A 230,686-nucleotide genomic window follows, 5' to 3' on the forward strand; every position below is an offset into this window, starting at 1 on the left:
TTTCTGACAAGCGACACGATTATTCTTCACTTCCACCGGAGAATAATTTAGTTCAGAAATTGTATGATTCGGGAGTTAAAACGTATTCGATAGGTAAAGTAGCTGATCTTTTTGCAGGAAAAGGATTCACGCAATATCGCCCAACCAAAAGTAACGCGGAAGGGATTTCACAACTTTTAAGCCTGATGTCAGCCGGTCTTGATAACAGTTTTGTATTCGTCAATCTAATTGATACCGATCAGCTTTTTGGTCATAGACTCGACCCGGAAGGATATGCAGATAGCTTAGCCGAATTTGACCGCGCTATTCCTGCTATTGTTTCTAAGATCAGGGAAGGGGACCTCTTGATCATTACAGGAGATCATGGCAATGACCCATGCTCTGAAAGCACCGACCATTCCCGTGAATTTGTGCCGTTGCTGGTATTTCCGAAAAATTCTGCAAAGGCTGAGGATCTTGGAACCGGCAAAACATTTTCAAATATTGCCAAGACCGTAGCTGAATTTTTTAAGCTGAAGGATGATTTTCCAGGGTCATCTTTCCTTGGTAAATAGAATTGATCCTTAAAAACATCTGTTTGCGTATTTAAAATTGAGGCAATAATTACGTATATTTTCCAATTGTAAAATTCATTAAGTCGCAGACGCAATATCTAAGCTTTTTACACATGTTTTAAAAGCTTGAAGAATATCAATAATCTGCGCAACCGCGTACGCAAACATTCATTAAAAGGTATATACAGTGGCAAAAAGTTCTGGAATCTCTACTCGTGAGTCAGAGTCATTAGATCGCTATCTGCACGAAATTGGAAAAGAGAAACTTATTACCCCGGATGATGAAGTCCGGTTAGCCAAAGAAATTCAAAAAGGAAGTCAGAGAGCCCTCGAAGATCTTACAAAAGCTAATCTTCGGTTTGTAGTTTCTGTAGCTAAACAATATCAAAATCAGGGTCTTTCACTTGGTGACCTCATCAACGAAGGAAACCTCGGTTTGATCAAAGCGGCTAAACGTTTTGATGAAACCCGTGGATTCAAATTCATTTCATACGCCGTTTGGTGGATTCGTCAATCTATTCTTCAGGCACTTGCTGAGCAGTCTCGTATTGTTCGTCTTCCGCTGAATCGTGTTGGAGCCCTTAATAAGATTGGTAAGGAACTTTCAAAGCTAGAGCAGGAATATGAGCGTGTACCTTCAGCTCACGAGCTTGCAGAAAGTCTTGAAATGACAGTTGGAGAAGTTGCCGATACACTTAAGATCTCTGGTCGTCACTTGTCGATGGATGCTCCTTTTGCTCAAGGGGAAGACAATCGTCTGCTTGATGTACTTGAAAATGAAGAGATTCCAAATCCTGACTTTGACCTGATGGGTGAATCTCTGAAAGTGGAGATCGAACGCGCACTTTCAAAATTAACGACTCGGGAAGCGGAAGTGATCCGGCTTTATTTTGGAATTGGTCGTGAGCACTCGCTTACCCTTGAAGAGATCGGAGAACGTTTCGACCTTACCCGTGAGCGTGTTCGTCAGATCAAGGAAAAAGCTCTTAGGAAACTAAGGCATCATAACCGAAGTGCTGCGCTTAGAGCTTATCTCGGTTAGAAAACAGTTTAATATCGTGAGAAAGAAAGCCACGTACACTTTTGTGCGTGGCTTTTTTTATATCTCAATTTCATCTCTACTAATCTCCATCAGTTTACGTTACATTTGAAGTAATGAAAAAATTCTTCCTCATATCGATATTGATGTGGATAACCGTTGAGGCTGCATATGCACAGGTATACCCATTTCGTACATTCTCTATAGAGCAGGGTCTTAGTGAGTCTGTAGTTTATGATATGGTCCAGGATGATGATGGATATATTTGGTTCGGTACCGGCTTCGGATTGAATAGATTTGATGGGATCCGTTTTCAGAACTTCTTTGAGGAACAAGGACTCAATTCCAGTCGCATTCGTTCGCTACATAAAGATATCAGGGGTAGAGTGTGGGTGGGTTCAGAAGCAGGAGTGAATTACGTTGAAGGGGATAGTGTGCATGCAGATCCCAGATATAATGCACTGCGCAATACAACGGTGATATCTATTTATCAGGACAGAGTGGGTGATATGTGGTTTGGAACCGATGGAAATGGAGTCTGGCATTTTTCTGATGGGATATTTATGGAACAGTATACAACCTCAAATGGATTGGGGGATAATAGAGTCAGAACTATTACTGAGAACAAGGATGGAGATCTTTGGTTTGCTACAAGAGATGGAGTAACACTTTTGAAAGACGGAAGCTTTCGAACATTTACCACGGAAGATGGGCTACCTGCAAACCGCATCAGAGATATAAAAGTTGATGAAGAAGGAACCGTTTGGATTGGAAGTAGAAATGGTTTGATTAAGCTTGAGGGAGAAGATTTTCAGATCTATAACCGCTCCGATGGTTTGGTCAATAACTTGGTGAGAAGTCTTTCAATAAAAAATAAAAATGAGATCTGGATAAGCACTGAAGCAGGGATCTCACTTTTTGATGGAGAGAACTTTAAGAATTTTGGGACTGAATCGGGGCTTTCTAATGAGATCATTTATTCATCTCTGATTGATTTGGAAGGTAATGTTTGGTTCGGAACATTTGGGGGTGGCGCTAATCTCTTTTTAGGTGACTATTTTGCTAATTATACCACTGAACAGGGACTACCCAATAATTTGGTAACAACTTTTGCAGAGACGGTAGATGAATCTTTTTGGATAGGAACTTATGGAGGGGGGATAACTTCATTAATCGAAAACGAGTTTAATGACAAGGAGATCAATGAATTGCTTCCCGATAATCAGATCTACAAATTATTTACTGATTCTGAAGATCGGACCTGGATTGGTATGAGGGAAGGACTCGCGAGGATGGAAAATAATTCAGTAAAGGTATTCAATGAAGATGAATTTCCATTTCGAAAAGTAAGAGATATCATGGAGGCTTCTAATGGTAGTTTTTGGATCAGTACTTATGATGATGGTATCATTCGTTTAAGAGATGATTCATTTACTCAAATTAGTTCAGAAGAAGGGTTAGCAAGTGATCGTGTATTGGAATCTATTGAAGCTGAAGATGGATCTGTTTGGATTGCTACATATGGAGGGGCTACAAGATTTAAAGATGGTGAATTCCAAAGTTTTGCAATTCAGGAAGGCCTTCCAAATAATGCTGTAATGAATATATTGGAAGATCAAAATGGTAGAATTTGGGCTTCTACTTTTGGTGGTATTGCCTGGTTTGACGGCCTGAGGTTTCAAAGTATCACTGCCAACGACGGGCTACCGGATGATGTGTGCTATTTTATTCATCAAAGCGAGAATGGTTTTTACTGGATAGGAACTACAAATGGGGTAGTCCGATTTAATGCGGATCAGTTTTTCAATGATGAAATGCGAGATAAAAGTCTGGCTTTTCAGGTTTTGAACAAAGAACAGGGGTTAGTTTCTAACGAGTTAAATTTGGGTGCTGTCTATGAAGATAAAGAAGGTTATTTATGGTTTGGAACTGTGGAAGGATTGAGTCGATTTAACCCTAATTCCTATCAAGGAAATACGGTACCTCCTAAAGTTCATATCACAGGGGTTAATGCATCAGGAAGGGAGTACAAGCCCGGAGAATATTTTACCCTTTCACACGAAGAGAATTATCTTGAGATTCAGTATTCTGGAATTAATTTTACAGCTCCTAATCAAATTTTGTATGAATATAAATTGAGTGAAATAGATCCGGGTTGGCAGCAAACTACAGCCCGATCTGTGAAATATCCATCACTTCCTCCCGGCGAATATACTTTTCAGGTACATGCCAGAAACTTGAATGGTACATGGAGTGAAGATTTAGAAGAATTTCAATTTCGGATCTCAGCTCCATTCTGGATGCATTGGTGGTTCTGGATCCTGATGCTTATTGCTGTGATTGGGATCATATATTTATTTTATAATTACTATCGAGCCAGAAAAATGATCGATATCGAGCGCATGAGGGTAAGGATCGCCAGCGACCTTCATGATGATGTGGGAGCTAGTTTAACCGAGATCGCGCTGCAATCTGATTTTTTGCAGGCAGGAGATGCAGATTCTGAATTTAAGAAATCATTGGAGCAGATTGGCCGTCAGTGCCGTAAGATCGTTTCAAGCCTTGATGATATCGTTTGGTCTATCGATGCCCGGAATGATACCCTTGGTGATCTGACCGATCGTATGCAAGATTATGTCTTGAATACACTTGAGTCCAAAAATATGTCAGTAAGGTATGATTTTGGTGAATTGAATATGGACAGTAAACTACCTGTTTCAGTAAAAGAGAATGTATATCTGATCTTTAAGGAGGCGGTTAATAATATCGCAAAATATTCAAATGGAGATCAGGTAGAAATAAAAATGCAAAACCATAATGGGCATTTTGAATTTAACATTTCGGATAATGGAACTACTGGTAAAGGAACTAAAAAAACTGGACAAGGTTTGCGTAACATGGAAATGCGAGCGAATCGTATTGGCGCAGATATTAAAATAGACAGCACGAATGGATTTACCATCGCTGTTAAAGGAACTTTGAATACTAACTAAGGGACCGATAAAATGGCTGTTATTGGAATAGTTGAAGACAATAAAAAGATCAGAGATCTGATACAGAGATATTTGGATATGCAAAAAGATATGGACTGCCCGGTAGCTGTTGATTCAGTGGAAGAAATGCTGGATTACCTGGAAGAGCATCAGAGGCCTAATGTAATACTGATGGATATTCAGTTGCCTGGGATGTCAGGTATCAAAGGGATGGAGATAATAAAATCCAAATATCCCGAGGTAGAGATCATGATGCTTACGGTCTATCATGATTCTCACAAAATATTCGATTCCCTGAAAGCCGGTGCTTCAGGGTATTTATTAAAGCACACCTCACTTCCTGAGATAAAGGAGTCGATCGAAAATCTTATGAAGGGTGGAGCCCCAATGTCACCACAAATAGCCCGAAAGGTGATCTCACATTTCAATGAAGAAGCTCCTAAAAAGAATGAAGACAGTATGCTCACAAACCGTGAGCAAGATATTGTAAATGGATTAGTAGACGGTCTCAGTTATAAGTTGATCGCTGACCGATATGACATTTCAATAGATACAGTAAGGGCTCACATTCGGAACATCTACAAAAAGTTACATGTTAACTCTAAGGCCGAGGTCATTGCCAAATCGTTACGTGGTGAGATCTGAGCTTAACATGAACATGTGATAAAAATTAAGTTTGAAATGGTTCATATTCATGGTGTAAATCAAAATGTAGTTTAAAGGTGTCTGTCATGAAATCATCAAATATATCCAACCGGTTTTTCCTACTCGTTCTTCCTTTTCTACTGACAGGTTGTTACACCCAATTCCAAACCACCGAACGGTTTTCTTCAGATAGGGATCGTTATTCAGACTACTATGCGTGGGATGGTTATGAAGATGGAGCTGGTCAAGAAGTTTCCTATCAAACGGAAGAAGAGAGATATCTGGAAGATGAATACGCTTTGGAAGAGTCTGGTATTTACTATAAAGACTATGAAACAGAGCAATGGTACAAAGACCATTATGCGGACAAATACTATTGGAAAGGATATGATGATGGTTTTGATGACGGATATTATAAAGGGTATCGAAATGCTTACCGTGACAGCTATGTGTATGGGTACACCCCCTGGGCATACAACAGCTGGTGGTACCGGCACCATAACTACATGTACAGAAGTCATGTTTGGTTAGGTTCAGCTGGTTTTGGCTTTTATTATGGAGGGCCCTCCTACGCTTACTACCATTACCCATATTACAATGGTTGGGGATATCACTGGAATTACCCCTATTATAATAATGTGTATGTCTATAACAATTATTACAGATCAAAAAAATACAGACGTGATGCGGACCTATATCGTAAGGGGCCAAGAAGCAGTGGATTGGTAAACCGAAGTGACGCCAGAACTAGATCAAGTTTAAAAGGAAAACGTACAGATATCAGAACTCGTGGAGTGAATACCCGTTCTGTAAGGAACAGAAGCGCGGGAAATACTTCAAGGGTAAGAGGTAGTGGCCGTACTGTGGGACGAAGTTCGTCAGGAACTGTGAACAGAGGAAGCAGATCTAGAGGCTCATCTGTTGGCAAAGGGAGAACCAATTCCGGTGGAAGTAAAAGCAGAGGTTCCGGTTCATCAGTAGGTAAGTCACGCAGCTCAGGTAGCAGTAGTGGTAAAACCCGGTCAAGAGGGAATGGATCAAATTTCAGCAGCTCAAGAGTCAAGAGTGTTGATACCGGATCTTTAAACAAAAGAAGAACATATACTATTCCAAACAGAAGAGTAAATGTGAATGACAATACGACTATTAAGAGAAATAACCTTGGCAGTTTCTTCAATAAAATTGACCTTCAAAGATCGTCTAGGTTATCAGAAAGAACATCATCCGGCATTGGTAAACGTATAAATGGATTGAATAATAACAGTCGGTCATCTTCCAGTTCGATAATAAAACGTGGTGTTAAGTCGGTAACTCGAAGTTCAGCAGTTTCCAGGTCCAAATCGTCAAGTACGAAAAGTCGTAGTTCATCAAGTTCAAAAAAACGAAGCAGGGGCAATAACTAAGCACCTGTTTCAACCCTAACCATTCTTTAGATTTCTATTATTATGAAGAGGATCACCTTATTTCTCTTGACAGCTTTTCTATTGACTTTTGAAGCCGTATACGGACAAGATGGCAATAGTCAGGTTAGCTATTCCAATCTCGCTTTACAATTCAGTGAACAGAACTATAATGGTGATCCGGCTACGGGGTATTTTCCCTCTGTTGCCAACTTGAATGGTTTTGGGAGCTTTTTAGCCAACCCTGCAACTATTGGCCTGATCGAAGATAATTACTTTAGTTTTGGTTTGGTAAATCAGTCGGTTGAGAGGGAAAACACTTATCTGGGCAATAGTTTGATAACTGAGGATAATTTTACCAACCTGAGCAATATAGGCTTTATTTACAAAGCACCTACCGAGCAGGGGAGTTTCGTTATTGGTGCCGGGTATAACAGTGTTTCTGACCAGAAAGGGATAACAAGACTCAGTGCAAGAAATAATGAAAGCACTATTACAGATCAATTTAAAGATCCCTCAAGTGACTATAATGATATCGCTTTCAATGCGTACGCCATAGATTGGGGAGATGTGAATGAGACCTACCTTGAATCAATTTTTAGGATTGGTTTTGCGGAATACCCCGGTATTACCCAAGAGGCAGAGGTTTCATATGAGACTAATTTAGGTGAGTATTCTTTCTTTTTCGGAACCGAGTTTCAGAAAGATCTATTTATAGGAATTTCAGGTGGTCTTACTGCGGGTAATTATACCTATCGCAGAGACTTTCTGGAAGTAGATGATCAAAATGACTACAATTTTAACTTCATTCCTTCAGATGTTGAAGGGGACAGTACCGACATCGATAATATTTTGACCCACGATGAAATTGATGCCGAGATTTACGGTTTTACTTTACGAACCGGACTTTTATATAAACTGACCCCAAATTTAAACATTGGGTTGAGTTATCTGATACCAAGTACGCTGGTAGTAAATGAAGAATACTACTCATCTATTACAACTGAACTTGATGATGGCTCAACACCATTTGAGTCTGATTTTGCCAGTGAAGAAGATTATGAATACCGTATCAAAAAACCGGGACAATTGAGTGCAGGTTTAGCATTAGTTGATATTGCGGGGTTTGACGTATCCATCTCGGGGGAGATGATAGATTACTCGAATTTGGGCTTGGACCTGATAAAGGGAAATGATTTCAATTTCAATGATGAAGTAGCGATCAGAGAACAGGAAGAAGAGCTTGAGGATTTCATGGCGAACAATTACAAAAGGGTAATCAACTATAAAGCAGGTATAGGTTATCAAGTTACAAATGAGTTAAAACTGAAAGGAGGATACGCCTTTTTTGAAGGAAAGAGTAGGATTTTTGAAGCTGATCGTGAGATCTATTCAGCAGGAATAAGTGCAAAAATAGCAGAGAATATCACTCTTGATCTGAATGGTCAATACTCAATGTGGAATGATCGTTCTGTAGCATACAGCTATCTGGATTTTGATACCAACGAGACAAGGGCAGAGGTCATTGATCAGGATGTATCTTTATTGAGAATTATGGCTGGCATCCGTTTCAATTTTTAGATACCAATAACACTCCGTAGTTAGTAAAAAAGGCTTCTTGAAAGAAGCCTTTTTTCTTATATGGTTATAGCCAATCTTTCTTCCTGAAAAAGTACACCATCCCTAAGGTCGTCAGTATCATGAGTATCCAGATAGCCGGATAAGCCCAGGGGAAAGATAGCTCAGGCATATGCTCGAAGTTCATTCCGTACACACCCGCAATAAAGGTGAGTGGAATGAAAATAGTGGCGATAATGGTCAATACCTTCATAACCTCATTCATTCGGTTGCTTACTTGTGACATGTGCATATCGAGCATCCCAATTACCATATCCCGATAATTTTCAATGCCATCATTTATTTGAACTAAATGATCATAAACATCCCGATAATATATCTTGTTGTCTTCCTGGATCAGGTGAGATTCGTCCCGTATCAAAGAATTAAGGCTGTCTCTTAGCGGCCATACTGATTTACGAAAATAAATGAGTTTTCTGCGCAACGCATGGATTTGTTCAGGAATGGATTCGTCAAAACCATCAAGTATCTTATCTTCAAGTAACTCTATTTCATCCCCAAAATGCTCCAAAACTTTAAAGTAATAATCCACAATAGTATCGATAAGAGCATATGCGAGATAGTCGGGCCCATGACTTCGAAGTCTTGGCGCACCATTCCTTAGCCGGTGAAGCACCGGTTCAAAAATTTGATGATCACTTTCCTGAAAGGATAGCACAGAATTATTAGATAAAACAATACTGACTTGTTCAACATTAAGTTGTCCGGTCGCCTCATTGACGACCATCATGCGAAGTACAAAGAACATATGGTTTGGGTACTCTTCAATCTTGGCACGCTGATTGGTACTAATAATATCTTCCTGAATCAGTGGGTGTAGTTCAAAGTAACTCCATATTTCTTTCAATTTATCCACATTGTGCAGACCACATACATTGATCCAGGTTTTGGAAGGTGACTCCAGATACGGGCTGCTGTCATCAATTTTAGAGAGGTCATGTTCGCTTAGTTGCTCAGTGTCATAATCGTAGAGATTCATGATCACATTTTCGACCCGCTTTTCCCCGGTAAAATGCAGTGTTCCCGGCGCTTGCCCCGGCTTTTTTGAAACTCGTTTTTGTCTTAAGAAGTGGGGTACAGGAAGACGCTTTTTGATCTTTTTCATATAAAAGGATTGATTTTAACCTTGGCCTAATGTAGGGAAGGATGATCACTAAATCATAATTTCAGCACAGAAATTGAATCAACTTACTTCCGCACGCAACACTTGCAAAGGTGGTTTATTATGAACTCCTTTCGTATTTAATAGTCCGATCAAAAGTACGAGGCCTGTCAATATCAGGATCTCAACACCAATGATGATGAAGTTTGGAACAAACTCTATATCAAAGTAAAAATATCCGATAAGAGTGCTTGCTCCCAGAGAGAGAATGAGTCCAGTTATGGATGCCATTACTCCAAGAAGCACATATTCGATCACCTGAATTTTGATTACTTGTCTTTTTGATGCGCCAAGTGTTCGAAGAAGTACAGCCTCGCGGATACGCTGAAATCGGGAAGTTGCTGCTGAACCGGCCAAAACAATGAGTCCGGTTATGATGCTAAATAAGCCAATAAATTGAATCACAAAGGTCACTTTATCCAGGAAAGACCGAACGGTTTCAAGAACCTGTCCAACATCTATAGCAGAAACATTTGGATAAGCTTGTACTAGTTCCTGCTGAAGTCGAAGGGAGGCTTCCCTATTATTTGTGTTGACGGTAGTAGCAAAAAACTGAGGAGCGTTTTCAAGTACGCCGGTTGGAAAAACCACGAAGAAATTAGGGGATGGCTGATCCCATTTCACCGTTCGGGTACTGGCGATATATGTTTGAATGGGTATTCCCTGTACATCCCATGTTAAAGTATCACCGAGAACAGCATCCAGATTTTCCATCTGATCATTTTCTACAGAAATAGGAACTGGACCATCTATATTGCCCACATTGCCTATCCATTCTCCTGAAACCAATGTTTCAGATTCAAGCAATGAATCACGATAGGTGTTGCGGTATTCTCTATTCAAAGCCCAACCGCTTACATCTTTGGTAGTATCCTCCCTCAGAGCTTCGGCATTCATCCCATTTATTTCCTGAATACGCATGGTGATGATCGGTACGTTTTGCAATACCTGATGGCCGTTGGAAGTGATGATCTCATTTACTCCTTCATTTTGATCGTATTGGATATCATAAAGGGCAAGGTTGGGAAGGTCTTCCTGCCCTCCAAAATCAATTTGACCGAGTAGCATATCTTGTGTCAGATACAATGAACTGATCATTGTTACACCAAGACCAAATGTAAGAAGCAGTATAGTAGTCTGATTGTTCGGACGATACAAGTTTGCCAGCCCCTGGCGAAGTTCATAGGAAAATCCTGCACGCAGAAATTTTCTAGACCCTTTCATGATCAGTTTCGCAAAGCCGGTAAGCAACAGCAGACAGGCAACTAATCCTAAGGTGAAGAACATGGCAGGAACGATCTCGCCGATCATTAACCAGGCATAACCGGTAACAAATACCAATAGAATAGCCGATAAGGTGATCTTGGTCCTGTTAGTGAGAAGCTGAATGAGGTTGATGGAAATAGATCGCAGAGAATAAAGTGGGGATATCTTTTTAACAGCCAAGAGAGGAAAGAGGGCAAATAAGACAGAGATCACCAATCCGGTTCCAATTCCAATAGCAATGGAAGACCACGATATGAACAGATCAATATCAACGGGTAGGAATTCCTGCACTAAAACAGGCAGAAAAAGCTGTATTAGTGAACCAAGAGCGGCACCCATCATAGACCCAATAAGTCCCATGGAGGTGGCTTGTATCAAATATATTAGTAATGCCTGATTCGAGGAAACACCAACACAACGTAAAACGGCAACAGTGTTTATCTTCTGCCGGATATATACAAAAATAGAACTGGCAACTCCAATACCGCCTAATAGCAGTGCTATAAAACCGATCAGGTTCAGGAAATTGGAGAGATATAAAATAGCTTCACCAACTTCTTCTTCTCGTTCCTCAACGGTATCAAAGCCAAAGCGAATACCTTCATCCCTAAGCTCTCGGAGGCGATCTTCCACAGCCACCATATCAGTACCTTCAGGGAATTTGTGCCACGAAACGTATTCAAGTCGACTGCCACGCTGAAGTAGTCCCGTTTCTTCTACATTTTCTTTAGGTATGAAGATACGAGGCCCGAAAAAACTAGCTGCCACAGGCTGGCCCGGAATTTCAATGATGGCGCCTTCAATCTTATATGTTATTTGGCCGATCTTGACAGAGTCACCGGGTTGCAGGTTAAAAAGCCGCATTACCGGTTCATCAACGAGAGCTGAGCCATTTTCCTGAAATGCTGAAGCAGCCGAAGCCGGTTCGGTGATCAAGTCTCCGTAAAAAGGAAATCCACCCTCAATAGCTGATATCTGTGAAAGTCGGGTGTTCCCGTTTTTTGGGAAAAAAGCCATAGAATTAAATTCCAAAGCTGTAGAAACATCGCCTCCCAAAGAATCCAGCACCTCTTGTAATTCCGGCTGAAAAGGAGCATTTCGGTCCACTTCCAGGTCGGCTCCCAAAAGCTCTTTGGCCTGACTCTCGATACTTGAATTCAAATTAGCCCGGAAGGAAGTGATCGAAACTTGTGCAGCTACACCAACAATAATGGCCGCCATAAATAGGAATAACTTGGAGCGGTTGGAGCGTGAGTCACGCCAAGCCATCTTGAAAGTCCACATCAATGATTTTCTTTTATCCATACTGATTATTTGACCACTGTTTCAGGTTGTTGTTCCACAGCAGAATCTTCGAATACCTGCCCATTTTTTAACTTGATGATGCGACTACATTTTTTAGCAAGTTCTAAGTCATGAGTTACCATGACCAGCGTTGTACCTTGCTTTTCATTGAGCTCAAAAATCAGGTCTTCGATATGTTCACCGGTTTCAGTATCAAGATTACCTGTCGGTTCATCAGCAAATAAGATCTTGGGTTTATTGATAAAAGCCCTGGCAACAGCAACACGTTGTTGCTCACCCCCGGACAATTGAGTAGGGTAGTGATGGGTTCGGTCTCCAAGTCCAACGGATTCCAGTAATTCCCGTGCGTTTTCCCGAACTTCTTTTGTTCCTTCGCCTCGCAATTCAAGTGGAACCATTACGTTCTCAAGTGCAGTAAGCGTTGGAACCAGTTGGAAGGTTTGGAATACGAATCCCACATGCTGGTTACGAACCCGGGCACGTTCATCTTCATTAAGAGGATTCAATGGAATTCCATTCAGGGAAACACTGCCGGAGGTAGGACGGTCAAGCCCGGCGCATAGGCCAAGCAAAGTAGTTTTCCCTGATCCTGAAGGGCCGACAATGGCACAGGAAATTCCTTCTGGAATGGAAAAATTAATGTCGTTGACGACTGTGAGAGTTTTCGTTCCGCTCTGAAATTTGCGGTATAACTGATTTACTTCGAGTATATTTGTCACGATGCTTATTTGTTTTGAATGATACCGATACAAACAACGGTTTATTACAGAAACATTCCTTTAAAATTTGAGAAATATCTACGTTCTCATCTGGACAAAGTTATTGGTAAAGTTGCTAAATCATAATTAATCTTCGCTTTTCCTTATAGCGAATAAATGAAGTCAATTTTTATGAAATCACTGTTATTTATTATCTCTTTATTGTTTGCTTCTTCAGTGCAAGCTCAGGACTCCAATACAAAAACCATACTCTTCTTTGGTGACAGTATTACTGCCGGTTTAGGGGTGGATAAAAGCCAGGCTTTTCCTGCAATTATTCAAGATCGTATAGACTCTTTAGGATTGAACTACGAGGTGATAAATGGAGGTTTAAGCGGAGAAACCTCAGCCGGTGGTTTGAGAAGAATAGACTGGATACTTCAACGTGATATTGACATTATGGTATTAGAGTTGGGAGGCAATGACGGGTTACGCGGCATTGATCTGAATTCTACAAAAGAAAATTTGCAGAAGATTATTGACAAAGTGCAGACTAATAATCCGGATGCGAAAATCATTTTAGCCGGCATGCAGGTGCCGCCTAATCTCGGTCAGGATTATACCAAACAATTTGAAACTATTTATCCAGAGCTAGCCGAAGAAAATAATTTACCCCTGATACCGATGATAATGGATAAGATCGGTGGGGATGAAGAACTGATGCAAAGTGATGGACTGCACCCCACCCCAAGAGGCCATAAGGTAATTGCCAATACTATTTGGGATACTCTGAGATCAATATTGAATTGATATAGCGAGTTCCCCACAGTAAAAAATCAGCTTTCTTGTTTTTAAATCCATTTACTCTCCAACTGAAGGATATTTTGACCTTCAATCGTAATAAGTGCCAAAACTATCGGATAAAATAACTGATGCTAATGTTTGAACTAACCTCAACGGTTTGCGCAAAATCCATCATAGAGGCATCAGATGCCCGAGACATTAATTCCATGGAGCTTGCTTTACGGGGAATGCTGATCTGATGGTCAGAAAAGTTTATAGTTGAAACATCAGCTAATACAACCCCGGACGTTTCGGCTATGAGTTCTGCACGTTCCTTGGCGGCTTCAATCGCGGCGATCAAAGCTTTCTCTTTTCCTTCTGATATTTTTGTAGAAGAGAATTGTCCGTTAAAAGAGTCAAACCCGTTTTCGATCAGTCTTAGCTGAATCTTTTCATAGATGGAAAAATCGGAGAAGGTAATACTTACGGATTGGTTAGTGGCCGTGATATAGCGGGGTTCATCATTATTGTTATATCGGTTATTGCTCACCTGTCGCCGATTCATCCGGATCGGCTCATAATCAATGTTCTCTTCTTCAATATTCAGATCTTTAAGCAGATCTGCCAGCAGTGACTCACGTTCCCGGTGTAATTCATAAGCTTCTTGAGGAGTCTCACCTTCAGCATTAATGTTCACATTAAAGATGATCAAGTCGGCAGGGAGTATTTCTGAAGCACTCATATTGATGGTGATGGTACGCTCAGAAACGGGCTGCTGAGCCAGGGAGGTGCAACTGATACCGAAAAAGAGCAGGCTTACCGTTAAGGTGATCTTGCTCAGCTTATTACCATTACCATTCAATGCCATATTTTTTTTTGATCTTTTGAACTTCTGCATAATTCTGTCCTTGATTTAATTTGAATACCCGGAATCCTGATCCGGTAATTTCTTTAACCGGATAACCGGCTCTGTACCAACTTTCTAACACCTCTAAATATTGCGCTTCTTGTTTACGGTTTTTGATCACGACACCAAATGTTTTTTCTTCTCCGTCTTTATTGATGATAACTTGCAAAATTATATAAGATGACCACCATCTAAAAGAGCTGACAATATTTATGTTGATCTCATTTAATTCATCTAGTTTTACAGGGGAATCCGGCATATGCTCAAAATTAGCCTGTTCGTCTAAATCTATCTCGATCTCCTCTTTTTTAAGATGAGCTGTCCCCGCTTTTTTGGCAAAAGAGTAGGGGAAATATGCTGCAACCAAGGCCACAATAGCAATGATAAAGCCCGGTATTGTAAACCAATCCTGCCCAAAATCATCAGCTAACATAGAGGTGCAGTAGAATATTCCATAAATAACCATACCGTACCTGTATTCCTTGGACTGAGTGAATGTCAGGTTACCGGTCAGTGAATCTTTTTCTCCTTCTAAATTACTAAGAGTGAATTTCGGCATTATGCATAAGGATTAAAGTTATAGTTGAAGCAATTACCACTCAATTCCATATTCATTTTTTATCTTTTGAACCTCTGCGTAATTGATTCCATGACTGAGTTTGAATATTCGGTTTCCGAGTTGATCATTTTCCTTAACTGTGAAGCCGCTTCTGTACCAATTGTCCAATATCTCTTTAAATCTTTCATGCTTTTTCCGACTTTTCAGGATCATCCCAAATTCATGGGTGGAGTCTCCATTGGTAATTTCCATATGTAGTAAAGATCTCGAGAGTATAAATCGGTATGATTGAATAATGTTGATTCTGATCACAGAATCTTCATTCAATTTAATGGGATGGGCAGGGTATTCATCGGAGTTTTTTTTAGGATAAACGGATATCTTAGTGTCCGAAAGATTTATTTTGCCTGCATTAATGCTGAAGAATAATGCGATGAACCCAATGGTGTAGGCTATTACCAATCCCGAGGACATTAGCATTTCAGCCCAACCGGGAATATCATAATTCATCCAATACAATACAAAAATGCTTAAGATCATACTGACAATAATGGCCATTGGGATCTGAAAATGGGGAGTTTCAGTCAGGGTTACTTTACCGCTCAATGAATCCTTCTTAGAGTGGATTTTTAATAGGTCAAATTCTTCTTTTTCCATTATTCCTGAATTATTTGAGTTACTGTTGGCATCATTTTCTCTACCCACATAGCATACATTTTTGCAGATGGATGAAGCTGATCGGAAGCAAGCAGAGAGTCATCATCTTCAGCTTCTTCTGAGATAGGGGTAATATTTACAAAAGGGATACCAAATTCGCCACTGATATTTTCAGCAATATCATTGTAAAGAGCGATTTCCTTACTAATAACTTCCGGATCGCGATACTTACCAAAAGGAGTAACCCCATAATTGGGAATAGAAACTACAAATACGCGAGAAGTATCACCTTTAGCAAATACGATAGATTGTTCAATCAATTCCCGAAATTCCGTTCGGTATAATTCAATATCCAATCCCTGATATTGATTGTTTACCCCTATCAAAAGAGATACGAGATCAAATGAACTGTCAGGTGAAGTTTCTGTAATACCATTTTTAAGGTCAGTAGTGGTCCATCCGTTTACGGCTATAACTTGAGTTGTATCTACGGTTAAGTTCTTGCTGATCAATGCTTCAGAAAGTTGATTAGGCCAGTTATTCTTTTCATCAATTCCGGTTCCGATAGTATATGAGTCACCTAATGCAAGGTATGAAACAGGCTCAATTCCGGGAGAATTTGTTTGTTTAATTTCATTTGTACAGTTAGATAAGAACAAAAAGACTAAAATGAGAGTAGGGGAGAAAAGGCGGAAATGATGTAATAAATGCATTGGAGGTGGTTTTAATATTAAAATAGTCGGACTAAGGATACTATTTGAAAAAGATATATGCTTAAATAAAAAATAATGGAAGCGCTTGCATTTATACCAAAAACAGACTTTTATTTGATATACATTTAATGAGGCCAATACCGCATAATTTATTATGTAGCAGGGACTACAAATTTACAGATGGAATAAACAAGGCCTTTCGAACAATAATTAAAAGGATCAATACAATGAGCAACATGATTCAACGAGTACTAACGTTATGCGTGGTACTAACCCTTTGTTTGTGTACGATAGATTCGTATGCATCCGAAACAGAAGATGAAACTGTAATTTCAGGGATGGTGACCGATGTCCAGGGAGAGCCTCTTGCGGGAGTTAATATCCGTGTTGAAGGTAAAGTGATAGGTACTTCAACTCGGCCGGATGGAACTTTCAACCTAACCGTTCAGCAAGACCCGCCTTTAACACTGATCGTTTCGATTGTAGGTTTTCGATCGGAAAGGGTCGAGATCACTCAATCTAATGTAGATGGACTTGAAATTACGTTAGAGGAAGAAACCATCTCGGGCGGCGATCTAGTAATTTCTGCTTCAAGAGTTGAAGAAAGTATCTTGAAATCCCCTGTATCTATTGAAAAAATGGATGTTTTGGACATTCAGACAGCAGCTTCTCCTTCTTTTTATGATGCCATTTCCAATTTACAGGGTGTTGATTTCAGTTCTCAAAGTTTGACTTTCAAATCTATTAATACCCGTGGTTTTGGTGCAAATGGTAATACCCGGTTTGTGCAATTGATTGATGGTATTGACAATCAGGCTCCGGGACTGAATTTCTCTGTAGGTAACATTGTGGGTATCTCAGAATTAGATTTAGAGAGTGCAGAATTGATTCCCGGTGCTGCATCGGCTTTGTATGGTCCAAATGCCTTAAATGGTATTCTTTTAATGAACAGTAAGAGTCCTTTTGAATACCAAGGGCTTTCACTGAATATTAAGCAAGGGGTAAATCAAATTGACAGTAATGTTGAGGATCCTTCTCTTTACCAAAGTTATGATTTCCGTTATGGAAACGCTGTAAATAATAAATTTGCCTATAAAGTTACAGCCTCTTATTTGAGAGCCCAGGATTTTGTAGCTCAGGATTATCGCGATCAAAGCGGAATTGTAGAACGCGGTGACTATCCAAGAGATGGCCGAAGAGTTTTCAATGGTGTTAATATTTATGGTGATGATATTTTGAATTTAGGCTCCATTGCGGATGGTGTTATTGCCGGTGGTGGTGCACAAGGAGCACAAACTGCAGCTATCCGTTCATTGATCCCGGATGGGCCAGCTGGGAACTTCTCTGCACCAGGTTTCAGAGAAGAAGAATATGTTGATAACACTACGGAAAGTTTAAAATTTGGTACTGCTCTTCATTATCGCATTAATGATAACTATGAGGTTTTAGGGCAATATAATATTGGGTTTGGTAGTACGGTTTACACAGCCAATGACCGATTTGTACTGGATGACTTCAACATATGGACCGCTAAGTTTGAATTGCGAAATCCAAACTTCTTCTTACGCGCCTACACTACCCAGGAAGATGCCGGTGATAGTTATGCTGCAAATACTGTAGCTACCAGAGTAAATCAGTTAGCTTACATTACACCTTACTTTCAGACATTTGCAGGAGCTCGTACGCAGGGAGCTACCATAGAGCAAGCGCATCAGCAGGCCGATGCTGCTGCAACCGCAAATCAACAGAATTACCTGCCTGGCACCGAAGGTTTTGAAGATGAAGTAGATCGTCTGAGAGGCCTTTCCATAGCAGAAGGAGGAGCATTATTCCTTGATAAATCAGATCTTTATCATGCCGAAGGGATGTATAACCTCTCCAATGTAATCGATCCTTCTCAGGTTGAAGTTATTGTAGGTGGGAATTATCGTTTATACGACCTCAATTCTGAAGGTACATTGTTTGCTTATGATGATGTAGCAAATCAGGAAGAATTTAACATTAATGAATACGGTGCCTATGTACAGGCTTCAAAGAGCTTCCTTGATGACAACCTTAATCTTCAGGGCTCATTGCGTTATGACAAGAACGAATACTTTGACGGGCAGCTTTCCCCGCGTATCTCAGCTACTTTTACCGTTGCTGATGATCACAATTTCCGGGCTTCCTACCAAACCGGATTCCGTATCCCTACAACGCAGGATCAGTTCATTCAACTTGATGTAGTGAGCCGATTATTGATCGGTAGTAACCAAAAATTGGTTGATCGATATCGCTTTGAAACAAACCGAGTCTACACTGCACAAAGCGTTAGAGAAGCCCGTGAGATCGCTAACGGTGGCGGAACAGCCCAAGCTGCTCGTGACGCTCTCGAAATTGTAGATTTTGAAGAATTTGATACGGAAAAAGTGGAGACCTATGAAGTGGGTTATAAAGCTTTATTATGGGATCAACTGATGGTTGATGCCTACTACTATTACAGCTCTTACACTGATTTTATAGCTGAGATCCAGTTCATTCAAGGTGTTCCAAATGGGATGACTGTAGACCCGGTAACTTTTGATTCACAAAGCGAACCAGGTCAAGATGCCATCATCAATGGTGGAGTATTAACTCAGGAATACGGTTTTGATGTGAATGCAGACGGTACGGTTGACTCACACGGGTGGGGACTTAACCTTGAATATTCTCTTCCTAAAGGATATACCCTGGGAGGTAATGTTTCTTACAATAAACTGTTAGATCAGGATGCCTTGATCGAGCAGGGATTCCGTGCAAGTTACAATACTCCGGAATGGAGATATAATGTAAGTCTTGCAAACCGTAATGTATTCGAAAATGTTGGATTCAACGCTACCTACCGATGGCAGGATGCCATGCTTTGGGAGTCTTCATTTGGCTCCGGTGTAGTTCCGGCTTTTGGATCGCTTGATGCGCAAGTGAGCTACAAGCTTTCAGAGTATAATACCATTCTTAAACTGGGGGGAAGTAACGTTCTTAATGAGCGATATACGACCTCATTTGGTAACCCGCTAATGGGAGCTATATACTACTTTTCGCTCACATTTGATCAATTCCTGAACTAATTAAAAAAGAGATTTTATTATGAAACGTTTAAAACAATTATCAAAATTACTCTTAGTTACCGCAGTTGTTTTCGCTGGTTGTGATGGTCAGGAAAGTTCACTGATCGGTGACAGGATCGAGAATAATCCACTGCCAAACCAACCTAATTATACAGCCGGGGATGCAGATTTTTCCAATTATATAGCCATTGGAAATTCATTAACGGCAGGACTTATGGATGGCGCATTATACACTAATGGTCAAATTCATGCTTTTCCTGCGATTTTAGCAGGTCAGTTAGAATTGGTTGGAGGTGGTAATTTCCTTCAGCCTGACGTTAATTCCTCAAATGGATTTAATGCTTCCTTATCGGATCCTCAACAGGGTCTGATCTTAGGCAGAACGGAGCTTGATACTAATATTCCAGGTCCGGTTCCTACGCAAGGTGAATTCCCAATACCTGCTTTCAATGGCGATAGACTAAATGTGAATAATCTGGGTGTCCCTGGAATTAAAGTTGCGGATCTCTTCTCTAGTGATCTTCAAAATAATAATGCCCTAGGCTTATACTATTCCAGATTTGCGACAAATCCAGGATCGTCTACTATCATACAAGATGCAGTTGCTAAAAACCCTACGTTCTTTTCATTGTGGATAGGAAACAATGATGTACTGGGTTATGCATTGAGTGGCGGATTAGACGAGAATATGATCACAACTCAAGGTGATTTTCAGAATAGTCTTGGTAATGCGATAGGCGCATTGGTTCAAACCGGTGCAACTGGTGTTGTTTTAAACATCCCACCACTGGTAACCCTGCCATTTTTCAGAGCCATTCCGTATAACAGAATAGAACTTGACCAAGCTACAGCAGATCAAATAAATGCAGGTTTAACTCCGGTAAATCAGGCAATGATGGCTTTAACACAAGCACCGATCAATCATGATCCTGAAGACATAGCCCGTCGTACGATGGAATACTCAGCAGGAAATAACCCTATTCTTGTTATTGATGAAGAATTAGAAGATCTCGGTCCAAAATATGATATGCTGCTCGGAGCCGGCGCCATTAACCAGCAACAAAGAGATGCATTAGTGCCTTACGAACAATCAAGACCACTTACAGCCGGCGAGCTTGTTTTATTGACTGCAGGTTCTGTATTGGGAACCGAAGCAGACGGAGATGACGCTGTTGCAGATACTCCGATCGGAGTAGTTGTACCATTAGGTTTTGATGTGACGGATCAAAGTTTAAATGGTGATAAGTACTATCTTACGTTGGCTGAGCAAACGAATATTGTTACTGCAAGAGCTACATTTAACGCTGTTATAAGTGGAGTTATTGATGCAACGAATCAGCAAGCAGGTGCAGATGTGGTACACTTGGTTGATGTAAATCCATTTATGGCAGATATATTGGGATTAACTTCAACCGAGGCTCAGCAGCTAGCACTTACTGCAGCCGGACAAGCAGCAGCTGATGGTGTAACTGGGAAAAGTGTTAGAGGATTTAATCTTCAGCCAGATTTCAGTCCCGGAGGCATTTTTTCAACGGATGCTGTTCATCCTAACCCCAGAGGACATGCTATTGTAGCCAATGAGATCATTAAAAAATTGAATGAAGTCTATGATGCAAATATCCCTGAAGTTGATGTGCTAAATTACCCAAGTGTTATTATAGCTCAGTAGTCTTTCAGCTTTTACAAAAAACCCCGCTTTTATCAAAAGCGGGGTTTTTTTATGCCACTTTCTAAAATTGATGTCAGATTAGGGTAACTTTGACATCCCGCAATGTATGAAAGGCAGATGGCATACTATTTGCTCTATGGATAACAAATAAAGAAAAGTATAAAGCCAAAATTCCAACTGAAGAGTACATGAGTAAAGAAAAAATTTCAGAAAAAGAACTTGAGACCCAGGAAGAGGTTGTTGAAGAAGAACCATCAACTGAGGCAGAGAAAGCACAAGATGAGAAAGAATCTGAAAAAGACGAAAAAGATTTAAAGATCGAAGAACTTGAAAATGAATTGGCCTCAGCCAAAGACGGTCTTTTACGAAAAGCAGCTGAACTAGAAAATGTTCGGAAGCGAGTTCAGCGAGAACGAGTTCAGCTTTTTGAAGAAGCAAAAGCAGGGGCATTGGAAGATTTTATGCCCATAGCCGATGACCTTTTAAGAACATTGAAGGCTGCCGAAGAATCCGAAATTGAGGACAGTTTCCTGGAAGGTGTAACGTTGGTGGCAGAGAAATTTAAAAGTGTGCTTGAAAAACATGGAGTAGAGCGCATCGATGCAACAGGTGTTCCTTTTGATGTAAACCTGCACGATGCCATGATGAAACAACCCGCTTCAGATGACGATACAGGAAGTGATGTAGTCCTCCAGGTATTGGAAAGTGGCTATAAGATTGGTAACAGAACAATTCGTCATGCCAAAGTAATTGTAAGCGAGTAAAATATATTTATGTCTACTAAAAGAGATTATTACGAAATACTCGGAGTTGATAAAAGTGCTTCGGAAGCTGAAATAAAAAAAGCCTATCGAAAGAAGGCCATGAAGTTTCACCCCGACAGAAATAAAGGGGATTCCGATGCTGAAAAGAAATTTAAGGAAGCATCTGAAGCGTACGAAGTCCTGAAAGATCCACAGAAAAAAGCTCAGTATGATCAATTTGGTCATGCCGGAGTTAACGGACAGGGTGGCTTCGGTGGCGGTGGAGCCGGAGTTGACTTCGATAACATGGGCTTTGAGGATATCTTCAGTAGGTTTGGTGATATCTTCGGAAGTGGATTCTTTGGAGAAGAAGCTTTTGGAGGAGGTGGCCGACGAGGACGCTCCCGTGGCCGACGCGAGCCCGGTCAGCCCGGCTCGGATATGAAGATCCGAATGCCTCTGACACTTGAAGAGATCGCTTTTGGAGCTGATAAGAAACTTAAGATCAAGAAGCAGATCAAATGCGATGAGTGTAGCGGAACCGGCGCAGAGACCAATTCTGATTTTGAGACCTGTTCTACATGTAACGGAATGGGAGAAGTTAGGCAGGTTACCAGAACCATGTTAGGACAGATGGTGAATGTTCAGGCTTGTCCAACTTGTAGTGGTGAAGGTCGCATCATCAAGAATAAATGTAAGAAGTGTAGTGGTGAAGGCCGAATAAAAGGAGAGGAAACCATTAAGGTAAACATTCCTTCCGGAGTTTCTAATGGCAACTACATTACACTAAGAGGACAGGGTAATGCCGGACGAAGAGGTGGCTCAGCAGGTTCTTTGATCGTACTGATAGAAGAAAAAGAACACGAACATTTTGACCGTGATGGAAATAATATCTATTACAACTTAACACTTAGTATTCCGGACGCTGTACTTGGTACCGAGGTTCAGGTACCTACGCTGAAAGGAAAGGCCAAGCTTAAGATCGATCCCGGCACACAGCCAGGTAAAATGTTGAGAATGCGGGGTCGCGGAATCAAAGGACTTAATAATTCCGGTGAGGGAGATCAATATGTCCGTCTTAACATTTATGTACCTGAAGAGCTCACAGATAAAGAAAAAGAGGCCATACAGTCATTTAAAAGCTCAGAGAATTTTGATGCTAAAAATGCGGACGGAAGCGAGAAGAATTTCTTTTCTAAAATGAAAGATATGTTTGGGTAGAAATGTGCTATGTGCTGTGTTATTTCAATGCACAGCACATTGCACACTGCACATTATTATTCTGCTAGAACGGCAGTGCCGCTCACGGTAACCATTAGCATACTTCCATTGGCTCCTATGGTCTCATAATCCAGATCGATACCAATAACGGCATTTGCACCTACGCTGTTGGCTTTCATTTCCAATTCTTCAAAAGCGATCTTACGCGCTGATTGTAATTCTTTCTCATAAGCTCCGGAACGACCACCCACGATATCCCGAATACCCGCAAAAAAATCTCTGAAGATATTTGCCCCAAGAATAGCTTCTCCGGTTACAATACCTAGATATTTTTTTACTTCTCTTTTATCCAGATTGTTTGTTGTGGTCATGATCATGATAAATGCTCCTAATGTTATTTTTAATATGGGAATTCAAGGCAGTCATACTCAAGAATAGCATGAAAGTTACCTTTAGAATAAAAGTATGACTATAAAAAAAGCCTTTCCCTGAATAGAGAAAGGCTTAAGATCTTTAAGCGATGAAAGTTTAGTTTCGTCCGCCTTTATTATTTCTTGGACGATCTTCACGAGGCTTGGCTTCGTTTACTTTAACAGCACGACCATCAATCTCAGCACCATCCAATTGGTCGATCGCAGCTTGTGCTTCTGCGTCGTTGTCCATTTCAACAAACCCGAAGCCTTTTGAACGGCCTGAGTATTTGTCGCTTATTACTTTTGCTGAACTTACTTCTCCGTAAGCTTCAAAAACTTCTCTAAGTTGGTCATCTGAAACCCCATAACTTAGGTTTCCTACATAAATGTTCATAATGTCTAAATCTGGTTGAAAATTAAATATCGGAATGCAAGGAAAAACCAGAACTAAAGTCTGAAAAAATGCAGTAGTCTAAGTACCATTGTCAATCCAATGGCAAAAGTACGTTATTTTAGACCTATCACAAAGGATTTAGGGAATTTATTTTATTAGCTGAAACTGAAAGGTCTGGATATTTCCGTTCAAGAAATTAAAGAGACTACTTTAAATTCTGTGTTTTCTTCATCGATTCATCTGCCATCTCTTTGTGATAGGATTTCAGCTTATCAGCGAGTTCGTTATCATTCATTCCAAGCATTCTAACAGCCAATAACCCCGCATTATTAGCTTTACCAATGGCAACAGTAGCAACCGGAATTCCATTGGGCATTTGCACGATCGAGTAGAGGCTGTCCACTCCGCCCAGAGCCGAGGTTTTAACGGGAACACCTATTACAGGCAATGTGGTATGGCTGGCAAGCATTCCCGGAAGGTGAGCTGCACCACCGGCACCGGCTATAATAATTTTGATCCCTCTATCACGGGCTTCTTTTCCGTAGTTCGCCATCACGTCCGGTGTTCGGTGAGCTGAAACTACTCGTTTCTCGTAAGGCACTTCAAAATAATCTAAAATTTCAGTGGCTTCTTTCATGGTAGGCCAGTCGCTATCGCTGCCCATTACCACTCCGACGATGGCATTACTCATTTTTTAATTCTTTGATTGGATTTAAATAATGGATGGAATATAGAACTCAGAACTCAGAAATCAGAATTTCAAATTTCGATCTCGCGTGTTACATGGGTTGCTTTTTTATAGGTCTCCTCAAGGTCGTCTCCCAGGAGGGTATAATGTGCCATTTTCCGGCCCACCTTGCTATCCACTTTCCCATATACATGGAGATGCCCGTGCTCGGTTTCCAAAGCTTCGGTGATTTGGTCGGCTTCAGCAGGACGTTTATGCGTCCCTAATAGGTTGATCATGGCCACTGCAGGTTTATTCAGCCTGGTTGAGCCGAGTGGAAGTCCAAGTACCGCACGGACATGATTCTCGAATTGGGAGGTTACTGTTCCCTCAATGGTATAATGACCGGAATTATGTGGCCTTGGGGCCGATTCGTTTAAAATCAGGGATCCCTCTTTGGTGAGAAAAAACTCATAGGCGAAAATACCTTTCCCATCAATGGCTTCTGTAGCTTTGAAAGCTAATTCCTGAGCCATTTCCTGAATAATTTTTTCAACGGGAGCCGGGGATAATACCGCTACACAAATATGATCTTCCTGAACTGTCTCACAACAAGGGTAAACAACTGTTCCCGTTTCGTTTCGGGCTACCTGTACTGCGAGTTCCTTAGTAAAATCAACGAAAGCTTCGGCCAGAATATCTTCTCCATTATTGCCGCCGAGTTTTGAAAAAGCTTGTTTTGCATCTTCAATATTCTTCACTGTTACATTCCCATAACCGTCATATCCACCTTTAGATGATTTCAACATAAAAGGCCAGCCATGAGTTTTTCCAAAATCTTCGAGCTCAGATTCATTTTTAACCAGCTTGTATGGAGTGACCGGAATTCCGGCGGCCTCAAAAGTCTGTTTTTCGATCAGTTTGTTCTCAATGAGTGCAAAACTATCAGGAGAAGGATATATCGGGGTTCCACTTTTCTCCTGAACTTCCTTCAGGATATCAGAGCTGATAAATTCATTCTCAAGTGTGATCACATCACACCCCTTGGCAAATTCCACCATATCATCCACCGATTCAAAAGAACCGGAAGTAGAAAAAGGAGTCATAAATTGAACCGGTTCATTTTCGGATCGGTCTGAGAAAACAGCTACCTGAATTCCAAATCTAAAAGCTTGAAGACTGCTCATCCGGGCAAGCTGACCTGCACCTAAAAATCCAAGTTTCAGTTTTGCGGGAAGTGAAGAAAGAGGCATAAGTCGTTTTTATTTTGAATGTAAGAATATTTTTAGTCAGGCGTATAAACTGGATTGGTTAGCCTTCAATGAAAAGACATCAATATCTTGATTACTTCTATCAATCAATGAATGAATTCCGTAATTTTTGATATTGAAAAAATCAGCCCGAAATATGGATATTGAAGAAAAGCTAAAGCAAATTAAATCAAGGTTCGAAGAAGTAAATGCCGCAATGAGTGACCCGGCGGTGTTTGATGATCCTGACAAATATACTGAGCTTACCAAGGAGAGAAGTGATCTGGAGGAATTGGTAAAGGATTATGATTCCTGGAAAGATCTTACGAACCGGATGGAGGGAAATAAGGAACTCATCGAAATGAATGAGGATGCCGAGATCACTGAAATGGCACGAGATGAAAATAAGGAGATCAAAACAGAACTGGCCGAACTGGAAGAAGCCATCAAAATGAAATTGATCCCGAAAGACCCCGAAGATTCGAAGAATGCTATTGTGGAAGTCAGGGCAGGTACCGGGGGGGATGAAGCCGCTATCTTTGCCGGTGATCTTTTTGAGATGTACCGCCGTTATGCAGACAAGATGGGCTGGAAGATGAGCATTATGAGTATCAATCACTCCGAAAAGGGTGGGTACAAAGAGATCGTGTTTTCGTTGGAAGGCGATGAGGTATTTGGGAAAATGAAGTATGAAAGCGGTGTTCATCGCGTGCAGCGGGTTCCTGAAACCGAAAGCCAGGGTCGCGTTCATACCTCAGCTGCAACCGTTGCAGTTCTTCCCGAAGTAGAAGAAGTAGATATCCATGTCAATCCTGCAGATATTCGGGTTGATACCTTTCGCGCGAGCGGAGCAGGTGGTCAGCACGTTAACAAAACAGATTCCGCTATTCGTTTGACTCATGAACCTACCGGAATTGTAGTTGAATGTCAGGAAGAGCGTTCTCAGCATCAGAATAAAGAGAAGGCCATGACCATGCTCCGGGCGAAGATGTATGATATTGAACTGGAGCAGAAGCAGAAGGAGAGAGCCGCTGAGCGAAAAAGTCAGGTTTCAACAGGAGATCGTTCGGCCAAGATCCGAACCTATAATTTTCCTCAGGGTCGATTTACCGATCACCGTATCAACCTTACACTTTATGATCTGGATAACATTATGAAAGGTGGAATTGATGAAGCGATCGAAGCACTTCGGGTTCAGGACAATCTTGAGAAACTGAATGCCTTGGCTGAAGAATAAAGTATATAAAAAAAGCTCGTTTCATCTAAGAAACGAGCTTTAATAAATGAACTCTTAAATTCAGTTTATACTGAAGGAGCAGCGGCAAGCAATTCATCACTTGCTTCATCTGCAAACTGCTCAAAGTTCTTAATGAACATTGCAGCCAGCTTTTTGGCTTTAGCATCATAGGCTTCCTTATCTGCCCATGTGTTACGGGGAACCAGTACTTCACTTGGTACCCCGTCAACTTCAGTAGGAACCTGAACTCCAAATACAGGATCTTTGACGAATTCAACATTTTCAAGATTACCTGCGATGGCTTCACTCAGCATACGTCGGGTATGAGGAAGTTTCATCCTATGTCCTGTTCCGTACTCTCCGCCAGTCCAGCCGGTATTTACCAACCATACATTTGAGTTGTGCGTGCGAATTTTTTTCGCTAACAACTCTGCATAAACGGTTGGGTGCAATGGCATGAAAGGCGCACCGAAGCAAGCTGAGAACGTTGCCTGAGGCTCTGTAACACCACGCTCAGTACCGGCAACCTTAGCGGTGTATCCACTGATGAAGTGATACATTGCTTGCTCAGGAGTCAATTTAGAAATAGGAGGGAGTACACCAAAAGCATCTGCGGTTAAAAAGATAATATTTTCAGGATGTCCGCCTTTACCGTTTTTACTTGCATTCGGGATGAATTCAAGTGGGTATGAACAGCGAGTATTTTGTGTAAGACTTACATCATCAAAATCTGGTTCACGGTTTTTGTCAAGTACTACATTTTCCAAAATAGTACCGGGCATCTTGGTTGTAGCATAAATTAGAGGTTCATTTTCCTGAGACAGGTTGATGGTTTTTGCGTAGCATCCTCCCTCAAAGTTGAATGTTCCCTCATCGCTCCACCCGTGCTCATCATCACCGATCAATGTCTTTTCAGGGTCAGCTGAAAGCGTGGTTTTTCCTGTTCCTGACAATCCAAAGAAAACAGCTGTTTTACCATTCTCGTCATGGTTTGCAGAACAATGCATGGCCATTACACCTTTCTTGGGGAGTAAATAATTCATTACTCCAAAAATACCCTTCTTTACTTCTCCGGAATACAGTGTGCCTCCGATGAGAATGATCTTCTTCTCAAAATTGCAAAGTATATATGTGCTGGTGCGGGTTCCATCTTTTTCGGGATCGGCTTTCAAATGAGGAGCCGCCAATACTGTAAATTCAGGTTCGTGGTCTTTGAGCTCTTCATCAGAAGGGTTGATAAACATGTTATGTGAGAACAGTCCGTGATATGCAGCTTCACTCACTACACGTACATTAAGCCTGTTTTTCTTGTCAGCACCACAAAAAAGGTCTTTAACAAAGAGATCCTTGTCTTCCAGATAGCTAATAGTTTTATCAAAAAGATTATCGAAAACTTCTTCTGAAATAGGCTGGTTGATCTCACCCCAATCAATATCATCGTGAATAGAGGGTTGGTCTACAATGAATTTGTCCATTGGAGAACGGCCGGTATATTGTCCGGTTAAAACTCTCAATGCATGATCTTTAGTGAGAATGGCCTCACCGCGAATAATAGCTTGCTCATATAACTCAGCCGGTGAAAGGTTCCAAAATACATTTTCGTGTTTATCCAGACCGAGGTACCCAAGTCCGGTTTTACTTTTCGGATGCGATTTGTAATCTACGCTCATGCTGTCTTTTTGGTTGTTTTATTTTTTCAGGAGTCAAGAAGGTAAGCATTTGATTGATGAATTTTAACCTATAATCCTAAGATTAGGCAATAATTGAAGGCATTTATGGAAAAACTTGTAAGTGCTTTTCATACTTATGTTGAATGAACATTTTACCTAAATATGAATGCCTGTAATGAACATAAGATGAAAATGGAAAAATTATATCCCTGATATTTTTGGAATTTTATGATTCCATACCTTTTAAATAGAGAAAGAAACATTCATATAGAGTTGGCTAAGATCATTAATTTCAGATCTTTTGAAGGGCAAGAAGGACTTTCTCTTGCCTGTTCTTATTATCCCCTTCTATTCTTTCTAAAGCTTGATAGGAACTTTTTAGCAGAGAGTCAGCATAGGATATTTGGCCTAATTTCAAATAGAACCTTCCTACATGGTATTCAGCCATTGCACGTTCTATGGAATAATTCTGATGAATCTCCTTAATTTTTTCGAAGCTTTCTGAGTAATAAGGTTCCGCTTTCTCTAATAACCCCTTTTGACTGAGAGCTCTGCCGATCCCTAAATTGGAGTGAACCATAAATGAATGATCATCGGATAGTTCTTTTTTAAAAATTGAAGCTGCTTCTTCAAAACTGGCAATAGCCGAGTCAGGGCGGTTAATTTCAAGCATTAGATTTCCGATGCTAAAAAAGCTAATTCCGGTATTGGTATGATCTCTTCCCAGGATCTCGAGACGCATAGCTAACGCTTCTTCAAAATACTCTCCTGCACGTTCATAATTTTGAAGTTCAGTATCTACCAGTCCAAGATTATTGATGACGACTGCTACATTTGGGTGAATAGGACCAAATAGTTCTTTTTGGATCCTTAACGCTTCCATCATTAAAGATCTGGCTTCAAGAAATTGCCCGGTGATTAATTACAATGCAGCTAAACTATTAATACTTTGTGCTACTTCAGGATGAGGAGATCCAAGAAGCTCTGTACGCTTTTCCAGTACTTCAAGGTATATATCCTCTGCTTCCTGATATTCACCTTTATTATGGAGGGTTATAGCAAGCTTATTCATAATATCCAGTGTTTGAATATTATCAGTACCCAGTTTTGTTGTAAAAACATTCAGGCTTTCACGAGCCAATTCTTCTGCCAGCGTATAATTACCTTGTCTTCGAATACTGTAAGCAAGATTTGAAAGAGTTGAAGCGGTTTCTACATGATCACTACCGAGGGTTTTTTTTCTCTGCTCGTATACCAGCCTAAAAATAGTTTCCGCCTCATGATAATCCCCTATATCATTCAATACTAATCCCAGATTATGTTTGCTTGCCAAGGTAAGAGGATGATAGTACCCCAAGTTTCGCTCTCGCATACTGATCGCATTTCCAATCAGGTATTTCGCCTGCTCAAAATTCCCAATGTTGCGATAAACTTGTCCGGTAATATCAAAAAGTCGTGCCTGAAGAAGGGGTTGACCGGATAATTGTTCAGATTTTTGAACTCCATTTCTGAGGAGTTCTCGGGTGGTAAAGACATTACCAAGGTTGCTTGCCGGGTCGCTGGCTTCAAAAAGCTAGATCAGAAAATCTGAAACTTCTTCTGCTTTTGTTGCGGCCATTTGTGCCTGTGCTCGCTGTTCGGTGATCCTGAATGTATAAAATGAAGCAAAGCTGATGATCAGAATTAATATAAAGGTTGCTACGCCCAGGGCTTTTTTGTTTCTCCGAAGGTATTTTTTTGAAACATAGGTCAGGGTTTTATCACGAGCTGATATGGGTAAATGCTTTTCAAACTTTTTAAGATCTGCTAAGAATGCAGAAGCAGACCGGTATCTATTTCTGTGATGTTTCTGTAAAGCCTTTAAGATGATCTCATCAAGATCAGATCCAATATCTTTGGTTGTCAAACCTGCATTAGGGGCTACATTACCACTTGGTGGAACGGGATTGAAGTAAAGGATCTTTTCATAAGCTTCGGTAAATAAAAGACCATCTAAAGAATAAGGGAGCCTGTTTGTAAGGGATTCATAGAATACTAACCCAAGAGAATAAATGTCGGTGGCAGTTGTAATTGTCTGTTGTCTTATCTGTTCAGGAGCAGCATAGGAGAGTGTTAAAGCATGTTTCTTTATTTCAGGAACGGACTCCTTGGTTTTCCTCCGAAGTAATTTTGAAATTCAGAAATCCCGGATCTTAATATCTTCCTCTTTAGTAACTAAGATATTATCAGGTTTAAGATCTTGATGTACAATCAAATTCTCGTGTGCGTGCTGGACTGCTTTCAAAACTTTCTTAAACAGGTTAATACGGCCTGAAAGAGGAAGTTTGTTTTGAATACAGTATTCAGTGATAGGAATCCCATCTATATATTCCATAATGAAATAGGGAACCCCATCGGCAGTTAAATCTCCGTCATAGATGTGATCAATGCTCGGCTGATTTAGTTCTGCCAGGATGTTTCGTTCTTGTTTGAATCGCTCAATATTGTCTGCAGTGGCTCTGTCTGCATTTATTAATTTAATAGCTACTTTATGCTCAAAAACACCATCAGTTCTTTTTGCAAGAAAAACCGTTCCCATCCCGCCTTTTGCAATTTCTTTGATGATGGTGTAAGCACCAACCTTTTTACCTATTAAAGATCTGGTGCTCTGTAACACATCAAGCTCGTCAGGAAGGTCTTTGAAAATATCGCTAATAAAATCGGCGGGATCTTCGAGCCATCCTTCGGAATCGGTAATGGATTTTATCAGCGCTTCTACTTCATGCTGCAATTCAGTGTTGCCTTGACATTCTTTGCTAATAAATAGCTCTCTGGCTTTAGCAGGTAATGAAAGTGAACGGTCTGCTATATTCTCAATTTTATGCCAGGTCTTTTTGTCCATTCATGAACCCCGGGGCAAGCCTTATAAGATGTTACTTTTCAAGCTCAAATTTCCCTTTCAACTCTTTATAAAGCCATCCTCTTGCTTTCAGCCAATCTCTTTTAACTGTGCTTTCTGAGATTTCCAGCGCTTCAGCAGTTTGTTCAATACTCATTTCACCAAAAAAACGCATTTCGACAACGGTACTCAATCGTTCATTTAGTTTGGATAGTTCTTTTAAGGCATTATCAATATCAATTAGTTCTTGAGCTTTATTATCAAAGGTAAAATAAATGCCTTCAACATAGGTAAGGTCCTTGTTTTTACCGCCTCGTTTCTTAGCATTCTTTTTTCGTGCATAATCAATCAGTATTTGCCTCATGCACTTCGACGCTATAGCCAAAAAATGGTTCCTGTCATTCACCTTTATACAATCCTGGTCAATGATCTTCAGGTAAGTTCATGGACTAATTCTGTTCTGGACAAAGTGTGATCGGAATATTGCCTATTGATATGTCTGTTGGTAATGTTTTTAAGCTTATCATATGCCCCCTGTTCCCCTTCTTTTAACCTATTTAATAAATGCGAAACTTCACTTGCAGTACTCATAAACCAAATATCTTCTCTTCTGATGATCTAAATTCGCATTATCTATAATAGATAATGATAGAAAATTGGAGGTAATAAACCAATTTTGCAACTCAAGTTATTGATGAACTGCCTGTAACTTCATGAAATCATTGGTATATCATGACTTCAGTAAGACCATTCAGTAACTCATCTTTATAATTATCGGAACCTTCAAGCCAACCTTCTGACTCTGTTATAGAATGGAGGTATTCAAAGATCTGTTCTTTAAGTTCTGTCTGCCCGCGATATTTTTGTTCGATAAAAGACTTTCGCTTTTCCTTTGGAACATCCAGAACTTGGTCCAGAATAGGTTCAATGTCATTCCAATTAATTTTACTCATTGTCCTGAAGATTAAATTAAGAGTCCTTAGGCTATTCTAATACGTATACCCAAGACATAAAGGCGTCAATTAATACTATGTTAAACATCCGTTCTATTTATAAAAACAGAGCGGGAAGGTTCATTTATTTAGCTTTAACTTTTAGCATATACATTACATAATTTACAATTCAACCTTACTAATATAAATACATGATAATAAAGTACATTTTCATTGGTTTGATGCTGGTTAAAGTGCCCAAAATTTCAAGATTGTAAATGACAATGAATAGCGGATCAAAATTCAGGATGCCGGCTGAGTGGCACAGGCACGCAGCAACACAGTTACACTGGCCTTCAAACAAAGAAATTTGGTCAGGGGAACGGCTTGATAGAGTAGAAGAGGTGTATTGCAGGATTATTGAAGAATTGCACTTTTTTGAACCCATTCACCTTTTTGTTGAAAACCTGGAAGTTCGAAATCGGGTAATGCAAAAGCTTTCTCTGAAGCCTGTCGAACTCGACAGGATCGTGATCCATCAGCAAAAGATAAATAGTGTTTGGGCACGAGACTGTAGTGCTGTTTTCGTTCAAAAAGGAAATGATTACGTGATCACTGATTGGGATTTCAATGGTTATGGTGGAAAAAGCTCTGTTTGGGGAAATGACAGCATATTACCGTCCTTTATTGCAAATAAGTTCGGCATAAACAGGGTTCAGCCGGGCATGACCCTTGAAGGAGGTGCAATCGATGTGAACGGAGCCGGAGCTTTATTAGCTACTGAATCTGTGTTGTTAAATAAGAACCGAAATCCCAAGCTATCCAAAGCTCAGATTGAGTCCAAATTGAAGGAGTATCTTGGTGTTAAACAGATCATACGGTTAAAGAGAGGGTTAGAGGGGGATGGGAAAGATGGTCATGTTGATCAAGTCACCCGTTGGCTTAATGAAGATACAGTTGTAACATCAGTGTGTGAAAGCAAGGATGATATTAACTATGAAGATCTTGAGAAAAATAAAGAGATCTTAAGATCGGTTAAGCTAAAGAATGGGAAAAATATAAATATTGAGACCTTGCCATTGCCAAAAGTTTGTAATGAGAAAACGGCCTCAAACGGGATGGAAAGTGTACCTGTCAGCTACACATCTTTCTATATTGCCAATGGAGTAGTATTGGTGCCTCTTTATGATAAAAAGTATGATGAGCAGGCATTGGAGTTATTCAGAACTTATTTTCCCGGAAGAAAAATAATAGGCATTCCAAGTCAGGATCTGGCGATAGGAAAAGCTTCTATTCATGGTATCACCCAACAATGGTATGGAATAAACACCCGGGTTTGAAGCAGTATTGAAACAGTAATTAATTTATCTCTTCAATATCGATACGGGTTGGGGTTTTTTCCCCGGAGATGATCATCTTTGATGCATTTGCTACAGCTTTTATGGTATTCGTAGTATGGGGAATATGAATAGTATTGAACTCATCACTAACCTTGTGATAATCCTGATCTATGTCGATAGGGGTTGTGCTGATACTATGCGCAGGTATTCCAAGTCGTGCAAACGGGGCGTTATCTGACCTCAGAAATAGGTTTTGATTTGGATAAGGATCAGGATAAAACTCAAAATCTATGTCGGCTGCACTTTCTTTTAGAATATTACCCAAAGAAGAATATTCAAAACCGGTAACCCAAGCGGTATTAGGGCCTTCAATAGCTGGTTTACCTATCATTTCCAGATTCATCAAAGCAACTATATTCTCAGGATCTATTTGATCTGAAAAGTATGTAGATCCATAACCACCGATTTCCTCAGCAGTGAAAGCAACAAAATATATAGTACGATTGGGTGGAGCAAGACTCTTGAAATACCGGGCCAATTCTATGATTCCAGCTACCCCGGAGGCATTATCATTGGCTCCGTTTGCAACAGAGTCCTCATCAACAGGGGAGATCACTCCAATGTGATCATAATGTGCAGAAAACAAAACGATCTCATCTTTTTTATTCCCTTCGATCATTCCTGCAATATTTGATAGCTCATGGTCTGTTATATCATATTCTAAATCAATGTTAAAACTACGTACAGATTGATCAGTTAATATGAAAACATCATGAGGTGTTTTGTTCAATTCAAGAGAACGATTTGATCGTACAAAGTACGATCGATATCTATGAAACAATTTTGAGTGTTCCCTAGATACCAGAACTACAGAAGATTCCTGATCATCAGTAAGTGCTCTGAATTTTTCCCTGTAATTGTCTTCACTTGAAATGTTTTTGATGTTTGCATCTTCTGTGTTCCATTTCAGATTCGGTGTCATTGCAAGACCAAAGTAATATTTACTGTCTAGTTTTTGGCCATTTATGTGTACAGAAGTTTCAATGGGTTTTGCAGAGTAAATGGTGAAATTCTGCTTGTAGTCTGGTAGGCCTGATAATGTAGAAAGCCCAATTTCTCTGAATTCATTGGAAATAAAATCAGCAGATAGATGAATCTCTGGCTTAAGAGCATGACGACCTTTCATATGATCAGCACTGAGTGTTTGAATAACACGACTTACATTTTGTTCAGAAATATCTGTAGGCCGATTACATGCAGAGATCATTAGGCCAAAAACCATTAAACAAAGCAATAACTTTGTGTTGTAGATCATATTTTTAAGAGAATTTCTTCAACTAATGTTCAATTTTAAGCAACCTTTTTAAACCTATTTGAAAAAAGATGCTATAACAGGGTAAAGCTCTGTAAAAATTAGCTGAACCATTTGTAGATCATATCTTTAATATCGTCCATGGAGACAGGTTTTGTAAGGAAATCATTCATACCTGCATTTAAACACCTTTCGCGATCTTCCAAAAATGCATTGGCAGTAATTGCGATAATCACAGGTTGTTCGTTTTCAGGTATATCATTTCTGATTCTTTTTGTGGATTCTATCCCATCCATTACAGGCATTTCCATATCCATAAGTATAAGGTCGTAAGTTTCTTTATTCAGTTTGTCCAATACTTCTTGCCCATTATTTACCACAGAAACTGAAATATTAATATTCTTGAGTATCTTAAGAATAACTTTTTGATTCATCAGGTTATCTTCTGCAACCAGTACATGAAGGTCCGATATTCTAGCTTCTGATAGCTCTAAATTAAGGTCATACTCTTGTTCGTCAGTTGCCAGATTTGAAGTTTTAGGGGCTTTTAATGTGAAATAAAAAGTGGTTTCGCTCCCAAGTTCACTTTCAAACCAGATCTCGCCGTCCAAAGCTTCTACCAATTTTTTACTTATTACCAAGCCTAAACCTGTTCCGCCGTGCTTTCTGGTAGAACTTGGATCGGCCTGGGAGAAACTCTTGAATAAACGGTGGATGTTTTTGTTGGATATTCCGGGACCGGTATCGCTGATCGTAAACTTAAGATCCCCCTTTCTATTTACTTCATCATTCGTTTGAAGGAATACAGAAATAGATCCTTTTGCGGTGAACTTGATAGCATTACCTATAAGGTTGATCAAAATCTGTTTTAAATGAGTTGAGTCAGATAAGATCCACTCAGGAACATCTTCTTCAATTTTTAATTCTATCTTCAGATCTTTATTTGAAGAAAGTGGAGACAGAAGTTGGGTGATCTCCTTCACTAATTTTCTGATATTGACCGGTTCCATTTCCGTTTCAATACCCATTGATTCAAACTTAGAATAATCTAAGATGTTGTTTAAGATCTCGAGAAGGTGCTCTCCACTTTGCTTTATGTTCAACGCGAACTCTTTGTTTTCTTTTTCGGAATCTGAGTGCAGTAACAACTCTGATAATCCTATTACGGCATTTAATGGGGTTCTGATCTCATGACTCATGGTCGAGAGAAATTGACTTTTGGCTTTTGCTGCTTCTTCAGCTTTTATGCGAGACTTTGTCAATGAGTTGGTGAAGCGGTAGGAAAGAATGAGAGATTGAAGAAAAAAGAAGGAAAAGAAACCAATAAAATTAAGAGGCAGGTTCTCTTTAAGTATGGTGTTGTACTCAAGCAAGTTATGAAGGAATACGATGAACACAAGTACTACACTTGCTAAAGCAAATTTTGCCCCCTCTCTCTTATTTTTAACAGCTTTTATATATACCCAGGTTATATAGGTAATAAATAAAGAAACGATCATGAAAAACAGATCAACTGTCTTTGTAAAGTAATAAGGAGATAGCAAGATAACGGAAGCAGAGAATGCTCCAAATATTCCCGATAGTGAATAGATGATCGGTTTTGACGTTTCTTTTGGATAAAGTTGTTGTACAAAAATGCAAAAAAGAGCAGGGGTAAAGTAAAGGCTAAAATATTCGGCTTTTACAGTAAGAAGCCATGGAAGGTTAGGAAGTAGATAATGCAAGGGGTACAATTCAGTACCGAGAATACGATAACTGAAAAAGAAACAAACAAAGGCGAAGTACAGCATCGGGATCTCATGGCGACCAAAAAGGTACAATCCCAGAAAAAATAAACCGATCATAAATAAACAGCCGGTTAAAAGCAGACTGAATCCAAGTTTGATAGTCCGCTTTTTTTCCAGGTATTCAATATTTCCTATCGAAATAGGAAGCCGGGATCCGCCTTTGCTATGCCTGAAATTGGCAATCTGGAGAACAAGTTCAAGAGTGTCCGAATTAAACTGATCAATAGAAATGGTTTTAGGTAACCAAAACGGGGTATACTCATCCCGGGATTTTGCAACCTGTCCATTTTTAGCAACTTCAATTCCATTTATATATAGCGTGTAGGCCGTGTACATATCAGGAATGGTAACCCCTAGCTGGGAAGCGCCTTTGGGTTTTTGAATTTCGAGAGCATAAGTGGCCTAACCAAATGAGGAAAGTTGTGGATCTTCATTCCAAAGGTGGGGAAAGCTGACAAATCTGGTTTTTAAAGTAGAATCTAAAGCATGTGGCTCAAGAAGTTCTTCCCAGTAAAATTTCCACTCCCCATTTAACTCAACTGCACCTTGAGTATGAAAATCTATGCTTGTAAGATCAATGGTCCCCTCATCTGCAACAGGTTGAGCAAATAAACCCGTGCTTACAAAAAATAAAAGAGCCCACCCCAAAAAGAAGTTTAAAGGACTACTATCCATATTTCATTTACTAACCTATACAGTATTTTTCCCGCATAGAATGTATGAAATTAGGAGATGAATTTGAGGCTTTTAATATTAGAATTCACATTTAGGCAGCCGATGGTAAGTTAAAGTCAGGGTCTCCGAAATTCTTTAGCGTTCGATAATGAGAGCCTATGGCCTCTCTAAACGTTTTGTGGTGATTGTAAGGAATGCCAAACTCTTTAGCTGTTTTTTCAACTATAAGGCTGATCTCAGGGTAATGAATACTGCAAACTTTAGGAAATAAGTGGTGTTCGATCTGAAAATTCAATCCACCTATATACCAGGAAAGAAGTTTGTTATCGCGGGCAAAATTATTAGTAGTAATCATTTCATGGATAGCCCAGTGATTTTCGATCATATTATCTTCATTTGGCTCGGGGTGCATGGTTTCCTCAACCACATGAGCAAGCTGAAATATGACTCCCAGTATAAAACCTGCAGTAAGATGCAGGCTTATAAACCCGATCAGCCATTGGTACCAGGTTATATCCAGAATAAGGAGAGGGAGTGCTATAGTATAGCCGTAATAGATAATTTTTGTAACAATGAGGGTGATCCATTCCTTGGTGGGATGATTCTTGTTCTCATATGGTCCCAGAGGACTTTTGAAGAAGTACCAGTAATCTTTTACAAACACCCAAAAGAAAGTGGCAAAGCTATAAGCGAAAAAAGCTAAAATATGCTGTACTCTGTGAACGGGTTTAAAATCAGAATGTGGAGATAAACGAATGAATGCAGCTACTTCAAGGTCCTCATCATGACCATGAATATTGGTATAGGTGTGATGAATGATATTATGGGTGATCTTCCAGATATAACCGTTTGCACCCATCAGATCGAAGGTGAGACCCAATGCATAGTTTACCTTGTTGTTAGAAGAATAAGCTCCGTGAAGTGCATCATGGGCAACTGAAAATCCGATACCCGCCATCCCTATGCCCATGGTAACACACAGTAGCCACATCACACCTAAAGAGAATTGCCCAGACATTATCAACGCGTAGGCTCCAAAATAAAGGCTAAGAAGAGTGATGGTTTTTATCACCATGGAAGCATTCGAATGCCGGGATAAATTTCTTTCCTCAAAATAGTCGCTTACTCTTTGTTTAACAGTACGACTGAATTCTTTATCAATCTTATTGTTGAATGTGACTTTCTGTACACTCACTGAAACCTCGGTAATTTATTTAATCATTGCAGGCTTAAAGTACACATAATTGTGTTTAAATCACTCCGGATCTATCATTACTTGTAATCCGCGCTGTTGTAATCGTACAGCTAATTTCATTCCAAAGGCAGTGGCTGGAGTCAAAAAGCCTTTTGCTTCAGTGATATTATTCTCAGATTCAGCCAGGCATAAGGCTGATTCACACAAAAAGAAAACCGTTGATTTATTTCCGGGATCACCGGGGTAAGACATCGTAAGGGTATGATGATTTCCTTGAGAATCGTTTGCCATTGCTTTCATTTTGAAGTATCCGTTTTGAATCTGGTCTTCAGAAGGCCCTTCCCCCGGAGCAGGCATGATCTTTTTTAGGAACGTTCTGAACCACTTGTAAGGCCCAAAAATAGTCAATGAAAAAAGCATCAATGAAATAAATAAAAAAGGGAGGGGGTTATACCATTTTCCTAAAGAAGAATGCTCACTGTAGGAAATGCTTTTGGCGTAAGACTTCCTCATTTTCCTCATGATAGAAGCACTCTTATATACTACTTTTGAATTAATGGCTCCCATAATAAATGGTGAAGACCATCGATTGATATTCTTGTCATATCCAAAAAAATGCCCATTCTCAGGGGGGTGAATAAGCTGATCACTTTGATGAAGTAAAAGACGTGGGTCATTCATTTCTTTATACTCCCCTGTCTCAAATTTATTAAGCATGGTAGCTATGGTTCCCCCATTAAATCCCCCGCTAATACTGTAATAAGCTTTGATGTTCAATTTTTCAGGTTGATCAAATTCTCTGCTTAATAGCAACGTTGAGAGATCTGCCGGAATACTGTCAAAACCTGAAAAGGGGATGAGCTTGGCGCCACTTTGTTCAGCAAGATCCCCGTATCGATCTTTCATTTTTTTGATAAACCCAACTTCTCCGGTTATATCCAGGTAATGAGTACCGGATCTGGCACAAGCAGCTATTACTTCTTCCCCATATAAGGAGAATGGCCCAACTGTTGTGATGACGATCTTTGTTCGCTTAACTACGGCTTCAACCTGTTTTTTGTCAGTTGTATCAACGGTAAAACAACGATCAACTGAGAGGTTAAGCTTATCAGCAACAGCAGATAATTTTTCAGAATTTCGTGCGGCAATCCCCCAGTTCAGGTCATTAGGAGCATTATCTTTCAGATAGTTTGCCGCGCGCTTACCGGTAAAACCGGTAGCACCTATTAGAATAATATCGAAGGGTTTAGAAGCCATATCAGGTTTTGGATAAGATTCACAGATACAAAAAAACCCCGCATGTGATATACATGCGGGGTTTTAAATTCTCACAGGCTAGAATTAGCCAACTCGAGAAACTTCAATGGCACTAAGGCCTTTAGGAGTTTCTTCAACGTCGTATTCTACTTCTTCGCCATCAGCAAGCCCCTCTTCAAAACCAAGGTTCTGGATGTTGTTGCGGTGAACAAAAATATCTTTTCCACCATTGTCAGGTTCGATGAATCCAAATCCTTTTTGTGCATCAAACCATTTAATTTTACCGTATTCCATAATGTTGTTGTCTTGTATTGATTACAACTGCGTTTATTACTATTAATTAAGTTAAACAGAAATATTAAGTGCAGCTGTTAATTTATTGTTAGTTGTACAAACTATAGAGGGGAAACAAATACTATACTGAATATACTAATACTGATTCTTACCATACATTTTGCATCACCTTTAATATCTGCTTTTCTATAATTAATACCAAAAAGTGATTGTTAATTTTATATTAGCTATTAAGTATTAAATAAATGTGCAAATTTTTGAGCAATCAAAGACGTTAATCAAACATGAATATTAAAGCTAATCTCTATTGGTAATGTTAAGTGCATTTAAGAAAACAGGAATACCGGTTGTGCTATTATCATTGGTAATAGGCTGTAGCAGCTTGTACGCACAGGAATCACTCTCAAAAGTATTCGAGATCACAAGAAATAATGATCGCCGCGTAACCATACCTTTTACATTGATCAATAATCTTATCGTCATTGAGGCCAGCATAAACAATTCAGCTCCTATGAAGTTTATTTTGGATTCCGGGGCGAGCGGAAATATTCTAACCTCGGTATATGATGAGGGACTTTATTTGAATAATGTTGAAACTGTACGGCTTGCAGGTCTTGGAGAGGGGAACTCAATAGAAGCTTTTCTGTCTTTAGACAATAATATTAAGATCGGCGAGAGGATAGTAGCATCAAATGCAGAAGTTTTATTACTCAAGGAAGATATTTTCCAGCTTGATACGTTCATGGGAACCAAAATAAATGGGATTTTAGGCCACGACTTTTTTGAAAGTTTTGCTGTTGAAATTAACTATAGCCGTAAATTACTTAGGATCTACGAACCGAATGCTTTTCAAGAGAAATTCAGGGAGCTTCCTGAGCACCGAAAATGGTATGAGCTTCCACTGACGGTACAAAATGATAAATCGTACATTGAAGTAGGTTATAAACATAAGGAAGGGGGGCATTTACGCCTCTCCGGTTGCTTCTTGATACCGGGGCAAGTAACTCGTTTTCGTTATATGAGTCAAAAGATGAGAGCATAAAAGTACCTGAAGCTAATGTAAATTCAATCATTGGAACAGGTTTAAGTGGAAAAGTAATTGGAAAACTTGGAATGGTACAATCAATGAAAATTGGGGAATTCATTTTCGAGGAACCGGTTATAGCATTTCCTGATAGTCATTCTGTACGCAGAGTCCTTAGGATCGAAGATAGAAAAGGAAGTATTGGGGGGGGGGATGTTTTACGCAGATTTAAAGTGATCTTTCATTATGAGAATGGTTCACTGTATCTCCGCAAGAACAGTAACTACAATGATGAATTTTACTTTAATTCGAGCGGGATCGAAGTTTACACCCCAATTCCGGATCTTCCATTCTACGTAGTAGCTTATGTTAGGGAGGGCTCTCCCGCATTTTTAGCAGGTATTGAAGAAGGAGATGTGATCAATGAAATAAATGGAAGGAACGTATTCAATCTTAAAATGGACGACCTGATCAATTACTTTCAGTATAAAAAAGGGAGTAGAATTTTTCTAAAAGTTGAGAGAGACTCAACGGTTATAGATTTCAGGTTTAGGATAGACAATCAACTCGTGCCGGATAGCTAACTTAGCAAGAGGTTTTACTGTTTTTGATTATAATTTGACAGCTTTATTCACTAACTATGAATTGTCAAATCATAATTAACCATTTATATCTATGCTTATAAATATAAGAAAGCCTTTGCTGCTGACAGTATTTATGCTGTTTTCATTTTCAGTAGTGGCGCAGGAATCCAGTGAACGTACTTCAAAAATTGATTGGAGTAATACGACTGAACACCAGGTAACCATAAAAGGGGAGCGTGTTCCCTATACTACCACTGTAGGGAATCAACCGGTTTGGAATGAGGACGGGAAAGCCGTTGCTTCACTTTTTTATACCTACTATGAAAGGTCTGATGTTAATGATAAAACCCGAAGACCACTTGTTATTTCTTTTAACGGGGGGCCGGGCTCAGCTTCAGTTTGGATGCACATAGGTTATACCGGACCTAAAAAACTTAAAATTGATGATGAAGGCTTTCCCATTCAACCATATGGAGTAGAAGATAATCCACATTCGATTTTAGATGTTGCAGATATCGTCTTTGTAAATCCGGTGAACGTAGCTTTTTCCAGGATTTTGGATGAGGAAACAGATCGCTCTATGTTTTTTGGGGTAAATGCAGATGTTGATTACCTCGCCGATTGGATCGATACCTTCGTTTCCCGCCAAGATCGCTGGCCCTCACCTAAATATCTTATAGGCGAGAGTTATGGAACAACCAGGGTTTCAGGACTTGCTAATCGCCTTCAGTCGTCTCATTGGATGTATTTGAATGGGGTTATATTGGTTTCACCTACCGGACTTGGAATAGAGCGTAGCGGCCCGGTCGGGGATGCTACACCGTTGCCTTATTTTGCAGCAACAGCCTGGTATCATGATGCTTTAGATAACAGCCTTCAGCAGAAAGATCTGGATGATATCCTCCCTGAGGTTGAAGAATTCACGATTAATGAATACATACCGGCACTGGCAAAAGGCGGGTTTATTAGTGATGAAGAACGTGATGAAATTGCCGAAAAAGTGTCTCTGTATTCCGGTATTTCAAAACAGGCAATTCTGGACCGAAATTTGAGTATTTCAACAGGGTTTTTCTGGAAAGAATTACTTCGGGATGAAGGATTAACTGTAGGACGTCTTGATTCAAGATATCGCGGAATTGATCGGGAGAATGGTGGAGAACGATATGATTTTGATCCGGCACTTACCGCCTGGAATCATGCATTCACACCGGCCATTAACCACTATTTAAGAGATGAGTTGGGATATGAAACCGATCTTCAGTACTGGACATTCGGCCCTGTACATCCCTGGGATCGAAGTGGCAATAATACCGGCGAGAACTTGAGATCTGCAATGGCGGAAAATCCGTTTTTGCATGTAATGACTCAGTCAGGATATTATGATGGCGGTACCAACTACTTTGATGCCAAATACACTATGTGGCATACCGATCCAAGCGGCAAGCTAAAAGATCGTATGTCCTTTAAAGGATATCGTTCCGGTCATATGATGTATTTGCGTTCTGAAGACCTTGCTACTTCCAATGAGGATATCAGGGAATTCATCCGAAATTCCATTCCTGAAGAAGGAATGCCTGCTAAGTACTGACCCTAAAAATAGTACGATATCAAAAAGGCCATCATTATGATGGCCTTTTTTTATTCAAGAATAATTGAGAATAACATAAAGCCATAAAAAAAGCCCCGAACAACTTAATGTCCGGGGCTCTAATTTCTTCGAAGGAAGGAATTATTCGAGGATGTAAACTTCAGTAGCGCTAAGGCCTTTATCAGTTTCTTCCACAGAAAATTCTACTTCTTCGCCATCATTGATACCTTCGTTAAATCCGAGGTTCTCAATGTTGTTTCGGTGAACAAAGATGTCTTTTTCACCATTATCAGGTTGGATAAACCCAAAACCTTTTTGAGTATCGAACCATTTTACTTTACCGTATTCCATAATATAAATATATAAGTGTTGTTCGCAGGCACAGTGTACTATATGCTTAAAAAATGAGCATATTTCATTTCTAAAATCGGCTGCGAAATTTAAATGTTAGTTAAAACAAACCAGAGAAGGGAAACTAATACTGTACTAAATGAAAAAATACCGATGTTGCCTTTAATTAATTTGCACTCTCAAGTTCTCCTTTATTCTCCCCAATCCCAAACTTTATTTCCCCGATAGAAGTAAAGAAGTGATAAAGTACGCCACGAGACTGCTTTCCTTTAGGCTTACTTGATCACTTCATTACTTCTCACTGTCATTCATAGATCTCATTGATCAAACCGGCCATGCGTACTCCGGCTTTCAGTAGGCGCATTTGAACAGTATCCCAGTTATTGTAGGCATATTCGTAACTAAGTTCTTTGTCTTCGGGCATGTCATATACCTGAGGTAATAAATCTTGTGACTCATACGCCCAATCCAGAACGGAGGAACTTTGCCATTCTTTGATCTGTGCATCTGTTGGATGATTGATGAAGTCAGCAAGTTCGGTAAAACTCAGTTGCTTATCGTCTATCATCTCGCTGTCCCAAACCCGGTGGAGATTTGAGTTACTCCAAAACCATTGAAGCCTTACATCGTTACCGCCACGGTCGGTTCCGTTACCCACGTGAAGTGGTTGGTGCAGATCGCCCACCAAATGAACCAGTACTTTTAAATTCTCAGCTTCCTGTTTTGGGGTAAGTCCACCTTCTTTTAATTCAGACACTACTTTATCGATAGCCCAAATGATATCTCCGTCTTCATTCTTTTCAGCAGTTTCATATGTTTCGCCTTCGGGGATGGTTACGTAATGCCAGGGGGCCATGTAATCATAATCACCATCAGAGCGAACTTCATCCATCCAGGTACTCACCTGAGCCAGCGATTCATTTCCCAAAACGCGTTTCACTTCTTTCGCGGCATTATCGGTGAGGTAATGTTCGGCTATATCTCCTGTAGTGCGGTGGCCAATCTGTCCCCAGCGTACGTTTTCAGAAGTGGTTGATGTAAATCCAAAAATAAAGATTGACAGAAAAGTAATGAGCTTGGTCATGGTAAAATCTTTTGGTTGAAATAAGGGTTAAGATAAGGTGAGGTATGTTAGGATACAGTAAATAAATCAGGAAGGATCATTTTAAATCACCAAGAAGATCCTGAATGTCCAAACCACGGGTATACATTTCGATGCTTCCATCGTTAGTTCGCGGCCATTCGCTTTTGGGCCGATCATGGTATAATTCAACCCCATTTTCATCAGGGTCGTCTAAATAGATAGCTTCGGAAACTCCATGGTCAGAAGCACCCGAAATAGGATAGCCGGCATCCATAAGTCGCTGAAGAATTTCAGCCAGATCTTTTCGGCTGGGGTAAAGGATGGCGGTGTGAAATAAGCCTGCACTGCGTTTTGGGGCTGGTGGTGCTCCTTTACTTTGCCAGGTATTTAAGCCTATGTGATGGTGATAGCCTCCTGCTGAAATAAAAGCGGCCTGGTCTCCATAGGTTGTGATCAGTTCGAATCCCAGTAATCCACAGTAAAAATCGAGGGAGCGTTGAAGGTCAGAAACTTTCAGGTGAATGTGACCAATGCGTGTTTGATCGGGCACTTTATATTCTTCAGGCATAACTAAAAAATTTAGAATAGATTTTAAATAAAATAGAAAGCACCTTCACCATAGACAAGCTTTTAAAAGGGGTTAAGAAAACTCCTTCTAAGAAGAAATTTGACCGGTGAACGATACAAATCGAACCGTTTAGTGTTCGTTTTGGAACCTATTATTCCCTTCAATCCAGAAACAGGGGGGGTGTTTTTTATGATGATCGGTAGCATTTTGATAAGCCTTGGCAACGGCAAGTAAAGCTGCCTCATTGAACAGATCTCCCACAAAAGTGATGCTTGTTGGATTTCCACCATCCGTAAAACCGTTTGGAAGAACCACGCTTGGGTGGCCGGTAAGATTTGTTACCAGCAAATTTCCTCCGCCAAAAGAAGGAGAGAGGTACACATCCACTTTCTGCATTACAGAATCCATCTTCTGGATCAGCTCATATCTGGCCCGATTGGCATTAATATATTCGGTAGCAGGAATAAAATGAGCGGCACGGAATGTATTCGGCCACGCACTTGGCGATTGCCACTCCATCAAATCATCCTGATCGGTAAGGGTTAATTGGTCAAAGGCAGCAGCTCCTTCCGCAGTCAGGATCAATCGTAAAGGTCCTGCATTGAAATCAGGCAACTCAATGGGGATCAATTCAACTCCCAGATCTCTCATGGTCTCAAGAACTAAGCTGTCCCGTTCTTTATTCCAGTAATCTTGTTCAAAGGCGGATTCCAGGTAACCGATCTTTAGAGTGGTAATATCAAGGTCTGCCTTATAATTGAAGGGCAAATTAACGATCGTTTGGTCTTTCCCATCATCACCATAAATGGCATTGAATACAATGGCTGCATCTTCAACGCTTCGGGTAATAGGTCCGATCTTATCCATGCTCCAGCTCAGAGCCATAGCTCCGTTTCGGCTTACCCTCCCGTAGGTAGAGCGAAGTCCTGTAGTACCATTTCGGGTAGAGGGTGAGACGATAGAGCCCAAAGTTTCCGTGCCAATGGCAAAGGGGAAAAATCCCGCTGCTGTTCCTGCAGCTGAGCCGGCGGAAGAACCACTTGACCCTTGCTCAATATTCCAGGGATTATTTGTTCTTCCTCCAAACCAGATATCTCCATAAGCGAGCGCGCCCAGAGTAGTCTTGGCGATCAGGACAGCCCCGGCTTCATCCAGTTTTTGGATCACTGTTGCAGTTTCGTCGATCTCCTGATCTTTATATGGAGCTGCTCCCCAGGTAGTTTTATAGCCTTCTACAGCTAACAGATCTTTAGCACCATAGGGAATTCCGTGAAGCGGTCCTCGGTAGATGCCATTTTCAAGTTCAACATCCATTTGCTCAGCTTGTTCAAGGGCTCGTTCCCTGGTAACGGTGATGATCGCTTCGAGTTTCTCATCATGTTTTTCAATTCGGTCTAAAAAGAATTCAGTCAATTCAACGGATGTGATCTTCTGATCTTTAATAAGGGAGGCCAATTCACCAATAGTATAAAATGCTAATTCATTGCGGTTTTCAGGAATTTTAACATCTTCGGGAAGGTCCCATACCTGAGCACCTTGTTGGAAATTAAAGCGTTTGCCTACAGGAATAGGGTTGAAGTTGAGAGCAGGAGGAGTTGAATTTTGGAGATGCAGATCTCGGATAGCTTGTAAATTATTTCGGGTACTTTCTAGCGAGGAGACCATGGTGTCCCGTTCGGTTTCTGTAAACTCTAACCCAATAACAGAGGCGGCATTCCGGATCATCTCTGATGTGATGGGTGCATCTTTGTCCTGAATGAGTGTGAAAGCAAGAAGAAAGCCGAGAGTAATCCCCCCGCAAAAAAGAATGATTTTGTTGAACCTATTCATGTGTTGTTGATAATGTTATGACAGTTAGAGCGATAATTCTATGTACAAGGATTATTAACAGAATAGAAGAGTATGTCAATATGAATTGTATAAGTAAATAAAAATCCAGATTTGAATTATTCCATAATGTATTTACTTTTGGGTCGAATTAATGATGGTCTCGGGCAGACGTAAAATCGCCCGGAGTTAAAAGGGAATCTCGTGAGATACGAGAGCTGTTCCCGCAACTGTAATCCGAATCTGCCGAAAGGTCGATCACTTGCAGCCTCACCTTTGCCACTGTTTCAAATTATATGAAACGGGAAGGCGCTGCCAACGGAAAGCCAGGAGACCTGCCATCATTTTAACTGTCACACCTCTTTCGGGTAAAAAGATGTGCAGATCAACAATTATGCTTTTTGTTCCTAAACTATACCGGAAGTTCACAGGCTGAAGACCAGCCCTTGGAATAACTATATCTATTTGGGACTTATAAGTTTTACCCGCCTAATTATATCCAAAAACTTTTAAATAAAGCTACATGAACTATTTAATTACCATCTTGATAATGTTATTCCTGGCAGTTTCTGAAACCGGCTTTGCCCAGATTGCTGATACCCTTGATCTGGGAGAAGTTGTTGTTACCGCTTCCAAAACACCCACCACAGAGCGTGAAACTACAAAGCCTGTAACTGTTATTGACCGTGAGGAAATTGAACGTTATTCAGGTTCTTCCCTTTCAGAACTGTTGAACGAACAAAATGGAGTAATGATTAACGGAGCGGTTTCAAGTCCCGGCAAAGATAAGTCGGTATATCTAAGAGGTGCTTCAACTCAATATACACTAGTTCTTATCGATGGCTTTCCGGTTACGGATCCATCTGGAGAGGGAGGAGCTTTTGATCTTAGGTTACTGCCACTTGAAAACGTAGAGCGCATTGAGATCGTAAAAGGAAGTATGAGTACACTGTATGGCTCCGATGCCATTGCAGGAGTGATCAATGTGATCACAAAAAAACCAGAAGATGGAAGTTTCAATCTGAATGGTAAAGCGGCTTATGGTTCCTACAATACCAATGATTTGTCTTTGGGGGCAAATGGCCGGACCGGGCTCGTTGGTTATTCCGTAAATTTGTCACGAGAATTTACAGATGGGATCTCTGAAGCTGATCCGGATGGGCAGCCTGATTTTAACAAGGATGGATTCGAACGACTTGCATTAAATTCACAAGTATCGGTTTCTCCTGTTGAGGGGCTGAGCATTACTCCATTTATTAATTTTTCACGGTATGACGGAGACTACGATAATGGAGCATTTACGGACGGAGCGAATACCTATGAAGCCGATTTGTTAAATACCGGAGCTCGTTTACGCTACGATACCGGGGACCTCGTAATACAAGAAGCAGCTACTTTTACAAGTACAGAGCGTAAATTTACGGACAGTTTTGGAGTGTTCAATCCCGAGGCTACCCTGTTTAATTCCGATCTGTATGTTACCTATAATAAGTTTTCTAAAGTTCGATTTTTGGCAGGTTTCAATATCCAAAACCTGAATTTTAAGTTAGATGCTATTAACGAGGGATCGAGTATTCTAAGTCCTTATGTAACAACATATCTGGAATCCGGATTTGGATTGAATGGAGAATTGGGGCTTCGATACAACAACCATTCTGAGTACGGAAGCAACTGGACCTTTAATATTGCTCCTGTTTATAATTTCAATGAACAGTTCAAACTTTTAGCTTCCGTGAGTTCTGGGTTCAAGGCACCGACACTGAATGAACTTTTTGGTCCCTTTGGAGCCAATACAGATCTTAAACCACAAAAAAGCCTGACCTTTGATGCGGGGATTGAATTTCTGTCTGCAGATTCAAAATTACAGGCCAGCGTGATCTATTTCAAAAGAGATATCGAAGACATGATCTCGTATGATGGGACATTGGGATATATCAACATCAACGAGCAAAATGATTCAGGGCTGGAAGTATCAACAGAGTATCAGTTCACAACAACACGGATTAAGCTGTTCTATAATTATTTGGATGGAGCCATTACACAAAATGGTGAGGAAACAGATAATTTGATCCGCAGACCCGATCATCAGTTTGGAACTTCAGTAGAGCAAAGGTTCAGCGAAAATCTTCAAGCCGGGTTAAGCGGTTCGTTTATAGGACAGAGAAATGATCTGTTTTATAATTCCCAGACCTTCACTAATGATGAAGTAGAGTTAGACAGCTATGTTCTTTTGGATGCCCGCATTCAGTATAGTTTTCTCAATGAGAAGCTTACAATATTTGCTTCTGTAAACAATATTTTGAATTCAGAATATACAGAAGTTTATGGCTTCAATACTCGGGGGACCCACTTTAAAGGCGGACTGAAGTTTTCATATTGATTCTTCAGGTACCCTTAAATGATGAAAGTATTTAATAACATATACTGTCCGTTATATTTTACCATACTTATTTAAATATCAATACAAAAAAATACTTTTAATAAGAGTAATTATTAATAGATAATGTTTTTGTTCTAGGTTAACTTTGTTTTAGCAGTGTGGATAACTTTAAGCTGCTATACATCAGATTTGGACATTAAAAAGCCTCTTATTCAAAATAAGGGGCTTTTTTTTTGATCAATAGTTTGGAATCAATTTATTATATAATATTATATTCAATAATAATTATAATAATTAAATACTTTATAAAAACCGAAAACCACAATGTGGATAAGTACCCGATTTTGTGGAAAAGTAATCGATTTTTTTCTTGCTGTGTGTCGGTCTCTCGTCTATATTAGTTCGTACTTCTTAAGGAGATAAGTTATCGGAAATTGTTTGAATAGTATCTCATCATAGTATCTCATCTACGAAGGTAAAACAGTAACAATAAGCTAACGAAGTACGCCAATGAAATTTACTCGCTTCTACACCAAGACCGACTGGAAAACTCCATTTGATAACATAGAATTTGCAACAAGAACCTCAGAGATAAAAAACCCGGATGGCTCCCAGGTATTCCATATGGAAAATGTGGTAGTACCGGAAAGCTGGAGTCAGGTTTCCACTGATGTTATTGCCCAAAAGTATTTCCGTAAAGCCGGAGTGCCTGCAAAACTGAAAAAGGTTAAAGAAAAAGGAGTACCAAAATGGTTGCAGCGTTCGGAGGCGGATGAAAAAGCGCTTAAGGATGTTCCTGAAGAGGAGCGCTTCACGCACGAGATCGACAGTAAACAAGTTTTTCACCGATTGGCGGGTTGTTGGACTTATTGGGGTTGGAAACATGACTATTTTGACAGCGAGGAAGATGCGAAGGTTTTCTACGATGAGTTAGCGTATATGCTGGCCAATCAAATGGCAGCACCAAATAGTCCGCAGTGGTTCAATACCGGACTACATTGGGCGTATGGAATTAATGGTCCTGCTCAGGGTCATTATTATGTAGATGGAAAGACCGGCGAGCTTAAGAGATCTGAAGATGCCTACACTCATCCCCAGCCACACGCCTGTTTTATTCAGAGTGTAGATGATGACCTTGTAAACGAAGGCGGTATCATGGACCTGTGGGTTCGTGAAGCACGCCTATTTAAATATGGATCCGGAACAGGAAGTAACTTTTCTCAAATTCGCGGAGCAGAAGAACCATTGAGTGGCGGAGGAAGAAGCTCAGGGTTGATGAGCTTCCTGAAGATCGGTGACCGTGCAGCCGGCGCTATTAAATCAGGCGGAACCACGCGACGTGCAGCCAAGATGGTAACACTTGACCTGGATCACCCTGATATTGAAGAGTACATCAACTGGAAAGTTCGTGAAGAACAGAAAGTAGCAGCTCTTGTAGCCGGTTCCAAAAGTGTACAAAAGCATTTGAAGAATATTATTAAGCTTTGCCACACTCCGGTAGAAATTGAAGGCCGTACTTTTAACGGAGCTATGAGCCGTGATCCATTGAAGAATAAGGCACTTGCCGATGAGATCCGCAAAGCGAAGCGAAATCAGGTCCCTCTTAATTATATAGAGCGCGTGATCCAGCTTGCTGCTCAGGGATTCACTGATCTTGAATTCGATACCTATGACACGGACTGGAATTCAGAAGCTTACTCAACAGTAAGCGGACAAAATTCCAATAATTCCGTACGTGTGCCGAATTCATTCATGAAAGCCGTAAAGGATGATTCCGACTGGCATTTATATGGCCGGGTTGAATTGGAGGATGCCGAAGAAGAAGGGCGTGATCCAAAACCGATGAAAACCCTGCGCGCCCGGGAGCTTTGGGATGACATCGCCTATGCAGCGTGGTCTTGCGCCGATCCGGGAACACAATATCATGACACCATCAACGAATGGCATACTTGCCCCGAAGATGGCCCTATCAAAGCAAGTAATCCTTGCTCAGAATACATGTTCCTTGATAACACGGCTTGTAATCTTGCCTCTCTGAACCTGATGAAGTATTTCAAAGGTGATGGCGAGTACAAAGAATTTGATATGGAGTCGCTGGAATACGCTTCCCGCATGTGGACCGTGGTTCTTGAGATCGCTGTATTGATGGCTCAGTTCCCATCCAAAGAAATTGCAGAGCTCTCGTATGAATTCCGTACGCTTGGGCTCGGTTACGCCAACATTGGAGCCGCATTGATGGTGCAGGGACTTCCTTATGACAGTGAAGAAGGAGCCTCAGTTGCAGGCGCGGTTACCGCTACCATGCACATGACCTCTTATGCCACCTCAGCTGAAATGGCGAAGGAATTAGGTCCTTTCAATGGTTACGAGCGTAACAAAGAGCATATGCTCAAAGTGATCCGTAATCACCGAAGAGCAGCCTACAATGCTGACCCTGAGGAATATGAAGGTTTAACCGTGAAGCCGATGGGAATTGACGCTTCCATCTGTCCGGATTACCTGGTTAAGGCAGCTAAGAAAGCTTCTGATAAAGCATTGAAGCTCGGTGAAAAACATGGATATCGAAATGCACAGGTTACCGTTCTTGCACCAACCGGAACCATTGGTCTGGTGATGGATTGCGACACGACCGGTATCGAACCTGACTTCGCACTGGTGAAATTCAAGAAGCTTGCCGGCGGCGGATACTTTAAGATCATTAACCAAGCCGTACCTAAAGCATTGAAGAATCTTGGATACTCCAAGAAGGAATCTCAGGAGATCATCGACTATGCCAAAGGCTCCGGTTCTTTGGAAGGATGTCCGCATATCAACGCTGAAGTCCTGATGGAAAAAGGATTTACCAAAGATAAACTGGATGCCATCAACGAGGCACTTCCGGGAAGTTTTGATATTAAGTTTGCTTTCAATCAGTGGACGCTTGGCGAAGATTTCTGTAAGGATGTACTTGAGATCTCTGATGAGCAGCTCAACGATATGAACTTCAACATGCTGCGCCATCTTGGATTCAGCAATGAGCAAATTCAGGAAGCCAACGATTATGTGTGCGGGACTATGACTGTTGAAGGTGCTCCGCATCTGAAAGAAGAAGATTATGCCGTATTCGATTGTGCAAACCGTTGCGGAAGGATCGGAACCCGATTCATTTCAGCAAAAGGCCACATCCGAATGATGGCTGCTGCACAGCCGTTCCTTTCCGGAGCGATCTCCAAAACCATCAACCTTCCAAATGAAGCTACCATCGAGGACATGAAAGATGCCTATATGGATTCGTGGGAGATGATGCTGAAAGCAAATGCCTTATATCGTGATGGTTCCAAGCTAAGTCAGCCGCTGAACTCTATGGCTGATGTGCTGGAAGAAATTGACGAAGAGGAAGAAGAAGCATCTGTTGATGCTGAGACCACCATGGCACAAGACAAAGTTCTTGAAGTGGCCGAGCGGATCATCCACAAGTATGTGGCACGACGTCAGAGACTCCCATTCCGTCGCGAAGGTTACACCCAGAAAGTGAAGATCGGCGGACAGAGTGTATATCTCAGAACAGGAGAATATGATAACGGTCAGCTTGGTGAGATCTTTATAGATATGCATCGAGAAGGTGCTGCTTTCCGTAGCTTGCTGAACTGCTTTGCTATCTCCATTTCACTTGGATTACAGCATGGCGTACCGTTGGAAGAATTCGTGGATGCCTTTGTATTTACCAAATTCGAGCCAAGCGGTATGGTAAACGGAAACCCCCACGTGAAGATGAGTACTTCTGTTATTGATTACATCTTCCGTGAATTGGCGGTTACCTACCTGGGCAGAGAAGACCTGGCCCACGTACCGGCTGAGGAAATAGAATCTCGACATTTGCGTCCAACTGCAGATGCAAACCCCGAAGTGGACAGTGCTGAATTTAATACCGATGCCCGAAGCACTACGGCACGTTCTCCGGAGCCGGAACCAGAACCGGCGCCATCAATGGCAGATACATCTCAGACTGCGGCCGAATCCCGGACTGCACAGGAGTCGGTTGTGAAATCATCCGACAGTTACGAAAGTGACTACGACAAAGCCAAGCAAATGGGCTATACCGGTGAGGCCTGCCCCGAATGCGGCAGCATGACCATGGTGAGAAACGGCACGTGTATGAAGTGCATCACCTGTGGATCGACAACTGGTTGTTCGTAGATTATAATTTACCATTACCGTAGGGGCGTATCGCAATACGCCCCTACAGTTTTAATGACAAATGATCTTACATGGAAAACAGGATAAACCCTGATCGGTGAGTACCCGGTCGGGGTTTTTTAATTAAATACATTTCGTATAAGCAAATTTATGTCATTAACTTTACTTTGCTGACGAATTTCAATTTCACCCTCTTCCCATCATGCCAAACTTTCCCAACCCCTTTTTCCGCTGGAGACCTCATCCGTGGCACGGACTCGAAGTTGGCCCCGATCAACCCCAAAAAGTAAATGCTTTCATCGAGCTTACCCCTTTTGACACCATCAAGTACGAAGTGGATAAGAAAACCGGTTATATGCGTGTGGACCGTCCGCAACGGAGTTCTTCCTTACCACCCTCATTGTATGGATTTATACCAAGAACCTATTGCGGAGATAGAGTCGGAGAGCTATCAAGTCAGGATGTGATAGGGGACGGCGATCCGCTGGATATTTGCGTGTTAAGTGAGCGCCCCATCGACCGAAATGAGGTGATCCTGAGTGCGAGAGTGATCGGCGGGTTACACATGGTAGATCATGGAGAGGCGGATGACAAGATCATTTCTGTTTTAGACAATGACACCTATTACAAAGACATTGAAAGCGTAAATGACCTTCCTCCTGTTTTATTAGAACGGCTTCGCCACTATTTCAGCACCTATAAACTCATTCCCGGAAAAGATATGAATGATGTGTATGTAGAGGGAATCTTTGACGAGCAACACGCCTATAAGGTCATCGAAGCATCTATTCAGGATTATGAGACTATGTTCGGTGAGTAAATGACTAAGGGAAGGGAGAATATCCGGGTACAGAAGTTCATTGTGGCTGTAGCCGTTGTTCTTTTCGTCATCAAAATGGTTGCATGGTACTTCACCGGTTCGGTTGCGGTATTAACGGATGGGCTGGAAAGTATCGTAAATGTGATCTCAGGTTTTATCGGATTGTACAGTTTGATCCTTTCAGCAAAACCCAAAGATTCAAACCATCCATACGGGCACGGTAAAGTTGAATTTATATCAGCAGGAATTGAGGGGACACTGATCACTATTGCCGGGCTTTTTATTATAGCCGAGGCCGTTCAAAGTTTCATTGATCCGGTACCATTACAAAAGCTTGATCTGGGGATCATTCTTATCGCTATCTCTGCTGTTATCAATTATGGTTTTGGCTGGTGGGCCTATCAAACAGGAAGGAAGAATGATTCACCGGCGCTGCAGGCGAGCGGGAAACATCTCCAAACCGATACTTATACTACCATTGGTATCATTGGGGGACTGATCCTTATCTGGTTTACCGAAATTTTATGGTTTGATGGTGCGGTCGCGATCATTTTTGCTTTGATCATAGTGAAAACCGGAATCGGTATTCTCAGGCAAGCCGTTGCAGGTATCATGGATGAATCTGATGATGATCTGCTGGAAGAGATGATCGAATACCTTCAGAAAAACAGAGATCCCAAGTGGATAGACCTTCATAACCTGCGGATCATCAAGTATGGTCGGATCCTGCATGTAGATTGCCACTTAACACTTCCCTGGTATTTGACCGTTAGAGAAGCCCATAATGAGCTGGACCGCATCGAAGAACTGATCGCTCAAAAATTCGGGGATCGGATCGAGATCTTCATTCACACCGATTACTGCATGGAATTTTCGTGCCGATTATGTCAGGTTCAGGATTGTGAAGTTCGCCGTCACCCTTTCGAGAAATCAATCACGTGGAAGGTTGAAAATGTAGCTTCATATGGGAAACATCAACTTGGGTAAGCTCTGTTAAAAGCTTAGCAAGCTGATGCTCTATATAATCAATGATCCGCTAAGCCGGTTCAGACTTTTCCAGTAAAGAGCTCTCTAAGTTCTCAATAGAATGGAAAAGCTGATCGAAATCCTCCAGTTCATAATACTTGGTTTGAATTTCACTGGTGATGAAATCCTGCTCAATGAGATCAAAAATATCATATGGTCTGATCTCCACTTCGTCATTCATAACATGATCAGTTTCACCGGAGGAAGAAATGATACCGGCGCCGTAGATCATGGTATCATCTTTTTCTTTGATCAGCCCAAATTCAATAGTAAACCAATACAGTCTTTGAAGCTGGGTTACTATTTTTTTATTGTCAATGTACTTGACTCCCAATGCTCCGAGCTTTTGTGCAAAGTCGGCATATGACTCATTCATGAGGAGGGGAATGTGACCAAAAACATCATGGAACATATCAGGCTCTTCAAGATAATTGAGCTGATCTTTACTTCTCAGCCATGTTGAGGCGCTGAACTTCCGGTTCTTAAGTAGCTTAAAGAAATCCTCAACCGGTATAAGCCCCGGTACTACTGAAATCGACCAGCCATGTTTTGCAGATAAAACCTCATTAAGCTCTACGAATCTTGGAATAGCATGGGCGTGCAATACATTCTCTAATTCTGCAAGGCAAGCTAAATATTCGGGGTGAGCTTTTCCGGGTAAATTCTCTAACTGTTTGGTTGCTAATATATTCCAAACTTCCTGATCTTCAAGGGTATACTTCTTGTAATTTTGACGCATTGTAAAAAATAATATTTGATGAATAGTAGCGGGTACTTAACTGCCCGGGGAAAATAATCATTCAATAAACTTCAGGTTTAAAAGTGATGTTTTTTTACAAATAATCACTTAGGTCGAGCCCTAGATCTTCTCCATATTTTCGAAATAGCTGAATTTTATAATCAGGAACCAGTTCTGCCTCACCGGCAATGATCTCTTTAGCCAGACGGTTCGGAAGGATGAAGGACTTTGCATGAGTTCCAAGTTCCTCTGTGATCTTATCCTGAAGGGGATTGAAAACCTTATTCTTGATCTCGTTAATGCGATTGGCTTCTCTTCTCATTGCAAGATATTCATCCCGAGTCATGGTCATGCTGGCTTTTTTACTTTTAGAAAGCCCTTTCTCTTCAACTTCATTTCTGGAATTCTCAAGTAGCTGCTCTAATTCATTTTGGAACTTATCATTCTTAAGTTTTCCGAAAATTCCTTTCATGCTCTGCCACTTTTTTACCATGTTGGGATCCGTTGCCAGGGATTCAACTAATTCTTTATTTACCAGATGATAGACCGGCTTGTTATATTTTTTTGCCAGAGAATCAAAGTATTCCATTAGTTTACAGTAGAGATGCCACTCAAAGACCGACATATCATTCTTGTCTTTTTCTTTGATCAGATTATTATGATCCTCATCACTGTAATCAAGCTGATCGAAAACAGCATTTTCTTCCCTGATCCAATCTAATATTCCTGCTTCCTCTGCACGCTTTTCCAGTTCTTTTTTGAAATCGAGAAGATAGAGTACATCATCGGCAGCATAATGCTTTTGATCTTCGGAAAGTGGCCGTTTATACCAATTGCTCTGCTGAGAGCTGCTGTTCACTTCCACCTCTAATACCTCTTTGATCAAATTGGTGAGAGATGCCGGCTGGAAATTTAAGAGGCTGGTTGCTGCATCCAGGTCATACAAGTTCTTGGGAAAGCATCCCAGGGAATGGAAAAGCCGAAGATCTTCCCCGAAAGCGAAAACAACCTTTTTGATCTTTGGATCTTGAATGGGAGGGAAGATCGTTTTTATGTCCAAATTCCCACTGAGTGGGTCGATCAAATAACAATCTTCACCGTCATAAATTTGCATCAGGCACATATCGAAGCCGTAGCGGTAACGATTTCGGTCAAACTCAAGATCAATGGCAAATTCAGATTTCCGGGAAAGGGTTGAAGTAAGTTCCTGAAGGTCATTTTCTTCAGTGATCGTTGTAATAGTCATGTAGTGAATTGGGTCAAAAATTATATCCTAAGGTATTAAGATAAATGCTGATTTGTGGTAATTATTCAGCGATGCTTTTCATAAACATTTGGCTCCATAAGTTCGGAAAGTGATTGCAGTTCTTTTTCAGGAATCGTGGAATTGTACTTCGTGAGGATCTCAATAAGCTGCTCTTCTGTCCGGATTCCTAATACCGCCGAGGCCACAGCCGGATGTTGGTTCACGAACTGAGCAGAAGCAGCAATGGGATTACCTGTTTTCATTACGGCTTCCTGCATCTTCTTCACTTCTTCAACGGAATAACCAAGATAGTCCTTAGCCGGTTTATCGATCAGCATTCCCTTAGCTAAGGTTCCCCGGGTGATCACACTGATGTCATGTTCAGCAAGCAGATCCAGGGCCTCCTCTTCAGGACGACGATCCAGTAAACTATACTGCATCATCACACTGTCGATGTTGGAGCGTTTAACATATTCGCGGATCACATTGGGACGAATAGAAGAGATGCCGTAAGCTCTGATCTTACCTTGTTTCTTAAGCTGTTCAAAAGCTTCAATGATATCATCAATGGGATCTTCAAGGGTGCCTCCGTGTAATTGATATAGATCGATGTAATCGGTTTGAAGGCGACGAAGGCTTTCATTTACTTCTGTCAGGATGAGTTCTTTGGTAGGGTTCCAGTTCCAACCGGATCTGTCTTTATTCCAGACATTGCCAACTTTAGTAGCTATCAAAACTTTATCACGTACCGATTCCAGGGCTTTCCCGATCATTTCTTCATTAAGCCCCTTATCATAGAGGTCGGCAGTGTCAAAGAAATTAATACCGGCTTCGATTGCCTTTTGAAGGAGGGAAGAGTTGTATTCTTCTCCCTTTTCGATTTCAAGTGACATACACCCGAAACTTATCTCGCTTACTTCAAGTTTGGAGCTTCCCAGCTTTTTGTATTTCATGCTAATGATCTGATTTTATAAGGGTACCAATAAAAGGAGATACGGTTTGAAATGATTCCAAATTAAGGTCAAATGGTCAGATCAATCCATGGGCTTTCAATTCAAGATATTTATTGATCGCATTCACGGAAAGTTCTTTGGGAGGAGTAAGAATGGTTTGAATGCCATGCTGATTCAATGCCTTTACGATCTGCTTCTTTTCATAAGTAAATTTCTCAGCGATGGTTTTGGTGTAGATCTGTCCGATGGTTGAGGCCTCTTTATGAAGCAACTTGGTCATCTCTGTATTCTCAAAAAAGATGGTAACCAGAAGGTGATCTCTGGCGATACGCTGAAGGTAGGGTAGTTGCCGCTCCATGGACGAAAAAGTTTCAAAATTGGTATACAGTAAAACAAGGCTTCGTTGATTTACATGTTTCTTTAGCGAAACAACCAATCGTTCGTAATCTGATTCCAGAAAATTGGTATCGACTTTGTAGAGTGCCTCCTGAATACGCTGAATATGTGTTCGTTTTTTTTCCGGTTTAACGACGACCGAATCATTATTGGAGAAGGTGACCAACCCGGCTTTATCATCTTTAATAAGTGCGATGTTAGAGATCACCAGGCTGGTATTGATGGCATAATCCAAAAGGTGAAGTCCCTCAAAAGGCATTTTCATAACCCTGCCCGTATCAATAACATTGATCACATTCTGAGAGCGTTCGTCCTGATACTGATTCACCATCAGGTCGTTGGCCCGTGCTGTAGCTTTCCAGTTGATGGAGCGGACGTCATCTCCCCGTACGTATTCCTTGATCTGATCGAATTCCATGGTATGCCCCACTCTGCGGATCTTTTTGATGCCTACATCGGTAAGGCGGTTAGAGATGGCGTACATCTCAAATTTCCGCATCTGAATGAAGGATGGATACACCGGAACCATCTGCGAAGCATGGGTACTGATCTTTCTTTTTATGAAGCCGATCGCGGTATTCGCAAATACATTGATGTTACCAAAATCATATTCACCTCGTTCGGTTGGCCGCAGTTCATAAGTGAATTCCTGAGTTTCATTTGCCTTGAGATCAGCAGGTATACTGAAATCACGGATCTGAAACTGATGAGGGATCTCATCAACGATCTCAGCCCGTATTCCGAAATTATATCTATTAGAGATCTGCAGGCGAATAATGTTTTCATCTCCGTTTGATAGCCGCTTAGGTACAAATCGTTTTCCGGAAACGGCTTCTTTTTTACTGAAGATCAACACCAGGTCGATCCCAAAAATGACCACAAACCCAAAGAATAAGATCTCAGCAATTGCTCCCACTGCGGGGACAAAATATCCCGCCAGAAAAGTGAAAGCCACTCCTGCAAGTACCTGAAAGAACAGGTTACTTAGATGTGTTTGCTTGAAGATGGTGATGGGGTTCATGGTATATCTTAGTAAAGAACCTCCAAGCGTCTGAAAGACCTTGGAGCGTTCGTTGTCTGATTAATTTCTGTTGATCTTTTTAGTGAGAAAGTCCTCCCTTGAGGGAGGTGCCGGACTGAACGAATGTGAAGTCTGGCGGAGGGTGTTGGTGCCAGGAGTTTTTTAATTGTAATCAACTTGGTAATCCTTGGTGACCACACCCATCCCGGCTAAAGCCGTACTTCCCTCAAGGGAAGACTTTCTTTTTAGTAGTTTAATAAATTTCAAACTCACCTTGGCACCTCCACTTTTTCCAGGATCATCTGTATCACCTGATCGGGTTTCATGCCCTCCATTTCTTTTTCAGGTGTAAGGGTAATTCGGTGCCTTAATACCGGATTGATAACTTCCTTTACATCTTCCGGGGTAATAAAATCACGGCCATTCATGGCTGCCCAGGCTTGGGCAGCTTTCATTACAAAGACCGATGCCCGTGGCGAAGCTCCGATGGAAACCGAACTGCTGTTTCGGGTATTCTGTATCACTTCCGCAATGTACTTCATCAATTCAGGTTCTACGTGAATAGAAGCCGTAACATCACGCTGTTTAGAAATTTCTTCGGATGAGATCACTTTTTCCAGAGTACTGATGTCGAGTTTATTTTTCCGCTCATAACTTCCGGATAAGATCTCTACTTCTTCATCCAGGGAAGGATATGGCACATCGATCCGAAACAGGAATCGGTCGAGCTGAGCTTCTGGAAGCCGGTACGTACCTTCATGTTCGATCGGGTTTTGAGTAGCTACCACCATGAAAGGTGGTTCCATGAAATAGGTTTCCCCATCTACGGTGATCTGGCGTTCCTCCATCACTTCAAACAAAGCCGCCTGAGTTTTGGCAGGTGAACGATTGATCTCATCAATAAGCACGATGTTGGAAAAGATCGGTCCTTCTTTAAATTCAAAATCAGTGGTCTTTGGGTTGAAGACCGACGTTCCGATCACATCGGCAGGCATAAGATCCGGTGTGAATTGGATACGGGAGAAATCAGCGCTGATGGTCTGAGCCAATAATTTTGTGGTCAGGGTTTTGGCTACACCGGGAACGCCTTCAATGAGGACATGTCCGTCAGCGAGTAAGGCTGCTATCAAAAGATCTACCATGCGGTGTTGCCCCACAATGATCTTTCCAAGTTCCGAACGGATCTCATTAACGAGTTTTTCCACTCCTGAAAGATCTATTCTGCTTTCAAAGGGTGCGGCATCCGGTTTAGCGTTGTCGGATGGATTATTTGTCATATCTTTGTCTTCTGTACTCATCGTTGACTCTGTTTATAGAATTCGTCAATTCGTTCGGTTAGTAATTTCAGTTCTTTTGGGGTGATCTCTTCTTTTGTTGATACAAGGTCGATCAGATCAAAAAGGCTATGAACCTTGGCTTCATCAATACCTGAACGCCTGGAAATATCTTTCTTCACATGCTCATCAATATCATCCGTATCAAGGCCGAGGTTAGTGCGAATATAGTCAAAGAAGAAACGGATCTTCTTATCGGCAATGAGTTTATGATCCCCTTTTTCAAGATAGAGGTCGCCGATGGTTTTGGCGAATTCAATACTGGAATTTTTGAGAGGTTCTATCTTTGGTATGATCCGCTGCGACCGTTTTGCTCTGAAGATCATGAATAACACCACGCCACTTAAAGTCAGAAACCAAGCCCACCTGAGATGGTCTTCAGAAACCACATAACGGACCACACTGTTGTTTTCGGTTCGTACATCTTTATAGTATTCATCCCATATTGTTGCTCGATCGGGAAGGTAAGAAAGGGCAGTGAGGGCATAGTCTGCCCCGATCTTATCTCGTACAAAATAGTTGGTGAAGAGGGTAGGGTTAGAGTGGAAGTAGATATTTCCATCGCCCCATTTAATACGAATGAAGTTGGTATTTCCTTGATGATTAGTACCCAGCTTTGTAACCTGAAGACTTGAATCCACATTGGCGATAAAGGTCTCGGTAGTACTTCTGTAGTAAGAAAAACCTCCGTCTCTCTTCAAACCGGGATTGGTGAAATTAACCGTCACCGTATCATCGGTTAGTATACTACCTGATTGCAAAAAAGGATTATTGAGGGAAGTGGTAAGGTCAAGGGTATCTGTGAAGAATTGTCCAAACTGTCTTGCAGCTATAAAAATATCGGTTCCCTGTTCTGCTTGTGAAAACAGGATCTTACTTTCCCATGGATCGAAATTGAGAGATGTGTTAATAAAGATCCAGTTCTTGTTAGCATTCAGCGTATCGGAATACTCAAAGATAGGGCTGTTATTCGTGGTTATCGATTCTTCTGAAAAGGTTTGGGACAGCATTTCATGGATCAAAAACCCTCCATAGGGAATTTTATCTTCAGCAGAGAAGCTTTCAGTCCAGTCGAGCGGTTTTGGTTTGAGGATCTCAAAGACCACAAATAGGGTGATCAACACTCCAAGAAGAATATAGTAAGTGCGTTCTTTCTTGATCATGACTGAACGGCCCTTTTTTGGAATTCCAGATAGATATCCTGAATGCTGCTGAATCCGTTTTCTTCTATCTGAAAATCTCCATACTCAACATATTCGTAATAGGAGGTGAGGCGAGAAAAAGAAGTTTTTGAAGGGTGATCATTCAGTTCCAGCAAATAATCGTGATTGGTCTTGTCGGCTTTCCACACAATCAGTTCAGCTTCGTTAAGCTGTTGCAAAGCTTTCAGGTACAAAATTCGAACGGCATCACGATACCGGTTTTCGGCCAGGGCGGAATCCAGCATTTCATCATAGTCAGTTTCATCGAGTTCAGATTGCTCGATATTCAAAGAGAGTTTATCCGAATTTTTCTTAGTTGAAAAAGCGGTAGATAAATTTCCACCTAAAATTTGATTGATGAGCGCAACAAGCACAATGGCAAAGATCCCAAAGAAGATGAACTTTATGATCACGGAGGTCCACCTGTTATCCATGATATATTGAATGATCTGCATCAGCCAGCCATAAATTCGGCTCATCAGGGAATCAGGGTTTTGGGCGACCTCATTGTATTCAAATACAGACTCTTCGGTGAGTTCACTAAGGGTTTCAGTGTCTATGGTCCTGGTGTCTACTATACTGCTGTCGGCAGGTATCTGCGGTTGTGTAGTATTTTGAGCGATGCCCATATAGGGGCTCAAAAGCCCAAATAAAAGACTGAAAAAGAGATATTTGGTTAGGGTAGAGCTCACAATTGAAAGCTTGTTTGGAAGATGATTTCGATCAACCCAGTTCCTCGATTTGCCGGCGTAATCCTATACCTTCTTTTCGTTCAATGAGGTTGAAATACTGAAGGCTCAGCGCGATCAGCATCAGTACGGAAAACAGGGAAGCGACTACAACCAGTAACCCGTAAAAAATGCCCATTCCGGTTCCAATAGCTTCGTTGGATCCGGCACCTGATGCGCTCATAAATCCGATAAAGATACTCATGGGAATGATGAGTACGTACGACATAAAAGTAGTCACGAGGTTCATAACAAGATAGGTGGCAAAGGTAAACCACCAGTGTCCCTGAACCAGATCCCACGATCGCTTAAGGGATTGGATAGGATCTTTATTTTCCATCACAGCAACAGCAGGGGCCACAAAGAATTTGATGGCAATGTAAATTCCCGGGATAATAAATAAAATGAAACCCGGTATTACCACGAGAATGATCAGGATATATAGTGCAACCAGGGTGATGAAGTTTCTTCCAAATCGCTCGATCAGATCGGAAAGTATAACCTCTTCTTTATCTCGAGCGAGCTGGATGTGAGTCATAGCAACGGTAAGCAGAGCTCCGGATGAAAGTGTCAAAAGCAAAAAACCAAACAGGAAGTCACTGCCGATAATTGAGTCTCCTGCTACATCAGGATTCTCCATCAGGGCAGAAAAGAAAGAGGTATAAGCATTTCCCACCAACACTCCGGAAATGAGATAAAAAGGTAATACGAAAAGCAACAGGGCCTTTCCAAGACTTTTATAATGCAGACGAATGTACACAAAGGAATCCGTTAATATGGCCCCGAGATCGCGATATTTTTGAAGTTTAAAATCACTCATGTTTTTGCTTTTAGTTTCATGGGAAGTAGCACAAAATAGTAGATAATAAAGGCTAAAGAACTCAAAATTATGAATAAGCTCAACCAAAGGGGCATGTTGGTATATCGGGTTACAAAAGACTCAAGGAAGCCCGCAGCTATAAATACAGGGACAAGTCCCACGATCATCTTTAATCCTTCACGTCCGGCTTTAATGAAAGAGTCTTTGCGGGAATAGGTTCCGGGAAACAGAAATCCGTTTCCAACCACAAACCCGGCTGCTCCGGCAATAACAATGGCGGAAAGTTCAAGGGTACCGTGAATGAAGATAACCCTTAATGCTTCTCCGATAAGGCCGTATTGGGCAAAAAAGTGCAAGAAAGCCCCGACCATCACCCCGTTATTTAATAATACCATACCCACTCCGATGGAAGTCAGCAGTCCGCTCACGAAAGCATAGAATGAAACCCGAACATTGTTTACGGTAATGGCGAAGAACATGTCCATCTCTTCCGCTTTTTTATACACTGCCAGCGGGTCACCTTGGTCAATATTGCTGATGGTCATATTTACATAGGCATCCCCCATAATGAATCGCACAAAAGAAGGATCATTCATGGACGAAAGGATCCCGATGCCGATGGCAATACTGAAAACAATGAAGCTATATAGTAATTCTTTCTGTTTAGAGGCAAAAAGTTGGGGAATTTCTCTGGTCCAGAAGGTGATGATACGCCCGGTTTCTTCTTTCCGTGAGCGATAGATCTCATTATGAACAGCCACGGAAAGCTGGTTCAGATATTGCTCGGTCTTACTTCCGGGATAGTTGGCCTGTGCGTAAGCGAGATCAGCACTGAGCTCGATATATAGATCAGCGAGTTTATCGGGATCATTGCCGGACTTATCCTTCAGCAACTGCTCGAACTCCTTCCACTTGTCCGCATTCTTTCGCAAAAAGGCTACTTCTCTCATTCAGATAAATTTATCCGCTTTCGTTTTACCAATCATGCGCATAACTTCACGCTCAATTTTGTTCGCAAATAAGATAGTAAATCCGCAGTAATCGACACGAACAGATTTTCGGTTTTTCCATCTGACGGATTACCCGTCCGATGGATGAACAGGTAAGAGAGGTTAAATTCACCATCGGTCAGACGGACGTTAAGCCGTCAGACCGATCATCATAAATAATCATCAAAAAAAGATCCGATGGTAGGAATTGAAACCAGTCAGCATGTAAAACTAAGCTATGAGCCGGCAGGAGTGGGAGAGCGTATCCTTGCTTTTTTTCTGGACGGATTCTTTATCGGGGTGTACTATCTGGTGGTTATCTGGATCTGGGGATATGTGAATGATATCGGAATAAATCCTGAAAGTGCTATTCAGGAAAATATGTGGGTGTTGTATATCGTGCTTGTGATCCCGATGATGTTGTATCATCTGATCTCGGAAGTGATCTCGAATGGATATAGTTTAGGTAAAAAGATCGTGGGTATTCGCGTGGTCAAGGTGGATGGAACCCGCGCAACACTCAGCGGTTATCTGGTGCGATGGATGTTTCGGTTGGTAGAGATCAGCATGACCAGCGGTGTGGTTGCCTTTGTGACGGTGATCATGAACGGAAAGGGGCAGCGTATCGGGGATATTTTAGGGAAGACCTGCGTGATCAAAGAGCGTAAGAATGTGAAGCTGGACAACACCCTGTTCGCTGAAGTAGCCGATGCCTACCAACAGGTATTCCCGCAAGTGGCCGAGCTGACCGACAAAGACATTCGCATCATCAAAGAAGTACTCGATTCCCGCTCCCACTACGATTACGACAATTGGTTCCTGATGCTCCAGAAAACCCGTAAGAAAATAGAAGAACGCTTAGGGGTACAAGACCACGACCTCCGGGGAGATGAATTCCTGAAAACGGTGATCAAGGATTATAATGCTATTCATGGGAAGTGAGGGATAGAACGCGGGTGATGCGGATTTTCGCGGGGTATTTAAATGGGTATGAGGAGGTGTTGTTGGTTTTCAGGGTTGCTAGTTGTAAGGAATTTAGCCTTGGTCGTTGGTAGCAAGAAGAAATAGGGACTACTATTTAATTTGCAACAATGTGAGTGCATAAGAGTCCTACAGAAAACCTATCATAATTCAAGGCTTAACATGAGTGAAGAATACTTCAAAAAACTGAGTAACTATTTCATTGCATCAGTAGTAATTTTTGTCCTTGCACATTTACTTTGGGAGCACCTAAATGGCGGAGTGTTAAGTCACCACCTTCTACATAGTTCTGATTTGCCGGCGATATCTAACTGGTGGAATATTGTTGTACTCCCTCTTTTGGCTTGGTTTTCAACAACGCGCATAAAACGACGTATTTCATTTCAACCTGATGATCCATCTGCTAAGGGAAAGATTCCAAAAGGAATTTTAATAGGATTTTTTGGAATGCTGCTTGTCAGTATTTTTCAATCAGTGACTTTTGAGTTTGGTTACGAAAACATCACGATGTATACAGCTCTATGTGTGTTGTTAGTTGGTCTGTTTTTACCAATTTATCGAGCGGAATGTATTCTTGGTCATGTGTTGGGTGCGACATTTATTTTTGGTTCCATCATTCCTATTATGGGCATTTTGGTTATCGCAACGATTTCAGCATTCTCCAATTTATTAATGAAGCCTGTGCTTATAAATATTTGGGGGCGTTTCAAAAAATTAAGGCCTCAACAGAGTCGTAAGTAAGTCTGACAAGGAAGGAGAATAACCGGGTGGTAACGAGTGGAAATCATAATCCCCAATTCTTAATTCAATAGTGAATTAAAATATGCGGGAATCTTTGTTTCAAAAGTCATTCGTTCTTTGGTGACGGGGTGATTTATTGAAAGTTTTGCTGCATGAAGACAAAGCCGATTGATCCCTTTTTCTTTTTCCCCATACATTTTATCGCCGACAACAGGGTGTCCTGCTTCGGAAAAATGTACACGGATTTGATTTTTTCGGCCGGTCAAAAGGTTCACCTCTATCAAACTATAATTCTCGGATTCTTTAAGAACCTTGTATTCTGTTTTCGAAAGTTTACCGGCTTTTGGATCTTCTACTGAATATACCCGGTATATCGCATTCTGTGTAAGATAGGAGCTTAGGATATCTTCCTTCTGTTCAAGTACTCCATTTACAACGGTGTAATAAGTTTTGGTAGCTTTCTTCCAATTATCCTGCAGATATTTTTTCGATTGTTCGCTCTTAGCAAAAATTAAAACTCCTGAGGTGTCTTTGTCTAACCTATGTACAACAAACACACACTTTCTGGATTTAGGATTACCTTTTTTGACATACCCGTTGAGTAAATAATCAACGGTGTTTTCCTTTTCTTTGTCGGTTTCGACGGTTAACAAGCCATGTGTTTTTTCGATGACAATAATATCATAGTCCTCATACAAAATGGTGATAACTTTGGGATGAAACCTCTTTGGAGATCCTTTAAATTTTTTTCGCTGATCTTTCATAACTCAGGGTAGGAAATTTTGAGGTGGAAAAAAGCTCTAACCTTTGATTATTATTTTACCCTTGTCACGGTGCTCTGCTTTGTGATACTCCTGAGCAGTTGGGAAGACTCTGCCTCAAGCAATTGGCGCACAAGCATTCATTCTTCAAACTCCCAGTTATAGCCAAGACCGTTATACCGAGAATGGCATGTATGTGAATACACCCATTCCTTTTATAGCAAGCTAACTAACACATACCGCCATAATGCAGACATACAGTAAAACCTTTGAGGTAACGTGGGCGGATATGGACCCCAACCGCCACATGCGTCATTTCGTCTATAATGACTATGCCGCCCAAACACGGGTCGGAATGTTTTCTGATTTTGATCTCCCCATTACTGAGATCGGTCGCTTGGGTTTTGGACCTGTGTTGTTCCGGGAGGAGACCAAATTCGAGAGAGAAATAAATTTGCTAGAGATCATCAAGGTAACCTGTGCATTGACAACCATGCGACGAGACGGCTCCCGGTGGAGCTTTCTGCATGAGATTTTCAAGGAAGGTGAAGACAGTATAAAAGCTGCCCAAGTCACCGTTGATGGCGCCTGGCTTAATCTGGAAAATCGGAAACTGGGTGTTATACCGGAATTAAGGGAGGTTATGAATCGGTTCCCAAAAACCGAAAACTTTGAATGGATGCCGGATAAAACGTAACTAATCTCAGTACAAATGAATTAGTTATGCTCGCCACTAAAAGATCTAATTAATACCCGTGGTGCGGGAAAGAAAACCAAATGTCTTTTTCACATTGGTTGGTCATTCGTCCGTCGTCAATCGTCCTTCCCTTAAAAAGAAATAAACCGGTCGAGAAACACGGCGATCCAAACCAGGGGGAGATAGGCAATGGAGGCAAACATCATTTGCTTTGCATTAGCTTTGGTGCGGTCGAGGCCAAATTTTATGGTATATGCTAAGAACCCAAGGGCAAAGACCATTCCAAGTACCAGAAAGATCATTCCTGAAATATCAAGCTGATACATAGCAAGGGTAACAGGAAACAGGCAAAGTGCACAGATCATAGACCAAAAAACGGTCTTGTATCCTTTATCGTCTTTCTTAGGGAGCATTTTGAGCCCGGCGCTGGAATAATCATCTTTACAAAGCCACGCTATGGATAGTACATGTGGAACCTGCCAGAAAAACATGATCGCAAATAAAAGCCACATGCCCGGTTCAGCAATATTTCCGGTTGCTGCAGCCCAACCTCCAACAGGAGGCAACGCCCCGGGAATAGCACCGATCGCAATATTGATCGGAGATACTTTCTTCATAGGTGTATAAACACCGAGGTAGATAAGAGAGGTCGCAAAAGACACAGCTCCGGCGACGGGATTGACCATGAGAATAAGATAAAGCAACCCTGAAAAGATCATACTAAGTGAAAAAATCATTCCACTTTTGGAATCAACTCTTTGGTCGGGCATTGGACGCTTTGAGGTTCGCTTCATCAGCCGATCGGAAACACGCTCCATAAACTGATTGTGAGCACCGGTCCCCGCAGCGATCAGGTAAGTTCCGATGAGTGCGTGAATGAGAATAACGAAATCAATGTTAGCTCCACTGCCGAGAATAAATCCCACCAACATGCTCACCAATACAGACATGGTGATGCCCGGTTTGGTCAGTTGGTAGTAATCGGAAATCACATCCGTAAAAGATCTCTTGATGAGGATGTTTTCTTCGGCTGAATTCATGTAAATTTAGTGGGGTAGAGATTATGCTATCTGCAGCCCTGAATTTAAATATTATTCCCCTTATTTGACAGTCTTTTGATGATGAAATTGAACACTTTCCAAAAAACAGCGATCCTAACCGTAGCAGCCACTTTATTTCTGATCCTTGTGGGAGGACTTGTTCGTGCAGCGGGGGCCGGATTGGGATGCCCCGATTGGCCCAAATGCTTCGGTATGTGGATACCTCCCACCAGTTTAGCTGAATTACCATCCCAATTTGATGCGAGTCAGTTTAATGTCTATAACACCTGGATCGAGTATGTGAATCGATTGGTGGGTGTGCTCATCGGGCTACTCATTACCGGCACATTTGTGATATCTTTTAGATACAGAAAGGCAAAGCCAACAGTTTTTTACAGCTCATTTGCTGCCTTTGTGCTCGTTCTGTTTCAGGGATGGTTAGGAGGGGTAGTTGTAAAAACAGGGCTGCATGCAGGGATGATCACTGCGCACATGCTCGTAGCTATGGTGATCATCATGACTCTTTTGTACGCTACATTCGAAGCTACAAGTGATCTTCTTAAGGTTAGAATAGAAGAGCAGTTCAGAAAAAAATTAACATGGACCCTTTGGATCTTATTTGGTTTATCAATGATACAACTTGTGCTTGGGACACAAGTACGGGAAGCAGTAGATGTTATTAAAAACGCATCCGAAGTGTTACCGAGAGGTATATGGCTGGAAAATGTGGGAGACGTATTTCCGATCCACCGAAGTTTTTCGTGGCTGGTGATCTTTGCAGGAGCATTCCTATACTACATTCTAAATAAAAATAAGGCAGAAGGATTGGTTTTAACCTTGGGAAGATTGAATGTCCTGTTGGTTTCTGCACAAGTAATGATCGGGATCGGGTTATATTATCTGGATATGCCCCGGGTATTACAGGTACTTCATCTTGTGGGAATGGCGGTGATGGTGTGCGCTCAATTCTTAATGATCCTGGTAGTAAGGAAGGGAGGTATTAATTAGTAGGAAGAAAAGCAGAAGGCAGAACCCGCTTACTGCCTTCTGCTTTCTGTATATCAACCTACAAACGTTCCAACAGATCATTCAAAAACACCTTGATCTCATTGAGGTCTTTGCGGGCTGTGGCGCTCAACTCCGGTCCTTGTTTCTTTTCCCCATTACTGAGTATTTCCTGAACACCTTCAGAGCTGTACTTCCTGTCCTGAAGTAATTCCTTTATTCTAAAGATGAGTGCCAGTTCCTGTTCTTTGTACACTCTGTTTCCGGCGCTGTTTTTTTTGGGGCGTAATTCGGTATATGTCTTTTCCCAGTTTCGCAAAACATGAGGTTCAAGCCCTGTTAATTTGCTGACTTCACCCATTGAGTAATACAATTTTTTCATAGCAGGCAGAAAGTGTATTTTAGAACGTTTTTAGTCCGTGAAAGTAAACTAATTCTAAACATATTTAAAAGCATCCATTTTGCAAGAATCACAAATACTTAAAAGTCCGGAAATAAGTATCGTCGTACCCGTTTTCAATGAGGATGAATCATTGCCGGAATTAGAGCAGGCTATTGCTGATGCATTGCATCATACATTCAGCTACGAAGTCATTTTTGTGGATGACGGTTCTTCGGATGATTCCTGGAAAGTGATCACTTCTCTGAGCGAGCAGAAAAAGGTGATCAGGGGAATTCGTTTTCATCATAATTATGGTAAGAGTGTGGCACTTCAGGCCGGATTCGAAGCCGCCGAGGGTAAGTATGTAGTTACCATGGATGCTGATCTTCAGGATGACCCCAAAGAGGTTCCCGAGATGATAAAACTGCTTGAAGATGATGGTTTTGACCTTGTAAGCGGTTGGAAAAAAGAGCGTCATGATCCGATATCAAAAACCATTCCTTCTAAATTCTTCAACTTTGTAACCCGGAAAGTAGCCGGGATTGATCTACATGATTTTAACTGCGGACTGAAAGCCTATAGGGCTGATGTGGTTGAGAACATCTACTTGTATGGGGAACTGCATCGCTATATTCCAATGCTGGCTAAGAGAGAAGGGTATTCCCGGATCACTGAGAAAGTCGTGAAACATCATCCCCGTAAATATGGCAAGACGAAGTTTGGCCTGTCACGATTTATGAACGGATTCCTGGATTTGATTACAATTACTTTTGTCCAAAAGTATCTTCAGAAACCTATGCACTTTTTTGGGACTATTGGTGTGTTGCTACTATTGATAGGTGGAGGTATTAATATGTATCTGGCATTAATTAAATTTATGTATGGAGCAGGAATTGGAGACCGTCCCTTATTATTTATGGGTATTTTGTTAATGGTTGTGGGGGTTCAGTTTTTCTCCACAGGCTTACTAGGAGAACTGATCAATAAGAATCATGTTGAGAAGCAAAAGCCAAGAATTCGGGAAAGGGTCTAACTGATATTTTGCAAAAGTTTATTCCATTAAAAAAGCCCCGCACATAACTTATGAACGGGGCTTTTTGATATGTACCGCGTACGGGATTTGAACCCGTGCTACCGCCGTGAAAGGGCGGCGTCCTGGACCCCTAGACGAACGCGGCATTAAAATTATTTCAATAAAAAAACCGTGGAGTTTTTAAGTCCACAGTTAGATAAAAGGGAGCCCGATGGGATTTGAACCCACGGCCTCTAGGGCCACAACCTAGCGCTCTAACCGACTGAGCTACGAGCTCCATTTATTGTACCGCGTACGGGATTTGAACCCGTGCTACCGCCGTGAAAGGGCGGCGTCCTGGACCCCTAGACGAACGCGGCATTAATGAAAATTCAATATGTCAAAAAATAACAAGGTGCCAATGAGGCGACAGGCGGGTTCGAACCGCCGTACGAGGTTTTGCAGACCTCTGCCTAACCACTCGGCCATGTCGCCTTTTGTTATTAGCAAAAAGCTAGTACGCCCGACAGGAGTCGAACCTGTAACCTACGCCTTAGAAGGGCGTTGCTCTATCCAGTTGAGCTACGGGCGCTCAACTTACAATATGTCAAAAAAAACAAGATTTTCCGGGAATAAGCCGAAAAATCTTTCTTTAGTCGGGGAGACAAGATTTGAACTTGCGACCCTTCGCTCCCAAAGCGAATGCGCTACCGGACTGCGCCACTCCCCGTTCTTCGAAAGACTCCAAATATAGGGCTTATTTCAGACGGTTGCCAAATGAATAAATCACTTTTTTTCTAAATTTCAGTAATTAATCAAGGTGGTCAAAAAGTATGGCTGAAACGTAATTTTTCCAGCTCATATCTTCTGCAGATTTGCGCACATTTTCTTTGGGTAAAGGTCTTTCAATAAACTTTAGCATTTGTTCGGCCATAGAGTCAATATCCCTGTCTTTTGCCAAATAGCCGTTATATCCATCGTTAATTGTTTCAGGAAAATGACCAACATCAGTTGCTAAAATCGGGAGTTCAAAATTGTAGGTTAGTGATTCAACTCCTGATGGGGTGGCTGTCAAATAATATAGTACACTGCAGTCACTGACTTGAAAGTATTTGTGTACATCCTCATTAGGGATGAATTCATTTTTGACAACAGTGCTTTTCTGGAGTCCGAGTTCTTCTATTAATTCTAGTGGACGGTAATCTTGTTCGCTCTCTTTATTTTTGAGGAAAAGTTTTTGAGCGAGAGCAAAAAGCACTCGTTTTAATTTTGTAGTGAACTTGGAAGTATCGAGCGTCGCCCAGAATTCCTCACCGCAAATCAATAAAGAAACATCATCCCGTACATCGGCTACTTTTTTAAAAGCACGGATAGTGTTGTGCAACCCTTTATATTTTCGAATGAATCCAAAGAAAAGAAATACATGTTTCTTTAATCCCAGCTTTTTTTTGAATGCTTCGGTATCAAAGTCGGGATCCGGTTCATAGAGATCGTATACCGGGTGAAAGAGTTTGATTACTGTAGTATCTCCTGAAGCAGACCTATCACCACTTTCATTGACAGCAAATGTGCGATCTGGGTAGAGTGCTTTCAGTTCATCTACAGTTTTATAAGCGTGTGTAATATAGGTGTCAGCATGTTTGATGCCTCGTTTGGTAAGCCTTTCATCAATAGTGCTGCCTTCTTTTTGAACCACAAAATGTAAATCAAAAATTACCTCAGCATCGGAATTTCGTTTCAGCCATTTGGAAATAGAGCCCATTGGAATGCCCTGTATAGAAATAGCCCATTGAAAGATTACCTTATCTGGATTTAGGGAAGTGATATACCTGGCCGTTTCTTTCCAGCTGAAAGGATTGTTATAGTTGGTGATGTACTTCACTTTAACCCGTGTGCCTTCCAAAAAATCAGAGTGGCTTGATTTATCTACAAATTCCCTTGGAATAATGGAAGGGTATTGGTTGGTCCAGGAAACAATATGTACTTCGTTTTCGGGATCCTTATCCAGGGTTTTGGCCAGGGAGGTGTTGTAATTGGAAATTCCACCCTTGAATTTTGGCCCCGGTCCGAAACAAACAATAGTTGGCATATGGCTTAAGCGTATTTATCTACAGCAACGTCATATACACGCCGCATTCCCTCTTCAAGGGAAAGTTTAGGTTTCCATCCAAGGTCATTATTCACATAGCTCATATCGGCATATCGGGAGTGAACGCCAACAGGCTTATCCAGTAGTTTTTTGATGTCGGGGTTGTAGCCTGCAAATGAGGTGAAGATCTCAATTATTTCAAGGAAGGAGGTGAGTTTGCCGCTTCCTATATTAATGGCACTTCCATCTGTAATTCTTTCCATAGCATATAACGTGCAATCCATAACGTCTTCAATGTGAACAAAGTCTCGACCTTGCTCACCGGTTCCCCATACCTCAAAAGGATTTTCTTTGAGTGCTGCCCGTCGTGCAATGGCCGGAATAGGATAGGAAAGGTTCTGGTCTTCTCCATATCCTGAGAACGGACGAATACAGGTTACAGAAAGTCCATAATGTTCTGCAGCAGTTTGCGCGAGATATTCCCCGGTGAGTTTAGACCAACCATAGGTCATGTCGGGCTGTCCCATCTTTTTAAAATCGATATCACTTTCACTGAGCGCGATCGCATCAGATTCTGTCTGTAGATCTACGGGATATGCTGCACTTGAGCTGGGGTATAATACACGATTGGGTTTTTGTCGGCATACCCAGAGGAAAAACTCGGCATCAATGGAGAGGTCAAGAGCCACCATCATTGGATCACCATCAATTTTGGCACGGCCGCCTACAATGGCCGCAAAATGAAATACGTCCTTGAAGCGTGTAACATGCAACCCATAAGTATCCTTAATATGATTTTCATTATCGAGCATGGCTCTTATGAAATAGCGTGCATCCTGTTTCAGGAAAACCATTCGCTTATCTTCTCCAAAAAATTCCAGTCCGTTTTGCTTCTCGACCGGAGTACCCTCAGGAAGCCATGTTGATGGGTGAGTCCCTACGGAGAGATCATCAATAAAAAAAATAGTGTCATTAGTGCTTCTGTGAAGACGTTTTACAAAATTTCTTCCGACAAATCCACATCCGCCGGTAATTAGATGATAGCCCATATTGATTGTTTGTTTTTGATTTTAGCATAAGATAGGGATTTTAGTAAAAAGCCTTTGAAAAAGAAGAAATAGTCTTGAAAAATCCCGTTCTTAGCGGTGCATTTAAATTCAAGAAATCCATGAGATATTTTATTCTATTTATAGTAACTGCTATAACTTCAACATTAACTTTGGCCCAATCCCTGACTGTAACAGAATCTTCGGTTACTGCCCGTAATGGGGTGAATCAATATACGATCTCAGGCCACCAAATTGCCATCGAAGGCAACGATCTTAGATTTGCTGGAACTGCAGCATCTTCATCAGTGAATAATCTGACAGCTATTTCTGCAGTATTGAAAAGTTCTTCAATTAATATTCACGCCGGAAACGGTGATGAATTGTTCAGCACTTCATTTAATATAGAGAGTGATGATGCCTCAGCTAAGATCTATGCAAAGTTGAATGGCGGATTTGTTGTAAGAGAGAACATTGCGAATTTTTTATTCTACAATTCCCTCGGCAGCGTCAAGCAGTCTATTTCAAACAGTTCGCAAAGTACAGAAGGGGAGTCGATCTCTGAGCTTGCTTCAGATCCTGCATTTAGAACAGTGGTACTGTATAATCCTAAGGTTGTTAGTGGAGGAGTTGAGGGGTCTCGGGCCAAAGTTGTGAATAGTGATCTGACATCAACAGATATTTATTACAGTAGCAACAGAGCCATTCGTACCGTAAAGGTTTCAGATAATGGGCAATTTATTGCGATCGCAACCTATAGCCCTGGAACAGATAACATAGTGGTAATTACTGACCGTTTTGGAAACGATCTTGCTGAGATCAATTTTGATCAAAGTGTGGAAGATGTGGTGATCTCTGAAGATGGGGGTTATGTGACCATTCGTTCCAACGGTAGGATGGGAGTATATTCTGTGAGGAATGGCGAACGAAATGGCAGTGCAAGTTTCAGGTCTACATTGTTGTATGCTGAATATGTTCCGGAAGATCAAACGGTGGTTGCACTTACAGGTTCCCGATCAGGTTCAGCACTTACGGGTGTAGAAGTTCATGTAATAAATGTAGCAGCACGAGCTATTCAGCGACAGAGTTTCAATACTTCGTTGAGCATGACAGATCTGATACCTCTGAGTGTATCCCGAAAGGGAACATATAGATACTCATTGTCAGGGTTGAGTAAAACCCTTGATCTAAATGCTAGTTTTTAGGAAGTGTAAGGATATAAAAAAAGCCCCGCGCATTAACTATGAATGTGCGGGGCTTTTTAATTTCAGTTGATCATATTGATCAGACTTCCTTTGCTTCCTCAGAAGCATCCTGTTCTTCCTGATCAGCATCTTTAGTTTCAGAAGAGGCTTCAGTATCAGCTTCTGTCCAGTCAAAATCCAATCCGTCTCTGGATTTATTCATCTTGATCTTGATCACGGAACCTTCGTTATGCCTGTTTTCGAGGAGTTCTTCAGCCAAGGGGTCTTCGATGTATTTTTGGATTGCGCGCTTAAGCGGGCGGGCTCCATATTTTTGATCAAAGCCTTTATCGGTGATAAATTCCTTAGCTGCTTTGGTTACCTCAACAGTAAAACCAAGTTCCTTGATTCTGCTGAACAGCTCTTCATTCAACAAGTCTATGATCTGGTAGATATCGCCTTTTTCAAGCGGCTTGAAGGTAATAACGTCATCAATTCTGTTTAGGAATTCAGGATTGAATACCTTTTTCAATGCATCCTGTATCGTGGATTTCATTTTGGCGTAATCAAAAGGAGAGTCATCGGTATCAAACCCGATTCCTTTACCCATATTACGTATATCACGAGCTCCAATATTTGAAGTCATGATGATGATCGTATTTCTGAAATCAACTTTACGTCCAAGGCTGTCAGTCAGTATTCCATCATCCAGTACTTGTAATAAAATATTGAATACATCAGGGTGAGCTTTTTCAATCTCATCAAGAAGAACAACACTGTAAGGTTTGCGTCTTACTTTCTCAGTTAAAACACCACCTTCTTCATATCCAACATATCCCGGAGGAGCTCCTACTAAGCGGGAGACAGAAAATTTCTCCATATACTCGCTCATATCAATACGAACGAGCGTGTCTTCTTTGTCAAATAAATACCTTGAAAGCACTTTGGCCATCTCGGTTTTACCTACACCTGTTGGTCCCAGAAATATAAAGGAACCAATTGGGCGGGATGGGTCTTTTAAGCCTGCACGTGTTCGTTGAATGGCCTTAGTAAGCTTAACAATAGCTTCTTCCTGCCCGATAACTTTTCCGGAGAGACTTTCTTTCATCTTTAAGAGCTTTTGCCCTTCCTTCTGAGTGATCTTGTTTACGGGAACACCACTCATCATAGCAATTACCGAGGCTACATCTTCTTCCTTAACATCATAAACGATGCTCTCAGACTCTTTTTCCCATTCACTCTGTGCGATCTCAAGCTCTTCAATAAGCCTCTTTTCTTTATCACGGAGTCGGGCCGCTTCTTCAAAGCGCTGCTTTTTAACCATTGAATTTTTTTCTTCACTGGTAGTCTCGATCTCTTCCTCGAGATCAATGATATTTTGAGGCACAGTTATATTTGAAAGGTGAACACGTGCACCTGCTTCATCCAAAGCATCAATTGCTTTATCAGGTAAAAAGTGATCGGTTACATAGCGATCCGTTAATTTTACACAAGCTTCAATGGCCTCATCAGTGTATCGTACACTATGATGTTTCTCATATTTTGGCTTGATCTGATTTAGAATTTCGTTGGTCTCTTCAGGTGTGGTAGGATCTACCATGATCTTTTGGAATCTGCGTTCCAAAGCACCGTCCTTTTCAATAAACTGCCTGTATTCGTTCAGTGTGGTTGCTCCAATTGCTTGAATATCTCCTCTGGCAAGAGCAGGTTTCAGCATATTTGAAGCATCAAGTGAGCCACTTGCACCGCCTGCTCCAACTATGGTGTGGAGCTCATCAATAAATAGAATGACATCTTCCGTTTTCTCGAGTTCTGTCATCACGGCTTTCATGCGTTCTTCAAATTGTCCGCGATATTTAGTTCCGGCAACAAGGGCAGCGAGATCTAGAGCAATCACGCGCTTATCGTACAGTACACGTGATACCTTTCGTTCCACAATTCGGGTAGCTAAACCCTCAGCAATGGCAGTTTTACCAACACCCGGTTCACCAATTAGGACAGGGTTGTTCTTCTTACGTCGACTCAATACCTGAGCAACACGTTCAATTTCTTTTTCCCGGCCAATAATTGGGTCGAGACGTCCTTCTTCAGCGAGTTCAGTAAGGTCACGCCCAAAGTTGTCGAGTACAGGGGTTTTTGATTTTTCCATTTTCTTTTCTCTTGAACTTCCTGATCCGGTTGGACCTTTTGAGGAGGAAGCACTCGCGGTCATGGATGAAGCATCACTTTGGTCTTCGCGGGATTTTCCTGATATGATATGATCAAGTTCTTCACGAACCGCATCATAGGAGATACTGAATTGTTGAAGGATCTGAGCAGCAATATTTTCATCATCTCTCAATAGAGACAAGAGAAGATGCTCAGTTCCGATGGTATCACTTTTGTAAAGCTTCGCTTCCAGGTAAGTAATTCTTAGAACTTTCTCGGCCTGTTTGGTAAGCGGGATGTTACCAACCTGAACAGAACCGCCTGTTCCGCGCACGGTGTCTTCTATAGTCTTTTTGAGTTTAAAGAGATCACAATCAAGATTTTTCAAGATCCTGACAGCTACTCCATCACCTAAACGTACAATTCCTAATATTAGATGCTCTGTACCGATGTAATCATGTCCTAACCTGAGAGCTTCCTCTCGGCTGAATTGTATAACATCGCGAACTTTGCTTGAAAAATTTCCCTCCATCTGACGTATTCCTTAAATCCTTTTTTGTCTAAAAATGTTCTTATGTGATTCGGATAAAAAAACGAATGAAACACAGCTTTAGTTCATTACTACTCGAAGGTAGTAGGGCGGTATAGTAAATGCAAACTAAATGCAATAACGAAGTATTAAAATAATGAGGTCCCGGTCATCGATTCGGGCTGTTCAATACCCATAAGCTTTAATACTGTTGGAGATACATCTGCAAGTATTCCGTCTTTTAATGTAACCTGTTCCGGATAATTTACTAAAATAGCCGGAACTAAAGCCGTGGTATGGGCAGTATGCGGGCTCCCATCTTCTTTGATCATGCAGTCTGCATTTCCATGATCTGCAATTATCAGAGAATGATATTCGTGCTTATTTGCGGTCTCTATAACTCTCTTGAGTTGTATGTCAATGGTCTCAACGGCTTTGATAGCTGCTTCCATTACTCCTGTATGCCCAACCATATCCGGGTTGGCATAATTGAGTACCAAAAACTGATATTCTTCTGAAGCCAATTTCTCGCAAAGGGTGTCTGTAACCTGCTCAGCATTCATTTCAGGTTGAAGATCATAAGTTGCTACTTTAGGACTTGGAATTACAATCCGGTCTTCTCCTTTGTTCGGGGCTTCCACTCCGCCGTTGAAAAAATAGGTGACGTGTGGGTATTTTTCAGTCTCTGCAATGCGAAATTGTTTCACGCCCTTCTTACTGAGCCATTCCCCCATGGTATTGGCAAGCTCCTGAGGAGGGTAAGCAACATGTGCGAACCGGAAGGTTTCATCATAAGAGGTAAAAGTGGTGTAGTGAAGATCAAGGTCTTCCACTTTAAACTTATTAAAGCCGGGCTCATTAAGGGCTCTTGAGATCTCTCGTGCCCGATCTCCTCTAATATTATAGAAAATGACTGTATCACCTTTCTCAATACGTGACTTTTGAGAATTATCAAGGAGGATAGGTTTGATGAACTCATCTGTTACTCCATTATCATAGGAGGATTGGAGTCCTTGTTCAGCCGAGCTGAATTTTTCCCCCTCTCCGTGTACCAGCAGGTCATAAGCAAGCTTAACGCGTTCCCAGCGATTATCACGGTCCATAGCATAATAGCGTCCAACTAAGGAAGCTAATTTCCCTACACCAATTTCAGATGCTTTAGCCTCTAATTCTTTTGCATAGTGAAATCCACCGTTGGGGGAGGTGTCTCTGCCGTCTGTGAACGCATGAATAAAAACATGCTTGATCCCATGTTTTTTGCAAAGCTCAAGCAGTGCAAACAAGTGTTCGTTATGGCTGTGAACCCCTCCATCCGAAAACAAGCCCATGATATGGATCTTATTACGGGATTTGGCTTTTTCAACGGCTTTTAAAAGTTCTTCGTTTTCGAAGAAAGAGCGGTCCTTGATGGCTTTATTGATTCTGGAAAGCTCTTGCCACACAATTCTTCCGGCACCTATGTTAAGATGGCCGACTTCTGAATTACCAAACTGACCGTCGGGTAATCCAACGTTCTCACCACTTGCAGAGAGCTTTGAATGAGGACAAGTTTGGAAGAGCGAATCTATGAAAGGCTTGTCAGCTTTATCAATAGCGCTGACGGTTGGATCTTCAGCCAACCCGAATCCATCTAAAATTACGAGTAACGCTTTCGATTCAGGGTTGGCCATCCAACTAAACTTACAGGTTGTTTACGTACTTGGTAAGCTGTGCTTTCTTGCGAGCTGCGTTATTTTCGTGAATGATTCCTTTTACACTCATTCTGTCGAGGTAAGAGACAGCATCTTTGAGCGCTTTTTCAGCTTCTTTTTTGTCAGAAATCTCATATACATTTTTTATCAGCGTTCTCATTTTAGAACGACGACTTCGGTTGTGATTTCTTCTTTGCTCAGCCTGGCGTACGCGTTTTTTGGCTTGTTTGGTTATTGGCATTGCGAAATATGCTTTTGAAATTAATTATTCCTCGAATTTTTTCGAGAATCCAAAATTAAGAGTTATGAAAATATTAAACAAGAAATGATTGAATAATTAACAATATAAGTTTAATTTAACTGATCTGTATGATAGTCGTAATAGATGGGCCCGCAGGATCGGGTAAAAGTTCAACAGCTAAAGCCGTAGCGGCAAAACTTCAGATTCAGTTTCTTGACTCGGGAGCGTTGTATCGCGTGGCTACCTTGGTTTATTTGAACTGCCAAAAAGATTATCAAAAGTTCTTTGAACAGCTTGAAGAAAGCGAGATTTCCTTTCATTTCAAAAAGAAAAAATTCCACGCTTTTCTGGATGGTCGTGATGTAAGCGACGAGATCCGAAGCATGGAGATTTCTGAGAATGTTAGTGAGGTCGCCTCAAACTCTGATGTTAGAGCTTTTGTAAATCAACTCATGCGAGAAGTTGTTAAGCAAAATGTTTACATCGCGGACGGAAGAGACCTTGGAACAGCTGTTTTTCCGGATGCAGACCTTAAATTTTTTATGGTTGCAGATCTGGAAACACGAGCAAAGCGTAGATTTGAAGAAGTAAAGAGCAGTGGTAAAAATGTTACACTGGAAGAAGTGAAGCAAAATATTGCTGCGAGGGACGAAAAGGATTCTAACAGGAGTTCTGATCCCCTGAAAAAGGCAGACGATGCTATTTTGATCGATACTTCTGAAATGACATTTGAGGAACAAGTTGCTTTTATCAGCACTGAGATCAAAGAAGTGATAGCATCACAAAACAAAACTTAAATTTTAACTTATCCCACAGTTGAAAGTCAATTGTGAGGTAAACCAATAACCAATTATAATGACTGAAGAATTAAAACAAGAACAAAACGAACAAGAAGCAGCCGAAGAAACGGTTGACCAAACTACGGAAGTTGCTGAAGCAGAAGAAAATGAAGAAGCTACAGCTGAAGAAACTGCCGCAGAAGAGAGAAAAGAAACTCTTACCCATGTGTACTCCGGTGATGTAGAAGGAGAAGTCTTCAAACTTGAAGATCTCCAGCGCCCATCTGATGAATATACTGATGATGAGTACAATGATATGGTGGGTATGTATGAAGATACCCTCAATGAAATTGAAGAAAAAGAAATTGTACAGGGACGTGTAGTTTCTATTGATGAGAAATACGTTGTTGTTGATATCGGATTTAAGTCTGAAGGTATCATCCAGGTTAACGAATTCTCTAATGAAGCCCTCGAAGAAATGGAAGTGGGCGATGATATTGAAGTATTCCTGGATAGAGTTGAGGACAAAGAAGGTCAGCTTATCTTATCTCGCCGTAAAGCAGATATCTTACAAGCATGGGAGAAAATTGAAGCTTCTCATGACGATGGTGATATCATTGAAGGTTACATCAAACGCCGCATTAAGGGTGGTATGGTTGTAGATGTGTTAGGTATCGATGCATTCCTTCCCGGTTCGCAAATTGATGTACGTCCGGTTCGTGACTTTGATGCTTATGTTGGCAAGACCATGGAATTCCAGGTAGTGAAATTGAACATGGCTGCAGAAAACGTAGTTGTTTCTCACCGTGCGCTTATCGAGTCTGATCTTGAAGAGCAGCGTGAAGAAATTCTTGAAACTATTGAGTCCGGTCAGGTTCTTGAAGGTGCTGTTAAAAACATTACAGACTTCGGTGTATTCATCGATCTTGGTGGTGTTGACGGTCTTCTTCACATTACTGACCTATCTTGGGGCCGTGTGGATGATCCGCACGAGATCGTGCAGCTTGACCAGCGCTTAAATGTTGCTGTTATCGACTTTGATGAGAAGAGCAAACGAGTTTCTCTTGGACTGAAACAGCTTCAACCGCATCCGTGGGAAGCTATTAATGAGAAATATCCTGAAGGAAATAAAGTTCAGGGTCGCGTTGTTTCTATCGCTGATTACGGTGCTTTCATCGAACTTGAAAAAGGTGTTGAAGGTCTGATCCACATTTCTGAAATGTCATGGACACAGCACATCAAGCATCCATCTCAACTAGTTGAAAAAGATGATGTGATTGAATGTATAGTGTTGAACATCAACGAAGAAGAGAAGAAAATTTCTCTTGGTGTTAAGCAACTGGAAGAAGATCCATGGGCAGATATCCTGGAGCGATTCCCTGTTGGTTCAAAACACACAGGTGTTGTTCGCAACCTTACCAACTTTGGTGTATTTGTTGAGCTTGAGCCCGGAATTGATGGCTTGATCCACGTTTCTGACCTGAGCTGGACTGAGAAAGTTGATCACCCAAATGAAGTGGTTGACAAAGATCAGGAGATCGAGGTTGTAATCCTTGGCGTTGATTTCGATAACCGTCGAATCACCCTTGGCCACAAGCAAGTGGAAGACAACCCTTGGAAGAAATATGCTGTAGAATACGCACCCGGTAACACTGTTGAAGGTGAAGTTGTTAAAACAACTGAGAAGGGCGTATTTGTTAAGCTTCCATTAGGTGCTGAAGCATTCCTGAACTATAGCAAAGCAACTGAAGCCGACCACAAGGAAGGCGACAAGATAGAAGATGCTTTTGTTCTGAACTTCGATGAGAACAACAAAAACATTGAGTTAAGTCAGCTTGATTCCGATAAGGACAAAGCCAAAAAGGCTAAGAAGAAAGTAGATACATCTAAAACAGAAACCGGTGCTCCAACACTAGGTGAGATGTCTGGATTGGCTGCTTTGAAAGCTGATATGGAAGAAAAAGAAAAAGCCGAAGCTCAGGAAAAAGCTGATAAAGCTAAAGCCAAGAAAAAGGCTGAAGAAGCTAAAGCTAAAAAGGAAGAAGAAGAGACTTCTGACGAAGAAGAATAATCTTTTCCTTAGATAACTAATTAAAAAGCCCCGCAAGTTAATTTGCGGGGCTTTTTTTATGTCTTTAGAATTTATGGAATCAATTATATTTCTTTTGAAAGAGTGAAAACAGTTCTTCAATAAGTTCGTATCATATGGTTATGAAGATCAGGTGTTCCATATTTTTTACGCTTCTACTTACCTTTTCCATTTCATTGCAGGCTTATGCAGTGCCGGAAAGTGTGTCAGTTAACGCTGAAGCTGAGATACAATCGGCTGATGAAAAGTCTTCTGAACCTTCTGCTCAAAACTTTTTATTCGCTGTCCACCATCAAAGTGAGAGAGCGTTAAGTTCGTCAACTTCGAATACGTTACTTACAGCTGAAGATCTTACTGAAGAAGATGCGTACGGAAAACATATAACTGAGAAGTTTAGCCGTTGGTTGTCCTCTGACTATCTTGAGAGATTAGAAAAAAGAGAAGTCAGTCTGACAATAAAGAAACGGATCTTTCCCTTTCATTCCCACCTCTGAAATATCCATTGTTCTGATACTCATTTCAGAATAATTAATAGCCCGATCAAGAAGTAATACCCTTTTAATTTGCTATAAACCTAATATTAATAAGGGAATGTCTTATCAATACTAAAATTTTATTACAATGGATATAGATTTAACCACGATCATAATATCAGTGATCGCAATTTTATGCTTTGCGATCCCTATTGGATATGATCAATTAAAGAACAGATCAAAAAAAGGTTAACCTGTTTTATCTGAAACAAAAAAGGCTCACTTCTTTTAAGGAAGTGAGCCTTTTTTTTGTAACTCTTATGTTAAAAAATACCACTAAGGAACCTGAACAGTATTCATGATCTTAGTCACGATATCCTCTGAATTAATGTCTTCGGCTTCAGCCTCAAAGGTAGGAATGATGCGGTGACGAAGAACATCCATTGCTATGGTTCGTACATCTTCAGGTGTAACATACGCCCGGTGTTCCATAAATGCATTTGCTCTTGATGCAAGATTGAGATTGATGGTAGCTCTTGGAGAAGCTCCAAAACTGATGAGGTCTTCAAGATCGTCTAAGTTATAATTCTTAGGCTTTCTTGTAGCAAACACAAGATCTACAATATACTGTTCCACCTTCTCATCCATGTAGATCTCATTTATAGTTTTACGGGCAGCCAGTATTTTTTTTGGGTCTACTACTTTGTTCAGCACTTCTTTCTCACCGGTCTTTGCCTGCATCCTCATGATCTGCATTTCCTCTTTTTCGGTTGGGTAATCGATCTTGAGTTTAAGCATAAAACGGTCAACCTGTGCTTCAGGAAGTGGATATGTTCCTTCCTGCTCCACCGGATTCTGAGTTGCTAATACCAGGAAAGGTTCCTCAAGTTTGAATGTTTCTTCCCCGATCGTAACTTGTTTCTCCTGCATGGCTTCGAGTAGGGCACTTTGAACTTTAGCCGGTGATCGGTTAATCTCGTCTGCTAAAATGATATTTGCGAAAATAGGACCCTTCTTTACAAAGAAATCTCCTTCCTTTTGATTGTAAATGAGCGTACCGATAAGGTCAGCAGGAAGTAAGTCCGGTGTGAATTGAATACGTTGAAAAGCTGTATTTAACACTGTTGCCAAACTTGAGACAGTTAGTGTTTTAGCCAGTCCGGGTACTCCCTCAAGCAGTACATGTCCGTTGGTAAGTAATCCTACCAAAAGCCTGTCGATCATGTAACGCTGGCCAATGATAACTTTATCTAACTCTTTTCGGATGTCTTCAATAAATGCACTGTCTTTCTCAATTTTTTCAGTCAGTGCTTCCATGTCAATTGCGTATTCGCTCATTTTCTGAATTCTTTTTTAGTATTAGCTGATGATATGATTATTTTCTCGCCTTAAAAAAGTAAACAAATATAATAAATGGACAATGGACGTTTTACAATCTTTTTTGTTAGGGATTATTCAGGGGTTGACTGAATTTTTACCAATCAGCAGTTCAGGGCATTTGGTACTTGGTAAACAAATTTTGGGGGTTGAAGTTGAGACGGGTATTACTTTCGAAGTTATTGTCCATTTTGGAACGTTATGCAGTATCCTCATTTACTATCGGAAGACGATCCTGAATCTTTTAGTTTCAGGTTTAGGTTTTTTAAAGGCTCCTTCAGCTAAAAAAAATGATCCTAATGTGAAGCTTATCGGATTAATACTTGTGAGTATGATTCCCGCTATGGCTGTTGGCTTTACACTGGAAGATCAGGTGGAGGCAATTTTCTCCGATCCGCTATTGGTTTCTGTGATGCTGATCGTAACCGGTCTGATCCTATTTTCGACAAAATTTATTGGGTCAACAGAAAAGGATGTTAATCTTTCCAGCAGCTTTCTGATCGGTATTGCACAATCCTTTGCAATGATTCCCGGTATCAGCAGGTCAGGTTCAACCATTTCCGCTGCACTCTGGCTTGGTGTTAAAAGAGAAGAAGCTGCTAATTTCTCATTTCTGATGCTGATTCCTGTTATAGCAGGAGCTATGCTGCTTGAAGTAAAAGAACTTATTGAAGTAGGAGTTTCGGATGCTGCGCTGATCAATCTTGTTATTGGTTTTCTGGCAGCATTTATATCTGGGTATTTTGCCCTTAAATACCTCATTATAATTTTGAAAAGAAAAGGCTTTCATTACTTTTCTTACTACTGTTGGTTAGTGGGTGGTATAGGGTTGGTCTATTTCATCAGATGATCCTGACCTGAAGTTTAAAATTGAATAATTATGAAAAATAGGGCATCATGTTCTTGAAGGCGGAAGCAAATATGGCTACCTTTGACGCTCACAAAATACTTTATATATGATCGTTTATTTATTCATCATGTTAGCAGTCTTGGCTGTAGGTTCGGCTTTGGCTATGGTTATCAATAAAAATGTGGTAAACAGTGCCTTGTTTCTTGTTTTGAACATGGTTTCTCTTGCCGGTATTTTTCTCATCCTCAATGCACAGTTCCTGGCAGTTATACAAGTATTGGTATATGCCGGCGCAATCATGGTATTATTCCTGTTTGTGATCATGTTATTGAATGTAGGGGATGAAGAAAAGTTGTTTGATAAGTTCAGGATCAAGTACTTCCTGGCATTCTTTTTGGCAATTGGCGTAATGGGTCAGATCTTTTACAGCCTTGCCGGTGTTACGGATATGCTGCCTGCCATCTCAGAAAATATGGCAACGTTAGGAACTGTTGAAGCTGCGGGAGATGTACTTTATACCAAGTATTTATTGCCTTTCGAATTAACCGCAATTCTATTAACTGCAGCAGTTGTCGGAGCATTAATGATCGCACAACATAAAATTAAAAGAACAGAGAATATTTAATTATGGTAGGAATTGATTGGTTTTTAGGTCTTAGTGCTATCATGTTTACAATTGGCATTGTAGGGGTATTGATCCGCAGAAATGCCATCGTAATTTTTATGTGTGTTGAATTAATGCTGAATGCAGTGAATTTATCTTTGGTATCTTTTGCCAGTCATCATGGCAACATTGACGGCCAGATCCTTGTTTTCTTTGCATTAGCTGTTGCCGCTGCAGAGGCTGTTGTTGGTTTAGCTATCATCATCGCTATCTTCCGAAATAACCTTTCAGTTGATGTGAGTAAGATCAACTTATTGCGCTGGTAGTAATCCTTTAACGAAGAGTATTAAAAGAAAAAAGCCTTCTTGAAATCAGGAAGGCTTTTTTTATAGCAATTTTTTTGTTTGGTATTTGTACTTTCTGGATATAAAAAAATAATAGGGATGTTATGATATATAGATTATTTGTACTCATTATATCGGTAGGTTTATTTGTAGGATGTAATTCTTCTGAAAGACTTCTGCAGAAAGGGCAATATGACAAGGCCATTGAGAAGGCTGTTAAAAAGCTTCGGAAAAAGCCTAACAATGATAAAGAGTTATACGTGCTTAAAGAAGCTTACCTGAAAGCGAATAGCTTTGATATGGATCAAATTGAGTTTCTTGAAAGAGAAGGCAGAGAAGAGAACTATGTTAGAATATATCATCTTTATCAGCGATTGGATAATCGTCAGGATAGAATTAAAACGCTTCCAACAGTTCTAATGGACGAATTTACTCTGATAGATTATGATGAAAAATTGATAGCATCAAAAGAACAGGCAGCAGAAATTTCTTATAAAAGAGGGATAGAATATCTCGAATCAGGTGGAAGAGAGAATGCCAGAAAAGCCTACTATGAATTTGAACGTGTAAGAGATATTTATTCAGATTACAGAGATGTAAATGAAATGTTACGCGAGTCTCAGTATTTGGGGACGAATCAAGTTCTTTTTATAACTGAGAATAATTCGGAAGTAGTATTGCCTGCTCGTTTTGAATCTGAGCTTTTGAAAATAGGCTTAAGCGATCTAAATGACCGGTGGATTCAATACAGTGTATCTGAAGATGAAGAGGTCCAGTACGACTATTTTATTGTGTTAAATATCAATAACATCAGTGTGACTCCTGAGAGACTGGAAAGAAAGAGCATCACAGAAAAAAAAGAGATACAAGACGGCACAAAGTACGTTTTGGATGAAAGAGGAAACGTGAAGAAAGATTCACTGGGGAATGATATAAGGGAACCAAATTTTGTTACTGTTTCAGCTGAAATTTCTAAAGTCAGACAAGTAAAAGAAGCGATGGTAGGAGGGACGCTAGACTATGTAGACCTCAGAACCGATCAATTGGTGAAGACAGAAAACGTGGGAATCACAGCTGTATTTGAGCATTTTTCTGCTTCTTTTTCAGGAGATGAACGTGCGTTATCTGGAGAATCCAGGGATATGATCAATTCTGAGATCATTCCATTTCCAGGCAATGAGGCAATGCTCCTGGATGCGGCCAATTTACATAAGGAGCATACCAAAGAAATAATGTACAGAAACCGGAACTTATTGAGTTCAACCTATTAGTTGATCTGATCGCCCTTCAAAACATATAACCTGCAGTGAAGTAGACCCCATATCCTTCTTCTGAGAACCCTACATCTCCCCGAAGAATAAAGTTCTCATTAAAGAAGGATGAATTCCCTCCAAATCCGAGAGTGTACTTAAGGTCGTTAAAGATATTGTTCAGAGCGGCTCCATTGCTAAAGGTTCGTCCAATATCAGCAAATAAGGTGCCCCCAAGTTTAATATTGTATTCGGGAAACTCCCAAAGCCAGGTGCGAAGTTCTGTGTTCAGAAAAATCACATTGTCATCCAAAAACCTATTCTCAGGATAACCTCTCATGGTTTCTTCGCCCCCAAGATCAGCAAGTTTCCAATAGGGGAGAGAACCATAGGTATGGATGAAAGAGAGGCGGTTGGCAAAGGTAATATCCCTGACAAAGTGAAAAGGTATATAACCTCTGAGGTCGCCTTCAACTGTTATGTAATTATAACCGCTTCCGATAACCTCGTTAGCTACCTGAAAACCGACATTGGCATAAGACCCTGTACTTGGGTCGAATTCATTATCGCGATTTTCCCATATCAAGCCTGAACCTAAACTTATAGTATGAGCCCCATCAATTCCGGCCGGCCTGTCTTGTACTATCAATTTCCCGTCATTTTCTCCCAATGGAGTCCTGTAGTTGGTGTTCAAGATCCCGTAAACATCCAATGTAGAACCGTTATTGAGGTCGGCAATGGGTCTTCTTAGTATAAGTTCGATCTCAGAAGTAAAAGATTCATACAAGTAATACTCAGGATTTCCCTCAGGTTCTAAGTCTATTTTATTATAAGAGCCGATACCATAGTATTGATTCTGAAAAAAGCGGGATACAAAAGCCGAAAAACTCAACCTTTGATCGCTTCCGAATACTTGTGGTTTATCAAAGAAAAAAGAGCTTGCGAACAAACCGTTTGTTGATGCTAATGCAAAAACAGTAAAATAGGAGTGAAATGGCTTTATCTCGTTTTTGTAACTATACCTACTCATTATTCCTCCGCCAACTAAGCCCCAATCAGAATTGTAAGCAAGTGCAGGTAATAGAGCTAGTTCTACAGAATCGGTTACTGCCGGGCTTGGTTCAGATGTTGATTGTGCATTTAAGGAAGTTGTTAAACTTATCACCGCCACAATTAATACCAGGGTGAGGGCAGGCAGTCTGAAGTGTTGGTGATCTTTCAATTGTAATTATTCTTTTTGGGTTGAATAAACTATACCCAATAAGATATCCAATCCTTAGGATATTTAAAGCAAGACAACCAAAATTGCTACTAAAAACCCAAATAGGATAAAAGCCAAAGCTGCACTCATAGATGCGGTAAAACCGTCAGATTTGACTTCTCTGCCTTCCATGGCAAAACTTGGAAGAATTCCTTTCATAGGGTTATTGGATAGTGCTGCGAGTTTATTAGCAAGCTTTAAGGCACCGTTCTCGGCAACTCCGAATAGGTTATTTGGTGTCTCCACAAAAACGGTTCGAACAATTGCCGCAGGGCGCCGATAGAACCAGTCAGTGTCCAAAGAAATTGTTGAAGATAGATTGAGATGTTTTTTCAGGAACCAGAACCCAACAAAAGCCAATACAAGGATCTGTGTCATCTCCACGAAGTTATATATCGAAAATGGCTGGAAGTCGGTTGGGTAAGGAAGCTGACTGTATAGCAACTGGGGAGCTACGCCAAAAAGGATACAGAAAAAAGCTCCTATTCCCATAGCTGCTTTCATATTCGTCGGGATCGACGAAACTTCAAATTCAGTTTTCTTCTCAGCAAACCAGGTGAAGTAAGGAAGCTTAAGTCCGGTATGAAGAAAGGTTCCTATGGTAGCTATAAGTAAGAGTAAAATAGGCCATTCTAAATGTGCATCACCAAGTGCTCCTGAGATCATGGTCTTGCTCACAAAGCCATTAAGGAATGGCATTCCTGATATGGATAGAGCACCAACCATATAAAGTCCAATGATCAAGGGCATTTTTTTGGCAAACCCACCCAGTTCACTCAGCTTACTGGTTCCGGTAGTATGAATAACAGCACCGGCCGCCATAAATAGAAGGGATTTATAAATAATATGATTAAACGCGTGAGCAGTAGCTCCATTTAAAGCCAACTCTGACCCAATGCCAATGGCAGTTACCATATATCCGATCTGACTGATAATACTGTAGGCCAGAATTTCCCGAATGTCGTTTGCAAGCAGAGCGTAAATAGTTCCGTATATAGCCATGACCACTCCAACCCAGATCAGGATCTCCCAACCGGGGAAGAGACGGATCATTACGTAAACGGCAGATTTAGTAGTAAGCGCACACATGAAAACTGCGCCTGTAATGGTTGCTTTGGGATAAGCATCGGCTAACCATGCATGCAACGGAGGCACCGCAGTATTCAGTGCTACACCTAACAACATAAAGATATTAGCCGCTGTGTAAGCGGGATCTATACTTTCGATATATAATGACCCGCCACTGCTAAGATGTAGTAAAATTCCTGTGAACAACAATCCACCCCCAAAAATATGAACTAATAGATAGCGCATTCCAGCTTTGGCGGATTCTTCATTTTCTCTTGCCCAGATCAGGTAAGAAGAAGCGGCTGCCATAATTTCCCAGAAGATAAAAAGGGTAAAGAAATCTCCGGCAAAAGTTACACCTAAAGCACCTCCGGCATAAGCCAAAGCTGAACTTTGCTGCCCAAGGTCTTTGATATGAAAAGCATATACCCCACCTATGATTGTTGTAAGTGCGAATATAAGTCCAAAGATCCTGCTCAGTCCGTCAACGGCCAGGAGCTCCAATTCATAACTTGCGAAAGATGCCTGAAGAAGATTTCCTTCCGGCATAGTCCAAACCATTCCTAATGCAACCAAAGGAAAGATTATGAAAACCGTATTTCTGATACGCTCCGGAATAAGAGGAAGCAAGAAAGCTCCCAGAATAAGAATAATAGCAGGGACAGAAAGAAGCTCAAGCATCATAATAGTCTTCGTCGCTTAAGATGAAAATTTTACCTAATCCTTTGGAAATAAAAATCAAAGCGGCACACCCAAGTCCACCCCAAAGTGCATAAAATGCAGGGATATGATTCCACCAATGGGAAGCATAATCCGCAAGGTATGTGAATTCCAGAATCAGGCTCGCAATAAGTAAACTACCAAGTGCTATCCAGTGCCAGTTTTTCATAATTACAATGGATTAAAAATTGTGGATGCTACCGAAGTGGCCATTTCAAAGAAGTTGAAGAACAGGTCGGGATTCAATCCAAATAAAATTGAGAGTATTGCGGTACTGAACAAAGGAACAACCATAAATGGCGAAGCTTCGGTATGACCTTCAAGCTCAGGACCTCCTTTGCGGAAATAGGCTCGGTGTATGATGGGAAAGAAGTATCCCACATTTAATAACCCGCTTACTACTAAAATGATAACAGGTAACATCATTCCGCCTTCAAGTGCTCCGGAGGCGAGGTACCATTTACTTACGAATCCGTTTACAGGAGGAATCCCCGCCAGTCCCATAGAGCCAATGGTAAATGCAGCCATGGTCCATGGCATCACTTTGGCAATACCGTTCAATTCACTGATATCCTTCTTATGAAGATTAACCATAATGGCTCCCGCACAGAAGAAGAGGGTGATCTTCATTGTGGCGTGAAAGGAAATATGCATGATACTTCCGATCAAACCTGTTTCGGTCAAAAGCGCAACGCCCAATACGATATAGGAAAGATGTCCTACGGTAGAGTATGCAAGTCGTCGTTTTAAATTGTCTTGTGCAAAGGCAAGGAGGGAAGCTACAATTACGGTAATTCCGGCCAGTACCATCAAAATTTCGTTGAGGCCGAATTCAGCCATTACCTCTGGACCAAAGATAAACCCAACTACACGGATCACTCCAAACACACCGGATTTCACTACAGCTACAGCATGAAGCAATGCACTAACTGGGGTTGGTGCCGCCATCGCGGATGGAAGCCAGCTATGTAAAGGCATAATTCCGGCCTTCACTCCAACACCGCCAAGAAACAGTATAAAAATAGTTACAGCCATTGTTTGAGAGAGCTCAACACCTTCAAAGATCCCGCCGGCCTGAAAATCAAGGGTTCCAGTGAGGGAATAGGTGATCCCTGCAGCAGCGATCAAAAGTAATCCGGCTGTTAAGGTATAGGTAAGGTATTTACGTCCGGCTGCAATCCCTTTCTTGGTTTCGCTGTGAATTACGAGCGGATAAGTGGCCAGGGTCAACATCTCGTAAAAGATGATGAAAGTCAGAAGGTTGCCGGAAAAGGCAATACCGATGGTAGAACTCAGACATATGGCAAAACTGGCAAAGTAGCGGGTCTGTTTTTTCTCATGGTGACCGCGCATATAGCCGATGGAATAGAAAGAAGTAAAGATCCAGAGTCCGGAAGCTATGAGTGCAAAAAATACTCCGAAAGTATCCGCTTTAAGCACCAGCGGAAGATTTGGAGCAATTTCAAGTAGTTCCAGTTCAATGGTGTTTCCCTGAAGAGCTGAAGGTAATAATGTAAGTACCAACAGGAATTTGATCACACCGGCCAGGATGGTCCAGAACTCACGGAGATTCGGTTTCTTCGAACTCAGCAAGATGAACGGCACCGCAGCCAGCGATACAAGAACAGCATATAAAGGGATGTACGTAAGATCCATCGTTTATTTATCTATTTAAAATCCTGCCGGAAACATGGTGAAAATTATATTTACGATATAGACATTGAAAATACCCACCAGCAACAACCCGATCGCCATCACGGCCATAGGGAACATCATGCTGAAACCGACTTCATCTCTTTCAACTACTTCAGTTTCTTCTGCTGACTCCGTGTCCGGATTATTGAGATATACTTTTTCTAAAATTCGGAAGAAATACACGGCGTTCAGCAGAGAGCTGATCAGAATGACCGAGAGTAACAGCCAGTTGCTGTTGTCAATGGTTCCCAGTGCCAGATACCATTTTGAGAAGAATCCGGCGAGTGGTGGAAGTCCTACCATGGAAATTGCTGCGGTAGTAAAAGCAGCCATTGTCCAGGGGTACTTCTTTCGGTATGAGTTATCAAATTTCGTGATAAGAGAGTGCCCTTCTTTCAGCCTCATACTTCCTGAAACAAGGAAGAGTAGTGCTTTCATCATGGCGTGGTTTAAAATGTGAAGTACAGCTCCTATAAAACCAAAAGGATTAGCGAGGCTAAGCCCCATAATAATATATCCGATTTGTGAAACCGAACTATAAGCTAGCATCTTCTTCATTTCGCTCTGCGCGATGGCCATAATGGAACCATAAAGAATCCCGATTCCTGCAAAAATTCCAATAATCGTTGTAACCGGCAGCTGATCGTCGATCAGTTCAACTCCGAACAGGAACAGTACCACTCTAAATAAAATATAAGCTGCAACTTTGGTACCTATAGGTGCTATTAACGCGGAGGAGGTAGAGGATGCAAATGTGTATGAATCCGGCAGCCATCCGTGAAGCGGGAATAAAGCGGCCTTCACACCAACACCAATAACCATGAGAATAAGCGCTGCGATCACCGAAGAGTGTCCAATAACCTGAGGCAGCATGGTGTGCATATCAATAATGTTCAACGTGCCGGTAACGGTGTAAAGAAAACCAACGCCTAATAGATAAAGTGAGCCACCCACGGTTCCGATGATCAAATAACGAAATGCTGAATACGGGGCTCGTTTCTCTCCGATCGCGATCAACGCATAACTGGAGAGTGAGGAAATTTCGAGAAATACATAGAGGTTAAAAAGGTCACCGGTAAGTACCATTCCGTTAAAGCCAAGCATCAATAGCATGGATACGGTGTAGTAAGCCAGTTTCTTTCCTGGGAATTCGACCTTACTGATCTCTTTGGAATGAATAAGTACCAGGAAGGCAATGGCGTTAATAACCAAAACGATGAAAGCGGCTAAGCCATCATATACAAACTCGATTCCGATCGGGGGCATCCACCCGCCAAAGAAATAACGAATGGTTTCGCCAGTTTGGATGAGGTGTATAAATCCCCAGGCAGAGAAAAATGTAGCCAAACCGGTTCCGAGCAAGCTCAGGTGCCAGATGATCTCACGTTTCCATAGTCCGATGACTGGAATCAGAATCGCAAAAAGGATGTATGTGACGGGTATTAACGCCGGTATTTCGGATCCGATCATTGAATCTTATCTAAAAGTTCTTCTTCGTTAAGGGTGCCGTAGCGATTATAAATATTGATGATCAGCGCAAAAGCAACGCCTAAAGTTGCTACACCCACTACAATAGCTGTAAGCATAAGAGTGTGGGGAAGGGCATTCATATAATTGGATACTTCAGTAACAGGGAGCCCATATGCTTTTACGGGTACAGTGGCTCCTTCTTTCATGGCCACAGATACAAAAAACAAGATCACACCGGCTTGAAAAATGGACAATCCGATGGTTTTCTTTACCAGATTCTTTTTCAAAAGCATTCCATATAGTCCAATTGCTAATAGAATGATGGTAAACCAGTATGCATAATGCCCCATAAAGAAATCAAGCATAATCTTCTCCTTTCACCATGTTATCGTAAATAAGTGTTAGTACGGTCATTACAGTTAGGCCGATCCCAAGTTCAATGATAAGAATACCCCAATAACGCAGATCTGCTGCTTCAAGACCCGGAATGGAAAGCTGTTCGTAGTCGAGGAAGTATCCTCCCATTATCATTGCTAATAAACCGGTTCCGAAATAGATAACCACACCAAGTGCAGCATAAGGGGTTGCCAAATAATCTTTAAATTGCAGGTTGGCGATCTTGGTACCACTTGCAATACGAATTAAAAGAAGTGAAGCCGCCAGTAAAGTACCACCCTGGAACCCTCCTCCGGGAGAGTAGTGACCGTGGAAGATCACATAAAATCCAAAAACCATGATATATGGACTAAGGAACCGAGTACCAAATAAAATAATAGGACTTGGAGATCTATTTGTCATTGTCTTCTCCTTCTTCTTCCTTTCGGTTTCTTAGTAACAAGAACACGATCAGGCCTGCCGTGAAGATCACGATCTGTTCGCCAAGGGTATCAATACTACGATAGTCACCTAAAATCACCGTTACAATGTTGGGAGTGTGAGCATCGTTGTAGGCCTCTTGTATATAATAGTTGCCGGGCACAGGGGTTCCTGTCATGCTCACTTCCTGATTCATCTGGTTATCAGCATCTCCGCGATACGGCAGATCTGCTGCTGCAAAAAGCAGCACAAGAGTAAATGCTATGATCAAAAGTAATTTTAGGTACTTCAATCTTCTGTTTTATAAGTGGTTTGATAAATTGCAACGATCAATAAAATTCCGGTAACACCGGCGCCGACTACCGCTTCGGTGAATCCCACATCAACGGCTCCCATAGTGGTAAATAATAATGCCATTAAGAAACTGAACATGGTCAACATTACGGATGCGACCAAAAGATCTTTACTCTCCAGTGCGATAACAGCTGTGATCAATAAAAAAATGAATAAAATGAGTTCAAGTTCCCAATACATCAGTCTTCCGTTTTGTCTTCTTTGTTATCAGGAAAAACAGGCTTAAGTCCTGCATTAAGTGCGGCACGGGCTAATGCGTGGGCTCCAATGGGATTAGCCAATAAGATGAACAATAGGATCAGAAACAGCTTTCCGCTGTTGATCGTAAGCCCTTCAAAAATTATAAGACCTATAATTACAAGCATCATTCCGAGCGTATCACTTTTACTGGTAGCATGGGTGCGGGAATAAAAATCCGGCAGGCGAATGATCCCAATGCTTCCGATCAGCAAGAAGAAAATACCGGCTGCTACAAATACTATGGTCAAAATGGAGGTTATATCAATCATCGTAGCGGACATTTACTCTTTCAGATGAGAAGTACTTGGCGATGGTAAGTGATCCGATAAAGCCAAGAATGGCGTAGGCCAGTGTGATGTCTATAAACATCCCAATGCGATCGAAAATGTATCCGATCAAACAGATCAGAACAATAGTTTTGGTGGCAATTGCATTTGTTCCAACCAGTCGGTCAAAAACAGTAGGGCCCTTCACCACACGATATGCCGGAAAGGCAATAATTGCGGTCAAAATAACGGCAGTATATAGGAAAAATGAATCCATTAGCTCAGTTCCTCCTTAGTATAGATCACTTCAAAATCTGAAACCACTGGATACATTTCATTTGTGAATAATTTCAATACTTGTTGGGGCATTTCATCACTGGCAATACCTTCAAATGAAACTGGAGAAATAGCATGTACAATAAATTCATCTCCGCGAATATCTACGGTTAGTGTTCCGGGAGTTAAGGTGATGGAATTTCCAAGAATCATTTTACAATGGGGATTGGGAAAGTTCACTTTAAACTTAACCATGGAAGTTTTAATAGGAAGTGAAGGACTCAATAAGATCTTTGCTACATGAACTCCGGATATAACTATCTGAACTATAAGCCAGCCAAAATACCACGGTGCATAAAACAAGCGAATATCCTTGATTACATCGGTTTCGCCCTCAAAATAGGAGTTAGCTTTGAGTTTATAATTGATCGCCATTACAATACCCACACTAATCACACCCATTAATGTGTGGGTAATATCAAAAAAGCCACTCATTATGTACCAAAAAACCATCAGGCTAATAAAAGAGACAATCAGGCTTTGAGCAGATATTGACTTCAAGATTTATGGGTATTAATTGTTAGAAATAAATTTAATGGCTTCAAACATACAAATTCTGTGAATTAGCCGAAATGAAAATCGGACCAATCTATAGTCTTTATTATATAGCCAACTGTTTAAATATTATTAAGGCGTTTGAAGCTGTATTATTTTGTGTATCGGCTTCAACTGCAAAAACCTTAAGAGCTAAAATAGCACCTCTTTATTTTTTAAAAAAATCAAGTGTCTTAAGTTTTGCAGTTTTAGGTTTAAAGATTGTAAATGGTAAGCTATGATCGGTGATTGTGGGGTAAATAAAAACACTATTTGCACCCCAACTAACATCTCTTATATTCTGGCGGAACAAGATGTAGTAACGAAAAAGACATCCGTAAAACACCCTTAAAGTTATGAATGCAATAATTACCCTCGTAATCATCCTGGTTGTTGTAATTGCCTGGTCTGTTGGTATTTACAATAAGCTGGTTACTTTTAAAAACCGCTTGAAAAATGCCTTTGCACAAATCGACGTCCAGCTAAAACGACGCTATGATCTGATACCGAACCTGGTAGAAACGGCAAAATCTTACATGGAGCATGAACGTGAGACACTTGAGGCTGTTATTCAGGCTCGAAATCAGGCACAGCAGGCCGAGCAGAAAGCAGCTGATCAGCCCGATGACCCTGAAGCCATGCAAAACCTGATGGGGGCCGAGCAGGCATTGACGGGCTCACTGGGTAAATTATTTGCTCTCTCTGAAAACTATCCCGACCTGAAGGCGAATCAGAATATGATGCAGCTTTCCGAGGAACTTTCATCCACAGAAAATAAGGTTGCGTTTGCCCGTCAGGCTTTTAATGACGCGGTGATGAACTATAATACCTATCGCGAGAAATTTCCTAATGTGATGTTTGCAGGTGTTTTTGGTTTCTCTCCAGCCCAGCAGTTTAAAATAGAATCTCCGGAGGAACGGGAAGCTCCTAAAGTATCATTTTGATTTTTGGCGGCTTTTTCTCAAAACCAATAGTACTACTATAAATGGATTTTTTTGAAGCGCAGGATAGAGCAAAGCGGAATACCGGGAAGCTGGTGTTTTTATATCTGCTGGCTGTTGTTGGTATTGTATTTTCGGTATACCTGGCGGTGATGATATTGTTCTATTCGCAAGGAATGGCGGATGAAATTTGGAATCCTGCACTGCTTGTCATAGTCAGTGCTATTGTATGTACCGTAATAATAACAGGTACCTTGTTCCGAATAGCTCAGCTCAGAAAAGGAGGTTCTGCTGTAGCCGAAATGCTGGGCGGGCGAAAACTGGAGCCCGCTACCACAAACTCCGCCGAAAGGCAGCTTATGAATGTGGTGGAAGAGATGTCTATTGCTTCAGGCCTTCCGGTTCCTGACATATATATCCTTGACAACGAAGAGAATATCAATGCCTTTGCAGCTGGATTAACAACTCAGGATGCAGCGGTAGGAGTAACAAGGGGAGCCCTGGAACAGCTCAATAGGGATGAAATTCAGGGCGTTATTGCTCATGAATTCAGTCATATCTTTAATGGGGATATGCGTCTCAATATTCGTCTGATCGGTATTCTGAATGGTATATTACTCATTCATGTCATGGGGATGGTCATCATTCGCAGTATGTTTTATTCCGGTGGAGTACGGGTAAAAAGCAATCGGGATAATAACAGCGGTGGTAAATCTAAATTGGTCATTATGCTTTTTGGTTTGGCTCTGATCATTATTGGATATATCGGAATGCTTTTTGGAAGGATGATACAGTCGGCCATTTCTCGTCAGCGCGAATACCTGGCTGATGCAGCTGCGGTGCAGTACACCAGAAATCCTGATGGATTGGCCGGGGCGCTTAAAAAAATATCTCAAAGTACGGATGGTGCGAAAATACAGGATGGACATGCAATGGAGATGAGTCATCTGTTCTTTGCAAACAGCTTCAATTCTTTTCTGGATAGTCTTTATTCAACTCATCCACCTATCGAAAAACGCATTCAGGCAATAAGCCCTTCGCTTAGTGCATCCGATAAAAAAAGTAAGAAACGTATTCAGAGAAAATTTCAACAAAACCATGTTTCCGGTTCAACAAGCGGTCACAAGCCCCGAGCAGGATTGGGTGGACATGCAGCCCTGACTCCCGAAGTTATTATTGCGGCCATTGGTACGCTCGATGCCGGTCATGTAAGTAATGCCGGCTCACTGTTGAGCGAAATTCCCGAAACCTTGAAAAATGCTGCCCATGAGCCATTTGCAGCAGAAGCATTGATCTACGCATTGTTGTTAACAGCTAATGAAAACAAAGGAAATACTTTCCCCGAATGGATTAGCAGTGACCTTGAAGATGGAATGGCTAAACAGGTGAGAAGTTTGATGACTGAACTTGAGGAAGGAAAACGAAAGTGGCATTTACCGTTGGCGGAATTGTCCTTTCCGGCATTACGTAAAATGAGTGAAAGTCAGTACAAGTTTTTTCGCAGAATGGTGAAGAAACTAACAAATGAAGTTGAAAACATTTTCTCATTTGCTCTCGAAAAACTGATTGAGAGACAGCTTGATACCGCTTTTGCCAAAAATAAAGAACCAGAAATTCGACATCATCACTTAAAACCTATGGGTGAGGAGATCTCGGTGCTGCTTTCTGCGCTCTCTTATATTTCGGATGAGAATCCTGAATCTGCGTGGAAATCAGGTCTGGGACCCATCCAAAAAGTAATACCGGATAATGTTCGGTTTCTGCCCAAAGAAGAGTGTGGCTTTGTCATGCTTGAAAAAGCAATTGATGAATTCGCAGCTTCTGCCAACCCAGTGAAAAAATATATCGCCAGTGCAATGATCCATTGTGTGGTGTCTGACAAAAAAATTACCCTTGAAGAGAAAGAACTGCTGCGAGCAATTTCGGAGTCCATTGATTGTCCTATACCGTTAGATGCTATGGGGGCAAATACATGACAATGAACGAAGAATATTAGATAACTAAGAGAGTTAATTACTTGGGAGAGATCCTAAAATGTTGATTACCGCTTTTAATTGATATAATTTTTATTTGAACATATCTGAAAACTTGTCTGAAATGAATCATAAAAAATACTTTTTATACTTCCTCCCGGTACTTATTTCTTTGTTTAGTTTTAGTTGTGATACTCCTGCATCGAATTCCTTAGAAGAAAGTAAGAAATTTGTCCTCTTTAAAAACGCGGATCAAAATTCTATAGATCAACAAATATAGAGGGTCTAAAAAACTCAATAGGTTTACAAGAATACCAGATAAATTATCGATATAAGAATAATATTAGGGGTATATCAGCTAATCTTGCACAATCTCAGGTCAGTCTATTAGAAGATATATCAAGTGATGATTGGGAGGTTATTCCAGGTGAATTTATCATAGTTTTTGTAGATCCATTCGATGGGGAAAAGTATGGAACTGAGGAGGGAAACCAATGGTCAATGAAAACCATTGAAAAACTTCAGGACAAGTACGGCATAAATGATGATAAAATACTTGGTAAGTGGGGGTATGCACTTTTTGGGTTTGCTGCTGAATTAACTGATGAGCAACTATACTACCTGGAAGAAGAAAATATTATTAGTTACATAGAGGTTAATCGTCGATTTCAACTGGGTATATAAGTACATCTTTTTTACCTAATAAATAAGAAAGTTTTTAATCTTTCCCTTTTCCCCTGCAAATTAAACTCATTTTAAATTCCTCAAAATTCATTCAAATCAGTCTTTACCTTCCTAAAGTTTTTTGTATCTTTGCCATCCATTTCGGAGCCGTGGTAGCCGCGGTTACATTATTTTTATCGTAAACAAATAAAGTTTAATAAATGGAATCCGCTACGGCGTTGTTTTCTCTCATTATTGCTCTTCCATTAGCCGGCTTTTTGATCAACGGGATCATCGGGCTATTCGCAGAGAACTATCGAAATAAAAAACAGTTAATTGGCATTATTGCGAATTTCGCTGTTTTTATTCCTTTTCTGATCGCAGTTTATTTCTTTCTGAACATCAATGCCGATTCTGAAGCGGTGGTTTATAAGCTGTTCACCTGGATGGAAGTTGGAAGCTTCAGTGTTGACATTGCTTACCGTCTCGATCAGCTTTCAATTCTAATGACCCTCGTGGTAACAGGAGTTGGATTTCTGATTCATCTGTATTCCATGGGGTATATGGCTGATGATGAAGGGTACTGGAAGTTTTTTGCCTATCTGAACCTCTTCATCTTTGCGATGTTGAATCTTGTACTCGGTAACAACCTGTTGCTATTATTTCTTGGCTGGGAGGGGGTAGGAGTTTGTTCTTATCTGTTGATTGGTTTTTGGTATCACGATATGGCGAAATCAGATGCGGCTAAAAAAGCTTTTATATATAACCGTATCGGTGACTTTGCCTTTTTGATCGCTATGTTCATGGTATTTCAAACTGTTGGAAGCCTGAGCTTTGATGTAATTCTTGGAAACCTGGATGCTTTTTCAAGCGAGTATATTTTCGGAATTGGATTGCTGATGTTTATTGGGGCAACCGGTAAATCAGCCCAGATCCCATTATTTGTATGGCTTCCGGATGCGATGGCAGGTCCGACTCCTGTTTCAGCACTTATTCACGCTGCTACGATGGTAACTTCCGGGATCTATCTGATTACCCGAATGTCGCCTATGTTCGTAATGTCACCTGAAGTGATGTTGATCATTGCAGTGATAGGTGCACTTACTGCTATTGTTGCGGCCACTATCGCCATTACCCAAAATGACATTAAAAGCGTGCTTGCTTATTCAACGGTTTCTCAGTTGGGATATATGTTCCTGGCATTGGGTGCAGGTGGATTTACTGCAGCGATGTTCCATGTTGTGACTCACGCTTTCTTTAAAGCTTGTTTATTCCTCGGTTCCGGTTCCGTTATTCATGCCATGCACCATGTAGAGCATGAGTTGGAGCATGATGGCAAAGATGTTCATTTTGACCCGCAGGATATGCGAAATATGGGTGGCCTTCGAAAGTACATGCCTTCCACATACAAAACCTTTTTGATCTCCACGATCGCCATAGCAGGGATTCCGCCACTGGCCGGATTCTTTTCTAAAGATGAAATTCTTGCAATGACCGCGAATGCCGGCGCAGGAGAGTTTGGGCAATATATGTATTTGGCTCTCTTAGGGGTTGGGATGATCACAGCGTTTCTCACGGCTTTTTATATGTTCCGTCTTACGCTCACTACTTTTCACGGTGAGTTTAAACTTGGTCAGCGTTTCAAGGAAGCAATTGGAGCTGAGAAGTATCTACATGAAAGCCCTGCTACAATGACCATTCCTCTTTGGACACTTGCAGGTCTCGCAGCAGTTGGTGGATTCTTAGGAGTTCCGAATTTTATCGTTGAAACGTTTACCGGAGAAACTGCTCATATTAACCTGCTTCATAATTGGCTCTACAACATTTCAGCTGATTATGAGCTTGTATTGGCCAAACCTATCAAGTGGGGTATAATGAGTCTTTCTATAGCAATAGCGGTAGCTGGTACGTGGGTTGCATTCAGAATGTATAACAATAATAATCAGCTAGAGTCTGACGCCAAGTTGGCCGAAGGATTTGGCGGGCTTTATGCTACCTGGAAAGACAAATATAATCTCGATGAAGTTTATGAAGGTCTTGTTTCTCGTCCGCTGGTAAAATTTTCAGATAAAGTACTTGCCGTTTTCGACATGAAAGTCGTAGATGGTTTTGTAAATGCCACAGCCGGTACGGTGAAGTTATTTGGCAGCTTGTTTCGCTATGTTCAGACCGGCGTAGTATCAAGTTATGCACTGGCCTTTGTGATCGGTGTGATCGTAATTCTCTATTTAATGGTAATGTAATTGTCACAAATTAGTTGATGGAAACACTCTTAAATATCGTCATTTATTTACCACTGTTAGGCATTCCGCTGATCTTGTTGATAAAGAATGAAAACTCCAGAAAGTGGATCGCTCTGTTGGTGACTGTCATTACCTTTTTGGCATCATTGCCACTTATGTTCGGTTTTGATATAGCCAACTCCGGAACGGCTCAATACTTAACGGAAGGCGGTCGTCTAATGGAATCATTGGATATCAAGTATCTGGTAGGCCTGGACGGGTTAAGCTTGCTGCTTTTCATGTTGACCACCTTTATGGGGCCGATCGTGATCTTGTCTTCATGGAATTCTGTGACCAAACATCTGGCAGGTTATCTGAGTATGTTGTTGTTATTGCAAACCGCTTCACTTGGAGTTTTTGCCTCTCTTGATCTAATGGTTTTCTATGTATTTTTCGAGCTTTCATTGATCCCAATGTATTTCCTTATTGGAATTTGGGGTGGAGCCGGACGCATTCAGGCTACCGTTAAGTTTTTCATTTATACCCTTGTAGGTTCACTCATCATGTTGGTTGGTCTTATCTATTTAGGATATGATGCCGGAGCTACTATGGGTGGGGGAACAGCTTTTACTACTGACTGGAGATTTTTATCAAGTGATATATATACCATAGGTCTTGTTGAACAAACCTACCTGTTCCTTGCTTTTGCATTAGCCTTCTGTATCAAGGTGCCTTTGTTTCCTTTTCATACCTGGTTACCATATGCACATACTGAAGCCCCGACAGCCGGTTCAGTAGTGCTTGCAGCTATAATGCTGAAAATGGGAACCTATGGCCTGATCCGTGTATGTCTTCCTATCTTTCCAAATGCCTTTATGGAATTTGCACCTTGGATGGCTACGCTAGCCGTGATCGGAATTATTTATGGCGCATTGGTGGCTATGGTTCAGAAAGATGTGAAGAAATTGGTTGCATACTCATCCGTAAGCCACCTTGGCTTTGTAGTACTTGGAATTTTTGCATTGAATACCGTGGCTGTACAGGGAGCTATTATTCAGATGATCAATCACGGACTTTCAACCGGAGCACTCTTCCTTATTGTAGGGATGATATATGATCGTCGCCACACCCGAATGATCAAAGACTTTGGTGGTATCGCCAAAAAGATGCCGATCTTTACCGTTATGTTTATGATCGCAACTTTGGCTTCTATAGGCCTTCCCGGTTTAAATGGATTTGTAGGAGAATTTTTGATCCTGAATGGTTCATTCTTCTCAGAACTGTACGACAATAAAGTTTTTGCAATACTTGCAACAACCGGTGTTATTCTTGCCGCTGTTTATATGTTGTGGATGTTCCAGCGAGTAATGTTTGGTCCTTTAACCAATCCTGAAAATGAAAAATTGGTAGACTTGAATGGACGTGAGATAGGATTGTTGGTACCGTTAGTGGTCTTTATGTTCTGGATCGGTATTCACCCTGTTAATTTTACGAAGTATTCAGAAGCTCAGGTAACAGAATTGATCGAGGCTTCTGAAGCTAAAAGTATGGCGGTACTGGAAGAGGCTCGAAATGAAGATCTCCCAAACTGGACTGCAAGATTTTACGATGTAAGTGAATCAGAATCACAATTAGCATCAACCAAATAAGATCATGGCACAACCACTTTCTGAATCTGATATCAATCAAGCGTTGAGTTCTCTGGAAGGATGGGAGTTTAACGAAGACAAGATTAGCAAAGAATTTAGTTTTAATGATTTCAGTGAAGCCCTTGGATTTATTGTCCGTGTAGGGTTGGAAGCTGAAAAACAAGTTCATCATCCTGAACTGTTCAATGTGTACAATACGGTTAAGATCAGCTTGAGTACGCATGATGCAGGGGGCAAAGTTACCCAAAAAGATGTGGACTTGGCCAAAGCAATTGAAAGCGTTTCATAAATTTAGCGAATGGATTATTTAGGCGACATACAAGCTTTTTTACCCGGAGTGATCACTGCCGTAGCCGGTTTAGTGGTTATTGTGGTAGAGTCTTTCAGAAAAGAAAGCCCACTTAACTTTTGGATCACCGTAGTTTCTTTGGCTGCGGCACTATTTGTAAGTCTGCAGGCCTTGGATACCAATTTAGATACCGCATTTTCAGGTATGTTGGTTTATGGAGGTCCGGTAGCTTTTGGAAATATGATCATTTTAGCCGGAGCATTATTTAGTGTCTTTATTTCAGAAGATTACCTGAGGGGGATAGGGCACTATTATGGTGAGACCTATGCACTGATTTTATTTGCTACCACAGGTATGCTCGCTTTAGCAGGTTCTAATGATCTGATCACATTATTTGTTGGATTGGAAACAATGTCCATCTGTCTATACGTAATGGCAGGCTTGATCAAAGATGAAAAATCAGGTGCGGAATCGGCACTGAAATATTTCTTGTTGGGAGCATTCTCAACAGGGTTTTTATTATATGGTATGGCCCTGCTTTATGGCGCTACAGGAACAACAAGCATTCCTGAGATCGGAGCAGCAGCCAGTACCGATCTTTTATTCCTGGCAGGTACTGCACTCTTACTCGTAGGATTTCTATTTAAGATCTCAGCAGTGCCATTTCATATGTGGACTCCGGATGTGTATCAGGGAACTCCTACTACACTTACTGCTTACTTTGCAACGGCGTCTAAAGCAGCGACTTTTATTGCATTCATCCTTGTTTTATCTAGAGCATTACCGATTATGGATGGTTTGAACTGGCAATTGGTCTTGAGTGTGATTGCCATCATAACCATGGTGTTTGGTAATATAATTGCTCTCGTTCAGGACAATGTGAAAAGAATGCTTGCCTATTCGAGTATTGCACATGCCGGTTATGCTTTAGTAGGTTTGGCAGCAGGAACTTTTGAAGGGTATAGTGCTGTATTGTTTTACTTATTTGCCTATACGATTATGAATGTAGGTGCATTTGGAGTGATCGCTTATTACGAACGCAACAAAGGCCTGGATTTCAATCAGGTTCAAAATCTGGCCGGTTTAGGTTATAAAGAACCACTGATGGGAATTTCACTATCGGTATTTTTATTCTCTCTTGCGGGTATTCCTCCATTGGTTGGCTTCGTTGGTAAATACTATGTATTTGCGGCAGCCATCAATGCGGAAATGATCGGTTTGGCTATTGTTGGTGTGCTAGCCAGTGCTGCAAGTGTGTATTACTATCTCAGAGTTATGGTATATCTTTATTTCAGAGAAGAGCATCAGCCTATTCAATTGTTTACCCCAACGCTTCTTTATAAAGGAACCATTGCAGTGCTTGCAATCCTGACATTGTATTATGGGGTTGAGCCTTTACTGCCGGGAGAAGGACTGATGGATATTCTGAATACATATGGTGGATATTCAACTCCATCCATGTAAATAATATATAGTTAAGAAATTTATGGACCCTGTTTATTTATAAAATAGACAGGGTTTTTTTATATCCGGAATTGACCATTTCCAGTTTGGGATTTCCGAACTTAAAGAGTAAATAGCGGGGCGATAATTACTAATTTACTGCTTAGTTAAAGAATCATTTCTTAAAGGTTGGAATAGACTTCAAAAAAAGCTTATCTTTGGTCCTTCTGTTGCTCGGCAAAGTGCCAGAGTGACTGCTTTCATCTCAGAAAGCACCCAAAGAAAACATATAAAAAATGAGCAAGAACTATTACGAGTTTACCTATATCATAAATCCTGTTCTCGAAGAGGATAAGTTCAAAGAAACCGTTGATAAAGTTACCAAGCTGGTTGAAGATAACGGTGGAGAAATTGATGAAGTTGATGAGTGGGGCCTGCGCCAATTTGCTTACAACATAGACAAGAAAGGAAGCGGTTATTACGTGAATATGTATTTCACTGCTCCTGCCGAAGCTATTGCCTCTGTTGAAAGACAATTACGAATTGACGATGACATCCTTCGTTACCTGACTCTTAAGTATGACGCAAAAATGCTGCGCCATCGTGAACTTCAAAAGAAAAACGAAGTTCCTGGCATCTTTGCTATTGAAGATGAAGACGATGATGACAACAACGAAGACGACGATTAACACAGAATCCTCACCAAAAGAAATTGAATTATGATTAAGAATCCATCACACCCGAAAAAAAATCAACGCAAGGTAAAGCAGTGTAAGTTTACCCGTGCCGGACTTGAGTATATTGATTACAAAGACACTGAAACCCTTCAGCGTTTTACCAACGACCAAGGCAAGATCCTTCCGCGTCGTGTAACCGGCACAAGTGCAAAACATCAGCGACAGCTAACAACGGCAGTTAAACGCGCCCGTTTTCTGGCCCTTATGCCATATGTAGCTGAAAATCTCCGATAAAATTAAGACGACAGAATTATGAAGATCATTCTTAGAGAAGACGTAGAAAAAGTAGGACATTCCGGCGAAGTTGTTGATGTAAAAGATGGCTTTGGCAGAAATTACCTGATTCCTCAGGGTAAAGCCATTATGGCGACCAAAGGAGCTATCCAAGAGCTTGAGCGACTTAAAAAAGAAGCCGCAAGACAGGCAGAATTTACCGTTCAGGAAGCCAAAGAGTTGGCTCAGCTGCTGGAAGCTACTTCCCTGACCATTTCTGTAACTACCGGTGAAGAAGACAAAATTCACGGAACAGTTACAAATGCAGATATTGCGAAAGCATTAGAAGAACGCGAAATTTTAGTGGACAAAAAAGATATCAGCCTTGACCAGGATGTTAAAGCATTAGGCGAGTATACCGCCACTGTGAATCTTGTTGGCGACCTGAATCCACAAGTAAAATTCTGGGTTGTAAAAGAGGAATAATAACTTCCTTTTCGAATTCTATTGTAATAATTTCGAGTGGGCTAAGTTAGAGTTCGTAAGAAATATAGCCGGCTGAACCTCTATATAATTATGGAGAAACTTACTTAGGTTAACTCAATGAAATTAATGCAAATGAAATCACTTTCTATAAAAGTAATGGGGATCATCATTCTGATGTTATCCCCATTTTTTATTCAGGCACAAATACCTGATCCGGTTAAATTCAATATATCTAACGCTCCGGATTCAATATTGGCCGGTGATGTTTTTGAAATTGAGATCGAGGCTTCCATTGAAGGGAACTGGCATCTGTATTCTATTCTAAATGATGAAGATGCAGGCCCTTTCCCTACCGAATTTTCAGCCAATTCTGATAACTTTGTATTTGCAGGTGACCCTGTAGAATCAGATGCAGATATTGAGTTCGATCCTAACTTTGAAGCAGAATTAGGCTGGCACAGCAGTTTTGCAACCTTCACTATTCCGGTAGCTGTTAAAACCAATCAAACGGGAAAACAAAATCTTGATATTGAAGTCTACTACCAGGTTTGCGATGATAAAGTTTGCCTTCCTCCTAAAACAAAATCTATAATAGCAGGAGTTGAGGTTATAGGTGTCTCAGAGAGTCCCTACGAAGGTGCTGTTGATGATGGCAGCAATGCAGAACTCTCCGGTTCTGAAGCTGAAATAAAGGAATCAGCATTGGGCGGCGAGGGGATTTTTGGTTTTATTTGGATCGCTATTCTAGCAGGTTTTGCTGCTCTTTTAACTCCCTGTGTATTCCCAATGATCCCTCTTACGGTATCGTACTTTTCTAAACAAGAGGACAACGGGAAGGGAATAGGGAAAGCATTTTTATTTGGGCTAGGCATTGTTATCACATTTACCGTTTTAGGAGTTCTGTTGGCAGCTGTGTTCGGGGTTTCAGGTGCTCAGAATTTTGCATCTAACCCATGGGTAAACCTATTTATTGCATTTGTATTGGTAGCATTTGCTTTCAGTTTACTGGGTATGTATGAGCTACAACTGCCCCATCAGCTTACAAATTGGCTGAATAGAAAAAGTAATCAAAGCTCAGGTATAGCCGGCATCATTTTTATGTCGCTTACCATTAGCGCAGTTTCATTTTCCTGTACAGCTCCGTTTGTAGGAGGAGTATTTGCCGCTACCACAGGTGGTGAGTGGTTTTACCCGATCATCGGGATGATTGGATTTTCAGCTGCATTTGCGAGCCCGTTCGTGATACTGGCCATTTTTCCGAAATGGATGGAATCACTTCCAAAAAGTGGTTCCTGGATGAATGTGGTAAAAGTATTACTTGGTTTCATAGAACTTGCTGCCGCGTTTAAGTTTCTTTCAAACGCTGATTTAGTATGGCAATGGGGAATGATCTCCAGACCAATGACCATTGCAGCCTGGATCGCCATTTTCTTGTTAACAGGACTGTATTTGCTTGGAACCTATTCTCTCAAACATGAGAAAAAGCCGGAAAGCATTACTACGGGACGTATGCTTTTATCTATTCCTTTTCTGCTTTTCAGTTTTTATCTGATACCAGGATTGCTTGGTTCTTCTTTGGGAATCTGGGATGCTTTCCTTCCCCCAAAACAAGCAACCGATGTAAGCTTGGTAGCTTCCATAGGAACCACGCCCGGAAGCGGAGCGGCAACAAGTGCGGATGATGGCTGGTCTGATGACTACGAAGCATCACGGGAAGTAGCCAGAGAAAAGGGTATCCCTGTCTTTATAGATTTTACCGGCTATACATGTACCAACTGTCGTGCGATGGAATCGAATGTATTTCCGTTAGAGGAAGTAACATCACGTTTTGATCAAATGGAGCTTGTGAAGCTTTATACTGATGGCGGATCCAAAGGACCTGAAAATCAACTGTTGCAATTTGAGTTAACCGGTAACGTGGCTCTGCCAACCTATGTTATTGTAGATCCTGAGTCAGGCAGGGTTTTAGAACAAAGCCTTGGATACAGCCGGGCAGAGAATTTCGTGAAATTTTTGGATCGTGGGCTGCAAAAGTTTAAATCGCTCTGATTGTTGACCCTTTCCTTTGAAAGCTTTAGCCTTAATCACACTTTAACAAATGTAGATTCATCTGGCAGCACCGGCTATCAAAGATCACCTTTTTTGTACCTTAGGCATCATTCTGATGTGCTTGTTTCCTGTGATCAATGTGCAGGCCCAATCCACCATTTCTCAGGAAAAAATACTTAGCCCTATCCTGGCAGACTCATCCTACTATCTGGGAGACTGGGTGTTGCCAAATAGTCTTATTGTAACGGCCAATGAAGATACTATTACTACAACCAAATGGGATTTTGATCCATCTTCCGGTACCATTTCTTTTGACCGGACTTGGACGGATGTAGAAAGTGTAAGCCAACTCACGGTTCGTTATGAGATCTATCCTTTTACCTTACCTAAAAGATCTCAACCCCTGAAGCCTACTGAATTAAGTGCGGATCTATTTGAAAACCCTGATTCTTTAGCAGGCATGGTCCGACAGTTGGATCAACAGCCGACGATCACATCAAGTTTAAGGCAGTCCGGTAGTTTGAGTCGTGGAATTATTATTGGCTCAAACCAGGATTTCTCTTTAGAAAGCGGATTGAATTTTGAGCTTAGCGGAGCACTCACGGAAAATATCAATATAAATGCTTCTTTGACTGATCAAAGCATTCCTATTCAACCCGACGGCACAACTCAAAATCTCAGGGAATTTGATAAGGTTTTTATTCAGATTGAGGCTCCAAATGCCGGGTTGGAAATGGGAGATGTAGATGTGAGTTTTGAACGAAGTTCATTTGCCAGGTTAAACCGCAGATTGCAAGGGGCTACAGGGTCCTATTATACAGAAAACGGAAGTTATAGCGGGGCAGCATCTGCTGTAAGGGGTACCTATAAGTCAATGAATTTCAATGGGCAAGATGGAGTTCAGGGTCCATATAGGCTTACGGGGAAAAATGATGAGGAATTTGTGATCATCCTGGCAGGAACCGAGCAAGTGTATATTAATGGACAAAGGGTGGAGAGGGGGGCAGATAATGATTACGTCATAGACTACGGGCTGGGTGAGATCAATTTCACAAATAACCTGTTAGTTAAAGATGAAACCCGGATCGTTGTTGAGTATGAGTATATAGACCGGGATTTTAACCAAACTCTGGTTGCCGCTGAAGGAGGTGATGAGTTCTTTAATGGAAGGCTCAAAATTGGAGCCACCATTATTCGTCAGGCAGATGGAGATGACCTTTTGTCTCAGCAGGCTTTGAGTGAAAGTGATATCGAACGATTGCAATATGTAGGTGATGATCTTGATGATGCAGTAGTAAGTGGTGTAGGAGTTGCTACGGAGGAAGAGCGTGACCGGTATGTTCTATATGCTGAAGTCGATACCACATTAAATGGAGAGAATTTTACGATCTATGAACATCAACCTGGTTCTGAGGATGCGATCTACAGGGTTCGGTTTTCAAACGTTGGACAAGGAGAGGGAAGTTATCGAAGAGCAAGTGGTCAGGTTAATGGGTTACTATATGAATGGGTAGGTCCTGGCCAGGGAAATTATGCCCCATTCCGGCAGCTTCCTGCACCTCAAAAACAACAAATGGCTGCAATCAATGGAAAATATGATCTTACAAACAATGTAGAAGTATTTGGTGAGTGGGCAGCCAGTGATTTCGATGCCAATCGTTTTTCAGGTTTGGATGATGACGACAATTCGGATATAGCTTATGAATCAGGGATCATTATTAAGGATGCACCCTCAGAACTTGGGCAAATAAATGCAAAGGTAAGTCGCAGGTACTCAGGTAAGCGATTTCGTTTCTTTGAGAGAACCCGGGATGTGGAATTTGACAGACGCTGGAATATATCCGGACCTGAAGAGAGTAAAGAAGCTTTAAATGAAGCAAGTTTTTCCATCAAGCCCACAGAATTGATCGAGTTTGGCGGAGATGTTGGCTTTATTGAGAGGGATGGGTTTAGAGGGGTTAGACAAGGGGCTTCATTTTCAAGCGAAGATAAATTTCTAACGGTTAGCTATTTGCAGGATTGGGTGCAAAGTAAAGACCGGAGATCAGAGGAAGAAGGAAATTGGTTTCGCCACAGTGGAAGGATCAGCAAGGAATTTGATGGAGAGGAAGTCATCTTTACTCCATTTCTGTCTTTTGAACAAGAAAATCGGGAGCAAAAGGATACCGATACGGATTCATTGAATAATCGATCTGAACAATTCTATAACCTTGGTCCCGGCATGAGAGTCAATTTTGCGAACCTTGAGCTTGAAGCCGGGGTTGCATATCGAAAAGAGCGTGGAGTTTTGGAAAACAAACTTCAGGATAAATCTCATGCTTTGGAGCAACGATATAGTTTAGCTTATAACCCGGGCAACAATTTCAGAACCTCAAATCAAGTGGTTTTCAGAGAGAAGAATATAACCGAAGAGTTTAGAAATGCAGGGAATGCAAGTCGTAGGGGGTTATTGATCAAGTCTGTTACAAACTATTCCACCAACACTCCTTTCATTGAAGGGGAATTCTTCTATGAGGCCAATACACGCAGACGTGCCTTACTGCAGGAGACTTTTATTGAAGTAGGACCGGAGATCGGCCAATATGTTTGGGATGATCTAAATGATGACGGGGTACAGCAAGTGGATGAATTTTTTCCGGAGGTAAGTGCGAATGAAGGGAGGTTTATTCGACAGTATTTACCATCGGATGAACTTCTGCCTTCCATAGATCTGAATGTTCGCATGATAAACAATTTTAGGCCGTTTGTGCTGGCAGGCGATAATACCTGGTTTTCGGGCATACTATTGCGGTCAAGAGTAGATATCAGTGAGAATTCAACTACTAAGGATCTAAAAGATGTATATCTGCTCAATTTAAGTTCATTTAGAAATGACTCTACTACTGTGCAAGGCAGAATACTTTGGGAAAAAGAACTGGATCTTTTGAATAAGGTTGATAAAGCAGACCTGAGAATAGGCTACAATGAAAGCCGCATGTTGAACCAACGCAGTACGGAGTCGGTTCAAAGTTATGCGAATGTGTTATACTTTAATACAGGGTACAATGTATCTGAGAGAACACGTTTATTATTAGAGGGACAAAACAGTATAAACAGCAGTGAAAGTAACAGATTGCAAACTCGAAACTTTGACATCAGGTCAAGAAGTTTAAAGCCGGGGGTTAATTCAACAATAAGCCGTTCCTGGAATGCCGGCCTTGAGGTTTCTTATGTCCGAAAAGAAGACCGGTATCCTGATAAGGATGTGATTGCAGATCTTTTAAAAATTTCAACTACGCACCGAACATATTTATGGCGCAGATTACAATCAAATTTTAGAATGGAGTTAAGGACAACAAAGCTAAACGGTAATTCGTCATCATATGGTAATTATGAACTTACGGAAGGAACCGGGGAGGGGGTCAATTTTATTTGGTCGCTTGCAGCTAACTACAGGTTTAATAATTTAATCAGGTTTAGCCTGAACTATGATGGAAGAACAGTGACCGAGCGCCCGGCCATTCATACTATTAAATTAGTTATGAGTGCTATTTTTTGATGATCCTCAAAGATGTGGTTAAGTTTAGGTGATTTTTCTGTAGAGCGTAACAGAACGTAAAAAAGCACTTTTTAAAAGGATGTTACTTTGACATTTAATATAAAATGACCTATTCTTTCGCTTCATTAATCTTAGCCTTTAACATTTAAACAATTAGCGGAGTAGACATGATATCGTCGATTGCTCTTTTTCTATTACAAGCCCCTGCTGACGAAGGGTTTTTTAACGTTATTGTCGCAAAATTTAACGAAGGTAATGACAGTGGCTGGATGTGGCCGGTGCTCATTGCTCTTATCTTGGGATTAGCGATTTTCCTTGAGCGGATCATCACCCTTAATCTTGCCGACATCAATACACGAAAATTTATAGTAAACGTACAAGAAGCTCTTCAAGATGGTGGTATAGAAGCTGCCGAAGAACTATGTGCACAAACAAGAGGGCCTGTTGCATCAGTTTTTCAAGCTGGTTTGATGCGTTCCCATGAAGGTATAGATGCCGCTGAAAAAGCGATCTCTGCCTATGGTTCAATTGAAATGAGTTTCCTTGAAAGAGGTCTTATTTGGCTGTCTCTATTTATTGCCATTGCACCACTCCTTGGATTCCTTGGTACGGTAGTTGGTATGATTCAGGCATTTGATGATATTGAAGCAGCTGCTGATATTTCCCCAAGTATTGTTGCGGGTGGTATTAAAGTTGCCCTTTTGACTACAGCCGGTGGTTTGATAGCTGGTATTATTCTTCAGATCGGATACAACTACTGTGTATCTAAAATTGACCGTATCATCGCTGAAATGGAAGAAAGCTCCATTACTTTGATCGATTCTATTATTCTATTGAATGAAGGTAAGCAGATTGTTCCTAATGTAGGTCCAGATGCTGATTCTGACAGCGAATAATTATAACTGAAATCCAAAATAAATAGGATAAATCATGGTTGTAATAAGTGTTGGTCTTGGAATTGGCTTGATAGTTCTTGGAGTAGTTGGAATAATATTCTCCGGAATTAAAAGTCTTGCCAATGGAAAACAAGACTTCAAAAGAATTGGTATGATGGCCGTCCCATTTGTAGTGTTTGGAATAAGCTACGCTGTATTTGGTGATGTACCACAAGCCGGAGTATTCACATCAGTTTTTATGCTGGGTGCTATGGCATTGACCATCATATTGACCGGAATGCGCGGTACCTTTAAGTTTTAATAGGATATCAATCTATGTTAATAAAGAAACGAAAAAGAGAAGATGCAGAGATCAATGGTTCGTCCATGGCTGATATCGCCTTTTTGCTTCTGATCTTCTTTCTGGTTACCACTACTATAAATGTGGATACCGGAATTGGTTTGGTGTTACCACCGCCATTGGAAGATGAGGAGCCACCACCCATTAGACAGCGAAACCTGATGAATATCTTGGTGAACGCTGAAGGTAGAATTCTAATGGATGAAGAGCCTTATCAGATCTCTGAAGTAAAGAATCGACTTATTGAATTCATTAAGAATCCAAATAACGATCCTGATCTTGCAGAAACTCCGGACTTAGCTATTGTATCTATAAAAACTCAGCGCGAAACTCCATATCGCATTTATGTGAATATGCTTGATGAAGTGATGGGTGCTTATAAAGAACTGCGTGATGAAGCATCACGTGCTAATTATGGTGTCCCTTACGGTGCTTTGGATGAAGAAAGTCCTCAGCAGCAACAAGTTCAGGACATGTACCCTAAGAAAATCTCAATAGCAGAACCGGGAGACAGTTAAGATGGCAGGACATTTTCAAAAGAAAAGAGGTGGAAGCAAGCAGGAAGTGCCAACTTCTGCAATGCCTGATGTAATTTTCATTCTGTTGTTTTTCTTTATGGTAACCACCGTATTAAGAGAAGTAACATTGAAAGTACGCGTCAACCTTACACAAGCCGAGAACATCGAGAAGATTGAGCAGAAACGCCTTCTCTCTTATGTGTATATTGGCCCTGAAAGACTTCCGGGCAATAGACTTGGCGAAGATAAGGTTCAGATCGATGATGCTATTGTAGAAGATATTGGAGGGATTAGAACTCTGATGTACGATAAGCTTCGTGAACAGCCTAAATTGATTGTTTCTCTTCGGGTTGATGAAAATTCTAACTTCGGACTTCTAACCGACGTCCAGGAAGAATTGAAGCGAGCTAGCACATTTAGAATCAACTATTCTACTCGTCGCGAAATGAATTAAAATTTATTTTCAAAAAAATCAGGCAACTGTGTCTCTTTGACGCAGGTGCCTTTTTTTATTTTTAAACCCAGTACTATAATGTCTGAATCCTTCCAAACCATTCAAAGCATCGGCAGTAAAGCTCTCCTCGAAAAGATCGCCGGCTTTGATTCTTATAAAAATGAACATGTAGTTCAATCCATTGGTGATGATGCTGCCGTTATACGTGAAGACAACGGTTCACTCACCTTACTAACAAGTGATACCTATGTTGAGGGAGTCGACTTTGACCCTACTTATACTCCTTTTCATCACTTAGGGTATAAGATAGTGTCTGCAGGTGTCAGTGACGTTTATGCCATGAATGGAAATCCTGAAGCCATGTTGATCAATCTGGCAGTACCTAACAGGATGTCCGTTCAAATGATCGAAGATCTTTATAAAGGGATCAATGCGGCAGGGAGTAATCACAATGTAGAAGTTGTTGGTGGTGATCTCAAAGCCAATCACGCGAACCTGGTGGTTTCCATAAGTGTTTATGGACGGGTAAGTAAGGAAAAGATCACATATAGAAAAGGAGCCCAAGAAGGTGATGCTATATGCGTAACCGGAGATGTAGGCGGGGCCTTGGCAGGTCTGAGAATTTTAATGAGAGAAAAAAAATATTGGGAAGAGCATGGAGATGAATCTGTTCAGCCTGAACTTGGCGATTACCAATTTGTAGTTAAGCAACAATTAGTTCCGGAAGCCAGAAGAGACCTCATTCAAGCTCTTGAGGATCAAAAAGTAGTACCCTCCTCAATGATAGATGTAACTAAAGGACTTGTCAGTGAAGTAAGCGCGTTATCGGATGCTTCTGAACTTGGCGCCTATATATACCAGGCTGCATTACCCATTGCCATAGAAACAAGGCAAGTGGCTGATGAAATGCAGGAAGATGTAGATCGTTACGCTCTCTTTGGTGGCGAAGACCTCGAGCTCATGTTCACCTTACCGGAGGATAAAGTTGAAGAATTCGTAAAACATTTTAACGATTTTGTCGTGATAGGAAGGATGGTACCAAAAGAAGAAGGTATGAAAATGCAAACGGCAGAAGGAGACGTGGTCTCTTTTGATGAATTGTCATAGAAATTTCTATGGCACGTTTTTTGCCAATCATCAGTTCTATTAAATAAAGATAATTGACTCACTTAAACTTATTTGAGTGTTAGTATCCTTATATTGAAATCTAAGATAATTTTTATAAGTATTTTTTAATGGCCCAGAAAGATCCAAAACAAAATAAACCGATTAAGCCTAAGGGTAAGAAAGGAGCTAATGCTCCAAAATTTCCAACCTGGAGTATATTTGTACTATTTTTCGTACTGTTAATTGCTCAAGTTATGTTCTTTTCTCCTGATACGGGGAACAGGATAAAGTACAGCAAGTTTTTAGAGTATGTTGAAAACGGCTATGTAACAGAGATTACGATAACCAATGGGGTTAATGTAACAGGAGAATATTCTGACAAGGCCATTACTGATGGTATTGTTACACGTCCTGAGAATACGGACAATAACATGCCGTTTGCTACCGGTGAGACAGACCAGTTTCGTAAATTCAATACCACTATGCTTCGGGACGATGAGATACGTCCTATTTTGGAATCCAATGGAGTTGAATTTGACGTTCGCATTGAAGAAGATTGGTTTAGTGGTGTTTTCATTTGGTTGATCCCCATTGCCATATTGATCGTAATCTGGATCTTCATCTTCAGAAAGATGAATCCTGGGCAACAGGTATTGAATATTGGGAAGAACAAAGCTTCCCTTTATGATCAACAGACTGAAACGAAAGTTACTTTTGAAGATGTAGCCGGACTTCAGGAAGCAAAAGCTGAAGTTGAAGAGGTTGTAGAGTTTCTCAAAAACCCACAGAAATTTACCAGGCTTGGCGGTGTTCTTCCGAAAGGTGTACTTTTAGTAGGCCCTCCCGGAACTGGTAAGACCTTATTAGCTAAAGCGACTGCCGGTGAGGCTAGTGTTCCATTCTTCAGTTTGAGTGGTTCTGACTTTGTTGAGATGTTTGTAGGTGTTGGTGCTGCCCGTGTTCGTGACCTTTTTAAACAGGCAAAAGAAAAAGCACCTTGTATTATATTTATTGATGAGATCGATTCCATCGGAAGAACCCGTGGAAGAGGAATGGCGATGGGGTCTAATGATGAGCGCGAGAATACCCTGAACCAGTTGCTGAGTGAAATGGATGGATTTAACTCTGACAAGGGTGTGATCCTTATGGCAGCCACCAACCGACCGGATATATTGGATTCTGCCTTACTTCGTCCCGGACGTTTTGACCGACAGATCATGATCGATAAACCCGACCTGAATGGCCGGGTTGAGATCCTTAGGGTACATACCAAAAAGTTAAAGTTAGGAAGTGATATTGACCTCAGAGTACTTGCTTCTCAGACCCCGGGATTTGCCGGAGCTGATCTCGCAAACCTTTGTAATGAAGCCGCCTTGTTAGCTGCCCGCAGAGAAAAGAATAGCATAGAAATGGAAGACTTTCAGGATTCCATTGAAAAAGTTATAGCAGGTCTCGAGCGGAAGAATAAACTGATAAGCCCGCAAGAACGTAAGATCGTTGCATATCACGAGGCAGGTCATGCTATCGTTGGCTGGTTCCTTGAACATACTGATCCTGTTTTGAAAGTGAGTATTGTTCCAAGAGGCTTGGCAGCATTAGGTTATACTCTTCAAACTCCGCTGGAAGAACGGTTCCTGATGACAACTGAAGAGCTTGATGATAAGATCTGTGCATTGTTAGGAGGGAGAGTAGCTGAGGAGATCATCTTTGGGCGAATTTCCACCGGTGCACAAAATGATCTTGAACGTATTACAAAAATGGCTTTTGCCATGGTAGCAGAATACGGAATGAGTGAAAAACTCGGATATATTTCACTTAAAGATTCCCAAAATGCAGAAAATAGCTTTGGGTTCAATAAGAAATATTCTGAATCTACCAGTCAACAGATCGATCAGGAAGTACGAAGTATTATTGATAAAAATCATGAGAGAACCATTAAGTTGCTTAATGATCACAAAGAAGAATTAGAGAAACTGGCGAAGGCACTTCTTGAGAGAGAAGTACTTGATCATCACGCTCTTAGGGAATTACTTGGCGACCGTCCACATGGTAAATATCCGGACGGGATCTTTGAAAAGCCTTCAAAATCCAATGGGGTTTCAAATGATGATGAAAAGGAGTCAGAAACCAATTCTCAAGTAGCTGAAAAAGAAGAAGAGGGATCTGCCAAAGACTCCGAAGACAGTACTGATATTGCATCAGAAAACGATCAGAACAAGAAAGAAAGTAAAGGTTCTGATTCGTAATATTTAGATGTTAACATTGCGGTAACCTATAGATAAAGAAAACATAACCGCTCGTTAACAGTTCGACAACGGCTGAAGTTTAGTTTTGCATCACAATCATGAAAGCAAAACTAAACATATCAGCACACGTGAAAAAACACATACTATTCTTAGTCGTTTGTTTTGCGCTTTCAGTTACAAGTAACCTAAAAGCGCAAAGTACCGGTACCATCTCTGGTACCGTTGTAGATGCCGAAACCGGCGAAACTCTCATTGGAGTTAATGTAGTTATAGAAGGAACCACCCAGGGTTCTTCTTCCAACTTGGACGGTGAATATGCCATTCGTGGCGTAGAACCCGGTACATATACTCTTATAGTCAGTTATGTATCCTTCCAGAAGCAGACCATAACAGGTGTAGAAGTAGAAGCAGGGGAAACCCTCACTCTTGATATCGCACTTCAGCCTGAAACGGAAATGCTGGAAGATGTGATCATTACAGCAGATGCCATTCTCGATAACGATGCCGGATTACTCAGGCAACGTCAAAAGGCAGTTTCCTTCAGTGATGCCATTTCAGCAGAATCCATATCTAGTTCAGGAAGCGGAGATGCAGCCGGTGCTTTGAAAAAAGTAGTAGGAGCTTCCGTAGTTGGAGGTAAATACGTTTACATCAGAGGGCTCGGAGATCGATATACCAGTACCCATTTGAATGGATCAGAATTACCAAGTGCAGATCCAAACAGAAAATCATTTCAGCTGGATATATTCCCATCTAATCTTTTAGAGAATATCGTCACGCTGAAAACTTTTACGCCGGACAAACCCGGTAATTTCAGTGGCGGATTGGTTGACATTGCTACCAAAGATTTTCCTGAAAAATTCTCTTTCCAACTTTCGGCATCAACAGGATTCAATACAAAATCCTCGATGGAAGAACTTGCGATCGGAGATCCAAGTGATACGGATTACTTAGGATTTGACGGTGGACGAAGATCTATCCCTCAGGAAGTTCAAGACTTCATTAATTCAGGGGGCGAAATTCCTTCACTAAGAGACACTAGGAATAACCCTGAAGCAACTGAAACTCTGGATCGATTATCGAAAGCTTTTAATAATGAATTCAGGCCCAGAGAACAAACAAGCACAATGAACCAGAGTTATGGGTTCTCGATAGGGAACCAATTTTCCTTTCTTGGGAATGACCTGGGGTATACCGGAAGCTTCACTTACAGTCAAAATTATTCCGGATACAATGACGGAGGAGTTTCAAGATACGACTTGGTTGGAAACTATGATGCTAGTGAGTCCCTCTATAAAAGATTAGATGTTTCTGACAATTCCGGTCAGAGGAGTGTGGATTGGGGCGGAATGGCTAACCTTTCTTATCGCCTTGGCGACAATCACAGAGTTTCAGCTCGTTTTCTAAGGACTCAAAGCGGATCGGCTGAAGGGCGATACCTGGAAGGGTTTCAGCAAGATATACCTGACGCCTTATTTCAGACAAGGACTGTGAAATACACCGAGCGAAGCCTTCAAACATTTCAGTTAAGCGGGAAGAACTATTTCGAGAATTTCCTGAAAACAACGGTTGAGTGGAAAGCTACTACAGCAACAAATACTCAAGACGAACCGGATCTAAGATACTTTACCACACAGGTTGATACGTTTCCATCCGGAGCCATCCTGTATTCCAGCCCTACAAACAACTTTCAGCGACCGGGTAGGTTTTATCGTGATTTGGAAGAATCCAATATAACAGCAGGGATTGATATCACTATTCCCTTCAATTCTTTCAATGGGAATTCAGCAAATATCAAATTTGGCGGGAGTATTGTGGATGTAGACAGAGACTTCAATGAACGAAGATTTGACTTCTATTCAGATGGAATCACATTGAATGATGTGGAGGGTAATGTTGATGCTTTCTTTGATTCTTTAGGTGTACTTGGCTATTCGAGTTCAGGAAGACCAAGATTCGGAAATTATGTACAGGATGCTACCACAGATCGTAGTAATTACGATGCCGTTAGCAGAATTGATGCTGCATATATAATGACAGAGTTGCCTGTTACCGATTGGCTGAAATTTGTAGGGGGAGTTCGTTTGGAGAAAATGGATCTTGAAGTTGTTAGTCAGGATACGGCCCTTGATGTCGGAAGTCTTTCAAACGTTGACTACCTCCCATCTATAAATACCATAATCAGCCTTTCTGATAATATGAATATCCGTACCGCCTACACCAAGACGGTGGCACGACCAACATTCCGTGAGCTTGCGCCTTATATAACCTTTGACTTTGTGGGCGGTTTACTTTTTCAGGGTAATGCTGAACTCAAACGTACACTCATCACAAACTATGACGTGAGATGGGAATACTTCACAGGTCCTGGCGAGATCCTTGCAGTTAGCGGGTTTTATAAAGAACTCCAGAATCCCCTTGAAAGGGTGATCAGGACTGATATTGGAAATGATGCACTTTCCATCCAGAATGTAGAAGAAGGGCGTGTATATGGACTTGAAATGGAGATTCGTAAGAATCTGGGTTTTATAGCTCACGGCCTTAGACATTTTAATCTTGGTACCAACCTCACTTTTGTCAGATCTGAAGTTGACATCCCGGAGCTTGAACTCATTGTTGCCCGTGATGCAAGACCGGATGCTCCCTCAACACGTGATCTGCAGGGGCAGTCTCCATACCTGTTTAACCTGGATCTGGGGTACACAAATCCGGACATCGGGTTTACGTCCTCTGTCAGTTATAACAAATTTGGAGATCGTTTATCGATAGTAGCAGAAGGAGCTACCCCGGATATTTATGAAAGAGGTTATGGGTCACTCAATTTTACTGCAAACAAAACGCTGCTGGAGAATTTCGAGCTGAGCGTTAAAGCAAGTAATTTATTAGATCCCGAAATCAAAGAATCACAAATATTCAAAGGTGATGAATATTTGTACAGTGGTTATCGGACAGGAAGAACGTTTTCACTGGGTATTAAATACAAATTATAATGTGTTTAGACCTTGTTCATTAATCCTAACAACAAACCAAACATACAAATGAAAAAAGTAACGCTACTATTTGCAGCACTTTTGTTTGTCCCCATATTAACTATGGCTCAAACAACGGTAACTGTAAATGCAAACATTACAACTGATACAGAGTGGACTGCCGATAATGAATACCTGCTTGACGGCATGATCTTCGTAACCAACGGAGCTGATCTATATATCGAAGCCGGAACAACCATTCGTGGTGCAGCCGGACAAGATCTGGATGCGGCCGGATTGGTGATCACCCGCGATTCAAAAATATTTGCTGAGGGTACAGCAGAAAATCCAATTATTTTCACAGCCGAGGACGATGCCGGCTTAACCAAAGATGATGTTGGGGAATGGGGTGGTCTGGTGATCCTGGGACGTGCCTCCACCAACAATGCTACCGAAGCTACGATCGAAGGAGTGAATGAGATCTCCAGTGATCCTGCCCTAGTAGGCTACGGCGGAACCGATGACATGGACGACTCCGGAGTGCTTCGGTATGTATCGATCCGTCACACGGGAATTAATATTGGTTCAAGTTCCGGCAACGAGATCCAGGGACTTACCATGGGAGCAGTTGGAGCCGGAACTACCATCGAGTACGTGGAATCGTTTGCAAGTGGCGATGACGGGTACGAATGGTTCGGCGGTACCGTAAATGCGCGTTACCTTGTAAGTGCTTTTAACAACGATGATGCCTTTGACTGGGATCAGGGCTTCCGCGGAAAAGGACAGTTTTGGTTTGCCATTCAGGACAGCGATCAAACAGGTCGTGCAGCTGAAATGGACGGAGCCGGCGGCAATGAGACCGGAACTCCATACGCCTATCCTGTGATCTCGAATGCCACCTATATTGGCCCCGGAGAAAACTCCACGCCATCCGGAGACAGCGGGCAGCTGCTGCAATTCCGTGATAACACCGGTGGATATTATACCAACTCGGTCTTTACCGACCACCCGGCTCAACTTATTGATGTGGAAGATGTGGACGGAACCGCGATCGATTCCCGTGGCCGACTGGAAGTGGATTCACTGAACATCTCAAACAGTGTATTCTTTGGCTTCGGAAGCGGAACTACTTTGGCTGACATCTCAAGTGCTGCATTCGTGGAAACCATGCTTTCCGCTAACAGTAATGAGATCACTGATCCTCAGATAAATGGTATCAGCAGAATAGACAATGCCGGTCTGGATCCAAGGCCTGCTAACAGCTCTGTATTAAGCGGTGCTGATATTCCAAATGATCCTTTCTTTAGAAATGTAGCCTACAAAGGCGCTTTTGGTGGCTCAAACTGGGCTGCCGGTTGGACTGCTTTAGATGAATACGGTTACCTGGCTGATAGTGGAACTCCGGGAATGGTAACTATAAATTCGAATATTACCACAGATACTTACTGGACAGCTGACAACGAATACCTGCTGGACGGCATGATCTTCGTAACCAACGGAGCTGATCTATATATCGAAGCCGGAACAACCGTTCGTGGTGCAGCCGGTCAAGATCTGGACGCTTCCGGATTGGTGATCACCCGCGATTCAAAAATATTTGCAGAAGGTTCTCCAAGCAACCCGGTCATCTTCACAGCAGAAGACGATGCAGGCTTGACCAAAGATGATGTCGGAGAGTGGGGTGGCCTGGTGATCTTAGGAAACGCCAGCACCAATAACGCTACCGAAGCAACCATTGAAGGGGTGAACGAAATTTCCAGTGATCCTGCTCTGGTAGGTTATGGAGGAACCGATGACATGGACGACTCCGGAGTGCTTCGCTATGTATCCATCCGTCACACGGGGATCAACATTGGTTCAAGCTCGGGTAACGAGATCCAGGGACTGACCATGGGCGGCGTTGGAGCCGGAACCACCATCGAATACATTGAATCGTTTGCAAGTGGCGATGACGGGTACGAGTGGTTCGGCGGTACGGTTAATGCCCGCTACCTGGTAAGTGCCTTTAACAGCGATGACGCTTTTGACTGGGATCAGGGCTTCCGCGGAAAAGGACAATTCTGGTTTGCGATCCTCGACAGCGACCAAACAGGTCGTGCGGCAGAAATGGATGGAGCCGGCGGAAATGAGACCGGCACTCCGTACGCGTATCCTGAAATTTCGAATGTAACCTACATTGGCCCCGGAATTGGTTCAACGCCATCCGGAGATGCCGGACAGATGCTGCAGTTCCGTGATAACACCGGAGGATTATATACCAACTCGGTATTTACCGATCACCCCGGAGACGCAGTGAATGTGGAAGATGTGGACGGAACGTCCATCGATTCGCGTGGCCGGCTTGAAGCAGATTCTCTGAATATCTCCAATAGTGTGTTCTTTGACTTTGGAAGCGGAAGCACGTTTGCTGACTTCTCAAGTGCAGGTTTTGTGGAAACCATGCTTACTGCCAACAGCAATAATATCACAGATCCAATGCTTCGTGGAATAAGCAGAAGTAATGACGGCGGTTTGGACCCTCGTCCAGAAGAAGATAGTCCTGTATATGGAATGGCAGAGTCTTTGGATGATAGCTGGTTCCACAACGTAAACTATGCCGGAGCTTTTGATGGCTCCAACTGGTTAGCCGGATGGACTGCCCTTGACAGCTACGGCTATCTGGGAGACGGTTTAGTAACTGATAATGAGGAAGAATTCACATCAGTTCCTAACAAGATCGGCCTGAATCAGAATTATCCAAATCCTTTTAACCCAACAACTCAGATCAGTTTCAATCTGCCGAGTTCACAGCAAGTAACACTGAAAGTATATGATATGCTGGGTAGGGAAGTAGCAACCATCGCTAACAGAGAGACCTTCTCTGCAGGGATGAATACTGTTAATTTTGATGCCTCCAACCTTTCAAGCGGTGTGTATATCTATCGCCTGAACAGTGGGGATGTAGCGATCACACGTAAAATGACATTGATCAAGTAACATTCTAATTACAAATATACGTCTCACATCACTGTGAGGTGTGCTGATCAAGGAGAACCCTGAGGAATTGGGGTTCTCTTTTTTTTATCACAGATTTTAGGATTGCACGGATTTCGCTGATGTTTGTTGATCAGCAACTTCCCGATCCATACCAATAAAAAAGTCTGGAAACTATTGACAATGGTTGCTAACACCCTTACTATTAATCGTAAAATTACGATATACGATCATGGCTATTACAAAAGCGGAATTATTTAACGAAAGGCAGATAAAAGCAGCTGAATTTGCAAAGGCGATCGCCCATCCGGCACGGATAGCGGTCCTTCAAATTTTAGCAAAGAAAAATGCGTGTTACTGCGGAGATATCACCGAAGAACTCCCGTTGGCGCAATCTACTGTTTCCCAGCATTTAAAAGCCTTGAAATCTGCCGGCATAATAAAAGGCGAGATAGAAGGAGTGCGAACCTGTTATTGTTTTGATGAGGAGAATCTGGCTGAGTTCAAATCTGTTATGGAAGCTATGATTAAGGAATTTTCAATGCCAAATCCAACCTGCTGCTAAGATGAAAACAAGAACCAAGTCGCCCGAAGAACTCAAGGAAACCGTTCGTAAAAAGTATTCCGAGATCAGTGAACAAGCCAAAGATTATAATGCCCGCAGCTGTTGTGGAGCCGGCGGAGATTCGACAAAGGTATATAACATCATGACGGATGATTACAGCGAACTTGAGGGATACAATTCGGATGCCGATCTGGGTTTGGGATGCGGACTTCCAACACAGTTTGCCCGGATCAAAAAAGGAGATTATGTGATCGACCTGGGTTCGGGTGCCGGAAATGACTGCTTTGTGGCCCGTCATGAAACCGGTGCCGAGGGTAAAGTCCTGGGAATTGATTTTACCGAATCCATGATCACAAAGGCCCGTGAAAATGCCGATAAGCTTGGGTTCAATAACGTAGAATTCAGGTTTGGGGATATTGAGGAGATGCCGGTTTCTGAGAATGTAGCCGATGTAGTGGTCAGTAATTGTGTATTGAACCTGGTTCCGGATAAACCAAAAGTGTTTGCAGAGATCTTCAGAGTACTTAAACCGGGCGGACATTTCAGTATTTCGGATATCGTTCTGGAAGGAGAACTGCCTGATGCACTTCGGGAGGATGCCGAGATGTATGCCGGATGCGTTGCCGGAGCTATCCAAAAGAAAACTTATCTGGATCATATCAAAGAAGCCGGATTTGAGAACATCACCATCCAGAAAGAAAAACCAATTGATATTCCTGAAGACATCCTTTCCCAATATTTGAATGAGACTGAAATAGCCGAATTCAATTCGGGTGGAACCGGGATCTATAGCATTACCGTATTTGCGCAAAAGGCCGGAGATGGAGAGCAGAAGAAAGTAACAATGCTCGGGACGGATGGAGCCGGATATTGTGAACCGGGATCAGGTTGCTGTTGAAAAGAAACCGGACTTCATGAATAAGAAAAATCAGATATGTACTCAGAATTAAAATCTTATGTCGCCAGACTGGAGTCTGATTTTGATTCCATTCCTGCGGATAGAAAAAACCAGCTTAGGGAAGTAGCCGAATACATCGAATCAAAGAAAGGCGAAACAGTCAGGCTGAATTTCATATGCACGCATAACAGCCGGAGGAGTCATTTGGCGCAGATCTGGACTCAAACTTCAGCTTACTTTTACGGAATTGAAAATGTCGAAACCTATTCCGGCGGGACCGAAGCCACGGCTTTCAATCCAAGGGCGGTTGAGGCTATTGAAAGAGCCGGTTTTAAAGCAGAGGATCCGGGTGGAGAAAACCCTAAGTACAAGATCTCATTCAGTAATAATGCCAAACCCATGATCTGCTTCTCCAAGAAATTCGATGATGATTTCAATCCTGAAGCAAACTTTGCCGCCATCATGACCTGCTCGGATGCCGACGAAAATTGTCCATTTGTGCCGGGAGCTGAATATCGAAAATCCATTACATATACCGATCCCAAGGAAGCAGATGGAACTGATCGGGAAATGGAAGTTTACGATGAACGGTGCCGGCAGATAGCTACCGAAATGTTTTATATGATGAATGCAGTGAATTCAAAAAATTCATAATAAAGTGTGCTCGATATAGCAAATGAATTTGCTTTCGGTTCACGGTCTGACGGCTTCAAGTCCGTCTGACCGTTATAAATCAGGCAGATCTATCAGACGGGCTATCTGTGAGATGGATTCCGAAAAAACTATTTCAAACTTACGTTAAAAGACATCATAAGAGGTTACGATCATGAATACCCAAACTTTTATCAACACATTAGTTTCGAATAACAGCAAAGAACTTTCCTTTATTTTGCCGGATGACACCCGTCTGTCGGGCGACCTCCACATTACGGAGGTCCAGAACCATAAAGTGGATTCTGTAGACTGTGGTGGAAATGCTCATCAGTACGATGAAACCGTTGTTCAGCTCTCGATAAACGAATCTTCAAATAATATTGCAGAATGGAGAACTGAGAAAGCACTCAAGATCTTTGAGATCGTTGGTAAGAAGATCGAGTACAAGGATGATGCCGAGCTATTTATAGAGTTTGGAGATTCTTCACATCCTACCATTCGGTATTCGGTGGGGCGGATCGTAGAGACTTCACAGGATGTGACCGTTATGCTCACAGTAAAACCAACTGTTTGTAAGCCAAGTCTTGATACAACAGGTGAACTGGCAGCTTGCTGTTAGGTCATTATTGCAAACAGTTGAGGTTTAAATACTGGAATTTATATTCTCTTAAAATGAGCATTGTATATTCTTTATAGTATCGAATCAAAAACCGACAATAGGAGGTTCACCATGAAATTCACGCACGCAATGCTCGCCCTTGACCTGTCACCTTCTACTGAAGACCTGGTGCAGGGAATGGCTGACCTGAAAGAGATAGGTATTCAAAAGGTTACCCTTTTTACGGTAGTGACCAAAGAATATCCCAACGGACAGGAGAAGTTTGAACAAGCTGTCTATGAATCGAAGCTTACTGATCATGCTGAATATTTAGAGGAAAAGGGATTGGAAACGGAATGGGTCCTGAAAGTTGAAAAAGGAAGCTACGCTCCAACCGAGATACTTAGATCTATGAATGAGATCGGCGCTGACCTTCTGGTGATCGGTAATAAAGGGCATAACCTTCTGGCAGATATGTTACTGGGAAGTGTAGCCTCAGAAATGATCCACAGGGCAAAGGTTCCATTATTACTGCTTCGTATTTCGGACAAGCCGGGGAAAGGGGAGGTATCGATCTGCAGGAACATAAGACGAAGTGTTTTACTTCCGATAGACTTTTCTGAAGCAGGAGATAAGGCTATGAAGGCCTTTGAGCAAGAAGAGTTGCGGGATTCTTCTGTTACCGTACTGAATGTTCAGACTATGCCTAAGGAAGGTGAAAAAGAAAAGCTTCAGGAGCGGGCAGACTATCTCAAGCGGATTGGTGTAAGGGAAGTTCAAAGTGAAACCAAACACGGAAATATTTGGATCGAGATCACGGAATATGCCGATAAAAATGATATGTCCATGATCCTCATGGGATCACAGGGTAAAGGATATGCAGAAGATGTTTTTATAGGCAGTAACAGTCTGCGGGTAGCACGGCATACCTCAAAACCACTTTTGCTGATTCCGGCAAATAAGTAATTCAATCCATAAAATCATTATTAACACTTTTTGAAAATTCATGGCAGACAAACAAATTGCGTTCTTTGAAAAATACTTAACACTTTGGGTTCTACTTTGTATTGCTATTGGAATTGCTGTCGGATATCTGGCAGGTGATTCCATTCAGATCATAAGTGATTGGGAGATCTATAAAGTAAACATCCCCGTTGCCATTCTGATCTGGTTGATGATATACCCAATGATGCTTCAGGTTGATTTTGCCTCCCTTAAGGAGATCGGGAAATCCCCCAAAGGGGTAGTTTGGACCGTCATCATAAACTGGATGATCAAGCCCTTCACCATGGCCTTTTTTGCCTGGGTCTTTTTTGATCATATTTATTCGGCCTGGCTGAGTCCTGAGTTGGCTGATCAATATATAGCCGGAGCTATTTTACTGGGAGCCGCTCCCTGTACTGCCATGGTCTTTGTATGGTCTTACCTCTCAGATGGGGATCCGAATTATACCCTGGTACAGGTTTCGGTGAATGACCTTCTGATCCTTATCCTGTTTATTCCTATCGTCGGGTTATTGCTTGGTATTACCAATATCACCATTCCATGGAATACGCTGGCAGCTTCGATCATTGTTTTTGTGGTGATCCCTCTTGTTGCAGGATACCTCACTCATAAGATCACGATCAGCCGAAAAGGCAAGGAATGGTACACTTCAAAGTTCCTCCCGAAGTTCAAGCCGGTCTCTATCTCCGCATTGCTGATCACCCTTGTCTTATTATTTGCCTATCAGGGTGAAAAGATCATCGCTCAACCGCTGGATATTGTTTTGATAGCTATTCCATTGATCATTCAAACGTACTTCATCTTTGCACTGGCCTGGTATGGAGGGAAGAAGATCGGGTTACCGTATCAGGTTTGCGCTCCCGGTTCTATGATAGGAGCAAGTAACTTCTTTGAACTTGCCGTAGCTGTTGCTATTGCGCTGTTCGGTCTCCAGTCCGGAGCTGCTTTAGTAACGGTAGTAGGTGTTTTGATCGAAGTTCCGATCATGCTTTCACTGGTTAGGTTCGCGAATAAAAGCAGAGTTAAATATTAAGTAATTTGAGTTTGAAATATCTGATTACTAGAGGAATTATAATGAAAAAGGATGTTTAAAAAAGGTCGTCATCCCGAGTGAGTACCAAGTTGCTAAGGAATAAGGCATTGAACACGAGGGATCTCAAAGCATGCAATATTTACCATCTTTAGCTTTGAGATCCTTCGCGATAAAATTTACAAACCAATATTTGTTCTCTCTTCGCTCAGGATGACGACTTTTGGAAATATATTTATTTTAGGCTTAGTCAATTCCTCCTGAATTCTCTAAATAAAAAATCTTTCTACTTGCAGAACTGTTTATATTTTTTCAGTGTTAAAGTATCTGAAAACATAATAAACAGGCTGAACCATTGATATTTGTAACACGCAGAACCCATTTTAACGCCGCACACCGACTCCATAACTCAGATAAAAGTGATAAGTGGAATCAGGATACCTTCGGCAAGTGCAACCTTCCCAACTGGCACGGTCACAACTATGTACTCGAAGTGACGGTAGCGGGAGAACCCGATCCGGAAACCGGATTTGTTATTGATCTTGGGCAACTTAAATCCATCATCAAAGAGAAAATACTTGATCCATGTGATCACCGGAACCTGAATCTGGATGTCCCTTTCCTGCAGGGAATTATCCCCACGACGGAAAATCTGGTTCGTGCTTTTTTCGAGCAATTACGTCCTGAAGTGGAAGCGGCCTGCACCAACGGCGGGAAATTATATATGGTGAAATTGTTCGAGACGGAACGAAATATCGCCGAATACTGTCCTTATCGGGGAATTTAACAGACTATTCATTATCCAATTAGCAGTAAGAGAAGAACTATGATCTCACAAGAAGTACAACGCTTTTATGACCCTACCTTTACGGTAACACCTGAATACAAGGAATCCTTGCCCGATCTGCAAAACGGCCCGGCCTCACTCATCGAAGGAGCCAATGTGCCTATTCAACAAGTGGGAATATCCAATTTCAAGCTTCCGCTAAAGTTCAGGAGAAGAGAAGGGGAGCCTATAACGCTTGAGGCTTCAGTGGATGGCTATGTAAGCCTCGAAATGGGTAAGAAGGGGATCAACATGAGTCGCATCATGCGAACCTTTTACAAGTTTCAGGATAAAGTCTTTCACCTGGACCGGCTGGAAGAAATTCTGAAAGCCTATAAAGATAATCTGGACAGTCAGGAATCTTTTCTTCGGATATCATTCAACTACCCGATGATGATGGACAGTCTGCGTTCCGGAATGAAAGGATATCAGTATTACAAGGTGCAGCTCGAAGGCCGGCTGGATAATTACGATCAGTTTCAGAAACACATGCACCTCGATTTTGAGTACAGCAGTGCATGTCCGTGCAGCTATGAACTGGCCGAGCACGCCAGGGAGACAAGACAAGTAGCAGCCATTCCCCACAGTCAGCGCAGTGTTGCCAATGTAACGGTTGCCCTGAAGGATGAATTTTTTGTGGAAGACCTGGTTCAGATCTGCCGAAATGCCCTTAAAACGGAAACTCAGGTTATGGTGAAACGGGAAGATGAACAGGCTTTCGCCGAGCTCAACGGTGCTTTTCAAAAGTTTGTGGAAGATGCAGCCCGGCTGCTTTATGATGAACTGGACAGCTACAACAGCATCCGCGACTTTGTGGTGCGGTGTGTACACATGGAAAGCCTGCACAGTCATGATGCCGTCAGCCGTATTTGCAAAGGCCTTCCCAACGGACTACGCTAAATTCACAGTTCGATCTATCGGTCCCTCGGTTAATCGTAATTCAGTTCTGCTTGATTTTCGAACGACCGAACGACCGATTTGCGATTAGCGATAGTAAATCCTCCCTTGAGGGAGGTGCCGACCGGATGGAAGGCGGAGGGTGTTGTCACCAAAGGTTATGAGGCTTTCAATGCTCTAGTTCCCACTCGAGAGTTGAAGGATACACCTATCAACCAGCAACCCTCATCCTTGAAAAAGGAAATCCATTGCAGCCGGTTTTGGGGTTTTCGCGGTCCGGAGGGGATACATTTCTGGCGTCTTCGATGGTTTCCGCACGGTAGGCGGTCATGCAAAAGCCCCACTCATAAGGAAGCATATTCTCAAACTCCATCCAGTCGAAACGGGTATAAAGGCCGCTGTCGGATGGATTCAACGAATCATTTCGTGCAATGAGATATTGCTCCTCACGGCTCCATTCCTCAACATGAAATTTTGCGTTTGGTTTCTGAAACCAAAGATCCTTTGAGATCTCATATTCAATATCATAATCATCCCGGAAGTTCCCAAGCATGAACTTGGGAGGTTCGTTTGAGGGGGAAGAACATCCTGCAATTAAAAGAGAACGCTGAACAGTAAAAGAAGTTTGTTGGTCATATTCCAAGGTAGTAAAACCTGAAGTAATTTTGGGGTTTATAACGACCTGAACAAGCTCCATGAAATGCTGTCATGCTTCTGCCTGTTATATAGGTGAATTTCAAATAATGAAAAATCGCACTTATGGAAAAGCAAGAAGCACCCATTCGTAATACTCCATTTTCAGATGAGGAACTTGAGCATTTTGAGAAGAAGCTGAAAGAGGAGCAAAAGGAGAGCGAAGAAAAAATTGAGCAATATCAAGATCACCTGGAAGAGATGGAGAATAATCTCGATGATACCAACTCATCAGCCGCCCATCATCAGGGAAACATTGGTACTTCTGAGGATGAACGGGAAAGATATTACATAATGATCGAGAAGGAGAAAGAGAAGCAGGAAGAGATCAATATGGCATTGAACCGTATTGAAACCGGTAACTACGGGATTTGTAAGGTTACCGGAGAACCTATTCAGAAAGAACGGCTTGAAGCAAAACCATACGCTAAATACAGTGTAAATGCTAAAGAAAGGGAAGCCTAAAAAATAGGTTGGTTTTGATCGGCCTACACTGTTATGGAAGTCCGAAAAAAGCATACATTTATTCCTGACGTATCAGCTATCGAGAGGCTTTCCCCATTTGTCCATTTTACAGCCGCACTCAGGACACGTCCAGCCACCCCACATGAGTTGATGAAGGTTTTCAGGGACACGTATCTTAGGCATTTTTGCAGAACATTCCGGGCAGTTAACTGTCTCGATGTTTAACCCAAATTTGGTCTCTTTAGTGGTCTTCATGATCGTCTATTTGTCTATTAGATCTACAATGAATTTCACCTGAAACTGAATAGGTGTTGTACCTGATAAGTATAGGTGAATGAGAAATGCAGCGCAAATAAAATTACTTTAGCCGTCAGTGAAGGCACAACAGTTATACTTTTTGTACTAACAGACACGCATCAGTAACAGTTACCCTGGATTTATCCAAGCTCAGTTTTTCGTAGGTTCGGGTGGTGTCTTCAATGATCCCAAATCCGTTTTCCTTAAAGAGCGATTCCAGTTCATCCCGTTCATACAAAATGAAATTCTGTTTGGTAAACTCAAGATGCTCCACGGCATGCCGCGGACGATAGCCGATCAGAAATTGCCCGTTTGGTTTGAGCACCCGGCGTATTTCCCGCAAATGAATTTCCGGCGGGTCTAAGAAATATATAACGTTTAAAGCCACCGCCAGATCAAACCGATCATCGGGAAAGGGCAGCGCAGAGGTTTCTTCACAATGCAAGGATAGTTTTTGTGAAGCGATCAATTTGGGGTTATGAGCTTTCGCTTCTTCACACATCTCCTTTGAAAAATCAACTCCTGCAATGGATAGCCTGGGCTGTATTCTGAAATATTCCGGGAAGTGTATTCCATTGCCAAAGCCGACCTCCAGCACTGTGTCATTTTCCCGAAGCTCCATCATCTCAAAAGCCAGCTCATAGAGTTTTTGATTAGACTCGTTGAGGGCTTTCCCGATTTCCTTTCCGGTTTCCCCGGTAGGTTTTCTAAGTTGTGATGAAAGTTCAGATGGTTCCATAATAGACGCATGATACTCAAAAATAAATGATATCTGCTTATATAATTATGAGGGGTATTAATTACTCATTCCCAACCGGGTGGTTTGGAACGAGTTTAAGGGTGTGGTTACAACTGCTTATGGCATTTTATACTTGGTTGTTCAACATCCGCTCGTATTCCTTTTCCAGCGGCATATGGACTTTCCAAAATCCCCGTGGCTTTTTTCCATTCAGTACATCAATGAGAATACCCACATGCGTATGCCATCCGGCTCCAACTCCCGAGAGAACATCGATATCGTCTCCAAGATTACGGTGAGTTAAGATAAGCTTGACATTCCCATCATCCTGAGGAAGTAACTCGAAGGTTACTTCTGATTGCCCCTCATTTTCTACCCAGGTATAGCTGAGAAGCCGGGGTGGGTCGTATGCGGTTACTTTTCCATGACCTTCATCACCTTCTTTTAAGTTGGCATATTTTTCAGGAATAGGATCGTCTTCTTCACTCAGCGTTTTATGATCAAAGTAATGAGAGACCCTCCCGCCAACTTTCGGCTCTACATCACCGGCAGAAAGCCACTTGGCTTTTAGTTCTGATTTGGTGAGGTACTCCCATATGCGTTCGGCAGGACCCGGTAACAGCAGTTCGAATTGAACAGTCCCCGGTTCTGTGAAAACACCGTATTTTTTATTCATAGCCTTAGGATTAGGGGTTTCATATTTTATCTGAGTTTTATAGGTCATCCCCTTGAAGACGGGGATCTGATTGTTAGTTTGAGGTCAAGTTTTTAAACCTGAAAAGATAATTGGATTCCAGGCATTCGCCGTGGTATGACCCGGCTTAAATTGTTCATTATTTTCTCAGAATCTTATTCATTGCTTTACCCCTTGCCAGTTCATCGATCATCTTATCCAGGTAGCGGATCTCTTTCATGGTCGATTCTTCCATGTCTTCTACCCGTATACCACAGATCACACCTTTAACTGCCCTTCGCAAAGGGTTCAGCTTTGGGGCGTCCGCAAAGAAAGTCTCGAAGTCGGTCTTGTTTTCCAGGATGGTTTCCAGCTCGTCCTGACTATATCCCGTCAGCCAGCGTATGATCTCATCCACTTCTGCTTTGGTTCGGTCTTTACGCTCCGCCTTGGTGACATAATGTGGATACACACTTGCAAAACTCGTAGTATAGATGCGATGCTTTTTCATTTAAGTTTCATTCGTGGTTCATGTTTGTGACGATGTATCACCTTCAGCCAAAGCGGCTTCCAGTGCATCCAGCTTCTCATTCCAGAATTTTCGGTAGCGGTAGGCCCATTCGATCACTTCCTGCAGTTTTTGGGTATCAGCCCTGCAGTACCGCTTTCGGCCTTCTTTTCTAATGACCACTAACTCACATTCATGTAAGATCTTTATGTGCTTGGAAACGGCCGGCCTACTCATATCAAACTGTTCGGCTACATCATTGACCGGCATGGATCGTCCCGCTAACAGGTCTATGATCTCACGTCGGGTAGGGTCGGCTATGGCATGGAATACATCTTGCGGCATAAAGAAAAATTAATATGTAACTGATTGGTTACAAATATATATGTAACAAATTGGTTACGCAAATGTATTTTAGTGATCCTTATAAATATCGGGTTTGAGTTCAAAAGTAATAACAAAGAAAGTCCTCCCTCGAGGGAGGCGGAGGGTGTGTGGGGCACCGGCTGTGGTGTTTTTAGTAGATTGAGTACAGCATTTATGTACTATAACAAAAATGAACATTGGACCGGATGGCCGGGCATAACATTCCCAACCACCCGGTGGGTAATGAGATATAAATTTGAACCTTTTCAAATTTCGTGCGACTATATCACCGGATAATGAATAGAAAAAGCGAACATATCGATTATGAGTTTTTGATTAGCAGCTATCAAAATGGCGATGAGAAAGCATTACGGTTGTTGATCAAAAAATTTCATCCCATGTTAGTTCGAACGATCTATTATTACACAAACGATCAGGCATCTGTTGATGATCTTGCACAGGAATACTGGTATGCGATCATTGAAAAGCTTGCGGAACTAAAATTGAAGATCAGTTTCGAGGCCTGGGCTTTAACGATTGCCCGCAGAAAGGCCATTGACTGGATACGGGCACAACAGCGAGCACGCAAGCAAGCAGAGGCCCTGAAAGTGGAAGCAGACTCCGAACTGCAAAGCAGTGATGAAGACAATAAGGATGATCTGGAAAAGATTCGGATCGGGATTCAACAATTGTCTCCAACTCAGCAAATCGTGCTAACTATGTTTTACCTGGAAAATTTAAGTTTGTCGGAGATAAGCAAGGTACTTGGCATCTCAAAAGGGACGGTTAAATCACGATTGTTTTATGCCCGCGAAGAACTAAAGAATAGTATTAACCAAAAAAGGTGACTGTTATGAAAAATGAAAAAGACATCGATAAACTGATCAAAGAATCTTTAAACGCAGAAGAAGCTGAATTTTATCAGGATCTGGACCAACAAGGAGTCTTTAAAATGTGGTTTGATCTGTATAAAGGTAAACTGGGAAGGTGGGCTATATTGGTCACTTTCATTCAGTTGGTTTTTACAGTACTGGCCTTCTGGGTGGGTTACAAGTTTTTTACCGTTGAAGGCACTGAACTGTTGCTGCGTTACGGTGGCGGTATGTTCATCGCAATACTATTTGTACAAATGCTAAAGCTCTGGCATTGGATGCAAATGGATAAAAATTCCATCCTGCGTGAGGTAAAGCGCCTGGAGTTTCAGGTGGCGGTGCTGATGGAGAAGAAAGACAAGTAAAACAGATCAATCTATCGGTTCATCGCAATTCAGTTATTTTGATATGCGATAGGCCGAACGACCGATCAGCGATGGATGAACTTCAATATCCAACACCCAGCACGCCCCGATATTCGGGGAATCATAAAGGGTTTCACTTGGGTATTCCGTATTGGTTATTCGTTATTGGATATTTAGGGAGCCGGTTACATATATGGAAGTCGGAGACTTCCGGGGCCGGAGCTTTTAAGTCACCGCTTTGCTGAAGACTTAAAAGAGATGGGGGATCACACTGCAAATAAAGTTACAGACTATTTATCCACACTATGAGAGGAGGGGTAGCAAAGTAATTCGCCGTTCGATCTATCGGTCCATCGGTTAATCGTAATTCAGTTCTTTTGATATGCGATGGAACGAACGACTCCCGACTACTCGGGACGATGGACGATTTTCTTGAATATTCGTTATTGGATATTCAATTCATTCCTAAAGCTTATAGCTGACCGAAACAAAAGTACCAAGCGTATAAAGCTTCACATTTCCCCAGCCTACTTCTCGGATGGGAACTTTGATAAAGGGCTCGGCTTTCAGGCTCCAGTTTTGGTGGAGATCGTATTCGTAGCCGATGGAAAAACCGGCGTTGCTGAACAGATGCGTTTTACCGGATCGCTCGTTCAGGGTGGTGGTTTGTCCCTGGGAATAACCATTGTAGTCGAATTGGTAATCTTCGCTGAGCATAACGTAAGAGGAGAGTCCGCCCGTGGCAAAAAAGCGGGAATTCTCGAATTGCATCACATCATACTTCACGGTGATCGGGATATCGAGGATAAAGCACTGAGCTATGATCCCGCTGGGTGTTCCGCCCGGATTCCAGTAGGCCGGCGGGTTGTAATGCTGATTTCCCGAGCTGTATTTAACGCTGGAATGAATGAGTCCGCCCGAAATCGTAAAGCGGTCGTTGATGCGGTAACCGGCAGTAACACCGAGCTTATAGCCGGGCTCATAAAAGTTAGAGATCCCGCCAATGGTGCTGATATCGGGCGAAACTATAAGCCCGAATTCAAGACGTGAAAGCTCTGTTCTGCCGGGCTGCTCCTGTTGGCGAGCGAGTCCCGAAGGGGCGGCGGCCTGACCATAACTCACGGAAGCAAGGTAGTCAGTACTGCCGGGAATGTTGTTCCCTGATGAAACAGACAGCTCTTCATCCATACGTTCCGGATAGGAAACCGGCCGCAGTTCGATACGTGCAAGTTCGTCACCTGAAACCGATACAGGATCAGCATCCATAACCACTTGCTGATCCTGTTGTTCGGGGGTTGCCTCGGGGGAGATATCATCGGTACTTTCAGAAGGTTCTTCCATTTCCTGTGGGAGATCGGCCAGCATTTCCCGGTCGACCTGCGGAGGTGTTTCCGGTTCTTGAGTAGTGTCTTCACGGGTGGAATCGGGGAGGATGTCCGTGGTCATGGTATCCTCCAGTTGTCGGTTCAGCCGGTCAATTTCATTGGAGTTCTGATAAATGAAATAACCCAGTGCGGAAACGATCAGCAGAACGGCGGCGGCAGCCAGGTAGGTGCGGCGCTGACGTGTTTTGGCAGCCTGCATGCGGTCCAGCTTTTTCTCCATATCAAGCCAGTCTTCTTCCCGGTAGGAAATATCATATTCCTCAGCTTTCTTTTTGAACAACTGCTCCAGCGGATCGTTATGTTCTTCTTTATTACTCATAGTTCGGTCTCAAATAAAATTTCTCTCTAACAGTTCACGCAGGTTCCTCTTTGCCTTGGAGAGGTTGGATTTGGAGGTTCCAACCGAAATATCCAGCATTCCGGCAATTTCCTCATGCTTAAATCCTTCTATTACATACAGGTTAAAAACAGTTCGGTAGGCCGGACTCAATTCCTGTACCATCCCAATAAGCTCATCATAGGAAATGCCGCTGATAATGTGTTCCTCGGAAAAAAGATCGTCTTCACCCGACAACGGGTCCGTCATCTGAAGGCGTTTCCTGTCTTTGTGGTACTGGTTGATGGCGGTGTTGATCACAATTCTGCGAAACCAGGGTTTGAAGTCCCGGTTGGTGTCATAGGATCTTATGTTCTCAAAAACTTTCATAAAGGCATCATTTAAAACAGCGGCCGCCTGATTTCGGGAATCGGCGTACCTCAGCGTGATGCTCATGCCATAGGCATAGAACATCTCATAGAGCTCTTTCTGGCTTTCACGGCGATGCTTGCGGCATCCTTTAAGGATATCGGCTAACAAAAGATCCTGTTTTATTTAAACAATGGTAATCTAAGTACGAGAAATCCCCTTCGAAGTCGTCATCCTGAGCGCTTAAAAAAACCAATCTAAGTACAATGTGTTGAACGCGAAGGATCTCAACTTATAAAACAACTGTCTTACTTTGACTTTGAGACCCTTCGCGGAATACAGTTTAAATCTAATTATATGTTTAACGCGCTCAGGGTGACAACCAAAGAGTAAATTTATCTCGGACTCATATTGGTATGTAATTAAAAGAAAATTACGGATGACTCCTACAGCCTATACCATCCCATGCGACAAAGGGTTGCCTGTGGTTTTCGTTACTTTCCTCCAAAGCCAAATACCCGGTGAATATTAAAACCAAACCGGAAATCGCCTTCCCAGAAACGGTCCCGGTTATTCGCCATGATAAACTGCTCGTTGTGCCATTGGGAGCTTGTGAAAAACAGCTGGAAAATATGTCCGCCGGTATCAATATTCAGTGCGATAGCCATGGCATCGGAGGTTCCGGCATTTCGGTCTCCAAGCACCGGCAGGTATTCGGTATTCAGTGACAGCCGCTCGTTGATCTCATACTGCATGAGCACACCCATCCCATACAACTGTCCGGCACTCCCCAACACGGGATTATTGAAATGGGCGACCATAGGAGTGAGCTGCAGGCTGAACCGATCCATTTTCCTGGCGGCCATAACGGAAGCGAAGTAGCTCAGCCGATCTTCAAACGTATAATTCAATCCGGACAGCGTATTAATTCCCATCGATGCCTTTACGGCTACGTCCAAAGGCATACTGCCGGATCTCGTTTGCCGAAGCAGGTTCACTTTGGTGCGGAGGTCCACGACCTTGTTGAAGGTCATCCGGCCTATACCAACGGAGAGCCGATCCGAAATACCATAGTCGATATTCAGCTTGGTATTGGCACCGTCATCCATTCCAAAGAAGGTATCGAGTCCGCCGTTTGTGAGCCCAAAGGTATGTACGACCGAGCTCATCATATTTTTCCCATCCGGATTTTGGACGGTGGAAATTCCCACGGCGACCGGCGCCCAGAATGTCCGTTCTACTTCTTGATCGGTAACGGTCCGTTCACGGGTTAGCTGAGCATTTGCGGGTGCAGCGTAAAATGCCAGAAAGACTATTGTAAGAAACAAGGTATAGAGAATGCCGTGATGCTTTGGAGTCATATTCATAGTTCGGGTATTAAAGTTCATCTCGTTGCATGGGTTTTAGGAGTATATCGATCTCCACGGTCTGTTCGTCATTGACGCGGTAGAACAGAATGCCGGGAGGCTCGATATTAAAGTCACTTAACAGAATAGGGAAGGTCGCTTTGAGGCGAATTCCCTCCGCGGTATCTGTCAGTGTTCCATCCACGCTCATTGCTTTGGTAATGTCATTGATGGTAAACTCACCGGTAGCGGTCACGGTAGTTTCCTCTCCTGCAGTTGGCAGGCCGGGGGAATCCATTGACCCGGTAAATTCAGCAAAAGGATGCTCGTCTGCATTCAATGTGCTATACATATCCCGGTCCCGTTTCCCGATACCGGTTTTCAGGGTGTTGAGGTCCAGGTAGAAGTCGATCAGGTTTTCCTGTGGATTTATCATCCCGGTGAGGTGATCAGATCTTCCCGTAAAAGAATGCAGGGGAACATCTGAAGTAAATTCAGCTGTTCCGCTATCAGAATAATAGACTGTATTGCTGTTTACATCCTGAGAGAAAACCTCGATCTGTAGCTGGAAAAACAGTAAGAAAATGAAAACCGTGATGGTCTTAGTAACCATAAGACTCCACAACGTTTACGGTACCTGTCATTCCTAAGTTTACATGCGGGATGCAGAAATAGGGATAGCTTCCAACTTCGGTAAATGTATAGGTGAATGTCTCTCCCGGAGAGAGCTCGCCACTGTCAAACATCCCGTCACTTTGCCCGTTGGTTCCGCTGGTTACGGTATGGGTAACACTGCTTCCGTTGGTCCACGTAACGGTAGTTCCGACTTCTACTTCGATCTCAGCAGGGGTGAATGACTGACTTTCCATTCCCACAGCATTGGCTGAGGGCTCACCGGTGCCGCCGCCATTATTACCGCCGCCACCGTCATCATCTGTGGCTGAGGTGCTGCCTCCGCATCCGATCAGGGAAAGGCTGATGGCGGAGCATAGGATTATAAAAAGGAAAGAGGATGTTTTAATTGTTTTCATATGTACAGGGTTTAGTTATCGTTCATTAACCTGTACAGGGATGAAGGCGGAAGGGTTGCCTCGGGATTTATTTAAATGAGGAAGTAATATTTAACAGGATAAATAGTCATTGTTTCTTTCCTGCTTAGAGTGTATTCCTTTCAGGTATTGTTCCATCTGATGGTCAATACTGTGCAAAAAAAAAGCGGCAACCTGATCAAAGTTGCCGCTCTTTTAAAATGGAGAATAATTCTATAGGCCTAACGCTTTTGCAACGTTAATACGTCCTTTTCCATAAAATTTATCCGTGCCGTTCTGTCCCAGATCATCAGCAGATTGTAATATCGCAGATTTTACCTGGCCAGGATTATTCGTGCCCTGACTAATGATCAAAGCTGCCAGTCCGGATACATGCGGAGAAGCCATAGAAGTACCTGACAGTCCTACGATAAAGTTTCCGGTCTGACAAACAGGAACGACTAAACTGGTTTGAGTACATGTGGCCCAAACCGGTGCGCCCGTGTTTCCACCGGGAGCTGCAACATCAATTGATGATCTCCCAAAGTTTGAATACACAGCGGGAGCATCGACGTCTGTGAAAGGCCCGTTAACTGATTGAGAAGCAATAGGTCCTGTTGCTGAAACACATATCACGTTAGGTGAATCACAAAACGCATTATAAATATTTCCATCTTTGTCTAAGTCAGCTGCACTGTTTCCGGCTGAAACAACCACGGTTACACCGGCACGGCGTACAGTATTCATAAGACTGTTGATGAATCCCACAAAGTTACCGTTACCGGCTTTAAGGAATCCTCCACCGAGACTCATGTTTGCAACATCTACCCCTGTTTCAGATGCAAAAAGAAGTCCTGAGAAGATCGCCCCGAAGTTACAGTCTCCAAACACATCACAAACTTTTATTCCCGTTAACGTTGTTTTGGAAGTAGTACCTGCACCAATAATTCCATTACTCGCCACTGTTGCTGCAACATGGGTACCATGATATTGCAGATCTGTGATGTAATTTCGACCCGGGAAATAGATATCAACCAAGGCATCATCAGTGGGTACAAAAGAGATCGATCTCGAGAGGTCAACCAATCCGGAAAGGTCTAAATTGGTATAATCAATTCCACCATCTAAAATTGCAAAGGTAACGTCTTCACTTCCAAGATATCCGGCAGCCCAGGCCTGATCAGCATCAATTGCGGGGTAGTGCCATTGTCTGGCATAGAAAAATGAACCGGCAGGATTTTGAGTAGATGAAGCCACAGCTTCTTCTGAACTTAACTCTGCATCATTTGGCAGGTTCAGTGAAAATGAAGCATTAGCAGTAAGCTCTGAAATGTCTTTTCTGGCACGCATTTCTTCGGCTTGAGAACTTGTCAGTCCGCTTACATAAGCAAAACCGGAGTCATGTTGATAAATAATATTACCGCCTTTATCCTCAATATCATCAGAAAACCCTTTGGGTATTTTATTGCCTTTAAATAGCAATAGATACTCACCGTCAATAATACTGTTTGTTTCTGCAGCCGTTGCCATTTGATCCATTGAAAATTCATTGGATAGCACCGCCCCTGATTCACTACTTAAATTATTTTGGTCCACGATATTAGTATCGCAACCGATTGCCCCGAAAAATAATAGTGCAATTACTCCGAATAGAATATTTTTATATTTCATTGATCTGTCTTTAAATGAATGTTTAATACAAGATTTTACATTTAACGAAAAGAAAATTCTCCTACAACAGATTACTCTGAATATTAATATTATAAATTCTTAATAAATATTGGAATAGCCATAAAGGATGAGGTAATGATTTCAGGGGCAAGGTTTTAGGTGTTAGTGTAGCCTGAGAATAACATTAACACTAACACCTAAAACCTAAAACCTCACATCTAACATCTATCCAAATTCATCTTCGATGTGATTAAATTTCGGAGCATTGTTCTTATTTTGAATGGCTTATTGAGAATATTCAGATAATTATGACCTTGGAGAGATAGCTGTCAGAGAAAAGATCCGCATTTAATATTCGATATTCATCAACCTTGAGTAAGCAGCACCAAACTATCTTCTAAAGCCGCCACGGAATGTTCCATTTCTGCCGGGATATCGATCTCATCAAACTGCTTCATGCGGACATCTTTTTTTGATTGATGGTAGATGACTTCTCCTTCCAGCACCAGCAGCTTGGTGGGGTGATGAGCAGTGTGGTCGTCTAATTTCATTCCTTTTTTGAATCCAAATAGCAACACCTTGAAATGTTCTCCGGTGTGAAATGATTTCGCGATCGGCCGCTCAGATGAGTTCAATTGATCTTTAATGGTCTGGATAGTCATGGCTGTTGGTGGTTAATTCATATTCATACTAATCGTACAAAAATGAACGGACATTTGCTATTCTGCCATGAATTAAGAAAATGGATCATTGATCATGCTTCGCAATGATCCAGACGGCATGGATGATACCGGGCAGAAAACCAAGAATGGTCAAAAGGATATTAAGCCAGAACGCGCCTTTAATTCCAACGGTCAAAAATACGCCAAGCGGAGGAAGTATGATGGCAAATATGATTCGTAAAATACTCATAGTTGTCGTTTTAAATTCTGTTGTTGATAAGGTCTTTACTGAGCGGAGCCTCTTTTAGTTTCCTGTTTAATCGTAAGTACCGGAAGTCATATCTGTTGTCATACATCAATTGCTTTTGATAGTAGTTAATATATTCCAGCACGGCGAAGAAGTTGGCAAACAATGCCCATCCCAAAAGGTTACTGCTGTTCAGCTGTTTTCCTGAGATAAACCATTGTAAGCACAACACAACAGGGATAAGCAGGATCCCAATATGGTCACTCGTTTTGAATGTCCTGAATCGATCCAAAACACGGGGTTGCGGAATAGGCTCTCCTTTAAGTGAGGAATATTTAAGCCACCAATAATAGGTTCCCTGCATAAGTATATAACAAGAGAACAGAATGCCATAGGTGAAAAAGATCAAGTCAGTGAACCCAAAGGTGAGGATGCAAAAGATCATGATCCCAAAGAACATGAACGCATTCATACCCTCTACCTGGTAGGTCCATTGAATTTTATGCATTAATCTTTTTCGATTAGAATATGATGGCATAAACTACCTGCTTATTCTTCTCTGATTTGCAGTATTATTGTTTATAGATCTTACCGTCTTTCATGACAAAAGAAACGGATTCCATGGTTGAAATATCTTCAAGCGGATTCTTGTCTGTGGCTATGATATCCGCCATTTTTCCAACTTTAATGGTTCCGATCTGATCTTGCATTCCCAGGACGGTAGCAGCTACAGTAGTGGCACTTTTGATGGCTTCCATGGCAGGCATTCCAACTTCTGTCATGTACCCGAATTCCCGTCCATTCAGTCCATGAGGGAATACACCGGCATCGGTTCCAAAGGCGATCTTCACTCCATGTTTGTACGCTCTCTCAAAAGTGTTTTGGATCTTTGGACCTATCTCCAGTGCCTTGGGTACTACAAGTGCAGGATAATATCCTTCAACTTTCGCTTTCTCAGCAACCCATTTTCCGGCTGAGATCGTAGGTACATAATAGGTGCCATTCTCGATCATAAGATCCATGACCTCTTCGGTCATATGAGTTCCATGCTCGATAGTAAGTACTCCGGCTTCTACAGCTCGTTTCATACCTTCCGCACCGTGGGCGTGTGCTGCAACATGCATTCCGTATTCTTTGGCTGTTCGTACAATAGCATCCAGCTCATCTTCAAAGAACTGTGGGGCGTCTCCGGATTTGGCAACACTTAAAACACCACCGGTTGCGGTTATCTTAATGTGATCAGAACCTTCTTTGTAGCGCTGACGAACTCCCTCACGAGCTTGAGCAATACCATTGATCACTCCATCTTCAGGGCCGGGAGCACCCATTAACGTATTTTTCCATCCATTTGTTGGATCTGCATGTCCGCCGGTAGTGGCAATCGATTTCCCTACGGTAATAACGCGCGGGCCATCCACGAAGCCTTGATTAATGGCATTTCTGAGTGAAATGTTAACTCCAGACCCACCAAGTTCACGAACAGTAGTGAATCCGGCCATCAGCGTCCTCTTAGCGAAAGCAGTGGATCGCATGGCAAAATCGGCTTCATTAAAAGTAAATTCTTCTAAATACTTCTGTGGGTTTGTCTCGCTTTCAAGATGAACATGAAGATCAATGAGTCCGGGCATGACGGTTTTGGAGCGAAGGTCTATGACGCGGTCGTCGCGGTTTCCATTCACATATCCGTCTTCAATTGCAGTGATGGTATTGCCTTCGATGATGATACTTACCTCAGAAAGGGCATTCTCAGAAGTTCCATCGATAAGCGTTCCGGCGTGTATAATGGTACGCTGGGCAAATGCCTGGAAAACAGTTAAAAATGTAACGAGTATGGTAAAAAGTAGAATTTTCAGTTTCATGGTCGTTTAATAAAATTGAGTTTCACGCAATATATGGAAACGAAGCTAAACATCATCCCCCATCGAAAAGATGGTCCCGGAAGATTTTGTTACAGAAAAGTTCATTAAGAGTATTAATTGTTTTAGTTTTGGAACCTTAAAATTCATCAAAAGCATATAATGATATTTACGGTTTTACTATTTGTAGCTGGACTGGCCACGCTGATCGGCGGAGCTGAATTATTTCTTAGGTCGGTAGATAAATTTGGGGCCGCATGGAGTGTATCTCCCGTTGTAATGGGACTTACCGTGGTTGCATTTGCAACCGGTGCTCCCGAGTTAGCCATTAGTTTACAGGCTGCCGTAGATGGGAAACCGGACCTTGTGGTGGGGAATATCCTTGGAAGTAACATCGCCAACATTTTATTGATCCTTGGGATCGCAGGATTGGTTCACCCACTGAAGATCACCAATCGTATCATCAAAGTGGACGTCCCGATGGTATTAGCAGCCAGCGGCCTGCTTTTTGTTTTGGCAATGGATGGGTTATTAAGTCCGCTCGACGGGGGTATCATATTTATGGCTTTGATCGGGTACTCCGTATTTATGTATTTCCAAATCCGAAAAGACCGTGCAGATAATATTTCTATTAATGGCGGGGAAACGAAATTGAAGGAGCCGTTGACGGCTGTTTTTTATGTGAAATATGTGGTGTTGTTACTTATCGGCCTGGTGCTGATCGTAATGGGGTCGCGGTTTATGGTACATTCGGCTGTTGAAATTGCAGGAGTGTTAGGGATCTCAGAGTTGATCATTGGTCTTACGATCGTGTCAATCGGGACCTCCTTACCGGAGGTTGCCACTTCGGTTTCGGCAGTTCGTCACGGTGATTCCGACACAGCCGTTGCCAACGTGATGGGAAGTAATTTGTACAACATTCTGCTTACGCTAAGCCTGACAGTGTTGATTGCTCCGGGAGCAATCGATGTTTCTATGGATGCGGTCAATCTTGATCTTCCCATTATGGTGATCGTGGCCGGAGCTTGTCTGCCTTTATTCTGGCCGGGCAAAGAATTGGGAAGGCCGGAGGCGTTTGGCTTTCTGACCTACTATGGATTATATCTGGCCTACCTGGTACTCATCTCCATTCAGCATCCATTCAAAGATCAGTTTGAAGGCATCATGGTGTGGATCGTTATCCCGGTCACGGTGCTGTTGATCATCCTGAAATTTGTACTTGATTATCGAAGGGTTCGGCTATAATATAGTTGCGATATCGTTAATAAGATCAATCGCATGCATACTACCAATAAAATTATCAAACCTTTTCTTGCACTCACTCTGATATCTCTGCTTTTTGTTTCTTGTGGTGAATATGAGCAGAGATCAACTACGCCGGATATAGACGACCTGCTTTCATTTACGGCAACAGAGGTCTTTTCCATGAGTGAAGTGGATAGCATATACTTTTCTCATTTAGGATATGAAAGTGTGGTACTGGAGAATGGGAATATCTTAATTCCCGACCGACAACTTTCTAACCTGATCGTTATTGACGATGGCGGAAACCTGATAAAAACAGTGAGAGACGGTAGAGGTCCCGGTGAAATTCAGGATGCTTATGAATTTACGGTAGATGCCCAGGGGAACGTATATACCTATGATCAAAGAAATGACAAGATTTTGGTATTCGACAAAGATGTTGCCCTGCTTAAAGAAGTGATTCCGGTTAATTATGAATCCACCTCACTTGCCAAAGCCTATCCAATGAAAGATGATGAATGGATATTTGAGCTAAACTCCTTTGAATTTCTGAGGAACGAAGACAAGGAGAGAGAACTATTTCTTATAAATTATGATCTGAGTGCAGAAGGATATGGAGAGAAGTTTACATTGAATGCACAGCCTTATGCACGCTTGATTATTGATGGGGTTACCAGAGGGGGAAGGTTGGTACCATTCTCTGGAGGAACTATTTCCACATACAACCCTGAAGAAAAAACACTGTTCCTGTTTGATACATCAAGTGATCTTATTGCTGAGGTCAATGCTTCTTATGACACGGTAAATACTATTCCGGTGAACCTACCAACAGAAGAATTATCTCAAGCTGAAAGGGATTCCATACGATCAGATCATATGGATGAACAATGGAAAACGATGCAGGAACTTCTTCCGGAGGTTAAAGCTCCGGTCAGTAAGATGATCTACCACAAAGGAGAATTCTGGATGGAATCAAACATTTTGGGAGATTCCGAAATGTGGCTGGTATTGAATAAAGAGGGACAAATAACCCGTGTGGTTCATCTCCCCAAAGACAGTATGCTCATGCATGTTTCCGATGAACACCTGGGGGTGAGGCTGGATGATGTGACCTTTGCCTTGTTCACTAATCCCAAGCCGGAAGCTTTGTAGGGGATCAGCAAAATTAAATAAGGCACTGTGTCTATTACGTCCCATCAGGGCTTTGATACTCGTTAAATAACAAATCAAATCAACTACGATCGCATGAATAAATTAAAATATCTTGTTTATCTAAGTGTAAGTATTTTATTCATTTTAAGTGCTTGCAAAAGTAATAGCTCTGATTCCGATTCCGGGGAGACCTATGAACTTTCTGAGTTCATCGGAGAATGGGAACGGACAAATTCTACCGCAGACGATTTTGTAGCGTGTCCCGAAGACCCCCCTGTACTTGAAATTTCACAATCTGAAATTCGCTATCCCTATGGAGATGAGAATGGTAGCATGCAAAATTCACAGATCCTTGAATATGCCTTTGACGGAGAAAAATTCAGCGTAGATGCCGGATGGGATTTTGAGATCCTTTCAAATTCCGGAGATGAATTCAGATGGAATGATAATTTTGACGGAACAGAAGAAACGTATGTAAGAGTGGAATAGCATTCTACCTATATCCTGAAAAGATTTCGTTACCAAGCTCTTGCTTGGTAATGCAGTCCCGGAAGCTCCAGCTTCCAGTGTATACATGAAGATGGTTCTATTTCTTAGCCTGCCGCTCTTTCTCCTTCAACACATAATTAACGAATAGAAACTCGAGTGCCGCAGCTTCATAGCCTTTCCAGTTTTGGATGAGTTCCTGGAATCGTCCTTCGGAGGTATTGTGTGGGTCTTCTCCGTAGCTGTAGATGATCCACCGGCGCAGTCCTTTTTCTTCATCACCTTTTTTGTTGGAGGGAAACACTGCATCGGTTCGCCCTCTCATCATCATCAGATCCTGCCCCGAAGTTGGTCCGATACCTTTTACTTTTGTGATAAGGTCATAGAATTCCTGTGGATCGCACTCCATAAGATGATCCATATCCACATTTCCGGCTACGATGTCGTTCGCCAATCCCACTAAATATTGACCTTTGCGCAGGGTAGGGCCAAGTTTTCGAATGTTAGCCGGATCAGCCTTCATCAGCTGATGGGGACGTGGCCAGGCCGGGAGCGACTTTTTGCCAAGCATTAACGCTGTTCCATAAGCTTCCCTGATAGCGAACATCATCTTCTTGGCGGTCGGCTTATGGTTCATCTGCATCTGTACGATACGGTATAAAATATCTTCAAAAAGATTGGCACGAGTCATGCGCTTTAAGCCATACAACTCGCTAAGTTTGTCTCCCAGAACTGCATCATCTTTGGCTTGGTCGTACAGAGGGCGAAGATCCATATCTGTACCTAAGATCTTAGTCAGGCTTTTATTGGCCTCTGCAATTTCATCTTTGGAGAGGGATTCAGCCGATTCTATATGAAATTCGGGGTTCTCCGGGTCACCATTGAAAAAGACGGTTACGATCACATCGGTTTCCCCGACTGGAATAGGGCGGGTGAATCCTTCCTCAAAAACTTTCTCCGGCTCATGCTCGTGATCAAAATAGGATTCAACATCCAGGCAGAGAAACCAGTCGTGCGGGGGAATAGATTTTAGAGTCCAGGAACTCATAGGCTTGGGATTAAGAATTAGTTGTCAGGTACATCTTGTTGCAGGTACTCAAGGTATCGCATCGGTAATGTGAACGGCCGTTCTATTGGAACCGGTGGAAATCGAGGTACAGCGGTAGTGTCAGGTCGGGTGGGACGCAATTCGGGGTCCCACGTAAATCCTTCCAGTCTTCGCTCCGCCAATTCCGGAAATTCCTCAAAAAAGTATCCGTCGTTTTTACCTGCAACCACACGCTGCAGGTCTCCATTCCTGAAATACATGACTGTTTGAGGGGAGGTGTATTCTACAGCTCCGTCTGGTTCACCCTGTTCATTTGTAGTGTGATAAAGTACCTGACTGTTGGGATATATTTTGAGCCTTGAAATATCGCCTTCCTCAAAGTCAGCGATCAATGTATCTCCCTTTATCTGATGAAGTCTGCCGGTGGCACTGTCTTCTTGAACAGTGATGGTATTATGGTAGGCTTGTAGCTGGCGGACTTCATTGCTATCCATCTGCACGCTGATGTAGGGGCCGTTGAGCTGTATGTTATCATGCCAGGCAATAGGATTGGAAATAAGTTCAAAGATCTCGGTTGAGGAATCGTAAAGCAGGGTGTCTGAGATGGAAGAAAAATCCTTGGACCATACGCGGACGTTGCCATAGGAGCGCACCAGATCGACGGAATCATGTTCTATCAAAAGCAGCTCATCTGAATTAATATGCGTGGTATCTGTAGTATCGGCACTGATCTTACGGAAATAGGAATTCCCATCCACATAGCGCCTTCCGGTTGAATCGGCTTGCAGGTAATCGCCGGTGAGTAAACCATTGTTGCTGCTGTCTGCCACAAAGATATTGCTGTAAAGCTCCAGATATTCAGATTTACGGTTTATAAATAAACTATCGCCTTCCGCATATTGAGCGGTATCAGCAAGTTGAACATTTCCTCTGAAAATAGCACTATCCTGGTTTTGATAATACGTTCCTTTGCTGGCGATCAAAGTACCGCCTTCATCTTCGAGACGAATGCCGTCTTCAAAAAAGGCGACCTTGGTGAAGAAATTATAGTCCACCTTTTCGCCAAACAGGGTAGTGCTGTCTTGTTCGATGATCACACGTCCGCGGAGTAAACTCAATTCCTGGTCGGTGTAATAAAACAGGGTATCACTCCAGATGATCTCATCCGGGGTTTCAATTTCGATATTGCCATAGGCCCTCAACTCATTCCGGTTCAAAAACTGCCAGGCACTGTCACTGACCATTTCAATATTCCCGGTTCTCAGGCGCACATCATACATTTTTCGGATCGGTTCACCGTCCTGAGTAATATTTGTAACCTCTCGGGCACGCTGAATTTCCACCAAATTTTGAGCATGGGAAGCAAAAGGGATCAAGACTGAAATGATTGCCGCAACAATAAGGGGGGGTATGTGGAGCCTGTTTCTCAATCTATTATAGTTTCTCCGGTTACTTCTCTCAGGGTATAATTACTCAGATCTGAATTTCCGTCCAGGCCTATGGCAGAGATACTGTCGGAGGGTGTAATGATAGTCAGGAATTCCGGGGTACTTACCTTATCCGTATTTCTATCCCACTTCAGATATTCTGACCATAATCGCTTTTGTTCCGGGGCTTCTACATAGACATTCCCAAAGAGCTCAAAAACAGCTTCATCAGGCCTGTAAACTGCGCTGTCCGATTGAACATAGGTCTTGAGATTCCCCTCTTCGTCAAAGATATCAATAAATACCGGTCCGCTTATTTTGGTGATATTGCGGGTATCGTCTTTGATGGAGGCGGTATAACTTCCCTTTAGTCTTAATTTGAGTTGCTCTTCCTCCATGATCTCCATATCCACACCCCAGCTTTCGGTTACGGTGAAAAGGGAATCACTTAAAGCTTCATTAACTTGCCGGCTTTCATATTCGGAGAGTTCTCCGCATGCCGAGATCAGGAAGACGCCAAAAAAAATAATTAGCACACAGCTAAAGCGTGCCAAAGTAGCGGTCTCCCGCATCGCCGAGTCCGGGAACGATAAATGCGTTTTCGTTGAGTTTTTCATCGATAGCGGCTGTTATAATTGGAACGTCAGGATGATCGTTTTGAAGCCGTTCAATACCTTCCGGTGCAGCGATCAGTGAAACAAAGCGAATATTATCGGCTCCATTCTCTTTTAGGAATTTAAGGGCATGAGATCCGCTTCCTCCGGTTGCAAGCATGGGATCGACCACCAGGGTGTACGCTCCTTTCAAACCGCCAGGGAAATTATGATAGTAATTTACCGGTTCATGAGTTTCCTCATCCCGATACACTCCAATATGCCCCACTTTGGCATCAGGCATAAAGCTGATGATGCCATCAACGAGGCTGAGTCCGGCCCGGAGGATGGGGATCACAAACACTTCGGTTTCAGGCTTGTATCCGGTCGTAGTTTTGATCGGTGTTTCTACGTCATATTCCTTGAGTGGCAGATCGGTCAGGGCCTGATAGGCCAGAACCGTTCCTATGGTGCTCATGGCCCGTCGGAAAGCAGCGGTTTCCGTATTCTTATCTCTCAGAATACTGAGGTAGCGCTTAACAACGGGGTGATCGATCTCAACTACGTTTGACATATTAAGCTTGATTTTCCTCTTCTTCCATTTTCTTGAAGTACTTCTTACTTGCAACTGCAACCGATCCTGACAACGCAAACAAGGCGATAATATTAGGGAAGGTCATCAGTCCCAGAGCAATATCACCGATAGCCCAGACTGTGGCCAGTGGGAATATAGCTCCCAGGAAGTGCATCAGCAGATAAACAGCTTTGTAGGGTAAAATAGCACCGTCTCCGGCAAGATATTGAATAGAACGGTCTCCATAATAACTCCAACTGATGGCGGTCGAAATACCAAACAGAAGCACACAGAAAGTTACAATGTGTTTACCGTAAGGGAAGATAGGGGCCAATCCTTTTTCAAAGGCAAGGGAGGTAAGCGGAGCTCCGTTTTCAATGATGCTTGTATAAACAGTTGCCACAACATTTCCGGCTTCATCAGTGAAGGTACCGGTAGTAACATTAAGGGTACCTGAAAATTCTTCTCTGTCTTCAAGATCGAGGAAGAAGACTCCGGTTTCAAAATCATTTCTCTTAACCGTACCATTCACAGGATCACCGTCTTCAATGATCAGTGTATTGCTACCGTCAGCTACTTCCACCGTGTTATTGCTGTTGCCGGGCTCATATACCATGTCATGGCGTTCTTCCCACACTCCGGTAGCTACAATCACCAAACCGGTCATAGTACAAACAACGAGGGTATCAATAAAAGGCTCGAGCAGGGCTACAACACCTTCACGAACAGGTTCATCTGTTTTTGCAGCTCCGTGCGCAATAGGGGCAGAACCTTGTCCCGCTTCGTTAGAAAACAACCCACGTTTAATACCCCAGACCAGGGTTGTTAAAAATACCCCTGAACCTACCCCGAACAAGCCGGCTTCAGGAGTGAAGGCAGTCGTAAATATCGTTCCAAAAGCAGGGATAACATCACCGGCATTCAGTGTAAGAATAATAAGTGCACCTAATACATAGATAAGCGCCATAAGCGGCATCAGTCGGGCAGTAACTTGTCCAATTCTTTTGATACCCCCAACTATTACAACTCCAACAAAAGCTGCGGTCACAAGACCTGATATCCAGCTTGGTATCTGGAATGTGCTGTACATGGTGTCAGCAACTGTGTTTGCCTGAACGGCATTACCGGTAAGGAAGGAACAGATAACCGCCATGGCTGCAAAGAATACAGCAAGCCATTTCCAGTTTTCCCCCAATCCTCTTTCTATATAATACATAGGTCCACCGGATACCGAACCGTCCTTATTCTGAACGCGGTATTCAACGGCAAGGGTACACTCAGTGTACTTGATCGCCATACCGAAAAAGGCGGTTACCCACATCCAGAAAAGTGCTCCGGGACCACCGTAATGAATGGCGATAGCCACTCCTGCGATATTACCAATACCAACTGTAGCCGAAAGTGCAGTTGTTAATGCCTGAAAGTGATTTACATCACCGGTGTCATCGGGGTCATCATAAACCCCCATTACCGATTTAATACCGTGGGCAAATCTTCTTATTTGTACAAAGCCAAGTCGAAGGGTAATAAAGATTCCAAAACCTAAAAGCAGAACCACCATAATGGGGAATTGCTCCGGGGTTGACCATACCAGGTTATTCAACCAGTTAACAACTTGTTCAAATAATTCCATGAATAAAATATTATTGGTTAAGAGTATTAGTAAGAGGGCAGGGAGAAAGTAAAAAACATTTGGGAATATTAAAGGATAACATTTGGGAAGCTTACAATTTGTATAATTTTCTTAAAGAGAGAGATAAAGCAGGGTATGGTTTGAATAAACAAAGGTTAGCTCATTTCTGAATCAGGAAGAGTAAAAGAAACGGTAAAATGATTTTATAGAAATTTCGGAATGAATTGTGAACGATTTTATAGTAGCTTTGTTTTCATTGTAGTATTTTTGGAACCATATATTAAATAATAATCAATCTTTAAGATCATGACTAAAGCAGATATAGTAGATGTAATTTCTTCATCTGTGGGCCTGACCAAAGTTGAAACCGAAGCCGTTGTAAATGGATTTATGGAGACGGTTAAAGACGCAATGAAACGCGGTGAAAATATCGAATTGCGTGGTTTTGGGAGTTTCAAAGTTGTAAAGAGAGCACAGCGAGTAGCACGAAATCCGAAAACGAACGAGGAAGTAATAGTTCCTGAACAGTACGCTCCGGTGCTAAAAATGTCTAAAGATTTCAAAGAAGCGGTTAATGAAGCCCAGGTGGTTGAAAATTGATTTAGAAAACCTGTGAAAACTTCTTATTTTTACGACCGTTCGAACAATGGTAATTTTTATTAAACACAGTTAGGTGAGTATTTATGCCAAGTGGTAAAAAAAGAAAGCGCTCCAAAATTGCAAAGCACAAGCGAAAAAAGCGTCTGAGAAAAAACAGACACAAGAAGAAAAAATAAGATTTTACAAGGCTCCGGTTTCGGAGCCTTTTTTGTTTAAGGAAATTGTGAAGGAGACGGTCAATCCTATGTGCGGTCAGAGATAAACAGACTCGGCCAAACAGAGCCTGCTCGTTATAATTTTCTAATGTATGTGAATGAAGGCGATTCTTAACCGGAATCGCCTTTTTTTATGTCTTGGATTTTCAAGCGTAAGAATCTTTTAACAGAATCTGAGTTTTACAAAGCTCATTTTCAGTACAGTTTTAAAGGACAAAACAAAACATCCCCTTAGATGAAAACATACAGAACTTTCCTTCTCTCACTGTTAATGCTCTTTGGATTTGTCGGGAGTGCGATGGGGCAGGTGACTTCTGATGATGCCTGGATCAATGAATTTCACTACGATAATGATGGGTCGGATGTGGGGGAATTTGTGGAGATCGTTGTTAAAGATGTAGGGAGTTATACATTAAGTGATTTTATTGTTCATCTTTATAATGGTAGTAATGGTGAAAGTTATGGGTCGCAAACCTTAGATTTTTTTACTGAAGGGGAAACAGTAGGCGATTACACTTTTTTTTATTGGGAACCAAGTAGTATTCAAAATGGTCCAGATGCTGTTTCTTTGACACATAATGTGTCAGTAGTACAGTTTTTAAGTTATGGAGGAACATTTATTGGATCTGGAGGCCCAGCCGATGGGGTAAAATCCGTTGATGTGGGCATTTCTGAGACAGGAAGTACACCAATAGGAGAATCACTTCAACTTACCGGAGCCGGATATGGATATGATGATTTCACATGGAGCGGTCCAAGTGAAGATTCACCTGGTTTGGTTAATAGTAGCCAGTCTCTGACACCCGCCGTAGAATTTTCTTCAGCAGGTGCTACAGTGAATGAAGCAGACGGCACTATCGATATCACCGTCAAGATCGTGATCCCTGATGGAAATGCCGTAGATGTTGATGTTGTATTTCAGCAAGGACCGAGTACAGCTCAAGCTACAGATTTTACGACCAGTACAACTCAAACTGTTTCCTTTGGATCAGGTGCTGTAAACGGAGCAACCCAAACAGCTACTTTTACCCTTAACTCTGATTCAGATTATGAAGGAATTGAAGAAGCCAAGTTCATCCTAACTAATATTTCCACTTCCGGATCTGCTACCATAAGTGGACAGACTGAATACACTTTAACGATCGAGGATGATGATACACCAACGGTAGTTATAAATGAGTTCTTGGCTGATCCTGGGGGTATTGATATAGATGGAAGTGGTACATATCAATTCGATGATGATGAATTCATAGAGTTATACAATAATGAATCTGTAAGTGTTAACATAAGTAACTGGACTTTATCCGATGGAGCTATCAGGCATGCTTTTCCAGAAGGAACTGTATTAAAAGCAAAATCTGCAATAGTAGTATTTGGAAGTCCTGACCAATATTCAGGTTTGTTTGGAGGTTCTATTGTTCAAGGAACTACTTCTTTAGGTTTAGCTAATGGTGGGGACACTATAATTTTGGCAGATAATGAAAGTAACACTGTTGATTCTCATACCTATACATCAGGTATACCTAGTGGAAAATCTATGGTTAGAGATCCTGAAGGAACCGGTACATTTAAAGATCATGATGCAGTAACTGGCCATGTTGGAGATTACTCTCCGGGCCTTAAAACAAATGGAGATCAATTCAACTCGAATTTATTAATAGAGGGCAATGCCGGCTGGCGTATGCTTTCAGCTCCTGTAGCAAACATGCCAATATCAGATATCACGGATGACACTCCGATTCAAGGTTTTGGAGATGGTTTTGCGAAGAATTTCTATACCGGATATGATGGCACCTCTTTCACTGCCCCTGGAGATCTTACAGGTAATCTAAATTCCGGAGAAGGTTTTATTCTCTATTTCTACAATAATAATGAAGCAAGCAGTTCAACGCTCCCTGTTGTAATTGATATAAGTGCTGGATCTGAACCCTCTGGTGATGTAACCATATCTTCTTTAAACGATGATTTACATAGCGATGGATGGAATTTACTTGGGAATCCTTTTCAAACGGCATTTAATATTGACTCAATTACGACTTCCGGGGGTACTACAGGCCTTGCTAGTGCGGTTGCACACATTTGGAGTGATGAAGATGAGTCTTATATCCTATCGACCGCTAATGATAACAAGGTTGCACCCGGACAAGGTTTCTTCTTGCAGAATGATGATGCTACTTCTGTAACCCTGCCAATAACTGGAAAAGCAACGGGTACACGATTTTATAAGACGAATAAAAAAGAATCGGCTTTTGTCCAACTTGAACTGCGGACTAGGGACGTATATCAGAACAGAGAACAAAAGGATATTTCTACAGTTCTTTACTTCAGTGATAAAGCTGGCCCGGGTTGGGATAAATGGGATGCGAAAAAACTATATCCTCTTAAAAGCAGCTATTCATTATTGAATATTATCTCATCAAGTGATGAACAAGCACGAACTCAGGATTCAAGACCTTTTGAGAACGTAGGTGAAGAGATCTTCTATTTAGAAGTCGAGTCAATGAATGTTAAAAGCGCTCAAGTGCTTGAATGGAATAAAAGTTCAAATATTCCTGAAAGTTGGACTTTTACTTTCAGGGATAATAAAACAGGAGAAGAAGTACTAATGGACGAAAACTTTTCTTACGATTTTACTCACAATGAAATAGCGGTCAATCAGAAAGCAAATAAAGAAGCAAATCTGAAAGAAGTAATGACTGTGAAGAAGAAAAGTTTAGACCCAAGATTTATGATCACTTTGAGTAAGGGAACCTCCGTTACCAACGAACAAACGGATCAGCCTCAGAAAATGGCACTTAAGCAGAATTACCCGAACCCGTTCAATCCAACTACCAGCATCTATTACAGTATTCCGGAAGCAGGTGAAGTGAACCTGACCATTTACAACGTGATGGGGCAGCGTGTGCACACACTGGTTGATGGACAGAAATCAGCCGGGGAATATCGGGTTACATGGAATGCCACGAATATGGCAAGTGGCATCTATTACTACCGTTTTAATTATGCCGGACAGGTAATTACCCGTCAAATGACCTTAATTAAGTAATTTTAAATTCATTAATGCTCAATGTTAAATGAGTACTGCCATTTAACATTGAGCATTCAACATTAGACATTGTCATTATGAAAACCCTGATCTATCTTTTGTTAGCATGTACCTTGGTATTTATTCTGACTTCGGTGTTAGTTGCTCAGCCTTTTTTCCCGGGGCCACCATCTCAGGCTCCAATCGATGGCGGACTTAGCTTACTTGCTGCTGCCGGAGGTGGGTATGCCATCAAGAAACTGCGCGACAGGAAGAAAGCCGAAGAGCAGGAAATGCAAGACCTTGATATATAAGCGTACTTATAGCATTGAATATTGAGTATAGATTCTTAGCTTTGACCGATCTCTAATAAAGCTAAAACCTCCTATGAAGCTTGCCCTTATTCAACAATCCTGTTCTGAAGATAAAAGTGCTAATGTAGAACGTGGATTGAAATCTGCCCGCGAAGCCGCAAAAAAGGGAGCTGACGTCATCTGTTTTGCCGAACTTGCCTTTGAGCCTTTCTACCCCCAATACAAAGACCCTAAAGATCCGGGGCAGCACGCTGAACCTATTCCCGGGAACATCACCGAGTCATTTTCAAGGATCGCCAAAGAATTCGGAGTGGTCATCGTTTTGAATCTCTACGAAAAAGACGGGGATGATTTATACGACAGCTCGCCTGTGATAAACACCGATGGTTCCATTTTGGGTACAACACGAATGGTGCACATCACCGATTACGCTTGTTTTTATGAACAGGCCTACTACACGCCGGGAAATAACGGTGCACCGGTTTTCGACACCCCATTTGGAAAAATTGGAGTAGCCATCTGCTACGATCGTCATTATCCGGAGTATATGAGAGCGTTGGCAATAGCCGGAGCAGAAGTTGTTGTCATTCCCCAGGCAGGATCAGTGGGAGAATGGCCTGAGGGATTGTATGAAGCGGAGGTTCGGACGGCCGCTTTCCAGAACGGCTATTTCACAGCACTTTGTAACAGGGTAGGGGAAGAGCCTAAATTGACTTTTGCCGGTGAGTCATTTGTGTGTGACCCTGATGGAAAAGTCATAGCCCGGGCAGGTACGGGAACTGAAGAAATTCTTTATTGTGATGTGGATCTGGAAGAAGTGAAGACCTCACACGCCAAGCGTTTATTTCTCAGAGACCGCAGGCCGGAGTTGTACAAAGATTGGATCGGGTGAAGAACATCCAATAGCCAACACGGAATATTCAATATCCATGTGAGTAATTTGAAAATTGGTTATTGGATATTGAGTATTGAATATTCCTCCACGCTGTTTATCTTCTCATGAAAACAAGCACGTAAATTATCATGCCCCAAACGTTGAAAGAAGTTCAACTTCGCACTAAAGGAATTTTACCGGTACAAAAGCTCAAGTTGCTTCGTGAGCTTGGTATCATTTCATCGGATGAAAAATACCCGATCCTTGAAGATCAGTTTCAGCCTAATTCCATTGACCTTAGGCTGGGAGAGGTTGCTTATCGTGTACGCTGCAGTTTTCTTCCTGAAAACGATACGGTACATGACAAAGTAGAGAAGCTGAGAATGTATGAAGTGCCGATCACCGATGGCGCAGTGCTTGAGCAAAATTGTGTGTATATCATTCCGCTTCTTGAAAAGCTGAAGATGCCCCGGTCTAATGCTACCATTCAAAAGGCACTGTTCAATGGGAACGAGGAAGCAAGTGAAGTTAAACTGGGAAGTGTTGAAACCTTATCTGCAAAGGCCAATCCTAAAAGTTCAACCGGCCGGCTCGATGTTTTTACCCGTGTGATTACAGACTATTCACACCGTTTTGAAGAGATCACTCCGGGATATGAGGGAGGGTTATACCTGGAAGTAGTTCCTAAATCGTTTTCCATCAAAGTTAAAACCGGACAGAGATTGAATCAGCTTCGTGTTCGCCATGGATTTGAAGTTCTTTCAGACCAGGATCTTTTACGGGTTCACGGCTCCGATCCGTTACTTTTCAATGAAGAGCAGAAACCGGTTTCCATGGAGAAAATCAAGGTGAACCAGGGGCTTTTTATGAGTGTCCATTTGAAAGGTAAAAAGGGCGAGATCATTGGGTATAAAGCCAAGAAGCATAATAACTATATCGACCTGGATCATATCGGTCACTATGAGGTGGATGAATTTTGGGAGCCGATCTATGCTAATCAAAATGATCAGCTGATCCTGGAACCGGAGGCCTTTTATATTTTTGCTTCGAAAGAACGCATTCGGGTTCCGGCGCATCTGGCTTGCGAGATGATGGCCTATGACACCGGGTCAGGTGAATTACGAACGCATTACGCCGGCTTTTTTGACAGTGGGTTTGGCGGTTCCGTGGAAGATAAAGGAGCCCGGGCCGTACTTGAAGTTCGTTCGCATGATGTCCCTTTCATGATCGAAGATGGACAAACGATGTTCAGTATGCAATTTGAGCCCAATGCTGAACGTCCTGATTTTGTGTACGGCGATGAAATTGAAAGCAATTATCAGGGGCAGGATCTGAAACTTGGTAAACACTTCAAAGAACCATGAGTCGTTTTTTGGTTACAAAGTGCATCTGCCATTCCCGTGAGTTTACCGATATCAAACAATATGCAGAAGAGCATGGTTTTACTACGGTAGAAGAGCTTCAATCCGAGAAGTTTTGCAGCTGTGGGTGCGGACTTTGTATCCCCTACATCGATCTTATGTTTGAGACCGGTGAAACAGAATTCCAACCGGGCGCCTTCTATAAGAATAGTGAGCACTGAATAGGGAATATAGAACTGAACTCATCGTCTGACGGCTTCAAGTCCGTCTGACGAATTGTTGAATAAGGCCACGAATTGTAAAACTGTGATTGAACTATGGATAATGTATTCTACACACATCCCGGGAATATAAAAGGAGGCCGGTTAGAGCTAGTCGATCAGGAAGCCCGCCATGCAGCCAAAGTGTTGCGCTTTAATATTGGGGATAAGCTCTTCGCCTCCGATGGAAAAGGGAAATTGTATACCACTCAGGTTACTTCTATCACCAAGAGCTCTGTGATCGCGGATATACAGGATTCAGAAACAGAGCCGGAGCCGGAGATCAAAAAAGTACTCGGGTTTGGAGCCATCAAAAAAAGAGATCGTCTGGAGTTTGCGGTAGAAAAAGCAGTAGAATTAGATGCCTGGGAGATATGCGTTTTTAACGGCGATCACTCTGAGCGATCAAAAATAAATCAAGATCGCCTTCAGTCTATTGCACTTAGTGCCTTCAAACAAAGCAAAAGAAGATGGCTGCCGGAGATCATCTATAAAAACTCCCTCCGGGAAGTCATGGATCACTATACAGGATATCATCCGATAATGGCACATGTCGAAAGTGAGGTAAACAAATCATCTAAGCTGACTACCCAAAATAATCTAATGTTGGTTGGCCCTGAAGGCGGGTTTTCGGATCGTGAAGTTGCTTTTGCAAAAGAAAAGGGAGCTAAATTTATATCCCTGGGTAAAAATCGACTAAGGGCAGAAACTGCGGTCACTGCAACGTTGTCACAGTATCTATTTACCGAATACAAGTAGAAATAAAAAAAGCCCGGTTAAGCAGGGCTTTTTTAATCTATAAGTGATATCTAATTAGGCTTCTGCCATCATATTTTCGGGCTTCCAGCATTCCTGAGTATTGGATATAGCTTCTTCTGCTACATCTTCGATATCAAGTTCTTCAGCTACAATTAGAGGGATTATCTCGCTGGTTTGAGTGATTAGTCCCGCAATTTCGGTAAGACTTTCTTTTGTGAAGTCAGCCAGATTCTTGTTACCTGCACCAATAGCAGCAGTATGTAACATAGTATAGCCTGTTGCGATGATGCTGAGTGCCGTATAATCGTCCCGCAGCATTTTTGAAACCGCATCATTACGTTGGGTATCAATGGCTCCTGCAATGGTTCCGGTGAATGCCGCAAAAGTTTCTTTGATGGTGCTTTTCGCGCCGTCATTTAACAAACCTTCCATGGCTTTAAGTGACTCTAATTAATTTGAAAGAGTCAGATCAAAATTATGTAAAAGGTTACTGGCTTTTTCGTTGGTCAGTTTTGCAGATGATTGCTGAGCTTTAACTGCTTTATGGGTATGCTTAATTAGTGTATGTAAATCGGTTGAAAAATTGTTTAAAGTCTCTTCTTCCATTGTCTTGATGAATTATATTTCGGATTCACTATTAACAATGAGTGAGAGGCTATTATCGTTTCAAATTATTCCCAATAGCTTTAAAAAACGGGATATAAGGAACTGAACTCATGATCTTAAGGTCTTGGGTGAAAGTCGTTTCTTCTCCCAGGAAACGCAGGATATCATCCAGGCTGTTCTTTTTGAACAGGGAGTGAAAAACTCTCAAACTATCACTTGTTGAATTTGATAAGATGTGAAGCAGCAGGAGATCATAGTATCGATATTTAAACTTCGAGGGACGTGGTGGAAGCGGATCAAATCCCTGTATCAAATTTTGAGCAAGCTTTTGGGTATAATCCTGAATTCTTGTAAAGGTATAGCCGGTACTTGGCTTGGTCATCCCACCGGCACTGCCAAGATTGATAATGTTACTTTCGTACAACGGAATATGAGGACGGTCCTCCATCGGGATCTCACCGTATTCTTTTCTTCTGACCTCGTAATGCTCTTTATCAAGTCCATAGGTGTGGTACAGATAATGCTTTATTTTCTTTTTATAGACTTTTTTATCCAGAACTTTATCCGAAAATACGGTGAATTCAAACAGCGCCTTTGTTTGCGTGAAAGGCAGCACATACATAAACCCCACACCGGGAGAAAACTCATCATCGAAATCCATGATGGTGAAGGTTTCCGGATCGAAGGCGGTTTCACAAGCCTCAATTTCCCATCCCAGAAAATGTTGCAGAAGCGGATATTTTATCTGGGAGGTGTCTAAATTTTTGGGCTTCATTACGCTTTGGAAAATATAATCTGCCAGGAAAGTGTCTCCCCCCTTGGTCAAAAGAACGGCCTTATTTTTGTTTGCTGAAAAGTCCAGAATATTTTCTTCAAGCAGATCAAAATTCTTATGCCTCTTCAATTCCCGAAGTACATATTCTCTGAAATCACCGCTTCGGATACAATAGTAGCTATATTCATTTAGATAGCGAAACGTGCTGTAATCTAAGACAGAAACCCAGGTTTTCTTCCATTTCTTATAAATGATCTCTCTGAAGGGAGGTTCCTTATTCGTCCAGAAACACCATGTTTTGTCATTGGTCGGGGCAAAGGTAGAATCAACCACCAGCACCTCTCCTTTATATCCGCCTTTTGCCAGATACCATGCCAGGCTCAACCCTGAAAGTCCCCCTCCGGCGATAATAATGTCATATTTGGATTCAACCTTCAACGAAAAGTACCTCCGAAAAATGTTCTTCAGGTGAGGAAAAGGATACAGACTTTAAATTTTTTTTCATGTTACCGGCGTGTCAAACTTATGATAGCGTTAGGTATTGATTATATTCCATCAAATCGTAAAAGCAAAATAATTCTATGATCGATCTCAGAAGCGATACAATTACCAGGCCAACCCCGAAGATGCTTGAAGCTATGATGAATGCAAAAGTAGGGGATGATGTATTTGGAGAAGATGAAACTGTGAATGTTTTTCAGGATAAAGTAGCGAAAATGTTTGGAATGGAATCCGGACTTTTTGTTCCAAGCGGAACCATGGGTAATCAATTGGCGGTTAAAGTGTTGACGGAACCCGGCGATGAGATCTTGATCGACCATAAGGGACATATTTTTAATTATGAGACAGGTGCGGCATCAGCGTTATCGGGAGTTCAGGTTCGCATACTGGACGGAAAAAATGGAAAATTAGGTATCCCTGTCCTGCAACATGCGAAGAGAGGTAATTTTGACTGGGAGCCTAAAACAAAAGTAATTTGTCTGGAAAATTCGACCAATAAAGGAGGCGGAGTTTGCTACAGCAAAGAAGAATTGAGTGCGATCAAAACATTTGCTGATAAAGAAGATCTGCGGATTCATCTTGATGGAGCTCGGATCTGGAATGCCATGACTGCCACGAATATTAACCCCGGGTTCTTTGGTGAAGTTTCTGATACCATCTCAGTTTGTTTTTCAAAAGGGTTGGGTGCTCCTGTAGGTTCTATGTTGTTATCCTCAAAAGAACGGATCGCTAAAGCCCGCAGATACCGGAAAATGTGGGGAGGAGGTATGAGACAGGTTGGATTGCTTGCTGCCGCCGCTGATTATGCTTTGGAGAATAACTGGGATAATCTGTCTGAAGATCACCGAAGAGCAAAAGAAGTAGCTCAGGTTATTTTTGACAGTAAATCTCTGGCAGTGGATATGAGTAACCTTCAAACCAATATTTTGCTGTTTGATGCTGTAAACGAAACCGCAGAATCGGTTCTTAAAAAGTTAGCTGAGAAAGGAATTCAGATGATCCCATTCGGGCCTAAAACCATACGTGCCACCTTCCATTTCGAAATAACAGATGAGGATGTGGAACAAGTAAAAGCAGCCCTAGCTGAGATCGGTAAATAAGTGATCTATCACTCTATCAACTCTCAACTATAGTTAATAAACTGTTCATGGCATCAATGATCTTCTCCCTAATCGGAAGTCCCTTTTCAAAGATCATCTCCTGTTTTTGCTTGTACTCCTTGCGTCCGGAATCCGTTTCAATCTTGATGGGTTCCAATCCCTGATCTCTTAGGTCATAGGGACTTGCCTGCATATCGATATAGCGTGCTTCCACAGCCAGCTCAAATGCTTCGAGAATGAGAGAGCTTGGGATCCATGGGTACATTTTAAACGCCCATTTGTATAGATCCATATTGGAATGAATGCAGCCCGGTTGTTCTGTTTCATGGAATTTATCACGAGAAAGCTCAAACTTATTCATAGGTTTGGCAGGCTTGGTAAAGAAGCGGAATGCATCAAAATGGGTGCAAAGTAAAGGACGGGACTCTACAAATTCTGCAAGTTCATCCGGTTCCATACGCATGGGAACCTGATTATGTCTTGGATTCTCAGACCGATAGACCATTGCCCACTCATGCATCCCAAAACATCCGAAAGAAGGACGGCTTTGTTGGGTATTCTCCAACATCGTGATCATCCACTTCAACGAAGAGATACGCTTTTCAGGGAAAAGGTTTGGATCCACATACGCGACGCCGTCTTCAAGTGATAATTCACTGATCTCGGGAAGCTCATTTGTGACTGAATATTCCAGGCCTATACCAATTCCCGGTGACCACCTTCTCAGATTGGAAGGGCGAAATGCATAGTATTCGAACAAAAAATCCATCACAGGGTTTTTCTCTTGCCGGGAGCGTGCTTCCAGGTAGTCGTTCAGTAATTCATCTACCCGCTGCTCGTGAGCTGTTTTCTTAGCCATCCACTCAGCTTCGGGAATGCTTTCTTTAATTTCTATGTCTTTGGTTTCGATCAACATTGTTGAAAGATAAGGAATGATCGTTGATAAAGTGAAAGTTGATGGAGTGATTACTGATTAAGTCAAAATCACCCTATCAACTCTCAACCATCATGAGTTATATTGAATAAATTTATTTAAAGAGTGGTATGCTAAAACAACTCCTGAACTTCATCATCCATTTACGACTGCACTACCAGTTCTTCATCCTCTCCGGGGGATATTTACTGGCAGGGTTGTTTGTTGAGGATATAAACTGGGGGCAGTTTGGGTTACAATTTCTGAACGTGCATGTGTTGTTATTTGGTGGGGCAACAGCTTACAATTCCTGGTGGGATAAGGACGAGGGGCCTATTGGCGGATTAATATCCCCCCCCAAAATGGATCGATGGATGTGGCCGGTTTCTATGGGGATGCAGTATATTGGGTTGGCCTGGGCCATTACCATTGGCTGGAACTATACGATCATCTATTCCATCAGTATGCTATTGTTTTGGCTCTACTCCACTCCGCTTGCCAGATGGAAGGGAAAGCCTGTTTTGAGTCTCATTGCCATCGGTGGAAGTACAGGAACTAATTCCTTTTTTCTGGGATTTTTAGCTGCAGGCGGTTATCCCATAACATTTCTTGAAAATGCCATCGCATTGGGGGTAGCTCTAATTTTACTCAGTCTTTACCCGGTTTCACAGGTTTTTCAAACTGATGAGGACGAGAGGCGGGGCGATAAGACTTTTGCCGTTGTATTTGGGCTGAAAGGTGTAAAGGAACTTTTCACGATTCTTTTTCCGTTAGGGTCAGCGTTGCTGGGGTGGGGACTGTTTCTCCAGAGTACAACACTTGGTTTTCTATTTACAGGAGTAAATATAATGGCCTACATTGGTCTGTCTTATTTTGTATGGAAACTTGAGGGTAAATCAGAGGAATATCCTTTAGTTATGAAAATAAAGTTTATGGCCTCCCTGAGTTTTGTTCTTTTTATTTGTACAGCATTGGTTTATCAAGCCCTGATGATGTAAAAAGTCTAAAATAGAGGTTGTTATCCATTCTTTGACAGAAATTTTCAATTGTACTGCTTACCCTTGCAATCCATCATCTCATCAATTTATCAAATTAAATTACTTACTAACAATGGTCAGAGCAACTGTTATCATTTTTGGTTTATTTATTTCCGGTTTAATGCAAGACAGTGTTTTTGCCCACGCAAATGAACAAAGCTTACAAGATATAGAAGTGAGAGTGTTTCTGGATTGTAATCGCTGCAATAACTCTTACATAAGAGATGAGATTCAATTCGTGAATTTTGTCAGAGATAAAGAAGATGCTCACGTTCACTTACTGATAACCAGGGAGAGGACAGGAGCCGGTACAGAATTTAAAATACAGGTGATAGGACGGGGGATATTTCTCAGTCAGGATAAAACGTTATCGTATGTTTCATTTAATTCCGATACGGATGAAGAAGAGAGGCTAGGGCTTGTGAGGTATGTAAGGGCAGCCCTTTTCCCTTATGTCTCAACAACTAATGCTATTGATGAGATAGATATAGTCTACATACCTCTTGAAGAATCAACGACAGAAGCAACGGAAGATCGCTGGAACAGTTGGATATTTGAGATAGATAGCAGGGTGTCTATGGATGGGGAAGAGTCCAGAAAATCCCTTGATTATTCAGGGGGCTTTTCAGCCAATAGAACAACTAAGAATGTGAAGACTGATTTTGGATATGAGTACGAATATGACAGGAGAACTTTTTCAGATATAAATTCAGAAGGTAATGAAGAGGAATCTGTTTTTATAAGAAGAAGTCATGAGTTTGAGGCGAGCCATTTGTGGGCACTAACCAATCATTGGTCTGCCGGCCTTTTTTCGGATGTAAGAAATTCAACCAGGAATAATTTTGATCTTAGTTTAATGGGAAGTGCGGGCATTGAGTATAATATTTTCCCATATGAGGAATACTCGGAGCGCGAAATATCTTTTGTGTATATGCTGGGAGCTGAAAACAGAGATTACACAGAAACAACAATTTACCTGAAAGACGAAGAAACGTTAATAAGGCAGGAGTTGAGGGGAAGAATTGATTTCACCCAGACCTGGGGAAGCATTTCGGGAAGGGCTAACTTCAATACCTTTATGCACGACTTGAGCCGAAACCGTTTTGAAATAGATATGGATGTAAATTTCAGAATATTTCGCGGGCTGGAATTAAGTCTTTCCGGCAGATATTCTATAATTAATGATCAACTGAATGTGCCGGCAGGAAATATTAGCGATGCAGAACAGCTGCTGAATCTCCGTGAACAATTCACATCTTACTCTTATGGTGCTTTTATTGGACTCGAGTATACTTTTGGTTCTATATTTAACCAAGCCATCAACCCTCGTTTCTGATCAATACAGTATAATTGATGCTATAGTCGTTTAGCTAAATTCCTGCTCTTTGGTTTCTCTTCTTAGCAATGAACTTGCTTCATCAAGCAAGTTGGCAAAACTCAAATGTGGGTTAACAACATCATTCAGTTTAGTGATAGTAATAGGAGTTTTGATAAAACAGACTTTTTCTGACTCACCCAAAAGCCATTCAAGTTTGTGGTTCTTCTTACATAGCAAGCTTAGTTTTGTTGCTTCAGAGTCTTGAATGACTTTAGCCAGCGATTCTGTTCTGATAGTTTCTGAATTTAGATCTAAAAAAGTAAATGTTGGGTTGAGAGTGAAAAACATACCTAAAGCTTTTTTATCAGAATTGGCTTCCATTACAACAGGGATATCCAGTTTGTTTAAGAGTTGTTTAAGTTCCTCTGTAAATCGCACATTATCGCTGATGATCAATACTTTTTTAGTTGATTTCATAGGTTTTTCGATTATTTCATTTAGTAAGAGCTACGAATGAATTAAAAGGTCGGATTGTTAGATCCTAAGAAATCTGATTCGAAGTTTCAGTAAGAAATAAGAGGAATGAGGCGTCAAAAAAAACGAATCAAATTTTAGTATTTCTAAACCATAGCGCAAAAATTAGATATGCAAAACAATTCAGAAATTGTTTCGGAAATAGTAACACCCGAATTACTTGAACAAGCGGTTGATTATGCTTCCCATGAAAAAATGATCAAAGACCTTTTTAAAGAAGGCAGGACTACAAATGAAGATAATCGTGAGAATATGCTCAATTACACGAAAATGTATTTACAGCGTGTAAGTCGGTGGGATAAAAGAGGAAAGTTGAATATTGAACTCATAGATAAGTTAAAATCTTTTCCCCGGAAGATGATCTGGCTGGTATTGAATGAAGGGTGGTGCGGTGATTCGGCTCAAACGATACCCTTCATTAACAAAATGGCTGAGGTATCTAAGAATATAGATTTGAAAATCATTCTCCGTGATCAAAACCTTGAACTGATGGATCAATTTCTGACAAATGGTGCCCGCTCCATACCAAAATTGATCGCACTGGATGCAAATAGTTTGGAAATATTAGGGACGTGGGGACCTCGGCCTAAAGAAGCTTATGAAATGCATATAGCCCAACGTTCGGATCCTGATATTCCCAATAAGCAAGCAGTGGAAAACCTGCATCTGTGGTACGCCAGAGATAAAGGAGAATCCATTCAGCAAGAGTTTCTTGAGCTATTGGAGGAGTGGGCTTAGGGATTCAAATTGAGAAATTAAATTAAAGAAGTCGGACTATTAATTTTTAATTTTGAATCTTTAATTTTGAATTACTTAGGTATCTTATACCAATTCATCCCTAAATAACCATGCTCAATAAATTCCTCACACATATTGCCCAAACCAGTGATGATCCCCTGGGGCTTGAGATCGACTACGCAGAAGGGCCTTTTCTATATACAACTAATGGAAAACGCTTCGTCGACTTTATTTCCGGGATCGCCGTTAGCAGTTTAGGGCATAGACATCCTAAAGTTGTGGAGGCGATCCATAAACAAGTGGACAAGCATCTTCACGTGATGGTTTATGGGGAATTTGTACAGCAACCTCAGGTTGATTTCGCGGAGCTACTAACTTCAAATCTTCCGAAAAAACTGGAACAGATCTATTTAGTGAATTCAGGAACTGAGGCCACCGAAGGTGCACTCAAACTTGCTAAAAAATATACCGGAAGAACGAAACTGATCGGTTTTAAAAACAGCTATCATGGGGATACGCACGGTTCCCTGAGTGTTACCGGGAGAGATGTGTATCGCGATCCCTATCTGCCATTGCTTCCTGATGTGCATTTCCTGGAGTTCAATTCATCTGCTAATCTAGAACTGATAGATGAAAAAACCGCGGCTGTAATTATGGAGCCCATACAGGGAGAAGGAGGGATTATTCCTGCGGAAAAAGAGTGGCTGCAGAAGGTCAGGAAAAGATGTGATGAAGTCGGTGCGATGCTCATTTTTGATGAGATCCAAAGTGGATTTGGTCGAACCGGTAAATTATTTGCCTTCGAACATTATAAAGTGGTGCCTGATATACTGTGTATAGCAAAAGCTATGGGCGGGGGAATGCCGATAGGGGGATTTGTTTCATCAAAAGAGATATTTCAGAGTTTTAAATACGACCCCCCGCTAAATCACGTAACTACTTTTGGAGGCCACCCGGTTTCTTCGGCAGCCGCTCATGCTAACCTTCAGGAATTATTGAGTGGAAATTATCTGGAACGTGCTTCTGTAATTGAGAAAAAAATAAGGTCTGAATTAAAAGGAAAAGGCATTGTGGAAGTTCGCGGGATGGGAGCCATGCTGGGCTTGCAACTCGAAAGCTGGGAGTTGACAAAAAATGTAGTAGAAGAGTGTTTTGAGCAGGGAATATTATTGGGCTGGACTCTTCATTCCAATACGCTCATCCGTCTCGCTCCACCGCTGATCATTGAGGATCAATTACTGAATGAAGTGCTGGCTACTCTTTTGGAAGCTGTAGAAAAGCATTCATAATGGAACGCGGATTAGGCGGATAGTGTGGGTGTTCACGGATCTGTCAAGATCAGGTAAATCCTTTCAAAGTGTACTATTCGTGCAAAATTGAATCGGAATTACTACACTCTGCTAACCGTTTGGATGAAAAAGAAATACAACTAAAAGTTATAGACCATGAAGACCATTAATCCGGCTACAGGGGAAACCCTTAAAGAATACCAGGAAATGGGAATTGAAGAGATCGGTTCCATTATCAAAAAAGCCAATGCAGCTCAGAAAGAATGGAAGTTCAGGAGCTTTGAAGAACGAGCGGGTTATCTCCGAAAAATAGCGTCCATCTTAAGAGACAGGAAAAGTGAATTGGCTGAATTAATGGCTAAAGAAATGGGAAAACCCCTGGCTCAGGGAGAAGGTGAGGCTGAAAAATGTGCCTGGGTTTGTGATTATTATGCAGATCATGCTGAGGCTTTTTTAGAAGCTGATGTAATTGAAACCGATGCTTCCAAGAGCTATGTGACTTTTAATCCGCTGGGAGTGGTGTTAGCTATTATGCCATGGAATTTTCCATTCTGGCAGCTTTTCAGATTTGCGGCCCCGGCACTAATGGCAGGAAACGGAGCCATCCTAAAGCATTCAGCAAACACAACGGGTTGTGCATTGGAGATCGAAAATATCATTCATGATGCAGGCATTCCAAAAGATCTGTTCAGAACCATAATCCGGGATAAATCAGGAATGAAGGATGTGATTCAGCATGACTGGATCTCGGCCGTGACTCTTACCGGTAGCACGCGGGCCGGAAAAGCCGTAGCCGCACAAGCCGGAGAAACTCTCAAAAAAACAGTACTGGAACTGGGCGGAAGTGACCCGTACATAATTCTGGAAGATGCCGATGTCAAAAAAGCGGCTGAAACTTGCGCGACATCCCGGCTCATAAATAGTGGACAAAGTTGTATTGCAGCAAAGCGATTTATAGTTACCGAAAAAGTATATGATGAATTTGTGGAAGAATTTACACAGATCATGAAATCCAAAAAGGTAGGTGACCCGTTTGAAGAGGGTACAGATGTTGGGCCGCAAGCACGGGAAGATCTTAGGGATGAGCTCCATGATCAGGTTCAAAGAAGCAAAGAAAAAGGAGCGAACATACTTCTGGGTGGCGAAAAACCCAAAGGATCGGGAGCATACTATCCGGTTACTGTTATGGACAATATTAATGCCGGTATGCCTGCCTATGAGGAAGAACTGTTTGGGCCGGTGGCAGCTATCATCAAGGTAAAGGATGAGGAAGAAGCTATTAAAGTGGCTAATGATACCAATTTTGGTCTTGGTGCCGCCATCTTTTCCGAAGATAAAAAACGAGCTGAAGAGATAGCAGCCAATAAAATCGAAGCCGGTTGCTGTTTTGTAAACGAATTTGTGAAATCAGATCCAAGATTGCCTTTTGGAGGGATCAAACAATCCGGTTATGGACGGGAACTAAGCCTTTATGGAATTCGTGAATTTGTGAATGCAAAGACGGTTTACATCGGGAATTAAGAATGTGTAAGGGCCATTCTTAATTTTGAATTAATACAGAAAGTCACTCTTAACTCTGACCCATACTCCTTATCTTAAAACCTGAATCAAATAAAATTCCGCCGTGCGCATACGATTAGAACAACTGAATCCCACGATTGGGGATCTTTCTGGAAATAAAGAACTTATTCTTTCTTCAATTAAAAAAGCAGAGAATGATGGGATAGAATTGCTGTTGCTCCCCGAACTAATGACCTGCGGATATCCTCCCATGGATCTTTTGGAGCGGGAGGTTTTCCGGGAATCACTGTATAAATTGAACCGTGAGATCGTTGAGGCTACCGGTGCAACTGCCGTGATATTTGGCTCTATTACTGAAAATTTAAGTGGAGTTGGAAGGAAGATTTATAATTCTGCGATTGTGGCTCAGCATGGTGAAGAGATCATGCGAGTACATAAAGCATTATTGCCCACCTATGATGTATTTGATGATCTCCGCTATTTTGAACCGGGCAGCGAATTTGAGCCGGTGATCATCAATGGATTCCCATTTGGGATCACGGTCTGTGAGGATATTTGGTTCAACGACAACGAGATCCAGTATCATATTTATGATAAAAATCCGGCAGCAATATTAGCCGGGAAAGGTGCTAAAGCTATTATCAATATTTCTGCATCGCCGTTCAATAAAAATAAACCGGTCAGCCGAAAGAATATGCTTCAAAAGCACGCCAAAAATCTCGGGTTGCCTTTATTTTATGTGAACTCAGTTGGAGCACAAACGGAATTGGTTTTTGATGGAGATTCCCTCGCTTTTGACGGTACAGGAACAATGAAAGCCAGATCAAAACGGTTCATACCTGATCAGGTTGATATCAATTTCAATACGAATAATAATGAGGTTGATGCACTCACAGATGTTGTGGATAACTTCGAGAATCCCCCCAAAGAACAGGTTATGTTTGAAGCCCTCATTCTTGGAGTACGTGATTATCTGACAAAATCCGGTGCGGCAAATAAAGTAATTCTTGGGCTGAGCGGTGGAATTGATTCCGCACTAACCTGCGTGATCGCCAAAGAAGCATTGGGAGCTGAAAATGTAAAAGCAGTTACCATGCCATCGGAATTTTCATCTGAAGGAAGTGTGAGTGATTCCGAACAATTGGCTCAGAATTTAGGGGTAGAGTTAATTGAGATCCCAATAAAAAGAATTTATGATGCTTTCAATGATGCATTAAGCCCTCATTTCGAGGGGACCGGTTTTGGAGTTGCTGAAGAAAACCTGCAAAGCCGCATTCGTGGTGACCTTCTCATGGCATTGGCCAATAAATTCGGTTACATGCTCTTGAATACAGGCAATAAATCAGAAATGGCTGTTGGTTATTGCACGCTCTATGGTGATATGGCCGGTGGACTTTCTGTGATCTCTGACGTTTATAAAACGGAAGTATTTGATATTTGCCGCTGGCTGAATGAGAAGTACTATAAAAAAGAAGTCATCCCCGAGTCTATATTGACTAAAGAACCGAGCGCAGAACTACGCCCTGATCAAAAAGATTCAGATTCTTTGCCGGATTATGGAACTTTAGATACGATCCTGAGCTACTATATTGAGGAACAACTTTCAAGAGAGCAGATCATAGATCATGGTATCGAACCTGAGGTTGTTGACAGAACGATCCGCCTGGTAGATATGAATGAGCACAAGCGATATCAGGCACCACCGGGACTTAAAGTATCTGCAAAAGCATTTGGAACAGGCCGGAGATGGCCATTAGCTCAGCAATGGACAGGTCAGGAAGAGAGAATATTTCAATCTGTAAAATCAGAAAATTAAAGACGCTAATTTCAGATTCTATCCGTTGTTGGGCTTGTGCTTTAAATACTCCCAATTCTATACAATAATTAGTACTTTAGACAAAAATTTTAAATCATCTTCATTCAATGCTTAAATTGCTACAAAAGGCGGCCATTGCCCTAATCTGTTGCTTCTTCCTTAGTCCGGGAACTTCCTCCGCACAGGATACGACTGCAACCATCGACCTCAAAGAAATGCCACTAAGACTGCTGGATTACCAAAGTCCCATGCAGAGTGTGAAAGGTATGGACGGTTTGAGGGAGCAACCCGTTATGCAGGAATTGGATAATTTCCAGAAAGATATCATGAGCAGGATCTCTGATATCTATCGTATTCATATCAATGCGATGGAGGCCCAGGTTAATAATGATCCCTTAGAAGCCGAAACGAATATTAATGATGCCTTAGCTGCTACACATGGATTACTGGATGATTATCCTGAGATCAGTGGAGATCGAAGATTTACTGAGTTATATCGATCCATAATTGCGGAATACCGGCAATTCTATGGAATTACAGAGACAGGGAATGAACCTCAGGGTGAAATTTTTGCAATTCAAGAAGAGCTTTTCTCAGAAGATGAAAGCTGGATGGTAGAGGAATACGATTTCCCTGAGGACCTGAACTTCAATAAAACCGCTGTTCCACTTGTACAAAATGATAAGGTGAATCGTCATTTGGTTTATTATACACTCCGGCGCCCGGAGGTTATGGAAACTTGGTTGCAGCGTGCGGTTAAATATCAACCAATGATGCGCAAAATTTTTCGGGAAGAAGGTACTCCTGAAGAACTCACGTACCTGGCTTTTATTGAAAGTGGGTTAAATCCGAATGCAAGAAGCTGGGCTGCTGCGGTCGGAATGTGGCAGTTTATCCGCGCAACCGGTTCAGTTTATGGGCTGGAAGTTAATTGGTGGGTTGATGAGCGTCGCGATCCTGAAAAAGCAACCAGAGCTGCAGCTAGGCATTTAAAAGATCTTTATAATATTTGGGGCGACTGGCACTTAGCTATGGCCGGGTACAATATCAGTCCACGCGGTCTTAAGCGCGCTATTAACAGGGCCGGAGGAGTAGAGGACTATTGGGCGGCCTATCCTTATCTTCCAAGAGAAACGAGAGGATATGTTCCCGGTTTTATTGCTACCACTATGATCGGCATGAACCCTGAAGAATTTGGGTTTCAGAATGAGTATGAGGGTGAACCATACAGTTATGAAGTTGTTGAAGTTGAAGGCCTGATGGAGCTGGAAGGTCTTGCCAATGCTGCAGGTATTTCTACAAACGAATTGAAGGAGTATAATCCGGAATTACTGCGTTGGGCAACACCTCCCGGAGGTAAATACCCGTTAAAGATACCGGTACATAAAAAGCAGGAATTCCTGGCCAACTACGAAGATATTCCTAAAGAGAATCGCAGCCAGAATATTACTATGCATACCGTTAAAAGCGGAGAATCACTGGGAGTAATTGCAAGGAAATATGGCACTACGGTAGCCGGTTTGTATGGTTCGAATGAGAATCTTTCAAGTATGATCTATCCGGGTCAAAAAATTGTAGTTCCATTACCAAGAGGAAGTGCTTCACAGATCTCAGCGAATCAACCTACCAACCAGCAGCGAAGTGTTAACACCAGCAGGTCTTCATCGTCAAATACAGTGAGTCCGCCGGCTAACTCAACTTCGCTTTCCTATAAAGTAAAAACAGGGGATACTATAGGACATATAGCTGAATGGTACGATGTACGTGCTTGGAATATTAGAACCTGGAATGGGATAGGGAATACGATCCGGGTTGGTCAAACGCTTTCAGTATATGTACCGAATACCCGCAGATCTCACTATGAAAAAGTCAATGAGTTGAGTTATGCTGAGAAGCAGGAAATTGAAAGGAAACAACGCCGCGGCGAAAATATTTTTATAGCTTCCGCTACCACATCTGATGGTGACAACTATACTACCTATACCGTTCAGCAAAATGATACACTGAGTGAAATTGCTGAAAGCTTTGGAATAGGGTTAAGTGAGTTGAGAAGATTGAATAATATCAATGGAAATCGCATTTATGTGGGGCAAACACTGCGCATTTCTGCTAATTGATTAGCATGACAAAGAAAGGGAAATACAGAGTAGGTGTACTGGCTTTAGTTATTGGATTAGCTTCTGCGGGGATCGCTGCACAACAAACAGATATCTATTTTCTGATCAAGAAGAACTTCAGCATTTTTAGCGAAGCATATGAAAATGTTGCTCTTGAATATGTGGATGAAGTTGACCCTGAGATACTAATGCGTAATGGCATTGATGCCATGCTTGAGACTCTCGACCCATACACGGTGATGTTCAGTGAATCTCAGAATGAACAGGCTGAGATCATGTCTCGGGGAAATTATGCCGGAATTGGGATAGAAGCAGGGTACCGTGATGGAGAGGTGGTAGTGATCGCCCCAACCGAAGGAGGTCCCGCAGAACGGGCCGGAATACGTGCAGGTGATGTGATCATTGCCGTTGACGGTATTTCGACGGAAGGCCTTCAGCCAGAGGAAGTAAACACTTTGACAAACGGAGAAGTAGGATCAGAAGTCACCGTTACTATTGAACGTTTTGGACTAGGACAAACATTGGATTTTACCCTGGAACGGCAGCGGATAGAAGTTACAAATATTTCCTATGCAGGTCTTATTGGTGAAAATGAAGAGACCGGATATATACGATTGAGTCAGTTTGGGAATAACTCTGCAGAAGAAGTAAGGGAATCGTTGATCCAGCTTACAGAAAGTGCTGATCTGAATGGATTGGTTTTAGATCTCAGAGACAATCCCGGTGGCATTTTACAGGAAGCAGTATCTATTATTGATAAGTTTATAGAGCCGGGTATTACAGTAGTGGATATACGGGGAAGAGTTGCAGAATACAACCAAACCTTTGCAACGCGTGAACCGGTTATGTTTGAAAAGCCGGTAGTGGTTTTAATGAATGGGGGAAGTGCAAGTGCATCAGAAGTGGTAGCAGGAGCGTTGCAAGATTTGGACCGGGCTTTAATTGTAGGGGAGCAGAGTTTTGGAAAAGGATTGGTGCAGATCGTTAAACCCTTACCATATAATACTTCTCTTAAGATCACCATTTCACGATACTATATTCCAAGCGGAAGAAGTATCCAGGCGGTTCAATATACTCATCAGGGAAGGAACGATGTAGTTATGAATACAGATTCAAGCAAGACAGAATTCAAGACCAGAAACGGTCGCACTGTTTTTGAGGGCAGAGGTATTGAGCCTGATATTGTGGAGGGAGAGGAAGATCTCAGTATAGTAGAAATAGCGCTACTTCAGCAAGGTGTCTACTTTGATTTTGCTACAGAATTTGAAGCCCAAAATCCATCTTTCGAATACACAGAACTGCCTGATGACGTATTTGATGAGTTCAGAGTCTTTTTGAGGGAACGGGAATTCACTTTTAAGACAGATTCTGAAAAACTTTTGGCTGAACTTTCCACAGAATTGGAATCAGTGGATGGAGCGCAGAGACAGCTCGAAACACTTAACGAAACTATAGAAAGAGAAAAAACAACGCTTTTCGAGGAAAATGAATCGGATATCAGGCGAAGTCTGTTCTTAGAAATCATCTCCAGGTATCAAGGTGAATCTGGTAGTGTGAAGGCAGGTTTATCTTCTGACCCTGAAGTATTAAAAGCACTGGAATTTATATACAACACTTCGGAATTGAATAAGATGCTGGCCGGGGAATAGAAGGATGCTCCCTAAAGCAGATTTACATATACACACTACTTGCTCTGATGGTAAGTTATCCCCCAAAGAAGCTGTTGAAGTTGCCAAAGAGAAAAAATTAACTAGTCTTTCTATTACTGATCACGATACCTACAAAGGGTTTTTTGAAGCCAGGGAAATAGCCGATGAATTAGAGATCGAACTCATTCCCGGGGTAGAGATAACATCCGCCTTTGGGGAAAAAGAAGCACATCTGTTGGCATATTATTTTGACCCCGATACCAATTATCTGGAAGATTTTTTGAGCAGTCAGAGAAGCGCACGGAAAAACAGGATCAAAGGGATCATACAAACAGTTCAAAAGGCCGGCCTTGATGTAGAATATGATGAAGTATGGGCAGAGGCAAACGGAGCTAACATCGGTCGCCCTCATCTGGCTCGTGTTCTTGTGCAAAAAGGGTATGTCAGTAGCCCAAAAGAAGCATTTATCAGATACTTAAGCGATCAAAAGCTGGGTTCAATTGAAAATTCTTATCCTGACTACAAAGAGGTGATTAGAATTGTGAAAAATGTGGGAGGGGCCTGTGTGGTGGCCCATCCGGGTAAAATGTATTCATCAAAAGAAATGACTGCTTTTATTGAAGCAGGGATCGATGGTATTGAATGTATTCATCCCAGCCACAATTATGCACTTCAAAAAAAATATACCGAACTTTGTGCAGAGAATGGACTTCTGATGACCGGGGGAAGCGATACTCATGAAGGAAAAGATGCCGGATACATGAACCTGGGAGTTGTGACCATTGCTTACAAACACATTGAGAAGATGAAAAAAATGACAGAGCAACGTAAGAATATTGTTGAAATCAAAAATTGATATGATATTAGAACTAATTGAAGGCAATACAACACCAGGTAAATCAAAAATTGGGATCGTAGTATCTCGCTGGAATTCAATGATCACTGAGAAAATGCTTGAGGGGGCGCTTAAAGCACTGAAGGGAAATGGGATTGTTGAGGAGGATATCACTATTGTGCGATGCCCGGGTTCTTACGAGATCCCCCTGGCTGTCCAAAATGTAATAGAGCACAGAGATGTAGATGGGGTGATAGCACTTGGAGTTGTGATCAGAGGAGGAACCCCGCACTTTGAATATGTTTGTGATGCAGTAAATCGGGGAATAACCGATCTCATATTGAAACATAATAAACCGGTGGCTTTTGGAGTTCTTACAACGGATGATGTAAAACAAGCCCTGGAACGTGCGGGGGAGAAGGGAAATAAAGGTGGGGAAGCCGCTTTAGCCCTTCTTGAAATGATTTCCATAGAGCAAAAACTAAGATCCTCTGATAATTAATTTACCTTGATAAAGGACAAGCAAAGCTCTAATTTTCAAAGCTTCAAAACCAGCCTATAAAACACTTGAAAGAGCTTACTTTAACAAACACAGTTCAGACAGACGAAGATAAGAAGAACCAGGAAATCCTTAAGAATTCCGGGGAAGTTCCTCTTCATATTGCTATCATAATGGATGGCAATGGTCGCTGGGCTAAAAACAAAGGCAGTATTCGATTACATGGCCACAAAGTAGGGGTAGATTCAGTTCGTGATATTACTGAATCGTGTGCTCAGCTTGGTGTTAAGTATCTTACTCTATACGCTTTTTCAACGGAAAACTGGGGGCGCCCTTCAATGGAAGTGCGTGGATTGATGAAACTCTTGGTTTCTTCGTTAAGAAAGGAAGCAGATAATCTCAATAAGAATGATATCAGGCTTTCTACTATCGGACAAATGGGGCGTTTTCCTGAAAATTGTCAAACAGAACTTCGCGAGGCCATTGAACTAACCAAGGATAATAAGAGACTTGAATTATGCCTGGCACTTAGTTATTCCGGCCGATGGGATATCACCGAAGCCGTTAAAAAAATTGCCGGTCATGTTAAAGAAGGTCGTTTAGATCCCGAGCTTATAAATGATCAAATGATAAGTGATCATTTATCGACAGCAGATGTACCCGACCCTGATCTTATTATTCGAACCAGTGGAGAGTATAGGATCAGTAATTTTCTATTATGGCAACTGGCTTATTCAGAATTATATATTACCGAGACGTATTGGCCGGATTTCAGAAGAGATGAGTTGTATGAAGCAATACGTTCTTATCAGCAAAGAGACCGGAGATTTGGAAAAATTTCAACTTCCGAAGACGAAAACTCTTTTTCATCTCGTTTAGTAAACAAAAAATCATAAGCATTTAACCAGAAGGCGTGTTCTTACTTTTGAAAAGACTATTTATTGTCACCTTACTTACGATCGGCTTTATACCACTTCTTACACAAGCACAAGACATTGAACTTACGGATCCGACCGCAATAGCACCTGCCGAGTATCAGATCCTTGGAGTTACTGTGGAAGGAAATGAAAATACCCGAGAACAATTCATTATCAATACCAGCCTGTTGATCGAGGGTAATACTATTATTTATCCAGGTGATATTGTAAATAATGCTGTAACCCGGCTTTACAGATCGGGATTGTTTTCTGACGTAAAGATATATGTGACAGAGCGTACTGCAACCGGGATCAGGTTTTTGATAGAAGTTGAAGAACAACCCAGGATCTTAGAATACAGGCTTGAAAATATTAAGCGATCAGAACGCCGGGATCTTGAAGAACTCTTGGTATTGACTCCCGGAACCGTGATAACGGAAGCAAGAATAGGGCAAGCTAAAAATACGATCCGTCGTTTTTACAGGCAGAAGGGATTTTGGTATACCACTGTTGAAACCAGTACTGAAGAAGTCGATGGATCTGCAGACCGAGTGCGTTTGATATTTGATATCGATCCCGGAGATAAACTCGAGGTTAAAGACATCGCTTTTAATGGGAATGAAGCTTTTTCCGATCGCAAGCTACTAAGGAAAATGAAGCCCCTTAAAGAAGATGCATGGTGGAAAATTTTTGGTAAAAAGACCTTTAAAGAAGAAGACTTTCAGGAAGGTAAAGAAAGCCTTCTTACCTTTTATCGTGAAAATGGCTTTACGGATATACGGATAGTTGAAGACTCTGTTTATACATATAATTACAGAGGTGATAAAACCGGGATCCGAGTTGAGTTGAATTTGGCTGAGGGACCACAGTATAAAGTTCGAAATATAACCTGGGAAGGGAATACGGTATATGATGACGAGACACTGACTGAGTCACTTGGCTTTGAGAAAGGTGAGGTCTTTAATGAAAGTAAGTTTGATGAAAATGTAAACATCAACCAAAGAAACACGGATATAACCAGCCTTTATCAGGATATAGGATATTTGTTCTTTCAGGTTGTTCCCAACATCAGAAAAGTAGCAGAAGATTCACTGGACATCCATTTTGAGATCTATGAAGATGAGATTGCTACTATTCAGGAGGTAAACTTTACCGGTAACACCAGAACGCATGATGATGTTGTTCGTAGAACCCTCAGAACGATACCCGGTAATACTTACAGCCGCCAGGCCATCATAAGAACCATACGGGAACTTGGTCAGCTGGGTTATTTTGATCCACAGAATATCGAGCCGCAGCCCATCCCGAATCGTGAAAACAAAACAGTAGATATTCTTTATAAAGTTGATGATACTCAAAGTACAAGTAATTTTGAGTTTTCCGGGGGGTATGGAGGTGCAGGGATCGGAGTGATATTATCTGCACAGATCAATTTTAACAACTTCTCCATACAAAGAGCTTTTGAAAAAGGCGGATGGACACCAATTCCTTCCGGAGACGGGCAAAAATTGTCACTTGGTGTGCAAGTAACAGGAACCGGTTATCAAAGCTATAGTTTTGGCTTTCAGGAGCCTTGGTTTAGAGGAAGACCGACTTCATTAGGATTTAATGTTTCATACAACTTATTGAATTATCGAAATTCAAGTGAGAGAAATGAATTATTCTCAACTTCAGTATCCGTTGGTAAGCGACTTAAATGGCCGGATGATTTCTTTTCATATCGTACGATTATAGGTTATCAGCTTTATGATGTAGAGGGTAATCAGGCTTTCTTTGCAGAAGGAACTTCAAGTCTGTTAACTATTGAACAGGTTTTAGAAAGAAACTCACTGGATAATCCAATATCACCGAGCAGTGGATCCAAGTTCAGTATTTCAGGTGAATTTGCACCTCCGCTTCCACGCTTTTCAGAGTACTTCAAATTCCGTACCCAATACCAATATCACGTTCCGGTTGTAGAAAAGTTAGTACTTACAAGTCAGGTTCAATATGGATATATCGGATACTTTACGGATGATAAGCGCAGTGACCTTAAGAAATTCTTGGTAGGGGGTACACAGCTCCAACAGCGCCAAAGTTTCTTGTATGATAACATAGATCTTAGGGGGTATCCCGGTGGCACAAGACAAAGTATCGCACCTATAGAAGAAGGACGAAAGGTAGGAGGTACTATGTTCAGCAAATATTCATTAGAGTTAAGATATCCTGCTATTTCAAGTGAACAAATTCAGGTAATACCATATGCATTTGTTGACGCCGGAAATTCTTATCTTGATTTTCAAGACTTTGACCCATTTAAAGTTAAAAGATCTGTCGGATTTGGAGCCCGCTTATATCTACCTGTGTTAGGTTTGGTTGATCTGAGTTATGGTTACAGACTTGATGGAGTAGAAGTACCCGGTGGAACTGGCAATGTGCTTCCGGGCAACTGGGAATTCTTGTTTAATATTGGAACACCATTCTAATTATAATGCGAGCGATCAGAAATTTCTTTCTTTTATCGTTTTCACTTCTTTTGATGCCTCAGGTAATGGGGCAGGATCAAAAGATCGGCTTCTTTGAATCAGATTATATACTGGAGCAAATACCGGAGTATAATGGCATAGAACAACAGCTGGATGTGCTAAGTACACAATGGAGGCAGGAGATCAGGGAGCTTGAGAATGAGATCAGAGAGCTTGAAGAAGATTATGAAGCAAAGGAAATACTATATACCGAAGAAATTCGTAATCAGAAAAGGCAGGAAATAGAACAAAAAATTCAAGCTAAGGAACGTTACATAACAGAAAAATTTGGGCCTCAAGGAGAATACTTTAGCCGTCAAAAAGCCTTACTGGAACCTGTACAAAGACAATTATTTAATGCTGTTAGAGTGGTTGCTGAACGGGAACAGGTCGATTTTGTATTTGATCGTTCTGGCGACATCTACTTAGTGTTTGCAAACAATGAATACAATTTGAATGACGAGATACTTGAGCAGCTGGGAATAGAAATTAATGAGTAGTGAAAGAATATTTACCCGAATACTTTATTTTCATAAAAACAAAACAGATCAAATGAACAAAAAACTAATTATAGCTTTATTCCTTTTTGGAAGCTTATTCACTTTTCAGGATGCGATAGCCCAGATAAAAATTGGATATGCTAACCCTGCACGAGTATTAAGTTCTCTGCCGGAAGTAGAACAAGTAGATCAACAGATACAGGCACTCATCGAACAAAGTGATGAAGAGCTTGCTGCTAAAGCAACTGAGCTGCAATCTATATTCACTGACTATGAATCAAACATGAACAACTTGTCTGAACAGGAGAGAGTTACTCGTGAGGAAGAACTGATGGAGATGAATCAGCAGTTTGAGCAGGATCGTGAAAGCATGATGAATAATATCCGTCAAAGAAGAAGTGAACTAATGACTCCGATCATTGAAAAAATGAATAATGCAATGGAAGAAATTGCAGCAGAAATGGAGTTGGATCTTATACTAAATGAAGGTACTTCAACCGGTGATGCTATTGTATTTTTCGCAAATAGTGAAGAACTGGATATTACAGATCGAATTATCGAAAGAATTCAATAATCACAGTTAATAAATAATAATAATAATGAAGAAATTAAGCTTACTTATACTTTCAGTTATCATCGCATTTTCAGCTATTGATACTGTAAAAGCACAAGAAGAATTACAAATTGGTTACGTAAACCCACAAGCTGTTTTAGCTAAAATGCCGGAAATGAGAGCCATACAACAACGCTTGCAAAATTTTGCGGAAAGAAAGCAGCAAGAACTTGCTCAGCAAGAGCAGGAATTCCAAACTGCAGTTGCTGAGTATCAGCAAAAAGCTGGAGTTATTTCTGAAGAAGCGAATCAGCGCGAGCAAGAGCGACTTGGTCAAATGCAGCAGCAATTAACGGTTGCTCAGCAAGAAGCCGAGCAAGCTCTACAGCAAAGAAGACAAGAACTGTTGAGCCCCATGTTCTCTCAAATTGATGCTGCCATTAATTCAGTAGCTGAAGATATGGGACTTACCTATGTCCTGAATACAACCACTTCAAGCGGCGACCAGATCATACTTTATGCATCTCCTGAGTTTCAGGAAAAATATGATATTACAGATGCCGTAATGCAGGAATTGGGTGTGTTTAACTAATTAAATACTCGGTATTATCAAATTATCCAAAGCCGCTCTTAAAGAGCGGCTTTTTTTATTTCACATTCTTTTTACGGTTTTGTATATAATCCTCAAAAATATATCCTCCAAGGTCATCAAGTGAAGCAAAATAGGCTTTGCCCTTGTTAGCTTCGGTCATTTCCCTTACGAAGCTCTGTAAATAAGGATCCTGAGCAATCATAAATGTAGTAATGGTAATTTGATCACGCCGGCATTTGACCGCTTCATCAAGCACTTTGTTGACGATCTTACGGTCTAACCCAAAACTGTTTTTATAGAGTCTTCCATTTTCGATCATACAGGATGGCTTTCCATCTGTGATCATGAAGATCTGTTTATTGGCATATTTTTTACGCTGAAGGATATGTCGCGCTACCTCCAATCCCTGTTTTGTATTGGTATGATATGGACCAACCTTAAGGTATGGCAGATCGTCTACCGCTATTTGCCAGGCCTCATTTCCAAAAGCGACTATGTCCAGGGAGTCTTTAGCATAATTGTTAATGATCAGCTCTGAAAGTGCCATAGCAACCCTTTTGGCCGGTGTGATTCTGTCCTCACCATATAAAATCATAGAGTGACTCAAGTCAATCAAAAGCACAGTTGCAACGGAGGTATAATGATCTGTTTCATAAACTTCCAGATCATCTTCCTGTAGATTGAAGGCATCTATTGAGCTATGGTTCAGCATATTCAGCATAGTCCCAACACTGTCTATTTGGCCTATGTCATCTCCTTGTGTCCATTTGCGTGTCTCTGGTTGCCTTTCAAGTCCACGACCAGTGTGAGGGGATTTATGGGAGCCTAATCCACCTTTCTCTAAATTCTTGAACACTTCTTCAAGGGAACGCTTTCTGATACTGCGTTCCGTTTTCTTTGTCATGATAAACCCGGAACCTTCACGGTCTTTATCGATATATCCACGTTCTTTTAGCTCATCGATAAAATCACCCAGTGAATACCCATCGTCAAATTGGCCGGTGATGTCGTATTCGTTGTCCAGTTCAGTTAACCATTTTAAGGCCTGAGAAACATCCCCGCTTGAAATAGTCAATAACTGCTGGAACAGGTCCCAAAGTGTATCGAAAGGCGTTTTGCCATTTGGATTTGCAAAACGCTCATCCCATTCAAAATATTTAAAGTGCATGGTGTTCCTTTTTCTTTATCAAATACTTACTTAGTCAAATGAGTTCCATATCTTATCATTTCTTTCTCAAAATCAGTAACTAAAATAATGTAAAGACAAGAGTATGGAAAAGTCTGCGAAACCGGATAGGCTAAAGTTTGAACGCCGGTTGTGGAGTGAGGGCTACAACCACATTGTAGGTCTTGATGAGGTTGGAAGAGGATGTCTTGCGGGACCTGTTGTTGCAGCAGGAGTTATATTTGAACCCGGAACAGATATTCCGGAGATAAGAGACAGTAAAGTGGTAACAGAACAAGAGCGTATTCTACTCAGTAAAAAAATTAAGAATAAGGCTGTTTTTTGGAGTATAAAAGAGGGGAGTATTCAAGAGATAAAGGAGTTTAATATATTATGGGCATCTCTTCAAACGATGCAAAAATGTGTGGATGAGATGCATCCTAACCCCGAATATTTGTTAGTTGATGGTAATAGGTACATCAATTCTCTCATTCCATATACCTGTTTGGTTAAGGGGGATGTCCGTTCCATGAGTATAGCTGCCGCATCAATTTTAGCAAAGGTATATCGTGATGAGTTGATGAAGGAATTACATAATGAATACCCGGAATACGGGTGGGATACAAATGTGGGATATCCAACTCCTATCCATAAAAAAGCTTTGAAAGAGTTTGGGTATACTAAATATCACAGGACTACATTTAATCTGGGTACACAAAAGAAAAGGTCTTAATTGCTGCGTTACCTGTAGATGCTGAATTCCCGTTTGTAGAAGTCCATGTTTAGGCATATTGCCAACATAATAGTGTTTGCAAGAAATGCAGACCCTCCATAGCTGACAAAAGGAAGAGGAAGACCAATAACTGGGAGCAATGCAGAGGCACTGCCAACATTAATAAAGAAATGAACAAAGAATACAGCGGTGACGCTTACCGTAACCAACTGTGCAAAGGGATGTTTGTGATTGCCTGCCATGTTAAGTAAACGGATGAAAAGGAATAGAAAAGCTAAAACAACAATAGCTGCTCCTATAAATCCAAATTCCTCACCAATTACACAAAATATGAAATCAGTCCATTGCTCGGGCAAAAACTTGAGTTGGGTTTGAGTTCCTTCTAAAAAACCCTTTCCGGTAAGACCACCGGAACCAATGGCGGTTTTTGCTTGAATTACATTCCATCCCGCACCTGTTGGATCGTAAGAGGGATTTGTAAATGCAGCTATTCGAGCTATTTGGTGAGGCTGTAGCAATTGTGTGATAGCTAGTTGAACACCGGAAACGGTTAAAAATCCAGTGATCAAAGAGGCTATAGAAAGCCAGAGCCTTCGCTGTACGAAAAAGATCACACAGGTTAGAATGACAGCAGCAATCGCACCATAATACCATTCAATAACCGATAAGTAAGCAATAATGGCCGGTGAGATCATAAAAAGTGAAACTCCATAGGGTAATCCTGACCAAAATAACATAACAGGGATCAGAGCTAAAAATATAAGTGCTGTTCCAAGGTCGTTTTGAAGAAAAACTAATGTAGTAGGTATCAGGATGATGACCACAGCAGTAAGTGCGTAACGTACGTTTTCTGCTGAGATATCACGGCGACTGGTAAGATAGTTCGCGGTTGCCAATATGGTGGCTAATTTCATTAACTCACTGCTCTGACCTCCAAAAGGACCGATGCTAAACCAGCTTTTAGCACCATTGATCTCTTTACCAAACATTAAGGTCAATATCATTAAGATGAGCCCAAAGACATAGAATGCATAAGAAAGTTTTATAAAAGATCGGGGTGAGATGAATTGAACACCTATCAAAAGAAAGAAAGATATCGCAACAAAGCCTGCCTGCTTGTAAAAGTTAAGTTGAATACTTTCAGGAAGATATTCTGACACAGGTCCCTGAGTGGCACTGTAAATTGCAATGAGCCCGATCGCAGATAGCAACATCCACGTAAAAAGTACCGACCAGCTGAATTCTCTAAGGTTATTCATCAAGTGGAATGTTTAAGTTATTATTTGCTTCAGGATCGATAGGTTCAAAATTTATGACATGTTCATAGATCCAATTTCTGGAGATCTCGCCCATAAAATATTTTTCAATGATAAGGGAAGCGATCGGGGCAGCAGACCGTGAGGCAAAACCGGCATTTTCAACAAATGCGGTTACTACAATTTCGGGGTTATCAATAGGGGCAAAAGAAGTAAACCAACCGTGATCCAGTCCATGAGGGTTTTGTGCGGTCCCTGTTTTACCGGCTATGTCAATATTTTGGTGATTGGCATACCATCTGCCACTTCCTTCAACCACAACGCCACGCATCCCGCTTTTGATCACGTCAAGATATTCATCCTTTACCCAATCAATTTTCTTACGTTCTGGCTCAAAATTCGTCAACCTTCCATTAGGGTCTTTGATACCCTGTACTAAATGCGGCCTGATCTCATACCCGCCGTTAGCTATAGTACTGGTCATTTGGGCAATTTGTATAGGTGAAACTGAGATCATGCCCTGACCAATTCCAAAATTAAGTACATCACCGAGCCCCCAATAGCGATCTCCAAACCTGTTGTTTAGATAGGTACTGTCAGGAATAATTCCTGAATTGGCATTTGGGAGGTCCACGGCACTTGGTACACCAAGGCCAAAATCCTTTATAAGATCACTCCATTCATTTAGTTTTCCACTTGTAGCAATCTTGTCCATCAACGATAAGAAATAGGTGTTACTGGAAAAAGTAATGGCCTTCTCTAAATCATATTCCCCGACATCAGCCAGGTCACGGTAGGCACGCCCACGAATGTATGCCCCGCTGTTATAAACTTGAGTTTCAGGGGTGATAATGCCAAGGTGTAAACCTATGATACCCATTAATGGTTTGAAGGTAGACCCCGGGGGCTGCCTGCTTGAGATAGCCCGGTTGTATAAAGTAGATGTTGAATCAGCATTTATAGCCTGCCAGTAATCCAGATCTAATCTGCCTGCCAGCCTGTCAAGATCATAGGAAGGCGAACTGACCATTGCCAAAATTGCGCCTGTGTTAGGATTCATGGCTATAACAGCTCCTCTTTTGCCTTCCATTAATTTTTCAGCAAAAATCTGGAGATCGGTATCAAGGGTAGTAATAATATCAGCTCCCTGCACCGGCGTTCGAGTTAGCGTACTGTCTTCAAAATTTCCGAGAGCTTGTCCCAAAGCATTTACCCGTAAATAATTTATGCCCATTTTGCCTCTTAAAGTATCTTGGTAGATCATTTCAAGGCCGCTTTTCCCAACTTTATCGCCCAGCCTGAGAGTAGATAATTGTTGGTACTCATTCTCATTGGCTTCCCTGAGATACCCAAGTAAGTGTGAAGCTTTCATCTCAGTAGGGTAGTGGCGTTTGCTTTCAATCTGATGACCTATGCCCGGCAGTCTCCAAAGATTTTCCTGTATAGCTGAAAAAGTCGAGAAATCGATCTCAGTAAATAATCTTGAAGTTCTGTGCCAGGAATAATTCTGTGCTTCTTGTACGCGTGATGCCAGTAGAGAGTCCGGTATATTGAGAATAGAAGAAAGCAGTGAAATATTACTTTTATCGAAAAGGGAGGGGGTTATGGTGATCGAGAAAATGGGCTCATTATCAACAATGAGCCGGGCATTTCTGTCATAGATCAAGCCTCTGGCGGGGTCAATATACTCTTGCCTTACTGAATTCTCCTGTCCAAGTGCCGCATAAACATCGTATTCTACGATCTGTAGATAAAATACCCGCCCAAGGACAATGAAGGTCAAACCAAAAATGATAACCTGCAAAGCCCGTATGGAAGTTCTATTTGTTTGCCCTGTTGCCATACACCTAATTACCCTTAAAAATGAAAAGTATTGAACCAAGTAATGCTGTGTATAAACTATTTAAGAGGATAAAAATTATAGGGGAAAAGCTTGCGGAGTAAGTATCGGCGAAACTAGCCAAACCCAGGAAAATAATATTGTGTGAAATAGCAGCTATAAATATGACAAGGAAAATTTGCCAAATTAATAATCGGTTTTCCTTTCTACGGTTCAGGAAGTTAAAAGCCATGAAGCATAACAAGGTTTTAGTAAACATATTCAAACCCCAATAGTCAAAAAGAGCATCTTGTAAGAAGCTTAATCCGGCAACGATAAGGATAAGTTTTACCCGGTCATATTTCATGGTTATCCAAAGCACAAAGATGAGCAGGGGATCGGGAGTGGCTCCAAAGAAACTGAGATGCTGAAATACAAATACTTCGGCAAGAATGAAGCTGAAACCTACTAATATGTCTTTATAAGTATCTGTGCTCATTCAAAAAGTTGATTATATTCTTGTTGTAAATTGGATACGTTGGAATCAGGTTCAAATTCAATGATAAAGCCCTGATCAATATCAGCCAGCATCACATAAGGCTTTAGGAAAATACGCTGTGTTTGTCTGCCTGGTTCCGGCTCAGTCCTTACAACTCTGCCAATGGGTATCCCGGCAGGGAACTGGTTACTGCTTCCTGAGGTCTCTACCACATAGCCGCTATCAACGAATATAGTCTTGGGAACAAAATCCATCACCAATTCACCATATATGTCACCGTTCCAGCTTACGATCCCATTAGCTTGATTTTCCTGAATACGTGCGCTAACTCTGAAAAGGGAATTGTAGTATGGCATAACCTGTGAATAATATGTGCCGGTCAATACAATTTTTCCGATCAGTCCATTAGAGTTAACCAGTGGCATACCTTCTTTTAAACCATGGGAGGTTCCGCCATCAACCGTCAGAATATTATTGAGACCGTCCAATTGCTTTCCTACGATGAGGACCGGGGTCATTTCAAAGTTACTTTCCTCACGATAATCTAAGAGCGCTCTCAGCTCCTTATTCTCTTCCTCAATAGCTCGCAAGCGACTCAGTTCATCTTGCAATAAAATATTTTGGCGTTGCAAATAGGTATTTGTATTCAGGGCCTGCCTGTACACCCGGATATTAGCAAGGGGTTCTTCAAGCAGACTGAAGGAAGTAACAGAAATTTTTCGCAGGGTATCTATGCCGCCCTGGTGCCTGCCGATCATGATGGCAAAAGCAAACAGTAAGATGAGGGCAGTTATTATGTAATCTTTAGCATCACTTAATTTGAATGATCTAAATCGCATTCATTTCCGGGGTATTAGGAAATTACCGGTCGGTAATATTCAAGGTTTTCAAGTATAGCACCGGTACCGCGAACTACGGCCGTAAGAGGATCTTCAGCAATATGAACCGGAAGATCTGTAGTCTCCATGATCAATTTATCGAGATTCTTGAGTAGCGCTCCACCGCCTGTCAACATAATACCCCGGTCTAAAATATCAGCTGAGAGTTCAGGCGGAGTTTGTTCCAGTGATTTGGTGATAGATTCCACAATGGTATTAACAGACTCGGCAATAGCTTCCCTGGCATCCTTGGCGGTTATGTGTCTGGTTCTCGGAACTCCGTTTACCAAGTCACGGCCTTTGGTTATCATCTCCAGTTCTTCATCAAGTGGAGCAGCTGATCCGATTTCACATTTGATCTTTTCGGCTGTACGTTCACCGATCAATAAATTATGATTTCTGCGGAAATAGTTGATGATGTCATCATTTAATTCATCCCCACCCAATCGCACTGATTGCGCATAAACAATACCTGAAAGAGCAATGACTGCAATTTCGGTGGTACCTCCACCAATATCAACGATCATACTTCCAACCGGTTCATGTACATCCAAACCAATTCCGATAGCTGCTGCCATCGGTTCATCTACCAAATAAACTTCTTTTGCCCCGGCATGCTCAGCACTGTCACGTACTGCTCGTCGCTCAACTTCTGTAATCCCACTGGGAACACAGATCACCATTTGCCGGGTTGTGGAATACCATTTCATTTTAACCTTCTTGATCATTCCACGGATCATTTGCTCAGCTACTTCAAAGTCAGCAATTACTCCATCTCTGAGAGGGCGAACTGTCCTGATCTTGTTGTGCGTTTTCTCATGCATCAAGCGTGCTTCATGCCCGGTAGCAACAGGTACATTCTGCTGATTTAACGCTACTATAGAAGGTTCGTTCAGTACGATTCCTTCACCGCGAGAGTAAATAAGGGTATTTGCTGTACCCAGATCGATGGCTATATCGGTATAAAGAAAATCTAAGAAGCCTTTTTGAGATTGTTTTTTTGAGTGCTCTGAGGTATTCACGCCGCGAGATTTTGACATTTGCGCTATTTAAGTAAATTGAACATTATGGGATGTAGATCGAAAGAAAATACAATATTGAGATTGTATTTGCGAATGTTTAAGACATGAAAAAAAGGAATTTTATAATAAGGAGAAAAATCTCTTTTTATTGGTATTCAGTTTAATGTTTAAAGTGGCGCTGGCCGGTAAAGATCATCGCCATATCGTATTCATCTGCTTTCTGTATTACTTCTTCATCCCGAATACTTCCACCGGGCTGTATCACAGCTTTTGCTCCTGCTTTTGCTGCGGCTTCAACACCATCAGCAAATGGAAAGAAGGCGTCTGATGCTATGGCCGACCCGGAGAGTTCCAACCCTTCTTTCCCGGCTTTAGCAACAGCAATTTCGGAAGAATCAACCCGGCTTGTTTGGCCTGATCCGATTCCCAGTGTTCTGCCTTCTTTGGCATAAACAATAGCATTTGATTTTACATGACGAACTACTTTCCAGGAAAATAACAGGTCTTTCATTTCCTGTTCACTTGGTTTTCTTTTGGTTACAACCTTGAATGTATTCGGGTCGGAAGGAGTCAGATCAGCTTCCTGATCCAGCATCCCACCAAAAATAGTTCGTGATGACGTAGCTTGTACTTCCTTAACTGACTTTTTGATCCGTATTAATCTGCGATTTTTTTTCTGAGTGAGAAGCTCCAGTGCATCTTCACTGTAGTCGGGTGCAATGATGATCTCGGTGAAGATCTCATCAATAGCTTTTGCAGTTTCAATATCAAGTTTACGATTCACTACCACAATGCCGCCAAATGGTGAGACCCGATCGGTGCTAAAGGCTTTTTTGTATGCTTCGGTAAGGTTTGCGTCAACACCAACTCCACTTGGAATGGTATGTTTTATGATAGCGCAGGCCGGTTCGGTGTCATCAAAATCTGAGATTATGTTAAGTGCCGCGTCCACATCCAGATAATTGTTATAGCTGAGCTGCTTTCCGTGGAAGCAATCGATGAAATCATTTTGATCTCCATAAACAGCAGCTTTTTGATGAGGATTTTCACCGTAACGTAATTCCTGTGAGAGCGGTAGAGAGATGTTGATCTGTTTAGCAGGCTCTTCTTCAGTGAGCTTAGTGAAATAATTAGAGATCGCGGAATCATAGTCGGCTGTATGTGCAAAAGCATCTTTGGCTAGCGCTCTTCTTGTATCAAAAGAAATTGCCATATGTTCTTCAAATTCCTCGATAAATGAGGTGTATTGTGCTGGGGAGCTGAGTATAGAAACATGGGCAAAGTTCTTGGCAGCAGCACGGATCATAGTAGGGCCGCCGATGTCAATGAATTCTGTAGCTTCAGCCGGTGTCACATCAGGATCAGCTACTTTGTCCTTGAACGGATACAAGTTTACAACTACCAATTCAATAGGGGTGATACCTAGTTCGCTGATCTCATTGCGGTCGGCTTCATGAGAAGTCCGGGCTAATATGCCTCCGTGTACCATCGGGTGTAACGTTTTAACTCTGCCATCCAGGCATTCCTGAAATCCTGTAACTTCTGATACATCCTTCACGGGAATACCTTCTTTTTCAATCGCCTTTGCCGTCCCTCCGGTCGAGATGATCTCTACTCCTGACTTGTGAAGAGATTGAGCCAGATCAGTAATGCCTGTTTTATCTGAAACGGAAATTAGAGCTCTTTTTATTTTTTGTGGGGTTGTAGGTAGATCTGTAAGTGGTTTTAAAGACACGGTAAGGTATAGTTTAGAGGGTTTGCAAATATTTTTCTATGGCGGAAGGGTAAAGTCGGTGTTCTTCTTTCAGAATTTTTTCAGCAAGTTGCTCAGGGCTATCTTTTTCGTCAACCTTTACTTTAGATTGAGCAATTACCGGACCTTCATCAAACTCGTCGGTAACAATGTGAACCGAGCACCCGGATTGATGTTCTTTGGAATTGATCACAGCACGGTGAACATTCATTCCATAAAACCCTTTTCCCCCAAATTTAGGTAACAAGGAGGGGTGGATGTTTAGAATACGATCCTTAAATTTTTTGATCACAGGGGGAGGGATCTTTTTTAAATATCCGGCGAGAACTATTAGATCTGTCTGCCAGGAAGTAAGCTGATCAATCAACTCTTCTGCAAATTTTTTGTCATCAGGTAGCTCATTGGGAGTGAGTACGCGCGTAGGTATCCCATGTTTCTCAGCTCGTTCCAGGGCTCCTATATTTTTTCTGTCTGTGATAAGCCCGACAATATTAGCGGTAATATTACCGTCATTTACAGCATTAATTATAGATTGAAAGTTAGTGCCCGAGCCTGAGGCAAAAACAACGATATTCTTCAAAAGACTTTTGGATTTTGCATTGCCTGATTGGGCGGAAAATATAGCAAATGTTTGGGTTGAATAAAGAATTTTATTCAGTTAATCAGGGCCGGGGGATGGAGTGATATCTCGTCGAAACACTTGATAGTTGTTGAAGCTCCAACTGAGCTGTGTGATAGTGATCTTGATAACAGTAGCTAATGGAATTGCTATGAGCATTCCCAGAATTCCTGCCGTTTCAGCTCCGATCAGAATAATGAATAAGATGGCTACGGGATGCATATCCGCAGACCTGGAAAAAAGCATGGGTTGAAATACGATATTATCCAACATCTGAACGATAAAAATGGCCAGGATACATGCTGCAACCAAAGAAAAGTTTCCGGTTTCGATAATTGAGACAATGATAGAGAGGAAATACCCTAAAATAGGTCCGAAGTAAGGAATAGTATTGGCAAGGCCAACGGCAATACCAACCGACATTGAGTTATCTAAGCCGGCAATACTTAAAGTAGTCCAGGAAGATAGTGCTACTAGAAAACTTTGCATTAAAACACTTCTGAAATAAAGACCAAGGCGTTTTTCAATTTTATCGATCACAGTTAGAGTGGTCTCGAAATATTTATTGGGAACCAATTGAAGCAGATCTCTTCGGATCTTACTTCCATCCTTTAAAAAAAAGAAGGCGGCGAAAGGAACTACTAATACAGCAGAGAAGATGTTCGTAAAAATACTGAGCGCATCACTTACAATAGATGAAATTTGATTAACATTGAAAAGCTCATTGAACACAATTGTTATGTTTTCTACCAAAAAACCCTGAGGCAGAAATTCAAATTTATTGATGAGTTGATTTTCCACTCTTTCCGAAATCTGTTGGATATTATCAACATTGAGCTGGGCAGTAAGTTCAGCCATTTGGTTGGCAATGATAGGAATGACACTGGTTGATATAAAAACTAAAACCAATATCACAGTAGCAAGTATAAGGGTGATGCCGAAGGTTCGGTTTAATCCCATCGACTGAAGGCGATTCGCAAATGGATCCAGGATATAACTGAGGATCATAGCCAATACCAGAAACACAACCAGATTTGAATAGTTGTACATGATCAGCAATCCTACTGCGATTGCAGCAAGGCCAAGTATAAATCGTACAACCCGATCAAGCGTAATATTTTTCATTGGTTAATAATGGCTAAGAATTCATCCATGTGTTTTAATATATCGTTCGAATTGTAACCTTTGCGCATCAAAAAGTCGAATATCTTTTTCTTTCGTTTTTGTTCAGGTTCCCTTTGGTAACGTTTTCTCTTTTTCCGGACCAGATCCACCATACTTTCTTTTACAGCCATCTCTCCAAAAACTTCCTGAATACATTCTTCAGCTACGGACTTCGAGATCCCTTTTTTAAATAACTGAGTCCGGATCTTGTAAGGCCCCCAGTTATTGAATTCAAATTTGTCAGCAGTATATTTCAACGCAAATTTACGGTCATTGATGTATTCTTTTTGTTCAAATTCATCAAGAATTACATCAAGAAAACTTCCGGAATAGCCCTTTTTATATGCCTTATCCTTTAGCTCTTTTCGGGAGTGATCCCGTCGGGAAAGAATTCTGAAGAAATATTCTCTGGCGGCCCATTTTTGTTCAGCTTCGGTAATTTTGTCAAATAAAAAAGGCGTTATCTCAACGCCTTTTTTTAAATTCAGATCTGTTAAAGTGGCCTCAGAAACGCCAATTAAGAATTTGCCCTCTGCAAATAATGAAAAGCGGGAGGCGTTTTTTTTCTGAACCTGAATGTCAGAGATGATAGCCGGAAGAAGGGTACGGGCTTCCTCCAGCTTTTCCTCTTTAGACTTCCTTTTAGTCCTCAACGTCTGCTGTTTCTTTTTCTTTTTCCTCTTCTTCTTCCGATTCAAGGATCTCGCCCATCAGTTTGGCACGAACTTTCTCCTCAATGGATTTTGTAAGTTTCTCATCCTCTTCAAGGAATTGCATAGCAGCATCAGAACCCTGGCCGATAGGTTCTCCATCATAACGGAACCAGCTTCCACGCTTCTCTATGATGTCATATTCAACGGCAAGATCCAGTATCTCAGAAATACGTGAAATTCCTTTTCCGTACATGATGTTGAATTCCACAACTTTGAAGGGGGGAGCCACCTTATTCTTGGCGATCTTGACTTTCGTTCTGTTTCCAACTACTTCATCACCTTTCTTAATGGATCCGATCCTCCGAATGTCAATTCGTACAGAGGAGTAGAATTTAAGAGCACGTCCACCAGTTGTGGTTTCGGGATTTCCAAACATTACCCCGATCTTCTCACGAACCTGATTAATGAAAATGCAGGAAGTCCGGCTTTTATTAATGATACCCGTGATCTTACGCATGGCTTGTGACATTAAACGAGCCTGAAGCCCCATGTGAGAATCTCCCATTTCCCCTTCCAGTTCTGCGCGGGGAACAAGTGCGGCCACAGAGTCAACTACCACAACATCCAAAGCTCCGGAGCGGATCAAGGTTTCGGTGATCTCGAGTGCCTGCTCTCCATTATCCGGTTGTGATACTAAAAGTTCTTCTACGTTGATACCCAATGCTTTAGCATATCTGGGGTCAAAGGCATGCTCAGCATCTATGAAGGCTGCATATCCGCCATTCTTTTGAGCCTGAGCAATTACCTGAAGGGCAAGTGTGGTTTTACCACTGGCCTCAGGACCGTAAATTTCAGTGACACGTCCCCGCGGAATTCCCTGTACCCCAAGCGCATAGTCAACCATAATGGAGCCGGTGGATATAACATCAATATCCTGTATAGATTCGGCACCCAGTTTCATAATGGTTCCTTTGCCGTGTTGTTTTTCAATTTGCCCTACGGCCATATCGAGGGCTTTCATTCTATCATCTGATTTCGCCATGATTCTTTCCTTTTTTGAATTTGTTTTAGGCAAATATAAGGTACGAAGGTGTCAGTTCATGTCACCCTTTTTTGTATCGCATTCAATATATGTTCAATATATGTGATAGACAAATATCTCTATAACCTTTTTCATATTTCCCAAAAAGTTTTCTGTTTGTGTAGTAAGAGGGATGAAAAATAGATTCCTTACAAAATTTTTGGAAGATATTGTCTAGTCCCAAAGGGACTAAATCGTGCTTATCAAAATTTGATCTTAAAGTTCGTGAACTACTTTTTCAAGCTCATTCATTGCCTGTCTTATTTGGGATGTGGTAATATATGGAGCCGGGCCAAAGCGCAAGATCTCATCTCGAGCATCAGTAAATACTCCGTTTTCCATTAACTGTGCTCTGATCTCACGGGCTTTTGGTGAGGTCAGGGACAGAAACCCTCCATTTCTTTCCAATGGTTCTTCGTGTGTAAGACGGATCAGGGAAGGCTCAAAATTCTTTTCTCTGAAAAGGGTTCTCAAGAGGGCTACTTGTGCCTGATATTGTTCCCTTAGTATCTCCGGGGATAATCCGTGTTCCTGAAAAAACTCAACTACTTTTGCTGCCCGGAATTGAGAGGATGGGTCATAGGTTCCACTGGCAAACCGCTGATTGTCATGGTCGTATTCAACGGGATCATTATTGCGCGGTTTGTCGAGCGTGCTGAAGGAAGCAAACCAACCCGTAATTGCCGGGCGATACTCACAATCTTTGGGGAATCTCAGAAAACAATTCGCCTCGCCCCACTGCAAATACTTATAACCTCCGATCAGGATAAAGCAATCCTCCAATCCGGCTTCCCGGATTGAGAGTGGCACTACGTTAGTACCATGATAATCGTCGATCATAACAGGAATTCCCTTTTTTCGGGCTGCTGCGGCGATCTCTGTCAGGTGTGTATTGATAAGCGAAGTCTCAAAATAAATCCTTGAAAGCATGACAGCCGAAGTACGGTCATCCATTTCCCCTATTATACGTTCTGCAAAGGTTTCATCAGGTTGAACCGGAACCTGTACGAACTCAAGGCCTTCTTCTTCCAATCGGTGCAGTTGACGAAACAGGGAATGGAACTCTCCATCGGTGGATATGATCTTGGGCTTGTTCTTCAGGTCCAGACTGCTCATCCAGCTAACAAACAGAACATGTGTGCTTTCCTCACGGCAGTAGAATCCATCCGGATCATCATAAAAATCGCGAAGGTAATTACGAAGTACCTCTGTCTTTTCGAACGCGGCTTCCCACTTGTTATCTACATCACGTGCACAGACATCAAAATATTCGGTTTGACCTTCGCGGGCAACATCGGGCCAGGCCTGGTGAGAATGACCGGTGAAGAGGAGTCGCTCCGATACATTGAAATGAGTGTAGTGGGGGATGAGTTTATTCGCTAAAAAATCTATATCTGACATCGAGAAAACTATTTGTGTGTTTGGTTGGGAAAACTGAAAATCTGCAGATTTGGTTCACTGTTAAAATTTGGCTCTTATCGCCCAAAGGTCCGGGAAAATAGGATTGTTCAGAGTTTTGTGAAGGTATTTTGCTCCATCAGAGCCTCCCGTTCCTTTTTTGGTGCCAATGGTTCGTTCCACCATTTTTACGTGTCGATATCGCCATTCCTGTAATCCCTCGTCATAGTCCACAAAAAGCTCGGCGACCATAGCCGCTTCGGGATCATTCTTCATAGCTTCGGCCAGTACCTCTTGAATTTCATCAGAAGGTTCATGGATCAAGCCTTTCTCATTTTCGCGTTTGGGGTTAACTTTATGCCCGCGCGTTCGCATATAGGTACAAAAACTTTCCCATAAAGTCGACTCTTCCATACGTGATTCAAGGATCTCTATATGTTGGGGCTGATCCTGATGAGCTTCTTTCATCAAAGAGAAACGCAGGCCGCAAACGATCTCCATTTCGCGAAACTGAAGCGACTGAAATCCACTGGATTGCCCCAGAAATTTACGAAAGCTGTTGAATTCGAGCGGAGTCATGGTCTCAAGTATATCAATCTGGGAAACCATGGTCTTCAGGATGGTGAGAACGCGCCGCATGGTTTTGATCGAACCCCAGGTGTTACCGGCTTCAAGGTCTCTGCGAAGCTTTCCAAACTCGTGCAAAATTTGCTTAAACCAGAGTTCATAGGTTTGATGGATGATGATAAAAAGCATCTCATCATGTTCAGGAGGGGCCGACTTATATTCCTGAAGCTCAGTGAGTTCATCAATTTTGAGATAGTTGGTATAGGTAAGGCTCATAGATAAAGATATTTGATTCTGTTGGATAATACCGAGTTCAGAATTGTTTTGCTAAATTAATGACTTGAAGGGGATGACCAACAAGAAAATTATAGGTACAAATACACCAATTACGTTTAAAAAATTGCTACAATTAAACAGGGGAAAATTCTTTAATATGAGCGTATGAATATATTGATCGCAGATAGCGGAGCTTCGAAAACCGACTGGGTTTTATTGGGGGAAGAACAGCCGCAGTTTATCCAGACTGAGGGTCTTAACCCTAATTTAGTTTCAGCAACTGAATTTATGAGCGTATTGAGTAAAGAACTAAAGCCCAATTTGTCCGGAAGATCTGTTAGCAGAATCTACTTTTACGGTTCGGGATGCGGTTCAAGTCAAAAGAAAAAAGAAGTTGAACGCTTTCTGAAAGAAGTATTTGAGTTTGCTGAGATTAAAATAGGAACAGATCTTGACGCTGCCGGATTAGCGCTGTTCGGAAAAAAAGAAGGAATCGTATGTATTCTCGGGACCGGATCCAGTGCCGGTTTTTTTAAGGATGGAAAGGTAGTAAGGCAAATGCCTTCCTCAGGATACCCTGATGGGGATGAAGGCGGAGGATGTGATATCGGGAAACGTATTCTGAAACTGTACCTTTCAGGAAATCTCCATAAAGACCTCAAGTCGTATCTGGATAAGATGATCGAGACCGATACCGAAAAACTGCATCTGATGTTTGAGAAGACAAAAAAAGGAAAATTGTTTGCATCCAGAGTATGTAAAGTGATGGGAGCAAAAGCACATTACCCTCAGATGCAGCAGATCCTTTACAATGGATTTGAGTCTTTTCTAAAGAAAGTCACCGCCACTTTTCCGGATGAGGTCATAGAGTGGGAATTAGGATTTGTAGGTTCTGTAGCCTCAGTTTATGAGGCAGAGCTTCGAGCTTGTGCAAGACAAATGAATATAGAGATAAGCTCGGTGGTCAGAAGTCCGATCGAGCACATTGCACTTCAATTCTCCGGGGATCACTAATCCAATTATTTGAGCATCAGATTGAACGGATTTGGGGATCACACAGATTCTCTCAAGGCCCAAAAGGAATTCTTTTTTGAATAAATTTTGTGATACAGCCGACTCCGTAGGAGTCATATTTGTGTAGCCCAGACAAGATGCAGCGAAGCGGAAACGCCGTCTGGGTAAACAAACCCCAAAGAAAAACCTCCCCCCATTTGTAACCACGATCTGAAGTAGTGATCGGAGGTTGGCCCTATAATTTACCAGGGGGAAACATGAAGTAAAGCTGTTTAAACTCGGGCAATTATAATTCATATCTTCATCCTCTTATTCATTCCTGCTAAGACGGGAATCTGAAAGTTCAAACAGACAACACCTTTTTAAATGATCGATACCCATTCTCATATTTATCTGCCAAAATTTGATGAAGACCGCGATGCCGTGAATGAACGGGCAGCGGAAGCAGGGGTGCGGGGAATTTTGATGCCGGCCATCGACTTCGATTCTATTCCATTGATGGAGAAGTTGAGTCATCCGGGAATTGCATTCTATAAGATGGCAGGAGTGCATCCTTGTGATGTAAAAGAAGAACTCCCAAACGATTTCGAAGAGAAGTTACTCGAATATTGCTCAAGGGATGATTTCTACGGAGTGGGTGAGAGCGGACTTGATTATTACTGGAGCACCGAACTGGTGAAACAGCAAAAAGAAAGTTTCCACCTTCACTGTAAGGTGGCGAAGCAGGTGGGGAAACCGGTGATCATCCATAATCGGGAGAGCACAGCTGATATGCTGGAGATCATTGAGCAGGAACAAGACGGGAGCCTGAAAGGGATCTGGCACTGCTTCAACGGAACGGCGGAAGAGGGGAGACGAGCTATTGATCTGGGACTGCATCTCGGCATTGGCGGAGTGGTCACCTTTAAAAATGCCGGGGTAGATAAAACGGTGGCCGAACTTCCGCTGGATAAAATGATGCTGGAAACCGATGCGCCTTATCTGTCCCCAACCCCTAAGCGCGGCAAACGGAATGAACCGGCATTTATGAAATTTACCGCAGAGAAACTAGCCGATATTTTTGAAATGAGTCTGGAAGAAGTTGATGAAAAGACGACGGAGACTGCGAAGCGGTTGTTTGGGGTCTAAAATTCCGACAAATTTTTACTGAACTGATCTATTTGAACGAGTTTGAGATCGCTTCTTTTATTCTTTTTTTCATATCTAATTACATATATCTTCCGGTGATATGAAAAAACCTGACTTACCCAGAAACGAAAAGTATCGCCTTCAAGAACTTAATTCATATAATATTCTGGGAGAAGTTGAACAGGAGAGTTTTGATTTTCTAACCCGCATGGCGGCTGAGATCTGTAATGCAAAGATCTCTTTGATCAGTTTAGTTACTGAAGATAAGCAATGGTTTTTATCTCATCATGGCTTAGAGGTTAGGGAAAAACCTAAAGACTATTCTTTTTGTGCCCATGCCATTAATAATCCAAGAGAACCTTTCATTGTTGAGGATTCCAGAGAAGATGAGCGCTTTCAGGATAACCCGTTAGTCACAGGATGTCCAAATGTCATTTTTTATGCAGGAATACCCTTAGTTAATCAGAATGATGCAGCCTTGGGTTCTATATGTGTAATCGATGAAACCCCGCGTACGATCAGTGAATCACAGTTGGAGTCGCTCCGTTTACTCGCCGATCAAACAATAAATTTATTGGAACTTCGACGCAGAACAGAAAAACTTCAAGAGAAAGAAAATGACTTAAATAAGAAAGAAGAGTTATTATAACCATTCAGTCAATGAATGATATTGGAACTTGGGAGCTCGATATTGAAACCGGTGAAACCTATTGGTCTGAGGAAGTTTACAATATTCATGAGGTGCCAAAAGATTTTGATCACAACAAAGCAAATGGGATCGATTTCTTTCATCCTGATGACCGTTCTCGTATATCCAAGGCTCTTGAAAACACAATAGAACATGGCGAACCCTTTGAAGTTACTGCCAGATTTATAACAGCTAAAGATAATCTGTGATGGGTTCGATGTACAGGACGTTTGCTAAAGAAAAAAGGCTATAGAAAATCCATACTAGGTTCATTTCAGGATATCACGAACCTAAAAGAATCAGAGCAAAAATTTCAGGGTATTTTCAATTCCACCTTTTCGTTTATAGGCTTTTTAAGTCCTGATGGCACTCTGCTTGAAATAAACGACACGGCTCTTGAGATGGCAGGAATTACCCGTGAAGATGTTATCGACAAAAAGTTCTGGGATGGTTACTGGTGGCAAATCTCTGAAACAGTTCAGAAGGACTTAAAAGAAAATATTCAGAAGGCACTGCGAGGTGAAGAGGTTACATACGAAGTTGAAGTCTGGATAAAAGATAAACAGTCCATACCCATCTTGTTTTCAATGCGCCCGATTTTTGATGCAAGAGGAATGGTTAGGTATATAATATCGGAAGGTCGTCCCATTCAGGAAATTGTAAAAGCAAGAAATCGCTATCGAGCAGTGATTGAGGGTACACAAGCAGGAGCCTATGAATGGAATATTGAAACCGGCGAAATTCTTGTAAATAACCGATATGCAGAAATGCTTGGTTATACTCCAGAAGAGCTTGAACCGATTACTATGGAAGAAGAGGCTTAAAAAATACATCCTGAAGATATTATAAAAGCCCGGGAACTCATTACTAAATGTTTTAAAAAAGAGGTGGATTATTTACAGTTTGAAGGGCGCCTTAAACATAAAAAAGGACATTGGGTTTGGGTCAATTTAAGAGGTAAAATTTATGAATGGTCTCCATCAGGTAAAGCCCTGAAAATGTTTGGTACGTTACAGGAGATCATGCAAAGAAAAAAAGCTGAAGAAGCACGTAAAGAATTACTCGATCGGTTTGAACATATTGGCCACCAAATTCCGGGAGTGATCTATCAGTATAAACTTTTACCCGATGGCAGTTCCTGTTTCCCATATGCAAGTTCGGGTATTGAAGATATTTATGGAGTAACGCCAGGACAGGTTAAACAAGATGCTACGCCTGCTTTTAAAGCAATACACTCTGATGATTTTGAAAAAGTAAGTGCATCCATCAATGAATCTGCAGAAAATATGACCTCCTGGCAAGATACCTATCGTGTGAATCTGCCTTCAGGTGATACTATTTGGGTTGAAGGAAATGCAACTCCACAAGAACAGGATGATGGAAGTATACTGTGGCATGGATATATCCAGGATATTTCTGAGCGAAAGAGGAAAGAAGAAGCTCTCAGAGTTAGTGAAGAAGCTTTTAGGAGGAATTTTGAAAATGCTGCCATTGGTATGGCCTTACTTGATGAAAGTGGATCATGGCTAAAGGTAAACAGGCGTATGTGCGAAATAGTGGGTTATTCTGAAAAAGAATTGATGGACCTTACGTTTCAGGATATCACTCATCCTGAAGACCTTGATTCGGATTTAGAGTACCTGGATGAAGTCATCGCTGGCAAAAGGGAACATTACCAGATGGAAAAGAGGTATTTTCATAAGAATGGGCAAATCGTTCAGATTATTTTGGCAGTTTCTGTAGCCAGAGACAGTGAGGGTGGAGTATTATATTTTATTTCACAAATAATCGATATAACAGCAAAAAAAGAAGCGGAACGAAGACTCAATGAAGCTTTAAACAGTCTACAGGCCATTCTTGATGCCAGCACGCAAGTTAGCATCATTACTACAGATACTGAAGGAACAATTACTCAGTTCAATAAAGGTGCTGAAATGATGTTGGGGTACCGTGCGCAAGAAGTTGTAGGAAAGCAAACGCCACAACTCATTCACCTTGAGGAAGAGATTGAGCAAAGAGCTAAAGAATTATCTGAAGAGTTAGGAAAACCGGTCCGGGGTTTCGATGTATTTGTTGAGAAGGCCAAGCAGGGCGAAGCTGTTACAAAACAATGGACATATAAAAGAAAAAATGGGAGCACTTACCCGATACTGTTATCAGTAACGGCAATAAAAAGAGAAAATGGAACTTCCGGTTTTCTGGGAGTGGCAACTGATATTACTCCTCTTGAAAAGGCTAAAAAAGAACTTCGTTTGCTACTGAACATCAGTGAAAAGCAAAATGAGCGTCTTAAAAACTTTGCCCATATTGTCACCCATAATCTACGATCCCATTCGGGAGGTATTTATGGGATGTTAGACCTAATTGAAGATGAATATCCGGACATCTTTGCCAATGAATATGTTCAGCTTTTAAAGAGTGCAGGTGATAATCTAAAAGAGACGATCGAAAACCTAACTAATATCGTGAAACAAGGGTTTGTTGAAGAGGATGAGCTTCGAGAAGTAAATCTTAAAAAAGTGGTGGAAAGTAATATCAGTTCAGCAGTAACTATTGTAAATGAGAATAAAATGGATATCATCAATAAAATTGACGAAACCATTAAACTGAGAGTTATTCCTGCTTATCTTGATAGCATTATTATGAACTTTCTTACCAACGCTATTAAATACAGCAGCCCTGAAAGAGACAGTTATGTGAAAATTCATACCAAAAAATCTGAAGATTTTGTCCAGCTAATATTCGAGGATAATGGGATAGGCATTGATCTTAATGAACATGGGAATGAACTTTTTGGTATGTATAATACCTTTCATGATAACGAAGACTCGAGAGGAGTAGGGCTTTTTATAACAAAAAACCAAATTGAGTCGTTGGGTGGCCATGTTGAGGTAGAAAGTGAGGTAAACAAGGGAACAAGCTTTAAAGTATTTTTACCCAATTCTAAGGATTAGAGAAACTTGAGGGTGATCTATTACAAGTTTTTCGAGCGGTTTTTCCCATTTCAATAACTTAACTTTTAATTCGTAAATGATAGCGAAATCGTTTCCCATTGGTATGGTACAGTACAAAAGAATGACTAATTAAGCCTTTTCCAGACACTATAAACCTCTTTTTTAATCCCTAAATATCAAGGAGACCGGGAAGTAACTGCTGCTGTCGCTTTAGTTTATCCTATTTTTGGGACCAGATATATAAATGTTTTCTAATTCTGTTATGTCTTTTAGTTCAATATAATGAGCCAAATAAAATAAATACGTTAGGCTTATGGGACAGCAGCAGTTACTTCTTGTGATATTAGTTGTGGTTTTAGTAGGAATTGCAACAGTTATCGCAATTACAGTTTTTGGAGACGCTTCAAGTTCTTTGAACAATGATGCGGTACGTCAGGACCTGATCACTATATCAGCTTCTGTGCAAAGTTATCTTCAAAAACCCCCAATGATGGGTGGCGGTGGTGGAAGCTTCGAAGGTTTTGATTTTACCAAAATTGCTTTCCCTGCTGAAGAGATCAGTGATGACGGAATGCATGCTAGAAATGCAAATGGGGTATACCATATTTTCAGTGTCAGTTCAACGGAAGTAGGTTTATGGGGTGAGCCGATGATGGAAGTAGGCGGCCCGGTAGATATTTCTTCATTAGTTTCTGATTCTGATTATTATGAACTTATAGTAACCAAGAATGACATTAGTTGGAGTAATACCCCGAACTAAATGAGATGAATTTTAGTCGGTTATCCCAAGAGTCTTCAATTCCGAATATTCATTAAGTAATTCTGTCCGGATCTTTAGAAAGGGATATTCATAACGGTACGGCCATTCATTCCTGAGATTTCGAAAAAGGACTTTTTTATCCGGGCGGTCAAATAAGTCACGAAGGGCAGCTTCATATCCTTTTATAGGATGGAGTCGGGTTAAGATCCCTGTCAGGTTGTATTTGATGTGGGCAAAATCCACAGTCTTGGATACATTCTTGTACTTAGAAATAGCCGGTTCAATATCGAAGTGCGCCACCAGTTTATCGCAGACGATCTTAGTGGCATTGATCTTAGCTTGTTCCGAATATCCTGCAATATGAGGGGTGGCTATGTAGGCATGTTTTGCTACTTTGGTATTGAAGTCGGGTTCTTTTTCCCAAACATCGAGTATATAGTTTTCCACCGACCCTTCCACAAAGTATTTCATTAGCGCGAGCTCATCCACTACTCCGCCCCGGGCGGCATTTATGATCAACTTGAATTTTCGCCCCTTTAATTTCTCTTCGTTAAGCCAGTGATAGGTTGGGTGCGCTCCTTTTTTTGTCAGAGGTACATGAAATGTCAGGATATCACAATTCAATACTTCTTCAAGGGATGCGGAATTGAAATCGGGATCTCTATCTTCTCTTGGCGGATCATATTCCACACATTCGACCTCAAATTCTTTTAACAACTCTACTACCGCAGAGCCTGCTTTCCCTACGCCAATAACTCCAACTTTCCCTAGTGGGAAATCGGGTTTATGTTCTGCTTTCCAAAGTAAGAGGGCGGTCATTACATATTCAGCTACAGCACGTGCGTTACATCCTTTGGCATCGGCAAGGGTGATGCCTTTTTGCTCCAAATACTCATTGTCTAAATGATCGGTTCCTGATGAACCCGTTCCGATGAACTTCAATGATGGTGGAATGGAGGGAAGCGTAACCTCATTTATATGAGTGACAGTTCGTACCAAAAGCGCATCGGTATCATCGAGATCAGGTATTCCATGGGAAGGGTCGTAAAGATTTAATTGGGTATGGGGAGGAATGAGCTCCTCAATTTTATACAGATTTTGGTCGGCTAAAATGTGTATCAAAAAGTGTGATTTGAGTGAGAAAAAAAGCTGTTTAAATCCTATACTTAAGATATGGATTCAAAATACAATATAGTTTCGATTATACGCAAAAAACGGGACGGACAAACTCTCCTGAAAGAAGAAATTAAATATCTCATCGATCAATATACTGCAGATGAGATCCCGGATTATCAGGTAAGTGCGTTTTTGATGGCTTCATTTCTGAATGGACTGAATGATGAGGAATCGGCTGCATTGACGGAGTCGATGCTACATTCAGGGCAGATCGTCGACCTCTCACATGTATCGGGGAAGAAAGTGGACAAACACTCTACGGGCGGAGTCGGGGATAAATTATCACTGATCCTTGCTCCAATTGTGGCAGCAGCCGGTGTCCCTGTTCCGATGATCTCAGGTCGGGGTTTGGGCCATACCGGTGGTACACTCGATAAGCTGGAATCTATTCCCGGTTTTACGGTTGATATGGACTTGGCCCGCTATAAAGAGATCATAGGGAAACATGACTTGGTGCTGGCAGGGCAAACTGCTGAGATAGCTCCTGCCGATAAAAGGTTATATGCCCTTCGGGATGTGACTGCCACGGTAGAGTCTATTCCCTTGATCGCCGGAAGTATAATGAGCAAGAAGCTTGCAGAAGGTATTGATGCTTTGGTGCTGGACGTTAAAGCCGGCTCCGGAGCCTTTATGAAAACGACAGAAGATGCCATTAAATTAGGAGAGGCATTGGTTGGAATTGGTACTCAGTTTGATAAAGAGACCATTGCCTATGTTACGAATATGAACCAGCCCCTGGGATTTAAGATCGGGAACTGGCTGGAAGTGGAAGAATGTATTGATGCCATGCATGGAAACGGACCGGATGATATTATGGAGATCACTTATCTGCTTTCGGGGACGATGATCTATCTAGGCGGTAAGGCTGAAACAGTTAAAAAAGGAATTGAGATCAGTAAAGAAATGATCGATACCGGAGCTGCTTTTCAGAAATGGCTGGATATTGTGGAAGAACAGGGAGGCGATGTGGAAATGATCAAATCTCCGGATAAATATCCTAAAGCAGAGTATGAGTTTGAGATCAAATCTGATAAGGATGGCTTTATTTCTGAAATGGATTCATTTGAGATAGGCATGGCTTCCGTTCAACTTGGAGCTGGGCGGGAGAAGAAAGAAGATGATGTAGATCCGCAGGCAGGAATTGTGCTTAAAAAGAAAATTGGAGACAAAATTTCAAAAGGTGAAACAATTTTGACCGGTTACACGAACAAGCCACTAGCAATAGAAGCTGCGAGCGATCAATTGTTCGGGGCAGTGACTATTGCCGAGGCTAAACCCGAGGAGGTGCAAATGGTGAGTTATACCATTGACAAAAAGGGCAGCAGGGCATTTGAGCTTTAACTGCTTGAAATACACTAATAATCGGTTAATTTAGTTTGTAGTTTAACAGGGCATTTAAAAATAAAGGAAAGTATTATGTTTCAACGATTTATCCGCGCTATAAAATCTATGTTCGGTGGCTTGATAAGCTCAATGGAAGACCCAAAACTCATTCTTGAGCAAAATATTCGGGAACTGAATGACCAAATTCCCCAGATGAATGAGAATATTGCTACGGTTAAAGCAAATTTACTCATGCTTCAAAAAGAGAGGAGCAGAAACGAAAAATCAATTCAGGATCTTACTAACAAAGTACGATCTGCTATTCAGGCAAACCGTGATGATATCGCCGAAGGATATGCGCTTCAGCTTGAGAAGGCCAAGGAAAGTTTGGTGCATACCGAAGAACAGCTTCAATTTGCGGAAAGAGCCTACGAAAAGGCTTTGAAAGTGAAGAAAGTGTTCATGAAGGAAAAGGATCGCAAAATTCAGGAAGCCAAAGAAGCACTTCGTGCGAGCGAGCGCTCCGAATGGCAGGCTAAGATATCTGATACTCTTGAACAATTTGAAGTTGGTGGTATAGATCAGACTCATGATGAGATGATCAATCGCCTGAATGAGCGTTCTGCCAAGAATGAAGCTCGAATGGAGATCGCTTTAGACAGTATTGATACTGAAACCATGGAGATTGAAGCGAATGCTGAAAAGCTTCGTGCCAAGTCATTGGTAGAGCAGTTTAAGATGGAGATGGGAGATAAGAGTGGTTCCATTAACATCGATGAAGAAGCACCTGCCAAAGAAAAGGACAGCTCCAAGACCGTGGGCAACAAAGAAAAAAGCAGCTCATAGGAAATTACCATGAGTACCAAAGGTGAAGAAGATCGCGAACGGCTCAAAGAAGAATACAAAGATCATTATCGGCGTATTAAAGAGGCCAAGGAACGTCTGAGAAAGGCGGAGCAAAAAGGCAAGATCTCCCAGGCCGTTCAGAATATGAATGCGGATGGGCTGTTGGAGTCCGTGGATGAATTCCTCGGAAAAGTTCGTGAGAAAGTCACCCATGTGGAAGCCCGGCTGGAAGTAGCAATGGACAGTCTGGAAGACGAAGACACTACAGCTGAAAGTAAGATCAAAAAAGAAGAACTGGATGAGGAGCTGAAAAAGCAAAAGGCGAAGCAAACGCTGAAACAAGTGAAAGCCGAGATGGGCATGTTATACAACGAGATCGAAAAGCATGCGGACGAAATACGAACGGAGAAAACCATTGGCAGCAAGAAGCCTTCTCCTGAAAGCACGGATAATTCACCGGACACCAAAACATGAGTGACGAACTAAACATCAATTACACCCGCGAAGCCTTCATGAATCCCATTAACCTGGGAGTGTTGCTGGTTTCTACCTTAACAGCTTTTTTTATGACCGGAATGGGTGATTTCTCAAGCTTATTGCTCACCACGGTTTTTGGGCTTGAGCTGATGTATCTCGGTATTGTTCCAAAATTACCTCGATTCCGGAAAAAACTGGAATTGAAAAAGATTAAAGAACGTCATGCGGCAAATAATGAAAAGGAGCTATTTCAGTCGCTGGATAATAAATCCCAAAAACGATTCCTGGTGCTAAAGCATCTTGCAAAACTGGTTCAGGAAAATTTTGAGAAACTACCGTACAGCTCACAGGGCCTGCTTAATAATATCGGCAAGAAAATTGATGAGCTATTAGGAAACTATCTGACCCTTCTTGATCTGATCAAACGATATGAAGTGTATTTGAATACTTCCCTTGAAAGCAATCTGAAAGAAGAAGTGGTTCGGCAGATCGAAGAGATCAAAACACTGGAATCAGAGAAACTTAAGCGCACAAAAGCACGCCGTGTGGCTATTATGCAAAAACGATTGAAAAAATTCAGCGTAGCTAAAGAAAAATATCTGGTTTGTGAAACTCACCTTGAAACCATAGAAGATGCCGTCAGATACATTTATGAGCAATCTATGACCATGAGTAACCCAGAGGAGATCGGATTCCAGCTCGATAACCTGCTTACCGAAGTTGAAGAAACTTCACAATTGATTGATGACTTAGATCAGGATATTTTTCCGGAGTATACAACGGAGTGGGAGAATGAAATGGATTTTGATTCCATTTTAGATGAACTCTCTACTGAAGTTGAAACGGAAATCAAACCCGCTAAGAAAGTCAAAGAATAAACATGGATCAGTCTTACGAAACGCTGCTTCTCGAAATCGATGAATCAGGAATTTGCACGCTCACCATCAATCGCCCTGATAAACTAAATGCACTAAACAATCAGGTGCTCGAAGAACTGGATGCAGCTGTTGATTCCATCAAAGAGAACTGCAAAGTGAAAGCGCTGGTTATAACCGGAGCAGGGGAAAAGGCTTTTGTTGCCGGTGCTGATATCAAAGAATTAAGTTCTCTTGATCCTGTTACCGGAGAGAAGGTTTCCAAAAAAGGACAGGATATCTTTCAGAAAATTGAAGACCTGACGATTCCTGTGATCGCTGCGGTGAACGGGTATGCATTGGGAGGAGGGTGTGAGCTTGCTATGGCTTGTCACTTACGCATTGCCTCTGAAAATGCCGCACTTGGCCTGCCCGAAGTTAGTTTAGGACTGATACCCGGCTATGGAGGAACTCAACGTCTGACCCAATTAGTGGGAAGGGCAAAGGCGCTTGAATTCATCATGACCGGCCGGCAAGTGAAAGCTGATGAGGCTTTTGAGGTTGGACTCGTAAATCAGATAACTGAGCATTCAGCCATTGATGAAGCAAAATCTATGCTGAGCAAGATCTTGAAACAAGGACCTGTTGCTATTAAGAATGCATTACTTGCAGTTAAAGAAGCAGGATCAGGAAACGGATATGAGTCTGAGGCAAGGTTATTTGGAGAATTGTGTGGTACTGCTGATTTTAAAGAAGGAACCGGCGCTTTTCTCGAAAAGAGAAAACCCAATTTCTCCGGTAAATAAGAACTAATTATTGTTGAATGAAAGACGAACCTCCATCGGGTAGCACATCAGTAGTAACATTTGACATCAACGGAGGAACTGCATGATCGAGTTTCTCCTTATCTTAGTCACTATTTTATTAAGTGGCTTCTTTTCCGGCTCAGAAATAGCTTTTGTAACAGCCAATAAACTCAAGCTGGAAGTGGCTTCACGCAAGAATAGTTTTTTGGGAAATTCTATTGAGTTCTTCACCCGAAAACCGGAAACATTTCTCACTACGACTCTGGTTGGAAACAATATCGTGAATGTACTCTACGCCACATTCATGGCAATTTTCCTCGTTGAACCGATCAAGATCTATTCAGAAGCCTGGTTCGGATTGATCCCCAGCGAACTTCAGATCTTACTAATTCAGACAGTGATCGCAGCAGTCGTGATCATGCTTTTTGGAGAGATCCTTCCCAAAGCTATTTTCCGGGCCTTAGCTGATAATATGATCGCTGTAATTTCAGTACCGCTAAGGTTTGCTTACTACCTCTTCCGTCCACTGATAGAGCTTTCCCGGGGATCTTCAAATATACTGATCCGGTTCCTGGTAAAAGATGCTGAAGTGCCTGAGAACTATTACAGGCGACAGGATGTGGAGATGATCTTCAAGGAATTGAGAGACAGCGGAGGGAGCGAAGATATTGACGAGGATGACTCCGAGATCCTGCATAATGTACTTGAACTCTCAAGTAAAAGGGTTAAGGACTCCATGATTCCCCGCATCGAAATTGAAGCGGTTGAAAAAGATACTCCTATTGAACAGGTTTTGAATATGTTCATTCAATCCGGGCACTCAAAGTTACCTGTTTACCGGGATTCCATTGATGATGTGATCGGTGTTGTTTTTGCTCACGATTTTTTCCACGAGCCAAAATCCCTGAATGAGATCATTCGTCCTGTAAAACTGGTGCCATCGAGTAAAAAATCCAATGACCTGCTTACGGAATTCCGTCAGTCAAATATGTCGGTAGCTATTGTTTTGGATGAATATGGCGGAACCTCAGGTATGGTAACCATAGAAGACCTCCTGGAAGAAGTGGTAGGTGATATTCAGGATGAATACGATGTAGAAGATGAGATCATGAAGCGCCTTTCTGAAAATACGTATGTGGTAAGCGGAAATGTGGAGATCGATGAACTCATAGAAAAATTTGAAGAAATTAAGCTTCCTTTGGAACCTTCAGAATATGATACCGTAGCGGGATTCATAATCAATCATTTAGGGCGTATTCCGAAAGTAAATGAGGAAGTGGTGATTGCAGGTAAAAAGTTTATTATCAGTAAAGCCACACCAAGCCGCATTGAAACGGTAAAACTCATATTAATAGAGTGATAAACTTACAAAGTGTCCAAGTTCTTTGACACTTTGTAAGTTTGTCACTCATCCACTTTGAAACTAACATAATATGTTCGATCACTATCCAAAATGGTCTCAGGAATTTGCCAGAAAATATCTGAGCAGAACCATCAATCAGTTTATTCTGCATGGGAATGTTCACGATCTTGTTTCCCTGAAAACAGATAAAGGCAGCGAATTCAATCGGCTTAAATCATTCTTGTCTGAAGAGTTCTTTGGTGCCCGAGACTTTGTAGTATTTTACGACAGAGCATCCGGGATATATTTCAGGGATAAGGAATCCCAGGCTGACTTTAATCAGGCTATAGCAGGTCGGGATAGTTTGGTGGGAACCGATTACGCTAATAAAATGCCCAAAGACCCTGTGCGGGTAATGTCTCTGTTGGAGCAGTACTTTCGCCTGCGTCTCGATCAAAAGAAAAGCATTGGGTTGATCATTGATTATGCCGAGACCATTGTTCCTATGAGCGATGCGGCTTCTATTGGGAATGAAGATCGTACTTCGCTGGTGTATTTATCCAGATGGGCACATGATCCTATGTTTCTGGCTGCTGATTTTACCACGGTTCTTATTACAGAAAACCTGGCGGATCTGAATAAGACCATTGTTCAAAACCCGTACACAACGGATATCAAGATCAATATTCCGGGTGAGAAAGAGCGTCTTGATTTCATTAATTTTGAAACGGCTAATGATACCTGGAAAGAGATCTCATCAGTAAAGGCTGAGATCATAGCACAGCAAACAGCAGGATTGAATTTCGTGAATATCCGCAGTGTGCTTTCCCACGCGAGGGAGAATAAGGAGAAGATCACTTTTGAGGGTTTGTCGCAGGCAAAGAAGGAGCTGATAGAAGCGGAAGCTTATGGTTTGTTGGAATTTGTAGAAACGCCGTATTCCCTTGATAATGTTGCGGGGCATACCCATGTAAAATCTCATTTACGTCAGGCAGTGAAAGCTTTGAAGTCTGGGAGACAAGATGTGATGCCCATGGGATATTTGGTATGTGGTCCCGTTGGAACCGGTAAGACGTTCCTGGTTACTTGTTTTGCCAGTGAAGTTGGCATCCCTATGGTTAAGTTGAAGAACTTCCGAAGTCAATGGCAGGGTGTGACGGAAGGAAACCTGGAAAAGATTCTCTCTCTGCTCAAGGCTATGGCGCCTGTAGCCGTTATGATCGATGAAGCGGATGCTTACCTTGGTGACCGTGATGCGAGCGGAGACAGTGGAGTTTCGAGCCGGGTATTCTCACAGATCGCGACTTTTATGAGTGATACGGCAAATCGGGGACGTATTGTGTGGTTCCTTATGACCGCCCGCCCAGACCTGATGCCTGTGGATCTGAAACGACAGGGACGTGCCGAAGAGCACCTCGCACTTTTCCCACCTCATACCAAAGAGGAGCGTGTGGAACTATTTGAAGCGATGTCCAAAAAAACCGGCCTGAAAATGACCGAAGCTTATATCCCGAAACTAATTGAGAAAGGGGATAAAACTTTTTCCGGCGCTGATATGGAAGCTGCACTGACTCGAGCCAAGTTCCGAGCTGCGGCAGAGGGTAAAAAGCAGGTAACACCCGAGATTCTTGATATTGCACTCAATGATTTTCTCCCTCCAACTTATCCGGAAGAAATAGAATTACAGACCTTAAGTGCGGTCATCGAATGTACTTCTAAAGAGTTGCTTCCCGAACGGTATAGAGATATGGACCGGGATGACATCTTATCAAAGATTGAAGAATTAAAATTCAGGGTTGGGTAAGGATATTATCAGGGAGTATCCAATAATAAAATTCTGGACGGTATGACCTAATCCCCAAAACTGATTCCAACACCTTTAGCGGTTTGTACCAGGAATCCGTTAGGGTCCACCAAATTTTGACCTTTGGTAGCTTCTTCCAGAGAAACAGAGGTGATTTCATGATCCAGGAAAGAAACCATACGGCCATATTCCCCTGCGATGGCCATTTCCATAGCCTTTACTCCAAATTGAGTGGCCAGTACACGATCGTTGGCGATGGGTGTTCCGCCTCGCTGAAGGTGACCAAGTACCATTTCCCGGATATCATGTTCAAAACCTGCTTCTTTTAGTTGATGTGAAAGTTGATAGGCAACGCCGCCTAATCGAACATTCCGGTAACCTACTTCATTACTTTCCCGGGCCACAACCGAACCTTCTTTGGGTTTTGCTCCTTCTGCAATTACAATAATAGCGAATCCTTTACCGGCTTCATATCGACTGTTTAATCGTTCCAAAACCTTGTCAATGTCATAAGGGATTTCCGGAATCAGGCATACTTCAGCTCCTCCGCCTATGGCGGAATGAAGGGCGATCCAACCGGCACCACGCCCCATAACTTCCAATATCATCAATCTGTGGTGACTCGCTGCCGTTGTCACCAGTTTGTCCACGGCATCAGTGGCTATATCCACGGCTGTCTGGAATCCAAACGTATAATCGGTGGAGGCGAGGTCGTTGTCAATGGTTTTGGGAACTCCGATCACATTTAATCCCTTTTTTTTTTGCAGATCATGGCTGATCTTTTGGGATCCGTCACCGCCGATGTTAATGACTACCTCGAATCCTTCTCTTTTAAGATATTCGATCATTTCGTCAGACCGGTCTTCTATGGAAATGGATCCATCCTCATTTTTAACCGGCCAATTAAAAGGTCCGCCTTTGTTGGTGGTTTGCAGTATAGTCCCACCCTTGGCATGAATTCCTGCTACTTTTTCATCATCAAGGAGAAGGATCTCTTTTGGAGAACTCAGTACCCCGTTGAAAGCCTCCATGCTTCCATAGACTTCCCATTTTTTAGTTTGTTCAGCCCGTTTTACAATGGCTCGGATCACGGCATTCAATCCGGGGCAATCTCCGCCTCCGGTAGTTACAAGAACTTTAGGCATATTCTTTTGATCTTGATTAATAAGTACCCAAAAGTATTACAAATCGGACACTTTGATAAATTTTTCTTTAGGGGTTGATAGAGTGTACGTATTGAGATCATCTTTCTTAGAGAACGAATTGTCAGTTAACTTTTTTATAGAAATGAATACCAATAAAAGTCAAAGAGATATGAATGTATTAGTGATTGGAGCAAACGGACAAATCGGGAGACGGTTAGTTCATGATCTTAAAGATGCCAACCATACACCTGTAGCCATGGTTAGAAAAGAGGAGCAGGTTAGTCAATTTAAAAAAGAAGGAATTAAAACGGTATTAGCTGATCTGGAAGAGGATTTCAGTCATGCATTTAAAGATATGGATGCAGTTGTTTTTACAGCAGGGTCCGACGCTAATACTCCAAAATCACAAACCGATGTCATTGATAGAAAGGGAGCCATTAAAGCGATAGATGAGGCAGAAGAAGCAGGAGTAAACCGTTTTATAATGGTCAGTGCGTTGAAGGCAAACCGAGACGAGGATTTATGGTCAGAAGCTATGCAACATTATTATGAAGCAAAATCAGCTGCAGACGAGCACCTCCGGAATACAGATCTTGATTATACCGTACTGATGCCCGGCCGTTTGACCAACGAACCCGGAACCGGTAAAGTAGAACTCTCCAATCATATTGAAAATATCGAAGGTAGAACTATTACCAGAGATGATGTGGCGGTTGTGATAGCTGAATTGATCGACAGTCCTGCTACATTTGGTAAAAGCCTCGATCTGTTGCAGGGAGAAACCTCAATAGAAAATGCTATCAAAAGTATTTCCTGAATATAAAAAACCCCGGATCTGATCAGGGAACCGGGGTTATTTTTGGGGTACAAATTAGTAGTTTAGAAATGCAACTAACTACTACTATTCAACAATAAATTTACCTTTCATCATAGCGTAATGGCCGGGGAAACTACAGATGAAGTCATAAGTCCCTTTTTCAGGGGCTGTGAATTCGATCGTTGTTTCCTGTCCGCCGCCAATAAGCTTAGTTGCTACGATCACTTTGTCAGTTCCTTCCGGGATGTAGTCATTTCCTGCTGCTTTAGAAGCTTCAGCTCCAAATGAATTGATGTCAGTTCCTTTTGTTAAAAGAACCCAGTTGTGTCCCATGGCAGCTTTTGGCAGTTTGCCAACGTGTTTTAGTGTAAGAACTACAGTTTGGCCTGCTTCAACTTTGATCTCACTGGTATCGAATTGCATACGATCGTTGCTTTCAACGGTGATCTCAACTTTATCTTGAGCCATTACAGTGGTCGTAAAAACAAGGGTAAAAACGGTTAGGATGGATAGTAGGAGTCTCATAATGATGATTGTTTAATTAGGGTTTTCAGCGAAACCGACCTCAATATTTCGGATACGCTTGTCTTAAATATTTTGTTCGCCTTCAATATCGCCATTGAATGTGAATTTTTTGTGAAGTTCACGTAGAAAAATTTCAGTCTTAAAACTCACCCATTAAGATCTATCAGTTCAGTGGAGGAATTAGGTAACCTAAGTATTGAAACCAAATATGGGATCCCGGGAATGGGGAGGGTAACTGAATCCACAACCGGAAATACTTCAATTATTTAATCCGTAAATTGAAACTCACTTTTCTTGGCCCGGCTTAGATCCGGGCTTTTTCATTTAATACCATATATGTCTTTTAAATCGCTGAACCTCAGTACGCCTATCCTCAAATCTTTAGAAGAAGAGGGATACCATCAACCAACACCTATTCAAACTCAGGCTATTCCCATTGCACTTAAAGGCACTGACGTGTTAGGATGCGCACAAACAGGAACCGGTAAAACAGCGGCATTTGCGATCCCGATTTTACAATTGTTGAGTGCAAATAAAAAACACGGTAATAATAGAAAGATCCGGAGCTTGATCGTTACACCAACCAGAGAGTTAGCGATCCAGATCGATGAAAGTTTTCAAAGTTATGGCCGATACACAAATTTAGAGACTGCCGTTGTTTTTGGAGGAGTAAATCAAAAAGGGCAGGTGAATAAGCTGAAACGGGGTGTTGATATTCTTACAGCTACTCCCGGGCGCCTGTTGGATCTGATGAATCAGGGTTTCATTTCTCTGTCGGATGTAGAAATTTTTGTATTGGATGAAGCCGACCGAATGCTTGATATGGGCTTCATTCATGATGTAAAGAAGTTATTGAAAGCCCTTCCCAATAAACGGCAAACACTGTTTTTCTCCGCTACGATGCCTTCCGAGATCATAAAGCTGTCAAAATCAATTCTTCACAACCCGGTGAAAGTAGAAGTCACACCGGAGTCATCCACCGTGGATGTTATTGAGCAGGGGATCTACTTTGTGGATAAGGGGAATAAAAAGAATCTGCTTGTGGACGTACTACAAGAAGCAGGCTCTAAATCAGCACTGGTTTTTACACGTACCAAGCACGGAGCCAATAAAGTGGTGAAACTACTGAATAGCCAAAATATTCAGGCAGAAGCGATCCATGGCAATAAATCTCAGGCAGCCCGACAAAGGGCACTTGGAAACTTCAAAGATCAGGTGACTAGGGTATTAGTGGCTACCGATATTGCGGCTCGTGGAATTGATGTAGATGAGCTGGAGTATGTGATCAACTATGAGATCCCTAATATCCCGGAAACTTATGTACATCGAATAGGGAGAACCGGTAGGGCGGGATTAGATGGAACTGCATTATCCTTTTGTGACGCTCAGGAAAAGACTCATTTAAAAGATATCGAAAAACTGATCGGTAAAAATATTCCTGTGATAGATGATCACAAATATCCGTTAACGGATCATAACCCTTCTGCTCCGGAGAAGCAAAAGCAACGTCCGTCCAGAAAACACAAAAGTGATAAAAGAAAGACAAGTAGTGGCAGGAAGCCTAACAGCTATAAAAAGAAAAGAAGAGAAAAAGACGCCGGCAATAAAAGGTAAAAAAGATTCTTTTGGTAAGCTTAAACCGGAAACTGAAGAGTGATCTTTGTTCCTTTATCAACTTCAGAATTTATGCTGAGCTTCCCTTTCATTGATTCCGTTAAATGCCGGGCAAGCTGAAACCCAAATCCAAAGCCACGTTCCTCTTTGGTTCCGGCAGTACTTTTAGGATTTCCGGACATAATTTCTTGTACCTGTGATTCATTCATCCCAATCCCCGTATCAGCGATCTGAACGTGCAATGTCATTTCAGGTGTCGATTTGAGCTCAAGCTCTACCTTAATAGTACCTTTCTCCGGAGTGAACTTGATAGCGTTTGTGATGAGGTTCCCGATAACCTGCAGTAAACGATGCTTTGGAAAAGAATGGTCCTTCAAACCTCCATTTATATTAACACTGAAATCCTGCGACTTAGCCCTGGCCTGTGGCTCATACAAATTCTTTAGCTTTTGCTGAAGCACCGGGAGTGTCAATTCATTAGCGGGAATGGCTTTATCATCTTCCCCTGTTTTATAATTTGAAAGGATATCGTTGGCAAGATCAAGAACTGAACGCCCACCCTTATTTATGAGCTCCAGTAGCTGCATGAACTCATCCAATTTGCTCTCTTCCGCCTGGTCACGTAAGATCTCAGCAATACCGATAATACCGCCAATTGGTCCACGAATATCATGACTTACCTTCCGCTGGATCTCTTTGAGTTCATCCACATTATCACGCATTAATTTCAGTTTATGCTCATATTCAAAGCGTGTAATTACCTCACTGGCAATGATCTTAAGGAATTCTTCTTTTTCAGGAGAAAGATCATTCTTCTTTGTATCCATAACACACATGGCACCGATCCTGATACCATCAGGGGTTGTTAACGGAACTCCATAGTAATAACGGATGTGAGGTTCTTCAGTCACATAGTCTTTAGTATTGAAGCGCTCATCCTCTGCCATATCTTCTATTTCAAGAGGACTTTCACTCAAGACAACATATTGACATGCGGTTTGGTCTCTGGGGGTTTGAGTGACATCAAGCCCAAAATTAGAGACAGTCCACTGTGTATTTGCTTCTAAAATATTGACAAGAGAGATGGGTGTACCGGTTACATAGGCCGCAAGACGTGTCAGATCATCCAGTTTTCCATGTATATCAGAATAGTCAATATCATATTCTGAGAGTTTTAATAAGCGATCAAATTCGTTATTTGGTACAAGAGCGTTGTTTTTTGACATACACCAAAGTTATTCAGATAAATTCCATATATCTACACGGTCAAGGGCAATGTAAGGTACGGCTATGTGGTTGAGTTTGGTATTTATACCTATATCAGCCGGCCGTCCGGTTGTTTTGATGAGGATCCTTTCTGTGTCTTCATTGAAGATCCTAATGGAAGAGTCTTGTTGGCTTGCTGAAAATAATGTAGCCCCGATAAACTCAATTCCGTCAATATATCCACCATCGAGAGTTGCGAATTCACTGAGTTCACCGGCATCATTAAAGGCATTATATGTTTGATCGCCACCCCACGGAGCTAAAATGAAATTTCCTGTTTCCGGGTTTAGGGTGATTCCATTCGGGGCAGATGGAAGATCTGCGAGAAAGAGCTCGGCGGCACCGTCTTCAATTTTATAAACGGTAGATGTTCCCGTATCAGTTACATATAAGCGGCCATTTTCATCTGCAGAAATATCATTCAGGAATCCGATCTCAAATTCAGAGAAATCGATGAAATCAGTTTGTTCTCCGGTATTTTTATTAAAACCATGAACGCCTAAGACATCTGCAACCCATAGAGTTTCATCTACGATAAACATTCCCCGAGGTGCATGTAATGGCGCTTCTTCGGTTCCGGTCATAAACCTCAGTTCCTGAATTCCTCCTCTGGAATCTGTTTTTGTGATAAAACCGGTGGAGTCTTGTTCATTCCCACCCCCGGTAAAGTTGGATATAAAATAAATATCCTGATCCGGATCATAACGTACGGCTTCAGGACCATCCAGTCCGGTTATGCTGTATGCTATATTTGTTGAATCCAATCCGGTCTCCAGATCAAGGGTAGGAGTGGGGGACTCAGAGGATGTGCAGGCTGCTGCAAAAAATAGAACGATAGTTAAAAATGAAAATATAGATCTCATAAGTATTCCTTTATTTGTTGAACCAGGATATATCACGTATTTCAAAATAATCGTCCTGATCCCAGTCAGTGTTAATGATAATCCCGCCGACCAATAACAGTGGTTTTGTACCCAGGTTTTCAAGGCCGGCACCAATTATATCGGTCAATTCTCTTTTAATTTGGTTAAATCCGGTTTCAGTAGTCGCTATGATCTCATTATCAGCTTTCTTAATGTCATCATAATTCTCGATAAGAACTTTATGTACTTGTCCCTGCTGATAGTCGTTATGCGAAATGTTGAGGACATTTCCGGCTTTTACATTATTCAGGCCTGCGATCAAGGATCCGCAACTTGAGGATGGTTCTTCTTGTCCTTCTCTTAATACCTTACCAAAAGTTCCATCTTTGGTGACACCTACGTGAGGGCCATATAGAATAACAGCTGCTCCCTCATCAGGAATATGACTTGAGAATGCGCCGAAACCCGTTTTTCCGGTAAAGGGAAGACCGGAGATCCCGCCAAAGAAAAAAGGACCGGGACCTTTAAAATCTTCTCCAACCTTCAGAAAGCTATTATTGATCTCGTCACTGCAGATGGATGTTCCCCATATACAATCTGCAGGATTCAAATTATTGTCTTTAAGTTCCTTAGTGATCATTTCCTTAAGCGAAGACAAAGACTCGGCCTTCGAATAGACCTTCGTTATATGCTGCATGTTACTAATCTAAATTACTGCCTTAATTTGGTTTAAAGCTAACGATATAAAATCAATTTTAAGAAAAAAATTCCTAATGATGAGTTGTGGTCTTAGCATGAAAAACCTGACCTCCATGTCTGACGTTTAATCGGGGGGAGAATGGATTCATCTATCAGCTTGATCAGAAATTAATTTTCACCCAATCTCATAACAGAAGCTTTTTATACGTATCTTTAAGGCTTATTGAAAATTGTGAGTTCGCGATAAGACTGGAACACTAATACTTTTCAGGTTTATAGAACCTTGCTGGCCTTTGTAAATCAAGCAGTCGTGCTTGCCTCTTGTCCATAGCTCACCCCAAATTTATTCCGGACAAGAAGACGCGCAGCAAAAAATTTCTGAACGGGATTACAACGACTAAAAAATACTATATGTCAACGTTCAAAGAACTGGGCTTGTCGCCCGAAATATGCCAGGCTGTTGAAGATCTTGGCTTTGAAACTCCCACTGAAGTACAGGAAAGAGCTATTCCTACGATATTGGCTTCACAACGGGACCTTATTGCACTGGCTCAAACCGGAACCGGTAAAACCGGAGCTTTCGGAATGCCTGTACTGCAACAAGTGGATGCCAACTCAAACAACGTTCAGGTTTTGGTGCTATCACCAACCCGTGAACTGGCTATACAGATCGAAAAAGATCTGAAGGCTTTTTCCAAATATCAGAAAGGAATTAAAACCTTAGCTGTATATGGCGGAGCGAATATCTCAACGCAGATACGCGGACTCAATAACGGTGCTCAGGTTGTGATCGGAACACCGGGACGAATGCTGGATCTTATTCGACGCCGTAAGCTGGATGTAACCAACGTTCGTTCTTTGGTTTTAGATGAAGCCGATGAAATGCTGAACATGGGATTTCAGGAAGATCTTGATGCTATCCTGCGCGATACGCCAAAGGAGAAACAAACACTGCTGTTTTCGGCTACGATGCCTAATCAGATCTCCAAGATTGCAAAAAAATACATGAACAACCCGGAAGAAATTCAGGTAAGTGCCCGAAATTCCGGTGCGTTGAATGTAGAGCATCATTTTTATATGGTACAAGCTAAAAACCGTTATGATGCCCTTAAGAGGATCGCTGATGTGAATCCTGATATTTACGGGATCATCTTTTGCAGAACTCGACGCGAAACAGCTGATATTGCTTCTAAACTTTCTAAGGAAGGATACAATGCCGACTTGCTGAATGGAGACTTATCTCAGAATCAGCGTGATGAGGTGATGAATCGTTTCCGCTCTAAAGATCTGCAACTATTGGTTGCTACCGATGTAGCCGCTCGTGGACTTGATGTGGATAGCCTGACACATGTTATCAATTACAATCTTCCGGATGATCTGGAAGTATATATTCACCGAAGTGGACGTACCGGGCGTGCAGGGAATAGTGGTATTGCCGTTTCCATTATTCACACCCGTGAAATGAACAAGATCCGGTCACTGGAAAAAATGTCCGGGAAGGATTTTATCAAACAAGATGTACCGAAAGGTGAAGAAGTTTGTGGTGTTCGCATGATGGATATGGTGGAGAAACTCAGAACCACCGAAGTCAACGAGAAGCAGATCGAGAAGTATTTACCGGAAGTGTATGAGCGACTTGCTGATCTGGGCTGGCAAGATCTGATCAAACATTTTGTATCCATGGAATTCAACCAGATCCTGGAATATTACGAGCAGGCCGGTGATATTAATGCAACGGTAGGGAAATCGAAGAACAACAACAATCGTAAGAGTTCTTACAATCGTAAAGGAAACCGAAATTCCGGCGGAAGCAGTAATAACCGAACAGCGGAAGAAGGCTTTACAAGGTACTTCCTGAATGTAGGTGGAAGAGATGGTTTGAATCCGGCCCGATTGATGGGTGTTGTAAATGAGCAAATGAATGGCAAAAAACCTGATTTTGGGAAGATCGACATCCAGAATAACTTCTCATTCTTTGAAGTAGAAGAAGGTTTCGATTCAAAATTGTTTGAATCAATGAACGGAACCAAATTTGAGGGAAGAGATATTTCCGTTGAATTGGCTAAGCCCGATACCAATGGATCTTCCTCATCAAACGGTTCCTCGTCAGGTGGATATAAAGGAAAAGGCGGTTCCGGTTCCAAAAGATCGGGCTCCAAAAAAGGAAGCAGGAAGTCTAAAGGAAGTGAGCCTTTCAGTAAATCCAAAGGCGGACGGATCAAAAAGAAGAGAAGCCCTGAGGTTTATTCTTAGTACTTGATCAAACAGACCAAATTTAAAGCCCGGGATCAGCAATGATTCCGGGCTTTTTTTATAGCTCAGATTTCTATCAAGTGTGAGGCAGAGCCTCAATGGGGCATTCTGGAGCGGAGCAGCGAAACAAGAGTGGAAATATATTAACCCATGATCTGGGAAAGCCTCGTTTGACCACTAAAATTACGACTATCGTTCAAATAATCTTTGTAGCTGTAAAAGACAGGCAGCTTGAAAAGCTATGAAGTGGTCCGACGAATGAAAAAGTAATTAGGTTTGGTAAAAAAATATATTCAGGCCCTTAATCATTCGTCAGACGGACTTTAGCCGTCGGACGAAATTTTTAATCAATCAGTGCAATCCCAAAACTTGCTTAATCTGTAATCACAATTTTGTAGGATTAGGCGCATCCCCATACACTTCTTTGGGGTCAAAGACTTTCTCATCTTCTTCAAAGTTCAGCTCGCCATCTTTCTGCTCGAAATTTTCTCCCGTTGGCACACTGCGGTAAAAACATGAGCGATACCCAACGTGACAACTTGCACCATTCCCTTGTACCTCAACCCGAAGCCAGACGCAGTCCTGATCATCATCAATACGCATTTCCTTCACAGTTTGAACGAGTCCGCTGGTGGCGCCTTTGTGCCATAGCGTTTCACGGCTGCGGCTGTAATAGACAGCCTCTCCAAGTTCTATGGTTTTCTTTAAAGCTTCTTCATTCATGTAGCCGTGCATCAGGAGTTCGCCGGATTCATGGTCAGTAGTTACCACAGGAATTAATCCATCATCCTGAAATTTAGGGGCCAGGTCGGTTCCTTCTTCAACTTGTTCTACGGTCAGTCTTTGTTTGAATTTGATGTCGCTCATTAACTTCGATATTCCTTATTCAATGTTCATTGTTCGTTATTCTTTTAACCTCGCAGCGTTCGATAGATCCTGCGAGCGTTGCGGTTGAACACTACGAGGAGCTAGCACGCTCATAGGTTCGCCCTAAAATTTTCTTTTGCCACTAAAGTACAAAATTTAGTGGTGTTAATTAGTTCCGACGCAGAGCATGCGGAACCAGGCATTTGATTTAATAATTATGTTGACTCGCTCCTGACGCTCTGCGTCGGAGCGAAAATTGATGTCAAATCCAACAATTCGTCAGACGGGCTTTGAGCCGTCGGACGAAGAATCTTGTTCTGCGTTGGATGTTCCTTGTTGGTTATTAGATGTTCTCCGGGGTACCGGATCGTATCCTTCACCACCCCATGGGTGACAACTGCCTATCCGTTTGATACCGAGCCAAAAGCCTTTCAAAGGTCCCCATTCTTCTACCGCTTCTATCATGTAGCGGGAACAGGTTGGCTGGTATCGGCAGCTTTTACCCAGCCAGGGGGATATAGCTGCCTGATAAAATTTGACTAAAGTAACGATCAAAAAGCTGAATATGTCACTCAGCAGCTTCATTACTCAATCTCGAAGGACGTGCCTTCTTTGCCGTCCATGAGCTGAACACCCAGCTCTTTCAGGTCGTCGCGGATCTTATCCGAGAGTTCAAAATTCTTGTTGCTCCGTGCATCTTTACGGATCTCGATCAATAACTCGACCAGAACTTTGGTCAATTCCTCATTTCCGCCGCCTTCCTGTGGCCAGATGCCTAACACGCCATCCACAAAATCATAAAGAAATTCTTTTATCTCTTCGATGTTTGATGGTGTTTTCTTATCAGTGATCTGTTTACGGATCTCTTTCAATTGCTCAAAAAGGATGGCAATAGCCTGGGCGGAATTAAAATCATCATTCATTACACCTTCGACGGATTTCTTTAGACCATCCAGATCAAAAGCTTCACCGTTTCCGGCTTCGGCATTTTCAATAGTAGTGATCATGGAATGAAGGTTTTTTAAGCCGGTTTCGGCTCCGCTTAGGGCTTCCTCAGAAAAATCAGTGGTACTACGATAATGCGACTGTAGCAGAAAGAACCGTATCACTTCAGGATTCCACGCTCGAGTCAACAACTTATGGTCGCCGGTAAAGAACTCATGCAGGTTGATCGCATTACCAAGCGATTTCCCCATTTTCTGTCCTTCGAGTGTTACCATGTTGTTATGCAGCCAATACTTTACAAATTGTTTGTCATGAGCACATTCAGCCTGTGCGATCTCACACTCATGATGAGGAAATTGATTCTCCAATCCGCCACCATGGATATCAAAACTTTCACCCAGGTATTTGGTACTCATAGTTGAACACTCGATATGCCATCCGGGATACCCAACGCCCCATGGTGAATCCCATTTCATAATGTGATTATCGTTCGCCTTTTTCCAGAGAGCAAAGTCTTCGGGATTACGTTTATCGGAAGCTGTTTCCACACGGGTTCCGGCTTCTGCGTCCTCAAGTTTACGACCACTCAGTTTCCCGTATTCGGGATCGGAGGAGACATCAAAATACACATTGCCATTCACTTCATAGGCATGGCCATTCTCGATCAATTTCTTGACCATGGCGATCTGCTCGGGGATATGTCCTGTTGCACGAGGTGCGATATCCGGTCGCAGAACATTCAGTGCATCCATATCCCGGAAATAGGTGTAGGTATATTTTTCAGCAATTTCCATAGGCTGCACTTTCTCGATGCGCGCCTGCTTGCTGAGTTTATCTTCCCCTTCTTCGGCATCATCCACCAGATGACCAACATCGGTTATATTCTGCACGTAACGAACTTTGTAATCCAGGTAGCGCAGATAACGTAAAATCACATCAAACGAGACATAGCTTTTGGCATGACCAAGATGGGCATCTCCATAAACCGTTGGCCCGCAAACATACATTCCAACATGCGGAGGATTCAGCGGTTCGAACGGTTCTTTTTTACGCGAAAGAGTATTGTAAAGGTGAAGTTTGCTTGATTGCTCAGCCACAGTTATCAGTCTATCTGAGTGTTCGTTTTGATGTAATCAATGAATTTCTGCTGAGTGTCTTCATTTTTAAAAGCACCTCGATACTCAGCAGTAATGGTAGTACTGCTATGATCTTTAATTCCGCGGGTTGAAACACACAAATGCTTACTGTCGATAAAAACAGCAACATCTTCAGTTTCGAGAGCTTTTTGGAGCTCATCAGCAATTTGCAGCGTTAGTCGTTCCTGTACCTGAGGCCGCCGTGAATAATAATCCACGATCCGGTTTATCTTTGATAGCCCGATCACTTTTTTTCCTGAAGGGATGTATGCCACATGTGCCTTGCCAATAAAAGGGAGGAAGTGATGTTCGCAAAAGGAGGTAACCTGAATATTCTTTTCGATCAGCATACCGTTGTAATCGTAGCTGTTGCTGAACTGTCTTGCAACGGGCTTATTCTTGGGATTCAAGCCCTCAAAAATTTCCTTTACATACATTTTTGCCACACGATATGGGGTTCCTTTGAGGCTGTCGTCCTCAAGATCTAAACCAAGAGCGTGCATGATCTCAGCAAAATGCTTCTGGATGACCTCGATCTTCTCTTCATCCGTTTTATCGAATGCGTCATCTCTGAGCGGGGTTTGAACTGAGGTACCTACGTGGTCTTCACCGATCTCTTCGGCAGTGATTTTATCTAAATCCAATGTTTTCAATATTTCTGATTGTATTTTCATGGAGAACAGGCTTGTTCCTGTGCCTCTAAAACAGAACCCTAAAGTTAAGGGTTCCAAGTATTAATTGACAGCAGTAGAATATCGAACATTGAACAAGGAACATTGAATTTTGAAGTGTCTATTTTGGGAATTGGGATGGGTAAATAAGATATTCACTGTAAAGAATAACAACTAACGACTAACAAAATGATCAAACACGTAGTAATGTGGAAGCTTAAAGATGTAGCAGAGGGAAAGACCAAGTCTGAAAATGCGGAAACGATGAAGAAACTACTCGAAGGACTTCCATCCAAAATTAAGGAATTGAAAAGTGCAGAAGTAGGGATCAATGTATTGACAGGAGGCGATGAAGCGGTCTGTGATGTTGTTTTAGTTACAGAATGTGAGACCCAAAAAGATCTTCAGGTTTATTCAGGCCATCCTGATCATCAAAAAGTAGTCTCGTTCATAAAGAAAGTGGTTGATGAAAGGCGGGTCGTTGACTACATCCTTTAATTTCGAAAATCAATCAATCATATACTTATGGAGCCTATTGAAGTTCCTATAGATGGGATTCTCGATCTTCATCTATTCAATCCTGATGAATTGGGAGACCTGATACCGGATTATATTGAAGCTTGTTTGGAGAAAGAGATCTATTCCATTCGAGTTATTCATGGAAAAGGGAAGGGGGTACTTCGCAGAACAGTGCATAGTTTACTGGATCGAAATCCGAATGTAGAATCGTATTCACTGGCCAGTGACAGAAGTGGATGGGGAGCTACGGTAGTGGAATTAGTTAGGAGTTAACTCTATGAACTGAACCCGCCTCTAACTGATATTTATCTTTAGATTCCGGACAAACTGCTATTCCATCATCCCCAAAGTCCAGCCGATGGCCATGCTCGCTTACCCATCCGATTTGTTTGGCAGGATTTCCAACCATTAAAGCAAAAGCAGGAACAGGTTTTGTGATCACAGCTCCTGCCCCTATCAAACAATATTTACCAAGTTCATTGCCACATATAATAGTCGCGTTTGCTCCGATTGAAGCTCCTTTGCGAACTATAGTTTCGACGTATTCATCACGACGAACAATTGCACTCCTTGGATTTACGATATTGGTGAAAACCATAGAAGGTCCGAGAAATACATCATCCTCACAGATAACCCCGGTGTAGATGGAGACGTTATTTTGCACCTTCACATTTCGACCAAGCGTAACTTTGGGAGAGATCACCACATTTTGGCCAAGATTACAATTTTCTCCAATTTCTGATTCAGGCATCACGTGTGTGAAATGCCAGATCTTTGTTCCTTTTCCGATTTTTGCACCGTCATCAATAACGGCCGTTTCGTGCGCGAAATAATCCATATGCAGATTTGATTTATTTAGCTTGATATTACCGAAACATCAGCAGACAGTAAACAGTTATCAGGAATGGTAAATGTTGAATTAGAACTTGCCACTTTATAAGGATGAACCTAAATACTGTCAACTGTCAACTGTCAACTGAATACTGAAATGCCTATTCTTGGAGTCTATTATTTTTTCAGAAAACATATTCATGAGTTCATCAAAGCAGATTTTAAAAGAACAGTTTAAAGGTCAGTCAGAACGTTTGGGAGAGATGATCGGAAAGCTGGAAAAAGTGAGTACGCAATTCTCATATATTCGCGGAATTTATTTCGTGATCTCAATTTTAGTGTTGTATCTGATCGCACAAACCGGAAGCGATGGTATTTTCTTCACCGGGTTGCTGGCACTTACCGGTGGCTTTATTTACCTGATTGCCCGGCACAAGAGAGTCACTGATCATAAAGAGAGATTATCATTTCTGAAGCAGATCAAAGAGGAACACATAGCCCGGATGGAGCTGGACTGGCAGAAACTTCCAGAATATCACTTTTCGAGTGACATGAAAGCTCATCCTTTTGCAGAAGATCTTCATATTGTAGGGGATTATTCACTGCATCATCTGATGGATACCGCTATATATCCCAAGAGTTCAGAGAGATTATCCGGTTGGCTTTTGAATGAACATCCTGACAAACAAGAGATCCTGAACCGGCAACAACTTATTTCCGATCTAATACCATTATCCGGATTTCGGGATCGTATCCAGGTGCAGGCTTTTATGAGTCAGAAAGAAATATCTGACAAGAATTGGAGTATGGATAAACTCATCCGATGGATGAAAGATCCCAAGGAAGTTAAATTCCTGGGCACGCTGATGATTTTATCCACACTTTCTATCACGAACATTATACTTCTTATTACCGCCATTGCCGGGATTACCGGTCCATGGGTATTGCTCACATTCGTTGCTTATCTGGGTTTCTATAATTTTAACAGTCATAAAATTGGCGAACTGTTTGAAGCAGGATATCAGATCGAAAAGCAAATGAGCAGGTTCGGAAAGATCTTAGTGTATATTGAGCAATTCTCATTTTCCGGGAATTCATCCTTACAAAATTTCTTTGAATCTCTGAAAGATCAGGCAGAATCTCCTTCAAAATATTTAAAGCGTGTTTCCCGCTTGGCAGGGGCAGCTTCCCTTCAGGCAAATCAAGTGCTGTGGCCGCTTGTTAATATGGTGATGCCGTGGGATATGTTCTTTTCGATGAAGATGGAAGCACTGAAGAAAGAACTCGCTCCAAAACTGGAAGATTGGCTGGATGATTTTTACGAACTGGAGGCACTGAACTCCCTCGCAAATTTTGCTTATCTGAATCCCGATTGCAATTTTCCTTCGCTAAGTGAAGATCAGGAAGTGTTGTTCCAAGCCAGTAAATTAGGACATCCGTTGATCAGTGACGAAGAGCGTGTTAGTAATGACTTCATAATAAAAGAAGATAAAGATCTGTTTTTGATCACCGGCTCCAATATGGCAGGTAAGAGTACATTCTTAAGGACAGTCGGTATTAATCTTGCAATGGCATTTGCCGGGGCACCGGTACAAGCCCGATCTCTTTCAACCAATTTATTCCGATTGTTCACAAGTATCAATGTGAAGGACTCCTTGGAAGGAGGGTTGTCCCATTTTTATGCGGAAGTGCGAAGACTTCGACGTCTGCTTGATGAACTTGAATCTGACCATAGACTTCCGCTGTTCTTTTTTGTGGATGAGATCTTCAAAGGCACGAACAACAGAGAGAGATTCCAGGGGAGTACTGCTTTCCTGAAACACGTGGCCGGTAAGAATGGAATCGGAATGGTTTCAACCCATGATCTGGAATTGGCTTCTCTGGAAAAAGAGATCTCTCAACTGAGTAACTGGCATTTCGTTGAAACTATTGAGGCCGGAAGAATGAGTTTCGAGTATAAAATTAAACCGGGGCCATGTCCTACCACAAATGCTCTGAGGATCATGGAGATCGAGGGGCTTCCAATTGATTAAGAACAACCAGTTCACAATTTTAAATTGGCTATATAAGGAATGAAATTGAGTAGGAATTCTTACCTGACCATACTTTAATTTCATCAGAAAATAGCTTAAAAAATCTTCATCATTTCTTCATATTCGGCGTGAGATAAATTCTTCCTAAATATTTGTTAAATAATATCTTGAGTAGAATAAAATTTCCTTTTTTTTCTTCATTATTTCTTCATGAAGTATCAGGATCTTGATTACGAATTCAAAAACAAGAATTCAACTAACAGAAAACCAATGAGGTCGACATGTACAAAATCCTAATCACACTAATCCTGTCTTTAAGTACTATGACACTATATGCTCAAAATTATAGCATCGTAGTGGATGAAAGCGAAGTTATTATAGACGGTACTTCGAACGTTCATGACTGGGAATCCAAAGCTGAACAATTCTCAGGAACTGCAACCATCGAAATAGAAGATGATTCATTGATATCCTCCATTTCAGCTCTGGAGTTCAATGTAGTAGTAGATGGTATAAAAAGCGGTAAAGGCGGCATGGATAACAAAACTTACGATGCTTTAAACAAGAAAAAGCATCCTAATATCAATTTTGTGCTATCTGAAGTAACAAATATCAGTGCCAATACTCTTACTGCTAACGGTGAACTCACCATTTCGGGAGTAACCAAAACCATTCAGATGGAAGTTGAATACGAGATCCTTCCAGACGGCTCGGTTTTATTCAAAGGAACTCAACCTATTACTATGACGGATTATGACGTCGACCCTCCCAAAGCTATGTTCGGAGCCATCAAAGCCGGTGCCGATGTAGAGGTGATCTTCGATGCTAAATTCGCTCAGTAATTCATATAAATTAACCAACTATAACCAACAAAATCTCAAGGCCATGAAAAATCAAGCCAAATTTCTAACCACACTGCTCTTCGCTTTTATTGTCGGAGCCTTCGCTACCACTTTACAAGCTCAAGAGCGCAATAACATACAATATTACACTCCTCCAACACAATCAGGACTGAATGTGTTTGAAGCACCTTTTACTACTGATAAAACATTCGACGGCGTTTATGTCCGTATCGGAGGTTCAAATACTTTACAGTTCCAAGGGTTAAGACATGAAAATGACGCGAACAACCTTGCTGACCTGGAGTCTAATTTCAACCTGGCAACATCTAATTTAGACTTTGATGTAGCGTTGGCTCCTGGTATGAGAATGCACTTACGTACCTATTTGTCATCACAGCACCATGCAGAAGCTTGGGTGAA

218 protein-coding genes, 6 tRNA genes, 2 pseudogenes and 1 riboswitch (2 of these 227 cut by a window edge) are annotated in these 230,686 nt (G+C 41.7%); of the genes and pseudogenes, 115 read left to right on the forward strand and 111 right to left on the reverse strand.

All coding sequences use genetic code 11. From position 1 onward, the window contains the following. From ACFSVN_RS11530 to ACFSVN_RS11555, 6 genes are all read left to right on the forward strand, one after another. Positions 1-554: the 3' end of a phosphopentomutase gene (locus ACFSVN_RS11530; protein WP_390303837.1), read on the forward strand. The gene continues 619 nt to the left of window position 1, outside the view; only the last 554 of its 1,173 coding nucleotides appear in the window; the start codon falls outside the window, past its left edge; its stop codon occupies positions 552-554. Between the two features lie 187 nt (positions 555-741). After that, positions 742-1,596 carry a sigma-70 family RNA polymerase sigma factor gene (locus ACFSVN_RS11535; RefSeq protein WP_255132498.1) on the forward strand — a complete coding sequence of 285 codons (855 nt, stop codon included), beginning with the start codon at positions 742-744 and terminating at the stop codon, positions 1,594-1,596. Between the two features lie 113 nt (positions 1,597-1,709). Further along, on the forward strand, positions 1,710-4,586 hold the full coding sequence (locus ACFSVN_RS11540) for a two-component regulator propeller domain-containing protein (RefSeq protein ID WP_390302772.1): 2,877 nt from the start codon (positions 1,710-1,712) through the stop codon (positions 4,584-4,586). Positions 4,587-4,598: 12 nt separating this feature from the next. Next, positions 4,599-5,231 (forward strand): response regulator, encoded by a 633-nt coding sequence (locus ACFSVN_RS11545; protein WP_390302775.1) that lies wholly within the window; start codon positions 4,599-4,601, stop codon positions 5,229-5,231. Between the two features lie 86 nt (positions 5,232-5,317). Then, a complete protein-coding gene (locus tag ACFSVN_RS11550; protein WP_390302778.1) occupies positions 5,318-6,634 on the forward strand; it encodes a hypothetical protein in 1,317 nt (438 codons plus the stop codon). Between the two features lie 42 nt (positions 6,635-6,676). Then, positions 6,677-8,212: an OmpP1/FadL family transporter gene (locus ACFSVN_RS11555; RefSeq protein WP_390302781.1), complete on the forward strand. Its 1,536-nt coding sequence runs from the start codon at positions 6,677-6,679 to the stop codon at positions 8,210-8,212. A 64-nt stretch (positions 8,213-8,276) separates the two neighbouring features. Here the strand turns inward: ACFSVN_RS11555 and corA are convergent, their stop codons facing one another. From corA to ACFSVN_RS11570, 3 genes are all read right to left on the reverse strand, one after another. After that, positions 8,277-9,374, reverse strand: a complete 1,098-nt coding sequence (corA, locus tag ACFSVN_RS11560; RefSeq protein WP_390302784.1) for a magnesium/cobalt transporter CorA — start codon at positions 9,372-9,374, stop codon at positions 8,277-8,279. A 78-nt stretch (positions 9,375-9,452) separates the two neighbouring features. Next, positions 9,453-12,002: an ABC transporter permease gene (locus tag ACFSVN_RS11565; RefSeq protein WP_390302787.1), complete on the reverse strand. Its 2,550-nt coding sequence runs from the start codon at positions 12,000-12,002 to the stop codon at positions 9,453-9,455. A gap of 5 nt (positions 12,003-12,007) precedes the next feature. Then, positions 12,008-12,721 carry an ABC transporter ATP-binding protein gene (locus ACFSVN_RS11570; protein ID WP_390302790.1) on the reverse strand — a complete coding sequence of 238 codons (714 nt, stop codon included), beginning with the start codon at positions 12,719-12,721 and terminating at the stop codon, positions 12,008-12,010. Between the two features lie 171 nt (positions 12,722-12,892). On the opposite strand from ACFSVN_RS11570, the gene ACFSVN_RS11575 reads away from it, so the two are divergent. After that, the gene (locus ACFSVN_RS11575) at positions 12,893-13,510 is read left to right on the forward strand and encodes an arylesterase (RefSeq protein ID WP_390302793.1); all 618 of its coding nucleotides are present in this window, start codon (positions 12,893-12,895) and stop codon (positions 13,508-13,510) included. A gap of 103 nt (positions 13,511-13,613) precedes the next feature. Here the strand turns inward: ACFSVN_RS11575 and ACFSVN_RS11580 are convergent, their stop codons facing one another. Genes ACFSVN_RS11580 through ACFSVN_RS11595 form a run of 4 tightly spaced genes read right to left on the reverse strand, consistent with a single transcriptional unit; the run spans position 13,614 to position 16,319 of the window. After that, complete coding sequence (locus ACFSVN_RS11580) at positions 13,614-14,381, reverse strand: SIMPL domain-containing protein (RefSeq protein ID WP_390302796.1); 768 nt, start codon at positions 14,379-14,381, stop codon at positions 13,614-13,616. After that, positions 14,335-14,949: a hypothetical protein gene (locus tag ACFSVN_RS11585; RefSeq protein ID WP_390302799.1), complete on the reverse strand. Its 615-nt coding sequence runs from the start codon at positions 14,947-14,949 to the stop codon at positions 14,335-14,337. Before ACFSVN_RS11585 ends, ACFSVN_RS11580 begins: the two co-directional genes overlap by 47 nt. 33 nt (positions 14,950-14,982) lie before the next feature. Next, positions 14,983-15,606 carry a hypothetical protein gene (locus ACFSVN_RS11590; RefSeq protein ID WP_390302801.1) on the reverse strand — a complete coding sequence of 208 codons (624 nt, stop codon included), beginning with the start codon at positions 15,604-15,606 and terminating at the stop codon, positions 14,983-14,985. Continuing rightward, positions 15,606-16,319 (reverse strand): SGNH/GDSL hydrolase family protein, encoded by a 714-nt coding sequence (locus ACFSVN_RS11595; protein ID WP_390302804.1) that lies wholly within the window; start codon positions 16,317-16,319, stop codon positions 15,606-15,608. The genes ACFSVN_RS11590 and ACFSVN_RS11595 overlap by 1 nt, the downstream gene beginning before the upstream one ends. 227 nt (positions 16,320-16,546) lie before the next feature. Here ACFSVN_RS11595 and ACFSVN_RS11600 point away from each other — a divergent pair, with 227 nt between their 5' ends. From ACFSVN_RS11600 to dnaJ, 4 genes are all read left to right on the forward strand, one after another. Further along, on the forward strand, positions 16,547-19,405 hold the full coding sequence (locus tag ACFSVN_RS11600) for a TonB-dependent receptor (RefSeq protein WP_390302807.1): 2,859 nt from the start codon (positions 16,547-16,549) through the stop codon (positions 19,403-19,405). A 19-nt stretch (positions 19,406-19,424) separates the two neighbouring features. After that, positions 19,425-21,074, forward strand: a complete 1,650-nt coding sequence (locus tag ACFSVN_RS11605) for a hypothetical protein (RefSeq protein ID WP_390302810.1) — start codon at positions 19,425-19,427, stop codon at positions 21,072-21,074. A 188-nt stretch (positions 21,075-21,262) separates the two neighbouring features. Beyond that, positions 21,263-21,838, forward strand: a complete 576-nt coding sequence (locus tag ACFSVN_RS11610) for a nucleotide exchange factor GrpE (RefSeq protein WP_390302813.1) — start codon at positions 21,263-21,265, stop codon at positions 21,836-21,838. A gap of 9 nt (positions 21,839-21,847) precedes the next feature. Next, positions 21,848-23,038: a molecular chaperone DnaJ gene (dnaJ, locus tag ACFSVN_RS11615; protein WP_390302816.1), complete on the forward strand. Its 1,191-nt coding sequence runs from the start codon at positions 21,848-21,850 to the stop codon at positions 23,036-23,038. Positions 23,039-23,094: 56 nt separating this feature from the next. On the opposite strand, the gene ACFSVN_RS11620 is transcribed toward dnaJ, so the two are convergent. The 4 genes from ACFSVN_RS11620 to ACFSVN_RS11635 form a co-directional block, all read right to left on the reverse strand. Then, complete coding sequence (locus tag ACFSVN_RS11620) at positions 23,095-23,415, reverse strand: heavy metal-binding domain-containing protein (protein WP_390302819.1); 321 nt, start codon at positions 23,413-23,415, stop codon at positions 23,095-23,097. Positions 23,416-23,566: 151 nt separating this feature from the next. Further along, positions 23,567-23,845, reverse strand: coding sequence for an RNA recognition motif domain-containing protein (locus tag ACFSVN_RS11625; RefSeq protein ID WP_390302822.1), 279 nt, complete (start codon positions 23,843-23,845; stop codon positions 23,567-23,569). 205 nt (positions 23,846-24,050) lie between these two features. Next, positions 24,051-24,536 carry a 5-(carboxyamino)imidazole ribonucleotide mutase gene (gene purE, locus ACFSVN_RS11630; RefSeq protein WP_390302825.1) on the reverse strand — a complete coding sequence of 162 codons (486 nt, stop codon included), beginning with the start codon at positions 24,534-24,536 and terminating at the stop codon, positions 24,051-24,053. 68 nt (positions 24,537-24,604) lie between these two features. Beyond that, complete coding sequence (locus tag ACFSVN_RS11635) at positions 24,605-25,765, reverse strand: 5-(carboxyamino)imidazole ribonucleotide synthase (RefSeq protein WP_390302828.1); 1,161 nt, start codon at positions 25,763-25,765, stop codon at positions 24,605-24,607. A 160-nt stretch (positions 25,766-25,925) separates the two neighbouring features. Here ACFSVN_RS11635 and prfA point away from each other — a divergent pair, with 160 nt between their 5' ends. Then, a complete protein-coding gene (gene prfA / locus ACFSVN_RS11640) occupies positions 25,926-26,999 on the forward strand; it encodes a peptide chain release factor 1 (RefSeq protein WP_390303840.1) in 1,074 nt (357 codons plus the stop codon). 65 nt (positions 27,000-27,064) lie between these two features. Here prfA and ACFSVN_RS11645 read toward each other — a convergent pair whose 3' ends face one another. The 6 genes and pseudogenes from ACFSVN_RS11645 to ACFSVN_RS11670 form a co-directional block, all read right to left on the reverse strand. Continuing rightward, positions 27,065-28,669, reverse strand: a complete 1,605-nt coding sequence (locus tag ACFSVN_RS11645) for a phosphoenolpyruvate carboxykinase (RefSeq protein WP_390302830.1) — start codon at positions 28,667-28,669, stop codon at positions 27,065-27,067. A gap of 292 nt (positions 28,670-28,961) precedes the next feature. Next, positions 28,962-29,588 (reverse strand): tetratricopeptide repeat protein, encoded by a 627-nt coding sequence (locus tag ACFSVN_RS11650; protein ID WP_390303843.1) that lies wholly within the window; start codon positions 29,586-29,588, stop codon positions 28,962-28,964. 3 nt (positions 29,589-29,591) lie between these two features. Continuing rightward, positions 29,592-30,113, reverse strand: a complete 522-nt coding sequence (locus tag ACFSVN_RS11655; protein WP_390303846.1) for a tetratricopeptide repeat protein — start codon at positions 30,111-30,113, stop codon at positions 29,592-29,594. A 129-nt stretch (positions 30,114-30,242) separates the two neighbouring features. Then, positions 30,243-31,550 (reverse strand): annotated as a pseudogene (locus ACFSVN_RS11660) (serine/threonine protein kinase). A gap of 31 nt (positions 31,551-31,581) precedes the next feature. Continuing rightward, entirely contained in the window at positions 31,582-31,983 is a 402-nt protein-coding gene (locus ACFSVN_RS11665) for an ECF-type sigma factor (RefSeq protein ID WP_390303849.1), read from the reverse strand. Between the two features lie 283 nt (positions 31,984-32,266). Continuing rightward, positions 32,267-32,500, reverse strand: a complete 234-nt coding sequence (locus tag ACFSVN_RS11670; protein WP_390302832.1) for a hypothetical protein — start codon at positions 32,498-32,500, stop codon at positions 32,267-32,269. 263 nt (positions 32,501-32,763) lie between these two features. Between ACFSVN_RS11670 and ACFSVN_RS11675 the strand changes: the two genes are divergently transcribed. Next, positions 32,764-33,819, forward strand: a complete 1,056-nt coding sequence (locus ACFSVN_RS11675; RefSeq protein WP_390302834.1) for an agmatine deiminase family protein — start codon at positions 32,764-32,766, stop codon at positions 33,817-33,819. Between the two features lie 19 nt (positions 33,820-33,838). On the opposite strand, the gene ACFSVN_RS11680 is transcribed toward ACFSVN_RS11675, so the two are convergent. The 6 genes from ACFSVN_RS11680 to ACFSVN_RS11705 form a co-directional block, all read right to left on the reverse strand. Then, a complete protein-coding gene (locus ACFSVN_RS11680) occupies positions 33,839-35,134 on the reverse strand; it encodes a M28 family metallopeptidase (protein WP_390302836.1) in 1,296 nt (431 codons plus the stop codon). Between the two features lie 98 nt (positions 35,135-35,232). Further along, the gene (locus tag ACFSVN_RS11685; protein ID WP_390302839.1) at positions 35,233-37,254 is read right to left on the reverse strand and encodes an ATP-binding protein; all 2,022 of its coding nucleotides are present in this window, start codon (positions 37,252-37,254) and stop codon (positions 35,233-35,235) included. A 66-nt stretch (positions 37,255-37,320) separates the two neighbouring features. Continuing rightward, a complete protein-coding gene (locus ACFSVN_RS11690; protein WP_390302842.1) occupies positions 37,321-37,593 on the reverse strand; it encodes a hypothetical protein in 273 nt (90 codons plus the stop codon). A gap of 91 nt (positions 37,594-37,684) precedes the next feature. Then, positions 37,685-38,788, reverse strand: a complete 1,104-nt coding sequence (locus ACFSVN_RS11695; RefSeq protein ID WP_390302845.1) for a fatty acid desaturase family protein — start codon at positions 38,786-38,788, stop codon at positions 37,685-37,687. 60 nt (positions 38,789-38,848) lie between these two features. After that, positions 38,849-40,045 carry a saccharopine dehydrogenase family protein gene (locus tag ACFSVN_RS11700; RefSeq protein ID WP_390302848.1) on the reverse strand — a complete coding sequence of 399 codons (1,197 nt, stop codon included), beginning with the start codon at positions 40,043-40,045 and terminating at the stop codon, positions 38,849-38,851. A gap of 84 nt (positions 40,046-40,129) precedes the next feature. Continuing rightward, the gene (locus ACFSVN_RS11705) at positions 40,130-40,339 is read right to left on the reverse strand and encodes a cold-shock protein (protein WP_103665130.1); all 210 of its coding nucleotides are present in this window, start codon (positions 40,337-40,339) and stop codon (positions 40,130-40,132) included. A gap of 313 nt (positions 40,340-40,652) precedes the next feature. On the opposite strand from ACFSVN_RS11705, the gene ACFSVN_RS11710 reads away from it, so the two are divergent. The 4 genes and pseudogenes from ACFSVN_RS11710 (at position 40,653) to ACFSVN_RS11725 (ending at position 43,535) form a co-directional block, all read left to right on the forward strand. Continuing rightward, positions 40,653-41,381 carry an aspartyl protease family protein gene (locus tag ACFSVN_RS11710; RefSeq protein ID WP_390302852.1) on the forward strand — a complete coding sequence of 243 codons (729 nt, stop codon included), beginning with the start codon at positions 40,653-40,655 and terminating at the stop codon, positions 41,379-41,381. After that, positions 41,318-41,461, forward strand: a pseudogene (locus ACFSVN_RS11715) (hypothetical protein); the annotation flags it as partial. The gene ACFSVN_RS11710 and the pseudogene ACFSVN_RS11715, both read left to right, overlap by 64 nt. Positions 41,462-41,464: 3 nt before the next feature. Beyond that, positions 41,465-41,947, forward strand: a complete 483-nt coding sequence (locus ACFSVN_RS11720) for a PDZ domain-containing protein (RefSeq protein WP_390303852.1) — start codon at positions 41,465-41,467, stop codon at positions 41,945-41,947. Positions 41,948-42,080: 133 nt separating this feature from the next. After that, positions 42,081-43,535, forward strand: coding sequence for a S10 family peptidase (locus ACFSVN_RS11725; RefSeq protein WP_390302855.1), 1,455 nt, complete (start codon positions 42,081-42,083; stop codon positions 43,533-43,535). Positions 43,536-43,676: 141 nt separating this feature from the next. Here the strand turns inward: ACFSVN_RS11725 and ACFSVN_RS11730 are convergent, their stop codons facing one another. The 4 genes from ACFSVN_RS11730 to ACFSVN_RS11745 all read right to left on the reverse strand — a co-directional run bounded on the left by ACFSVN_RS11730 (position 43,677) and on the right by ACFSVN_RS11745 (position 47,368). Then, positions 43,677-43,886 (reverse strand): cold-shock protein, encoded by a 210-nt coding sequence (locus tag ACFSVN_RS11730; RefSeq protein WP_290872680.1) that lies wholly within the window; start codon positions 43,884-43,886, stop codon positions 43,677-43,679. 304 nt (positions 43,887-44,190) lie between these two features. Further along, positions 44,191-44,970, reverse strand: a complete 780-nt coding sequence (locus tag ACFSVN_RS11735; RefSeq protein WP_390302858.1) for a S1/P1 nuclease — start codon at positions 44,968-44,970, stop codon at positions 44,191-44,193. A gap of 76 nt (positions 44,971-45,046) precedes the next feature. Further along, entirely contained in the window at positions 45,047-45,538 is a 492-nt protein-coding gene (locus ACFSVN_RS11740) for a VOC family protein (RefSeq protein ID WP_390302861.1), read from the reverse strand. A 129-nt stretch (positions 45,539-45,667) separates the two neighbouring features. Next, the gene (locus ACFSVN_RS11745; protein WP_390302864.1) at positions 45,668-47,368 is read right to left on the reverse strand and encodes an amidase; all 1,701 of its coding nucleotides are present in this window, start codon (positions 47,366-47,368) and stop codon (positions 45,668-45,670) included. 138 nt (positions 47,369-47,506) lie between these two features. Continuing rightward, positions 47,507-47,722, forward strand: a riboswitch (cobalamin riboswitch). 166 nt (positions 47,723-47,888) lie between these two features. Between ACFSVN_RS11745 and ACFSVN_RS11750 the strand changes: the two genes are divergently transcribed. The 4 genes from ACFSVN_RS11750 (at position 47,889) to ACFSVN_RS11765 (ending at position 55,728) form a co-directional block, all read left to right on the forward strand. Next, positions 47,889-49,745: a TonB-dependent receptor plug domain-containing protein gene (locus ACFSVN_RS11750; protein ID WP_390302867.1), complete on the forward strand. Its 1,857-nt coding sequence runs from the start codon at positions 47,889-47,891 to the stop codon at positions 49,743-49,745. A 510-nt stretch (positions 49,746-50,255) separates the two neighbouring features. Further along, positions 50,256-53,921, forward strand: coding sequence for a vitamin B12-dependent ribonucleotide reductase (locus tag ACFSVN_RS11755; protein ID WP_390302870.1), 3,666 nt, complete (start codon positions 50,256-50,258; stop codon positions 53,919-53,921). 202 nt (positions 53,922-54,123) lie between these two features. Beyond that, positions 54,124-54,741: an inorganic pyrophosphatase gene (locus ACFSVN_RS11760; protein WP_390302873.1), complete on the forward strand. Its 618-nt coding sequence runs from the start codon at positions 54,124-54,126 to the stop codon at positions 54,739-54,741. Beyond that, on the forward strand, positions 54,742-55,728 hold the full coding sequence (locus ACFSVN_RS11765) for a cation diffusion facilitator family transporter (protein ID WP_390302876.1): 987 nt from the start codon (positions 54,742-54,744) through the stop codon (positions 55,726-55,728). Between the two features lie 49 nt (positions 55,729-55,777). Here the strand turns inward: ACFSVN_RS11765 and ACFSVN_RS11770 are convergent, their stop codons facing one another. From ACFSVN_RS11770 to ACFSVN_RS11810, 9 genes are all read right to left on the reverse strand, one after another. Beyond that, positions 55,778-56,506, reverse strand: coding sequence for a phenylalanine-4-hydroxylase (locus ACFSVN_RS11770; protein ID WP_390302879.1), 729 nt, complete (start codon positions 56,504-56,506; stop codon positions 55,778-55,780). A gap of 94 nt (positions 56,507-56,600) precedes the next feature. Further along, positions 56,601-57,752 (reverse strand): ribonuclease D, encoded by a 1,152-nt coding sequence (locus ACFSVN_RS11775; RefSeq protein WP_390302882.1) that lies wholly within the window; start codon positions 57,750-57,752, stop codon positions 56,601-56,603. Between the two features lie 65 nt (positions 57,753-57,817). After that, positions 57,818-58,705, reverse strand: a complete 888-nt coding sequence (locus ACFSVN_RS11780) for an aldo/keto reductase (protein ID WP_390302885.1) — start codon at positions 58,703-58,705, stop codon at positions 57,818-57,820. 76 nt (positions 58,706-58,781) lie between these two features. Continuing rightward, positions 58,782-60,122: a DUF58 domain-containing protein gene (locus tag ACFSVN_RS11785; RefSeq protein WP_390302888.1), complete on the reverse strand. Its 1,341-nt coding sequence runs from the start codon at positions 60,120-60,122 to the stop codon at positions 58,782-58,784. A gap of 269 nt (positions 60,123-60,391) precedes the next feature. After that, the gene (locus tag ACFSVN_RS11790; protein WP_390303855.1) at positions 60,392-61,399 is read right to left on the reverse strand and encodes an AAA family ATPase; all 1,008 of its coding nucleotides are present in this window, start codon (positions 61,397-61,399) and stop codon (positions 60,392-60,394) included. Positions 61,400-61,416: 17 nt separating this feature from the next. Beyond that, complete coding sequence (locus ACFSVN_RS11795; RefSeq protein ID WP_390302891.1) at positions 61,417-62,619, reverse strand: DUF4350 domain-containing protein; 1,203 nt, start codon at positions 62,617-62,619, stop codon at positions 61,417-61,419. Next, on the reverse strand, positions 62,616-63,350 hold the full coding sequence (locus ACFSVN_RS11800) for a DUF4129 domain-containing protein (protein WP_390302895.1): 735 nt from the start codon (positions 63,348-63,350) through the stop codon (positions 62,616-62,618). Before ACFSVN_RS11800 ends, ACFSVN_RS11795 begins: the two co-directional genes overlap by 4 nt. A 31-nt stretch (positions 63,351-63,381) precedes the next feature. Further along, the gene (locus tag ACFSVN_RS11805; RefSeq protein WP_390302898.1) at positions 63,382-64,206 is read right to left on the reverse strand and encodes a hypothetical protein; all 825 of its coding nucleotides are present in this window, start codon (positions 64,204-64,206) and stop codon (positions 63,382-63,384) included. Further along, entirely contained in the window at positions 64,203-65,156 is a 954-nt protein-coding gene (locus ACFSVN_RS11810) for a stage II sporulation protein M (protein WP_390302901.1), read from the reverse strand. Before ACFSVN_RS11810 ends, ACFSVN_RS11805 begins: the two co-directional genes overlap by 4 nt. A gap of 237 nt (positions 65,157-65,393) precedes the next feature. Between ACFSVN_RS11810 and ACFSVN_RS11815 the strand changes: the two genes are divergently transcribed. Further along, positions 65,394-66,137, forward strand: coding sequence for an RDD family protein (locus ACFSVN_RS11815; RefSeq protein ID WP_390302904.1), 744 nt, complete (start codon positions 65,394-65,396; stop codon positions 66,135-66,137). 201 nt (positions 66,138-66,338) lie between these two features. Further along, on the forward strand, positions 66,339-66,917 hold the full coding sequence (locus tag ACFSVN_RS11820; RefSeq protein WP_390302907.1) for a hypothetical protein: 579 nt from the start codon (positions 66,339-66,341) through the stop codon (positions 66,915-66,917). A 59-nt stretch (positions 66,918-66,976) separates the two neighbouring features. Here ACFSVN_RS11820 and ACFSVN_RS11825 read toward each other — a convergent pair whose 3' ends face one another. Then, complete coding sequence (locus tag ACFSVN_RS11825) at positions 66,977-67,681, reverse strand: RluA family pseudouridine synthase (RefSeq protein WP_390302910.1); 705 nt, start codon at positions 67,679-67,681, stop codon at positions 66,977-66,979. Between the two features lie 244 nt (positions 67,682-67,925). On the opposite strand from ACFSVN_RS11825, the gene ACFSVN_RS11830 reads away from it, so the two are divergent. Then, the gene (locus tag ACFSVN_RS11830) at positions 67,926-68,375 is read left to right on the forward strand and encodes an acyl-CoA thioesterase (RefSeq protein ID WP_390302913.1); all 450 of its coding nucleotides are present in this window, start codon (positions 67,926-67,928) and stop codon (positions 68,373-68,375) included. A 131-nt stretch (positions 68,376-68,506) separates the two neighbouring features. Here the strand turns inward: ACFSVN_RS11830 and cyoE are convergent, their stop codons facing one another. Next, positions 68,507-69,415 (reverse strand): heme o synthase, encoded by a 909-nt coding sequence (gene cyoE, locus ACFSVN_RS11835; protein WP_390302916.1) that lies wholly within the window; start codon positions 69,413-69,415, stop codon positions 68,507-68,509. A gap of 78 nt (positions 69,416-69,493) precedes the next feature. Here cyoE and ACFSVN_RS11840 point away from each other — a divergent pair, with 78 nt between their 5' ends. Continuing rightward, positions 69,494-70,423, forward strand: coding sequence for a COX15/CtaA family protein (locus ACFSVN_RS11840; RefSeq protein WP_390302919.1), 930 nt, complete (start codon positions 69,494-69,496; stop codon positions 70,421-70,423). A gap of 58 nt (positions 70,424-70,481) precedes the next feature. On the opposite strand, the gene ACFSVN_RS11845 is transcribed toward ACFSVN_RS11840, so the two are convergent. Further along, positions 70,482-70,802 (reverse strand): MerR family transcriptional regulator, encoded by a 321-nt coding sequence (locus ACFSVN_RS11845; protein ID WP_390302922.1) that lies wholly within the window; start codon positions 70,800-70,802, stop codon positions 70,482-70,484. A 76-nt stretch (positions 70,803-70,878) separates the two neighbouring features. Here ACFSVN_RS11845 and ACFSVN_RS11850 point away from each other — a divergent pair, with 76 nt between their 5' ends. Next, complete coding sequence (locus ACFSVN_RS11850) at positions 70,879-71,835, forward strand: glycosyltransferase family 2 protein (RefSeq protein ID WP_390303858.1); 957 nt, start codon at positions 70,879-70,881, stop codon at positions 71,833-71,835. A gap of 72 nt (positions 71,836-71,907) precedes the next feature. Here the strand turns inward: ACFSVN_RS11850 and ACFSVN_RS11855 are convergent. From ACFSVN_RS11855 to ACFSVN_RS11890, 8 genes are all read right to left on the reverse strand, one after another. Next, positions 71,908-71,980, reverse strand: a tRNA-Glu gene (locus tag ACFSVN_RS11855). A 58-nt stretch (positions 71,981-72,038) separates the two neighbouring features. Beyond that, positions 72,039-72,112, reverse strand: a tRNA-His gene (locus ACFSVN_RS11860). A 9-nt stretch (positions 72,113-72,121) separates the two neighbouring features. Then, positions 72,122-72,194, reverse strand: a tRNA-Glu gene (locus tag ACFSVN_RS11865). A 44-nt stretch (positions 72,195-72,238) separates the two neighbouring features. Continuing rightward, positions 72,239-72,309: transfer RNA gene (locus tag ACFSVN_RS11870), tRNA-Cys, on the reverse strand. A gap of 23 nt (positions 72,310-72,332) precedes the next feature. Further along, positions 72,333-72,406, reverse strand: a tRNA-Arg gene (locus ACFSVN_RS11875). 64 nt (positions 72,407-72,470) lie between these two features. Next, positions 72,471-72,544 (reverse strand) — tRNA-Pro (locus ACFSVN_RS11880). An 81-nt stretch (positions 72,545-72,625) separates the two neighbouring features. Beyond that, complete coding sequence (locus ACFSVN_RS11885) at positions 72,626-73,903, reverse strand: glycosyltransferase (RefSeq protein ID WP_390302925.1); 1,278 nt, start codon at positions 73,901-73,903, stop codon at positions 72,626-72,628. 5 nt (positions 73,904-73,908) lie between these two features. Continuing rightward, positions 73,909-74,952, reverse strand: coding sequence for an NAD-dependent epimerase/dehydratase family protein (locus tag ACFSVN_RS11890; protein ID WP_390302928.1), 1,044 nt, complete (start codon positions 74,950-74,952; stop codon positions 73,909-73,911). A gap of 74 nt (positions 74,953-75,026) precedes the next feature. Between ACFSVN_RS11890 and ACFSVN_RS11895 the strand changes: the two genes are divergently transcribed. Then, a complete protein-coding gene (locus ACFSVN_RS11895; protein ID WP_390302931.1) occupies positions 75,027-76,154 on the forward strand; it encodes a hypothetical protein in 1,128 nt (375 codons plus the stop codon). 79 nt (positions 76,155-76,233) lie between these two features. Here the strand turns inward: ACFSVN_RS11895 and ACFSVN_RS11900 are convergent, their stop codons facing one another. The 3 genes from ACFSVN_RS11900 to rpsT form a co-directional block, all read right to left on the reverse strand. Beyond that, the gene (locus tag ACFSVN_RS11900; protein ID WP_390302934.1) at positions 76,234-78,813 is read right to left on the reverse strand and encodes an ATP-dependent Clp protease ATP-binding subunit; all 2,580 of its coding nucleotides are present in this window, start codon (positions 78,811-78,813) and stop codon (positions 76,234-76,236) included. A 146-nt stretch (positions 78,814-78,959) separates the two neighbouring features. Then, positions 78,960-80,480: a 2,3-bisphosphoglycerate-independent phosphoglycerate mutase gene (gene gpmI / locus ACFSVN_RS11905; protein WP_390302937.1), complete on the reverse strand. Its 1,521-nt coding sequence runs from the start codon at positions 80,478-80,480 to the stop codon at positions 78,960-78,962. A gap of 10 nt (positions 80,481-80,490) precedes the next feature. Next, on the reverse strand, positions 80,491-80,742 hold the full coding sequence (gene rpsT / locus ACFSVN_RS11910; protein ID WP_390302940.1) for a 30S ribosomal protein S20: 252 nt from the start codon (positions 80,740-80,742) through the stop codon (positions 80,491-80,493). Positions 80,743-80,870: 128 nt separating this feature from the next. Between rpsT and cmk the strand changes: the two genes are divergently transcribed. The 3 genes from cmk (at position 80,871) to ACFSVN_RS11925 (ending at position 84,104) form a co-directional block, all read left to right on the forward strand. Further along, positions 80,871-81,539: a (d)CMP kinase gene (gene cmk, locus ACFSVN_RS11915; RefSeq protein WP_390302943.1), complete on the forward strand. Its 669-nt coding sequence runs from the start codon at positions 80,871-80,873 to the stop codon at positions 81,537-81,539. Positions 81,540-81,597: 58 nt separating this feature from the next. Continuing rightward, positions 81,598-83,592, forward strand: coding sequence for a 30S ribosomal protein S1 (gene rpsA, locus ACFSVN_RS11920; protein ID WP_390302946.1), 1,995 nt, complete (start codon positions 81,598-81,600; stop codon positions 83,590-83,592). Positions 83,593-83,732: 140 nt separating this feature from the next. Continuing rightward, positions 83,733-84,104, forward strand: a complete 372-nt coding sequence (locus ACFSVN_RS11925) for a hypothetical protein (protein WP_390302949.1) — start codon at positions 83,733-83,735, stop codon at positions 84,102-84,104. A gap of 315 nt (positions 84,105-84,419) precedes the next feature. Here ACFSVN_RS11925 and ACFSVN_RS11930 read toward each other — a convergent pair whose 3' ends face one another. Next, a complete protein-coding gene (locus ACFSVN_RS11930) occupies positions 84,420-85,421 on the reverse strand; it encodes an AAA family ATPase (RefSeq protein ID WP_390302952.1) in 1,002 nt (333 codons plus the stop codon). An 82-nt stretch (positions 85,422-85,503) separates the two neighbouring features. On the opposite strand from ACFSVN_RS11930, the gene ACFSVN_RS11935 reads away from it, so the two are divergent. From ACFSVN_RS11935 to ACFSVN_RS11950, 4 genes are all read left to right on the forward strand, one after another. Next, positions 85,504-86,310 carry an undecaprenyl-diphosphate phosphatase gene (locus ACFSVN_RS11935; RefSeq protein ID WP_390302955.1) on the forward strand — a complete coding sequence of 269 codons (807 nt, stop codon included), beginning with the start codon at positions 85,504-85,506 and terminating at the stop codon, positions 86,308-86,310. Between the two features lie 106 nt (positions 86,311-86,416). Continuing rightward, entirely contained in the window at positions 86,417-86,935 is a 519-nt protein-coding gene (locus tag ACFSVN_RS11940) for an NADH-quinone oxidoreductase subunit J family protein (RefSeq protein ID WP_390302958.1), read from the forward strand. A gap of 2 nt (positions 86,936-86,937) precedes the next feature. Beyond that, the gene (gene nuoK, locus ACFSVN_RS11945; protein WP_390302961.1) at positions 86,938-87,240 is read left to right on the forward strand and encodes an NADH-quinone oxidoreductase subunit NuoK; all 303 of its coding nucleotides are present in this window, start codon (positions 86,938-86,940) and stop codon (positions 87,238-87,240) included. Between the two features lie 122 nt (positions 87,241-87,362). Continuing rightward, the gene (locus tag ACFSVN_RS11950) at positions 87,363-88,529 is read left to right on the forward strand and encodes a tetratricopeptide repeat protein (protein WP_390302964.1); all 1,167 of its coding nucleotides are present in this window, start codon (positions 87,363-87,365) and stop codon (positions 88,527-88,529) included. A gap of 16 nt (positions 88,530-88,545) precedes the next feature. Here the strand turns inward: ACFSVN_RS11950 and ACFSVN_RS11955 are convergent, their stop codons facing one another. The 12 genes from ACFSVN_RS11955 to ACFSVN_RS12015 form a co-directional block, all read right to left on the reverse strand. Further along, on the reverse strand, positions 88,546-89,730 hold the full coding sequence (locus ACFSVN_RS11955; RefSeq protein WP_390302967.1) for a BamA/TamA family outer membrane protein: 1,185 nt from the start codon (positions 89,728-89,730) through the stop codon (positions 88,546-88,548). Between the two features lie 63 nt (positions 89,731-89,793). After that, positions 89,794-91,521 carry a Na(+)/H(+) antiporter subunit D gene (locus ACFSVN_RS11960; RefSeq protein WP_390302970.1) on the reverse strand — a complete coding sequence of 576 codons (1,728 nt, stop codon included), beginning with the start codon at positions 91,519-91,521 and terminating at the stop codon, positions 89,794-89,796. Beyond that, positions 91,511-91,726, reverse strand: coding sequence for a hypothetical protein (locus ACFSVN_RS11965; RefSeq protein WP_390302973.1), 216 nt, complete (start codon positions 91,724-91,726; stop codon positions 91,511-91,513). The genes ACFSVN_RS11960 and ACFSVN_RS11965 overlap by 11 nt, the downstream gene beginning before the upstream one ends. Positions 91,727-91,728: 2 nt before the next feature. Further along, the gene (locus tag ACFSVN_RS11970) at positions 91,729-93,213 is read right to left on the reverse strand and encodes a monovalent cation/H+ antiporter subunit D family protein (protein WP_390302976.1); all 1,485 of its coding nucleotides are present in this window, start codon (positions 93,211-93,213) and stop codon (positions 91,729-91,731) included. Between the two features lie 15 nt (positions 93,214-93,228). Beyond that, positions 93,229-94,722 carry a complex I subunit 5 family protein gene (locus ACFSVN_RS11975; protein ID WP_456237590.1) on the reverse strand — a complete coding sequence of 498 codons (1,494 nt, stop codon included), beginning with the start codon at positions 94,720-94,722 and terminating at the stop codon, positions 93,229-93,231. Next, positions 94,719-95,087, reverse strand: coding sequence for a cation:proton antiporter subunit C (locus tag ACFSVN_RS11985; protein WP_390302985.1), 369 nt, complete (start codon positions 95,085-95,087; stop codon positions 94,719-94,721). Before ACFSVN_RS11985 ends, ACFSVN_RS11975 begins: the two co-directional genes overlap by 4 nt. After that, positions 95,080-95,520, reverse strand: coding sequence for an MnhB domain-containing protein (locus tag ACFSVN_RS11990; RefSeq protein WP_390302988.1), 441 nt, complete (start codon positions 95,518-95,520; stop codon positions 95,080-95,082). The genes ACFSVN_RS11985 and ACFSVN_RS11990 overlap by 8 nt, the downstream gene beginning before the upstream one ends. After that, positions 95,510-95,830, reverse strand: a complete 321-nt coding sequence (gene mbhE, locus ACFSVN_RS11995) for a hydrogen gas-evolving membrane-bound hydrogenase subunit E (protein WP_390302991.1) — start codon at positions 95,828-95,830, stop codon at positions 95,510-95,512. The genes ACFSVN_RS11990 and mbhE overlap by 11 nt, the downstream gene beginning before the upstream one ends. Then, positions 95,827-96,072 carry a Na(+)/H(+) antiporter subunit B gene (locus ACFSVN_RS12000; protein ID WP_390302994.1) on the reverse strand — a complete coding sequence of 82 codons (246 nt, stop codon included), beginning with the start codon at positions 96,070-96,072 and terminating at the stop codon, positions 95,827-95,829. Before ACFSVN_RS12000 ends, mbhE begins: the two co-directional genes overlap by 4 nt. Continuing rightward, complete coding sequence (gene mnhG / locus ACFSVN_RS12005; RefSeq protein ID WP_390302997.1) at positions 96,072-96,413, reverse strand: monovalent cation/H(+) antiporter subunit G; 342 nt, start codon at positions 96,411-96,413, stop codon at positions 96,072-96,074. Before mnhG ends, ACFSVN_RS12000 begins: the two co-directional genes overlap by 1 nt. Beyond that, on the reverse strand, positions 96,394-96,675 hold the full coding sequence (locus ACFSVN_RS12010; RefSeq protein WP_390303000.1) for a monovalent cation/H+ antiporter complex subunit F: 282 nt from the start codon (positions 96,673-96,675) through the stop codon (positions 96,394-96,396). The genes mnhG and ACFSVN_RS12010 overlap by 20 nt, the downstream gene beginning before the upstream one ends. Beyond that, positions 96,675-97,235, reverse strand: coding sequence for a Na+/H+ antiporter subunit E (locus ACFSVN_RS12015; RefSeq protein ID WP_390303003.1), 561 nt, complete (start codon positions 97,233-97,235; stop codon positions 96,675-96,677). Before ACFSVN_RS12015 ends, ACFSVN_RS12010 begins: the two co-directional genes overlap by 1 nt. A gap of 71 nt (positions 97,236-97,306) precedes the next feature. Between ACFSVN_RS12015 and ACFSVN_RS12020 the strand changes: the two genes are divergently transcribed. From ACFSVN_RS12020 to folE2, 29 genes are all read left to right on the forward strand, one after another. Beyond that, positions 97,307-97,510 (forward strand): hypothetical protein, encoded by a 204-nt coding sequence (locus tag ACFSVN_RS12020; protein WP_390303006.1) that lies wholly within the window; start codon positions 97,307-97,309, stop codon positions 97,508-97,510. A 114-nt stretch (positions 97,511-97,624) separates the two neighbouring features. Further along, positions 97,625-98,212, forward strand: coding sequence for a LemA family protein (locus tag ACFSVN_RS12025; protein WP_390303009.1), 588 nt, complete (start codon positions 97,625-97,627; stop codon positions 98,210-98,212). Between the two features lie 41 nt (positions 98,213-98,253). Continuing rightward, positions 98,254-100,185: a M48 family metallopeptidase gene (locus ACFSVN_RS12030; protein WP_390303012.1), complete on the forward strand. Its 1,932-nt coding sequence runs from the start codon at positions 98,254-98,256 to the stop codon at positions 100,183-100,185. A gap of 498 nt (positions 100,186-100,683) precedes the next feature. Next, a complete protein-coding gene (locus ACFSVN_RS12035) occupies positions 100,684-100,866 on the forward strand; it encodes a hypothetical protein (RefSeq protein WP_390303014.1) in 183 nt (60 codons plus the stop codon). A 200-nt stretch (positions 100,867-101,066) separates the two neighbouring features. Beyond that, on the forward strand, positions 101,067-103,088 hold the full coding sequence (nuoL, locus tag ACFSVN_RS12040) for an NADH-quinone oxidoreductase subunit L (RefSeq protein WP_390303017.1): 2,022 nt from the start codon (positions 101,067-101,069) through the stop codon (positions 103,086-103,088). Between the two features lie 17 nt (positions 103,089-103,105). Continuing rightward, positions 103,106-104,716: a complex I subunit 4 family protein gene (locus ACFSVN_RS12045; protein ID WP_390303020.1), complete on the forward strand. Its 1,611-nt coding sequence runs from the start codon at positions 103,106-103,108 to the stop codon at positions 104,714-104,716. Between the two features lie 4 nt (positions 104,717-104,720). Next, complete coding sequence (locus ACFSVN_RS12050; RefSeq protein WP_390303023.1) at positions 104,721-105,005, forward strand: 4a-hydroxytetrahydrobiopterin dehydratase; 285 nt, start codon at positions 104,721-104,723, stop codon at positions 105,003-105,005. Positions 105,006-105,014: 9 nt separating this feature from the next. Further along, positions 105,015-106,469 (forward strand): NADH-quinone oxidoreductase subunit N, encoded by a 1,455-nt coding sequence (locus ACFSVN_RS12055; RefSeq protein WP_390303026.1) that lies wholly within the window; start codon positions 105,015-105,017, stop codon positions 106,467-106,469. 275 nt (positions 106,470-106,744) lie between these two features. Then, the gene (gene rpsF / locus ACFSVN_RS12060) at positions 106,745-107,137 is read left to right on the forward strand and encodes a 30S ribosomal protein S6 (RefSeq protein ID WP_390303029.1); all 393 of its coding nucleotides are present in this window, start codon (positions 106,745-106,747) and stop codon (positions 107,135-107,137) included. Between the two features lie 30 nt (positions 107,138-107,167). Beyond that, a complete protein-coding gene (gene rpsR / locus ACFSVN_RS12065; protein ID WP_390303032.1) occupies positions 107,168-107,419 on the forward strand; it encodes a 30S ribosomal protein S18 in 252 nt (83 codons plus the stop codon). A gap of 18 nt (positions 107,420-107,437) precedes the next feature. Next, positions 107,438-107,884 (forward strand): 50S ribosomal protein L9, encoded by a 447-nt coding sequence (rplI, locus tag ACFSVN_RS12070; protein WP_390303035.1) that lies wholly within the window; start codon positions 107,438-107,440, stop codon positions 107,882-107,884. A 117-nt stretch (positions 107,885-108,001) separates the two neighbouring features. Further along, on the forward strand, positions 108,002-109,933 hold the full coding sequence (locus tag ACFSVN_RS12075; protein WP_390303038.1) for a protein-disulfide reductase DsbD family protein: 1,932 nt from the start codon (positions 108,002-108,004) through the stop codon (positions 109,931-109,933). Between the two features lie 115 nt (positions 109,934-110,048). Next, positions 110,049-113,471, forward strand: coding sequence for a hypothetical protein (locus tag ACFSVN_RS12080; protein WP_390303041.1), 3,423 nt, complete (start codon positions 110,049-110,051; stop codon positions 113,469-113,471). A 167-nt stretch (positions 113,472-113,638) separates the two neighbouring features. Continuing rightward, on the forward strand, positions 113,639-114,367 hold the full coding sequence (locus ACFSVN_RS12085) for a MotA/TolQ/ExbB proton channel family protein (RefSeq protein WP_390303044.1): 729 nt from the start codon (positions 113,639-113,641) through the stop codon (positions 114,365-114,367). A 34-nt stretch (positions 114,368-114,401) separates the two neighbouring features. After that, on the forward strand, positions 114,402-114,668 hold the full coding sequence (locus tag ACFSVN_RS12090) for a hypothetical protein (RefSeq protein ID WP_390303047.1): 267 nt from the start codon (positions 114,402-114,404) through the stop codon (positions 114,666-114,668). Between the two features lie 14 nt (positions 114,669-114,682). Further along, positions 114,683-115,225 carry an ExbD/TolR family protein gene (locus tag ACFSVN_RS12095; protein WP_390303050.1) on the forward strand — a complete coding sequence of 181 codons (543 nt, stop codon included), beginning with the start codon at positions 114,683-114,685 and terminating at the stop codon, positions 115,223-115,225. 1 nt (position 115,226) lies between these two features. Beyond that, positions 115,227-115,679, forward strand: coding sequence for an ExbD/TolR family protein (locus ACFSVN_RS12100; protein ID WP_390303053.1), 453 nt, complete (start codon positions 115,227-115,229; stop codon positions 115,677-115,679). A 78-nt stretch (positions 115,680-115,757) separates the two neighbouring features. Beyond that, positions 115,758-116,786 carry a thiamine-phosphate kinase gene (thiL, locus tag ACFSVN_RS12105; RefSeq protein ID WP_390303056.1) on the forward strand — a complete coding sequence of 343 codons (1,029 nt, stop codon included), beginning with the start codon at positions 115,758-115,760 and terminating at the stop codon, positions 116,784-116,786. A 254-nt stretch (positions 116,787-117,040) separates the two neighbouring features. Next, positions 117,041-119,032, forward strand: a complete 1,992-nt coding sequence (gene ftsH, locus ACFSVN_RS12110; RefSeq protein ID WP_407936091.1) for an ATP-dependent zinc metalloprotease FtsH — start codon at positions 117,041-117,043, stop codon at positions 119,030-119,032. A gap of 98 nt (positions 119,033-119,130) precedes the next feature. Beyond that, complete coding sequence (locus ACFSVN_RS12115) at positions 119,131-122,022, forward strand: TonB-dependent receptor (protein ID WP_390303062.1); 2,892 nt, start codon at positions 119,131-119,133, stop codon at positions 122,020-122,022. 48 nt (positions 122,023-122,070) lie between these two features. Then, positions 122,071-124,977, forward strand: coding sequence for a T9SS type A sorting domain-containing protein (locus ACFSVN_RS12120; RefSeq protein ID WP_390303065.1), 2,907 nt, complete (start codon positions 122,071-122,073; stop codon positions 124,975-124,977). A gap of 229 nt (positions 124,978-125,206) precedes the next feature. After that, on the forward strand, positions 125,207-125,539 hold the full coding sequence (locus tag ACFSVN_RS12125; protein WP_390303068.1) for an ArsR/SmtB family transcription factor: 333 nt from the start codon (positions 125,207-125,209) through the stop codon (positions 125,537-125,539). 1 nt (position 125,540) lies between these two features. Then, positions 125,541-126,437, forward strand: a complete 897-nt coding sequence (locus ACFSVN_RS12130; protein ID WP_390303071.1) for an arsenite methyltransferase — start codon at positions 125,541-125,543, stop codon at positions 126,435-126,437. A 36-nt stretch (positions 126,438-126,473) separates the two neighbouring features. Continuing rightward, a complete protein-coding gene (locus ACFSVN_RS12135) occupies positions 126,474-127,091 on the forward strand; it encodes a low molecular weight phosphatase family protein (RefSeq protein WP_390303074.1) in 618 nt (205 codons plus the stop codon). 172 nt (positions 127,092-127,263) lie between these two features. Further along, positions 127,264-127,710: a DUF6428 family protein gene (locus tag ACFSVN_RS12140; protein ID WP_390303077.1), complete on the forward strand. Its 447-nt coding sequence runs from the start codon at positions 127,264-127,266 to the stop codon at positions 127,708-127,710. 111 nt (positions 127,711-127,821) lie between these two features. Continuing rightward, positions 127,822-128,655 carry a universal stress protein gene (locus tag ACFSVN_RS12145; protein WP_390303080.1) on the forward strand — a complete coding sequence of 278 codons (834 nt, stop codon included), beginning with the start codon at positions 127,822-127,824 and terminating at the stop codon, positions 128,653-128,655. 40 nt (positions 128,656-128,695) lie between these two features. Next, positions 128,696-129,727, forward strand: a complete 1,032-nt coding sequence (gene arsB, locus ACFSVN_RS12150) for an ACR3 family arsenite efflux transporter (RefSeq protein WP_390303083.1) — start codon at positions 128,696-128,698, stop codon at positions 129,725-129,727. A 352-nt stretch (positions 129,728-130,079) separates the two neighbouring features. After that, positions 130,080-130,511, forward strand: coding sequence for a 6-pyruvoyl trahydropterin synthase family protein (locus ACFSVN_RS12155; protein WP_390303086.1), 432 nt, complete (start codon positions 130,080-130,082; stop codon positions 130,509-130,511). A 39-nt stretch (positions 130,512-130,550) separates the two neighbouring features. After that, positions 130,551-131,450 (forward strand): GTP cyclohydrolase FolE2, encoded by a 900-nt coding sequence (gene folE2 / locus ACFSVN_RS12160; protein WP_390303089.1) that lies wholly within the window; start codon positions 130,551-130,553, stop codon positions 131,448-131,450. 208 nt (positions 131,451-131,658) lie between these two features. Here the strand turns inward: folE2 and ACFSVN_RS12165 are convergent, their stop codons facing one another. After that, positions 131,659-132,144, reverse strand: coding sequence for a hypothetical protein (locus ACFSVN_RS12165; RefSeq protein WP_390303092.1), 486 nt, complete (start codon positions 132,142-132,144; stop codon positions 131,659-131,661). Positions 132,145-132,206: 62 nt separating this feature from the next. On the opposite strand from ACFSVN_RS12165, the gene ACFSVN_RS12170 reads away from it, so the two are divergent. Further along, complete coding sequence (locus ACFSVN_RS12170) at positions 132,207-132,605, forward strand: TraR/DksA family transcriptional regulator (RefSeq protein ID WP_390303095.1); 399 nt, start codon at positions 132,207-132,209, stop codon at positions 132,603-132,605. Between the two features lie 388 nt (positions 132,606-132,993). Here the strand turns inward: ACFSVN_RS12170 and ACFSVN_RS12175 are convergent, their stop codons facing one another. The 4 genes from ACFSVN_RS12175 to ACFSVN_RS12190 form a co-directional block, all read right to left on the reverse strand. Then, entirely contained in the window at positions 132,994-133,641 is a 648-nt protein-coding gene (locus ACFSVN_RS12175) for a class I SAM-dependent methyltransferase (protein WP_390303098.1), read from the reverse strand. A gap of 127 nt (positions 133,642-133,768) precedes the next feature. Then, positions 133,769-134,317, reverse strand: coding sequence for an SRPBCC family protein (locus ACFSVN_RS12180; protein WP_390303102.1), 549 nt, complete (start codon positions 134,315-134,317; stop codon positions 133,769-133,771). 157 nt (positions 134,318-134,474) lie between these two features. After that, complete coding sequence (locus ACFSVN_RS12185) at positions 134,475-134,825, reverse strand: DUF2200 domain-containing protein (protein ID WP_390303105.1); 351 nt, start codon at positions 134,823-134,825, stop codon at positions 134,475-134,477. An 18-nt stretch (positions 134,826-134,843) separates the two neighbouring features. Next, a complete protein-coding gene (locus ACFSVN_RS12190; RefSeq protein WP_390303108.1) occupies positions 134,844-135,167 on the reverse strand; it encodes an ArsR/SmtB family transcription factor in 324 nt (107 codons plus the stop codon). Between the two features lie 317 nt (positions 135,168-135,484). Here ACFSVN_RS12190 and ACFSVN_RS12195 point away from each other — a divergent pair, with 317 nt between their 5' ends. Next, positions 135,485-136,036 carry an RNA polymerase sigma factor gene (locus tag ACFSVN_RS12195; RefSeq protein WP_390303111.1) on the forward strand — a complete coding sequence of 184 codons (552 nt, stop codon included), beginning with the start codon at positions 135,485-135,487 and terminating at the stop codon, positions 136,034-136,036. Between the two features lie 5 nt (positions 136,037-136,041). Then, on the forward strand, positions 136,042-136,425 hold the full coding sequence (locus tag ACFSVN_RS12200; protein ID WP_390303114.1) for a DUF6768 family protein: 384 nt from the start codon (positions 136,042-136,044) through the stop codon (positions 136,423-136,425). Positions 136,426-136,890: 465 nt separating this feature from the next. Here the strand turns inward: ACFSVN_RS12200 and ACFSVN_RS12205 are convergent, their stop codons facing one another. From ACFSVN_RS12205 to ACFSVN_RS12250, 10 genes are all read right to left on the reverse strand, one after another. Next, positions 136,891-138,129, reverse strand: coding sequence for a hypothetical protein (locus ACFSVN_RS12205; protein WP_390303117.1), 1,239 nt, complete (start codon positions 138,127-138,129; stop codon positions 136,891-136,893). Between the two features lie 9 nt (positions 138,130-138,138). Beyond that, positions 138,139-138,666 carry an RNA polymerase sigma factor gene (locus ACFSVN_RS12210; protein WP_390303120.1) on the reverse strand — a complete coding sequence of 176 codons (528 nt, stop codon included), beginning with the start codon at positions 138,664-138,666 and terminating at the stop codon, positions 138,139-138,141. A 323-nt stretch (positions 138,667-138,989) separates the two neighbouring features. Next, a complete protein-coding gene (locus tag ACFSVN_RS12215; RefSeq protein WP_390303123.1) occupies positions 138,990-139,883 on the reverse strand; it encodes a DUF5777 family beta-barrel protein in 894 nt (297 codons plus the stop codon). Further along, positions 139,873-140,454: a YceI family protein gene (locus ACFSVN_RS12220; protein WP_390303126.1), complete on the reverse strand. Its 582-nt coding sequence runs from the start codon at positions 140,452-140,454 to the stop codon at positions 139,873-139,875. Before ACFSVN_RS12220 ends, ACFSVN_RS12215 begins: the two co-directional genes overlap by 11 nt. Continuing rightward, positions 140,444-140,872 carry a cupredoxin domain-containing protein gene (locus tag ACFSVN_RS12225; RefSeq protein ID WP_390303129.1) on the reverse strand — a complete coding sequence of 143 codons (429 nt, stop codon included), beginning with the start codon at positions 140,870-140,872 and terminating at the stop codon, positions 140,444-140,446. The genes ACFSVN_RS12220 and ACFSVN_RS12225 overlap by 11 nt, the downstream gene beginning before the upstream one ends. 231 nt (positions 140,873-141,103) lie before the next feature. Beyond that, a complete protein-coding gene (locus tag ACFSVN_RS12230) occupies positions 141,104-142,540 on the reverse strand; it encodes a S8 family serine peptidase (RefSeq protein ID WP_390303132.1) in 1,437 nt (478 codons plus the stop codon). Positions 142,541-142,905: 365 nt separating this feature from the next. Next, positions 142,906-143,202, reverse strand: a complete 297-nt coding sequence (locus tag ACFSVN_RS12235) for a cupin domain-containing protein (RefSeq protein ID WP_390303135.1) — start codon at positions 143,200-143,202, stop codon at positions 142,906-142,908. 85 nt (positions 143,203-143,287) lie between these two features. Continuing rightward, a complete protein-coding gene (locus ACFSVN_RS12240) occupies positions 143,288-143,452 on the reverse strand; it encodes a YqaE/Pmp3 family membrane protein (RefSeq protein WP_390303138.1) in 165 nt (54 codons plus the stop codon). A 10-nt stretch (positions 143,453-143,462) separates the two neighbouring features. After that, positions 143,463-143,957 (reverse strand): hypothetical protein, encoded by a 495-nt coding sequence (locus tag ACFSVN_RS12245; protein WP_390303141.1) that lies wholly within the window; start codon positions 143,955-143,957, stop codon positions 143,463-143,465. Positions 143,958-144,021: 64 nt separating this feature from the next. Next, positions 144,022-145,308: an amidohydrolase family protein gene (locus ACFSVN_RS12250; RefSeq protein WP_390303144.1), complete on the reverse strand. Its 1,287-nt coding sequence runs from the start codon at positions 145,306-145,308 to the stop codon at positions 144,022-144,024. A 159-nt stretch (positions 145,309-145,467) separates the two neighbouring features. Here ACFSVN_RS12250 and ACFSVN_RS12255 point away from each other — a divergent pair, with 159 nt between their 5' ends. The 3 genes from ACFSVN_RS12255 to ACFSVN_RS12265 all read left to right on the forward strand — a co-directional run bounded on the left by ACFSVN_RS12255 (position 145,468) and on the right by ACFSVN_RS12265 (position 148,191). Next, a complete protein-coding gene (locus ACFSVN_RS12255; RefSeq protein WP_390303147.1) occupies positions 145,468-146,550 on the forward strand; it encodes a calcium/sodium antiporter in 1,083 nt (360 codons plus the stop codon). A gap of 33 nt (positions 146,551-146,583) precedes the next feature. Then, complete coding sequence (locus tag ACFSVN_RS12260) at positions 146,584-147,702, forward strand: 6-bladed beta-propeller (RefSeq protein ID WP_390303150.1); 1,119 nt, start codon at positions 146,584-146,586, stop codon at positions 147,700-147,702. Positions 147,703-147,795: 93 nt separating this feature from the next. After that, positions 147,796-148,191: a hypothetical protein gene (locus ACFSVN_RS12265; RefSeq protein ID WP_390303153.1), complete on the forward strand. Its 396-nt coding sequence runs from the start codon at positions 147,796-147,798 to the stop codon at positions 148,189-148,191. Between the two features lie 97 nt (positions 148,192-148,288). Here ACFSVN_RS12265 and ACFSVN_RS12270 read toward each other — a convergent pair whose 3' ends face one another. The 5 genes from ACFSVN_RS12270 to ACFSVN_RS12290 are packed head-to-tail and all read right to left on the reverse strand — an operon-like array spanning position 148,289 to position 153,463. Continuing rightward, a complete protein-coding gene (locus ACFSVN_RS12270) occupies positions 148,289-149,236 on the reverse strand; it encodes a DNA-3-methyladenine glycosylase family protein (protein WP_390303156.1) in 948 nt (315 codons plus the stop codon). Positions 149,237-149,253: 17 nt separating this feature from the next. Further along, positions 149,254-150,612 carry an OstA-like protein gene (locus ACFSVN_RS12275; protein WP_390303159.1) on the reverse strand — a complete coding sequence of 453 codons (1,359 nt, stop codon included), beginning with the start codon at positions 150,610-150,612 and terminating at the stop codon, positions 149,254-149,256. A 50-nt stretch (positions 150,613-150,662) separates the two neighbouring features. Beyond that, a complete protein-coding gene (gene lptC / locus ACFSVN_RS12280; protein WP_390303162.1) occupies positions 150,663-151,199 on the reverse strand; it encodes an LPS export ABC transporter periplasmic protein LptC in 537 nt (178 codons plus the stop codon). Positions 151,200-151,203: 4 nt separating this feature from the next. Further along, a complete protein-coding gene (gene upp, locus ACFSVN_RS12285; RefSeq protein WP_390303164.1) occupies positions 151,204-151,830 on the reverse strand; it encodes a uracil phosphoribosyltransferase in 627 nt (208 codons plus the stop codon). A 1-nt stretch (position 151,831) separates the two neighbouring features. Beyond that, complete coding sequence (locus tag ACFSVN_RS12290) at positions 151,832-153,463, reverse strand: alanine/glycine:cation symporter family protein (protein WP_390303167.1); 1,632 nt, start codon at positions 153,461-153,463, stop codon at positions 151,832-151,834. Positions 153,464-153,769: 306 nt separating this feature from the next. Here ACFSVN_RS12290 and ACFSVN_RS12295 point away from each other — a divergent pair, with 306 nt between their 5' ends. From ACFSVN_RS12295 to ACFSVN_RS12325, 7 genes are all read left to right on the forward strand, one after another. Then, positions 153,770-154,063, forward strand: coding sequence for an HU family DNA-binding protein (locus ACFSVN_RS12295; protein ID WP_390303169.1), 294 nt, complete (start codon positions 153,770-153,772; stop codon positions 154,061-154,063). 450 nt (positions 154,064-154,513) lie between these two features. Beyond that, positions 154,514-157,324: a lamin tail domain-containing protein gene (locus ACFSVN_RS12300; RefSeq protein ID WP_390303172.1), complete on the forward strand. Its 2,811-nt coding sequence runs from the start codon at positions 154,514-154,516 to the stop codon at positions 157,322-157,324. A gap of 77 nt (positions 157,325-157,401) precedes the next feature. Then, positions 157,402-157,617 (forward strand): PID-CTERM protein-sorting domain-containing protein, encoded by a 216-nt coding sequence (locus tag ACFSVN_RS12305; protein WP_390303175.1) that lies wholly within the window; start codon positions 157,402-157,404, stop codon positions 157,615-157,617. Positions 157,618-157,690: 73 nt separating this feature from the next. Continuing rightward, complete coding sequence (locus tag ACFSVN_RS12310; RefSeq protein ID WP_390303178.1) at positions 157,691-158,509, forward strand: nitrilase-related carbon-nitrogen hydrolase; 819 nt, start codon at positions 157,691-157,693, stop codon at positions 158,507-158,509. Positions 158,510-158,640: 131 nt separating this feature from the next. Continuing rightward, on the forward strand, positions 158,641-159,855 hold the full coding sequence (locus tag ACFSVN_RS12315) for a 2'-deoxycytidine 5'-triphosphate deaminase (RefSeq protein WP_390303181.1): 1,215 nt from the start codon (positions 158,641-158,643) through the stop codon (positions 159,853-159,855). Beyond that, positions 159,852-160,073: a hypothetical protein gene (locus ACFSVN_RS12320; protein WP_390303185.1), complete on the forward strand. Its 222-nt coding sequence runs from the start codon at positions 159,852-159,854 to the stop codon at positions 160,071-160,073. Before ACFSVN_RS12315 ends, ACFSVN_RS12320 begins: the two co-directional genes overlap by 4 nt. Before the next feature lie 96 nt (positions 160,074-160,169). Next, on the forward strand, positions 160,170-160,871 hold the full coding sequence (locus tag ACFSVN_RS12325; RefSeq protein WP_390303188.1) for an RsmE family RNA methyltransferase: 702 nt from the start codon (positions 160,170-160,172) through the stop codon (positions 160,869-160,871). Positions 160,872-160,925: 54 nt separating this feature from the next. On the opposite strand, the gene ACFSVN_RS12330 is transcribed toward ACFSVN_RS12325, so the two are convergent. Both ACFSVN_RS12330 and ACFSVN_RS12335 read right to left on the reverse strand, forming a co-directional pair. Next, on the reverse strand, positions 160,926-161,303 hold the full coding sequence (locus ACFSVN_RS12330; RefSeq protein ID WP_390303191.1) for a hypothetical protein: 378 nt from the start codon (positions 161,301-161,303) through the stop codon (positions 160,926-160,928). 226 nt (positions 161,304-161,529) lie between these two features. After that, on the reverse strand, positions 161,530-162,690 hold the full coding sequence (locus ACFSVN_RS12335; protein WP_390303194.1) for a lycopene cyclase family protein: 1,161 nt from the start codon (positions 162,688-162,690) through the stop codon (positions 161,530-161,532). Positions 162,691-162,833: 143 nt separating this feature from the next. Between ACFSVN_RS12335 and ACFSVN_RS12340 the strand changes: the two genes are divergently transcribed. Beyond that, on the forward strand, positions 162,834-163,853 hold the full coding sequence (locus ACFSVN_RS12340) for a threonine aldolase family protein (protein ID WP_390303197.1): 1,020 nt from the start codon (positions 162,834-162,836) through the stop codon (positions 163,851-163,853). 16 nt (positions 163,854-163,869) lie between these two features. On the opposite strand, the gene ACFSVN_RS12345 is transcribed toward ACFSVN_RS12340, so the two are convergent. After that, positions 163,870-164,769, reverse strand: a complete 900-nt coding sequence (locus ACFSVN_RS12345) for a 3-methyladenine DNA glycosylase (RefSeq protein ID WP_390303200.1) — start codon at positions 164,767-164,769, stop codon at positions 163,870-163,872. Between the two features lie 128 nt (positions 164,770-164,897). Here ACFSVN_RS12345 and ACFSVN_RS12350 point away from each other — a divergent pair, with 128 nt between their 5' ends. Both ACFSVN_RS12350 and ACFSVN_RS12355 read left to right on the forward strand, forming a co-directional pair. Next, entirely contained in the window at positions 164,898-165,764 is an 867-nt protein-coding gene (locus tag ACFSVN_RS12350) for a UbiA family prenyltransferase (RefSeq protein WP_390303203.1), read from the forward strand. 112 nt (positions 165,765-165,876) lie between these two features. Continuing rightward, positions 165,877-167,139 (forward strand): hypothetical protein, encoded by a 1,263-nt coding sequence (locus ACFSVN_RS12355; RefSeq protein WP_390303206.1) that lies wholly within the window; start codon positions 165,877-165,879, stop codon positions 167,137-167,139. 30 nt (positions 167,140-167,169) lie between these two features. On the opposite strand, the gene ACFSVN_RS12360 is transcribed toward ACFSVN_RS12355, so the two are convergent. Further along, a complete protein-coding gene (locus tag ACFSVN_RS12360; RefSeq protein WP_390303209.1) occupies positions 167,170-167,598 on the reverse strand; it encodes an alkaline phosphatase family protein in 429 nt (142 codons plus the stop codon). Positions 167,599-167,766: 168 nt separating this feature from the next. On the opposite strand from ACFSVN_RS12360, the gene ACFSVN_RS12365 reads away from it, so the two are divergent. The 13 genes from ACFSVN_RS12365 to ACFSVN_RS12425 all read left to right on the forward strand — a co-directional run bounded on the left by ACFSVN_RS12365 (position 167,767) and on the right by ACFSVN_RS12425 (position 183,185). Further along, a complete protein-coding gene (locus tag ACFSVN_RS12365) occupies positions 167,767-168,393 on the forward strand; it encodes a thioredoxin family protein (protein ID WP_390303212.1) in 627 nt (208 codons plus the stop codon). Positions 168,394-168,503: 110 nt separating this feature from the next. Continuing rightward, positions 168,504-169,682: an aspartate aminotransferase family protein gene (locus ACFSVN_RS12370; RefSeq protein ID WP_390303215.1), complete on the forward strand. Its 1,179-nt coding sequence runs from the start codon at positions 168,504-168,506 to the stop codon at positions 169,680-169,682. 156 nt (positions 169,683-169,838) lie between these two features. Beyond that, complete coding sequence (locus ACFSVN_RS12375; RefSeq protein WP_390303218.1) at positions 169,839-171,203, forward strand: NAD-dependent succinate-semialdehyde dehydrogenase; 1,365 nt, start codon at positions 169,839-169,841, stop codon at positions 171,201-171,203. A gap of 103 nt (positions 171,204-171,306) precedes the next feature. Then, positions 171,307-173,019, forward strand: a complete 1,713-nt coding sequence (locus tag ACFSVN_RS12380) for an NAD+ synthase (RefSeq protein ID WP_390303221.1) — start codon at positions 171,307-171,309, stop codon at positions 173,017-173,019. A gap of 107 nt (positions 173,020-173,126) precedes the next feature. After that, the gene (locus ACFSVN_RS12385; RefSeq protein ID WP_390303224.1) at positions 173,127-175,136 is read left to right on the forward strand and encodes a LysM peptidoglycan-binding domain-containing protein; all 2,010 of its coding nucleotides are present in this window, start codon (positions 173,127-173,129) and stop codon (positions 175,134-175,136) included. A 5-nt stretch (positions 175,137-175,141) separates the two neighbouring features. Continuing rightward, positions 175,142-176,785, forward strand: coding sequence for a S41 family peptidase (locus ACFSVN_RS12390; RefSeq protein WP_390303227.1), 1,644 nt, complete (start codon positions 175,142-175,144; stop codon positions 176,783-176,785). A 4-nt stretch (positions 176,786-176,789) separates the two neighbouring features. Continuing rightward, positions 176,790-177,641, forward strand: a complete 852-nt coding sequence (locus ACFSVN_RS12395; protein WP_390303230.1) for a PHP domain-containing protein — start codon at positions 176,790-176,792, stop codon at positions 177,639-177,641. Position 177,642: 1 nt separating this feature from the next. After that, on the forward strand, positions 177,643-178,122 hold the full coding sequence (gene ribH, locus ACFSVN_RS12400; protein ID WP_390303233.1) for a 6,7-dimethyl-8-ribityllumazine synthase: 480 nt from the start codon (positions 177,643-177,645) through the stop codon (positions 178,120-178,122). Positions 178,123-178,187: 65 nt separating this feature from the next. After that, positions 178,188-179,015 carry an isoprenyl transferase gene (locus ACFSVN_RS12405; protein ID WP_390303236.1) on the forward strand — a complete coding sequence of 276 codons (828 nt, stop codon included), beginning with the start codon at positions 178,188-178,190 and terminating at the stop codon, positions 179,013-179,015. A gap of 29 nt (positions 179,016-179,044) precedes the next feature. Continuing rightward, positions 179,045-181,501, forward strand: a complete 2,457-nt coding sequence (gene bamA, locus ACFSVN_RS12410; protein WP_390303239.1) for an outer membrane protein assembly factor BamA — start codon at positions 179,045-179,047, stop codon at positions 181,499-181,501. A 5-nt stretch (positions 181,502-181,506) separates the two neighbouring features. Then, on the forward strand, positions 181,507-182,040 hold the full coding sequence (locus ACFSVN_RS12415) for an OmpH family outer membrane protein (RefSeq protein WP_390303242.1): 534 nt from the start codon (positions 181,507-181,509) through the stop codon (positions 182,038-182,040). Between the two features lie 52 nt (positions 182,041-182,092). Next, entirely contained in the window at positions 182,093-182,614 is a 522-nt protein-coding gene (locus tag ACFSVN_RS12420; RefSeq protein ID WP_390303245.1) for an OmpH family outer membrane protein, read from the forward strand. Between the two features lie 25 nt (positions 182,615-182,639). Next, on the forward strand, positions 182,640-183,185 hold the full coding sequence (locus ACFSVN_RS12425) for an OmpH family outer membrane protein (protein ID WP_390303248.1): 546 nt from the start codon (positions 182,640-182,642) through the stop codon (positions 183,183-183,185). A 55-nt stretch (positions 183,186-183,240) separates the two neighbouring features. Here ACFSVN_RS12425 and ACFSVN_RS12430 read toward each other — a convergent pair whose 3' ends face one another. Beyond that, a complete protein-coding gene (locus ACFSVN_RS12430) occupies positions 183,241-184,353 on the reverse strand; it encodes a vWA domain-containing protein (protein ID WP_390303251.1) in 1,113 nt (370 codons plus the stop codon). Positions 184,354-184,456: 103 nt separating this feature from the next. Here ACFSVN_RS12430 and ACFSVN_RS12435 point away from each other — a divergent pair, with 103 nt between their 5' ends. Next, positions 184,457-185,083, forward strand: a complete 627-nt coding sequence (locus ACFSVN_RS12435; protein ID WP_390303254.1) for a ribonuclease HII — start codon at positions 184,457-184,459, stop codon at positions 185,081-185,083. Between the two features lie 8 nt (positions 185,084-185,091). Here ACFSVN_RS12435 and rodA read toward each other — a convergent pair whose 3' ends face one another. The 12 genes from rodA to ACFSVN_RS12495 all read right to left on the reverse strand — a co-directional run bounded on the left by rodA (position 185,092) and on the right by ACFSVN_RS12495 (position 198,080). Then, complete coding sequence (gene rodA / locus ACFSVN_RS12440; protein WP_390303257.1) at positions 185,092-186,342, reverse strand: rod shape-determining protein RodA; 1,251 nt, start codon at positions 186,340-186,342, stop codon at positions 185,092-185,094. Beyond that, the gene (mrdA, locus tag ACFSVN_RS12445; RefSeq protein ID WP_390303260.1) at positions 186,335-188,182 is read right to left on the reverse strand and encodes a penicillin-binding protein 2; all 1,848 of its coding nucleotides are present in this window, start codon (positions 188,180-188,182) and stop codon (positions 186,335-186,337) included. The genes rodA and mrdA overlap by 8 nt, the downstream gene beginning before the upstream one ends. Before the next feature lie 4 nt (positions 188,183-188,186). Continuing rightward, a complete protein-coding gene (gene mreD, locus ACFSVN_RS12450; RefSeq protein ID WP_390303263.1) occupies positions 188,187-188,657 on the reverse strand; it encodes a rod shape-determining protein MreD in 471 nt (156 codons plus the stop codon). After that, on the reverse strand, positions 188,654-189,496 hold the full coding sequence (gene mreC, locus ACFSVN_RS12455) for a rod shape-determining protein MreC (RefSeq protein WP_390303266.1): 843 nt from the start codon (positions 189,494-189,496) through the stop codon (positions 188,654-188,656). Before mreC ends, mreD begins: the two co-directional genes overlap by 4 nt. Before the next feature lie 14 nt (positions 189,497-189,510). After that, the gene (locus ACFSVN_RS12460; protein ID WP_390303269.1) at positions 189,511-190,575 is read right to left on the reverse strand and encodes a rod shape-determining protein; all 1,065 of its coding nucleotides are present in this window, start codon (positions 190,573-190,575) and stop codon (positions 189,511-189,513) included. A 142-nt stretch (positions 190,576-190,717) separates the two neighbouring features. Beyond that, entirely contained in the window at positions 190,718-192,292 is a 1,575-nt protein-coding gene (purH, locus tag ACFSVN_RS12465; protein ID WP_390303272.1) for a bifunctional phosphoribosylaminoimidazolecarboxamide formyltransferase/IMP cyclohydrolase, read from the reverse strand. Positions 192,293-192,305: 13 nt separating this feature from the next. Continuing rightward, the gene (gene purN, locus ACFSVN_RS12470) at positions 192,306-192,890 is read right to left on the reverse strand and encodes a phosphoribosylglycinamide formyltransferase (protein WP_390303275.1); all 585 of its coding nucleotides are present in this window, start codon (positions 192,888-192,890) and stop codon (positions 192,306-192,308) included. 78 nt (positions 192,891-192,968) lie between these two features. Next, positions 192,969-194,054, reverse strand: a complete 1,086-nt coding sequence (locus ACFSVN_RS12475) for an AI-2E family transporter (RefSeq protein ID WP_390303278.1) — start codon at positions 194,052-194,054, stop codon at positions 192,969-192,971. After that, positions 194,051-194,746 (reverse strand): regulatory protein RecX, encoded by a 696-nt coding sequence (locus tag ACFSVN_RS12480; protein WP_390303281.1) that lies wholly within the window; start codon positions 194,744-194,746, stop codon positions 194,051-194,053. The genes ACFSVN_RS12475 and ACFSVN_RS12480 overlap by 4 nt, the downstream gene beginning before the upstream one ends. Further along, positions 194,736-195,788 carry a recombinase RecA gene (recA, locus tag ACFSVN_RS12485; protein ID WP_390303284.1) on the reverse strand — a complete coding sequence of 351 codons (1,053 nt, stop codon included), beginning with the start codon at positions 195,786-195,788 and terminating at the stop codon, positions 194,736-194,738. The genes ACFSVN_RS12480 and recA overlap by 11 nt, the downstream gene beginning before the upstream one ends. A gap of 255 nt (positions 195,789-196,043) precedes the next feature. Next, positions 196,044-197,228: a kynureninase/PvdN C-terminal domain-containing protein gene (locus ACFSVN_RS12490; RefSeq protein ID WP_390303287.1), complete on the reverse strand. Its 1,185-nt coding sequence runs from the start codon at positions 197,226-197,228 to the stop codon at positions 196,044-196,046. A gap of 60 nt (positions 197,229-197,288) precedes the next feature. Beyond that, complete coding sequence (locus ACFSVN_RS12495) at positions 197,289-198,080, reverse strand: tryptophan 2,3-dioxygenase (RefSeq protein WP_390303861.1); 792 nt, start codon at positions 198,078-198,080, stop codon at positions 197,289-197,291. Between the two features lie 153 nt (positions 198,081-198,233). Here ACFSVN_RS12495 and ACFSVN_RS12500 point away from each other — a divergent pair, with 153 nt between their 5' ends. From ACFSVN_RS12500 to ACFSVN_RS12530, 7 genes are all read left to right on the forward strand, one after another. Continuing rightward, positions 198,234-199,082, forward strand: a complete 849-nt coding sequence (locus tag ACFSVN_RS12500; protein WP_390303290.1) for a hypothetical protein — start codon at positions 198,234-198,236, stop codon at positions 199,080-199,082. Between the two features lie 366 nt (positions 199,083-199,448). Beyond that, positions 199,449-200,210, forward strand: a complete 762-nt coding sequence (locus tag ACFSVN_RS12505; RefSeq protein WP_390303293.1) for a TatD family hydrolase — start codon at positions 199,449-199,451, stop codon at positions 200,208-200,210. 100 nt (positions 200,211-200,310) lie between these two features. After that, positions 200,311-200,859 (forward strand): GAF domain-containing protein, encoded by a 549-nt coding sequence (locus ACFSVN_RS12510; RefSeq protein ID WP_390303296.1) that lies wholly within the window; start codon positions 200,311-200,313, stop codon positions 200,857-200,859. A gap of 11 nt (positions 200,860-200,870) precedes the next feature. Beyond that, positions 200,871-201,107 carry a PAS domain-containing protein gene (locus ACFSVN_RS12515; RefSeq protein ID WP_390303299.1) on the forward strand — a complete coding sequence of 79 codons (237 nt, stop codon included), beginning with the start codon at positions 200,871-200,873 and terminating at the stop codon, positions 201,105-201,107. Positions 201,108-201,128: 21 nt separating this feature from the next. Next, complete coding sequence (locus ACFSVN_RS12520; protein ID WP_390303302.1) at positions 201,129-201,722, forward strand: PAS domain-containing protein; 594 nt, start codon at positions 201,129-201,131, stop codon at positions 201,720-201,722. A gap of 3 nt (positions 201,723-201,725) precedes the next feature. Continuing rightward, the gene (locus ACFSVN_RS12525; RefSeq protein WP_390303864.1) at positions 201,726-203,852 is read left to right on the forward strand and encodes a PAS domain-containing protein; all 2,127 of its coding nucleotides are present in this window, start codon (positions 201,726-201,728) and stop codon (positions 203,850-203,852) included. 313 nt (positions 203,853-204,165) lie between these two features. Further along, the gene (locus ACFSVN_RS12530) at positions 204,166-204,612 is read left to right on the forward strand and encodes a hypothetical protein (RefSeq protein WP_390303304.1); all 447 of its coding nucleotides are present in this window, start codon (positions 204,166-204,168) and stop codon (positions 204,610-204,612) included. A gap of 12 nt (positions 204,613-204,624) precedes the next feature. Here ACFSVN_RS12530 and ACFSVN_RS12535 read toward each other — a convergent pair whose 3' ends face one another. Then, positions 204,625-205,734 carry a 4-phosphoerythronate dehydrogenase gene (locus ACFSVN_RS12535; protein WP_390303307.1) on the reverse strand — a complete coding sequence of 370 codons (1,110 nt, stop codon included), beginning with the start codon at positions 205,732-205,734 and terminating at the stop codon, positions 204,625-204,627. Positions 205,735-205,785: 51 nt separating this feature from the next. On the opposite strand from ACFSVN_RS12535, the gene ACFSVN_RS12540 reads away from it, so the two are divergent. The 7 genes from ACFSVN_RS12540 (at position 205,786) to ACFSVN_RS12570 (ending at position 213,240) form a co-directional block, all read left to right on the forward strand. Then, positions 205,786-207,129, forward strand: coding sequence for a thymidine phosphorylase (locus ACFSVN_RS12540; protein ID WP_390303309.1), 1,344 nt, complete (start codon positions 205,786-205,788; stop codon positions 207,127-207,129). Between the two features lie 75 nt (positions 207,130-207,204). Then, positions 207,205-207,957, forward strand: coding sequence for a PspA/IM30 family protein (locus tag ACFSVN_RS12545; RefSeq protein ID WP_390303312.1), 753 nt, complete (start codon positions 207,205-207,207; stop codon positions 207,955-207,957). Positions 207,958-207,966: 9 nt separating this feature from the next. After that, positions 207,967-208,431: a hypothetical protein gene (locus tag ACFSVN_RS12550; protein WP_390303315.1), complete on the forward strand. Its 465-nt coding sequence runs from the start codon at positions 207,967-207,969 to the stop codon at positions 208,429-208,431. Beyond that, complete coding sequence (locus ACFSVN_RS12555) at positions 208,428-209,312, forward strand: hypothetical protein (RefSeq protein ID WP_390303317.1); 885 nt, start codon at positions 208,428-208,430, stop codon at positions 209,310-209,312. Before ACFSVN_RS12550 ends, ACFSVN_RS12555 begins: the two co-directional genes overlap by 4 nt. Before the next feature lie 2 nt (positions 209,313-209,314). Continuing rightward, positions 209,315-210,094, forward strand: coding sequence for an enoyl-CoA hydratase/isomerase family protein (locus tag ACFSVN_RS12560; RefSeq protein ID WP_390303320.1), 780 nt, complete (start codon positions 209,315-209,317; stop codon positions 210,092-210,094). Positions 210,095-210,176: 82 nt separating this feature from the next. Then, complete coding sequence (locus ACFSVN_RS12565; protein WP_390303323.1) at positions 210,177-211,454, forward strand: hemolysin family protein; 1,278 nt, start codon at positions 210,177-210,179, stop codon at positions 211,452-211,454. A 73-nt stretch (positions 211,455-211,527) separates the two neighbouring features. After that, complete coding sequence (locus ACFSVN_RS12570) at positions 211,528-213,240, forward strand: ATP-binding protein (protein ID WP_390303326.1); 1,713 nt, start codon at positions 211,528-211,530, stop codon at positions 213,238-213,240. A gap of 47 nt (positions 213,241-213,287) precedes the next feature. Here ACFSVN_RS12570 and ACFSVN_RS12575 read toward each other — a convergent pair whose 3' ends face one another. After that, a complete protein-coding gene (locus tag ACFSVN_RS12575; RefSeq protein ID WP_390303328.1) occupies positions 213,288-214,385 on the reverse strand; it encodes a 6-phosphofructokinase in 1,098 nt (365 codons plus the stop codon). Positions 214,386-214,527: 142 nt separating this feature from the next. Between ACFSVN_RS12575 and ACFSVN_RS12580 the strand changes: the two genes are divergently transcribed. Continuing rightward, complete coding sequence (locus ACFSVN_RS12580; protein ID WP_390303331.1) at positions 214,528-215,202, forward strand: SDR family oxidoreductase; 675 nt, start codon at positions 214,528-214,530, stop codon at positions 215,200-215,202. Positions 215,203-215,286: 84 nt separating this feature from the next. Here the strand turns inward: ACFSVN_RS12580 and azu are convergent, their stop codons facing one another. Then, positions 215,287-215,670 (reverse strand): azurin, encoded by a 384-nt coding sequence (gene azu / locus ACFSVN_RS12585; RefSeq protein WP_390303867.1) that lies wholly within the window; start codon positions 215,668-215,670, stop codon positions 215,287-215,289. A 393-nt stretch (positions 215,671-216,063) separates the two neighbouring features. Between azu and ACFSVN_RS12590 the strand changes: the two genes are divergently transcribed. Next, positions 216,064-217,341 carry a DEAD/DEAH box helicase gene (locus tag ACFSVN_RS12590; protein WP_390303334.1) on the forward strand — a complete coding sequence of 426 codons (1,278 nt, stop codon included), beginning with the start codon at positions 216,064-216,066 and terminating at the stop codon, positions 217,339-217,341. A 20-nt stretch (positions 217,342-217,361) separates the two neighbouring features. On the opposite strand, the gene ACFSVN_RS12595 is transcribed toward ACFSVN_RS12590, so the two are convergent. From ACFSVN_RS12595 to ACFSVN_RS12605, 3 genes are read right to left on the reverse strand one after another with little or no spacing between them, the layout of a single operon-like run. Beyond that, positions 217,362-218,567, reverse strand: coding sequence for a GAF domain-containing sensor histidine kinase (locus ACFSVN_RS12595; protein WP_390303337.1), 1,206 nt, complete (start codon positions 218,565-218,567; stop codon positions 217,362-217,364). Positions 218,568-218,576: 9 nt separating this feature from the next. Further along, the gene (locus tag ACFSVN_RS12600) at positions 218,577-219,470 is read right to left on the reverse strand and encodes an SMP-30/gluconolactonase/LRE family protein (protein WP_390303340.1); all 894 of its coding nucleotides are present in this window, start codon (positions 219,468-219,470) and stop codon (positions 218,577-218,579) included. Positions 219,471-219,480: 10 nt separating this feature from the next. Continuing rightward, the gene (locus tag ACFSVN_RS12605; protein WP_390303343.1) at positions 219,481-220,167 is read right to left on the reverse strand and encodes a hypothetical protein; all 687 of its coding nucleotides are present in this window, start codon (positions 220,165-220,167) and stop codon (positions 219,481-219,483) included. A 413-nt stretch (positions 220,168-220,580) separates the two neighbouring features. On the opposite strand from ACFSVN_RS12605, the gene ACFSVN_RS12610 reads away from it, so the two are divergent. Beyond that, complete coding sequence (locus ACFSVN_RS12610) at positions 220,581-222,422, forward strand: DEAD/DEAH box helicase (RefSeq protein WP_390303346.1); 1,842 nt, start codon at positions 220,581-220,583, stop codon at positions 222,420-222,422. A gap of 384 nt (positions 222,423-222,806) precedes the next feature. On the opposite strand, the gene hisI is transcribed toward ACFSVN_RS12610, so the two are convergent. The 4 genes from hisI to folE form a co-directional block, all read right to left on the reverse strand. Further along, the gene (gene hisI / locus ACFSVN_RS12615; protein ID WP_390303349.1) at positions 222,807-223,289 is read right to left on the reverse strand and encodes a phosphoribosyl-AMP cyclohydrolase; all 483 of its coding nucleotides are present in this window, start codon (positions 223,287-223,289) and stop codon (positions 222,807-222,809) included. Between the two features lie 279 nt (positions 223,290-223,568). Further along, on the reverse strand, positions 223,569-223,874 hold the full coding sequence (gene yidD / locus ACFSVN_RS12620; protein WP_390303352.1) for a membrane protein insertion efficiency factor YidD: 306 nt from the start codon (positions 223,872-223,874) through the stop codon (positions 223,569-223,571). Beyond that, entirely contained in the window at positions 223,874-225,331 is a 1,458-nt protein-coding gene (gene cysS / locus ACFSVN_RS12625) for a cysteine--tRNA ligase (RefSeq protein WP_390303355.1), read from the reverse strand. The genes yidD and cysS overlap by 1 nt, the downstream gene beginning before the upstream one ends. 5 nt (positions 225,332-225,336) lie before the next feature. Next, a complete protein-coding gene (folE, locus tag ACFSVN_RS12630) occupies positions 225,337-226,044 on the reverse strand; it encodes a GTP cyclohydrolase I FolE (protein ID WP_390303358.1) in 708 nt (235 codons plus the stop codon). 186 nt (positions 226,045-226,230) lie between these two features. Here folE and ACFSVN_RS12635 point away from each other — a divergent pair, with 186 nt between their 5' ends. Continuing rightward, positions 226,231-226,539, forward strand: coding sequence for a Dabb family protein (locus ACFSVN_RS12635; RefSeq protein WP_390303361.1), 309 nt, complete (start codon positions 226,231-226,233; stop codon positions 226,537-226,539). 27 nt (positions 226,540-226,566) lie between these two features. Further along, positions 226,567-226,833, forward strand: a complete 267-nt coding sequence (locus ACFSVN_RS12640; RefSeq protein ID WP_390303364.1) for a Smr/MutS family protein — start codon at positions 226,567-226,569, stop codon at positions 226,831-226,833. Here ACFSVN_RS12640 and ACFSVN_RS12645 read toward each other — a convergent pair. Then, positions 226,823-227,398 (reverse strand): acyltransferase, encoded by a 576-nt coding sequence (locus ACFSVN_RS12645; RefSeq protein WP_390303367.1) that lies wholly within the window; start codon positions 227,396-227,398, stop codon positions 226,823-226,825. The two genes, ACFSVN_RS12640 and ACFSVN_RS12645, sit on opposite strands and share 11 nt — an antisense overlap. Positions 227,399-227,591: 193 nt before the next feature. On the opposite strand from ACFSVN_RS12645, the gene ACFSVN_RS12650 reads away from it, so the two are divergent. From ACFSVN_RS12650 to ACFSVN_RS12660, 3 genes are all read left to right on the forward strand, one after another. Then, positions 227,592-229,424, forward strand: coding sequence for a MutS-related protein (locus ACFSVN_RS12650; RefSeq protein WP_390303370.1), 1,833 nt, complete (start codon positions 227,592-227,594; stop codon positions 229,422-229,424). A 281-nt stretch (positions 229,425-229,705) separates the two neighbouring features. After that, a complete protein-coding gene (locus tag ACFSVN_RS12655) occupies positions 229,706-230,266 on the forward strand; it encodes a YceI family protein (protein WP_390303373.1) in 561 nt (186 codons plus the stop codon). A 43-nt stretch (positions 230,267-230,309) separates the two neighbouring features. Continuing rightward, positions 230,310-230,686, forward strand: partial view of a hypothetical protein gene (locus ACFSVN_RS12660; RefSeq protein ID WP_390303376.1) — the beginning only. The gene runs 889 nt beyond the window's last position; 377 of the gene's 1,266 nt are visible here — the first part of the coding sequence; its start codon is at positions 230,310-230,312; the stop codon falls past the right edge of the window.

This window comes from Gracilimonas halophila (assembly GCF_042684365.1).
GTDB classification, from domain to species: Bacteria; Bacteroidota; Rhodothermia; order Balneolales; family Balneolaceae; genus Gracilimonas; species Gracilimonas halophila.

Coding starts and splice junctions, on each gene's coding strand:
- ACFSVN_RS11540 (WP_390302772.1), top strand. CDS start 1,710: ATGAAAAAATTCTTCCTCATATCGATATTGATGTGGATAACCGTTGAG.
- ACFSVN_RS11545 (WP_390302775.1), top strand. CDS start 4,599: ATGGCTGTTATTGGAATAGTTGAAGACAATAAAAAGATCAGAGATCTG.
- ACFSVN_RS11550 (WP_390302778.1), top strand. CDS start 5,318: ATGAAATCATCAAATATATCCAACCGGTTTTTCCTACTCGTTCTTCCT.
- ACFSVN_RS11555 (WP_390302781.1), top strand. CDS start 6,677: ATGAAGAGGATCACCTTATTTCTCTTGACAGCTTTTCTATTGACTTTT.
- corA (WP_390302784.1), bottom strand. CDS start 9,374: ATGAAAAAGATCAAAAAGCGTCTTCCTGTACCCCACTTCTTAAGACAA.
- ACFSVN_RS11565 (WP_390302787.1), bottom strand. CDS start 12,002: ATGGATAAAAGAAAATCATTGATGTGGACTTTCAAGATGGCTTGGCGT.
- ACFSVN_RS11575 (WP_390302793.1), top strand. CDS start 12,893: ATGAAATCACTGTTATTTATTATCTCTTTATTGTTTGCTTCTTCAGTG.
- ACFSVN_RS11580 (WP_390302796.1), bottom strand. CDS start 14,381: ATGCAGAAGTTCAAAAGATCAAAAAAAAATATGGCATTGAATGGTAAT.
- ACFSVN_RS11585 (WP_390302799.1), bottom strand. CDS start 14,949: ATGCCGAAATTCACTCTTAGTAATTTAGAAGGAGAAAAAGATTCACTG.
- ACFSVN_RS11590 (WP_390302801.1), bottom strand. CDS start 15,606: ATGGAAAAAGAAGAATTTGACCTATTAAAAATCCACTCTAAGAAGGAT.
- ACFSVN_RS11595 (WP_390302804.1), bottom strand. CDS start 16,319: ATGCATTTATTACATCATTTCCGCCTTTTCTCCCCTACTCTCATTTTA.
- ACFSVN_RS11600 (WP_390302807.1), top strand. CDS start 16,547: ATGAGCAACATGATTCAACGAGTACTAACGTTATGCGTGGTACTAACC.
- ACFSVN_RS11605 (WP_390302810.1), top strand. CDS start 19,425: ATGAAACGTTTAAAACAATTATCAAAATTACTCTTAGTTACCGCAGTT.
- ACFSVN_RS11610 (WP_390302813.1), top strand. CDS start 21,263: ATGAGTAAAGAAAAAATTTCAGAAAAAGAACTTGAGACCCAGGAAGAG.
- dnaJ (WP_390302816.1), top strand. CDS start 21,848: ATGTCTACTAAAAGAGATTATTACGAAATACTCGGAGTTGATAAAAGT.
- ACFSVN_RS11620 (WP_390302819.1), bottom strand. CDS start 23,415: ATGATCATGACCACAACAAACAATCTGGATAAAAGAGAAGTAAAAAAA.
- ACFSVN_RS11625 (WP_390302822.1), bottom strand. CDS start 23,845: ATGAACATTTATGTAGGAAACCTAAGTTATGGGGTTTCAGATGACCAA.
- purE (WP_390302825.1), bottom strand. CDS start 24,536: ATGAGTAATGCCATCGTCGGAGTGGTAATGGGCAGCGATAGCGACTGG.
- ACFSVN_RS11635 (WP_390302828.1), bottom strand. CDS start 25,765: ATGCCTCTTTCTTCACTTCCCGCAAAACTGAAACTTGGATTTTTAGGT.
- ACFSVN_RS11645 (WP_390302830.1), bottom strand. CDS start 28,669: ATGAGCGTAGATTACAAATCGCATCCGAAAAGTAAAACCGGACTTGGG.
- ACFSVN_RS11670 (WP_390302832.1), bottom strand. CDS start 32,500: ATGAGTAAAATTAATTGGAATGACATTGAACCTATTCTGGACCAAGTT.
- ACFSVN_RS11675 (WP_390302834.1), top strand. CDS start 32,764: ATGAATAGCGGATCAAAATTCAGGATGCCGGCTGAGTGGCACAGGCAC.
- ACFSVN_RS11680 (WP_390302836.1), bottom strand. CDS start 35,134: ATGATCTACAACACAAAGTTATTGCTTTGTTTAATGGTTTTTGGCCTA.
- ACFSVN_RS11685 (WP_390302839.1), bottom strand. CDS start 37,254: ATGTACACGGCCTACACGCTATATATAAATGGAATTGAAGTTGCTAAA.
- ACFSVN_RS11690 (WP_390302842.1), bottom strand. CDS start 37,593: ATGGATAGTAGTCCTTTAAACTTCTTTTTGGGGTGGGCTCTTTTATTT.
- ACFSVN_RS11700 (WP_390302848.1), bottom strand. CDS start 40,045: ATGGCTTCTAAACCCTTCGATATTATTCTAATAGGTGCTACCGGTTTT.
- ACFSVN_RS11705 (WP_103665130.1), bottom strand. CDS start 40,339: ATGGAATACGGTAAAATTAAATGGTTTGATGCACAAAAAGGATTTGGA.
- ACFSVN_RS11710 (WP_390302852.1), top strand. CDS start 40,653: ATGTTAAGTGCATTTAAGAAAACAGGAATACCGGTTGTGCTATTATCA.
- ACFSVN_RS11720 (WP_390303852.1), top strand. CDS start 41,465: ATGAAAATTGGGGAATTCATTTTCGAGGAACCGGTTATAGCATTTCCT.
- ACFSVN_RS11725 (WP_390302855.1), top strand. CDS start 42,081: ATGCTGTTTTCATTTTCAGTAGTGGCGCAGGAATCCAGTGAACGTACT.
- ACFSVN_RS11730 (WP_290872680.1), bottom strand. CDS start 43,886: ATGGAATACGGTAAAGTAAAATGGTTCGATACTCAAAAAGGTTTTGGG.
- ACFSVN_RS11735 (WP_390302858.1), bottom strand. CDS start 44,970: ATGACCAAGCTCATTACTTTTCTGTCAATCTTTATTTTTGGATTTACA.
- ACFSVN_RS11740 (WP_390302861.1), bottom strand. CDS start 45,538: ATGCCTGAAGAATATAAAGTGCCCGATCAAACACGCATTGGTCACATT.
- ACFSVN_RS11745 (WP_390302864.1), bottom strand. CDS start 47,368: ATGAATAGGTTCAACAAAATCATTCTTTTTTGCGGGGGGATTACTCTC.
- ACFSVN_RS11750 (WP_390302867.1), top strand. CDS start 47,889: ATGAACTATTTAATTACCATCTTGATAATGTTATTCCTGGCAGTTTCT.
- ACFSVN_RS11755 (WP_390302870.1), top strand. CDS start 50,256: ATGAAATTTACTCGCTTCTACACCAAGACCGACTGGAAAACTCCATTT.
- ACFSVN_RS11760 (WP_390302873.1), top strand. CDS start 54,124: ATGCCAAACTTTCCCAACCCCTTTTTCCGCTGGAGACCTCATCCGTGG.
- ACFSVN_RS11765 (WP_390302876.1), top strand. CDS start 54,742: ATGACTAAGGGAAGGGAGAATATCCGGGTACAGAAGTTCATTGTGGCT.
- ACFSVN_RS11770 (WP_390302879.1), bottom strand. CDS start 56,506: ATGCGTCAAAATTACAAGAAGTATACCCTTGAAGATCAGGAAGTTTGG.
- ACFSVN_RS11775 (WP_390302882.1), bottom strand. CDS start 57,752: ATGACTATTACAACGATCACTGAAGAAAATGACCTTCAGGAACTTACT.
- ACFSVN_RS11780 (WP_390302885.1), bottom strand. CDS start 58,705: ATGAAATACAAAAAGCTGGGAAGCTCCAAACTTGAAGTAAGCGAGATA.
- ACFSVN_RS11785 (WP_390302888.1), bottom strand. CDS start 60,122: ATGAACCCCATCACCATCTTCAAGCAAACACATCTAAGTAACCTGTTC.
- ACFSVN_RS11790 (WP_390303855.1), bottom strand. CDS start 61,399: ATGACAAATAATCCATCCGACAACGCTAAACCGGATGCCGCACCCTTT.
- ACFSVN_RS11795 (WP_390302891.1), bottom strand. CDS start 62,619: ATGATCAAGAAAGAACGCACTTACTATATTCTTCTTGGAGTGTTGATC.
- ACFSVN_RS11805 (WP_390302898.1), bottom strand. CDS start 64,206: ATGAGTGATTTTAAACTTCAAAAATATCGCGATCTCGGGGCCATATTA.
- ACFSVN_RS11810 (WP_390302901.1), bottom strand. CDS start 65,156: ATGAGAGAAGTAGCCTTTTTGCGAAAGAATGCGGACAAGTGGAAGGAG.
- ACFSVN_RS11815 (WP_390302904.1), top strand. CDS start 65,394: ATGGTAGGAATTGAAACCAGTCAGCATGTAAAACTAAGCTATGAGCCG.
- ACFSVN_RS11820 (WP_390302907.1), top strand. CDS start 66,339: ATGAGTGAAGAATACTTCAAAAAACTGAGTAACTATTTCATTGCATCA.
- ACFSVN_RS11825 (WP_390302910.1), bottom strand. CDS start 67,681: ATGAAAGATCAGCGAAAAAAATTTAAAGGATCTCCAAAGAGGTTTCAT.
- ACFSVN_RS11830 (WP_390302913.1), top strand. CDS start 67,926: ATGCAGACATACAGTAAAACCTTTGAGGTAACGTGGGCGGATATGGAC.
- cyoE (WP_390302916.1), bottom strand. CDS start 69,415: ATGAATTCAGCCGAAGAAAACATCCTCATCAAGAGATCTTTTACGGAT.
- ACFSVN_RS11840 (WP_390302919.1), top strand. CDS start 69,494: ATGATGAAATTGAACACTTTCCAAAAAACAGCGATCCTAACCGTAGCA.
- ACFSVN_RS11845 (WP_390302922.1), bottom strand. CDS start 70,802: ATGAAAAAATTGTATTACTCAATGGGTGAAGTCAGCAAATTAACAGGG.
- ACFSVN_RS11885 (WP_390302925.1), bottom strand. CDS start 73,903: ATGCCAACTATTGTTTGTTTCGGACCGGGGCCAAAATTCAAGGGTGGA.
- ACFSVN_RS11890 (WP_390302928.1), bottom strand. CDS start 74,952: ATGGGCTATCATCTAATTACCGGCGGATGTGGATTTGTCGGAAGAAAT.
- ACFSVN_RS11900 (WP_390302934.1), bottom strand. CDS start 78,813: ATGGAGGGAAATTTTTCAAGCAAAGTTCGCGATGTTATACAATTCAGC.
- gpmI (WP_390302937.1), bottom strand. CDS start 80,480: ATGGCCAACCCTGAATCGAAAGCGTTACTCGTAATTTTAGATGGATTC.
- rpsT (WP_390302940.1), bottom strand. CDS start 80,742: ATGCCAATAACCAAACAAGCCAAAAAACGCGTACGCCAGGCTGAGCAA.
- cmk (WP_390302943.1), top strand. CDS start 80,871: ATGATAGTCGTAATAGATGGGCCCGCAGGATCGGGTAAAAGTTCAACA.
- rpsA (WP_390302946.1), top strand. CDS start 81,598: ATGACTGAAGAATTAAAACAAGAACAAAACGAACAAGAAGCAGCCGAA.
- ACFSVN_RS11925 (WP_390302949.1), top strand. CDS start 83,733: ATGAAGATCAGGTGTTCCATATTTTTTACGCTTCTACTTACCTTTTCC.
- ACFSVN_RS11930 (WP_390302952.1), bottom strand. CDS start 85,421: ATGAGCGAATACGCAATTGACATGGAAGCACTGACTGAAAAAATTGAG.
- ACFSVN_RS11935 (WP_390302955.1), top strand. CDS start 85,504: ATGGACGTTTTACAATCTTTTTTGTTAGGGATTATTCAGGGGTTGACT.
- ACFSVN_RS11940 (WP_390302958.1), top strand. CDS start 86,417: ATGATCGTTTATTTATTCATCATGTTAGCAGTCTTGGCTGTAGGTTCG.
- nuoK (WP_390302961.1), top strand. CDS start 86,938: ATGGTAGGAATTGATTGGTTTTTAGGTCTTAGTGCTATCATGTTTACA.
- ACFSVN_RS11950 (WP_390302964.1), top strand. CDS start 87,363: ATGATATATAGATTATTTGTACTCATTATATCGGTAGGTTTATTTGTA.
- ACFSVN_RS11960 (WP_390302970.1), bottom strand. CDS start 91,521: ATGATGCTTGAGCTTCTTTCTGTCCCTGCTATTATTCTTATTCTGGGA.
- ACFSVN_RS11965 (WP_390302973.1), bottom strand. CDS start 91,726: ATGAAAAACTGGCACTGGATAGCACTTGGTAGTTTACTTATTGCGAGC.
- ACFSVN_RS11970 (WP_390302976.1), bottom strand. CDS start 93,213: ATGGATCTTACGTACATCCCTTTATATGCTGTTCTTGTATCGCTGGCT.
- ACFSVN_RS11975 (WP_456237590.1), bottom strand. CDS start 94,722: ATGATCGGATCCGAAATACCGGCGTTAATACCCGTCACATACATCCTT.
- ACFSVN_RS11985 (WP_390302985.1), bottom strand. CDS start 95,087: ATGCTTGATTTCTTTATGGGGCATTATGCATACTGGTTTACCATCATT.
- ACFSVN_RS11990 (WP_390302988.1), bottom strand. CDS start 95,520: ATGACAAATAGATCTCCAAGTCCTATTATTTTATTTGGTACTCGGTTC.
- ACFSVN_RS12000 (WP_390302994.1), bottom strand. CDS start 96,072: ATGTATTGGGAACTTGAACTCATTTTATTCATTTTTTTATTGATCACA.
- mnhG (WP_390302997.1), bottom strand. CDS start 96,413: ATGTCCGCTACGATGATTGATATAACCTCCATTTTGACCATAGTATTT.
- ACFSVN_RS12010 (WP_390303000.1), bottom strand. CDS start 96,675: ATGGATTCATTTTTCCTATATACTGCCGTTATTTTGACCGCAATTATT.
- ACFSVN_RS12020 (WP_390303006.1), top strand. CDS start 97,307: ATGAAAATCGGACCAATCTATAGTCTTTATTATATAGCCAACTGTTTA.
- ACFSVN_RS12025 (WP_390303009.1), top strand. CDS start 97,625: ATGAATGCAATAATTACCCTCGTAATCATCCTGGTTGTTGTAATTGCC.
- ACFSVN_RS12030 (WP_390303012.1), top strand. CDS start 98,254: ATGGATTTTTTTGAAGCGCAGGATAGAGCAAAGCGGAATACCGGGAAG.
- ACFSVN_RS12035 (WP_390303014.1), top strand. CDS start 100,684: ATGAAAACCATTGAAAAACTTCAGGACAAGTACGGCATAAATGATGAT.
- nuoL (WP_390303017.1), top strand. CDS start 101,067: ATGGAATCCGCTACGGCGTTGTTTTCTCTCATTATTGCTCTTCCATTA.
- ACFSVN_RS12045 (WP_390303020.1), top strand. CDS start 103,106: ATGGAAACACTCTTAAATATCGTCATTTATTTACCACTGTTAGGCATT.
- ACFSVN_RS12050 (WP_390303023.1), top strand. CDS start 104,721: ATGGCACAACCACTTTCTGAATCTGATATCAATCAAGCGTTGAGTTCT.
- ACFSVN_RS12055 (WP_390303026.1), top strand. CDS start 105,015: ATGGATTATTTAGGCGACATACAAGCTTTTTTACCCGGAGTGATCACT.
- rpsF (WP_390303029.1), top strand. CDS start 106,745: ATGAGCAAGAACTATTACGAGTTTACCTATATCATAAATCCTGTTCTC.
- rpsR (WP_390303032.1), top strand. CDS start 107,168: ATGATTAAGAATCCATCACACCCGAAAAAAAATCAACGCAAGGTAAAG.
- rplI (WP_390303035.1), top strand. CDS start 107,438: ATGAAGATCATTCTTAGAGAAGACGTAGAAAAAGTAGGACATTCCGGC.
- ACFSVN_RS12075 (WP_390303038.1), top strand. CDS start 108,002: ATGAAATTAATGCAAATGAAATCACTTTCTATAAAAGTAATGGGGATC.
- ACFSVN_RS12080 (WP_390303041.1), top strand. CDS start 110,049: ATGTGCTTGTTTCCTGTGATCAATGTGCAGGCCCAATCCACCATTTCT.
- ACFSVN_RS12085 (WP_390303044.1), top strand. CDS start 113,639: ATGATATCGTCGATTGCTCTTTTTCTATTACAAGCCCCTGCTGACGAA.
- ACFSVN_RS12090 (WP_390303047.1), top strand. CDS start 114,402: ATGGTTGTAATAAGTGTTGGTCTTGGAATTGGCTTGATAGTTCTTGGA.
- ACFSVN_RS12095 (WP_390303050.1), top strand. CDS start 114,683: ATGTTAATAAAGAAACGAAAAAGAGAAGATGCAGAGATCAATGGTTCG.
- ACFSVN_RS12100 (WP_390303053.1), top strand. CDS start 115,227: ATGGCAGGACATTTTCAAAAGAAAAGAGGTGGAAGCAAGCAGGAAGTG.
- thiL (WP_390303056.1), top strand. CDS start 115,758: ATGTCTGAATCCTTCCAAACCATTCAAAGCATCGGCAGTAAAGCTCTC.
- ftsH (WP_407936091.1), top strand. CDS start 117,041: ATGTTCTTTTCTCCTGATACGGGGAACAGGATAAAGTACAGCAAGTTT.
- ACFSVN_RS12115 (WP_390303062.1), top strand. CDS start 119,131: ATGAAAGCAAAACTAAACATATCAGCACACGTGAAAAAACACATACTA.
- ACFSVN_RS12120 (WP_390303065.1), top strand. CDS start 122,071: ATGAAAAAAGTAACGCTACTATTTGCAGCACTTTTGTTTGTCCCCATA.
- ACFSVN_RS12125 (WP_390303068.1), top strand. CDS start 125,207: ATGGCTATTACAAAAGCGGAATTATTTAACGAAAGGCAGATAAAAGCA.
- ACFSVN_RS12130 (WP_390303071.1), top strand. CDS start 125,541: ATGAAAACAAGAACCAAGTCGCCCGAAGAACTCAAGGAAACCGTTCGT.
- ACFSVN_RS12135 (WP_390303074.1), top strand. CDS start 126,474: ATGTACTCAGAATTAAAATCTTATGTCGCCAGACTGGAGTCTGATTTT.
- ACFSVN_RS12140 (WP_390303077.1), top strand. CDS start 127,264: ATGAATACCCAAACTTTTATCAACACATTAGTTTCGAATAACAGCAAA.
- ACFSVN_RS12145 (WP_390303080.1), top strand. CDS start 127,822: ATGAAATTCACGCACGCAATGCTCGCCCTTGACCTGTCACCTTCTACT.
- arsB (WP_390303083.1), top strand. CDS start 128,696: ATGGCAGACAAACAAATTGCGTTCTTTGAAAAATACTTAACACTTTGG.
- folE2 (WP_390303089.1), top strand. CDS start 130,551: ATGATCTCACAAGAAGTACAACGCTTTTATGACCCTACCTTTACGGTA.
- ACFSVN_RS12165 (WP_390303092.1), bottom strand. CDS start 132,144: ATGGAGCTTGTTCAGGTCGTTATAAACCCCAAAATTACTTCAGGTTTT.
- ACFSVN_RS12170 (WP_390303095.1), top strand. CDS start 132,207: ATGGAAAAGCAAGAAGCACCCATTCGTAATACTCCATTTTCAGATGAG.
- ACFSVN_RS12175 (WP_390303098.1), bottom strand. CDS start 133,641: ATGGAACCATCTGAACTTTCATCACAACTTAGAAAACCTACCGGGGAA.
- ACFSVN_RS12180 (WP_390303102.1), bottom strand. CDS start 134,317: ATGAATAAAAAATACGGTGTTTTCACAGAACCGGGGACTGTTCAATTC.
- ACFSVN_RS12185 (WP_390303105.1), bottom strand. CDS start 134,825: ATGAAAAAGCATCGCATCTATACTACGAGTTTTGCAAGTGTGTATCCA.
- ACFSVN_RS12190 (WP_390303108.1), bottom strand. CDS start 135,167: ATGCCGCAAGATGTATTCCATGCCATAGCCGACCCTACCCGACGTGAG.
- ACFSVN_RS12195 (WP_390303111.1), top strand. CDS start 135,485: ATGAATAGAAAAAGCGAACATATCGATTATGAGTTTTTGATTAGCAGC.
- ACFSVN_RS12200 (WP_390303114.1), top strand. CDS start 136,042: ATGAAAAATGAAAAAGACATCGATAAACTGATCAAAGAATCTTTAAAC.
- ACFSVN_RS12205 (WP_390303117.1), bottom strand. CDS start 138,129: ATGAGTAATAAAGAAGAACATAACGATCCGCTGGAGCAGTTGTTCAAA.
- ACFSVN_RS12215 (WP_390303123.1), bottom strand. CDS start 139,883: ATGAACTTTAATACCCGAACTATGAATATGACTCCAAAGCATCACGGC.
- ACFSVN_RS12220 (WP_390303126.1), bottom strand. CDS start 140,454: ATGGTTACTAAGACCATCACGGTTTTCATTTTCTTACTGTTTTTCCAG.
- ACFSVN_RS12225 (WP_390303129.1), bottom strand. CDS start 140,872: ATGAAAACAATTAAAACATCCTCTTTCCTTTTTATAATCCTATGCTCC.
- ACFSVN_RS12230 (WP_390303132.1), bottom strand. CDS start 142,540: ATGAAATATAAAAATATTCTATTCGGAGTAATTGCACTATTATTTTTC.
- ACFSVN_RS12235 (WP_390303135.1), bottom strand. CDS start 143,202: ATGACTATCCAGACCATTAAAGATCAATTGAACTCATCTGAGCGGCCG.
- ACFSVN_RS12240 (WP_390303138.1), bottom strand. CDS start 143,452: ATGAGTATTTTACGAATCATATTTGCCATCATACTTCCTCCGCTTGGC.
- ACFSVN_RS12245 (WP_390303141.1), bottom strand. CDS start 143,957: ATGCATAAAATTCAATGGACCTACCAGGTAGAGGGTATGAATGCGTTC.
- ACFSVN_RS12250 (WP_390303144.1), bottom strand. CDS start 145,308: ATGAAACTGAAAATTCTACTTTTTACCATACTCGTTACATTTTTAACT.
- ACFSVN_RS12255 (WP_390303147.1), top strand. CDS start 145,468: ATGATATTTACGGTTTTACTATTTGTAGCTGGACTGGCCACGCTGATC.
- ACFSVN_RS12260 (WP_390303150.1), top strand. CDS start 146,584: ATGCATACTACCAATAAAATTATCAAACCTTTTCTTGCACTCACTCTG.
- ACFSVN_RS12265 (WP_390303153.1), top strand. CDS start 147,796: ATGAATAAATTAAAATATCTTGTTTATCTAAGTGTAAGTATTTTATTC.
- ACFSVN_RS12270 (WP_390303156.1), bottom strand. CDS start 149,236: ATGAGTTCCTGGACTCTAAAATCTATTCCCCCGCACGACTGGTTTCTC.
- upp (WP_390303164.1), bottom strand. CDS start 151,830: ATGTCAAACGTAGTTGAGATCGATCACCCCGTTGTTAAGCGCTACCTC.
- ACFSVN_RS12290 (WP_390303167.1), bottom strand. CDS start 153,463: ATGGAATTATTTGAACAAGTTGTTAACTGGTTGAATAACCTGGTATGG.
- ACFSVN_RS12295 (WP_390303169.1), top strand. CDS start 153,770: ATGACTAAAGCAGATATAGTAGATGTAATTTCTTCATCTGTGGGCCTG.
- ACFSVN_RS12300 (WP_390303172.1), top strand. CDS start 154,514: ATGAAAACATACAGAACTTTCCTTCTCTCACTGTTAATGCTCTTTGGA.
- ACFSVN_RS12305 (WP_390303175.1), top strand. CDS start 157,402: ATGAAAACCCTGATCTATCTTTTGTTAGCATGTACCTTGGTATTTATT.
- ACFSVN_RS12310 (WP_390303178.1), top strand. CDS start 157,691: ATGAAGCTTGCCCTTATTCAACAATCCTGTTCTGAAGATAAAAGTGCT.
- ACFSVN_RS12315 (WP_390303181.1), top strand. CDS start 158,641: ATGCCCCAAACGTTGAAAGAAGTTCAACTTCGCACTAAAGGAATTTTA.
- ACFSVN_RS12320 (WP_390303185.1), top strand. CDS start 159,852: ATGAGTCGTTTTTTGGTTACAAAGTGCATCTGCCATTCCCGTGAGTTT.
- ACFSVN_RS12325 (WP_390303188.1), top strand. CDS start 160,170: ATGGATAATGTATTCTACACACATCCCGGGAATATAAAAGGAGGCCGG.
- ACFSVN_RS12330 (WP_390303191.1), bottom strand. CDS start 161,303: ATGGAAGGTTTGTTAAATGACGGCGCGAAAAGCACCATCAAAGAAACT.
- ACFSVN_RS12340 (WP_390303197.1), top strand. CDS start 162,834: ATGATCGATCTCAGAAGCGATACAATTACCAGGCCAACCCCGAAGATG.
- ACFSVN_RS12345 (WP_390303200.1), bottom strand. CDS start 164,769: ATGTTGATCGAAACCAAAGACATAGAAATTAAAGAAAGCATTCCCGAA.
- ACFSVN_RS12350 (WP_390303203.1), top strand. CDS start 164,898: ATGCTAAAACAACTCCTGAACTTCATCATCCATTTACGACTGCACTAC.
- ACFSVN_RS12355 (WP_390303206.1), top strand. CDS start 165,877: ATGGTCAGAGCAACTGTTATCATTTTTGGTTTATTTATTTCCGGTTTA.
- ACFSVN_RS12360 (WP_390303209.1), bottom strand. CDS start 167,598: ATGAAATCAACTAAAAAAGTATTGATCATCAGCGATAATGTGCGATTT.
- ACFSVN_RS12365 (WP_390303212.1), top strand. CDS start 167,767: ATGCAAAACAATTCAGAAATTGTTTCGGAAATAGTAACACCCGAATTA.
- ACFSVN_RS12370 (WP_390303215.1), top strand. CDS start 168,504: ATGCTCAATAAATTCCTCACACATATTGCCCAAACCAGTGATGATCCC.
- ACFSVN_RS12375 (WP_390303218.1), top strand. CDS start 169,839: ATGAAGACCATTAATCCGGCTACAGGGGAAACCCTTAAAGAATACCAG.
- ACFSVN_RS12385 (WP_390303224.1), top strand. CDS start 173,127: ATGCTTAAATTGCTACAAAAGGCGGCCATTGCCCTAATCTGTTGCTTC.
- ACFSVN_RS12390 (WP_390303227.1), top strand. CDS start 175,142: ATGACAAAGAAAGGGAAATACAGAGTAGGTGTACTGGCTTTAGTTATT.
- ACFSVN_RS12395 (WP_390303230.1), top strand. CDS start 176,790: ATGCTCCCTAAAGCAGATTTACATATACACACTACTTGCTCTGATGGT.
- ribH (WP_390303233.1), top strand. CDS start 177,643: ATGATATTAGAACTAATTGAAGGCAATACAACACCAGGTAAATCAAAA.
- ACFSVN_RS12415 (WP_390303242.1), top strand. CDS start 181,507: ATGCGAGCGATCAGAAATTTCTTTCTTTTATCGTTTTCACTTCTTTTG.
- ACFSVN_RS12420 (WP_390303245.1), top strand. CDS start 182,093: ATGAACAAAAAACTAATTATAGCTTTATTCCTTTTTGGAAGCTTATTC.
- ACFSVN_RS12425 (WP_390303248.1), top strand. CDS start 182,640: ATGAAGAAATTAAGCTTACTTATACTTTCAGTTATCATCGCATTTTCA.
- ACFSVN_RS12430 (WP_390303251.1), bottom strand. CDS start 184,353: ATGCACTTTAAATATTTTGAATGGGATGAGCGTTTTGCAAATCCAAAT.
- ACFSVN_RS12435 (WP_390303254.1), top strand. CDS start 184,457: ATGGAAAAGTCTGCGAAACCGGATAGGCTAAAGTTTGAACGCCGGTTG.
- rodA (WP_390303257.1), bottom strand. CDS start 186,342: ATGAATAACCTTAGAGAATTCAGCTGGTCGGTACTTTTTACGTGGATG.
- mrdA (WP_390303260.1), bottom strand. CDS start 188,182: ATGGCAACAGGGCAAACAAATAGAACTTCCATACGGGCTTTGCAGGTT.
- mreD (WP_390303263.1), bottom strand. CDS start 188,657: ATGAGCACAGATACTTATAAAGACATATTAGTAGGTTTCAGCTTCATT.
- mreC (WP_390303266.1), bottom strand. CDS start 189,496: ATGCGATTTAGATCATTCAAATTAAGTGATGCTAAAGATTACATAATA.
- ACFSVN_RS12460 (WP_390303269.1), bottom strand. CDS start 190,575: ATGTCAAAATCTCGCGGCGTGAATACCTCAGAGCACTCAAAAAAACAA.
- ACFSVN_RS12475 (WP_390303278.1), bottom strand. CDS start 194,054: ATGAAAAATATTACGCTTGATCGGGTTGTACGATTTATACTTGGCCTT.
- recA (WP_390303284.1), bottom strand. CDS start 195,788: ATGGCGAAATCAGATGATAGAATGAAAGCCCTCGATATGGCCGTAGGG.
- ACFSVN_RS12490 (WP_390303287.1), bottom strand. CDS start 197,228: ATGTCAGATATAGATTTTTTAGCGAATAAACTCATCCCCCACTACACT.
- ACFSVN_RS12500 (WP_390303290.1), top strand. CDS start 198,234: ATGAATATATTGATCGCAGATAGCGGAGCTTCGAAAACCGACTGGGTT.
- ACFSVN_RS12505 (WP_390303293.1), top strand. CDS start 199,449: ATGATCGATACCCATTCTCATATTTATCTGCCAAAATTTGATGAAGAC.
- ACFSVN_RS12510 (WP_390303296.1), top strand. CDS start 200,311: ATGAAAAAACCTGACTTACCCAGAAACGAAAAGTATCGCCTTCAAGAA.
- ACFSVN_RS12515 (WP_390303299.1), top strand. CDS start 200,871: ATGAATGATATTGGAACTTGGGAGCTCGATATTGAAACCGGTGAAACC.
- ACFSVN_RS12530 (WP_390303304.1), top strand. CDS start 204,166: ATGGGACAGCAGCAGTTACTTCTTGTGATATTAGTTGTGGTTTTAGTA.
- ACFSVN_RS12540 (WP_390303309.1), top strand. CDS start 205,786: ATGGATTCAAAATACAATATAGTTTCGATTATACGCAAAAAACGGGAC.
- ACFSVN_RS12545 (WP_390303312.1), top strand. CDS start 207,205: ATGTTTCAACGATTTATCCGCGCTATAAAATCTATGTTCGGTGGCTTG.
- ACFSVN_RS12550 (WP_390303315.1), top strand. CDS start 207,967: ATGAGTACCAAAGGTGAAGAAGATCGCGAACGGCTCAAAGAAGAATAC.
- ACFSVN_RS12555 (WP_390303317.1), top strand. CDS start 208,428: ATGAGTGACGAACTAAACATCAATTACACCCGCGAAGCCTTCATGAAT.
- ACFSVN_RS12560 (WP_390303320.1), top strand. CDS start 209,315: ATGGATCAGTCTTACGAAACGCTGCTTCTCGAAATCGATGAATCAGGA.
- ACFSVN_RS12565 (WP_390303323.1), top strand. CDS start 210,177: ATGATCGAGTTTCTCCTTATCTTAGTCACTATTTTATTAAGTGGCTTC.
- ACFSVN_RS12570 (WP_390303326.1), top strand. CDS start 211,528: ATGTTCGATCACTATCCAAAATGGTCTCAGGAATTTGCCAGAAAATAT.
- ACFSVN_RS12575 (WP_390303328.1), bottom strand. CDS start 214,385: ATGCCTAAAGTTCTTGTAACTACCGGAGGCGGAGATTGCCCCGGATTG.
- ACFSVN_RS12580 (WP_390303331.1), top strand. CDS start 214,528: ATGAATACCAATAAAAGTCAAAGAGATATGAATGTATTAGTGATTGGA.
- azu (WP_390303867.1), bottom strand. CDS start 215,670: ATGGCTCAAGATAAAGTTGAGATCACCGTTGAAAGCAACGATCGTATG.
- ACFSVN_RS12590 (WP_390303334.1), top strand. CDS start 216,064: ATGTCTTTTAAATCGCTGAACCTCAGTACGCCTATCCTCAAATCTTTA.
- ACFSVN_RS12595 (WP_390303337.1), bottom strand. CDS start 218,567: ATGTCAAAAAACAACGCTCTTGTACCAAATAACGAATTTGATCGCTTA.
- ACFSVN_RS12600 (WP_390303340.1), bottom strand. CDS start 219,470: ATGAGATCTATATTTTCATTTTTAACTATCGTTCTATTTTTTGCAGCA.
- ACFSVN_RS12605 (WP_390303343.1), bottom strand. CDS start 220,167: ATGCAGCATATAACGAAGGTCTATTCGAAGGCCGAGTCTTTGTCTTCG.
- ACFSVN_RS12610 (WP_390303346.1), top strand. CDS start 220,581: ATGTCAACGTTCAAAGAACTGGGCTTGTCGCCCGAAATATGCCAGGCT.
- hisI (WP_390303349.1), bottom strand. CDS start 223,289: ATGAGCGACATCAAATTCAAACAAAGACTGACCGTAGAACAAGTTGAA.
- yidD (WP_390303352.1), bottom strand. CDS start 223,874: ATGAAGCTGCTGAGTGACATATTCAGCTTTTTGATCGTTACTTTAGTC.
- folE (WP_390303358.1), bottom strand. CDS start 226,044: ATGAAAATACAATCAGAAATATTGAAAACATTGGATTTAGATAAAATC.
- ACFSVN_RS12635 (WP_390303361.1), top strand. CDS start 226,231: ATGATCAAACACGTAGTAATGTGGAAGCTTAAAGATGTAGCAGAGGGA.
- ACFSVN_RS12640 (WP_390303364.1), top strand. CDS start 226,567: ATGGAGCCTATTGAAGTTCCTATAGATGGGATTCTCGATCTTCATCTA.
- ACFSVN_RS12645 (WP_390303367.1), bottom strand. CDS start 227,398: ATGGATTATTTCGCGCACGAAACGGCCGTTATTGATGACGGTGCAAAA.
- ACFSVN_RS12650 (WP_390303370.1), top strand. CDS start 227,592: ATGAGTTCATCAAAGCAGATTTTAAAAGAACAGTTTAAAGGTCAGTCA.
- ACFSVN_RS12655 (WP_390303373.1), top strand. CDS start 229,706: ATGTACAAAATCCTAATCACACTAATCCTGTCTTTAAGTACTATGACA.